Source organism: Pseudomonas frederiksbergensis (assembly GCF_001874645.1).
Taxonomy (GTDB): Bacteria; Pseudomonadota; Gammaproteobacteria; order Pseudomonadales; family Pseudomonadaceae; genus Aquipseudomonas; species Aquipseudomonas frederiksbergensis_B.
In genome coordinates this window covers 2542525-2768840 of sequence record NZ_CP017886.1, presented here as the reverse complement: position 1 = coordinate 2768840, position 226316 = coordinate 2542525, and the positions used below count along the sequence as shown (strand labels likewise).

Here is a 226316-nt window from a genome sequence, read left to right as displayed (position 1 = left end):
CGGTGCTGGCGCCGGCCGAAGTCGTGCCACTTGGCGGTCAGGTGGTGGCGGCGCCGTTGGACGGGGTGATCGCCGAGTTCCTGGTCAAACCCAACCAGAGCGTGAAGACCGGCGACCTGTTGCTGCGTTTCGAAGGCACCACGCTCAAAGCCCAGGCGGATGTCGCCGACCGTGCCTTGGGCGTGGCGGAAGCCGAGCTCAAGGCCAACGCCCAGCGAGCCTTTGCCGACGCCGAGTCGAGTTCGAAAATTGATTTGTTGGCCGCACGGGTCGAGCAGAAACGTGCCGAACGCGATTACGCCCGCGAACTGCTCAAACGCAGCGAAGTCCGCGCCGAACGGGACGGCATTGCGGTGTTCGCCGACGCTGAACGCTGGACGGGGAAACCGGTGCAGACCGGCGAACGGCTGATGGAAATCGCTGACCCGAGCCAAGCGGAATTGCGCATCGAGCTGGCGGTCGGCGATGCCATTGCACTGGAACCGGGGGCGCAGGTGGCGCTGTTTCTCGACAGTGACCCGTTGCAACGTCATTTGGCCAAACTCGAACGTTCGGCTTACGAAGCGCAACCGACGGCCGGCGGACAGCTGGCTTATCGGCTCGACGCCAGTTTCGACGCCGCGCCGCCGCGTATCGGTTTGCGCGGTACGGCGAAAGTCTTCGGTGATCGCGCGCCGCTGGCGCTGTACCTGTTGCGCAAGCCACTGGCCGGTTTGCGCCAAAGCGTGGGGCTCTAAATGACATTGCCCAGCCTGCGTGCCGATTTACAGTTGCAGATGGCCGCTCCGGCGCTGGACGGGTCGCCGCGCTGGACCCTGGCCGACCCGCTGCGCGGGCGCTACTTCAAGCTCGGTGCCGCGGCGATGCGCTTGCTGCGGCATTGGTCTTTGGGCGATCCCGAGCAGGTGCTGCGCGCCGCCAATCGCGAACCGGGTTTGCCGCTGGACGCCACGGAGCTTGAGCAGTTGCTGAGCTTCTTGCGGGCCCACGACCTGATCTCCTCCCTCGACCCGCAACAGCGCGCCAGTTATGGCCTCAAGGCAGCCGCACAACGTCAGAGTGTGTGGCAGATCTTGCTGCATCAATACCTGTTCTTCCGGATTCCACTGTGGCGCCCGGACGCTTTCCTCAATCGTGCCTGGCCGTGGCTCGCGCGTTTTGGCCCTGGAGCGCTGCGTTATGGTTTGCCGCTGACTCTGGGCCTGGGGGTGTTTCTGGTCTCGCGAGACTGGCAGCGTTTTATCGCGACATTCCCGCACTTGTTCAGCCTCGGCGGCGCGTTGGCGTTTGGGGTGGCGTTGTTCTTCGCCAAGCTGTGTCACGAATTCGGCCATGCCTTCATGGCCAAGCGTGCCGGCTGCCGGGTGCAAAGCATGGGTGTGGCGTTCATGGTGCTGCTGCCGATGTTTTACACCGATGTCAGCGACGCCTGGCGGGTCAATGATCGTCGCGCGCGCCTGCTGATCGGCGCGGGTGGAGTGCTCGCCGAGTTGCTGCTGGCGTGTATCGCCTTGCTCGCCTGGTCACTGTTGCCGGACGGGCCGGCGCGTACGGCGGCGTTCATGCTCGCCAGCGCTACCTGGCTCACGACGCTGGCGGTCAACCTGAACCCATTCATGCGTTTTGATGGTTACTTTTTGCTCAGCGACTTCTGGGAGGTGGACAACCTTCAGGGTCGGGCATTTGCCTTGTGTCGTTGGCGATTGCGTGAGGCGCTGTTCGGTTACGGCACACCGGCACCGGAGCCTTGGTCGCCGGCGATGCGACGGCGGTTGCTGTGGTGGGGATACGGCTCGTGGCTGTGGCGCGCGGTACTGTTTTTCGGGATTGCGCTGGCGGTGTATCACCTGTTCTTCAAGCTGTTGGGGATCTTCCTGATGCTGGTTGAACTGGTGTGGTTCATCTTCTTGCCGATTGCCCGCGAAGGGCGAGAGTGGTGGAGCCGCCGCGAACAGGCCCATGCACCGCGGGCGTTGCTCAGTGGCTTGGGATTGCTGGCGCTGATCGTCGTGCTGGTGCTGCCGTGGCGCAGCGCGGTGGAATTGCCGAGCATGCTGGAGGCTGGCCGGGTCAGTGCCTTGCATGCGCCGGTGGCGGCACGGGTCAAACAGCTGAATGTCAGCGACGGACAGATCGTTGCTCAGGGCGATGTGTTGATTGAGCTGGAGTCGCCGGACCTGGACTCGCGTCAGGCTATCGTGCGCCGCGAAATCGAGATCCAGCAATTGCAGATGCGACGTCAGGCCGGGCGCAGCGAAACCGCCGCCGATGCGGGCATTGTCGAACAGCGGTTGGCGGAGGCGGTGGCCGAGTATCGCGGTTTGGCGGCGCAGCGCGAGCGCTTGTTGCTGCGGGCACCCCAGGCCGGTCAGGTGCGCGATCTGTTGCCGCAACTGGCCGTTGGCCGCTGGTTGTCGCCCAAAGACACCTTGGCCCGGGTCGTCGAAGAGGGCGCACGACTGCGCGGTTATCTGGCCGAAGCCGAACTGTGGCGGGTTGTACCCGGTGCAACGGGGCGGTTTATCGCCGAGGACCCGATGCACCCGGCAGTGGCGGTCGAGCTGACGGAAGTCGACGCCAACGGTGCGGCAGTGGTCGAACAGGAGGCGCTGACCTCCGACCACCACGGACCGATCGCCGTGCGCCGCGATCAGAGCCAGCGCGCGGAGCCGGTGCAGGCGCAATACGCGGTGCGGCTCAAAGTCCTCGACAGCATTGCCACCCCGGTGCAGCCATTGCGGGGGCTGGTGGTGTTGCAGGGTCGCAGTGAGTCGTTGCTGGGTACCGCCTGGCGCCGATTGGCGGCGTTGGGTGTGAGGGAGAGTGGTTTTTAGCGCAGGGAGAATCACGATGTTGAACAACAATGCCAATGCCGCGGACGGTTTGGTGGTGCGTCCGTCGCGGGCGACCGATGGGCCGTTTCTGCAAAGCCTCTACCATGCGGCGCGCCCCGATCTGCAATGGATCGACGGCGAACGAGAGCGGGTCGAGGAAGTCATCGCCCAGCAGTTTCAGGTGCAGGAGCAGGGTACCGGGGAACACTTCCCCAACGCGATGCACTATGTGGTCGAGAAGCTCGACACCCCGATTGGTGCCTTGACCGCCGAGTTTGGCAGCAACGAAATTCGCGTCCTGTACCTGGCGTTCATTCCGGCTGCCCGCGGCAAGGGTTATGGCCGCACGGTGCTGCAAGGCGTGCAAAAAGCCGCCGCACAGGTGCGCTGCCCGGTGGCGACGGTGGTCTGGGCCAGCAATCCCCACGCCCGCCAGCATTACCTGGCGTTGGGCTTTCAGGTAGAAGAACAAAATCCGGCAGCCGAACGGCTGGTCTGGTATCCCGGCCAGCCGCAGATTCTGGTCAGTTGAAGGTGATGTAGAAGTACGCCCGGCTTGCGTCGCGCTCCAGAGCCGGTGTGCGCGATACATATATATCTGCGGTACGACCCAGCCCAGGCAAGTCGATAGCACAGAGCCCATCGACGAACGGGGTGGACTGCAGGCTGCTCAACGCCACGCCAAACGGCATACGGCTGCTCGCTGACAAGCGAGCCTTGGGCGTGTCCTCTACCGAGTCGATGATCACGGGCAGTTCGCTGCCATCCTCCAGATACAGCAGGGTGGGTGTTCCCAGTAATTGTCGGAAATGGTTGCCGTTGACCTGTTGCTGCATATTCTGGCTCCAGAAAGTAAAGGGCCGGGGCCTTGGGCCCCGGCGCTCTGGTCAGTTGCGAGTCGGGTAGAGACCGTTGAGACATATGCTGAAGTTAAGCACCAGGAACGGATTCATGGTGTCCACTGGCACACCACCACCGATGGGCGCCACGGCGACGGCAACATTGACCGTGCCGCCAACGGCGGTGCTGACACCTTGCATCGGTACAGGCGTGGAGCCAATTGCATTCGTGTAAATGTCGGCGGAGGTCGGGCCGGACGCCGGCGAGGCGCCGATAAAGCTATTGGTGGCCGAGGGGGCATTCGCGGCGGTCGTGGCAACACCGGCCAGATTGACCGTGGTCGTGGCGGTCAGGGCATTGGTGGCGGTAGCGGTGGCGGTGGGTTGGTGAACCGGCAGGTTGCTCACCGCGACGGTGGTTTTTTCGCCCCCATGGGAGGTGCCGATCACCCGTGGGGTGAGGTTCAGGCCCGAGCCCTGGCACAGAGGCAGGCGACCCTGCAGGTCCGGCAGCATGAAGTTTGTCGAGCCGTTGCCACCGTATTTGGTGCCGAGCAAGGCGAACAGCGCCTGGAACTGGTTGACCTGCAAGGTCTGCCCGTTGCACAACGCCCAGCCGCTGGGTGGATAGTCGAAAGCGAAGCTCTGGATGGTTCCGGTAAACACTTCCATGGTTGATATCCCTGTGTTTTTTCGAGGAGGCCGGCTTGTCCGCCGACCACCGATCAGCGTAGCTGCTAAGTCGAATGCCGCTACATTGCGTGCGTGCAGGGAATGGGGCAGCATCCACACCCAGTTCAAGGTCCACGCCTTATAGGGCCTTTCGATCACCCAGGGGGATAGATGGAATACCGTAGAGAAACAGAGCTTGCGGGCAAGCCTGATGAGCGTTCTGCGCGCACTCGGCTGACGGCCTCGGCGCGTCTGTTTCAGTGGCTGACCGATTATGGAATCTGGCCGATTCTGGCGCTGGCGGCGTTCGTGCGGTTTTATGACCTGACGGCGGCGGCGATTTGGGGGGATGAAGGCTCCAGTCTGCTGATGAGCCAGTACGATCTGGCCGGGATCTGGTTCCACGCGGCCCGTGATGTGCATCCACCGCTCTACTTCATGGTGCTGCACGGCTGGATCGAACTGTTCGGCGACGGCATTCTTTCGATTCGCAGCCTGAGTGCCCTGCCGGGAATTGCTACGGTGGCACTGGGCGTCTGGCTGGTACGGTTGATCGCCAACCCGCGGGTGGCGTTGCTGGCAGGGTTGTTGCTGGCGCTATTTCCTTCGGCGGTGCGTTACAGCCAGGAAGTGCGGATGTATTCATTGCTGGGCCTGTTGCTGCTCGGCGCGACGATTGCGCTGGTGTATTGGATCAAACAGCCCCAGCGCGCACGGTATCTGGTGATCTATGCACTGCTGATGGCCGCCGGGTTTTACACCCACTACTTCACGGCCCTGTGCGTGATTGCCCATTGGCTGTACCTGCTGGTGCTGCGCATGCAGCCGGGCAGCCCGTTGCGGCACATCAACCGCCCGGGCTGGTGGCTGACCAACGCGGCGATCGTGCTGCTGTTTCTGCCGTGGGTACCCGAACTGCTGAGTCTGGTTCAGCACATGCCGGAACTCAAGGCCAGCGGCGATGTGGGCTGGGAAGATCCGGTCACCCTCAGCTCCCTGCCGTCCATGGTCTGGACCTTCATGATCCAGGGCGATGACGACACTCTGCCCAGGTCAGTATTTTTCGCACTGCCGGTGCTGTTGCTGGGCGTGATCGTGTTGACGGTGCTGCGTGATCGCAGCGTCTACCGCTGGAGTGCGTTGCTGGCGATTTACACGGTGGTGCCGCTGGTGCTGGTTTTCCTGGTGTCGTTCATTTCGCCGGTGTTCATCGAACGCTACGTGACGGCCTTCGCGCTGGGCCTGCCACTGATCATCGCACTGAGCATCGATGGCCTGAAAAAAGGCTTTCGGGTGCTGGCCCTGGCATTACTCATGCTGTTTGTTGGTATTGAAGGGGTGGGCCTGAAAAACAACGCGACCGTCGATACGAATGACCAGCTCAATGTGACGGTCGAATTCATCAATCAGCATTACGAGGCGGGTGATCAGGTCGTCATCAGTGATCTGCTCTGGTACATGCCGTACGTCTACTACGATCGCACCGTCGTCCAGCCACGGCTTTTTACTCCCCCTTGGCCAATGGCACGTCCAGTCGCCCGAATGCCTACGGTTTCGGTACGCTGGTAGAGGAAGCAGCCGACAAGATTTACCTCGATCACCTCAGTGACCTGCCGCCCGGCACGAGCCGTGTGTGGCTGTTCAGCACCGCTGACCAGCCTGATGAGTTCGCACCACTGCCCGAGGGTTGGCAGAAAATCAGTGAAAAAGTCGCAGGCAATGCGCGGGGGCGGCTGTTTGTCATCAACAACCCTGGAAAGTGACGCGTAGGCACACGGCGAAGCACCTCAGTACCCGCTAATCGGAAGATCAAAAGATCGTCCGAACGCGGCCCGAACCTGCGGCAGCTCCTACACGGTATCGACGTAGGAGCTGGCGAAGCCTGCGATCTTTTGCCGTTAAAGCCCCTCCAGCTCCGCCCCCAGATCATTCAACCGATCTTCCTTCCCCCTCGGTGATGTCCGTCGCGGCGAGCCCTTCGATTTGCGTGGCGAGCAACGAATGGCCTAATGGGCTCTGACCTATCACGGCAACGTCCTTCAATCCTTCGGGACCTCTCCTACATTTTCCGCTCTGCGATTTTGTTAGCGTTCGTGTCATTACAGCTGGATGACTCGATTCAGGTGTGAGAATCCTTAGCCATCGCAGAAGGAACAATGGATGTTCAACGCTAAAGGTTTTGAAGATCAACCTGCTTACCGCAATGGTAATTACACAGATTTCAGCACCTTCAAAATGCCGGATGGCCGCAGCTGCACCATTTACCCTGGCTGCACGGAATAAGGACATTACCCAATGACAACGTTGAACTCGCAGGCAAAGTCGCGGTTTAAAATCCCTGCCTTGGGTTGTTGCCTCGCTTTAACGGCAGGCTGCGCCACCGGCCAGCCGAACACCTTCACCTTTACCGCTGATTTACCGCCCGATTTTGCCTATCAGGCCATCGCCGTGTATGAGCCGGCCAAAGGGGAAACCTGCAGCGTGCCGGGAGGGAGAAACACGGAAGTGGGGTTCAACTTGAAGTGGCGTAAATCCTACACACCCAACTCTGAAATCGCCCTTCGCAGAACGGTCAGCGGCTGCCCCTTGGTGATCAGGCGCATCAAACTGGAGATCAACTCGGCTTACGGCAAGGACTGGGGGGACATCAGCGGGGATAGCGCCGTGGTCGCCATTCGCGATGAGCTGGAGGAGCAGTACAAAGGCATCTTCAGCGAAGCGGGCGAAAGTACCTTCCATGGGCAATGCCAATGGCTGTTCCGCACCTCAGGCAAGCCCCGCATTCTCAGAAAAATCCTCGACTGCAAAAAAACCGATGCACAGGGCGAGCCGGGCCGTGGTCACCCGTTCTCGGCGTACACCCTCGATCAGCTACCGGGCAAAACCGTAAAGATGACGATCAAGTTGGCGGAGGAAGAACGGCCCGGCTGGGGAGATACCTGGGTCAAAGTGCCCAACGGCTGGAAACGCTGCATGGGCAAAGGTTTTGAAGATCAACGTGCTTACTGCAATGGCAATTACACAGATTTCAGCACCTTCAAAATGCCGGATGGCCGCACCTGCACCATTTACCCTGGCTGTACAGAATAAGGACATTACCCAATGACAACGTTGAATTCGCAGGCGAAGTCGCGGTTTAAAATCCCTGCCTTGGGTTGTTGCCTCGTTTTAACCGCAGGCTGCGCCACCGGTCAGCCGAACACGTTCACCTTTACCGCTGATTTACCGCCCGATTTTGCCTATCAGGCCATCGCCGTGTATGAGCCGGCGAAAGGGGAAACCTGCAGCGTGCCAGGCGGCAGAAACACGGAAGTGGGGTTCAACTTGAAGTGGCGTAAATCCTACACACCCGAATCTGAAATCGCCCTTCGCAGAACGGTCAGCGGCTGCCCCTTGGTGATCAGGCGCATCAAGCTGGAGATCAACTCGGCTTACGGCAAGGACTGGGGGGACTTCAGTGGGGATAGCGCCGTGGTCGCCATTCGCGATGAGCTGGAGGAGCAGTACAAAGGCACCTTCAGCGAAGCGGGCGAAAGTACCCTCTACGGGCAATGCCAATGGCTGTTCCGCACCTCAGGCAAGCCCCGCATCCTCAGAAAGATCCTCGACTGCAAAAAAACCGATGCACTGGGTGAACCGGGGCGCGGTCGGCCGTTCTCGGCGTACACCCTCGATCAGCTACCGGGTAAAACCGTGAAGATGGCGATCAAGTTGGCGGATGAGGAACGGCCCGCTATCGGAGATACCTGGGTCAAGGTACCCAATGGCTGGAAGCGCTGCATGGGCGACAACTTTGAAGACCAGTACGCGTTTTGCTACGGAAATTACAAAGACTTCAGCGGTTTTCAAATGCCGGATGGGCAGAAGTGCACTATTTATCCCGGTTGCACCGAATAATAAGGAAATGACGACATGACACTATTGGATGAAGAACTGAGCTCACCCTTAAGCAGTCGCGTGCTTGCATGCCCCGTACAAGGTAAATGGACCAGCTTTCAGTTGGTGGACGAATTCGGCTCAGGTGAACCCTATGTCGGATTAGCCTATGAAGTCACCGATTCAGAAGGGCAAAAATACACGGGCAGGCTGGATGCTGCGGGTAACGGCAAGGTGAACAACCACTTTGCCGGACCAATTGCATTAACCCTCGCTCAAGATTATCAAGGACATGAAAAGGCATACTCGTTTTTACAGACCAGACCGCATTACCCGCTCAAGATCACCGAACTACAAGTCCGCGCCGAACAAACCCGCTACCTGAACAACAACGCCACCCGGACTAAAGACAATCCCGCACAAGCCTGTGCTGATGAGTACTACCAGGTGGAAGTACGCCATCTGGTCGAGCATGCCGCGCATTTGCCACCCGAAGTCTATCGCCATTACCCCCACAGTTCGGGGCCGGCGAAAATCATGGGCAAACATGGCCAACTCGGCGTTGCCCTCATGCCGCAAAAACACACGGTGCTGGAAGTACGCCCGCTACGGGCCTTGCGCCCCATGTTGTCCACCGGCTCCGAATTCTGTGCGCTGAACCTCTACCAGCTCGCGCTGATGGCGACCTTGAGTTATTGCCCGTTTGGTCAGCAGCCCGAAGACCAACCCGTCAAAACCAAGACCGTGAGTTTCCCCCTGCAACCGAGCGTAGGTAACTGGTTCGGGGATGCATTGGCCAAGTTCGATGAACTGTGGAAGGTCGATTCCACGCAAACCAAAGCCTACTACCCGTTATATGAAGATGTACCGTATTCCAAGCGGCTGGAGATCGTGCCGTTCGATCCCACTCTCTATCCGGTCAACGATCCAAAACTGCGTGAAGATCAGGAACACCCCGCCAAGATCCACTTCCTCGACGATAGAAAGCTTGGGGTAGAAGCCACCGACACCCAGGCTTTCATCACCCACAACGACGAACTGATCCTGATTTCAGTGCGTGGCACTTATGAACTCGTTGCGGATGGCCTGCGCGATGCCGATGCGTTTCAAGTGCCGTTTGAAGAAGGTGAGGGGCAGGTGCACCGAGGTTTTTATGAGGCCGCCCAAAAAGCCGCTGCCTTTGCGGTGAGCTATCTGGATCGGTTCTACGCCGGGCAAAAACTGCTGATCTGTGGCCACAGCCTGGGTGGCGCAGTAGCGTTGCTCCTCTCTGAGATGCTGCGTCGCAGACCTGAAGGCTACGACATCCAGCTCTACACCTACGGCGCGCCCCGCGCCGGTGACGCCAATTTCGCCAAAGGTGCCGCCCCACTGGTGCATTACCGCATGGTGAACCACAACGACCCGGTGCCGAGCGTGCCCGGCACCTGGATGAACACCAAGGCGAAGGTGTTCGGCTCGGGGCTGGCCTTAACCTTCGTCAACGTACCGCTCGGCCTCTCGGTGTTCGTCGCGGGGATCACCAACTGGACGGGAGAACCCTACGAACACCACGGCACCTTGCGTCACTTCATGCCGGTGGAGTTTGGCCGCAAGGCACAGTCCTCGATCCTCTGGGAGCCCGGCTGCGACACCATTACCCAGCACGCCGCGTGCAGCGTGGCGCTCCAGCAAAAAAACGGCCTGCCGGATCGGCCGGGGTTACTGACGCAAGTATTCAGCGCCGGCAACCACTTGATGGCCGGCGGGTACATTCCGGCATGCTGGGCCACCCTGCGGCGTTGGCAAGAAGCCCAGGAGTCCAGGCGTTCCCTGGTGACCGAGCGGGAGTTTGAATGGATAGAAAGCGCACTGATAGGAATCACCCAGCAGTTGCGTGACAAGTGCCGTGATTTACTGGCGCGTCCCGATGCGTATGTACGAGCCCACGAACAGGCGATAGGTGCAATCAATCGTGAGGTCGACAAGGTACACACCACCCGCACTCGCCTGGCCACTCTGCGTTACATGAGCGTTAGCCAGAAAGATGTGTATGGACAGTTATCGGAGCAACCTGAACGACTGGCAGACAACCTGCCCCGCTGGCAGGCACACCCGCAGAATCAGGTCGTTGAACAACTGGCCATGGCGCCATCAAGCGGCAGTGACAGCACACAGACCGCTTCGATCTACGGCCACACCATTGGTGCACCGCATACACTGGATATCGATTCGATTATCTAACCGAATCGACACTGGACGAGACGGACGACCCGGTGAAGATTCCAGGGCTGAAGTGATTCGGCATTGATGAGTAAAAGATCGCAGCCTGCGATCTTTTTCCGTTCTACACGCTTAGGTGTAGCCCATTAGGGCTTCGTTGTTGATGTAGGGGAGCACGGCGAAGATCTGATTGCCTCCCGTATGGCGCCATTGGTGGCGAGCCCGCTCCACAATCGACGGTGTCTGCATGAAGGTTACCGGCTTAAACGTTTCACCCTGTCCGCTGGCGTTGCAACCACACATTCCACAAGGTTTAGTTCCGATTTGATATCAAAATACCACTGGTTGGATCCAAATTCGTAGACTACGCTCTGCCCTATAAAGGACTGACGACTACGGTGAAGGGATGCAGCAGTTCCACTTTATCTCCGGCTTGCCACGTTCAGGCTCGACCCTGCTTTCTGCGATTCTTTTGCAGAACCCGCGCTTTCACGCCGGAATGACCAGCCCCGTCGGGTCGCTATTCACCAGCGTCCTGGAGCAATGCAGTGCCGGCAGCGAATTTGGCGCGGTGATCGACACCCCGCTGCGCCGTCGTCTATTGCACGGTCTGTTCGACTCCTTCTATGCCGATCAGGCCGACACACCCGTCATCTTCGACACCAATCGCCAATGGTGCGCGCGTCTGCCTGCGCTACGGGAACTGTTCCCGAAGGCCAAAACCATTGCCTGTGTGCGCAATGTTGCCTGGGTGATGGACAGTCTTGAGCGTCTGTACCGCGCCAATCCGTTCGAGAACACCAAGCTGTTCAATGACGAAATCGAGCGCAATACCGTTTACAGCCGTTGCGAAACCCTGGCTCAGCGCAATCGTCTGGTGGGGTTTGCCTGGACCGCGTTGAAAGAGGCGTATTACGGCGAAAACGCCGACTCGCTGTTGATCGTTGATTACGATTTGCTGAGTCAGGCCCCCGACCGGGTCATGCGGTTGATCTACGATTTCATCGGCGAGCCCTGGTTCGAGCACGACTTCAACAATCTCGTCTATGACGCACCGGAATTCGACCAGGCGCTCGGGGTATCGGGGCTGCACAAGGTCAAACGCTCGGTTGCACTGGAGCCTCGGCGCACGATTCTGCCGCCGGACCTGTTCGAAAAATACGCAGAGTTGTCCTTTTGGCACGATGGCTCAGCCAGCGCCGCCAACGTTATTCGTATGAAAGCCGACGCTGCGATCAGTTGATCGCGGCGTTTTTTATTGGCGCAGTCATAAAAGTTCGAGTCCGGGTGAGCAGCATGTGGTGGAGCAAAGGCAAGTCGCAAACATCCCAAGGCGCACGCGTCCTGGCATCGCCATTGATCATGTCCCTGGAACCGCGAATGCTGTTCGACGGCGCAGTGGCGGCCACGGTTGCCGATACCGCCGCCCAAGCCGACAGCCACGCCACGGCGGCCGCTGCCAAGTCACCGGTTGCCGACCACCCGGTGGCCAGCAAGGACACCCACGGTCAGGCGGACAACACGTCAGCGGCCACGCCCGCGCCCGCTGCGACGCCCACCGCCGTGCCCGGTCAGAGCGTGGTATTCGTCGATTCGCGCATCAAGGACGCCGATAGCCTGCTCAAAGGCGTGGCGCCCGGCACCCAGGTGGTCCAGCTCGACGCGACGAAGGACGGCTTGCAACAGATCGCCGATTATCTGGATACCCACCACGGCGTGAGTACCGTGGAAATCATCGCCCACGGCAATAGCGGCGACTTGTGGCTGGGCGACACTTACCTGTCGGCCGATAACGTGGCGGCTCGCAGCGCGGTGCTGGCGCGCATCGGCAATGACATGAACGTCGGTGGCGACATTCTGATCTACGCCTGCAACACCGCCGCAGGTGACCAGGGCATCAGCTTTGTCGACTCGCTGGCGCAACTGACCGGGCGCGATATCGCCGCGTCGAACAACCGTACCGGCGTGGGCGGTGACTGGGATCTGGAAATCGCCACCGGCACCATCGAGAGCCATAACGTGCTGGCGGCCCAGTCCATGGCCGCGTACCAGTACAGCCTGGCGACCCTGACGGTCACCAACAACGGTGACAGTGGGGTCGGCTCATTGCGTCAGGCGCTGAGCGATGCCGTGGGGGGTGACACGGTGACCTTCAGCACCACCATGACGGTCAATCTGAACTCGCAACTGACCCTCACCAAGAACGTCACGCTGGAAGGTGACCTGAACCACGATAACATTGCCGATGTGACCCTCAACGGTCAGTACAAAACCCGGGTGCTTCAGGTCAATTCCGGGGTCACCGCGACCCTCGACGGGCTGGTCATCAAACAAGGCCTGGTGGCCGGCAATGGTGCTGCCGCCGGTACGGACGGCGCGGCGGCCATGGGCGGCGGTATTTTCAACGCCGGCAACCTGACCCTTAAGAACGTCACCGTGACCAGCAACGCCGCTTCGGGCGGTGGTGGCGGTGGCGGGGTCACCGCACCTTACGTCGGTGGCGCGGTCGGTGGCGGTGGCGGCGGTGGCGGTGCATTGGGCGGGCAAGCCGGCGGTCATGGTGGCACCTCCGGTTTCGGCTCGGGTGTGTACGGCGGTACGAGCGGTAGTGCCAACACGGGCGGTAACGGTGGCGGGTACAACCCCAACTACATGGGCGGTCGCGGCGGCAGCAGCAGCGGTGGCGCGGGCGGCGTTGGGGCTGCCAACTACAGCAGCGGTGGCGCGGGCGGTACGGCGAACAACGGCACGATTTCCATCGGCGGTGGCGGTGGCGGCTCCGGGTGGGACAAGCCCGGCAGGGCTGGGGCGTCGGCTGCCGGTGGTATTTACAACGCCACCAGCGGCACCCTGACGGTCATTGGCACCTCGGTCATTTCCGGCAACATCGCCGCCGGTGGCGGTGGTGGCGGTGGCGGCGGCCTGGGCGGTTCCGCCGACCCCGGTGGTGCGGCCGGTAAAGGTGTCGGGGCGATCTGGAACAAAGGCACGGTATTGATGACTGCCGCTAACTTTGCGGCGTTGTCCAGTAACGTCGGTGGCAGTGGCTCCGGCGGTCCGGCGCTGGGCGGCGGCAGTGCCGGTGCCAGCGTGGCGGCCGTGAACAACATCTTCAACGACGGCGGCACGTTGAACACCGCCTATTCACCGACACCGAGCGCTACCATCGTGGTGGCGAACAGCGCCCTGCACATCGGCCAGACCTCGCAGGTGACCATTACCTTCACTGAGGCGGTGACCGGTTTCACCAACGCCGACCTGACCGTTGCCAACGGTTCCCTGAGCGCGGTGAGCTCAATCGATGGCGGAGTCACCTGGACGGCGACCTTTACCCCAAGTTCAAGCGTCACGGGCAGCACCAATCACATCGTTCTGGACAACACTGGCGTGCAAAGCGTGTCACTGGGCACCGCCGGGGTCGGCACCAGCACGTCCAACAATTACGCCGTCGACACCGTGCGGCCAACGGCGACCGTTGTGGTCAGCAACAGCGCGCTGAACATCGGGGGAACCTCCACGGTGACCTTTACGTTCAGCGAAGCGGTGACCGGTTTCACCACCGCCGACGTGACTGTGGCCAATGGCACCTTGAGTGGCCTGACCACCAGCAACAACATCACCTGGACTGCAACCCTGACGCCGACCGCTGGCAACACCAGCAGCGGCAACGTCATTACCCTGGACAACACCGGCTATACCGATATCGCGACCAACGCTGGCACCGGCACGACCGTGTCCAACAGCTATGCGATCGACACTGTGCGGCCAACCGCGAGTATCGTAGTCGCCAACAATGCGCTGAACATCGGGGGAACGTCCCTGGTGACCATTACCTTCAGCGAGGCGGTGACCGGCTTCACCAACGCCGACCTGACAGTTGCTGACGGTACCCTGAGCGCGGTGAGCAGCAGCAACGGCGGCATCACCTGGACTGCGACCCTGACCCCGACCTCGTCGATTTCCAACACTGGCGACGTGATTACCCTGAATAATGCCGGGGTCAGCGACGTGGCGGGCAATGCCGGTAGCGGCACGACCCGCTCGAATGCCTATAGCGTCGACACCGAGCGTCCGACCGCGACCATCATCGTGGCCACGACCACCCTGGGCATCGGCCAGACCGCCCCCGTGACGATTACCTTCAGCGAAGCGGTGAGCGGTTTCACCAACGCCGACCTGACCGTTTCCAACGGTACGTTGAGTGCAGTGAGCAGCAGCGACGGTGGTATCACCTGGACCGCGACCTTCACCCCGACGACCAATATCACCAACGCCAGCAACCACATCACCCTGGACAACACCGGCGTGCAGGACCTGGCGGGCAATGCCGGCAGCGACACCACCGACTCCAACAACTATGCCATCGACACCCAGCGCCCGACGGCGACGATCGTGGTCGCGGACACGACTTTAGCCATCGGCCAAACCTCGCGGGTGACGATCACCTTCTCCGAGGCGGTGACCGGTTTCACCAACGCCGGCCTGACCGTTTCCAACGGTACCCTGAGCGCGGTGAGCAGCAGCGACGGCGGTATTACCTGGACCGCGACGTTCACCCCGGCGAGCAATATCACCAACGCCTCCAACCACATCACCCTGAACAATACTGGCTATACGGACTTTGCCGGAAACGCCGGGACCGGCACCACCGACTCCAACAACTACACCATCGACACTCAGCGTCCAACCGCCACCATTGTGCTGGCCGACACGACGCTGATCGCAGGCGAAACGTCATTGGTGACCATCACCTTTTCCGAGGCGGTGAGCGGCTTCACCAACGCCGACCTGATGGTTCCCAACGGCACGCTGACAGCGGTCAGCAGCCATGATGGTGGTATCACCTGGACGGCCACGTTCACCCCGACTGCGGGCATCAACGACACGACCAACATGATCACCCTGTCCAACACCGGCGTGGCCGACCTGGCCGGCAATGCGGGCAGCGGCACCACCAACTCTGGCAATTTCACCATTGACACCGTGCGTCCGACTGCAACCATCATCGTTGCCGACAACGCGCTGAAGATCGGCGACACCTCACGGGTCACCATCACTTTCAGCGAGGCGGTGAGCGGCTTCACCAACGCTGACCTGACGATTGCCCACGGTACGCTGACAGCGGTCAGCAGCAGCGATGGCGGTATCACCTGGACGGCGACGTTTACCCCGAACAACGCCATCACCGATGCGACGAACCTGATCACCCTGGACAATACCGGCGTACATAACGCGTCCGGTAACGTCGGTACGGGTACCACCGATTCGAACAACTACGCCATCGACACCCAGCGTCCGACCGCGACCATTGTGGTAACGGACACTGCGTTGGGCATCGGCCAGACGTCGCTGGTGACCATCACCTTCAGTGAAGCGGTGACCGGTTTCACCAACGCAGACCTGTTGATCGGCAATGGCACCCTCAGTGCTGTCAGTTCCAGTGATGGCGGCGTAACGTGGACCGCGACCCTGACCCCGGTGAGCGGCGTCACTCACAGCGGCAACGTCATTACTCTGGACAACACCGGTGTGAGTGACCTGTCCGGTAACACCGGTGCGGGCACCACCAATTCCAATTCCTACGCCGTCGACAGCCAGCGCCCGACCGCCACCATCGTGGTCGCCTCGCCAACACTGATCGCCGGGCAGACATCGCTGGTGACCATCACCTTCTCCGAAGCGGTGACCGGTTTCGACAACAGCGACCTAAGCGTGCCCAACGGCACGCTGACCAACGTCAGTTCCAGCGATGGCGGCGTTACCTGGACGGCCACCTTCACACCCACCACCGGCGTTCACGACACCACCAACCTCATCACCCTGAACAACAGTGGCGTGGCCGACCTGGCCGGCAATGCGGGCACCGGGATCACCAACTCCGGCAACTTCACCATCGACACCGTGCGTCCGACCGCGACCATCGTAGTGGCCGACAACGCACTCAGGATCGGCGAAACGAGTGCGGTGACCATCACCTTCTCCGAGGCGGTGAGCGGATTCACCAACGCCGACCTGACCATCGCCAACGGTACATTGAGTGCCGTGAGCAGCAGCGATGGCGGTATCACCTGGACCGCGACCTTCACCCCGAACGCGAACATCACCAACGCCGCCAGCCACATCAGCCTGGATAATAGCGGCGTGCAGAACGAGTCCGGCAACGCGGGCACCGGCACTACCGACTCGAACAACTACGCCATTGACACCCAACGTCCAACGGCAACCATTGTCATCGCCAACCCTGCGCTGAGCATCGGCCAGACATCGCTGGTGACCATTACCTTCAGCGAAGTTGTAAGCGGTTTCAGCAATGCCGACCTGACCATCGCCAACGGAACCTTGAGCGCGGTCAGCTCAAGCGATGGTGGTATCACCTGGACCGCGACCTATACGCCGACCAGCAACATCAGCAATGCGACCAACCACATCACCCTGAATAACACAGGTGTGAATGACCTGGCCGGCAACGCGGGTAGCGGCACTACTGACTCCAACAACTACGTCGTCGACACCCAGCGCCCGACCGCCACTGTCGTGGTCGCCAACCCGAGCCTGGCAGTCGGCGGCTCAAGCCTGGTGACCTTCACCTTCAGCGAAGCCGTGACCGGCTTCACCACCGCCGACCTGACCGTCGCCAACGGCACAATCAGCGGCTTGAGCAGCAGTGATGGCGGCGTGACCTGGACCGCCACCCTGACCCCGACCAACGCTGTCACCGCCGCCAGCAACCTGATCACCCTGGACAACACCGGCTACACCGACCTGAGCGGCAACGCCGGGACCGGCACAACACACTCCAACACCTACGCCATCGATACCCAGCGCCCGACTGCGACCGTGCTGATCGCCGACAGCGCCCTGAAGATCGGCCAGAGTTCCACCGTGACCATTACCTTCAGCGAGGCGGTCAGCGGTTTTACCAACGCCGACCTGACGGTGGCCAACGGCACCTTGAGTGCCGTGAGCAGCAGTGATGGCGGTGTGACCTGGACCGCGACCTTCACCCCGGCGGGCAACATCACCAACGCCGCCAACCACATCACCCTGAACAACACCGGGGTGACCGATGCGGCCGGCAATACTGGCACCGGCAGCACCGACTCGAACAACTACGCCATCGACACCGCCCGTCCAACCGCGACCATCGTGGTGGCGAATCCGACCCTGCCGATCGGCGAGACGAGCCTGGTGACCATCACCTTTTCCGAGGCGGTGAGCGGTTTCAATAACAGTGACCTGACCGTGGCCAACGGCACCCTGAGTGCCGTGAGCAGCAGTGACGGCGGCATCACCTGGACGGCGACCTTCACCCCGACCAGCAACATCAGCGACGCGACCAACCTCATCACCCTCAACAACACGGGGGTGAATGACCTGGCCGGCAACGCCGGTAGCGGCACCACGGACTCCAACAACTACATCATCGACACCCAGCGTCCGACCGCGACGATCGTGGTGGCTGACAGCGCCTTGAAGATCGGCCAGACCAGCACCGTGACCATCACCTTCTCCGAGGCGATCAGCGGTTTCACCCACTCGGATCTGACCGTGGCCAATGGCACCTTGAGCGCCCTGAGCAGCCGTGATGGCGGCAAGACCTGGACCGCGACACTCACGCCGAACGCCAACGTGACCGCCGCCAGCAACCTGATCACCCTGAACAACGCCGGCGTGATCGATGCGCTGGGCAACGCTGGCAGCGGCAGCACCGATTCGGGCAACTACGCCATCGATACCACGCGCCCGACCGCGACCGTTGTCGTGGCCACGACCAACCTGAGCGTCGGCCAGACCAGCCAGGTGACGATCACCTTCTCGGAAGCGGTCAGCGGTTTCACCAACGCCGACCTGACGGTCGCCAACGGCACGTTGAGCGCCCTGAGCAGCACTGACGGCGGCAAGACCTGGACCGCGACATTGACCCCGAGCAACAACGTCAACAGTGCGTCCAACCTGATCACCCTCAATAACAGCGGCGTGAGTGACAGGTTCGGCAACACCGGCATCGGTAGCACCGAGTCCAACAGCTACGGGGTCAGAACCCTCGTCACGACCGGCGATCCGCAGTTCCGGATCAGCGATCCGGCACCGCCTTCGAGCACGCCGAATAGGCCGTTGCAGCCGATTGTCTTCACGCCGCCGACCGGCAATCTCGGTTCGCCGTTGACCTTTGCACCGCTATTCGAACAACGGGTACTGGGCGATGGCGTTCGCCCGCTGGGGGATATTTTCATCAATCGCGGCGCACTGAGCCCCAGCTATATCGCTCAGGTGTTCACTAGCAGCGACAGCGGCGGGAATGGTTCCGGCCACGGCTTCCTGGGTTTTGGTAGTGGTGATGGCGGGGTGTTTGGTGCCAGCACGCTGTCGAGCCTGTTCAGCCATGAATCGAGCGGTGGCGACCGTTCGCCCAACGCGTTCGGCGACAGGTCGATCCTGCAAGGGGGCAATGTTTCCCAGGGCCTGCACGGTGGATTCGGTGCACTGACTTTGGGCGAACAACTTCAACACCTTGAAAACACCGAGAAGCAGCAGGTCCGGGCATTGGCGGCAGCGTTGCAACAGGTCGGCATCAGCGAAATGCAGGCCTGAGTAAAAAAACCTACATTTATGCAGCACCCAGGGGCGGTCCAAGGATGAAAAAAAGTCAAAAACTATTCGGCGCCAGCTTGCTGGCGCTAGCGGTCAGCGGGTGTGCGGTGACCAGTGAACCGATTGAACGTCGCGTCAGCGAGCAGCGCGCCAAAAGCGATCTGGTGAGCATGTACAAGGATCAGGAGCCTATGAGCGGTCCGCTGACCTTGCACCAGGCCATGGCTCGTGCGGTGAAATACAACCTTGAGGGTCGATTGAAAATCATGGAGGAGGCGCTGGCCAAGCGCCAACTCGACCTTGCCAGTTTCGACATGCTGCCGCGCATGGCTCTGGACGCAGGCTACGTGGGGCGCAACAACACCAGCGCCTCCAGTAGCCAGAGCGTACGCACCGGCACCCAGTCCCTTGAACCGTCGACCTCTCAGGACCGTGATCGCCGAGTCGCCGACCTGACCATGGTCTGGAACGTCCTCGACTTCGGCGTCAGCTACATCAGCGCCAAGCAGCAGGGCGATCAACGGCTGATCGTTCAGGAACGTCGACGCAAAGTCATCAACACCATCGTTCAGGACGTGCGCTCGGCCTATTGGCGGGCGGTGGCTGCCGAGCGCCTGCTCAAGCAGATCGACAGCCTGATGGCGCGGGTCGATGCCGCGCGCAACAACAGCCAGAGCATGAGCGAGCAGCGCATCGGCGACCCGGTGCAGGCTTTGGGCTACCAGCGTTCGCTGATCGAAGCCACGCGCCAGCTCGAAGAGCAGCGGCGGGCACTGTCGTTGGCGAAAACCGAGCTGGCGACCCTGATCAACCTGCCGATGGGCACCGATTTGACGTTGGCGACGCCGGAGGATTACCCGATTCCGGAACTCAAGGTCGGCATGGCCAACCTTGAGCAAGAAGCCCTGGCCAGTCGTCCGGAACTGCGCGAGCAGGATTATCAGACGCGCATCAGCACCGCCGAAACCCGCAAAGCCATGCTACGGCTGCTGCCGGGGCTGGAGTTCTCCGCTGGCGGGCACTACGACAGCAACTCGTTTTTGGTCAACGACAGGTGGGCCGACTACGGGGTTAAAGTCACCTGGAACCTGTTCAACGTGATTTCCGCTCCGGCGGCCATCGACGTTGCCAAGGCCGGTGAAGAAGTGGCCAAGGCACGCCGTCAGGCGATGTCGATCGCGGTGCTGGCGCAGCTCTATGTGGCCAACGCCAACTACCGTGAAGCGCTGCGTCAGTTCCAGACCAACCAGCAGCTGTCGGACATCGACGGGCAGATTCTTGGCCAGTTACGTAATCGCCATCAGGCAGCGGGTATCGGCGAACTGGACCTGATCCAGGGCGAACTGAACACCCTGCAAGCCGACCTGCGCCGCGACCTGTCGTACGCGGATTTGCGTAACGCTTACGGGCAGATCTTTGCCAGCGCCGGGCTTGACCCACTGCCGGATCAGGTGCAATCGACCCAAGTGCAGTCGATCGCCACGGCACTGGCCAGTCGCGAGGACGCGTGGGCCGACGGCAACATCACGGTGCCGCCAGCCCATGTCCAGGAAAAGTAATCTGCTGGCACCCACGGCCAGCGTCAGCCGGGCACAACGCGAAGACCGCCACGGCCATCGCGGAGCTGCGATCCTGCTGACCGGGTTACCGGCGGCAGGTAAGTCGACCCTGGCCCAGGCGCTGCACGCCGCGTTGTTTGCGCGCAGTGTGCAAAGCCTGGTGCTCGACGGCGATGGACTGCGGGTCGGGCTCAATCGCGACCTCGGGTTTGCCGACAAGGATCGCCAGGAAAACATCCGCCGCGCCAGCGAAGTCGCGGCGTTGTTGGTGGAGAACGGGCAGATCGTGATTCTGGCGATGATTGCGCCATTGCTGGAGCTGCGCGACATTTTCGCCCAGCGATTGGGCGAGGATTACCGCGAAGTATGGTGCAGTGCTGCGCTCGACGTCTGCGAGCAGCGTGACCCGAAAGGTCATTACGCCCGTGCACGCAGCGGTGAGCTGGCAAGCTTCACCGGCATTTCGGCAGCCTACGAGGCACCCGCGTCGGCAGCGTTGGTGCTCGACACTGGCGTGCTGTCGGTGGACGCCTGCCTCGATCGCTTACTGACCTGGCTCGGTGAGTGCGCGGTGCTGCCGAACCGATGACTCGTCCAGCGTTTTCCCGACTGCCGGTGACGGTGCATCTGCCGTTGCTGTTGCAGGCGTTGGCGCAGATCAAGGACAGCGACTGGCACAGCCATTTCAACAGTCATTATTTCAGCGGCGACTGGAGCGGTGTGGCGCTGATCAGCGCGATTGACGCGCTGACGGAGTTGTCCCATGGCCATGGGAAACCGGTGCCGAGAGCGCCTTGGCTGCTCGATGGCCGGTGGCAGCACGCGTTACAGGACTTACCGTTGGACATCGTCTCGGCAAGACTGTTGAAGCTGGGACCTGACAGTCGCATTCACGAGCACCGCGACTACGATCTTGAAGGGCCAGAGGCCGATCTGCGGCTGCACATTCCGTTGCTCAGCCCGCCGAACGTCGACTTTCTGCTCGACGGTTTACGTATGCCGATGGAGGCCGGCGAATGCTGGTTTCTCGATCTGTCGCGGCCCCACAGCGTCGACAATCGCGACAGCCGCGAGCGGGTGCATCTGGTCATTGATTGCCGGCCTGGTCCTTGGCTGGAACAGGCCATTATTGAGGGCGCATCAACCACACCGAAGCCGGGCGTTGGTCATGCGGCGCAAGCGCTGGAACAGTTTCGACGGTTTTTAGAAAGCGAGCCGCCACTCTGCCGGACCTTGCAGGGTGTGACCGACAGCGAAGCCTTTATCGCCGCCACCCTGACACTGGCCGCTGAGCAGGGCCTGGCGTTCTCCCGTGAAGAGCTGCGTGCGGCGATGCGCAATGGTCGTCGCCAATGGAACGAACAATGGAGCACCTGAACCTCGACGGCTGGTTGCCGATTCGTGTCTGGCAGCAGGCTGGAGAATGGCGGGTCGATTGGTGCTGGTTCGGTGATAAACCCTTGCGTCAGCCATTTTTCCGCGACGCGGTGGACGAAGCGCTGTACCTGCCATTCAACCAGGCCTTCCGGCGTCAAACGCCGCTGAGCATGCTGAGTGATTGGCAGACGATCAGCCCGGGGCTGGCGCCGAGTGCGTTGATTTTTCACGCCTCACGCTGCGGCTCGACGTTGATCAGCCAGATGCTGGCGCAACTCGACAGCCACATCGTCATTTCCGAACCACCGCCACTGGATGCCCTGCTGCGCAGCACACTGCCGCCCGCAGAACGCAACGCGGCAATTCGCGGTTTGCTCTCGGCCTACGGTCAGCGGCGCCTAGGGGGGAACAACGTTTGGTGATCAAACTGGACGCCTGGAACATCGGTGAGTTGAAGCGGTTGCGCGAGTGTTTTCCTGACACGCCCTGGCTGTTTGTCTACCGCGATCCGCTGGAAATCGCCGTTTCCCACCTGCGTCGTCCGGGCCTGCACATGGTGCCGGGGCTAATCGGCGCCAGCGCATTGGACGATGGGGCGGCATTCGAGGGGCGAGAAGACTTCATCGCCCGGCGCTTGGGAAAACTGCTGCAATTGGGCGTTGAACATTGCCATGAATTTGCCGGGATGGCGGTCAATTATCGTGAGTTGCCGGGAGCGATGGAGGGGCGTTTGGCCGCGTTTTTTGCGCTGGATGCCGAGCAGCGGACCCAGGTGTTCAGCACCGTGAATCAGCACGCCAAGCAACCGGCCGAAACGTTTGTGGCCGACGGCGAAGGCAAGCAGCGAGAAGCCTCGGCGCTGCTCAGGGAGCGCATAAAGCTTTGGACGCGCGGGCCTTACGCAGCGTTAGAGCAGCTACGACACGACCTCAATTCTTCGACGACAAATCCGCCATGCCTTTGAGCAACTCGATCGGCAGCGGAAAGACAATGGTCGAGCTCTTGTCGCCGGCAATCAAACTCAGGGTCTGCATATAGCGCAATTGCATGGCGCCGGGCTGGCGGCCGAGCATCTCGGCGGCTTGCATGAGTTTTTCCGAGGCCTGCAACTCACCTTCGGCGTGGATCACTTTCGCCCGCCGTTCACGTTCGGCTTCGGCCTGTTTGGCAATGGCGCGGATCATCGACTCGTTGAGGTCGACGTGTTTGATCTCGACGTTGGCGACCTTGATCCCCCAGGCATCCGTCTGGGCGTCCAGCACTTGCTGGATGTCGAAGTTCAAGCGTTCGCGTTCGGCCAGCAGCTCGTCCAGTTCATGTTTACCGAGCACCGCGCGCAAGGTGGTTTGCGCCAGTTGGCTGGTGGCCATGAGGAAGTCTTCGACCTGGATGATCGCTTTTTGTGAATCGAGCACACGGAAGTACAACACCGCGTTGACCTTCACCGAGACGTTGTCGCGGGTGATCACGTCTTGCGGCGGTACGTCGAGCACCACGGTCCGCAAATCGACCCGAACCATTTGCTGGACCACCGGAATCAACAGGATCAGCCCCGGGCCCTTGACCTGCCAGAAGCGTCCGAGCTGGAACACCACGCCGCGCTCGTATTCGCGCAGGATGCGGAAGGTCGATCCTGCCAGTGCAATCAGCAGCACCAGCAGCGCGGCAAAACCCAGTTGCAGACCCATGATCATTCTCCTTGCGGCGCCGCGTCAGCCGCGGCCACTTCCAGCAGCGTTCCTTTGCGCGCCACCACTCGCACCCGTTGCCCGGGATGCAAGGGTGCCTTGCAGTGCACCTGCCAGCGTTCGCCTTGCAAATGCACCCAGCCCTTATGCGTGTTGTGGTCCTGCAACGCGGTCACCTGCGTGACGCTGCCGAGCAGCCCGGCATCGCCGCTGACGATGTGGCGCGGTCGGGTTTTCAGGGCATGGATCAGCAACGCGACCAACAGCAGGGCGCTGATCAGTCCAAGACCGATGATCAGTGGCGTGGGGACATCGGCATTGCTCAGAATCACTGCGCCGATCACAAACATCAAAATGCCGCCCAGCCCGACCACGCCATAGTTGGGCAGCACCGCCTCGGCCACGATGAACGCAATACCAAACATCATCAGCCAGACGCCGAGTGGGTTGGGGACAATCAGCACGACAGTGTCTGCCGCGAAAACCGACCCACTCAACCCCAACAACAGTGCAACTGCACACCACCCGCGAGTGTTCACTTGACCCTCCAGGAGAGTCATCCGTCTGCGAGCCACACAGTGGCCCTGCTTATAGTCTAGTTGAGCCTTGGGTTGAACGAATTTTGATCAGTTTTTGCAGGTCTCCAGTGAGCAGATTTATCGCCGGGCGCCGGCAGTAGGCCTAGACTTTAGAGGAGACGCCAACCTGTTTAACCATCGTCCGCCCGCCTGGCGACGGACACTGAGGTGCATCATGCGTATGGCAAGAACCGTGCAGCGCAGCCTGGAAGAGGCGCACTGCGAATTTGACGTGGTCACTCACCCGCATTCGGCCAGCAGCCTGGAAACCGCCCGGGTGGCGGGCATTCCTGCTGAGCGCGTGGCGAAATCGGTGATCCTCGACGACCGTCACGGCCACTACCTGATGGCCGTCCTGCCGGCCAGCCGGCATCTGGACCTGACCAAGGTACGCGGCAGCGGCGAATGGCAAGTCACCCGCGAAAGCACCCTGGCCCACCTGTTCAACGACTGCGAACGCGGTGCGGTTCCGGCCTTGGGCGAATCCTATGGCCTGGACATGGTCATCGACCCGTTGCTGACCCGCCAGAAAGAGATCTACGTCGAAGCCGGCAACCACAACAACCTCGTGCACTTGAGCATGGACCAGTACCTGAAAATGGTGCCCCATGCCGAAGTGTGCGAGCTGAGTCAGTAGCCTGGTGGCCACGCCCCCACTGTGGGAGCGTGGCTTGCCCGCGATGGACTGCGCAGCAGTCCCCGGCCTCCCCCCAAACAACTCAGGAGCCAACCCCCATGGAGTCACCCACCCACAGCCTCCCCAACCTGTTCAAACAACTCGGCCTGCCCGACGACGCCGAAAGCATCGACAAATTCATCGCCACCCACTCACCCTTGAAACCCGGACTGCACCTGGCCGACGCGTTCTTCTGGACCAAATGCCAGGCGGATTTTCTGCGTGAGGACATCCTCGACGATTCCGATTGGACTGAGGTGGTGGATCAACTGGATGTGCTGCTGAGGAAGGGGCGGGGGGGAATGCCGGTCAGTTAAGAGAAATACACGGCACTTCGACGTAAGCCGCAGACGTTCGGCGCGTGCAGGATCGCCAAGATCGCAGCCTGCGGCAGCTCCTACGCCGAGCAGTCGAACCCGTACGCAAATCCGTAGGAGCTGCCGAAGGCTGCGATCTTTTGGCTTGCTAGTCAGCATGAGTGAGCTAGCTGTGATCAAGGTTATCCAAGGCTGCGGCGTACGAATGGACTAAAAGACCCGAAGAAAAATCCTAAGCTCTCCCGCTAGGTTGCGAACCCCGAAACGCCCCCCTATAGTTCGCCACGTCGCCGCACATCGGCGACAGGATTTGGCGATCCTATTCACCTCCGCGCAATAGCGTCTGAACCATTGCTGTGCATGTTTTTCGGTGCTGGCGATTCGTTTTATGGCGGCTGTGCGCGGGAGACCTTCGGGTCTGCCGGTTTTGGATGGTGACCGGTTCGCCAACCTGCGTACAGTTGCCACCTATCCCGTTTGGCGACGGAGGGTGGTGAATAATTTCACCATTCTGGAGTTCATCTCTTATGCACCCGTATCGTCCACTGACAACCAACCCAACCCCCGCCTGCGTTTTGGCCTACAACATCCTCGCACCAACCCATTTTCTCCACGAAACTGCCTGTAGCCGTGTGCGCATCGGCACCGATCTGCTGGAAACCCTAACCTCGATCACCCTGCGCGATCTCAATGACAAAGACTTCTACCGCCTGATCAACGCCGCGTACGTGTCATTGCGCGATGGGCTGGATTTGATGGAAGAGCTGCAACACCGCTTGGCCGCACAAGCTGCACAAGCGACCTGATGCGATAACGATGCTCCGCGTCAGATTCAATCTGAACGTGGAGCATTCTGTTCCCAGGCCTACGCAACGTTGAAATACGGTGCAGGACTACTCCCGTAGCAGCTGCCGAGCCTGCGAGGCTGCGTTCGGCTCGGTCCGCGCTCGGGCGAAGCAGTCGTCGAATCAGGCAACGCATTCCTTCAGGCAAACCGAGGGCTCAGAATTTGCGAGGACTTCGTCCTCGAACGCAGCCTCGCAGGCTCGGCAGCTGCTACTGATCAACGCACGAGCTGCAACACCGCCTGGCAGCACACGCGGTGCAAGCGAGCTGAGGTCGTTTCAGAGCATTCCCGCGCAAGGCGCGGGAATGCTCATATGCTCGTCCTCATAAATTTTGACGAGCGTCGCTAATGCCTCCAGCTCATTGCCCTCTGGCGATGTCAGCGCCGCACCCCATAACTGCTCGATTCGCGAAAGTGCGTTCGCAAGGTCCTCATCGCTTTGGATAGGTTTGATGTCCATCAGGTAGTTTCCCTCTTGATCTGGCTGCTTTGGGCTTCTGTGCCGACGTAGCAGTGAAAACCTAGCTACCGTTCGTAATCTCAGGGTCGCTCGATACCGTTGCGGCAATGACCAGAGAATTGTTTCAAAACTTGACTGAATTTCCCCGCCAATGCGATATTGATAGTTAGCAAACTAACAGTGTGCGAATTTCCCCGTGTCCCAGACCCTCGACGCCCTTCAGATGAACATCAGCAGTGCCATGGTGGTGGCCGCGCGGCATTGGCGGAAAATCTGCCAGACCACGCTGGTCAACTACGGTATTTCCGAAGCCTGCGCCGTTCCGTTGTTGATGATCGGGCGTTTGGGCGAGGGTGTGCGGCAGGTGACGGTGGCGCAGGCGGCGGGGATGGAGAGTCCGTCGCTGGTGCGTTTGCTCGATCAGTTGTGCCAGGCCGGGTATGTCTGCCGCGCCGAAGATCCCCTTGATCGTCGCGCCAAGTGCCTGAGCCTCACCGACAGCGGTCGTGAGCTGGTGCAAGCGGTAGAAGCCGAGTTGGTGCGCTTGCGCCGTGAGGTGCTCGAAGGCATCGATCCGGCGGATCTGGAGGCGGCGCTGCGGGTGATTCGCGCGTTCGAGGTGGCGGAGCAGCCGTTACCGGTGACCCCATCGTGAACGGATTTTTTAGCGGCATACCGCCGGCCCGCGACTGGTTCTACGGCGTACGCACCTTCGCCGCATCGATGATCGCGTTGTACATCGCCATGCTCATGCAAATGCCGCGTCCGTATTGGGCGATGGCCACGGTGTACATCGTTTCCAGCCCGTTCGTCGGGCCGACCAGTTCCAAGGCGTTGTACCGCGCCATCGGCACCTTTACCGGTGCGGCGGCTGCGCTGCTGTTTGTGCCGATGTTCGTCCAGAGCCCGTATGTGCTGGTGCTGGTCATCGCGCTGTGGACCGGCATCCTGCTGTTTCTGTCCATGCATTTGCGCACCGCCAATAACTACGCGCTGATGCTCGCCGGCTACACCTTGCCGCTAATCGCTCTGCCGGTGGTGGATAACCCGCTGGCGGTGTGGGACGTGGCGGAAGCGCGGACCGAAGAGATCTTTCTCGGCATCGTCTGCGCGGCGGTGGTCGGCAGTATGTTCTGGCCACGGCGGCTGGCACCGGTATTCGATGATGCGGTGAGCAAGTGGTTCAGCGATGCGGTGACCTACAGCCAGCGCTTCCTGACCCGCAACGTGCAGCCTGACGAAGTCAGCGCCTTGCGCGCGTCGATGGTTGCGACCTTCAACTCCCTTGAGTTGATGATCGGTCAGTTGCCCCACGAAGGTGCGCGGCCGCAAACCGTGCGCAACACCAAAGAACTGCGCGGGCGAATGATTCACCTGCTGCCGGTGGTGGATGCGCTGGACGATGCGCTGTATGCCTTGCAGCGGCGCACCCCTGAGCTGGTGGATAAATTCGCGCCGCTGCTGGCCGCGACCATTGATTGGCTCGACCGCACAGACGCTTCGGTCGAGCGCTGGCAAGCACTGCGTCATCAACTCGAAGCCTTGCAACCGAGCTTTGATGCCCTGGATGATCGCAAGCCATTGCTGTTTTCCAACGCGCTGTATCGCCTGGGTGAATGGATCGATTTGTGGCAAGACCTGCGCAGCCTGCAAGAAGCGATTCGCTGTGAAAGCCAGGACAACTGGCGTGCGGTCTACCGCCATTGGCGGCTGGGCCGGCTGACACCTTTTCTCGACCGTGGGCTGATGCTGTATTCGGCGGCGTCGACGGTGCTGGCAATCATCGTCGCCTCGGTGCTGTGGATTCTGCTCGGCTGGACCGACGGCGGCAGTGCGGTGATTCTGGCTGCGGTGGCGTGCAGCTTTTTCGCCGCGATGGACGATCCGGCGCCACAGATTTACCGGTTCTTTTTCTGGACCGCGATGTCGGTGCTGTTCGCCAGCCTTTATCTGTTTTTGATCCTGCCGAACCTGCATGACTTCCCGATGCTGGTGCTGGCGTTCGCCATACCGTTTATCTGCGTCGGCACACTGACCGTACAACCGCGTTTTTACCTCGGCATGCTGCTGACCATCGTCAACACCTCGTCCTTTATCAGCATCCAGGGCGCCTACGACGCGGACTTTTTGAGTTTCGCCAACGCCAACCTCGCCGGGCCCATCGGCTTGTTGTTTGCCTTCATCTGGACACTAGTGGCGCGGCCCTTTGGTTCGGAGCTGGCGGCCAAGCGTCTGACCCGTTTCAGCTGGCGCGACATCGTCGGCATGACTGAACCGGCGAACCTCGCTGAACACCGGCATTTGGGTGTGCAAATGCTCGATCGGCTGATGCAGCATTTGCCGCGTCTGGCGATGACCGGTCAGGACACGGGTATAGCGCTGCGCGAAGTGCGCGTGGCGCTGAACCTGCTGGATTTGTTGGCCTATGCGCCACGGGTGTCGGGTGTGCCGAATATCTTGCTGCGTCAGGTGGTGGCCGAGGTCGGCGAATACTTCAAGGCCTGTCTCAAGGCCGGCGAACGTCTGCCTGCCCCGGCGCCGTTGCTGATGACCCTGGATCGCACTCGGCGCGCACTCAATGGCCAAGGCCTGCAAGGTGACGGCGAAACCCGCCTGCACCTCCTGCACGCCCTCGCCGGTCTGCGTCTGGCGCTGTTGCCGGGCGTGGAGTTCATCGGCGGCAGCGAGGCCGATGAACGGTTTCCCCAGGGTATCGATGGAGCGCCTTTATGATTGGTGATCTGGACATCAGCGGGGTGTTCCTGCCCACGTTGCTGGTGCTGATGGGCATTACGTACGTGCTGTACCTGGTGGTGCACGGGTTACTGACGCGCCTGCACTTTTATCGTCTGGTCTGGCACCGGGCATTGTTCAACGTGGGTCTTTACGCCTTGCTGCTCGGTGCCGTGGACTCACTCAGTCGATACCTGATGACATGAAAAAACCTATTTTGACCCTTGGCCGTGTGGTGTTGACCCTGTTGGTGGTGACCTTCGCGGTCGTCGTGGTCTGGCGCATGGTGATGTATTACATGTTCGCTCCGTGGACCCGTGACGGGCACATTCGTGCGGATATCGTGCAGATCGCCCCGGACGTTTCCGGGCTGATCCAGCAAGTGGAAGTGCGTGACAACCAGTGGGTGAAACGCGGCCAGGTGCTGTTCAGCATCGACCCGGACCGTTTCAAACTGGCGCTGCGCCAGGCCAAAGCGGCGGTCGCCGACCGTCAGGAAACCCTGGCTCAGGCGCAGCGTGAAGCCAAGCGCAACCGTGGCCTGGGCAATCTGGTGCCGGGCGAGCAACTGGAAGAGAGCCAGTCCCGGGTGGCCCGCGCCGAGGTGGCGTTGTCGGAGGCTCAGGTGTCGGTGGACAGCGCCCAGCTCAACCTCGACCGCTCGGTAATCCGCAGCCCGGTGGACGGTTACGTCAACGACCGCGCACCGCGTGCTCAGGAGTTCGTCACCGCCGGGCGTCCGGTGTTGTCGGTGGTGGACAGCAATTCCTTCCACATCGACGGCTATTTCGAAGAAACCAAACTCGACGGCATTCATGTCGGCCAAGGTGTCGATATCCGCGTGATCGGCGACCGTGCGCGGTTGCGCGGGCATGTCGAAAGCATCGTCGCCGGCATCGAAGACCGTGACCGCAGCAGCGGTTCGAACCTGCTGCCCAACGTTAACCCGGCGTTCAGCTGGGTGCGGTTGGCGCAGCGGATTCCGGTGCGGATTGCCTTTGATGACGTGCCGGCAGATTTCCGCATGATCGCCGGGCGCACTGCAACCGTGTCGATCATCGGTGACAAACCCGAGCAGGAGTCGGCGCAATGAAAGCGGCCGCCTGTTTAGCGACGGCCGGTCTCGGCTTGCTGCTGTCGGCCTGTCAGGTGGTCGGCCCGGATTACCATGTGCCCATCGATGCGGCGGTGCACCGCGAGGACTTTCAGGGCGACCTGACCGCGCACGGTCAAAACGTGGTGTCGGCGCCGGTGCCGGGCGACTGGTGGCGGCTGTACCAGGACCCGCGTCTGGATGAACTGGTGCGTCAGGCCATGGCCACCAACACCGATTTGCGGGTAGCGGCAGCCAACCTGTCTCGCGCCCGCGCCCAAGTCGAAGAGGCCGAGTCGGCGGGAGGCTGGAGCGGTGGTGTGAAGATGGGCGCCCAGCGTTTGCAGGAATCCGGCGAAGCCTTTTTGCTGCCGGAAAAGGTTCCGGTAGCCAACGTCGGTGACATCGGCATCACCACGTCGTATCAGTTTGATCTGTTTGGCACGTTGCAGCGCGGCATGGAAGCGGCCAAGGCCAATGCCGATGCGACGCAAGCGGCAGCGGACACCGCGAGAATCACCTTGGTCGCCGATGTCGTGCGGGCGTATACCCAAGTGTGCGCGGCCAACGAAGAGCGTGAAATCGCTGAGCACTCACTGGACCTGCAAGGCCAGAGCACTGCGCTGATTCAGCGGCTGCGCGATGCCGGGCGCGGCGACGAAACCCAGGTCACCCGTTCGCAAACCCAGTTCAAATCCTTGCGCGCCGATATGCCGCGTTATGAAGCCGCCCGTCAGGCCGGACTGTTCCGTTTGTCGATGCTGTTGGCCAAACCGGTGGATCAATTGCCCGCCGGTACCAGCAACTGCCATGAGCTGCCAAAGATTGCGCAATTGTTGCCGGTGGGTGACGGTGCCACATTGCTCAAGCGGCGGCCGGATGTGCGTCAAGCCGAGCGTCGATTGGCAGCCGAAACGGCGGACATCGGTGTCGCCACCGGTCAGTTGTACCCGGACATCAGCATCGGGGCGACCGTCGGTACTGTGGGTATTCTCGATCACCTCGGCCAACCGCAGACCAATCGCTGGGGCTTCGGCCCGTTGCTGACCTGGACCGTGCCGTCCAACGGCTCCCGGGCACGTGTGCATGAGGCTGAAGCGGCGACTCAAGGCGCGCTGGCGCACTTTGACGGGGTGGTATTGAACGCCATTCGCGAAACCCAGACCGGTCTGGCGCAGTATTCCTCGCTGTTGCAGCGCCGCGATGCCTTGGTCGATGCCGAGCAATCGGCGCAGCTGGCGGCGGACCAGACTCACCGCTTCTTCCAGGCGGGCCGGGCGTCGTTCCTCGCCGATTTGCAGGCGACCCGCACTTACACCGACGTGCGTGCACAGGTGGCGAGCGCCAATACCCAGGTCGCCATGAGCCAGATCGATTTGTTCCTGGCGCTGGGCGGTGGCTGGGAAAGCGGACGAACGCAAGGTTCACAGCCGACGAAACCCTGAGGCCGTTGCTATGCTTTTACATGTCGGGTCCGCGCGGGCGGATCCGGCAGTCAAGGCTCGCGTTGGTCATGGGGATTCGAATAATGAAAAACCCTTATGCTCCCGGCTTCTGGTGCGCGATTATCGCGCTGGTGCTGCTCTCGGCTACGTATTTCTATGGCGTGATGCTGGCGCACCAGCTCGATAAGGCTCTGATTTTTCTCGACAGTGCCAGTGCGCTGATCGGAGTGATGTCAATTGCGGTCGTCGCCTGGGCTTCGCTGCAAACCCAGCGGATCAAGAAAAAACAACTCGAACAAGGCAAGACCCTGGTGCTGATCTGGGACACCAAGGTGGCGTTGCGCCGGGTTGAAACGGTATTCGACCGGTATTTTTGGGGCAGTTACTGGCAACCGGGACGTACCTTTCAGGAAGTCATGGGTGAACTCACCGGCACCCCACTGGAAAAAAGCCTCGAAGCGCTCAAAACCCAATGCCTGGCCCTCGACAAACAGGTCACCGATGAAGGCTGGCACTGGCTGAACAATGCCCGCGAACTCTCCGACGTGGCCAACGCCATGGCCCGCGAGCGCTATCAACTGGATTTCTGCGACCCGCGCCCGGAATCACCTAATGGCGCGGTGATCACTCGTGATTTCGAAGTGCTGGTCTACACGTGGACGGCACGGCTGAAAAGCTTTGATCATCAGCTCGATGAGATCGAAGTGCAGTATTCCTGAGCGCATCGACGCTGCAAAAAGATCGCAGCCTGCGGCAGTTCCATTAGACACCGCACCGCAGGAGCTGCCGCAGGTTCGGGCCGCGTTCGGACGATCTTTTCATTTCGCGCGGCTACACACTTTCACCTTTAATCATTGGGCCGCCTTACGGCGCAAATGCTAATCTCCATCGCACTTTTAGCGGAGTCGAGCCGCAACCCGTCGAGGGTTCAGGGAAGACGACCACATTTTCAACAACGGACATTGATCGGGTCATTCATGAATAAATCAGCAGGCGTGCTTCTGGGAATCGTTGTGGCCATTGGTGCAATCAGTGCTGGCGGCGCCTGGTACACCGGCACGAAACTGGAAGGGGTGCTGCAAACCTCTATCGCCGACGCCAACAAAGAGCTGCAAACGGCGATGGTCGGTTCCAAAGGCACCGCGACCCTGGAACTGGTGTCGCTGGATCGTCAGTTGTTCAGCAGCACCGCGCACTACCGCGTCAAAGGCCAGGGCGAAATGTTCGGTCAGAACCCTGATGGCGTAGAACTGCTGTTCGTTGACCACATCGAACACGGCCCGCTGCCATTCTCGCGTCTGGTGTCGCTGAAATGGCTGCCGGTCATGGCCACCAGTCACTACTCGCTGGAAAAGACCCCACTGACTGAAAAATGGTTCGCCGCCACCCAGGACGCGCCTCCACTCAAGGGTGTGGTCAACATCGGCTATGACCGTGCCACCAGCGGCAACCTTGAACTGCTGCCCGTCGACACGGCACTGGATGACAAATCCACACTGAAATTTTCCGGTCTGAACCTCGACGTGTCGGCCAGCGCCCAGGCCCAGAAGGTCAAAGCCGACGGTTACATGGACAGCCTCACGCTGACCAGCGTTGCCGAAGATCAGTCCCCGGTGAAAGTCGAATTGAATGGTCTGACCCTGGCCAGCAATCTCAGCAAAAGCAGCTATGGCTACTACTTGGGAGAAAACGTCGTCGAGCTGACCAGCACCAAAACCACGTTTGGCGATAAACAGTCGGTGATGACCTTCAAGAACGCCGAAATGAAGAGCTCCACCACCGAGTCCGGGACCAACGCGGCAGGCCGTGCCGATTACAAGATTGGCGAAATCGCCCTCAACGACAAGGCCCTCGGCTCGGCGCAAATGGCCTGGAGCATGAAAAACCTCGATATCCCGTCGACGCTGTCGCTGGTGCAGATCTACCAGAGCAAACTGCAACCCTACGAAGCGGCCGCCGCCGCGGCTGCCGCTGCGGGTGAGCCGGCGCCAGAGCTGAACCTTACCGATGCCGAGCAGGCGCAGGTCAAGGCGGGTCTGGAGACCCTGCTGGCCGCTCAGCCACAGGTGGCGCTGGAGAACTTTTCGTTCACCACCCCGAACGGTGTAAGCCGCACCAGCCTGGTCGTTGACCTGACCAAGCCAACATCTCTGGACCTGCCCCCCGACCAGTTGGGCAAGCAAATGATTGCCCTGCTGGACTTCAATCTGCAGATATCCAAGCCGATGATCTCCGACCTGGTGACTGTGCAGGCACAGATGCAAGGCCAGACCGATGCCAAAGCGGTTGCTGATCAAGCCACCGCGACCAGTAACATGGTCAGCAGCGTGGCCGTTGGTACGCAACTGGCAACGCTGGATGGCAACAACATCGTCTCCAAGCTGCATTACACCAACAATCAGGTGGACTTCAACGGCCAGAAAATGACCGTCGAACAATTTGTCGGTTTTGTGATGAGCAAGCTCGGCAACGCTGGCGCGATGCAGTAAACGCCACGCACCGCACGATCAAGCACCCCGTAACACCATCGCGGCAGGTTTAGCCGCCTCGGAAAAACGCCTAGCCTTCGCCTTAGCGGAGAGACTGGGCGTTTTTCTGTGTAGGACGATTCTGAAGAAATATGCGGATTCGTCTTTTGCCCTTCGTCGCCATGGAAGACTCCACCACAGGATAGCTTGGCTGGGTCATAAGGCACCGGCCGCCTGAGGTGTAGTGCTCAGGGGAACCCATCGCTCCAGCTCTCCTCGTAGAGGAAGCTTGCGAATGTTGCGTACTTTCCATCCCCATCTGCGCCCGATGATTTGCGTGGCGTTGTGCAGTCAATTGCTCTGGCCGACGCTGGCCTTTGCCGATACGGCCTATGACGGCTTGATCCGTCAGGCGCGAGGCGGCAATTACAGCCCGGTACTCAGCGTGCTGCGCCAGGTTCCCGACAGCCAGTTGACGACCGGCCAGGTCAGCGATCATTTGCAGATCGCCAGTTGGGCGGGTCTCGATAGCGAAGTGGTCGAGGTCTATGAAGCTCAAGGACGCAACCGGGTGTTGTCGGTTCAGGCACTGACCGCGACTGCCCGTGCCTACCGCAATCTCAAACGCTGGGACTCGGCCTCTGCGCTGTACCGCAAGGCGTTGGCGCTTGAGCCCAACAATGCTGATCTGCAACTGGGTCTGGCGTTGACCCAGGCCGACGGCGGCAAACCTGAAGAGGCCGTCAGCCGCGCCAAAACCCTGGTCGCGGCCAAACCCGAGGACCCGGCCCGCCGACTGGCGCTGGCGTACGCCTTGACCCGCGCCGGGGCGACCTATGACGCGCTGTTCGAATACGATCAGGCGTTCATTCGGGCAGGCAACAACCCGGATGTCGCCCGCGAATACGTCTTTGCCTTGCAACGTGCGCGCTTGCCGGAGCCGGCCTTGCGTCTGGCCCGTCAACGTCCAGGGTTGATCGATCCGAGCGTGTTGCGGCGCATCGAAGGCGATGTGGCGGCCGAGCGGGTGCGCCTGGCGGAACTGGCCACGCGCAGCGAAAAAGAACGTTACGTCATCGCCGACTGTGCATTGGCCGATTACGACCAACTGCTCAAAACCTGGACCCCGGACGCGCAAGCCCACGACGACGTGGTGCGCTGGCGCATCGACCGCATGGGCGCGCTCAAGGCCCGTGCGCGCACCGCCGAGGTCATTCATGACTACCAACAGCTGATCGGCGAAGGTGCGACGATTCCGACCTATGCGCTGCGCTGGGTGGCCGCTTCGTATCTGGATCAACGTCAGCCTGAGGCCGCTGTCGATCTGTACCGTCAGGTGCTGGCGGCGCCAGACGCGGAGGTTGGCGATCGCCTCGAAGACAGCACCGCGCTGTATTACGCCTTGCTCGAAAGCGATCAACCGATGGAGGCGCGCAAGCTCGCCGAGACCCTGGCGCAGAGCCAAAGACCACGGATCGAACTCAAGGGCCAGCCCGTGGGCGATCCCAACGACAAATGGATGGACGCTCAACAACTGGCCGCTCAGGCCGGCACCCATGGCGCCGATTTGCCGTCGGCTGAGCAGCGGCTGGCGGCGCTGGTCGATCAGGCGCCCGGCAATGTCGGTTTGCGTCTGGCTCAGGCGGATCTGTACCGCGCTCGCGATTGGCCACGGCGCGCCGAATCCCAGCTCAAGGAAACCGAAAGCATGGCGCCGCGTGATGTCGGCCTGGAAGTCAGCCAGGGCTACACCGCGCTGGATTTACAGGAATGGCGTCAGCTCGATGCGTTGGCCGATGACGTCGGCGCGCGCTTCCCGGATAACCGTCAGGTGCAACGTCTGGAGCGCGTGCGCGACGTGCATGACATGGCCGAGTTGCGGGTTTCGAGCTATGGCGGCAAGAGTTATGGCGCAGGCAACAACGGCGCTGGCGCCGTGACCGGCAGCCGTGATTTGGGCATTGAAAGCGTGCTCTACAGCCCACCGATCGATGAGGACTGGCGGCTGTTCGGCGGTGCCGGGTTCGCCACCGGCGACTTTCAGGAAGGCACCGGATATCACCGCTGGCAACGCTTGGGCGTCGAACGGCGAACCCGCGACATGACCCTCGAAGCGGAAGTCTCCAATCACTCGTTTGGCTACGGCGACAAAACCGGCGCGCGCCTGGCACTGGCCCGCGACATCGACGATCACTGGCAGTACGGCGGCAGCCTCGATTATCTGTCAGCCAACACGCCGCTGCGGGCTTTGAACAGCGGTGTCACTGCCAACGGCGGTAGCGGCTTTATCCGCTGGCGCGCCAATGAAAGTCGCGAGTGGAAACTGGCCGTCAGCCCGTCGCACTTCAGCGATGGCAACAACCGCCTCGAAGCGTTGCTGACCGGTCGCGAAGGCGTGTACCGCGCGCCGGGCGTGCAAGTCGATCTCGGCCTGGAAGTCGGCAGCAGTCACAACTCGATGAGTGAAGACGTGCCGTATTTCAACCCGAAATCCGACTTCAGCGTGTTGCCGACGGTGAGCGTCAACCACGTGCTTTATCACCGTTACGAAACGGCCTGGAGCCAGCAGTTCCAGGCCGGTGCGGGGACCTACAGCCAGCGCGACTACGGAACGGGTGCCGTCGGTTTGCTCAGTTACGGCCAGCGCGTCAGCTGGAACGACGTGTTCGAGGCGGGAGCCGTATTGAGCCTGCTCAACCGGCCCTATGACGGCGATCGCGAAAGCGACCTGCGCCTGGTCATCGACCTCACTTACCGCTTCTAGAAGAGTTTGATCATGTCTGGAATCACACGCTGCATCCTGCTGTTGAGCGTCTTGCTGCTCACCGCTTGCGCCCAGCAAGCCCCAGCCTTCATGCCGCCGTCACAGCGACCGGTCCCGGCCAATGAAAAGCCCTGGCCAAAAAACCATGTGCTGGGCATTGCCTACCACGATATTGAAGATCGCGACCCCGATCAGGCCGTGGTTGCCGTGCGCACCGAGCGGCTGATCGAGCAACTTGCCTGGCTGCGCGAGAACGGCTACACAGCCGTCACCGTCGACCAGATCATGGCCGCGCGCAACGGCGGCCCGGAGCTGCCGCCCAAGGCCATTCTGCTGAGCTTCGACGACGGTTATTCGAGCTTCTATACCCGCGTCATGCCGGTGCTGCGTGCCTATAACTGGCACGCCTTGTTGGCGCCGGTCGGTGTCTGGATCGATACGCCGCTGGATAAACCCGTGGACTTCGCGGGCACCCCGCGCCCGCGTTCGGACTTTCTGACGTGGGCGCAGATCACTGAAGTCTCGAAGTCCGGCCTGGTGGAAATCGCCGCTCACACCGACGCCAGCCACAAGGGCATTCTGGCCAACCCGCAAGGTAACCTGGAACCTGCGGCGGCGACCCGTCGTTATGACGCGGCGACCGGGCGCTACGAGTCTGAAGCCGACTTCCAGGCGCGTCTGCGCAAGGACGTGGTTACCATCACCGAAAAAATCCGCAAGGCCACCGGCTATAACCCGCGTGTGTGGGTCTGGCCTTATGGCGCGGCGGATGGCACCGCGTTGCAGGTCACCGGTTCCGAGGGCTATCAGATGGCCCTGACCCTCGACGACGGCCTCGATTCGCTGAACAACCTGATGAGCAGCCCGCGTTTTCTGGTGGCCTCCGATCCGGATGGCGCGCATTTCGCCAACAGCATCGTTGCGGTGCAATCCGACGCGCCGATGCGCGTGGTGCACGTTGACCTGGATAACGTTTACGACCCGGATCCGGCGCAACAGGACATCAACCTCGGCAAGCTGATCCAGCGCATGGCCGACATGGGCGCCAACACGGTGTTCCTGCAAGCCTTCGCCGACCCCAAGGGCGACGGGCTGGTGCACTCCTTGTATTTTCCCAACCGCCACTTGCCGGTGCGCGCCGACATTTTCGACCGCGTCGCCTGGCAGCTGCGCACTCGGGCCCACGTCAAAGTCTTTGCCTGGATGCCGGTGCTCAGTTTCGCGCTGGATCCGGCCTTGCCACGCGTGACGCGCTGGAGCCCGGACAGCGGCCGGACCTCGGTTGACCCCGGCCAGTACCGACGCCTGTCGCCGTTCGACCCGAACGTGCGGCGGATCATCGGTGAGATTTACGAAGACATGGCGCGCCTGACCTCGGTCGACGGCATCCTTTACCACGACGATGCGCTGCTCTCGGATTTCGAAGACGCCAGCCCGCAGGCGTTGAAGGTCTACGCCGCGAACGGCTTGCCTGACTCGATGGCCGCCTTGCGTGGCGATCCGGCGACGCTGCAACGCTGGAGCCGTTTCAAGAGTCGCTACCTGATCGACTTCACCCACGAGTTGACCGCCAAAGTCCGCGCCATCCGCGGGCCACAGGTGCAGACCGCCCGCAACCTGTTCGCCGAACCGATGCTCAACCCGTCCAGCGAAGCCTGGTTTGCGCAGAACCTCGACGACTTCCTCGGCGCCTACGACTGGACCGCTCCGATGGCCATGCCGCTGATGGAAGGCAAGAGCCGCGAGCAATCCGGTGCCTGGCTCGAAGCGCTGGTGGCGACAGTCCGATCCCGCCCCGGTGCGCTGGACCGCACAGTGTTCGAACTGCAGGCCCGCGACTGGACCCGCAAGGACGCCGCCTTCGATCTGAACGGCGAGCAACTGGCGGACTGGATGGGTCGCCTCAAACGTCAGGGCGCGACCAGTTTCGGCTACTACCCGGACAACTTTCTCGAGAACCAGCCGGACCTGAAAACCGTGCGTCCCGCACTCTCCAACAAGTGGAATCCCTGACATGCTGGATAGACTGCTGGCCCTGCTGGTTCTGGCGATCGTGCTGGGGATTCCCCTGGGCGTGATCTTCCTGGTCACCGGGCAATTTCTGATGGACTTCGTGTTTTTCTATCCGCTGTTCATGTCCGGACTGTGGATCGCCGGTGGCCTGTATTTCTGGCTGCACTGGGAGCGCCACTGGCCGTGGAAGGACGACACGCTGCCGCCACCGCTGGCGGGCGAACCGCTGATTTCGATCCTGATTCCTTGCTACAACGAGGGCGATAACGCGGCCGATACCATTCACGCAGCGCTGGACCAGCATTACCCGAATATTGAAGTGATCGCGATCAATGACGGCTCCAAGGACAACACTGCGGCTGTCCTCGATGCCCTCGCTGCCGAGGATCCGCGCCTGCGGGTGCTGCACCTGGCGGAAAACCAGGGCAAAGCGGTGGCGTTGCGCATGGGCGCCATTGCCGCACGCAGCGAATACCTGGTGTGCATTGACGGTGATGCGTTACTCGCGCCGAACACCGCCGCCTATCTGGTGGCGCCGATGCTCGACAACGCCCGGCTCGGCGCGGTGACGGGCAACCCACGGATTCGAACCCGTTCGACCTTGGTCGGGCGTGTTCAGGTCGGCGAGTTTTCTTCGATCATTGGTTTGATCAAACGCACTCAGCGAGTCTTTGGGCGGATTTTCACCGTGTCCGGGGTGATCGTGGCGTTCCGTCGTTCGGCGCTGAATCGGGTCGGGTATTGGAGCCCGGACATGATCACCGAAGACATCGACATCAGCTGGAAGCTGCAGCTGGATCACTGGAGCATCTTCTACGAGCCGCGCGCGCTGTGCTGGATTCTGATGCCGGAAACCCTGTCCGGGTTGTGGAAGCAGCGTCTGCGCTGGGCCCAGGGCGGCGCCGAGGTGCTGTTCAAAAACATCCGCGGCATCTGGCAGTACCGCCATCGCTACCTCTGGCCCTTGCTGTTCGAGTACTGCCTGTCCACCGGTTGGGCCTTCACCTTTTTGCTGTCGGTGATTTTCTGGGGCGTGGGCAAGTTCGTCGACATGCCGGCCGCCATCGCCGTGCACCACCTGCTGCCGCCGGCCTTCACCGGGCTGTTGCTGGCGATGGTCTGCCTGCTGCAATTCGCGGTCAGCATCCTGATCGACCGTCGCTACGAGCGCGGGCTGTGGAAAACCATGTTCTGGGTGGTCTGGTACCCGCTGGTGTTCTGGTTCATCAGCCTGCTCACCACTTTGGTCAGCTTCCCCAAAGTGCTGTTTGGCCAACACCAGAAACGCGCGCGCTGGGTCAGTCCCGACCGTGGCATCAAACCGCTGGACGACGATGAAGAGGCAATCGGTCAATGAACATCATCAGAACCCGTCAACGGCCATTCCTGGTGGTCATCGACGCTTTTTTCACCGTGCTGGCCTGGATCGGCTTGCTGTATCTGCTGGTGCGCGGCCTCTGGCCGTTGCTCGATCCCCAAGAGGGGCAGCGTGTTGAATCGTCGATGCTCGACGCCCTCGGCACGCTGCAAATCTACCTGTGGGTGGCGCTGCTCAACGCGGTGATCCTGATCGGCTGGGCGCGTTACCAGCAGCGCAAAAGCAAAGGCTTCGCCAAGCGACGCATGCCGGCACCGGTGGTCGACGACGATGGCTTGAAGCAGAGTTTCAAGCTGACCGGCGAACGGCTGGTACAGCTCCGTCATCCGGGGATTCTGGTCATTCACAATGACGAGGCCGGCGACGTCAGCAACGTGGTCACGCGCTTCCTGCGCATCGATCCACACACGCAAAAGCAGCTGCTTGCGCCAGCATCGCTGGCGGAACAGCAGGCGATGCTCTCGGCGGGCAACGTTGATCGGGCACCGCTGATGTGAAGTTTTGCGCAGGGATTGCGGTCTGAGTGTTCAGGGCATTGGCGTCGTTCGTTGAAAGCGAGCACTATCAAGCCAATTACTGGTGCGTTGGAGGCCAGCCGTGACACAACGAATCGACCGCATTGCCCAAATGCTCAACTGCCCGATCAAGGGCGAAGAAATGCGCCGGGCGATTACTGAAGCTCGCAAGGACTTTCTTCTTGATGACGATGAAGAGGATGACGACGAGGAGGAACCTGCCGAGGTGGACATCGTGGATGAGAAGTCATCCAAGGCATGACTACCACCAGCTGCGGTTGCTCTCTAATTCTGTCCTGCACTGCCTGAGTTGCCAGCCATAATCTTTCGCCTGCTGCTCGACCTTGCGCGCCACTTGCATCAACCAGGGTTTCTGTAGGTAGCTCTGGCGACTGAACCCGCCACGTCCTTCATGGTAGGCAAGGTACTGGCTGTAGGCATCCCACTTGGAAACCCCCAACTGGCGCTGAGTGCCGGCGACGTACCAGCCAACGAACATGATCGCGTCGTCAAAGTTGTCACGCGAACCACCGTTGCCGGTCGCACTCTTGTACTCGCCCCACACCGGATCTTGCGCCTGGGCATAGCCATACGCCGAGCTGACCCGTCCCCAGGGAATGACCCACAGCAAATAGTCGCGAGGCGGAAGGGCATCGTGCACAAAGCTGCTTTCCTGCTTGATGATCGCCATCGCCACATGGGGCGGCAGGCCCCAGGCTTTCTCCATTTTCAGCGAATCTTTGTACCAGGCCGGGTATTGGCGGTAGATGCTGCAAAGGTTGCTTTGCTCTCTGGGCGGTGTCGTTGAGCAGCCTGCCAACAGGCCCAATGCGATGAGTACTATTAAAAAACGTCCGTGCAAAAATCACTCAGTTGGCCGTCAGCCAATCCTTATCGGTTAAATAGGGTGCCCGATACAGCGTCGCGCTTTTACTCCGGCGCGATGTGCAAATCGGTCCCTTGGTATGGCTGGCAGTTGGTCAGATGTGCGTTGACCCTTGCGCTATAAATTGAGCACTACCAGGTACCTTTTTAAGTACCTTGGAGCCTGCTCATGGAGCAACTACTCGCTAGCCGCTCAGTCAGCATCACGGAACTCAAGCGCAGCCCGAGCACCGTGATCGAGCAGGCAGGGTCTGAGCCCGTCGCAGTGCTCAATCATAACCGCCCAGCGGCCTATCTATTACCCCAAGCGGCTTATCAACGGCTTCTGGATCGGTTGCAGGCTGCGGAAAACCGTTCGTGAGGCAGCTGTTGTTCTCCGCGATGGTGCGAGAGGAGCTGCAGCATTCAGCAGCTACGTGACAAAAAGCGCCATCTCAAACAAAGCATGATGCAAGAACTCCTCACCGGAAGGATTCGATTGGTATGAGCGAACACCAGCAGCGGGAATGGAAGGCCGTGTGGCGCGACGAATATCTGAAATGGATATGCGGTTTCGCCAATGCCAAGGGTGACGTGCTGGAAATTGGTCGCAACGATGCCGGCGTGCCGCTGCCTGGCCTCACCCTCGATGACTGCCCGCCCGCCGCGCTGCAAGGGTTTCGCACCCGTTCAACCCGCTGCTGGCTTCGGCGTTTTTCCGCGCCGGCTACGTGGAGTCCTGGGGCCGGGGCATCGAGTAAATCCTCAGTGAGTGCCGCAAGCACGACATTCCGCCGCCACTGTTTGACAGCAGTCTGTCGGGGCTGATGCTCACCTTCCGAGCCGATCCTGCGCAGCTGGTTGAGGCTTTCGGGGATGCAGCACGACCGCTGTTTGCGGACAAATCACTGACTACCCAAGAAACTACCCAGAAAACGGTGCAAGGGCAGATCGTGGCTGTGTTGCGTCAGCAGCCGACGACCACCCGGCGCGAGCTGGCGAAACAACTCGGCCTGAGCCCTGATGGCGTCAAATATCATCTGGACAAACTGCGGGCAGCCGGGGTGATCCGGCATGTGGGCCCAACGAAAAGCGGACACTGGGAAGTGCTCAAATGACTGAGATTGGTAAAGCAGAACGCGTGACACAGAGGCGTGTAGCCGACTATTTTTCTCAAGAGGTCGACAGGTGAACCTCATTCCTTGCATCTGAAGCAAATTCCGAACTCAAGACCCAGACGATATTGAGTGCGCTTTTTTCTCTTGCTTGAGATCGCCTTGCCGCACTCGTTTTGGCGAACGAACCACCGGCCAGAACAGCTCTTGCTGCCACGTCACCGGATGCAAATCCTCAATGCCATAGGTTGAGGGACGCTGCCGAGTGATCTTGGCTGTACCGAACAGCACGTCCCAGAAAAACAGCAGGTTGCCGAAGTTCCCCTTGTAGTGGGTCACGCCGTCTTTGGCGTTCAAACCATGATGGGCCGCATGGGTGGAGGGGTCGAAATGGTCCGTTCGAGGACCCACATCAGCGGACGCAAGGCCGGAATGCGGTAGAGTTTTTCATCCCAGGCGACGCTGCTGTGCGCAGCGAAGATCACCGTCATCTTGACGATCAAGTAACCGTAGTAAACCGGTGCCAGGCCCAGGTAGATGATTGCTCCGGCCAGCCAGATGCCTGGCATCAGCAGGTAGTAAAAGCTGTTGTTTCGGTAAACGATGCGAATGCTCATGTAGGGCGCCGAATGGTGAGCACGATGCAGGGCATAGAGAAACGGCAGTCGATGGGTCAGGCGATGCCACCAGTACTGGGTCAAGTCATCGAACACCAGAAACAACCCGAGGCCCGCCACCCAGTGAAGGTTGGCCAGGCTGTTCTTGAGTTGAGGGGCCAGACCGCCAAGCAACAGGTTGCTGAGGAACATCACCAATGGAAAGGTGACACCCAGCAGGAGCGACGAACCGATGACCTCGATCAGCGTATCGCGACGCTGACCTTTGGGTTGGCGGAAACAGGCACACGCAATTTCCAGCAGGATGAAACCCAGAAAAATCCCGGCGACGACCAGAATTGGATTGTTGACGAGCATTATTGTATTCATGGCAATCTCGAGTCAGGCCCGACTTGGGCATTGCCTGAGCAATAAGAAACCATGTGCCTTCCGGACAACATGTGCGAAATGGACAAAATCACTCGAGAAGAGGCCAATCAGCCAGCCCGTCGCTTTCATCGGGGTCAGCTCGGACAGGTCCTGGAACGTGTACTGCATAAGCAGACACGCAGTAACCGGCGCGATTACAGCCTGCTTGAGCTTGAGCAATTGTGGACGGCGGCGGCACAACAAGATCCCGCCATTGGCTTGCACCTTTTCGCCGGGTTCACCCCGCAGGACTGCCACGTGCTGACGTACATCTGTACGTATTGCCCGGACGTCAGCGCAGCTATTCAGTGCTGGGGTGACTATGCAGGGCTGGCCTCGGACATGGACAGCGTCAAACTGATCAGCGATGCCCATGGCCTGGGCGTAGAGCTGCGTATCGACGCCCCCGTCAAACTGGCCCGCTACGTGGTGGAACATTACTGCGTGATGGCCGTGACCCAACTGCGCAAAGCCACGGGCGAACCTGTCCAGCCGGTGCTGGCTCACTTCGCCCATCCGCGGCCGATCTACCACGCCGAATACGCCCGATGGTTTGGGGATAACATCGTGTTTGAGAGCGCGCATAACTGCCTGTATTTCGACCAGGCCATCTTGCGGTTACCCTTGCTGACGCGACACGACGGGATGGCGGAGTTGTTGCGCAGTGAGATGGACCGACGGATCGCACGGCATCTCCAACTCAACGGCTGGACCGGAAAAGTAGCGGCCGGCATGCGACAAAGCCTGGCGCGCGGCGTGGTGCCCAGCCTGGAAAATCAGGCAGAGGCGCTACACCAGAGTCCGCGTACCCTGCGTCGTCGCATGGGAGAGCAAGGCATGACGTTCCGCCTGCTGCTGGACCTGGTGAGAGCCGAGCTGGAGCAGCATCTTGAGTTTCTGGGTGAGAACCGCGCGCAAATTGCCAGTCAACTGGGCTACGGGGACCTGGCTGCCTATCTGCATGCGCGTAAACGATGGAGGCATGAGTGACATGACGATCGCATTCGCGATGTCGGGGGCTCGGGGCTTGCCCTGAGCAAGGACGGTAGGTAACGCAGAGGAAGTGAAGCAACTGGCGCGCGGCGGGTGTAATCGCCAGGTACTGGCGGTATGGCAAACCCTGCCTTAACGACTTTCAGGACCAGGACAGGTTTCTGCCAAGGGCGCTGCTCCCTTGTCATACAAGGGAAAGAAGATGGTGCACCAGGCGGGATTCGAACCCACGACCCCTGCCTTCGGAGGGCAGTACTCTATCCAGCTGAGCTACTGGTGCAATGCGGGCGCCATGATACTCATATGCACCGCGGGCGTCCATGCTGCTGAATAGCCTGATGTTTCGCGCCCGCGAGCGGGCGTTTGCTACGTTGATCAGATAAACAGGGCAAATGCGGCGTTTTCGTTCTTTTTTTCGAACAGGCTATTGTCCTTTACCCCCTTTGATCCTAGGATTCGTTTGAGATTTCAAACGCTCTTGTCTGGGTGCTGAACCGCACGTGTTTAACCAGTGCGCTATTTATGTGCTTCGGCCCGGTGAATGAATTTCCTGACGGCAGCCTGTCATGGCGCCTTCCAACAATTAATAATTCGCTCCGCTCACGCGGTGCTGTTAAGGAAAAGCCCACATGCAGCTTAAAGACACCCTGTTGTTCCGCCAGCAAGCCTTCATTGATGGCGACTGGGTCGATGCGGACAATGGTCAGACGATCAACGTCACCAACCCGGCAACGGGCGAAATTCTGGGCACCGTGCCAAAAATGGGCGCTGCCGAAACCCGCCGTGCGATCGAAGCTGCCGACAAGGCGCTGCCGGCCTGGCGTGCACTGACCGCCAAGGACCGCGCGAACAAGCTGCGTCGCTGGTTCGAACTGATCATTGAGAACCAGGACGACCTGGCTCGCCTGATGACTCTGGAGCAGGGCAAGCCATTGGCTGAAGCCAAGGGCGAAATCGTTTACGCCGCGTCCTTCATCGAATGGTTCGCCGAAGAAGCCAAGCGTGTCTACGGTGACGTGATTCCGGGCCACCAGCCAGACAAGCGCCTGATCGTGATCAAGCAGCCAATCGGCGTGACCGCTGCGATCACTCCGTGGAACTTCCCGGCTGCCATGATCACCCGTAAAGCCGGCCCGGCACTGGCCGCCGGCTGCACCATGGTGCTCAAACCTGCTTCGCAAACGCCTTTCTCTGCCTTCGCCCTGGCTGAACTGGCCCAGCGTGCCGGTATCCCGAAAGGCGTGCTGAGCGTCGTCACCGGCAGCGCCGGCGACATCGGCAGCGAGCTGACCAGCAACCCGATCGTGCGCAAGCTGTCCTTCACCGGCTCGACTGAAATCGGTCGTCAGCTGATGGCCGAATGCGCCAAGGACATCAAGAAAGTGTCCCTGGAACTGGGCGGCAACGCACCGTTCATCGTGTTTGACGACGCGGACCTGGATAAGGCCGTCGAAGGCGCGATCATTTCCAAATACCGCAACAACGGCCAGACCTGCGTCTGCGCCAACCGTCTGTACATTCAGGATTCGATCTACGACGCGTTCGCTGAAAAACTCAAAGTGGCCGTGGCCAAACTCAAGATCGGCAACGGTCTGGAAGAAGGCACCACCACTGGCCCGCTGATCGACGGCAAAGCCGTGGCCAAGGTTCAGGAGCACATTGCTGACGCCCTGAGCAAAGGCGCGACGCTGTTGGCCGGTGGCAAGGTCATGGAAGGCAACTTCTTCGAACCGACCATCCTGACCAACGTGCCGAAAAATGCTGCGGTGGCCAAGGAAGAAACCTTCGGTCCATTGGCGCCACTGTTCCGCTTCAAAGACGAAGCCGAAGTGATCGCGATGTCGAACGACACCGAGTTCGGTCTGGCCTCGTACTTCTATGCGCGTGACCTGGGTCGTGTGTTCCGTGTGGCTGAAGCCCTGGAATATGGCATGGTCGGCGTCAACACCGGGTTGATCTCCAACGAAGTCGCGCCGTTCGGTGGCATCAAGGCCTCGGGCCTGGGCCGTGAAGGCTCCAAGTACGGCATCGAAGATTACCTGGAAATCAAATACCTCTGCCTGGGCATCTGATCAGGTAAGGAATTAAACGCAAAGGGCACGAGAGCGCTGTCCTTATGCGGGCTTCAAACGTTATTTCTCGGTGGCCGGGAAAGCTGTGGCAGTCGATCATCGCATGCTGCCGTAGTTGCCTCCCCGCCACGTATTCCTTGAGCCACGCCGACCGATGAGCGGCGAATGAGGACACTATGAGCAAGACCAACGCATCCCTGATGAAACGCCGCGAAGCCGCTGTACCACGCGGTGTTGGCCAGATTCACCCGATCTTCGCCGACTCCGCGAAGAACGCCACCGTGACCGACGTTGAAGGTCGCGAGTTCATCGACTTCGCCGGCGGTATCGCCGTGCTGAACACCGGTCACCTGCACCCGAAAATTATCGCCGCGGTGACCGCGCAGCTGAACAAGCTGACTCACACCTGCTTCCAGGTATTGGCTTACGAACCGTACGTAGAACTGTGCGAGAAAGTGAACGCCAAGGTTCCTGGTGATTTCGCCAAGAAAACCCTGCTGGTGACCACCGGCTCCGAAGCTGTGGAAAACGCCATCAAGATCGCCCGTGCCGCCACGGGTCGTGCCGGCGTGATCGCCTTCACCGGCGCTTACCACGGTCGCACCATGATGACCCTGGGCCTGACCGGTAAAGTCGTGCCTTACTCGGCCGGCATGGGTCTGATGCCAGGCGGCATCTTCCGCGCGCTGTACCCGAACGAGCTGCATGGCGTGAGCATCGACGATTCGATCGCCAGCATCGAGCGCATCTTCAAGAACGACGCCGAGCCGCGTGACATCGCTGCCATCATCATCGAGCCGGTTCAGGGCGAAGGTGGTTTCTACGTCGCGCCTAAAGCGTTCATGACGCGTCTGCGCGCCCTGTGCGACCAGCACGGTATTCTGTTGATCGCTGACGAAGTACAAACCGGCGCTGGCCGTACCGGCACCTTCTTCGCCATGGAACAGATGGGTGTTGCTGCCGACCTGACCACCTTCGCCAAATCCATCGCTGGCGGCTTCCCGCTGGCCGGTGTGTGCGGCAAGGCTGAATACATGGACGCCATCGCTCCAGGCGGCCTGGGCGGCACTTACGCCGGTAGCCCGATCGCTTGCGCCGCTGCGCTGGCGGTGATGGAAGTGTTTGAAGAAGAGCACCTGCTGGATCGCTGCAAAGCGGTCGGCGAGCGCCTGGTGACTGGCCTCAAAGCCATTCAGGCCAAGTACCCGGTGATCGGTGAAGTACGTGCCCTGGGCGCGATGATCGCGGTTGAACTGTTCGAAAACGGCGACAGCCACAAGCCTAACGCCGCCGCCGTCGCCCAAGTTGTGGCCAAGGCGCGCGACAAGGGCCTGATCCTGCTGTCGTGCGGCACTTACGGCAACGTATTGCGCGTACTGGTACCGCTGACTTCGCCGGACGAGCAACTGGACAAAGGTCTGGCGATTATCGAAGAGTGCTTCTCCGAGCTCTGATTGCCCAGTGTGACCTGATCGACAAAAAACCCGCTTCGGCGGGTTTTTTTGGTCTCTTGAAACACTTCGGCGGCTTTTGCGCTGTATCGAATGGCCAGCATTGTCTAAGGTGCAGGCATTGCCTCGGAGTGAACTGATGACAGTTGTTGACTTACCGGCTGTACCGCGAGTGCTGATCGCCGAGGCTGACCCTTGGTCTCGAGACCTGCTCGAGCAAGTGTTGTTGCACGTGCGCTGTGACGCACGGCTCGACCTGTGCGCCGATGGCCGGCAGGCGCTGGAGTTGCTGAGCGAGCATCCCTACGACCTGGTGATCGCCGATTGGGAGCTTCCCGGTGTCGATGGCCTGGGCTTGCTGCGTAGCGTGCGCCAGCGGCGGCGTAACCCGGTGTTGCCGTTCATTTTGATGAGCAGCCGCAACGACAGCGCCAGCGTGCGCGAGGTATTGCCGCTGGCCCCAACGGCCTATCTGACCAAGCCCCTGAACATGGAAGGTCTGACTCAGCGCCTGCAGGACTTGCTCCTGAGCGCCGGTCAGACGGTTTCCTGTGACGTCCCGGCGCTGGCACCTGGCATGACCTTGTCGACCTTCCTTGAGCGTCGGCGTGAGTTGGCGGACGGCGCGCCGTTGCTCACTGACGTGCAACTGGCGGTCAAGCGCAGCCTGAACCCCAATGGCCTCGATCTGAAGCTGCTGGAGGAAGAAGTGCGCACTGACCCGCAGATCACCGCCGTGTTGATCGCCGCCGCCAACAGCGCCTCGCAGCACCTTGGCGATACCGTGCAGACCGTGTCCCAGGCCTTGCATCGCTTGGGCACCGGACAAAGCATGAACCTGATCCTTGGCCTGGCCCTCAAGCGCAGTGCGAATTTAAGTGATCCGTGCCTGGCCGATTACGCCGAGCGCTACTGGAAGCTGTCACTGCACACCGCCGAATACGGGCGGACCCTGGCACGCTTGCTCGATCTCGATCAGGAACGTTGCTATTGCGCCGGAATGCTCCATCGCCTCGGCGATCTGGCGCTGTTACGTTGCTTGCAGGAGTGGATACAGGCGGGGGGCGCACTGGACAAGCTGGAAGAGGTCGGCGAGGCGCTGGCTGAATTTGGCGCGGCCTATGGTTCGGCGTTACGCACCCGCTGGCGGCTTCCGTTGGAGTTGCGAGAGCTGATTGCGGCGGTCTATCAGCTCGGTGGAGGGGTTTACTCCCGTGAAGCACTGGTGATGAATCTGGCAGCGCAACTCGCACGCCTGACCGAGCATGAAGGCGTTGAAGAGCTGGCTAAAAGTCGAACGGCGCGCCTGCTCAAAATCGGCCTGCCGGAACTGATGCGTTTGCGCAAAAGCTAAAGATCGCAGCCTGCGGCAGCTCCTACGCCGGAGTGCGGTGGAGCGCAGGTCCTGTAGGAGCTGCCGCAGGCTGCGATCTTTTGGGCTTACCCCGAAATAATCCGGTTCTTGCCCTGGCGCTTGGCTTGATACCTCGCGGTGTCAGGCAGGGCGCAGCGAGTAGGTTTTCAACTGGTTGGCGAAGTCGCGCAGCGATTGAATACCGCTGGCTTCGGCTTCGTGGACCCAGTCCTTGATGGCCGCCAGCATGTCATGGCCATTTGAGCTGGTCTTGATCCAGATCTGCTGCAAGGCCAGACGTTTCTCGTAAATTACCTTCAGCGCCTGGCTGTGCTCGAGCATGGTCTGGATGCGCACATGGTGCTTATCATCCAGCAGGCTGGTTTCTCGCGAGAGCAGGCGCTTGGCGCGATGGAATTGGTGGCGAACCGAATGGTCGACCTTTTCCAGCTCTTGCTTGACCAATGGGCCGATCACCAGCTTGCGGTACTGGGCCATGATCTGGAAGCGGTTGTTGAGGATCGCCATGGCGGTGTCCATGTCCAGGCTGCCTTTGCCTTCGACACGGTGGGCGATCGGCGCAACACGCTGAACCTTGGCCAGCCGCAGGAAGCTGAAGACCTGGATCCACGCCCAGCCGAGGTCGAATTCCCACTTCTTCACCGACAGTTTTGCCGAGTTAGGGTAGGTGTGATGGTTGTTATGCAGTTCTTCACCGCCGATCAGAATGCCCCAGGGCACCAGATTGGTTGCCGCATCTCGGCATTCGAAGTTGCGGTAGCCAATGGCATGGCCCAGGCCATTGACCACGCCAGCGGCCCAGACCGGGATCCACATCATCTGGATCGCCCAGATGGTGATACCGATAGTGCCGAACAGCAGCAGGTCGATGACGCCCATGATCGCCACGCCCAGCAGCGGATAACGGCTGTAGAGGTTGCGTTCGATCCAGTCTTCGGGGCAGTTCTTGCCGTAGATGCGCAGCGTCTCGGGGTTTTCCGCTTCGGCGCGGTACAGCTCGGCACCTTTGCGCAAGACCGTGGACAGGCCTTTGATCACCGGGCTGTGCGGGTCGTCGACGGTTTCGCATTTGGCGTGGTGCTTGCGGTGGATAGCGGTCCACTCGCGGGTGTTCTGCGCCGTGGTCAGCCACAGCCAGAAGCGGAAGAAATGTTTCAGGCCGGCATTGAGCTCAAGGGAGCGATGGGCTGAATAACGATGCAGATAAACCGTGACGCCCACGATGGTGATGTGGGTCATTAACAGGGTGACTGCCACCAGTTGCCAGGGCGACAAGCCGAGTAAACCTTCGTACCACATAGGCTGTATGGCCCTCGATAAAGAAAAAAATAGCAGGCGCATTATCACTCAGCACACGGATAAAACCAGTCGCCCTTTCAGATAAGAGTGGCTGGATGTTTCTTTAATCTATAATTCCGACCTTTTTGTAAGGACATGGACGCCCGAATGTCTGCCTCATATCGCGATGCCTTGCGTGCAGCGCTGCTCTACCTGGTACTTTCCGTCGTTTGGCTGGAACTCACTGGTTATTTATTGAACAATTTATTCGATGAATTAGCTGACCTTCAGCGATGGCAACTGATCAACGGTTATGTCTGGGTGGTGCTCAGCGCCGGGTTTATCTTCATTGTCCGGGCGCATTTGCTGTGTTTTCTCGGGGTAGGCGCCAAATTACGCCAGCGCAACGAAGATCGCGCGCGATTACGCCAAGCGCAGGCGGTGTTCGATTGCACCCGTGAAGGGGTATTGGTCACTGACCGCCAGGGTTTGATCGTCCACGTCAATCGAGCCTTCATGGAGATCACTGGCTATCAGGCCGAAGAGGTGTTGGGCCACAGACCCAGCCTGTTCAAGTCCGGCCATCATTCACCGGATTTCTATCAAGCGATGTTCCAGAGTCTGAAACGCACCCGCGAATGGAGCGGCGAGATCTGGAACCGGCGTAAAAGCGGTGAAATTTATCCGCAATGGCAGACCATCCGGGTCATTCACGATGACCACAGCCAGCTCAGTCACTACGTAGCGGTGTTTTCCGATATCAGCGCGATCAAGGACTCCGAGCACGAGCTCGCGCATCTGGCGCACCACGACCCGCTGACCGACCTGCCCAATCGTCTGCTGTTCAGCGATCGCGTCGAGCAGGCGCTGACTTCGGCGCAGATCCACAAGCGCGGATGCGCGTTGCTGATGATCGATCTGGACCATTTCAAGATGATCAACGACAGCCTCGGGCATAACGTTGGCGATCAATTGCTCAAAGCTGCGGCGGTGCGTCTGCAAGGCATGTTTGGCCCCGGTATTACGTTGGCGCGTTTGGGCGGCGACGAGTTTGCCGTACTGGCCGAGAGTTGTTCGCAACTGGTGCAGGCTGCCGCGTTGGCGCAGCGGATCATCGAGGGGCTGAAAGAGCCGTTTGTCATCGGTGCTCACCCGTTGTTCATCAACGCCAGTGTCGGTATCAGCCTGTTCCCCAGCGACGCGCTGAGCGCCGAACAATTGCTGCGCAATGCTGATTCGGCGCTGTTCAAGGCCAAGAGTTCGGGGCGCGACGGTTATGCCCTGTACACCGAGGAGTTGACCGCCCACGCCCAGCACCGGGTCGAGATGGCGTTCGAATTGCGCCGCGCGCTGGAGCAGCAGGAGTTGCGGGTGTACTACCAGCCGGTGCATGACCTCAAGACCAGCCGTTTGATCGGCGTTGAAGCGCTGGTTCGCTGGCAACATCCGCAGCGCGGGTTGGTGCCGCCGGGTGAGTTCATTCCGATTGCCGAGCGCACCGGCTTGATCGCCGAGATTGACGCCTGGGTGATGCAACAGGCCTGTCAGCAGATGTGTGCCTGGCAGAGCGCCGGGGTGGTGTTGTCGTTTATTGCGGTGAACGTTTCTACCCGCCTGTTTGCCCGGCGCGAACTGTTTGAGCAGGTGGCTCAAGTGCTGCATGACACGGGACTGGATCCGGCGTTTCTGGAGCTGGAAGTGACCGAAAGCGCGGTGATGGACGATCCTGAGGTTGCACTGGAACAAATGCACCGCTTGCGCGAACTGGGTGTGCGGCTGGCCATCGATGACTTCGGTACCGGTTATTCGTCGCTGCTGCGGCTCAAGCGTCTGCCGGTGCAGAAACTCAAGATCGACCAAGGCTTCGTCGCCGGCCTGCCGTGGGATGAGGATGACGCAGCGATCGCTCGAGTGATCATCGCCCTTGCGCAAAGCATGGGCATGCGGGTGCAGGCTGAAGGCATCGAACAGGTCGAGCAGGCGGCGTTTTTGCTCGAGCAGGGTTGCGATTTGGGGCAGGGCTACTGGTTTGGCCGACCGATTCCGGCGCAAGAGCTGGACTGGGCTCGGGCGCCGGTGATTCGTTAAACACCAAAAGATCGCAGGCTTCGCCAGCTCCTACACCGATCGTGTAGGCGCTGCCGGAGGCTCGGGCCGCGTTCGGACGATCTTTTGATTTTCGGCGCTCAATGCCTGTGCAACCCCTTGTCCCGCCAAATAATGTATTTAGGTTATATAAACATTCTTAAATAGTATTTTTAAGAATATCTGCGCCTATCTACTATTGCTCTCACGCCGTAAGCAGTGCCGCCACTGCCAGGCACATCTCATTGAAGGAGTAGCACCATGAGCGCATCTCTACGTAGCGTTGACAGCCAGGACGAAGCAACCATTTTGCGCGAGATCCAGAGCGCATTGCGCGATCTACGCTTTGGGGCAGTGGAAATCACCGTGCACAACGCCCAGGTGGTTCAGATCGAACGCAAAGAGAAATTCCGTTTGCAGAGCCCAGGCAACAAGCCGAGCTGAAACAAAATCAAAAGATCGCAGCCTTCGGCAGCTCCTACACACTAATTCCCGTAGGAGCTGCCGGAGGCTGCGATCTTTGAACAGGCAACCCGATTCCAGACCATAAGAACAGCCAACACAAAAGAATTCAGGAGCTGCACCATGTCGTCGATTCGCCGTTATGCTTTGGCCGCTCTGGCCAGTGCCATTTTTGCCGGTTCCGCGGTTGCCAAGGATTACGAGTTGCTCAACGTGTCGTACGACCCGACCCGCGAGCTGTATCAGGACTACAACGCCGAGTTCATCAACTTCTGGAAGAAAGACCACGCTGGCGACAACGTGAAGATCCAGCAATCCCACGGTGGTTCGGGCAAACAAGGCCGGGCGGTGATTGATGGTTTGCGGGCCGATGTGGTGACCCTGGCACTGGCCGGTGACATCGACGAAATCGCCAAACTTGGCAAGACCTTGCCGGCCGACTGGCAAAAACGCCTGCCGGACGCCAGCACACCGTACACCTCGACCATCGTGTTCCTGGTGCGCAAGGGCAACCCTAAAGGGATCAAGGACTGGGGCGACCTGACTAAAAACGGCGTTGAAGTGATCACCCCGAACCCGAAAACCTCCGGCGGTGCGCGCTGGAACTTCCTCGCGGCCTGGGCCTATGGGCTGAAAGCCAACGGCGGTGATGAAGCCAAGGCCAAAGAATATGTGCGGACCCTGTTCAAGCACGTTCCCGTACTGGACACCGGCGCTCGCGGTTCGACGATTACCTTCGTCAACAATGGTCAGGGTGACGTGTTGCTGGCTTGGGAAAACGAAGCCTTCCTTGCACTGAAAGAACAGGGCGGCGCTGACAAGTTCGACATCGTCGTACCTTCGCTGTCGATCCTCGCCGAACCGCCAGTCGCGGTCGTCGACAAGAACGCCGAAAAGAAGGGCAACGAGCAGATCGCCGAAGCCTACCTCAAGCACCTGTACAGCTCGGCCGGTCAGGAAATCGCCGCGAAAAACTTCTATCGTCCACGTGACAAGGATGTGGCCGCCAAGTACGCCAAACAGTTCCCGACCCTGGAACTGGTGAGCATCGACAAGGATTTCGGTGGCTGGAAATCCGCCCAACCGAAATTCTTCAATGACGGTGGCGTGTTCGACCAGATCTATCAGGCGCAGTAAATTGAATTAAGCCAGCAAAAAGCCCGGAGCCAGCCTTCGGGTTTTATGCGTTCAACCAAGGACTCTTATGTCGCGTCGTATCTCCCCCGTCATACCCGGCTTCGGGCTGACGCTGGGCTACACCTTGGTGTACCTCAGTCTGATTGTGCTCATACCCCTGGCGGCGATGTTCGTGCATGCCGCTCAACTCACCTGGGATCAGTTCTGGGCAATCATCTCGGCGCCACGGGTGCTGGCGGCGTTGAAGCTCAGTTTCGGCACCGCGCTGTACGCCGCGATCATCAACGGCATCATCGGCACGTTGCTGGCCTGGGTGCTGGTGCGTTACACCTTCCCCGGACGCAAGATCATCGACGCGATGATCGACCTGCCGTTCGCACTGCCGACGGCCGTGGCCGGTATTGCACTGACTGCGCTGTACACACCGACCGGTCTGGTCGGGCAGTTCGCCGCGGACCTGGGGTTCAAGATCGCTTACACGCCGCTTGGCATCACCCTGGCGCTGACCTTCGTCACGCTGCCATTCGTGGTGCGTACGGTGCAGCCGGTACTGGCTGACATTCCGCGAGAGATCGAAGAGGCCGCCGCGTGCCTGGGCGCCAAGCCGTTGCAGGTGTTCCGCTACATTCTGGTTCCCGCCCTGCTGCCGGCCTGGCTGACCGGTTTTGCCCTGGCGTTTGCACGGGGTGTTGGCGAGTACGGCTCGGTGATTTTCATTGCCGGCAACATGCCGATGAAAACCGAAATCCTGCCGCTGCTGATCATGGTCAAGCTCGACCAATACGACTACACCGGCGCTACCTCCATTGGCGTGCTGATGCTGGTGGTTTCCTTCGTCCTGTTGCTGCTGATCAACTTGTTGCAGCGGCGCATCGAAACCCCATAAGGAAGCGCGGAATATGTCCCAATCGTCTATTACCGCTGCGTCTTCGGCCAATGCTGCCCGCCGTGGCAGCGCCGTTTCGCGGCGGATCCTGATCGGCCTCGGCTGGCTGATTTTTGCGCTGTTTCTGTTGCTGCCGCTGTTCATCGTGGTGTCCCAGGGCCTGAAGCTCGGCCTGGGCGCGTTCTTCACCGCGATCTTCGAACCGGATGCTCTGTCGGCCCTGAAACTGACCGTCATTGCAGTGCTGATTTCGGTCCCGTTGAACCTGGTGTTCGGCGTCAGTGCGGCCTGGTGCGTGAGTAAATACTCGTTCCGCGGCAAGAGCATGCTGGTGACCCTGATCGACTTGCCGTTCTCGGTGTCGCCGGTGATCGCGGGTCTGGTCTATGTGCTGATGTTCGGCGCCCAGGGTATTTTTGGCCCGTGGCTACAGGATCACGATATCCAGATCATCTTCGCCTTGCCGGGCATCGTGCTGGCGACGATTTTCGTCACCGTGCCGTTTGTGGCGCGTGAACTGATTCCGCTGATGCAGGAACAGGGCACCCAAGAAGAGGAAGCCGCACGGTTACTGGGCGCCAACGGCTGGCAGATGTTCTGGCATGTGACTGTGCCGAACATCAAGTGGGGCCTGATCTACGGCGTGGTGCTGTGTACCGCGCGGGCGATGGGTGAGTTCGGTGCGGTGTCGGTGGTTTCCGGGCACATTCGCGGGGTGACCAACACGCTGCCGCTGCACGTCGAGATCCTCTACAACGAATACAACCACGTCGCCGCGTTTGCTGTTGCGAGCCTGTTGCTGATCCTGGCGCTCTTCATCCTGCTGCTCAAGCAGTGGAGCGAGTCCCGTATTAACCGCCTGCGCGCCAGCGCCGCGGAGGAATAAGTCATGTCGATCGAAGTCCGTAATGTCAGCAAGAACTTCAACGCCTTCAAGGCGCTGAACAGCATCAACCTGAACATCCAGAGCGGCGAGCTGGTGGCGTTGCTGGGCCCGTCCGGCTGTGGCAAAACCACACTGCTGCGGATCATCGCCGGGCTGGAAACCCCGGACGCCGGCAGCATCGTGTTCCACGGCGAAGACGTTTCCGGCCACGACGTGCGTGATCGCAACGTCGGTTTCGTGTTCCAGCACTACGCCTTGTTCCGCCATATGACCGTGTTCGACAACGTCGCGTTTGGCCTGCGCATGAAGCCGAAAAACCAGCGTCCGAGCGAAAGCCAGATCGCCGTCAAAGTCCACGAACTGCTGAACATGGTGCAACTGGATTGGCTGTCGGATCGCTACCCGGAGCAACTTTCCGGTGGTCAGCGTCAGCGTATCGCGTTGGCCCGTGCCTTGGCGGTAGAACCGAAGGTCCTGCTGCTCGACGAACCCTTCGGTGCGCTGGATGCCAAGGTTCGTAAAGAACTGCGTCGCTGGCTGGCGCGTTTGCACGAAGACATCAACCTGACCTCGGTGTTCGTGACTCACGATCAGGAAGAGGCGATGGAAGTGGCCGACCGCATCGTGGTGATGAACAAGGGTGTGATCGAGCAGATCGGCTCACCGGGCGATGTCTACGAAAACCCGGCCAGCGACTTCGTGTACCACTTCCTCGGTGATTCGAACCGTCTGCAACTGGGTGACGACAATCACGTGCTGTTCCGTCCTCACGAAGTGTCGCTGTCACGCACTGAGCTGGAGGATCACCACGCGGCGCAAGTGCGCGATATCCGTCCGCTGGGTGCGACCACGCGAATCACATTGAAAGTCGAAGGCCAGAATGAGCTGATTGAAGCGGAAGTGGTGAAAGACCACGACAGCCTGACCGGCCTGGCCAAGGGCGAGACGCTGTTCTTCAAGCCCAAGGTCTGGCAGAAAGTCGCCAACCTTTAAGATCAAAAGATCGCAGCCTGCAGCAGCTCCTACAGGGGTACACCATGCCGTAGGAGCTGCCGCAGGCTGCGATCTTTCAAAACTATCTACGCCGCCGCATTTTTCTGACGCAGACGCACCCCGCCAGCCCGCGCCTCGATCTGCTCTTTCAGGTCATGCCGCAAACCCAGCAAAAATGCCAATTCCACCACCACAAACAGCGGCCCGACGATCAATCCCGTTACATCATCGACAAACGCCGGTTTGCGTCCTTCGTAGTGATGGCCGACAAACTGGATGGCCCAGCCGACCACAAACATTGCGATGCCGCTGCTCAACCAGAGCAGGGTGCTGTGTGCCGCAAGGATTTGACCTAGCCAAACGGACAGGCCCAGCAGCACCGTCATCACCACCCCAAGGCGTACTTCCAAGCGTAAATAGAACCACGCCGAGGCTAGCGCCAACAGCACCGCAGGAGACAGCCAGAGCCCGGCCACCGGCCATCCTGGCCGTGACAGCAACACGGCGACGGCGACCACGATCAGCGGAATGCCAATGAAGTGGCTGGCGATGTTGCGTGGGTCACGGTGGTACGCGGCGTATTGACTGAGGTGGTCAACGAGGCTTTTCATTGTTATTCCTCCTGTAGGGATGTCGATCATGCCCTGCGGTCAGTCGTTGCTCTGTCAGCCAGACGACAATCATCTTGGAGTTTTCATGGATATGCAGGCCTGGCGCTCGCGCCTGATGAGTGGCCAGTGGTTCAGCCATTTGCCGCCCTTGTTACAGGATAGTCTGCTGTCCCTGGCCCGGGTGCGGCGGTTGCCGCAGGGGCAACGGCTGTTCAAGCGCGGCGATCCGCCGTGTGGTCTGTATGCGGTGCTTGAAGGTGCAGTGCGGGTGGGCGCTGTCAGTGAGCAGGGCAAGGAGGCGCTACTGAGCCTGATCGAACCGCCGCACTGGTTCGGCGAAATCAGTCTGTTCGATGGCCAGCCACGCACCCATGACGCCTATGGCGTGGGCCACTGCATTCTGTTGCATATACCGCAGGCGGCGTTGGTTACCTTGCTCGAAGATCACCCGCAACATTGGCGACAGTTGGCCTTGCTGATGAGCCATAAACTGCGCCTGACCTTCATCAACCTTGAGCAACTGAGCCTGCTGCCAGCACCTGCGCGATTGGCGCACCGCTTGCTGATGATCGCCGACGGCTACGGTGAAATCGAACCTGCACGGCGTATCCTGCAACTACCGCAGGAGCAGTTGGCGTTGCTGCTTTCGCTGTCGCGGCAGACCACTAACCAGATCCTCAAGGACCTGGAGAGCCAGGGCATTCTCAGCCTGGGTTATGGCGAGATCGAGATCCTCGATGCGCAGCGGTTGCGGGCTTTGGCGAGCGTTTGAGCCGGTCACCTCGTCCGAAATAACCGTTAGTGATGGGCTTTGTGCGCCAAGGCGCCTAGCCTGTGCTGACGATTATTCGAGGTGTGCCATGCGTTTGCTGTTAGTGGAAGACGAGCCTGAGACCGCGAAACTTCTGGCCCAAGGCCTGAGCGAAGCCAGTTATGCGGTGGATGTAGCGGACAACGGCATGGCCGGTCGACGCTTCATCGAAGCGGCTGAATACGATCTGATCATCCTCGACGTGATGCTGCCCGGTCTTAACGGTTGGCAGCTGTTGCAACAGATCCGCCAGCTCGGCGCTACGCCGGTGCTGTTCCTGACCACCACGGACGGCATTGAAGACCGGCTGCGCGGGTTGGAGCTGCATGAAGATGACTACCTGCTCAAGCCGTTTGTCGTGAGTGAGCTGGTGACGCGGGTGCGCAAGTTGTTGCGTCGTGATCGGGGGCGCCGACACCCCGTTACCGCAACCCATCCCGAAATTGCCCCGGCGTCATCCCCGTCCAGCGTTTGAAAGCGCGGCTGAAGCTGCTGGTGTCGGCAAATCCGAGCAGATAGCTGATTTCGCTCAACGAGCACTGTGGGTCTCGCAAGTGCAGCAGTGCCAGATTTTCACGACACTCATTGAGCAGCGTATCGAACCGGCAACCTTCGTCCGCCAGGTGCCGTTGCAAGCTGCGCAAACTCAAATGCAAGGTCTCGGCGATGTGTTCGGCGCTGGGTTCACCTTCCGGCAGTTGCGCCTCGATGGCGTCGCGCACCTTGCGCTCCCAGGTCAGCAGGCGCAGTTGTGTCAGGGTGCGTTTGAGCACGGTTTCGTTGTGTTCGGCCAGTTCCGGGTTGGCGTCATCCAGATGGCTTTCGAAGTCATCGATGGAAAACTCCAGCCGGTCTTCGTCAGCGGCAAAGAAGATCGGCGCGCGGAACACCGTGTGCCATTGTTTCGGGTCGGCCGGTTCCGCTCGGCGCAAGTACACCGCCAGCGGTGCATAGTCCCGGCCCAAACGGTTGCGACAGGTGCGCACGTAGATCGCGGCGAAGGCATCGATCGCTTCCCGTGCTGGCGCCGGGCTGCCTTCGGGAACCTTGAGGGTGAAGCAATAGCGATCTTCGCCACGGGTCAGCTCCAGCTCCAACGCGTCGCTGATTACCTGGTGATAACGCACGATGCGCTCGAATACCTCACGCAGACTGCCGCTGGCCACCAACGCATAGCCCAGCGCGTGGAAGGTGGTCGGACTGACGAACCGCGACACCCGCAAACCAATCGCCGGGTCGCCGCTGGCCTCGACGGCCAGTTCCCACAGTCGGGTGGTGGCCGATAACGGATAGCGGGCGTTGGGATCGTCCATCAGTTGCGGGTCGAGCCCGGCTTGCAGGCACAGGGCGTTGCTGTCGAGGCCGAGGGCGTCGAGTTGTTTGCGCAAAGCGCGGGTCCAGCTGGCGAGCGAGGTAGGTTCAATCATGATGATTGGCGCTTCCGGTCAACAGGTTGGCGTTCACAGCTAACGCCCGGAGCGATCGCGCAGGGCAGGATGCGAACATCAATAACCAGAGGATGGAAGCATGTACGGTACTTCTGCAAGTCCCCAGTGCCTGAATGTACAACAACGATCTGCGCCTATTCGTGAAGGGGTGCTGGTGGCAGGAAACGGTGGTCTTATTTATTCGATATTGATCTATTTTAAATGCTAAATATTCCTTTAAGAAATAAGTCTTTGGCGCAATGATTGATCCATCGAAACGTTCGCGTGGGGCGTCAGGCGCAGGCTGATCGATTCATTGAACCGCAACCTGTTCGTGTTAAACGTTTGAGGATTACCACGCTGTCAGTGATGACGGCGCGTTAACAGATTTTCGATTTCCGGGGCCGTCTCCTTGGCAGGGTGCGGCCCCTTTTTTTGCTGAAAGCAAAACACAATCCCACAGGGTGATCAGGTTTATATTCGATTAAGATATTAATAAATATCTTCTTATTCCTTAACGAATATAAATCTCGTCCCTATACTTGATCAGGAACAGACACGCACAGGAGAGCTCCTCATGCGCAACGAATCAATTCGCTACCTGATTGTGCCGGGCTGGCAAGGATCGCCAGATGATCATTGGCAAAGCCACTGGCAGAACAACCTGCCGAACAGCGCACGGGTGGAGCAGGCCGATTGGCTGACGCCGCGTCGTGAGGATTGGGTCGCGGCGCTGGCCGAAGCGATTGATGCCGACAGCACCCCCGTGATTCTGATCGCCCACAGCCTGGGTTGCATCACCGTTGCCCACTGGGCCGCTGCTGCGCCGTTGCAGGCGTTGCGTCAGGTTCGCGGGGCCTTGCTGGTTGCGCCTGCCGACGTCGAGCGACCGGCTTGCGCGCCTGCGTTGCGCAACTTTGCACCGATTCCGACGCATCTGCTGCCGTTTCCGAGCCAGGTTGTCAGCGCTGACAACGACGCTGCTGTCAGCGCTCCACGGGCGCTTGAGCTGGCGCGTCACTGGGGCGCCGAAGCAGGGATTCTGGCGGGTGCCGGGCACATCAATGTGAAGTCCGGCCACCATCGTTGGGAGCAGGGTTTTGCCTACCTGTATCGCCTGCAAAATCGCATGGAACATCACGCCCTGCGCCGCGCTTGAACCTCTTTTTTATTTAAACGCCCCCGTCTCCCGGCGGTTCTGGGCGGGAGTCTGCCATGAGTTTGCATGAGTCTTTCGGTCAGCCCTTGCTGACCTTTCCCGACGCTGAAAAAAGCCCATTGAGCATTCGCGCCAAAGCGCTGGTGTTTGTCGACCCGCGCTCGCGGCAGTTGCGCCAAGAGCTGGAGCAACTGGCACCGCGCTCGATCTCGGTGTTGATTCGCGGTGAAACCGGCAGCGGCAAAGAGCTGTTGGCGCGACATATCCACCGTGCCAGTGATCGCGGCGGTTTATTCGTATCGGTCAACTGCGGCGCGATCAGCCCAACCTACGCCGACGCCGAGTTGTTCGGTTATGCCGGCGGCAGTTTCAGCGGCTCGGTCAGCAGTCGCGCCGGCTGGTTTGGTTCGGCCAATGGCGGGACGTTGTACCTGGATGAAATTGGCGATTTGCCGTTGCCGATTCAGATCAAATTGCTCGCCGCCCTGGAGAATCACGAAGTCACCCGCGTGGGTGCCCAGCAACCGAGCCCAGTGGATGTGCGGCTCGTGGCGGCGACCAGCATCGATCTGGCGCAAGCCGTGGCGGCCGGCAAATTTCATGAGCGGCTCTACCACTACCTCAGCGAAGGTCGGCTCGAATTACCGGCCTTGCGTGAGCGAGTCGGTGACATTCAATCATTGGCCGAGTACTTCCTCGGCATCTACAGCCAGCGCCTCGACCTGCCGGTGCCGTTTATCAGCGACGCGGCACAGCAGGTTCTGGAGCGGCACAGCTGGCCGGGCAATACCCGTGAACTGGAAAACGTCATTCACTTTGCGTTGCTGGTGAGCAGTGGCGAGGAAATTCTGCCGGAGCATTTGAATTTGCCGCAGGTGTTGTCGCCATTGGAGTTGATCGAACGACAGGCAACGCAGCTCATAAAAACCGGTTCTGCCGACGAGAGTGCAGCACTCAAACGCCTGCTCGAGAGCCTGACGCAAACCCTGTAGCAGCTGGCGAAGCCTGCGTTCGGCTGCGAAGCAGACGTAAAACGGTCGAACTCATTTTTGCTGAAGAATCGCGGTGTCTGGATGACGGCCGCTGCGCGCCCGAACGCAGGCTTCGCCAGCTGCTACAGAGTTCGTGGTTGTCGCATGAACAAAATGGAATATGAAAGTGAATAAAAGATATTTTTCGGGAATAAAAAAACTCGGTATTGTCCGCTCCACACCAGCGATAACCCTTCACTGGCCCTTCATTTTTTAGCCGTTGTCGACAACGACAAATAAGGACACTGCATGAAAAAGATTCTGTTGTTCACCGCATTGGCAGCTGCCCTGACTGCTGGTTTGGCCCAGGCTGGCGAGAAACTGGTGGTTGCCGCAACGCCGGTGCCACATGCCGAGATTCTTGAGCTGATCAAACCGACCCTCGCCAAAGAAGGCGTGGATCTGGAAATCAAGGTTTTCACCGACTACGTACAACCGAACGTGCAGGTCGATCAGAAGCGTCTGGACGCCAACTACTTCCAGACTCTGCCGTACCTGAAAAGCTTCAACGAAGGCAAAGGCACTCACCTGGTGACCGTGATCGGTGTGCACGTCGAACCGTTCGGCGGCTACTCCAAAAAGGTCAAAACCCTGGCTGAGTTGAAAGACGGCGCGACCATCGCTATCCCGAACGAAGGCAGCAACAGCGGCCGTGCGCTGATCCTGTTGCAGAAAGCCGGCCTGATCGAGTTGAAAGACCCGAAAAACGCCCTGGCGACTCCAAAAGATATCGCCAAGAACCCGCACAACTTCAAGTTCAAGGAACTGGAATCGGCCATGCTGCCGCGTGTTCTGGATCAGGTCGACCTGGACATGATCAACACCAACTACGCACTGGAAGCGGGTCTGAACCCGGCTAAAGACGCACTGGTGATCGAAGGTGCGGATTCGCCCTATGTGAACTTCCTGGTCGCGCGTCCAGACAACAAGGACAGCGTAGCGATCCAGAAACTGGCCAAGGCCCTGACCAGCCCTGAAGTGAAGGCATTCATCGCCAAGAAGTACAACGGCGCGGTACTGCCAGCGTTCTGATTGAGCGGTAGATCCTTTCGAGGTTACAACGCCGACGGCTTTCGATAGCGTCGGCGTTTTTATTGCACGCGAAAATCAAAAGATCGTCCGAACGCGGCCCGAACCTTCGGCAGCTCCTATATTAAATCGGCGTAGGAGCTGCCGCAGGCTGCGATCTTTTCGTTTAGGCCACCCCGCCCTTCAACGCCCGGCGCAACGCCGTCAATAACTTCACGACGTCCTGCGGATCCAGCCGCTGGGGTGTTTTCACGTCTGCCATTTTTATCGTCCTTGTGAGGGTTCGGCCGGGGAGTGTGGCCGCACGCTGCTCGTCCTTGGAGGGGCAATCTGAAAAAAAGATCCCTCCTACAGCGCAAAGGAAAATAGCTGTCTCCTGCTGTCGCCGCCAATCCGCCAGATAGTTTTTTGCGTGATATCAATATGCTTTATCGGTATTTAAATGTTTCTTTTTATACCTTTAAAGTCGGTCTCTGCCGGGCTGTTATCCACAGCTCAATGGACTGCGCCACCGTCGCTTACCCTGCGGCGTTCAGGATTTTCAATGACGTTCGATTACGCTTTCATCCTCAGCACCCTTCCGGCGTTTCTCAATGCCGTGGGCGTGACGCTGCAGGTCGGCCTGATCGCCATCGGCACTTCGTTGCTGGTAGCCCTGATCAACACGACCCTCCTGGTGTTCCGCACGCCGTACTTGCAGCGCCTGGTGGCGTTGTACGTGGAACTGGCGCGCAACACCCCGCTGCTGATTCAACTGTTCTTCGTTTATTTCGCCTTACCCGCGCTTGGGGTGAAGGTTTCCGGCTTTGCGGCGGCGATCATCACCATGACCTTTCTGGGCGGTGCCTACCTCACCGAGGTATTGCGTGCCGGCGTTGAAGCGGTGCCTGTGGCGCAACTTGAATCGGGGCGTTCCATCGGTCTGTCCCGCTGGCAATTACTGCGCTACGTGATCCTGCCGCAAGCGGGGATCCTCAGCCTGCCTTCGCTGTTCGCCAACTTTATTTTCCTGCTCAAGGAGACCACCGTGGTGTCAGCGGTAGCGGTGCCGGAGATTCTCTACACCACCAAGAGCTACATCGCGCTGTATTACAAAACCTACGAAATGCTCGCCGTGCTGACACTGATCTGCGTGCTGCTGTTTTTGCCGTTGTCGCTGCTGCTCAGCCGCCTGGAAAGGAGGCTCCAGCATGGCCAGTTCGGGTCTTGATTTGCTCTGGGTGTCCTTGCCGCAGTTAGGCAAAGGCGCTGCGCAAACCTTGTCGATTTCGCTTTTTAGCATCGTCATCAGCACGGTGGGCGGAGTGCTTTACGGCGTACTGTGCAGCCTGAACTCGAAATGGCTGAAGGCGATTCTGCGGGTTTATCTAGAGCTTTTCCGGGCGATCCCGGTGCTGGTCTGGCTGTATTTGCTGTTTTTCGGCCTGCCAATTTTTTTCGGCCTGAGCCTGCCGAGTTTCTGGTGCGCGGTGCTGGTGCTGTCGTTATGGGGCGCCAGTGAAGTCGGCGAAGTGGTGCGCGGTGCACTGCATTCCTTACCGCGAGGTCAGCGTGAAGCGGGGCTGTCGATCGGGTTGTCCGGCCCGCAGCTCTTCGGTTACGTGCTGCTGCCCCAGGCACTGAAACGCATGACGCCGCCGACCATCAACGTCTACACGCGGATCATCAAGACCAGTTCGCTGGCGGTGTTGATCGGCGTGGTCGACGTGATCAAGGTCGGCCAGCAGATCATCGAACGTACCTACGAATCGGTGTTGATCTACGGCGCGTTGTTCTTGTTTTTCTTCTTTATCTGCTACCCGCTCTCGGCCGCTTCCCGCGTGCTGGAACGGCGCTGGACGCAAGCATGAGCGCATTGATCGAGTTCAAGGGTTTCAACAAGTTTTTCGGTGAGCACCAGGTACTCAACGGGATCGACTTGAGCGTCGAAACCGGCGAGGTGATTGTCATCCTTGGCCCCAGTGGCTGCGGTAAAAGCACCTTGCTGCGTTGCCTCAACGGTCTGGAAGTCGCCCACAGCGGCGAGCTGCGTTTCGCCGGGCGCGAATTGCTGAGCAAGACCACCGATTGGCGCGAAGTGCGTCAGCAGATCGGCATGGTGTTCCAGAGTTATCACCTGTTCCCGCATATGAGCGTGCTCGACAACCTTCTGCTCGGCCCGCTCAAGGTGCAAAAACGCCCAGCACGCGAAGCCCGTGAGCAAGCGTTGGCGTTGCTCGAACGGGTCGGTCTTTTGGACAAACGCGATGCCTTCCCGCGACAGCTTTCCGGTGGTCAGCAACAACGAATCGCCATCATCCGTTCACTGTGCATGAACCCGCAGGTAATGCTGTTCGATGAGGTCACGGCAGCCCTTGATCCGGAGATGGTCAAGGAAGTGCTGGAAGTGATTCAGGGCCTCGCCCGCGACGGCATGACGCTGTTGATCGTTACCCACGAAATGGCCTTCGCCCGAGCGGTGGCCGACCGCATTGTGTTCATGGATGCCGGACGTATCCTTGAACAAAACCCTCCCGAGATTTTCTTTACGAACCCGCAAACCGCACGAGCGCAGCAGTTCCTGGAGAAGTTCTCCTACGTCGAAGCCCTGCCCAAAAAGACTCTTGAAAAGGAATTGGAACTGTCATGAAAACTGCCAAGTCTTCACTGCTGCTACTCCCATTGTTTGGCCTCGCGCTGTTGGCCGGTTGCAACAAATCCGAACAAGCCGCCAAGCCTGTGGCCTCTACTGCCAGTGCGGCGCCTGCGGCCAGCTACCTGGAAAAAATCAAAGCCCGGGACAAGTTGATCGTCGGCGTGTTCACCGACAAACCGCCGTTCGGGTTCGTCGATGAAGCCGGTCGCTATGTGGGTTTTGATACCGACATCGGCCGTCAATTCGCCAAGGATCTGCTGGGCGACGAGAACAAGGTCGAGTTCGTGGCGGTTGAGCCAGCGAGCCGGATTCCGTTCTTGCAAAGCGATAAGGTCGACCTGATCCTCGCCAACATGACCGTCACCCCGGAGCGCAAGGAAGCGGTGGAGTTCACCCATCCGAACCTCAAGGTCGCGGTGCAGGCACTGGTGCCACAGGCAAGCTCGGTGAAAAGCCTCGATGACCTGGCGACCCGCACCACCATCGTCACCACCGGCACCACCGCCGATATCTGGCTGACCAAGAATCATCCAGACTGGAAACTGCTCAAGTTCGAGAAAAACTCCGAGTCCCTGCAAGCCCTGGCCAATGGTCGCGGCGATGCTTATGCACAAGACAATCTGGTGCTGTTCAGCTGGGCAAAGCAGAACCCGGGCTACCGTGTGTTGACCGAGACTCTGGGCGCCGAAGCTCCGATTGCGCCCGCGGTGAAGAAAGGCAACATCGAACTGCGTGACTGGGTCAACGCCGAGCTGGCGAAGCTGGGTGAAGACAAGTACCTGCTCAAGCTCTATGACCAATACGTGCGTAAAGAACTCAGCGACGACACCCAGCCTGAGAGCGTGATTGTCGAAGGCGGGAAGTGGCAGGGCTGATCCGCTAAGAGATCGCAGACTGCGGCAGCTCCTACGGAGGTACGTCATTCCCCTGTAGGAGCTGCCGAAGGTTCGGGCCGCGTTCGGACGATCTTTTCAGCTTTTCGAGTCAATCCGGCCAATTCCACGCAGGTTCATCCAGCATCCCCTGTCCGACGATCCCGGTCTGACCGAAATTTTTCTCCAGCACGATGGAATTGCATTCGGGAGCTTGCTGCAACGCCGCGATCAAGCGGCTGGCGTGAGACACCACCCACACCTGACACTGCTCCGAGGCGCGGACGATCAGTCGCGCCAATGCCGGCAGCAGGTCCGGGTGCAAGCTGGTTTCCGGCTCGTTGAGCACCATCAGCGTCGGCGGCCTTGGTGTCAGTAGCGCAGCGATCAGCAACAAGTAACGCAAGGTCCCGTCCGACAGCTCGGCGGCGGACAGCGGTCGCAATAATCCTTCCTGATAAAACTCGATGGCAAACCGCGCTCCTTGCAGCGTCTGGATGTTCAGTCTGGCGCCGGGGAACGCGTCGCTGATCGCCGCGTGCAACGCCTCGGGATCACCGATTTCAAGGATGGTTTGCAACGCTGCCGCCAGGTCGCGGCCATCGTGATGCAATACGGGCGTGCGCGTACCCAGTTGCGGTTGACGAGCCGGCGCTTCGGCATCGCTGCGAAAGTGATCGTAAAAGCGCCAGCGGCGAATGAACTCACGCAACTGCAATACCTCTGGCGAGGCGCGCAGGCTGCCGACCTGATCGAACAGGCTGTCGAAGGTCGGTGTGTGCTGGGCCAGCACATCCCAATCGCGCTCGACCCGCGAGCGAATCATTGGGCCAGCGCGATTGACCAACAAGCTGGCCGGGCGGTACAGCAGCCCTGACCAGATGCATTCACGCTTGATCTCCGGGTCCAGGGAAAACGCTGAGCCCGACGGTTCCGGCAGGCCCAGGGCGATCGCGTAACTGAAATCCTCACCGGCAAAGCCCAGCCGCAAGCGCTTGGGCGCCTGGCGTACGGAGGCTTCGACGGCCACTTCACCGTTGCGCATGCGCCGGCTGATGTTTTCCGGCCCGGCCCAGAAGGTCGAGTCCAACCCGCCCTCGCGCGCGAGTGCGTTGACCACGCCGCCCTGAGCGGTCTCGGCCAATAGCCGCAGAGCGCGGTAAAGGTTGGATTTGCCGCTGCCATTGGGCCCGGTGATCAGATTCAGGCGACCGAGCGGAATCACCAATTTATTGATCGAGCGGTAATTGGCCACCGCGAGGGTTTTGAGCATGGAAGACTTTCTCTGTGCAGGATAACTGCGTTAGCGAATTTACAGCGTAGGAGCTGCCGCAGGCTGCGATCTTTGACCTTCTCATGTGAACCTGTGTGAAAGATCGCAGCCTGCGGCAGCTCCTGCGGCAGCTCCTACGGGACCCTATCAGGCCGAGGCGAAACTGGAACCCTGATCTAAGCTCTCAGTCGTATCGTCACGTGTCCGTCCGTATGACGCCCGCCCGTATGACGCAAAGGAGCTTGCATGGTTGGTCCCGGATTCAAGGTTGTCGTTGGCCTGAGCTTCTTTGTCCTGCTGGCCGCGTGCGGCGATAAGAAACCGGTCGAAAAGGAACGCCCACGGGTGTTTGTGCAGGAGGTCAAACCTGCGGATTTCGCTGCCTCGGTGACCCTGACCGGGGATGTTCAGGCGCGGGTTCAGACCGAGTTGTCGTTTCGCGTTGCGGGCAAGATCATCCAGCGCATGGTCGATGTCGGCGATCGTGTTTCTGCCAAGCAAGTGTTAGCCAGACTCGACCCGAAAGACCTACAGACCAGCCTCGATTCAGCCCAGGCCCAGGTGGTCGCCGAGCAGGCGCGGGTCAAACAGGCCGCTGCCGCGTTCGTTCGCCAGCAAAAGCTCTTGCCCAAGAGCTACACCAGCCAGAGCGAATACGATTCTGCCCAGGCGGCGTTGCACAGTAGCCAAAGCGCGTTGACCGCAGCACAGGCGCAATTGGCCAACGCCCGCGAGCAGCTGAGTTACACCGCGCTGATTGCCGACGCGCCGGGCGTGATCACTGCGCGTCAGGCTGAAGTCGGTCAGGTGGTGCAGGCCACGGTGCCGATTTTCAGCCTGGCCCGCGATGGCGAGCGTGACGCGGTGTTCAATGTCTACGAATCGCTGTTGAGCGCGCCGCCATCAGACCGATCGGTGGTGGTCAGCCTGCTCGACAACCCGAAGATCAACACCACCGGCACGGTGCGCGAAATCACCCCTTCGGTGTCGGCGCAAACCGGTACGGTACAGGTCAAAGTCACCCTCAGTGCATTGCCCGAAGGCATGCAACTGGGCTCGGTGGTCAGTGCCACGGCCAAGGTGCCGGGCAAGTCCGTGGTCGAGTTGCCCTGGGCTGCGCTGACCAAAAATATCAGCGAGCCAGCCGTGTGGTGGGTGGATGCCAATGGCAAGGCACAGTTGCAAACCGTCAAAGTGGGTCGTTACCTGACCGGCAAAGTGATCATCAGCGAAGGCCTTAACGGCGGCGAGAAAGTCGTCACTGCTGGCGGCCAGTTGTTGCACCCCGACGTGTTGGTGGAGATCGTCACACCGCCCGCCGAAGGTTCGACGGGAGCCCAGCCATGAAGCGCGTGTTGCTGCTGTTGTCGGCGGGTCTGATGCTGGCCGCCTGCTCGAAAAAGGAAGCGCCACCGGAACCTGTGCGCCCGGTCCTGTCTATCGTCGTGCAGTCTTTTGACCAGCAAGACCTCGGGCGTTTCGCCGGGAGCATTCAGGCGCGCTTTGAAAGCAACATTGGTTTCCGTGTGCCGGGACGTATCGCCAGCCGCAATGTCGATGTCGGCAGCGAGGTCCAGAAGGGCGGGTTGCTGGCGACCCTCGACCCGACCGATCAGCAGAACCAGTTACGTGCCGCCCAGGGCGATCAGGCGAAGGTCGAGGCGCTGTTGATCAATGCCCAGGCCAGTGCACGCCGTCAGCAGGAACTGTTCAACAAGGGGGTGGGCGCCCAAGCGCAGCTGGACATCGCCCAGACCGACCTGAAAACCACCCAGGCTTCACTGGATCAGACCAAGGCGTCGGTCAGTCAGGCCAAGGACCAGCTCAGTTACACCGAACTGCGCACCGACCACGCCGTCATCGTGACGGCCTGGAACGCCGAGGCCGGACAGGTGGTGACGGCGGGACAGCAAGTGGTGACGCTGGCGCGACCGGACATCAAGGAAGCGGTGATCGATCTGCCAGCGGACCTCGCCGAGCAACTGCCTGCCGATGTGGTGTTTGAAGTGGCTGCGCAACTTGACCCGAGTATCCACACCACGGCCATCATCCGCGAGATCGAGCCGCAGGCGCAAAGCGCGACCCGTACTCGTCGCGCCCGCCTGACCCTGGCCGAGACGCCGCGGGGCTTTCGTCTCGGCACGGCAATCAGCGTGACCTTGAGCTCGGCCATCGAGCCGCGTATCGAATTGCCGTTGACGGCCTTGCAGGAAGTCGACGGTAAAACCCGTATCTGGGTCGTCGACCAACAGACCCAGACCGTCTCCCCGCGAGACGTCACCCTGCTCAGTCGTGGCGCTGACAGCGTGATCCTCGGGCACGGCGTCAAAAGCGGTGAGCGAGTGGTCAGCGCCGGTGTGAACAGCCTCAAGCCGGGGCAGAAAGTCAAAGTCGACGAGGGCCGCCCGCGATGAAAGGGAGTTTCAACTTATCCGAATGGGCCCTCAAGCATCAGTCCTTTGTCTGGTATCTGATGTTCGTCGCCTTGCTGATGGGGGTGTTTTCGTACCTCAACCTGGGGCGCGAGGAAGACCCTACGTTTGCCACCAAAACCATGGTGATTCAGACCCGCTGGCCGGGCGCGACCGAGGAAGAAACCCTCAAGCAGGTCACTGACCGCATCGAGAAAAAGCTCGAAGAGCTCGACTCGCTCGACTACGTGAAAAGCTACACCCGCCCGGGTGAATCCACCGTTTACGTCTACCTGCTGGACACCACACCTGCCAAGGCCATCCCGGATATTTGGTACCAGGTGCGCAAGAAGATCAACGACATTCGCGGCTCCTTCCCCCGGGCATTCAGGGGCCGTCGTTCAACGACGAGTTCGGTGATGTCTACGGGTCGATCTACGCCTTCACCGCCGATGGTCTGTCGATGCGCCAGTTGCGCGACTACGTCGAGCAGGCCCGCATCGAGATTCGTAGCGTACCGGGGCTGGGCAAGATCGAGATGATCGGCCAGCAGAATGAAGTGCTCTACCTGAACTTCTCCACCCGCAAGCTGGCGGCGCTCGGCATCGACCAGCGTCAGGTGGTACAGAGCCTGCAAGCGCAGAACGCGGTGACGCCGGCCGGGGTTATCGAGGCCGGTCCCGAGCGCATTTCCGTGCGTACCTCCGGGCAGTTCGCCTCGGAGAAAGACCTGGAGGCGGTCAACCTGCGGCTCAATGACCGTTTCTACCGCCTGGCCGACATTGCAGAAATCAGTCGCGGTTACGTCGACCCGGCCTCACCGATGTTCCGCTTCAACGGTCAACCGGCCATAGGCCTGGCCATTAACATGAAGGCGGGCGGTAACATTCAGGTGTTCGGCAAGGCGTTGCACGAGCGCATGACCCAGCTCACCGCCGACCTGCCTGTGGGCGTCGGCATACACATGGTCTCGGACCAGGCCCAGGTGGTGGAAGAGGCTGTCGGTGGCTTCACCAGCGCGTTGTTCGAAGCCGTCATCATCGTGCTGGTGGTCAGCTTCATCAGCCTCGGCGTGCGTGCCGGACTGGTGGTGGCCTGCTCGATTCCGCTGGTGCTGGCGATGGTCTTTGTGTTCATGGAATACAGCGGCATCACCATGCAGCGAATCTCTCTCGGTGCGCTGATCATCGCCCTCGGGCTGTTGGTGGATGACGCGATGATCACCGTCGAGATGATGGTCACACGCCTGGAAATGGGCGAAACCAAGGAGCAGGCGGCGACGTTCGCGTACACCTCGACGGCGTTCCCGATGCTCACCGGGACCCTGGTGACCGTCGCCGGTTTTGTGCCGATTGGCCTGAACGCCAGCTCCGCCGGTGAGTACACCTTCACCTTGTTTGCGGTCATCGCCGTGGCGATGATCGTGTCGTGGATTGTCGCGGTGTTGTTTGCCCCGGTGATCGGTGTGCATATCCTCAGCGCCAATGTGAAACCCCATGAGGCGGAGCCCGGGCGCATCGGCAAGGCCTTCAACAGTGGCCTGTTGTGGAGCATGCGCAACCACTGGTGGGCCATCGGTATCACGCTGCTGTGTTTCCTGCTGGCGGTGTTCTCCATGCGCTTCGTGCAGAACCAGTTCTTCCCGTCGTCGGATCGCCCGGAAATTCTCGTCGACCTGAACCTGCCGCAAAACGCCTCGATGGATGAAACCCGCAAGGCTGTCGACCGTCTTGAAGCGACCCTCAAGGGTGATCCGGATATCGTGCGCTGGAGCACTTACATCGGCCAGGGCGCGATCCGTTTCTACCTGCCGCTCGACCAGCAATTGCAGAACCCCTACTACGCGCAGTTGGTGATCGTCAGCAAGAACTTCGAGTCACGGCAGGTGCTCAGCGAGCGCCTGCGCGAGCGACTGCGTAAGGACTTCGTGGGCATTGGCAGCTACGTGCAAGCCCTGGAAATGGGCCCACCTGTGGGCCGGCCGATTCAGTACCGGGTCAGTGGCAAGGACATCGATCAGGTGCGCAAGCACGCCATCGATCTGGCCAGCGAACTGGACAAGAGCCCGCACATCGGCGAGATCATTTTCGACTGGAACGAGCCGGGCAAGGTGCTGCGCATTGACATCTCCCAGGACAAGGCGCGGCAACTCGGGCTGTCGTCCGAGGACGTGGCGAACCTGATGAACAGCATCGTCAGTGGTTCGACGGTGACTCAGGTTGACGATGACATCTACCAGATCAACGTGATCGGGCGCGCCGTGGATGCCGAGCGGGGGACGCCGGAAACCCTGCAGAACCTGCAGATCGTTACACCGAGCGGGACGTCGATTCCGCTGCTGGCCTTTGCCACGGTGCGTTATGAGCTGGAGCAACCGCTGGTCTGGCGACGCGACCGTAAACCCACCATCACCATCAAGGCGGCAGTGCGCGATGAGATCCAGCCGACGGATCTGGTGAAGTTGCTCAAGCCGCAAATCGACTCGTTTGCCGAAGGCTTGCCAGCGGGCTACACCGTCGCCACCGGTGGTACGGTCGAGTCCAGTGGCAAGGCCCAGGGGCCAATCGCCAAAGTCTTGCCGTTGATGCTGTTTTTGATGGCGACGTTCCTGATGATCCAGTTGCACAGCGTGCAGAAGCTGTTTCTGGTGGCGAGTGTCGCGCCGCTGGGTTTGATCGGCGTGGTGTTGGCGCTGATTCCAACGGGGACGCCGATGGGCTTCGTGGCGATTCTGGGGATTCTTGCGCTGATCGGCATCATCATCCGCAACTCGGTGATTCTGGTGACCCAGATCGACGAATTCGAGCGCAGCGGCCATTCGCCATGGGACGCCGTGGTGCAAGCCACCGAACACCGTCGCCGACCGATTCTGCTGACGGCCGCAGCAGCAAGCATGGGCATGATCCCGATTGCCCGGGAAGTGTTCTGGGGACCGATGGCCTACGCAATGATTGGCGGGATCATCGTCGCTACCTTGCTGACGCTGCTATTCCTGCCGGCGCTGTATGTGGCCTGGTACAAGATCAAGGAGCCGAAGAAAACAGCCGTTTGATTAGAGTCAAAAGGTCAAAAGATCGCAGCCTGCGGCAGCTCCTACGAGGATCGGCGTAGGAGCTGCCGAAGGCTGCGATCTTTTTCGGCGCGCTTGAGTCTCAGGCCTGGTCGACGCGACGCCAGACACTCGCCAACCAAGGCTGCTGATCCCTCGGCAGCCCGGCCGGCCGGTAGTAATGCTCCAACGCCACAAACCCCGCCGCTGTCAGCAACTCCTGCCACGCCGCCAGATCGTGATACGCGCCAAAGCGCGGGCCACTCCAGCCTTCGCGGTTATCCCCGCGTGGATTCGAACTGAACAGCACCCCGCCCGGTTTCAACGTTCCGTGCAGCTGTTTCAACACCCGTGGCAGTTCCTGAAGCGGAACATGAAACAGCACCGCGTTGGCGAAGATCCCGTCGAAGCGTTCGGTCGGCAGATCGAGTTTCAGAAAGTCCTGCTGCCAGACCTCGCAACCGCTGTCCTCGCGGGCCATCTGAGCCAACCGTTCCGAACCGTCGAGGCCGATGGCGATGTGACCCATGCGGGTGAAGGTTTGCAGATCGCGGCCAGGACCACAGCCGAAGTCGAGCAGGGTGAACGGCACCGGGCCCTGAATGTGCCGCAACAGTGCGTCGATGTTCTGGCTGACATCGTGGTCGCGCGTGCCTTCACGGAAACTCTCGGCCACCTGATCGTAGTGGCCCAAAGTGGTCGAAGTGATCTGTTCGAGGTCGTCGGGGGTGTGTTTCATGGCGGCTGCGCAGGTGAGGGGACATGCACCGACTATAAAGCTTTTTGTGCTTTTAAAGATCGCAGCCTGCGGCAGCTCCTACAGGAGATCGGTGTAGGAGCTGCCGCAGGCTGCGATCTTTTGATCCCCGTTCAGCGCTTGTTCAACCCCCGCGCCAACCGATCCCCACCCAACTGAATCACCGCCACCAGAATCACCAGCAACACGATCACCGTCAACATGATCTGGCTATCAAAGCGCTGATACCCATACCGGTACGCAATGTCACCCAAGCCACCGGCACCAATTGCGCCGGCCATCGCCGAGGAATTGATCATGGTGACCAACGTGATGGTGAAACCACCGACAATCCCCGGCAGTGCCTCAGGCAACAGTACGTGCCAGACGATATGCCAGCGCCGGCAACCCATGGCCTGGGCGGCTTCGATCAGACCGTGGTCGACCTCGCGCAGGCTGACCTCGGCGATCCGCGCGAAGAAGGGCGTGGCGGCGATGGTCAGCGGTACCACGGCGGCCCAGACGCCGTAGGTGGTGCCGACGATCAAGCGGGTGAAGGGGATCAGCGCGACCATCAGAATCAGAAACGGGATCGAGCGGAACAGGTTGACGAAGGCCCCCAGCGCACGTTTTAGCGCGGGCGCTTGGTAGATCCCGCCCTTGGAGCTGGTGACCAGAATCACCGCCAGCGGAATACCCGCCAACAGCGCGATCAACGACGACACGCCGACCATCAGAAAAGTGTCGATGACGCCCTGCAATAATCGATCAAACCACATAACCCAGCACCTCCGCGTGGTGCGCCCAGTGACTGGCGCGCTGGCGCATTTCTTCGGCACCCAAGGACGAGCCGGTCACCGCCAACAACAATTGCCCAAGGGCATGCCCCTGAATCCGTTCGACGCCGCCCTGTAACAAGCGCACCCGACCACCGAGCGCACTGAACAACGCCGCCAGGTCTGGCTCATCATTGCTGTTGCCGGTGAACTGCAAGCGCAGCACTACCGCGGATTCCGATGATTGCGGCTGCGTCTGCAATCGCCTTTGCAGCTCTTCCGGCAAGCCATGTTGCAACGGCGCCAGCAACGTTTTGCTGACCTCGTGCTGCGGGTTGCCAAACACTTCCCAGACTGGCCCCTGCTCGACAATCCGTCCGTGTTCGAGCACCACCACCCGATCACAGATATCGCGGATTACCGCCATTTCGTGGGTGATCAGAATGATCGTCAGCCCGAGGCGTTTATTGATTTCTCGCAGCAGGCCGAGGATCGACTGCGTGGTCTCCGGGTCGAGCGCTGAGGTGGCTTCGTCGCAGAGCAGAATCGCCGGGTCATGCACTAGCGCCCGGGCGATACCGACGCGCTGTTTTTGCCCGCCCGAAAGCTGCGCCGGGTAGGCCTTGTGTTTGCCTTGCAGGCCGACCAGTTCCAGCAGCTCACGAACCTTCTGTTCACGCTCGGCTTTCGGCACGCCGGCGACCTTGAGCGGCAGCTCGACGTTCTGCCACACGGTTTTGGCCGACATCAGGTTGAAGTGCTGGAAGATCATGCCGATCCGCCGCCGCAGCGCCACCAGACGGTCCTCATCGAACTCGCCGATGTCCACCTGATCGATCAGTACTCGCCCTGTGCTCGGTTGTTCAAGGCGGTTGATGGTGCGGATCAGCGATGATTTGCCGGCACCGCTGCGGCCGATGATGCCGAACACTTCACCGCGCTGGATCGCCAGGTCGATGCCGTGCAGCGCAGCGACCGGGCCTTGCTGGCCGTTGTAGGTTTTACCCAGGCCGATAAAACGTACGTGGGCGCGATTGAGCGTTGGATGCAGTTCAGTCTGTTCAGCACTGCGAGACGGCGAGTCTTCCAGTCGCAGCTGGGCGTTGGCGGCGTTCATGTTCAGCCTTCCCAGCCGGCTTGGTAGAGCTTGCCGTGAGCTTTATCCAGGGCGGCGCGAACCACCGGGGAATGCTGGTAGATGTCGACGAACTTGATCAGGCGCGGGTCGGTTTTACTTTTCGGCTGGATCACGAACTGGATCACGTATTCCTTGTGGTCGAGGCCGTCGAACAGCAGCGCTGAGGTGGCATCGAAGGTCTTGGCCAGACGAATGTAGGCCGGGTAGCCCTGCACCAGATCGGCGTCGTCATACGCGCGCACCAGTTGCACGGCTTCGACCTGAAGGATTTTCAGTTTTTTCGGATTGGCGACGATGTCGTCTTCGGTCGCCTTGTAACCAACCCCCGGCTTGAGGGTGATCAGCCCGGCCTTGGCCAGCAGTTGCAAGCCGCGACCGCTGTTGATCGGGTCGTTGGCGATGGCCACGCTGGCACCTTCGGGAAGCGCGTCAAAACTTTTGTATTTCTTCGAGTACAGGCCGACGTTGTTGATGATGCCCGGCGCGAATGGCACCAGATCAAAACCGGCGGCGGCCTTGGCGTTTTCCAGGAACGGAATGTGCTGGAAGTAGTTCACATCAATGTCGCCCGAGGCCAGGCTGACGTTCGGTGCGATCCAGTCGCTGAACTCCACCAGCTCGACCTTCAAACCTTGTTTACCGGCTTCTTCGACCGCCGCCTCCAGCGGGATGGCGAAGGCGGCGGTGGTGCCGATTTTCAGCGGCGCATCGGCGGCGAAGGCCACCGAGCTGAAGAGGCCGAGGGCCAGGGCCAGTGCTTTGACTGGGTGTTTTAAGAGCTTCTTGGTCATGATGGGTTTTCCAGTCAGTGCATGAAATGTGGGGTGTCTGGTCGGGCGTCATCGCGGCATAGGTATCTACACATCTCCAAGTTCCGGCAGGATCACCTGTAGGAGCTGCCGCAGGCTGCGATCTTTTGATCTTCGGCGTCCTTGCGACGCCAAAAGATCGCAGCCTGCGGCAGCTCCTACGAGAGATTTGGCGGTCATCAGAGATGTATAGATACCGATGCTTTTAGCGCCGGAACGCCGAACCCGAATGTTGCTCGGGTAGATGCGCCTCTGCGTGAAACAGTTTTTCGCGCAAGGTGCCCTCGTCATAAGCGGTCTTGTACGACCCGCGTCGTTGCAACTCGGGAATCACCAGGTCGATGAAATCGACATAGCTTTCCGGAGTGACGATGCGGGTCAGGTTGAAGCCGTCCAGGCCGGTTTCCGCGATCCAGGATTCCAGTTCATCGGCGACCTGCGCGGGTGAACCGACCACGGTGATGTAGCGGCCGCCCAAGGCGTGTTGCTCAAGCAATTTGCGCCGGGTCCAGTCGTTGTTTTGCAGGTTTTTGGTGGCGGACTGGATGGCGTTGTTTTTCACGTACTGGATCGGCTCGTCGAGTTCGTACTCGGAGAAATCGATCCCGGTCGACGCGGAAAAATGTGCCACCCCGGCCTCGGCGCTGGCGTAGCTCAGGTACTCGGCGTGCTTGGCCCAGGCCAGCTCTTCGCTGGCACCGACAATCACGTTCAGCCCCATGAAGACCTTGATGTCCTCGGGGTTACGCCCTGCAGCGGCGGCGCTGGCGCGGACCTTGTCCACCTGCACCTTGGTCGAGGCCTTGTTCTGGCCGCTGATGAACACGCACTCGGCGTGTTGCCCGGCGAACACCAGGCCACGGTCCGAGCTGCCGGCCTGAAACAACACGGGTGTGCGCTGCGGTGAAGGCTCGCAGAGGTGATAACCCTCGACCTGATAGAACTCACCGTGGTGCTCGACCTTGTGGACTTTGCCCGGTTGGGCGTAGATCCGCTGCTCGCGGTCGTTGATCACCGCATCGTTTTCCCAGCTGCCTTCCCAGAGTTTGTACAGCACCTGAAGGTACTCATCGGCCTGGTCGTAACGCCGGTCATGTTCGACCTGCTCGCTCAGGCCCATGGCCTTGGCGGCGCTGTCGAGGTAGCCGGTGACGATGTTCCAGCCGACCCGGCCACGGCTCAGGTGATCGAGTGTCGACAGGCGCCGGGCGAACAGGTACGGCGGCTCGTAGGTCAGGTTGGCGGTCAGACCGAAACCGAGGTTTCTGGTCACCGCTGCCATGGCTGACACCAGCAGCAGCGGGTCGTTGACCGGCAACTGGATCGACTCCTTCAGCGGCACATCGATCGAATGCTGGTACACGTCGTAAACCCCGACGATGTCGGCGATGAACAGCCCGTCGAACAGCCCGCGTTCCAGCAACTGCGCCAGCTCGGTCCAGTATTCGACGGTCTTGTACTGGGTCGAGTTGTCCCGTGGATGAGTCCACAGGCCATGGTTGATGTGCCCGATGCAGTTCATGTTGAAGGCATTGAGCAGGATCTTTTTTCTCTTTGTTAGCGGCGAGGGCATCAAATGGTCCCCCGCAGTGGCGGGTTTTCATCGTTGAGGTAGTAGTTGCCAATCGCGTGGTACTTCCAGCGCACCGGGTCGTGCAGGGTATGCACGCGGGCGTTGCGCCAGTGACGGTCCAGGCCGTGCTCGGCGAGTGTGGCTTGGCTGCCGGACAGTTCGAACAGCGTGCTGCCGGCCGCCAGGGAGATTTCCGTGCTGATGGCGCGCACTTCGGCCACGGCAATCGAGGCCGCCGCGATGGTCTCGGCGTTGGTGTCAGCCTGGGCGCGGTCGAGGAATTCTCCGGCGCGTTCGAGCAGCGCTTCTGTCGCGTGCAGGCGAATGCTCAGGTGGCCGAAGCTTTTGATCGTCAGCGGGTCTTCGGTGGCTTTGTCATTGCCGGAGTCGATCCACGGGCGGGTTTTGGTCCGCACGAAATGCAGCGCGTCTTCATAAGCGGCGCGAGCAATGCCGGTGTCGATGGCCGCATGAAGAATCTGCGCCAACGGGCCGACCGGGGTCGGGCGTTCGAAGGCACTTTGAAATGGAACCACGTCGCAAGCTTTGACATAGACGTCTTCAAACACCACCGAACCGCTGCCGGTGGTGCGTTGACCGAAGCCGCTCCAGTCGTCGATGACGGTCAGGCCCTGGCTGTCGCGCGGGACGAAGGCCAGTTGCTGGACGCCGTGTTCATCGACCACCGTGGTGGGAATCCGTTGCGCGTAGATTGCCCCGGTGGAGTAGAACTTGCGGCCGTTGATGCGAAAACCGTCGCCGTCGGGCGTCAGGCTGGTGACACGGTGGAGAGCGGTTTTGGTCCCGAGCTCGGCCAGTGCGTTGCCGAAGCGCTGACCGGCGAGGACTTCGGCGTACAGGCGCTTTTGATGCTCGGGCGTACCGTTCACGCGCAGCACTTCGAGGGCATAAAAATGGTTCTGCGGGATCTGCCCCAGCGAGCTGTCGGCCTGGGCGATCAGCGCGATGACCTTGGCCAGAGTGACGTTGGAAACCCCTGCGCCGCCGTATTCCTTGGGCACGCTGATGCCCCACAGGCCGGAGCGCGAAAAAACCTCCAGTTCGGGGTAGGGCAGGCGTCGTTCACGGTCGCGCAGGGCGCTGTCGCGTTTGAAGTCTTCGGCCAGATCGCTGGCGACGACGAGGGCTTGTTCATCGCTGGTGATGACCGCGACGGGGTGAGAAAGTGTCATGTGTTTCTCCAGATGTCTGGTCGGTCAGATCCAGGAATGCCGTGCGGGAAAAGTGCCGTTCAGGTGATAAGTCCCCACGGCGTGGTACTTCCAGCGCACCGGATCGTGAAGGGTGTGCACGCGTGCGTTGCGCCAGTGGCGGTCGAGGTTGAACTCGGCGAGGGTGGCGCGGCTGCCGGCCAGCTCGAAGAGTTTTTCGCTGGCCAGCAGCGAGATCTCGGTGGTCAGCACCTTGGCTTCGGCGACCGCAATCGAAGCGCGGGCGGCGGACTCGGCGGTGACCGGCGCGGCACTGACTTGATCGAGCACTTGCCCGGCCTTGCGCAGCAGCGCTTCGGCGGCGTGCAGTTCGATTTTCAGCTTGCCGATGTCGGCAATCACGTAGAGGTCATCGCTGGCACGCTCGACGTTGGCGTCGATCCACGGCCGTGCGCGCTCGCGAACGAAGCTGATGGCGTCGTCGATGGCGCCGCGGGCAATGCCGGCGTCGATGGCGGCTTGAATCAGCTGTGACACGGCGCCCTGGATGTTCGGGCTGTCGTTGATCCGCCAGTTTTCCACCACCAGATCAGCATCGACTCGCACATTGTTCAGCAGCACGGTACCGCTGGCCGTGGTGCGCTGGCCGAAGCCCGACCAGTCGTCGACGATGCGCAGCCCCGGAGTGCCACGACGGATGAAGGCGATGACTTGCTTGCCGTCGTCGTTCAGTGCCTTGACCGCGATCCAGTGAGCGAACAGTGCGCCTGTGGAGTAAAACTTCTGACCGCTGATGACGTAGCCATCACCGTCGGCGGTGATTCGGGCCTTGAGTTCCAGGGTGTTTTTGGTGCCGCGTTCCGGGCCCGCGTTGCCGATTCGCCAGCCGTCGAGCACGCTCTGGAACAGCTGCGTTTTCTGCCGCTCGTTGGCGGTGTGCTGGAGCAGATTGAGAATGCCGAAGTGGTTCTGCGGGATTTGCCCCAGTGCCGGGTCGGCCGCGGAAATGATCGCGAAAACTTCGGCGAGGGTGACGAATGAAACATCGGGGCCACCGAACGCCTTGCCGATGGCAATACTGCCCAGGCCACTGCGGGTGAATTGTTCGATTTCCGCCCAGGGCAATTTGCGCTGTTGATCGCGTCGCGCGGCTTGCACGCGGGCGACCTGAGCGAGTTCACGGGCTGCTTCGAGGGCTTGTGCGTCGTTGCGCAAAACGTGCGCGGGCAACAACAGCGGGGGAACGTCCAGATCACTCTGGACGTTTGCATCTGCCAAATTAGACATCAGCGCCGCTCCTTGGCTGCACGCAATGCCCTGGCGATTTGCACCGGGGTGATTTTGTTCCTGACCATACCTACCTCACTTCTCATGGATAAGCCGCGTCGAGCGGCGAAATCAAATTCAAGAAAGTCCGGTGGTCCGGTTTATATACCCTAATCGCGTATAAAAAATTAATAAACTAACTTTTAGGTATAAGCATAGAAGAGGGTAGATATTGTCAAGATCGTCCGAACGCGGCCCGAGCCCTCGCCAGCTACAGGTGACCTCGGTTGGCGTAGGAGCTGGCGAAGCCTGCGATCTTTTGTCTCAACGACGACGTTCTTTGGCAGTGCAAAGTACTTCCTTCGACAGCACTTTCAGGTAAGGATTGGCGCAGCCGACTTTCAGGGTGCGCGCCGGCGCCCAGCGTGAGTTGTTACCGACACGATCAAGGATGCAGTAGGTGACTTCCAGCCGGTTGTCTTCGCCAGCCTCAAGAATCACTGCAGGCGGCACCCAGACGTTGATCGGTTTGCCGACATCACTCGGCTTGATCCTGGGCAGGTCCATGCGCACGTCGCCCCAGCGCAGGGTGATTTCATCGTCAGTCGCCATGTTCAGATAGGGTTCGATGGTCAGCGGTACGCCACGTTTGAACTGGTTCGGGTTGACCCCGTGACGGCGAATCATCTCGGGAATACCCAACGGCTCCAAGCGCTGGTTTTCATCTGCGCACAGGGTGTGCGGCTGACCACCCGGGCAGTCGAGTTTGACCTGGACCCGTTTCGCCGCGGACAGCGCCTGGCCTCGCCCGACTTGCATGAGCCGGTAGTGGATACGCGAGCTGCCATTGCGGATAAAACTCTCCGGAACCCGCAGGTTAAGTGGTTGGCCGACATCTGTGCGGGTGAGCACCCTCGAAGCCACATAGCAGTTGTCCCAGAACAGTTCGATCAGATCACCTTCGTCCATGCCGGCATAAGGGGCTATCTCGATCAGCAGGTGAGCAGCGGAGGTGATGTTGATGGCCGATCCGGGCGACTGCGTCAGGCCGGGAGCCGCCAGTTCAACGGTGTTCGACATACAAGTCATGTGTGTTCTCCTTGAAACATCGCAGCGAAGTCCATTTCGGAAGTGTCGAAGGCGTTAGGGAAGTAGTAAGTCGGTTTCTTCAATGGCGAACAGTGGGTTGTTAACGATATTCAAGCGTTGTGAAGTGCCTGTTAGCGCCTAGATAAGGGAGTGGCCGATGGAGTGTCAATAGACGAAAGTTGAGAGCGTGGGAATGCCAGGCTATTCAGATATTTCCTACCTGTGATTAGCGGTCGATGGACATACTGTTCGGCTTTTTCTTAGATGTGCTCGATTTGTGAGCCAGTGTTTCCAGCGTTTTCTGGCATTGGATCAATCTGAGTATGGTGGAGGTTACGTGACGGGAGGATGTTGCAGGAGGTATCTATATACCGCTTTCGACTGGGGTAATTAAGTAACTCTGGAAGCCGGCGGAAGGCAGGGTAATGACAGTCAAGCAGTGCGGTAAGTGCCACTTCCATCCGTGGAAGTTGACAGTGCTTAATGTACTTCTGGTGTGGCGAAAAACTTCAGGCGTTGAGAAACTTACTGAGGAATTGCCGGGTTCGTTCTTCTTTTGGATGGGCAAACAACGCCTTCGCTTCACCTTGTTCGACGATGACGCCCTTGTCGAAAAACACCACCCGGTTCGCCACATCACGGGCGAAACTCATTTCGTGGGTGACGATGACCATGGTGCGTTTTTCTTCGGCCAGACTGCGAATGGTCGCCAGCACTTCGCCGACCAGTTCCGGATCAAGCGCCGAGGTTGGTTCGTCGAAGAGAATCACTTCCGGCTCCATGGCCAGCGCCCGGGCGATTGCCACGCGCTGTTGCTGCCCACCGGACAGCCTGCGCGGATAGGCGTCTTCCTTGCCTGCCAGGCCGACCCTGGCCAGCAGTTTTCGACCCAGTACCAACGCTTGATCCTTTGGCATTTTCTTCACCACCAAAGGGCCTTCGGTGACGTTTTCCAACGCGGTGCGATGGGGGAACAGATTGAAGTTCTGGAACACGAAACCGACGTGCTGGCGCAAGCGCCGCACCAGGCCTTGTTGCTGGTTGAGCGGCTTGCTGCTGTCGATCTCGATATCACCCACCTTGATGCGGCCGCTGGTGGGTTCTTCGAGGAAATTCAGGCAGCGCAGGAAGGTGGTCTTGCCGGAACCGCTGGGGCCAATGATGGCGACGACTTCGCCTTCCTTGACCTCGAGGTCGATCCCGTTAAGTACCACCTGACCCTTGAATTGTTTGGTCAGTTTTTCAACCACGATCATGCTTCAAGACTCCAGGTCATGCCGGTTGACCCGGTCTTCCAGGCGATTTTGAAAATGCGCCAGGATGCTTGCCAGTACCCAGTAAATCAGGGCAGCGGACAGATACATGGTGAAAATTTCGAAGGTGCGCGCAGACACCAATTGGGCCTGGCGGAATAGCTCGGGCACCTGGATGGTGGCGGCCAGCGCCGTGTCCTTGACCAGCGAAATAAAGCTGTTGCCCAACGGCGGCAACGCCGTGCGCATAGCTTGCGGCAGGATGGCCCGGCGCAGGGTCTGCGCGCGGGTCATGCCGATACTGGATGCAGCTTCCCACTGGCCGCGCTCGATGGAGGCGATGGCGGCGCGCAGGATTTCACAGGCGTAGGCGGCCATATTCAGCGAAAAGCCGATCAGGGCCGCCGGGATCGGATCCAGCTCGATGCCCACTTGCGGTAAGCCGTAGTAGATCAGGAACAGCTGCACCAGCAAGGGCGTGCCGCGAAAGAACGACACATAGACCCGGGCGAGCATGCTCAGCAACTTGAAGCGCGACAGGCGCATCAACGCCAGGCCGAAGCCCAGCAGCAAGCCGAAAAACATCCCGCCGAGGCTAAGAATTACCGTGTAGTACGCGCCCTTGAGCAGAAAGGGCGCGGAGTCCAGCGCGAGTTGAAAACCTGCTTCCATTATTGAGTGACGTCAGCGTTGAAGTACTTCTCGGACAGCTTCTTCAAGGTGCCGTCGGCACGCAGTTCGTCGATGGCCTTGTTCACCGCAGCCAGCAACTCAGGCTCACCTTTGCGCAGGGCAATACCGGATTCCTGACGGGAGAAAGCATCGCCAGCGGCGGCAGTGTCGGTGGCTTTTTTGGCATATTCCAGGGCCGCCAGGCGGTCGATCAGGATGGCGTCGGTGCGGCCGATGCGCAGGTCCTGGAACTTGGTTGGGTCATCGTTATAGGTCTTGATGATGGCTTTAGGCTGGTTGTCCTTGAGCCATTGCTCGTAGTTGGTGCCCAGGCCTACGCCGACTTTCTTGCCTGCCAGGTCGCTGGCGGTCTTGATGGTGTCGACGTTCTTTTTCAGGGTCAGCGCTTGAATACCGGAAACGGTGTAAGGCGTGGAGAAGTCGTACTTCTTCTTGCGCTCTTCCGAGATGGTCACCTGGTTGATCACGGCGTCCAGGCGCTTGGACTCCAAGGCGGCGAGGATGCCGTCCCACGGGGTAGCGCTGAGCTTGACCTTGACGCCCAGCTTCTTGGCCAGGGCTTCGGAGAACTCAACCTCGAAACCGGTGAGCTTGCCGTCTTCACCGACAAAGCTGAACGGCGGGTAGGTGCCTTCCAGGCCAACCTTGATCTCGCCGGCCTTCTTGATGTTGTCCAACTGCTCGCCGGCAACTGCCTGGCCCAACCAACCAGCGCCGAGAGCCAGCCCCAAAGTGCCAACCAGCAATGTGCGACGCAATACAGAAATAGTCATGAAGAGCCCCTGTGTTTTTTATGAAGACGTTTTTTGGCGAAGCAGGCAAAACCGGGAACTGAACGACTGCAACATCGTGCCCTAAAAGCAGCGTATGCGTCTCGCGCCATTTGCGCCTGCGGCGGGACTATATGACACGGCTTTTAGATAGGAAAATAATATAAATTAAGATTGTTATTCTTTTTTGGAATATTAGACATCTTCGGTAAAGATCGCAGCCTGCGGCAGCTCCTACGGGTGTCCATGCGTAGGAGCTGCCGCAGGCTGCGATCTTTTGATCCATCTACAGAAAGTTGTTATAGGCAAACAACGCCGGTGCGCCACCGGTGTGCAGGAAGATGATCGGGCCGTCATTGAAGCGCTGTCGGCCGATACCATCGAGCAAACCGGCCATGGCCTTGCCAGTGTAGACCGGGTCGAGCAACAGACCTTCCTGACTGGCCAGCAACTTGACTGCCGCCAGGGTGCCGGCGTTTGGCTCGCCGTAACGCGGCGCGAAATACTCGTCCCACAATTCAACCTTGAAACTCGCCGGCAGGCTCACGCCCAGCAGTTCGGCGGTGTGCTCGGCCAGGCCCTGGACCTTCGGTCGCTGGTCTTCGTCGCTGCGCGAAACGGTGACACCGATCACCGGCAAATTCGGCAGCACTTCGCTCAGCGCCAAGGCCAGACCGCTGTGAGTTCCGGCGCTGCCCGAAGCCAACACCACTGCAGCAAACTCCAGGCCGCTGTCCTCGATTTGCCCGGCCAATTCCAGTCCGGCACGTACATAGCCCAACGCGCCCAAGGCGTTGGAGCCACCAATCGGCACCAGATAGGGCTTCTTGCCGTTGCTGCGCAGGCGCTCGGCCAAGGCCTGCAACTGTTGGTCGGCGTTGTCGAGGTTGTCCACCAACTCAACCTTGGCGTCGAACAAATCCAGCAGTAGCCGATTGCCGTTGCCCAGATAATTGCTGTCATCGGTACCGATCGGATTCTCCAGCAAGGCGACGCAACCCAGGCCAAGCTTGGCAGCCAGTGCAGCGGTCTGGCGCACGTGGTTGGACTGGATTGCGCCGGCGGTAATCAGCGTGTCGGCACCTTGTGCGAGCGCGTCGGCGGCGAGGTATTCGAGCTTGCGCAGCTTGTTGCCGCCCATGGCCAACGGTGTCAGGTCGTCACGTTTGACGTAGACATCGCGGCCTAGCCAGGCCGACAGGCGTTCGAGTTTTTCCAGGGCGGTCGCATGGGCGAGAAGGTCCAGACGATTAAAACGAGCCAGCTGTTGTTTGATCATGGGGCCGCACGGGTTGTGGGAGATGACTGGACTATAGGCAGGCCGATTTGCTCGGGCAACCGACAATATCGCTTATGTCAAAAAGTGCTGAGAACAGCACAATTCGTTCTTAATTCCGCTTTGAGCGCATACCGTAAAGTGAACGCCGTTCAGGCGGCCTTACCGTCCGGCCGCAGCCCGTGAGGAGTTTTACCGTGAGCCAGCGTTCCAGCCATTGGCAATTACAGACCATCGTCAGCCAACTGCGCACTGCCCGCGACCAGTGGCGTGCGCAGAACGGTCGTATCAGCGGCGAGCAAGGCGGGCGCGAGCTGCCATCGCGCGCGGCGATGGCGGAGATTCTCGAAGCACTGTGTGGTGCGCTGTTCCCGATGCGTCTGGGCCCGGTGGATCTGCGTGAAGAGAGCGAAGATTTCTATGTCGGGCATACGCTGGATGTGGCGCTGAACGCGTTGCTGGCTCAGGCACGCCTGGAACTGCGCTATGTGGCGCGGCAAAGCACCCAGGTCGATACCGAAGTCGAGGCGCGAGCGATCAGCCTGATCCAGGATTTCGCCCTGGCCTTGCCGGGCCTGCGCAGCCTGCTGGATTCCGATGTGCTGGCGGCGTATCACGGTGACCCGGCAGCGCGCAGCGTTGATGAGGTGCTGCTGTGCTATCCAGGGATTCTGGCGGTGATTCACCATCGTCTGGCCCACCATTTGTACCGCGCCGGGCTCCCGCTGCTGGCGCGGATCAGTGCGGAAATTGCTCACTCGGCCACCGGCATCGACATTCATCCGGGCGCGCAGATCGGCCGTAGCTTCTTCATCGACCACGGCACGGGCGTGGTGATCGGCGAAACTGCGATCATCGGCGAGCGGGTGCGCATCTATCAGGCCGTGACCCTCGGCGCCAAACGCTTCCCGGCCGACGAAGACGGCCAGTTGCAGAAGGGCCATCCGCGCCATCCGATCGTTGAAGACGATGTGGTGATTTATGCCGGCGCGACCATCCTCGGACGGATCACCATCGGCAAGGGCTCGACCATCGGCGGCAACGTCTGGCTGACCCGCAGCGTACCGGCCGGCTGCAACCTGACCCAGGCCAATCTGCAGCATGATGACGGGACACAAAAGTAGGTTTTCGTGACTCATCAAACCCCATGTAGGCGCTTGCGCAGGCTGCGATCTTTAGACCTTTGGTAACGTGTGTGGGCACTTCAAGATCGCAGCCTGCGGCAGCTCCTACGGATGGGGGAAGATCGCGACATCAGCACGTCATACCCTTCCATGAGCTAGCGTACGAGACGTACCGCCGAGCCTTGCGATTAGTCCTCACAGGCCATCCATGTTTAACTTGAACGTTCATTCAAGTTAAACCGGTGGTTCGCTGCCCGCTCACAACAGGAGGCTAGCCTTTGCTGAGTCCGTTATTGACAGCCACGTTTTACCCCCTCGAGGTGCACGCTTCATGAGTGCATCATTCACCCCTCCAAGCGGTCAGATCCGCATGAATCCGCCGGTGTTCTACTTCGCGGCGACCTTCATTCTACTGTTCGGCCTGGTGGTCATCGCCTTCCCGCAACAGTCCGGCGCCTGGCTGCTGGCGGCGCAAAACTGGGCGGCCAATACGGTCGGCTGGTACTACATGCTGGCGATGACCCTGTATCTGGTCTTCGTGGTGGTCACCGCCTTGTCTGGCTACGGCAAGATCAAGCTCGGTGCCGACCACGACGAGCCCGAATTCAGTTACCTGTCCTGGGCCGGCATGCTGTTCGCCGCCGGGATCAGCATCACGCTGTTTTTCTTCTGCGTGTCCGAACCGCTGACGCACATGCTGCAACCGCCCCAGGGTGAGGCCGGCACGGCCGATGCGGCACGCCAGGCGATGCAGATCCTGTTTCTGCATTGGGGCCTGCACGGCTGGGGTGTGTTCGCTTTTGTCGGCATGGCGCTGGCTTATTTCGCCTACCGGCATAACTTGCCGCTGGCCTTGCGCTCGGCGCTTTATCCGCTGATCGGCAAACGCATCAACGGCCCGATCGGTTACGCGGTGGATGGCTTCGGCATCATCGCCACGGTGTTCGGTCTCGGCGCTGACATGGGCTTCGGCGTGTTGCACCTCAACTCCGGCCTCGACTACTTGTTCGGCATTGCCCATACCCAGTGGATTCAGGTCGGCCTGATCACGCTGATGATGGGCGCGGCGATCATCGTCGCTGTCGCTGGCGTTGATAAAGGCGTGCGGGTGATGTCCGACATCAACATGCTGCTGGCCTGCGCGCTGTTGCTGTTCGTGCTGTTCGCCGGCCCTACGCAGCATTTGCTCAACACCTTGATCCAGAACCTTGGCGATTACCTCGGCGCCTTGCCGATGAAGAGTTTCGACCTTTACGCCTATGACAAACCCAGTGACTGGCTGGGCGGCTGGACGGTGTTCTATTGGGCCTGGTGGATCGCATGGTCGCCGTTCGTGGGCCTGTTCATCGCCCGGATTTCCCGTGGCCGGACCATCCGCGAATTCGTTTTCGGCGTGCTGTTGATTCCGCTCGGTTTCACCTTGGCGTGGATGTCGATCTTCGGTAACAGCGCCATCGACCAGGTGCTCAACCACGGCATGAGTGCCCTTGGCCTGTCGGCCATCGACAACCCGTCGATGACCCTTTACCTGCTACTGGAAACCTACCCGTGGAGCAAAACGGTGATCGCCGTCACGGTGTTCATCAGTTTCGTGTTCTTCGTTACCTCGGCCGACTCCGGCACCGTGGTGCTCTCGACGCTGTCCGCCAAGGGTGGCAACGCCGATGAAGACGGGCCGAAATGGCTGCGGGTGTTCTGGGGCGCGATGACAGCACTGGTCACCAGTGCGTTGTTGTTCGCCGGCAGCATCGACTCATTGAAGTCAGCAGTGGTACTGACGTCGTTGCCGTTTTCGATGATTCTGTTGCTGATGATGTGGGGGCTGCACAAGGCGTTCTACCTCGAATCGCAGAAGCAGATTGCCCAGTTGCATTCATTGGCGCCGGTCTCGGCATCGCGGCGCGGCAAAGGTGGCTGGCGTCAGCGCTTGAGTCAGGCCGTGCACTTTCCGTCGCGTGACGAGGTGTACCGTTTCCTCGACACGACGGTACGTCCGGCGATTGAAGAAGTGACTGCAGTGTTTGTCGAGAAGGGGGTGAACGTGATCGCTCAGCCGGACCCGGCTAACGACAGCGTCAGCCTGGAAATCGGTCACGGCGATCAGCATCCGTTCATCTACCAGGTGCAAATGCGCGGTTACTCCACGCCGTCCTTCGCCCGTGGTGGGATGGGGCCGAAGGAGCTGCGTAACCGTCGCTACTACCGCGCCGAAGTGCACTTGAGCGAGGGCAGTCAGGACTACGATTTGATGGGCTACACCAAGGAGCAAATCATTAACGACATCCTCGATCAGTACGAGCGGCACATGCAGTTCCTGCATCTGGTGCGTTGACCGAGGCCGGTGGTGCTCAGGCGATGTTTAAGGTCATGAACAGCACCAGAGCGGCCACCGGCACACCGAACACCATGAAGCCCACCATCAGCTCGGAGGTCAGCGGTTGCCCGGCGGTAATCATGCCGATGGCGCCGTTGATCACCGTCAGCGCCAGCCACAGGACGACAAAGCTGTAGGTCAGGGTCTGACGGCTGAAGCCGAGCTTCTCACCGATGAACAGCATTAGCGCCAGCAAGACCAGGCCGAAGCTGATGATGATGGTGGTGTGCATGGTGTGATTCTCCTGAGTTGAAGGATCAGGGTCTGTATCGAGCATAGGCGTCGTTCAGAAGAATGGCGCTTAAACCAACCCGCCATTAGTGCGCAGGATCTGCCCGTTGACCCAACCAGCCGCCGGGCTGACCAGGAAGGAAATGACGTTGGCGATGTCTTCTGGCTGACCGAGACGTTCCAGCGGCGGCATCTTGGCGAAGGTCTGGATTTGTTCTTCGCTTTTGCCATGCAGGAACAGCTCAGTGGCGACCGGACCTGGGGCCACCGCGTTGACCGTGATGTGGCGACCGCGCAGTTCCTTGGCGAATACCTGGGTGAGGGATTCCACCGCCGCTTTGCTGGCGATGTACACCGCGTAGCCCGGCAGGTTCATGCCCACGGTGCTGCTGGAAAAGTTGACGATGCGGCCACCGGTATTCAGGCGGGTCGCGGCTTCGCGCAGGGTGTTGAAGGTGCCGCGGGTGTTGATGGCGAAGGTCTGTTCGAACAGTTCGTCGCTGTGTTCTGCCAGCGGCAGCACTTTAAGAATCCCGGCGTTGTTCACCAGCACGTCGACTTTGCCCAGTTGCGTTTCGGTTTCGTCGAACATCCAGCTGACGTCGGCGGCGCTGGACACGTCGGCTTTGATCGCTATGGCCTGATGGCCGGCCTGGCGCAGTTCGACAACCAGTTTTGAGGATTCAGTGGCGCTGCTGGCGTAGTTGATGGCGACGGCGAAACCTTCGGATGCGAGTTGTTTGGCGATTACGGCACCGATGCCGCGGGAGGCGCCGGTGACGATGGCAACTTTCGACGTTTGAGTGGTCATGAAGAGGGTTCCTTTGTGGTTGTGTGCTCGGTGTGAAGCCAGATTTACATGTTTACTCATGGCGATAAATGCACGAGAGTTGCCTTGACTGTTCAATAATCGCCAACAATCGAGTGTCAGGAGCTCCGTGTGGATCAAGTCAAAGCGATGAAGGTTTTTGTACGGATCTACGAGCGCAGCAGCTTTACGCTCGCCGCCGATGACTTGAATCTGCCCCGCGCCACGCTGACCCACACCCTCAACCAGTTCGAAGCCTGGCTCGGCACCCGATTGCTGGAACGCAGCACGCGACGCGTCCGTCCGACGCTCGATGGCGAGGCGTATTACCTGCGTTGCGTGCAGTTGCTGGCAGAGCTGGAGGAAGCCGAGCAGGCATTTCGGACGGTGGCGCCGAAAGGGCGGTTGCGGGTCGATTTACACGGCACCCTGGCCAAATACTTCGTGATCCCGGCATTGCCGCAGTTCATGGAGCGCTACCCGGAGATCGAGTTGTCCATCAGTGAGGCCGACCGCTTCGTCGACCTGATCGCCGAGGGCGTCGATTGCGTGCTGCGCGCGGGCACCTTGGGAGATTCGGCGTTGATCGGTCGGCGCGTCGCCACCTTGCGCCAGATCACCTGCGCCAGCCCGGCTTACCTGCGTAAATACGGCGAACCGAAAAGCCTGGCGGACCTCACTCACCACCGCGCGGTGAACTACGTCTCGCGCACCACCGCCAAGCTGTTCCCATTCGAATTCATGGTCGACGGCGAACTCCAGGAAGTCGCCATCGACGGTGCGCTGTCGGTGTTTGGTGCGGAGATCTATGCGGCCTCGGCAGTTGCCGGGTTGGGGCTGATCCAGTGCCCGCACTACCGCATGGCCGAGCAGATTTCCCAGGGGTTGGTGCAAGAGGTGTTGCTCGACACGCCGCCACCACCGATGCCGGTGTCGGTGCTGTACCCGCACAACCGACACATGTCGCCACGGGTTCGGGTGTTTGTGGATTGGGTGGCTGAGGTGTTTGCGCAGGCCCGTTAGCCGCCCGTCCAGCAAAAGAAGCGGTTTCGTTCTGATGGACTAATATTTGTCAGAGTGTGTATCGTGTGTATTGAGATCGCCCTTTGCCGCGTACAGTGCATCGCGGATGCTGTCGAAAAGGGTGAGGGTGATGCGTAGTCGGGAAATGATCAGGATGATCGAAGAGGACGGTTGGTATTTGGTGGCGGTCAAAGGTAGCCACCATCAATACAAACATTCGCGCAAATCAGGGAGGGTAACCATCAAGCATCCTGATGCGGATCTGCCAAAAGGAACAATCAACAGCATTTTGAAACAGGCGGGCCTGAAATGAGCCCGAGACACAGCTATCAGATCCCCGATGAGGGCAGATTGAACAGGCTCCGGTCGCAAGTTCTACCGGATTTACAGGAAGGGTCCATCCCCATGAAATTCCCAGTCGTTCTGCATAAGGATGCTGATTCAGAGTACGGAGTAATTATCCCCGACGTTGCGGGTTGTTTCTCTGCAGGTGGAACGGTGGCGCAGGCGCTCGAAAACGTTAAAGAAGCGCTGGCGTTGCATTACGAGGGACTTGTCACCGATGGCGATCCGTTGCCGCAGGTTCGCGAGATCGATGAACACCTCGAGAACCCTGATTACGCGGGTGGTGTTTGGGCGGTGGTCGAGTTTGACGTGACACCTTATTTCGGCAAGTCCGTGCGTTTCAACGCCACACTGCCGGAGCAGTTGCTGGAGCGAATCGACCAGACCGTGAAGCGCGATCAGCGCTACAGTTCGCGCTCCGGTTTTCTCGCCGCCGCCGCATTACGCGAATTGTCGGCTGAGTACGGCGTTTCCTGACGCGCAGCAGTATGCGTGACAGGTCAGGTTTGCTGCCTGCGATGCGCTGTGCAGGTTATTGAACAAAACTATATGAAACGTTTCAGCATTTAGTCGAACACCCAGTTTTGAATACGTTGCCTGAGCGTATGCTGGGCAACGCTGACGACTTCGTCGCTCAAAACAAGAGAGGGTTCGATGATTTACACCGCTGCTGCTGATCGTTACGACTCCATTCCTTACCGCCGCGTCGGTCGCAGCGGGTTGGTGCTGCCGGCACTGTCGCTGGGCCTGTGGCACAACTTTGGCGACAGCACACCAATCGATACTCAGCGGTCCTTGCTGCGGACCGCCTTCGACCTGGGCATCAACCACTTCGACCTGGCCAACAACTACGGCCCGCCGTACGGCAGTGCCGAAATCAACTTCGGCCGTTTGTTGCGTGAAGACTTCAAGCAATACCGCGATGAGCTGATCATCTCCAGCAAGGCCGGTTGGGACATGTGGCCCGGCCCTTACGGCCAGGGCGGTGGCTCGCGTAAATACGTGCTGGCCAGCCTCGACCAGAGCCTGCAACGCCTTGGCGTCGACTACGTGGATATCTTCTATTCGCACCGCTTCGACCCGGACACGCCACTGGAAGAAACCGCGAGCGCACTGGCCTGCGCCGTGCAGCAGGGCAAGGCGTTGTACATCGGTATCTCGTCTTATTCCGGGGCGAAAACCCGCGAAATGGCTGCGTTGCTGAAAGAGTGGAAAGTCCCGCTGCTGATTCACCAACCGGCTTACAACTTGCTCAACCGTTGGGTGGAAAAGGATCTGCTCGACACCACTGACGAGCTTGGCACGGGTGTGATTGCCTTCACTCCGTTAGCCCAGGGTTTGTTGACCGACAAGTACCTCAACGGCGTACCCAAAGATGCACGGGTCAATCGTCCGGGCGGTGGTTCGCTGCAGGCTTCGCACCTGTCCGAAGCCAATATCGCTCAGGTGCGTGCGCTCAACGAAATCGCCAAGCGTCGTGGCCAAAGCCTGGCGCAACTGGCCTTGGCGTGGACGCTGCGCGACCCACGAGTGACCTCGGCGCTGATTGGCGCCAGCCGCCCGGAGCAGATTGTCGAGAACGTCGGGGCGTTGAAGAACTTGAGCTTCTGCGTTGAGGAACTGATGGAGATTGACCGGTTTGCCCAGGAAGGCGGGATCAATTTGTGGGAGAAGCCTTCGACGGCGGAGTAACCCGAAAAAAAGCAAAAGATCGCAGCCTGCGGCAGCTCCTACAAGGAAGCGCGTTCGCGTAGGAGCTGCCGCAGCCTGCGATCTTTTGACCTTAAAACGGCACATCCCCCAGCACCGTCGCCCGGTGCATCACCCGCCGTGCCGGTCGGTAATCGTCCACGGCAAAATGCTGGGTCACACGGTTGTCCCAGAAGGCGACATCGCTCTCCTGCCAACGCCAGCGAATCGTAAATTCTGGCCGCGTAGCATGAGCGAACAATAGCTTCAAAATCGCTTCGCTTTCGGTGTCCGACAGCTCGTTGATGCGAGTGGTGAAGCCTTCATTGACGAACAACGACCTGCGCCCGCTCACTGGATGCGTGCGAATGACCGGATGCGACAGCGGCGGATTCTTCTTGCGGGCTGCTTCCCACTGAGCCAAGGCTTCAGGCGTGGTCCCAAAGCGTTCCAGCGGGAAGGATTTGATGAAATCGTGAGTCGCGGTCAGGCCTTGCAGCAGGTTTTGCAGGGGTACTGAGAGGGCTTCGTACGCCGCGATGCCACTGGCCCACAAGGTGTCGCCACCAAACTCCGGCAACAGCTTGGCGCTGAGCACCGCGCCAAGGGCCGGGGTCGGCAGAAAGGTCACGTCGGTGTGCCACACGGCATTGTCGCGCACGTCTGTTTCAGCGGTGTCGAGGATCAGCACTTCGGGCTGTTCCGGCACATTCGGGTAGATCGGGTGAATGTGCAGGTCGCCGAAATTCGCCGCGAAGCGTGCTTGCTGCTGCGGGTTGATTGGCTGCTCGCGAAAGAACAACACCTGATGCTTGAGCAATGCCTGCTCGATCGCATCGTGCTGTTCGAGGTTCAGCGGTTGGGAGATATCGACGCCGCTGATCTGCGCGCCGAGTGCGGTGCTGAGTGGGGTGATGGACAGGCTGCTCATGGCTTTCTCTTCAATTCGGGCACCGAGCCGTCGGCGCAGTCAGTGCTTAAAAAAACGTCTCAATGCGCCTGGCCATGCCACGGCACCAGTTTGCGTTGCAGGGCGCGCAGGCCCATTTCCATGGCGAAGGCAATCAGCGCGATCAGCAGAATCCCCAGCACCACCACATCGGTGACCAGAAATTGCGCGGCCGACTGCACCATGAAGCCCAGGCCACTTGTGGCGGCGATCAACTCGGCCGCCACCAGCGTCGACCAGCCCACGCCAAGGCCAATGCGCACGCCGGTCAGAATGTCCGGCAAGGCACTCGGCAAAATCACATGACGAATCAGTTGGGCCCGGGTTGCGCCCAATGACTGCGCCGCGCGCAACTTGGCCGGGTCGACAGTGCGTACACCCGTCGCGGTAGCGATGGCGATCGGCGCGAAGATCGCCAGATAGATCAGCAACACCTTGGACAGCTCACCGATGCCGCACCAGATCACGATCAGCGGCAGGTAGGCCAGCGGTGGAATCGGCCGGTAGAACTCAATCAGCGGATCAAGCACGCCGCGTGCGACGCGGTTGTGGCCGATGGCGATACCGACAGGCACGGCGGTCAACACCGCGAAGCCCAGGCCCAAACCCATTCGGCTCAGGCTCGCGCCTAAATGCTGCCAGAGGGTCGAGTCCATGTAACCGGTAGTCGCCAGCAACCAGCCTTTTTGCAGGACGGCCGACGGTGGTGGCAGAAACAACGGTTCGATCAGACCGCTGGCGGTAACGGCCCACCAGAGACCCAGCAGCGCAAACAGCGTTAACAGGCTGATCCAGCGAGTGCTGAGGCTGCGACGCAGTGGAGTCAGCGTCGATGGGCTGGCGGGTCTGGCCGCGGTGGCCGGGATTTCATAACTGCTCATGCGCGCTCCTGCCGCTGGGTGGCGCTGCGTTGGGAAAACACACGGGCGAGTACGTGTTCGCGGGTTTCGATAAAGCGCGGGTCGGATTTGATCGCTCGAGCCGATTCGCCAGCGGCATAGCGCTGACCGAAATCCAGCGTCAGGCGCTCAACGATTTTCCCGGGATTGGGTGCCAATAGAACCAGGTCTGTCGCAAGGAACACCGCTTCTTCAATGTCATGGGTAATCAGGAATACCGGTTTGGCGGTGCGCCGCCAGACTTGCAGCAGCAATTCCTGCATCTGTTCACGGGTGAAGGCGTCGAGGGCGCCGAAGGGTTCGTCCATCAGCAGCACGCGCGGGTCGGCAGCGAGGGCGCGGGCCAGGCCGACACGCTGCTTCTGGCCGCCTGACAGCTGCCAGATGCGGCGAGCGTCAAAGCCTGCGAGGTCGACCAGCGCGAGCATTTCCCGGGCGCGGATTTCGCGTTTATCACGCGGCACGCCAGCCAGTTCCAGGCCGAAACCGACGTTGGCCAACACGTCCTGCCAGGGCAGCAAGGCGTCGTCCTGGAACACCACGCCACGCTCGGCGCTCGGACCTTTGACCGGTACGCCATCGAGGGTGATGCGCCCGGTACTCGGGTCGACAAACCCGGCGATCAGATTCAACAGCGAGGTCTTGCCACTGCCGGACGGGCCGAGGGCGACCAGCAATTGCTGAGGCCCAAGGCTTAAGGAAATATCCGCCAGCACCGGTTCGGCGGCGCCGGGGTACTGTGCGCTGATGCGCTCCAGCTGTAGCAAGGCCATCGCCGTGTACTCCGATCAGTTAGTGATGAATTTGGCGCTGACGTAAGGGGCGTAGTCCGGCAGCACGGCCTCGACCTTGCCTTGTTCCTTGAGGAACGTGGCGGTGTCGGTGATGGCCTTGGTGGTCGGTGCGCCCAGGCTGATCACCTGATCAGCCGCCAGTGGGTAGACGTTGCCTTGCAGCAGTAACGGAATGTCGCTGGCCTTGGCGCCGGAGAGTTTCACCAGCTTGTCGACATTGCCCTTTTCGGCCAGCCAAGCGTGTGGGTCTTTGCGGTAGTTGGCGTAGGCGTCGAGGGTGACTTTGGCGAAGGCAGTGACGATTTCGGGGTGCTTCTCGGCGAAATCCTTGCGCACGATCCAGGCATCGAAGGTCGGCGCGCCGAACTTGGCCAGCTCGCCGGAAGTGATCAGCACGTTGCCGTTTTCCTTGGCAACGCCCAGCGCCGGGTCCCACACATAGGTGGCGTCGATGTCACCGCGCTTCCACGCGGCAATGATTGCCGGCGGTGCGAGGTTGAGGATCTGTACTTTCGACGGGTCGATGTTCCAGTGCTTGAGCGCGGCCAGCAGGCTGTAGTGGCCGGTGGAAACGAATGGCACGGCGATTTTCTTGCCGATCAGGTCCTGCGGGGTCTTGATCCCGGAACCGTCGCGGGCCACCAGTGCTTCGGCGGCACCGATCTGGGTAGCGATGAGGAAAGTTTCGACCGGAACCTTGCGGGTGATCGCAGCGGTCAGCGGGCTGGAACCGAGGTAGCCAATCTGCACATCGCCCGAGGTGATGGCGGCGATGACGTCGGCACCGTTGTCGAATTTGCGCCAGTCGATTTTGGCGTGGGTGGCGGTTTCGTAAGTGCCGTCGGCCTGGGCAACTTTGGCCGGGTCGACGGTGGTCTGGTAGGCGACGGTGACGTCAGCCGCTTGAGCGAAAAAGCTCGCTGCAGCCAAAGAAGCAGCCGCCAGGAGGCGAAGGGGGAAGTGCAGTTTCATCATGAAAGTCCTCATCAGGCGGCCGGGGTTTCGGCGAGTGACGAGACTAAATGATCTAAGAATTCGAAAATAAATAACTTTTTCGAATGAGCTTATGAGCAGAAAATTCCGGGAATCAAAAGATCGCAGCCTGCGGCAGCTCCTACGAGGAACGGTTATCACGCCGCTTCTGTAGGAGCCGCCGCAGGCTGCGATCTTTTAGCTGGCGCCGCTTAATTAATTACTGATCGCCAGAATACTCGCCTGATACGACCCGACAAACACGTCGAAATCGCCGACTTCGTTCTGCTCCAGCTCGGTTTGCTGAGCCAGCGACGAGCGCGCCAACGCTTCAAAGCGTGCCTGCTCTTCGGTCACCAGCGGTTCGCTGCGGAAGAACTCGGCGTGAGCCTGGCTCTGGCGCAGGGAGAACTGGCTAAAGCTTTCCTTGCGTTCGGTCATCGCTGCCAACACTTGGGCGGAAGGGGTCAGGGACGCGTCCTTGATTTTCGCCAGCTGCGCGTCGAGGGCTTTGCTGTGGGCGTCACCGCCGTGGCTCTGGTCAAGCAATACGGCCAACGGGGCGATTTTTTCCAGCAGTTCGCTGGCCCACTCTTTCATATCTACCGACTGGCCATCGCGTTGCAGTTGCAGGCCCGGACGGCGACCTTCCTTGACCACGCTGAGGAAGTTCGAGGTGGCATTGCCGCAGGTGTTGCTGGTCAGCAGCGGGCTTTCGTTCAGCGCGCAGTACAGCAGGAACGCGTCGAGGAAACGCGCTTCCTGCAGATCAATGCCCATCGGCAGGAACGGGTTGATGTCCAGCAGACGCACTTCAACGTACTGAATGCCACGGGCCATCAGCGCCTGAATCGGCCGTTCGCCGGTGTAGGTCACGCGTTTCGGGCGAATATTGGAGTAGTACTCGTTTTCGATCTGCAGGATGTTGGTGTTGAGCTGAACCCACTCACCGTCCTGGTGCGTACCGATCTCGACGTACGGCGCGTAAGGCGTGGCCACCGCTTTGCGCAGGCTGTCGGTGTAGCTGTTCAAGTCGTTGTAGCATGGCGTCAGTCCGGCTTGCGCGTTGCTCTGGTAACCCAGATCACTCATGCGCAGGCTGGTGGCGTACGGCAGATACAGCGTCTCGGCGTCGAATGGCTCCAGCTGATGGGAGCGACCGCGCAGGAAACCGGCGTCCAGCGCTGGCGAAGAACCGAACAGGTACATCAGCAGCCAGCTGTAGCGGCGGAAGTTGCGGATCAGTGCGATGTAGGCCGACGACTGATAATCGCGGTCGGTGCCGACAAAGCCTTCAGCCTCTTTGAGCAGCGGCCAGAGTTTTTCCGGCAGGGAAAAGTTGTAGTGAATCCCGGCGATGCACTGCATGGTCTTGCCGTAACGCAGGGCCAGGCCCTTGCGGTAGACGTACTTGAGCTGACCGATGTTGGAGGTGCCGTAATAGGCGATCGGGATATCTTCCTCGGCCGGCAACGGGCACGGCATCGATGGACTCCACAGGTACTCGTTGCCGAGCTTGCTGTAGGCAAAACGGTGAATCTTGTCGAGGCTGCTCAGCGTGTCCGCAGGGTCCGGCAGGGCAGGCGTGATGAACTCCAGCAGCGACTCGGAATAGTCGGTGGTGATCTGTTCGTTGGTCAGCGCGGAACCCAGGCTTTCAGGGTGCGGCGTTTGCGCCAGACGACCTTCGCCGGTCACGCGCAGGCATTCACGTTCGATGCCGTGAAGACACTGTTCGAGCAGAGAGAGGTTAGCGCGCTCGCCGAGCAGAGCCAGGCGGCGGTTGAGAAGTTCGCTCAAGTTGGATTCCTTCACGCGTCAGTCGCCCCAATATGGGGGTGGGCAGGACGGTCTACAAGGGTGAAGTTAAAACTGGCGTTTTCGCCTGGTTCCGGCGCCATAAAGGCCCCATTGAAAATGCGACTTCAATCCTTGAATCTGGCTGTCGCACACGAAAAAACGTCGGCGCAGCTTTCGCAGCGCCGAAATTAACTCAAATTGATGATGCGCATCTACAGGACAGCGAACGTGCCTTGCGCTTTTGCGACCAGTTTGTCGCCTTGCATCACGTCGGCTTCGACCACCAGCGTGCGCCGGCCCGGATGAATCACCCGCGCGGTGCACAGGACTTCGCCTTCGGAAACGGCGCGCACGTAGTTGATCTTGCACTCGATGGTCGCGCTCTGCTGGTCGAAACCATGGGAACTGGAACAAGCCAGCCCCATGGCAATGTCCACCAGGCTGAACAGCGCCCCACCGTGCAGCTTGCCACCGCGATTGCGCAGCTGCGGCTCAAGCGCCAGGGCGACTTGCGCCACCCCGACCTCAAGGCTGTGCAAACGGCAACCCAGCAGCTTGAAAAAAGCGCTTTCGGTCAACCCCGCAGGGATTTCCATCAGCGCTTCTTCAACTGCTTGGCATTGGCGAACAACGACGCCATGGCGTTGTTGGTCGGGGCCGCTGCCGTGGTTTCCTTACGCGGTGCGGTGCTCGAAGACTGACGCGGCGCCGAACCCGGGCGCGCGCCACGAGCGCCGTCGATCTTCTCGCCCGGGGTGTCGCTCATACGCATCGACAGGCCAACGCGTTTACGCGGGATGTCGACTTCCATGACCTTGACCTTGACCACGTCACCGGCTTTCACCGCTTCACGCGGATCCTTGATGAACTTCTCGGAAAGCGCGGAGATATGCACCAAGCCGTCCTGATGCACGCCGATATCGACGAATGCGCCGAAGTTGGTCACGTTGGTCACCACGCCTTCGAGGATCATCCCCAGTTGCAAGTCCTTGAGGTCTTCGACACCTTCCTGGAATTCGGCGGTCTTGAACTCTGGGCGCGGATCACGGCCCGGCTTTTCCAGTTCCTGGAGGATGTCGGTGACCGTTGGCAGACCGAAGGTTTCGTCGGTGTACTTCTTCGGATCGAGACGCTTGAGGAAAGCGGCGTCGCCGATCAGCGAGCGGATGTCGCGGTCGGTTTCAGCGGCAATGCGTTGCACCAACGGATAGGCTTCCGGGTGAACCGCGGAAGAATCCAGCGGGTTGTCGCCGTTCATCACACGCAGGAAGCCGGCCGCCTGTTCGAAGGTTTTTTCGCCGAGACGGGCGACTTTCTTCAGCGCAGCGCGGGTTTTGAAGGCGCCGTTTTCATCGCGGTGGTTCACGATGTTCTGCGCCAGTGTCGCGTTGAGGCCGGAGATGCGGGCCAGCAGCGCGACGGAGGCGGTGTTCACATCGACGCCAACGGCGTTCACGCAGTCCTCGACCACCGCGTCCAGGCCACGGGCCAGTTTCAGCTGCGACACGTCGTGCTGGTACTGGCCGACACCGATGGATTTCGGATCGATCTTCACCAGCTCGGCCAGCGGATCCTGCAGGCGCCGGGCAATCGATACGGCGCCACGGATCGATACGTCCAGGTCCGGGAATTCCTTGGACGCCAGTTCCGAGGCCGAGTACACCGAAGCGCCGGCTTCGGAGACCATGACCTTGGTCATTTTCATCGCCGGGTATTTTTTGATCAGGTCCGCGGCAAGCTTGTCGGTTTCACGGCTGGCAGTGCCGTTGCCGATGGCGATCAGGTCCACCGAGTGCTTGGCGCACAGGGCCGCGAGCACGGCGATGGTCTGGTCCCATTTGTTGTGTGGCACGTGCGGGTAAACCGTGGCGTGATCCAACAGCTTGCCGGTGGAGTCGACCACCGCCACCTTGCAACCGGTGCGCAGGCCCGGGTCCAGGCCCAGCGTGGCACGCGGGCCGGCGGGAGCGGCCAACAGCAAGTCGTGCAGGTTGTGTGCGAAGACGTTGATCGCCTCGGTCTCGGCGCCGTCACGCAACTCACCGAGCAGGTCGGTTTCCAGGTGCGTGTAGAGCTTGACCTTCCAGGTCCAGCGCACCACTTCACCGAGCCATTTGTCGGCCGGGCGGTTCTGGTTGGCGATGCCGAATTGCTGACCGATCATGCCTTCGCATGGGTGCATGGTGCCGGGTAGTTCGTCACCGACTTTCAGCGCGGAGCTGAGAATGCCTTCGTTGCGGCCACGGAAAATCGCCAGGGCGCGGTGCGATGGCATGCTTTTCAGCGGTTCGTCGTGTTCGAAGTAATCGCGGAATTTGGCGCCTTCTTCTTCCTTGCCGGCGATGACGCGGGCACTGAGAGTGGCTTCCTGCTTCAGGTAACTGCGCAGCTTGTCGAGCAGGCTGGCGTCTTCGGCGAAGCGCTCCATGAGGATGTATTTAGCGCCTTCGAGGGCTGCTTTCACATCCGCCACGCCTTTTTCGGCGTCGACGAAGCGTGCGGCTTCGGCGTCTGGCGTCAGGTTCGGGTCGTTGAACAGGCTGTCGGCCAGTTCACCGAGACCGGCTTCCAGGGCGATCTGGCCCTTGGTGCGGCGCTTCTGCTTGTACGGCAGGTACAAGTCTTCAAGGCGGGTCTTGGTGTCGGCGAGCTTGATGTCGCGTTCAAGTTGCGGGGTCAGCTTGCCTTGCTCTTCAATGCTGGCGAGGATGCTGATGCGCCGTTCGTCGAGTTCTCGCAGGTAGCGCAGGCGCTCTTCCAGATGCCGCAACTGGATGTCATCGAGGCTGCCGGTCACTTCTTTCCGGTAGCGGGCGATGAAGGGCACCGTGGAGCCTTCATCGAGTAGCGCGACGGCCGCTTCGACCTGTTGTGGGCGTACACCGAGTTCCTCGGCGATGCGGCTGTTGATGCTGTCCATAAAACCACCTGACAAATTGTGAAAGCAGGCTCGCAGGCGCAAGGAATAAGGCCCGGCGAGTCTGGTTGAGCGGCCTGGCCAGCGCCGCTACCTGGATCAAAAGGCATCCCATTGACCCGTGGAATCGAACAATTACTGCCAGGCGATGAAAAATAAAAAGCCGCCACTGACAGTAACGATCAGACGTTGCCCGACACAAAAGGCCGCGCATTATAACCGCCGTTCTGCCCGATGGGGGCATTGCAGCCTGTAGGCACAAAGGCCGTATCGCTGGCGGTAGAGGAAAAATCTGCTAACAATGCACACGGTGCGTATAACGGCAGCTACGCCATAATGCGCACCGAGATCAAAGGAGCATCCAATGAGCAGCACTGCACAAACTGCTGAAGGCGAAAAAATTCTTATCGTTGACGACGATCCAGGGCTCAGCAGCCTGCTGGAACGTTTTTTCGTCAGCAAGGGCTACCGTGCCCGCGCGGTACCGAACACCGAGCAGATGGATCGTCTGCTGGCGCGTGAAGTGTTCAACCTGGTCGTCCTCGACCTGATGCTGCCCGGCGAAGACGGCCTGACCGCCTGCCGCCGTCTGCGCGGCGCGAACAATCAGATCCCGATCATCATGCTCACCGCCAAGGGTGATGAGCTGAGCCGTATCAAAGGCCTGGAACTGGGCGCTGACGATTACCTGGCCAAACCGTTCAATCCGGACGAGCTGATGGCACGCGTCAAAGCGGTCTTGCGCCGTCAGTCGGCTCCCGTGCCGGGCGCACCGGGCAGCGAAGACGAAAGCGTGACCTTCGGTGATTACGAATTGTCTTTGGCGACCCGCGAACTCAAGCGTGGCGACGAAGTACACATGCTCACCACCGGTGAGTTCGCGGTCCTCAAGGCGCTGGTGATGAACGCGCGTCAACCGCTGACCCGCGACAAGCTGATGAACCTGGCCCGTGGCCGCGAGTGGGATGCCCTGGAGCGTTCCATCGACGTACAGATTTCGCGCCTGCGTCGGATGATCGAGCCTGATCCGTCGAAACCACGCTACATTCAAACGGTCTGGGGCGTGGGTTACGTGTTCGTTCCGGACGGCACCGCGACCAAGTGATCGGTGATTTGTAGGAGCGGGTCAGCTGGGTAACGTGTCACCCGGTTGATTCGCGATCCGCAATTCTGCGAGCTTCGCTCGCTCCTGCAAAGTGTGTAGCGGTTGTCTATGAAAACCCCCGTGTGGTTCCCCCAAAGTTTCTTCTCTCGCACGCTCTGGCTGGTGCTGATCGTCGTGCTGTTTTCCAAGGCGCTGACCCTGGTTTATCTGTTGATGAACGAGGACGTGCTGGTGGATCGCCAATACAGCCACGGTGTCGCGCTGACCTTGCGTGCCTACTGGGCCGCGGACGAAGAAAACCGAGCGAAGATTGCCGATGCCGCAACACTGATTCGTGTGGTGGGCGCCGGTGTTCCCGAGGGTGAGCAGCATTGGCCCTACAGCGAAATCTATCAACGACAGATGCAGGCCGAACTGGGTGCCGACACTGAAGTGCGATTACGCATGCATGCTCCGCCGGCGCTCTGGGTCCGGGCGCCAAGCCTGGGCGACGGCTGGCTGAAAGTACCGCTGTACCCGCATCCGTTGCGTGGTCAGAAAATCTGGAACGTACTCGGCTGGTTTCTCGCCATCGGCTTGTTATCCACAGCGTCGGCGTGGATTTTCGTCAGCCAGCTCAACCAGCCGCTCAAACGTCTGGTCGATGCCGCCCGGCAACTGGGTCAGGGTCGTAGCGTGCGTCTGCCGATCAGCGACACGCCGAGTGAAATGACCGAGGTCTATCGAGCGTTCAACCAGATGGCGGAAGACGTTGAACAGGCTGGCCGGGAACGTGAATTGATGCTTGCCGGGGTATCACACGACCTGCGCACGCCGTTGACGCGCTTGCGTCTGTCGCTGGAGCTGATGGGTAACCACAGCGACCTGAGCGACGACATGGTGCGTGACATCGAAGACATGGACGCGATTCTCGACCAGTTCCTGGCATTCATTCGCGATGGTCGGGATGAGTCGGTCGAAGAGGTCGACCTGAGTGATCTGGTGCGCGAAGTGGCGGCGCCTTACAACCAGAACGAGGAGCGGGTGCGTTTGCGTCTGGAGCCGATTCAGCCGTTTCCGTTGCGCCGGGTCTCGATGAAGCGCCTCTTGAACAACCTGATCGGCAACGCCTTGCATCACGCGGGCAGCGGCGTTGAGGTGGCAGCGTATGTCTCGGGCGATGTCAGCGCGCCGTACGTGGTGCTGAGCGTCATGGACCGTGGCGCCGGGATTGATCCGTCAGAGCTGGAAGCGATCTTCAACCCCTTCACCCGTGGCGACCGTGCGCGGGGCGGCAAGGGCACCGGACTTGGCCTGGCCATCGTCAAGCGGATTGCTTCGATGCATGGCGGCAATGTTGAACTGCGCAACCGCTCCGGTGGCGGGTTGGAAGCGCGGGTGCGGTTGCCGCTTGGGTTGATGTTGCCTAGAGATGCTGTGTAGCCGGAAAAGATCGCAGGCTGCGCCAGCTCCTACGAGGAACGGTTATTACGCCGATTTTGTAGGAGCTGCCGCAGGCTGCGATCTTTTCAAGGGCTATTGAGTTCTCAACCCTTGCCCTTGGTCCGCGTCATATTCGGCCCGCCGTTCTTCTCAATGTGCTGAATGATGATCCCCGCCACGTCCTTGCTGGTGGTGGTTTCGATCCCTTCCAGGCCCGGCGACGAGTTCACTTCCATCACCAGCGGCCCGTGGTTGGAACGCAGGATATCCACGCCCGCGACGCTCAGGCCCATGACCTTGGCCGCACGGAGCGCGGTCATGCGCTCTTCGGGGGTGATCTTGATCAGGCTGGCGCTGCCGCCACGGTGCAGGTTGGAGCGGAACTCGCCGGGCTTGGCCTGACGCTTCATCGCGGCGATCACCTTGTCGCCGACCACAAAGCAGCGAATATCTGCACCGCCGGCTTCCTTGATGTACTCCTGAACCATGATGTTCTGCTTGAGGCCCATGAACGCCTCGATCACCGACTCCGCCGCCGTCGCCGTTTCACACATCACCACGCCGATGCCCTGAGTGCCTTCCAGCACCTTGATCACCAACGGTGCGCCATTGACCATTTCGATCAGGTCGGGAATGTCGTCCGGCGAGTGAGCAAAACCGGTGACCGGCAGACCGATACCGCGACGCGAAAGCAACTGCAGCGAGCGCAGTTTGTCCCGCGAGCGGGCGATGGCCACCGACTCGTTGAGCGGGAATACGCCCATCATTTCGAACTGGCGCAACACTGCGCAGCCATAAAATGTCACCGACGCGCCGATCCGCGGGATCACAGCATCGAAGCCTTCCAGCGGCTTGCCGCGGTAGTGGATCTGCGGCTTATGACTGGCAATGTTCATATAGGCGCGCAGGGTATCGATCACCACCATCTCATGGCCGCGTTCGGTGCCGGCTTCAACCAAACGACGAGTGGAATACAGACGCGGGTTCCGCGACAGCACAGCGATCTTCATGCAACACCTGTGGAAAGGGTAGTGGACACCGGGAACACCGGCTTGTCTTGAACGTATTTAATGCCTGGATTGACCACCAGTTGGCCGTCGATCAGGGCTTTGGAACCGAGCAACAGGCGATAACGCATGGACTTGCGGCAGGCGAGGGTGAACTCGACTCGCCAAACCCGATCGCCGAGCGCCAGGGTGGTGCTGATCACGTAACGCACCTGCGCCTGGCCGTTGGAGCTTTTAATGGTTTTCATCGTCACCAGCGGCGCTTCACAGCGGCGGTGACGCAGCTGCACCACCGTGCCCAGGTGCGCGTTGAAACGCACCCACTTTTCCCCGTCGCGCTCAAACGGCTCGATTTCGGTGGCATGCAGGCTGGAGGTGCTGGCGCCAGTGTCGATCTTCGCCCGCAGGCCCGCGACTCCCAACTCAGGAAGCGCCACCCACTCGCGTAGACCCACAACGGTCAAATGGTCAAATGTCTTCAAATGTGCTCAACCGGTGAGAAGCCCGTTCGCACCGCAAAGCGGCCGAATTCGCGGTATTCACGCAGAATAAAGGTTAAAAGGCGACAGATATCTACGGCCCGGATTTTCAGCTCCCGAGCGAGGCCCGAAAGTGTCGCGCATTGTAAGCTGAACCGGTGAAATTCATGGCACGACAAAAACGGTAGTACAGTTCAGAAATATTTCAGAATGAGGAAATCCCATGGCACAAAAAAAAGAAGAGGACGACAAAGTCCGTCTCGATAAGTGGTTGTGGGCAGCGCGCTTCTACAAAACCCGCGCCCTGGCCAAAGCGGCTATCGAAAGCGGCAAAGTGCATTGCCGGGGTGAGCGCTGCAAACCGGGCAAAGAACCGAGGATGGGTGACGAGTTTCAGATTCGCGTCGGTTTCGATGAGCGCACCGTGGTGGTCCAGGCGCTGTCGATCGTCCGTCGTGGCGCCCCTGAGGCCCAGACGTTGTACGCCGAGACCGAAGCCAGCATCGCCAAGCGCGAAAACGCCGCGGCCCTGCGCAAGGCCGGCGCCCTGGGTGTCAGCACCGACGGCAAACCGAGCAAGAAACAGCGCCGGGATCTGTTCAAGTTTCATGGCAGCAGCAACGAATAAGGTTTGGCTGCTAACGGAGCTAAACTACCCAGCGTCAATTTGACGCGGTTCGACCTTGCTTGGAACAAGCCCGGATTGTTCATAAAATGCCTTTCATGGCGACTATCATTGCACCCAAACGGTGCGCAAGGCGCGATTCCCGGCCCTTGTAACCCTTCAGTTTTCACTTCAGATACCCAGACCTATGACTGATCTACCGGATACCGACTACACCCAACGCTTCATCTTCGATGACAGCGATACCCGCGGCGAGCTGGTAGCGTTGGAGCGTAGCTATGCCGAAGTCCTCGCCAAACACCCCTATCCGGAGCCAGTTGCACAACTGCTCGGCGAGTTGATGGCGGCTGCGGCGCTGCTGGTCGGCACCTTGAAATTCGATGGCTTGCTGATCCTGCAGGCGCGTTCCGAAGGTCCGATATCGCTGCTGATGATCGAATGCTCCAGCGAGCGCGAAATCCGTGGTCTGGCCCGTTATGACGCAGACCTGATCGCTGCCGATGCGACCCTGGCCGACATGATGCCCAACGGCATGCTGGCGCTCACCGTCGACCCGACCCAAGGCCAGCGCTACCAGGGCATCGTCGACCTGGACGGTGCGACGCTGTCGGACTGCTTCACCAACTATTTCGTCATGTCCCAGCAAGTCGGCACGCGCTTCTGGCTGTACGCCGATGGCCGTCGCGCCCGTGGTCTGCTGCTGCAACAGCTGCCGGCCGACCGCCTGAAAGACGAAGAAGAACGCGCCGCCAGCTGGCAGCACATCACCGCGCTTGGCAGCACCCTGACCGCCGATGAATTGCTGAGCCTGGACAACGAAACGGTGTTGCACCGCCTCTACCACGAAGAGCAGGTGCGCCTGTTTGACGTGCAGAAACTACGCTTCCGTTGCAGCTGCTCCCGTGAGCGTTCGGCTAATGCGCTGGTCAGCCTGGGCCTGGAAGATGCTCAGGCACTGGTCGTCGAACACGGTGGCAACATCGAGATCGACTGCCAGTTTTGCAACCAGCGTTACCTGTTCGATGCGGCCGATATCACCCAATTGTTTACTGGAGCGGGTGTGGATACCCCGTCAGATACTCGTCACTAAAACGCTTCAGTGCAGGTAAATTCACTGGTAAACGCCGGAAAAACGCCGTCCTGACGGGAGGGCCCTACTCTTTTCAGGCTTTTCTGGCATAATCCGGCCCACTTTTTTAGCGGTAGTAGTGCGCGACTTTCTACTACAAAACGTTTGGAACACTCGGCCACGGGCCGACGGGGAACCCTCATGACGCAAGCCAATAATGCTGTGTACACCGATCTGAGTGTTGATGATCTGGTTAAAGAAGCCCTGAATCGCGGTGAGGGCGAGCTTGCCGATACCGGCGCGCTGGTGGTTCGTACCGGTCACCGTACGGGTCGTTCGCCAGTCGACCGTTTCATCGTTGAAGAGCCTACCACTCAAGCCGCTATCGCCTGGGGCCCGATCAACCGCAAGTTCCCGGCCGACAAGTTCGATGCCCTGTGGGCTCGCGTCGAGGCGTTCAACAACGCGCAAGAGCATTTCGTTTCCCACGTGCACGTAGGTGCGGCTGAAGACCACTACCTGGCCGTGAAGATGACCACCCAGACTGCCTGGCAGAACCTGTTCGGTCGTTGCCTGTTCATCAACCCGGCCCAGTACAACCCAGCCGGTCGTGACGAGTGGCAAGTTCTGAACGTCGCCAACTTCGAGTGCGTGCCAGAGCGTGACGGCACCAACTCCGACGGCTGCGTGATCCTCAATTTCGCGCAGAAGAAAGTGCTGATCGCCGGCATGCGCTACGCCGGTGAAATGAAGAAAGCCATGTTCTCGGTGCAGAACTTCCTGCTGCCGGCCGCCGACGTGCTGCCGATGCACTGCGCCGCCAACATCGGCGAAGCGGGCGACGTGACCCTGTTCTTCGGTCTGTCCGGCACTGGCAAGACCACCCTGTCGGCCGACGAAAGCCGTTACCTGATCGGTGACGACGAGCACGGCTGGGGCGAGGGCGTGGTGTTCAACATCGAGGGTGGTTGCTATGCCAAGTGCATCGACCTGTCCGAGAAGAACGAGCCAGTCATCTGGAAAGCCATCAAGCACGGCGCCGTCCTGGAAAACGTTGTTATCGACGACGCCAAGCACGCCGACTACGCCGATGTCAGCCTGACCCAGAACAGCCGCGCCGCCTACCCGCTGGAGCACGTTGCCAAGCGTTCCGAGAAGAACCTCGGTGGCGAGCCAAACGCGGTGATCTTCCTGACTTGCGACCTGACCGGCGTGCTGCCGCCAGTGTCGATCCTCAATGAAGAACAAGCGGCCTACCACTTCCTGTCCGGCTACACTGCTTTGGTGGGCTCGACCGAAATGGGTTCGGGCAGCGGCATCAAATCGACCTTCTCCACCTGCTTCGGCGCACCGTTCTTCCCGCGTCCGGCTGGCGAATACGCAGAACTGCTGATCAAGCGCATCCGCGGCTTCGGCTCCAAGGTCTACCTGGTCAACACCGGCTGGACCGGCGGTGGCTACGGCGTCGGCAAACGCTTCAACATCCCGACCACTCGCGGCGTCATCGCAGCGATCCAGAGCGGCGCGTTGATCGGTACAGGAACCGAACACCTCGACACCATCAACCTCGACGTGCCATTGGCCGTGCCGGGCGTTGAAACCGGCCTGTTGAACCCACGTAACACCTGGGCTGACAAGGCTGCCTACGATGAGGCGGCTAAGGCGTTGGCCGGTCTGTTTGTTGAGAACTTCAAGAAGTTTGAAGTGAGCGACGCGATCAAGGCTGCTGGGCCGAAGTTGTAATGATTCGGTAGTGGTTTGAGGTAAGAGAAAGCCGCGTTCAGACGCGGCTTTTTTGTACCCGTTATCCAGCTCTTTTCTCAGGTTTTCAGGTGCAAAACAAACGCCCCTACCAACACCAAAACAACCCCCAGCACCTGCACCTTTGCCAATCGCTCCTTGAAAAACACATACCCCAACATCGCCGCAATCCCGCCAGACAATGTGCTGATCACCGTCACCACAGAAACCGAACCCACCGCCGCGCCCCAGGCGAACGACGAGAATCCGCCAAGGTTCATCAGGCTGGCGCCCGTGAGGGCCATGCAGTTTTTCAGTGGTGGAATTTTCAGGCCATCTTTGATTTTGACAACAATCAACACCAGTACGCTGAAGCCGACAAGGTAGGCGAGCCAGAGCATGGTAATAGGGCCGAGGACCGGCAGGATGAATTGGCCTTGCAGCCAGAAGCTGGTGCCGTAGAACCCGGCGGCGAGCAGGGCGTAGATGATGGACCGGCTGGCGTCGGTTGTGTGGGGCAGACCGCTGTCGGTGTGGCGGCTGGAGAGAATGACTCCGAACACGCAAAGGGCGATGCACAGCCATTCGATCAGGCTGATGTGTTCGCCGCTGGCCCAGGACAGCAGGGTGGTCACCACGCCGTAAGAGGTGACCAGTGGCGCGACGATGGAGGCTTTACCGAGGGCGAAGGCCTTGGACAGGGCCAAGGCGCCAGAGACGGTGAGCACGGCAGCGCACACGCCCATCCCCCAGACGTTCAAAGGTGCGGCGAGAGATTTGAGCAGGTAGGCCGGGAAGACGACCAGCAGTAGGCTCATGATCACGAAGCCCAGCGCCTGACCAAAGTACACGGCGCGTTTCACGCCAACCGCGCGGGCGTTGAGGCCCACCAGAAAATCCGTGCCGCCCCAGAGTGCAGCGGCCAACAGGCCCATCAGTACGTCCACGCTATGTCCTTATAGTTATGCGCTGTGGACGCTAAAGGCTTTCGAGCGCCTGAGTGTCCCAGCGTTGGGCCTTGATGGCCTGGTAGAGCATGCCGATGGTCAGCGGGTGTTTTTCGCCACGTCCTTTGGCCCTGCGCTTGAGGAGCATATCGTAGCCTTCAGGTTGGAAGTAGCGATAGGCGTCGTAGTCGACGAAGTCGATCGCGAACTGTTCTTCCAGGGCTTCCATCAGGTGCCGAGCGTCTGAACCATCGCAGCCGAGGTCGAAGTTGATCGAGGTGCTGAGGCTGATGGTTTTGCGTTCGGGTAGGCCGAGTTCTTCGTGCAGTAGCTGCATGAGCAGGTGCATGGCGTGGTCGTCGGGGAAGTTGGGGGCGAGGTTCATTGCGGGGCGTCCGGTTGGGCTTAGGCGGATCTTATTGGCCGTCGGGCTTGGGGGGAAGGGCGGATGGCGGCAGTTCTTCTTGTCGGTGCTTTGCGAGTGCTTCTTCTCGCGTACGGAGTGGTTTCTCCAGGTCTGCCGGTGAGGTGTCGGACCCTGCGAGGCGTAGGCTGGCCAGGTAGTTGGATCGGCGGATTTTTTCGTAATGCGCTTGTTTTTGTTTGAAGGTTAATTGGCTCATTACGACGGTCCCGGGGCTGCTGTTTCTTTCACTTGTGTCTGAAAACCTGCGGCGCGTTCATCGCTGGCAAGCCAGGCTCCTACAGGAACGTGGCGTGCCGGCGAGTGGGGTGTGTCAGGCAGGTGCTTTCCAGTTCAGCATGCGTTGCTGGGTACCTGGAGTAGGTCGCCACCGACGTAGGGCGTCTCGTTTTTTTGCCATAAACGCTTGGCTTCCTCATCTTCAATGCTGGGCCGAAGGCGGTCGATGTTGGCTTGTACTCGCTTCCTGACCCCAACGCTTAGGGTAATGGTGTCCACCTATGCGTCATGGCGGTGGTGGAGCATTCATCGCAACGGCATTCCCGTAGGTATTTCCAGAAGCGTCTTGACTTTCAAAGTTGACGCAGGCGACGACTGTCCACGTTTTACGGAATGTGGACAGTCGGAAAAACGGTTTTGTGGAGAGTCAAGGTCTTTGATCGTTCCCGCGTTCTGTGACCGCGCGATGGGGATGTGGCTACGTTGTACTGTTCAACCGGCTAACGCATTCAACACATGGACAGGGTCATTGTGAATGGCTTTCAGCAGGGCTTTGGCCGGCCCTGTCGGTTCTCGGCGGCCTTGCTCCCAATTGCGCAGAGTGCCGAGTTGGACGTCGATCAACGCAGCGAATTTGGCCTGAGTCAGACCGGTGGCCTTACGAATTTCTTTGACTTGCAATGCGTCAACATGGAATTCGCGGGAAGGCAGGCGTTCACCCCGTACGATCTCGTCCATCTGTTGCACGCTTTCCATCAGCTCATCAAAAAACTTGCTCATGGTTATCTCCAGTGTTCGATGACGGCTTTCAACGCTTTGCGTTCATCGGCGGTTAGGTCTTGTTGCTCATTTTTAGGGTAGATCATCAACAAAGCGATCTGCGATGCCGAGACGAAATGGTAGTAAATCACTCGGGCTCCTCCTCGTTTGCCGTGCCCCTTGGCCGCGACCCGCATTTTGCGAATCCCGGCTGTCCCTTCGATGACGTCGCCAGCCGAGGGATTCGACACCAGTACCTTCTGCAAGGCGATATAGGCATCGTCATCCAATAGTTCTTTGGCTCGACGGGTGAAGATTGGGGTCTCAATGAAAATCATCGTTAATGTACGCCATTGGCTTACTTTCGGGCAATGCTGATCAGCTTGAATGGACTTTCATCTGTTCAGTTGTAACGGGTGTTCGATCGTTCTCACGCAGAACGTGGGAACGATCTGTTCACTCGGACTTCAGGCAGGCGCTTTCCAGTTCAACATGCGTTGCTGGGCAACCTGGAGCAGGTTGCGGCCGTCTTGAGTCAACAAATACAGAGCGTGGGTGATATGGGGAATGTCTTTGACGTCGCCGTGTTGGAAGCATTGGCAGTGCAAGGTTTCGAGCAGGTCGCTGGAGGCGCGGATGCGCTGAAGGGCGGCTTCGAGGATGTCTTGCGGGTCGGCCTCTGTGTCGATGATCAGGGGCGAGGTGTCAGTGAGGTTGGATTGGAGTGGGCGGTAGCGATCTACAAACGGATTTAATGTGGTCATTGAGGAGCACCTCTATTTAAGGGAAATGTATGCCTCTCTTCCGGGTGACCAAACCCGGTCGCTGATTTTGCAGCAACGCTAACGACTATAGGTGTGCTGCGCAGGCTGGCGAAAGGCGACAAGGAGCATGAGGTTGTAGGACGGGGACGAAGATGGGTAAGGCCGTGTCTATCGGTCTGTCCGTTGACGTAGGGCGTCTCGTTTTTTAGCCATCAAACGCTTCAGGACATTTTTGGCGTGAGCGGGATCGCCAAGATCGCAGCCTGCGGCAGCTCCTACGTCGAGTAGTCGATACCGCACGCAAATCTGTAGGAGCTGCCGAAGGCTGCGATCTTTTGGGGCCGCCACCGCATACATATTCACCTCGTCATCCGCTGTCGAGCCACCTCAAGCAACTCACTCCCATCCTGAGTCAGCAGATAAAGCGCGTTGACGATATTCGGAATGTCTTTCACATCCGCTTGTTTGAAGCACAGGCAATACAGAGTTTCGAGCAGGTCGCTGGAGGCGCGGATGCGTTGTCGGGCGGCGTCCAGAATGGCGTGGGGATTGGCTTCGGTGTCGATGACCAGAACCGGCGTGTCGCTGTAGCTGCTTTTGAGTGGGCGATAACGGTTGTTAGACGGATCGAGCGTGTTCATTGAGGGGATCCTGTAGGAAGTCCGCGGCGTCGCTCTCGCAGGCCGACACGCGGGTTTCAGCCGCGCCGCAAACTATAGAGCCCCACTCCAAAGCCTCGCAAGACAGCTTGCATGGACAGGTTGTGTAGGGCGTTTACTGGCCGTTGAGCCTTAGGCCTACAGGGTTTACGAGGTTTTTTCAGCGAGCTGCCGAAACGTCGAATTTCCCACGCGCTTGTCAGGCGTGGCGAATAGAGCGGCAGTAACGCGTGCGCCAGACTGCGTAGGGGATTTCGTGATTTTCGATTCACCGTTGAACGCCATCAGCCATGGAATTGCATCACGAGTCTTGCGCCGTTCTCCCTGTATCATTCCGTATCCTTTTTGCGCCCGACCTTTTCTCGACTCGCTGCGCTCGCCGGCTAGGCTTTCGGCATGGCAGCAGTCAACGGAGTGACAGCTTATGCACAACACCCTCGAACAGGTCTTTGGTTATCCACAGTTCCGGCCCGGCCAGGAGGCGGCGGTCAGTGCGGTGTTGGCCGGGCGCTCGGCGGCGGCGATTTTCCCCACCGGGTCCGGCAAGTCTTTGTGTTATCAACTGCCGGCCTTGTTGCTGCCGCACCTGACGCTGGTGGTCTCGCCCTTGCTGGCGCTGATGCAGGACCAGTTGGCGTTCTTGCGGCGCCACGGGATTGCGGCGGCGAGTATCGATTCGGCGCAGAGCCGCGATGACGCCAACGATGTGATGGCGCGGGCCAGGTCCGGCGAGTTGAAGATCCTGATGATTTCCGTGGAGCGCCTGAAGAACGAGCGTTTTCGCAACTTTCTGCAGCAAGTGCCGATCTCGTTGCTGGTGGTGGACGAGGCGCACTGCATCTCCGAATGGGGCCACAACTTCAGGCCGGACTACTTGAAGCTGCCGGACTACCAGCGCCAGTTCAACATCCCGCAAACCTTGCTGCTGACGGCTACTGCAACGCCCAAAGTGATCGCCGACATGCAGGCGAAATTCGCCATCGCGGCGGACGATGTGGTGACCACCGGTTTCTATCGGCCCAACCTGAATTTGCTGGTTGAACCGGTGCGCGGTCAGGACAAGCGTCGTCGTCTGGTGGAGTGGATGGGCCAGCGCGCCGGGCAGCCGAGTATTGTCTATGTAACCCTGCAGAAAACCGCCGAACAGATTGCCCAGCACCTGAGCCAAAACGGTCTTCAGGCTGAGGCCTATCACGCCGGTTTGCCCCACGAACAACGGGAAGCGATCCAGCGCCGGTTCATGGGCGGGCAGTCCAATTGCATCGTCGCCACCATCGCTTTTGGCATGGGCATCGACAAGAGCGACATCCGCAATGTGGTGCATTTCGACTTGCCGAAATCCATCGAAAATTACAGTCAGGAAATCGGTCGTGCCGGGCGCGACGGGCAACCTTCCGACTGTTTGGTGTTGGCCAACCGTGACAGCCTCAACGTGTTGGAAAACTTCGTGTACGGCGACACGCCAGAGCTGGACGGTATCCGCTGTGTGCTCGACGAACTGCAAGCGGCCGCGCCGGATGGGCAGTGGGAGTTTTTGCTGGGGCCGCTGGCCGACCAGAGCAATATTCGCCAACTGCCGCTCAAGACCTTGCTGGTGCAACTTGAACTGAAAGGCTTGATCGCACCGCGTTACGCCTACTTTGCCGAATACCGTTTCAAGTTCCTGCTGGAGCCTGAAGCCTTGCTGACGCGTTTCGAAGGCGAGCGTCGGGACTTCGTCGCGGCGATCATCCAGACCTCCAACCGAGCGCGAACCTGGGCCACGGTGAATTTCGAGGCGCTGTATCAACAGCATCAGGCCGAGCGCAGCCGGGTGGTCAAGGCGCTGGACTACTTTCAGGAGAAGGGCTGGGTCGAGCTTGAAAGCAAGCAGATGACCGAGGTCTACAGCCTGCTGATGACGGACTTCGATGCCGAGACGTTGAGCGCTGAGTTGCATGGCTACTTCACGCAACATGAACGCACCGAAATCGCGCGTATCCACGCGATGCTCGATCTATTCGCCACCGAACGCTGCCTGGGCTATCGATTGGCGCAGTACTTCGGCGATGAAAACGCGCCGCAGCAGTGCGGGCATTGTTCGGTGTGTCATGGGCAGGTTGCCCGTCTGCCGGAACCGCCTGAGCTGCCGGCGCTTGTGGATAAAAACTTTGAGGCGCTGTGTGGTGACTTTATCCACAGGCACGAGGCGCACAACGGCCATGTACCGGGTGCGGAACGGCTGACACGGTTCTTGTGCGGTATCAGCGTGCCGCTGTTTACCAGGCTCAAGGCGCGGGCGATTCCGGGGTTTGCGGCACTGGAGGATTATCCGTATGCCGAGGTGCGCGAGTGGGCCGTGCGGCGTTCCGATGCTCGCGAAGAACGATAACGCGGTTTTCGCCTTAGACTGGCTGTTCAATTTCAGGAACCGACACTGATGTCCAATCCGATACCCCAGCGCTCCGACTACCGCCACTTTCAGCCGATCATCACCCGTTGGCACGACAACGATGTTTATGGCCATGTGAACAACGTGACCTACTACAGCTTTTTCGACACGGCGGTGAATACCTACCTGATCGAAGTCGGTGGTTTGGATATTCACGACGGTGACGTAGTGGGGTTTGTGGTGAGTTCGGCGTGCGATTACTTCGCCTCGATCGCTTTTCCCGAGCGCATTGAAATCGGATTGCGGGTGGGTAAGATGGGCAGCAGTTCGGTGCAATACGAGCTGGCGGTGTTCAAGGCCGGGGAAGCGGACGCCTGCGCGGCAGGACGCTTTGTGCAGGTGTTTGTGGATCGGGCCTCGAATCAGCCGGTGGCGATTCCTGTCGGGTTGCGCGAGGCGTTGGAGCGGTTGGTGGTGCTTTGAAAAAAAGATCGCAGCCTGCGGCAGCTCCTACGGGTACACGGTCAACGTAGGAGCTGGCGCAGCCTGCGATCTTTTGAAAGCCTGCAATCAGCGATTAGTCGCGATCACGATAGTCGTGATGATGCTTGTGATGGCCGTAAGCATGACCACGACCGCGGTGGTCATCATCGCGGTAGTAACGGCGGTCATCGTGCCCGCGACGGCCGCCACGGTCTTCGTTATTGCTCTGGTTGCCCATGTAGTTACCCAGCGCACCACCAGCACCACCGCCGGCTGCTGCGCCGATAAGGCTGCCCGAAGTGCCGCCCATGCTGCGGCCGACCACGTTACCGCCGGCTGCGCCGAGCGCACCCCCGATGGCCGCTTCGCCACGGCTGTGTTTGTTGGCACCTACCGCACTACCACCCGCGCCACCCAGGGCCGCGCCAATGGTCGAGCCGGTGTTACCGCCCAGCGATTGACCCACCACCGAGCCAAGAACCCCGCCCAATGCGCCGCCCACACCTGCTTCGGCGGTACCACCGGCAGAAGCGGCGCCACTGATCAGGCCAAGGGACAACAAGAGAATCGAGGAGAACTTCATTAGCGGAGCCTCAAAGGGATGACGGCGCGATCCTGAGGCTGTGTCACGATGGTTACAATCAAAATCCGACGAGTAACACGACTTGTGAGAATTCTCTAAGTTGTTGTTTTTTAGGCGGAACTTAATAGATTTTCGCTGGTCTTTTGCTACTTGAGACAGGTCGCTTTGATACAAAAGCGGCCTTTTTTGTGGGCGTTTGAAAGTCGGGTTTGTCCGTCATGATGCTAAAAGATCGTCCGAATGCGGCCCGAACCTGCGGCAGCTCCTACGGAGAACGGTTATCACACCGCTTTTGTAGGCGCTGCCGCAGGTTCGGGCCGCATTCGGACGATCTTTTGATTCTGCTTTAAGCTGACCTGGCCATGATCAGCCCGGTCTCGCTTGCCGCTTCCAAACGGATCGCAATGAACTTCGAGGTCGGTGTGTGGCTGCCGTCACCGGTGCTTTCCAGCGGCACCAACGGGTTCACTTCCGGGTAGTAAGCGGCTGCTTGTCCGGCGGGAATATCGAACGCCAGCAAGGTGAAGCCTTTGACGCGGCGCTCACGACCGTCATCCCATATCGACACGATATCGGCTTTCTGCCCCGGTTTGAAACCCAGGCGAATGATGTCGGCTTCGTTGACGAACAGCACGTCACGCTGGCCCTTGACCCCACGGTAACGGTCGTCGAGACCGTAAATGGTGGTGTTGTACTGATCGTGAGAGCGCATCGATTGCATGATCAGGTCCGGCAACTGCCCGGTGGCGCGGGTGCGCTCGTGCACCAGATCGGCCGGCAGGATGTTCGCGCGGAAATGGGCGCGACCCGACGGAGTGTTCCAGCGCCGGGTACGTGCGCTGTTCCCCAGATAGAAGCCGCCCGGGTTCTCGATTTTCTGGTTGAAGTCCTTGAAGCCCGGAATAGTGTCGGCAATCAGCTCGCGGATACGGCGGTAATCGGCCACCAGCCAATTCCAGTCGACAGGCGTGGCGCCCAAGGTTGCGGCGGCGATACCGGCGATGATCGACGGCTCCGAACGCATCTGTTTCGACAGCGGCTGCAGTTGGCCGTTGGAGGCGTGAACCATGCTGAACGAGTCTTCGACCGTCACCGCTTGCGTCCCTTCGGTTTGCAAGTCGATGTCGGTGCGGCCCAGGCACGGCAGGATCAGCGCTTCTTTACCGTGCGCCAGATGGCTGCGGTTGAGTTTGGTGCTGATCTGCACGGTGAGGTCGCAATTGCTCAGGGCCTGGAAGGTCCGTGGGCTGTCCGGCGTGGCTTGGGCAAAGTTGCCGCCCAGACCGATGAAGACTTTCGAGCGACCGTCGAGCATCGCGTGGATGGCTTCGACCACGTTGTGACCGTTCTCACGCGGCACCTTGAACTGGAAGCGACGTTCCAGCGCATCGAGGAAGAACGCCGGCGGGCGTTCGTTGATGCCCATGGTCCGGTCGCCTTGCACATTGCTGTGCCCCCGCACCGGGCACAAGCCAGCGCCCGGGCGGCCGATGTTGCCGCGCAGCAGCATCAGGTTGGCGATTTCCTGAATGGTCGGTACCGAGTGCCGGTGCTGGGTAATGCCCATGGCCCAGCACATGATTACGTTCTTGCCTTTGGCGTACATGCGCGCTGCTTGCTCGATCTCTTCCAGGGTCAGCCCTGACTGCTCGACGATCTGCTCCCACGAGGTGTCGTCGATCGTGCCCAGGTAGTCGAGCACGCTGGCGGTGTGTTCGTTGAGGAAATCGTGGTCGAACACCGATGGCGCGTCGGTCTGTTGCGCCTCGCGTTCCCATTGCAGCAGGAACTTGGCCATGCCGCGCAGCAGCGCCATGTCCCCCCCCAACGCTGGACGGAAGTACGCAGTGTTGGTCGGCTTGTTACCGTTGGTGAGCATTTCGAGCGGGTTCTGCGGGTGCTGGAAACGCTCCAGGCCACGCTCTTTGAGCGGATTGATGCACACCACCTGAGCGCCGCGTTTCACCGCTTCGCGCAGGGGTTCGAGCATCCGTGGATGGTTGGTGCCGGGGTTCTGGCCCCAGACGAAAATCGCGTCGGCGTGTTCGAAGTCGTCGAAGGTCACCGTGCCTTTGCCGACGCCGACACTTTGCGCCATGGCCACACCGCTGGCCTCGTGGCACATGTTCGAACAGTCGGGGAAGTTATTGGTGCCGAACGCACGGACGAATAGCTGATAGAGATACGCCGCTTCGTTGCTGGCACGGCCCGACGTGTAGAACTCGGCCTGGTCCGGACTCGGCAGGCTCTGCAGGTGTTTGCCGATCAGCGCAAAGGCCGCCTCCCAGCTGATGGGGGTGTAACGGTCGGTTTCGGCGTCGTAGCTCATCGGCTCGGTCAGCCGGCCTTGATATTCGAGCCAGTAGTCACTTTGTTCCAGCAGCGAGCTGACGCTGTGTTTGGCGAAGAACGCGGCATCGACCCGGCGCTTGGTCGCTTCCCAGTTGACCGCTTTGGCGCCGTTTTCACAGAACTTGACCATGCCGCTTTCCGGCGAATCACCCCAGGCGCAGCCCGGGCAGTCGAAGCCGCCGTTCTGGTTGGTCTTGAGCATCATGCGCAGGTTTTTCAGCGCGTTGTCACTGGTCAGCCACGCCTGGGCGACACTGATCAGCGCGCCCCAGCCACCGGCCGCGCCCTTGTAGGGCTTGTAAGGCTTGTAGCGCGGGGTGGGTGTCTGGTCGGCTTGATGATCCGTGCTCACGCTTGATTCTCCATCGCAGGGCTATAGACCCGCGGCGCACTTTTCTGCGGCAGGTGGATAAGATTGAGGTTGTGCCGGCGCGCCCATTGCACGGCTAGGCCGGTGGGCGACGACAGGCTGACCAAGGTCTGGATACCGGCGCGCAACACTTTCTGGATCAGTTCGAGGCTGCAACGGCTGGTGACAATCACCAGTCCGCCCGCCGTCGGGATGTTCTGGCGGATCAGCGCGCCAATCAGCTTGTCGAGCGCGTTATGCCGGCCGATGTCTTCACGGCCCAGCAGCAACTCGCCCTGGTTGTTCATGAACACAGCGGCATGCACTGCGCCGCTATGCTGGCCCAATGGCTGGAGTTCACCGATGCGCTGGCGCAGGCCTTCAAGCCATTGTGCGGGGGGCAATGGCGCGCCGGGCAATACATTGAGTTGCGGCAAGGCTTGCTCTACGGCTTCGACGCCACAGAGCCCACAACCGCTGGTACCGGCCAGTTGCCGACGTTGCTGCTTGAGGTTCCAGAACGCGCGGTTGGAAATGCTGACCTGCGCGTACTGCGCCGAACCGGACCCGCTGAGTTGCAGGTCATAGAGGTCAGACACGTCGCTGATGATCCCGCTGCCCAGGCTGAAGCCGACGATGAAGTCTTCCAGGTCGCTCGGGGTGACCAACATCACGGCCTGACTGATGCCGTTATAGGAAATCGCCAACGCCACTTCTTCAGCGAGCGCAGTGCTGGCTGATTCATTGCGGTCGAGGTTGCAGTACTGGTAAGTCTGACTGGCGGCGGGCGCAGGCGTTTCTACGGCAGGCGTCACGCCGACCGGACGCTTGGCTTTCATGGGGCAATACCGGCAGTTTATCCAGCCTTAAGCCTAGGCGCGTCAATGTGTTACGTCTAATCGCTAATACTGATCTGCTGATAGATGGCGTCGATCAAGAGCTCGTCTGTGATTTCTGATAGTGCGCGAAACACGCTTCAGCCAGTGCCGAGCGCGGTGCACTACGGCGCATGATCAGCCCCAGTCGGCCAAGGGTTTGCGCATTTTCAATCGGTTGCAGGCGCAAATGCTCGGTCAGCGTTTCGAGTCCGCCTTCCAGTGGCATCACCGCGCAACACAGACCGCCGTGCACAGCTTGTAACAACTGGTGGACCGCGTCGGTCTGCAACAACGGCTGCGGGCTGAGGCCACGGCTGTGGAAATTGTGGTCGATGGACTGGCGAAAGTGCATGCCGCTGGTGAGCATGCCCAGCGGCAGTTCGATCAGCGCCTCCCAACTCAAGGGCTTTTCACCGAAGCTGAAGAAGCGCTGGTCGTAGAGCAACCCCATGCGGGTTTCGCTGAAGGCCAGCGAGTCGAAACGCTCGCTGTCGAGGCGCTCGAGATAGGACACGCCGAGGTCCAGGCGATTGTTTGCCAGTTGTTCGAGGATTTGCTCGGAGCTTAAGGCCGAGAGTTCGAAACGCAGGTTAGGGTGTTCGGCGTGCAGCTGTTGCATCAACGGCAGCGGATCAAAACTCGACAGCGGCACCACGCCCAGACGCAAGGTGCCGACCAGATTGCCGCGACAGGCTGCGGCCTCGGCCTGCAAACCGTCACAGGCGGCCAGCACAGTGCGCGCCCAGGCCAGCACCCGCTCGCCCGGTGCGGTGAAACCTTCGAAACGCTGGCCGCGATTGACCAACGGCAGATCGAGTTCTTCTTCAAGGCTGCGCAAGCGCATCGACAGGGTTGGCTGAGTGATGTGGCAACGCGCAGCGGCCTGGCCGAAGTGTCGGGTTTCGTCGAGGGCGATGAGGAATTTCAGCTGTTTGATGTCCATCGTCGCTCCAGAGCGCAGGCTAGGGGAGCGATTCTAGCGCTTGCCTCGAAGCCAACAAACCACTGTTGCCGCACTCGGACAAAATCTCTCCTACACGGGCGGGCGACTCGATCTCAGAGCCCTTCAATCAGCTCCTGATAATCCCCCACCGCCATAAACTCGGCCGTGTCTTTCGGCTCTTTGCGGCTGTCCGGCTGGCTAACGGCCAATAGATGCGCCACGCCAAAATCCCGTGCGCTGCGCAGGATCGGCAACGTGTCGTCGATAAACAGGCTGCGGCGTGGGTCGAAGTCGATATCTGCGCGCAAGGCATCCCAGAATTGCGGGTTTTCCTTGGCGAACCCGTAATCGTGGGAGCTGATCAGCCGCTCGAAGTAGGGCGCCAGTTCGACTCTTTCCAGCTTCAGCGACAACGAGTCGCGGTGGGCGTTGGTGATCAATACCACGCGCTTTCCGGCCTGCTTGATCGCTGCCAGAAAGGTATCGGCATCCGGCCGCAACGCGATCAGATGGGCGGTCTCGAGTTTCAACTCGCGCACCGGCAGCTTCAGCTCAGCGCTCCAGAAGTCCAGGCAATACCATTGCAACTGACCGGCGTTACGCTCGAACAACGGCTGCAATTCAAGCTCGGCCATGGCCCGACTGACACCATGCAGCTCGGCATAACGCTTGGGCAGGTGTTCCATCCAGAAATGGTTGTCGTAGTGCAGGTCCAGCAGCGTGCCGTCCATATCCAGCAGAACGGTATCGATGTCGCGCCAGGGCAGTGATGGCATTGAAAGCTTCTCCAGCGGTAAAAAGATATCCGACATAAACAATCAAGAAAGCCGCGTTATAGTACCGCGTTCACGCCAAGGAGCCGCCATGCGCCAGAAACCCGAAGTATTAGCCCGCGAGATCGTCGCCACCAGCCGCTTGTTTTGCGTTGAAGAGGTGCAGCTGCGCTTCTCCAATGGCGTCGAGCGCACCTATGAGCGACTGGTTGGCAAGGGCGCCGGCTATGGCGCGGTGATGATCGTGGCGATGCTCGATTCCGACCACGCGGTGTTGGTCGAAGAATACTGCGGTGGAACCGATGCCTATGAAATGTCGCTGCCCAAGGGCTTGATTGAGCCTGGCGAGGATGTGTTGGCAGCGGCCGAGCGTGAGCTCAAGGAAGAGGCCGGTTTTGGCGCGCGGCAACTGGAACATTTGACCGAGCTGTCGCTGTCGCCCGGTTATATGAGCCAGAAGATTCAGGTGGTATTGGCGACTGACTTGTACGAAGACAGCCTTGAAGGTGACGAGCCGGAGCCGATGCGCGTGGACCGGGTCAATCTGCGAGAGCTCGCGGCGCTGGCGCAAAACCCGCAGTTCACCGAAGGCCGTGCCTTGGCGGCGTTGTACCTGGCCCGTGATCTGCTGACCCAGCGCGGGGTGTTTCAACCATGAGTCATTTCCCCCAGGTTCATCCGTTGCTCGCCCCCGTGGTTGAGCTGGCGCTGAAGGCCGGTGAGGTCATCCTGCCGTTCTGGCGCACCGGCACGGCCGTGACCGCCAAGGCCGACGATTCACCGGTCACCGCCGCCGATCTGGCCGCTCATCATCTGATTCTGGCAGGACTTACTGCGCTTGATCCGGGTATCCCGGTGCTCTCGGAAGAAGACGCCAACATTGCGCAATCGGTGCGCGCCGGTTGGCAGCGCTGGTGGCTGGTCGACCCGCTGGATGGGACCAAGGAGTTCATTTCTGGCAGTGAAGAATTCACCGTCAACATCGCACTGATCGAACAGGGACGTGTGGTGTTTGGTGTCGTGTCGATGCCGACCAACGGTCGCTGCTACTTCGGCGGTGCCGGGCTGGGTGCCTGGCGTGCCGACAAGGATGCAGCACCGCTGCCGATTCAGGTCCGTGACGTACCGCCTGCTGGTGAAGCGTTCACCGTGGTCGCCAGCCGTCGGCATTCGAGCCCTGAGCAGGAGCGTTTGCTCGCGGGTTTGAGTGCCAGTCTGGGTGAGCTGCAACTGGCCAATATCGGCAGCTCGCTGAAATTTTGTTTGCTGGCGGAAGGCGCGGCGGATTGTTATCCACGGCTGGCACCGACCTCGCAATGGGACACCGCTGCGGCTCAAGGCGTACTGGAAGGTGCGGGTGGCGAGGTGCTGGAGTTGAGCGGTGAGCCGTTCAGCTATCCGGCGCGAGAGTCGTTATTGAATTCGTTCTTCCTTGCGGTGCCGGCCAAGGCTGCTTGGCGCGAGAAGCTGCTGGAACTGGCTCGCAGTTAAGATCAAAAGATCGCAGCCTGCGGCAGTTCAACACCTTGTAGGAGCTGCCGCAGGCTGCGATCGTTTATCGGTGCAGCACATACTGCCCGGTAAACGTCACCGCAGACTCATCACTGTCGGTATTGACGACCCGCGTATGCAACGTCAACCGTGCCCGCCCATAACGCTGGTACATCGCCAAAAACTTCTTCCACACCGCCGCACTCGGCGCAGCGCAGATTGCGATGCCGTCGCGGGTGACCGGCAGCGGATAGCTGATCTGGCCTTCCTGAATCACGATGTGCCCGTCCTGGACGCCTTCTTCACGCAGACGTAAATGCAGCCAACCCCAACCCGCCAGCACCGCACCGCAATACAGGCTGCCGCCGAACATGGTGCTTTTGTGATTGAAATTGGCTGCCAGCGGTAGCTGCAAACGCAGTTGTTGCGACTGCCAGTCGAGCACCTTGAGGCCCATGTCCCGCGTGAGGGGAATGTCGCGGTGGAGGACGGTTTCCAGGTGACGACTGTCGCGGTTCATGCGCGGGCCTCGGGATTTTGAACACTTATGTGAAGGTTAGTTGGCGCGACTCAATCGAGCTCGTCGGCATTGCTGTTGGCGCCAGCGCCATCGGCAAAGTTCAAGCCGTGTTTGCGCAGTTTGTCATGCAGGGTTTTGCGCGGAATGCCCAGCGCTTCGGCGACGCTGCGCAGTGAGCTGTGAGCGCGCGCCAGTTCGGCGGCGATCAGGTTCTTTTCGAAGTTTTCCACCTGCTCGCTCAGGTTACCGCTAAGCGCTGCGCTGTGCGGCGCAGGACTGCCGTCTGGAGTACCGTTATCCAGCGCCAGTTCCAGGCCCAGCGCGAAGCGTTCGGCGGCGTTCTGCAGTTCGCGGACGTTGCCTGGCCAGGTATGGCGCAACAGCAGGGCCCGTTGTCCGGGTTGCAGTTCGTGGGGCGGCAGGCCGTGGCGCTCACTGGCTTCATTGGCGAAGTGCTGGAACAGCATCAGCGTGTCTTCGCCCCGTTCGCGCAGCGGCGGAATGCGCAGCGGCGCAACGTTCAGGCGATAGTACAAGTCAGCGCGAAAACGCCCCTGATCCGCCGATTGGCGCAGGTCTTCCTTGGTCGCGGCGATGATCCGGATGTCCAGCGGGATCAGCTGATTGCCACCCAGACGCTCGACCACCCGCTCTTGCAGCAAGCGCAGCAATTTCACCTGCACATCCAGGCTCATGCTTTCGATTTCATCGAGGAACAGCGTGCCGCCGTTGGCGAATTCGAATTTACCGATCCGGCGCTTTTGCGCGCCAGTGAAGGCGCCGGGTTCGTGGCCGAACAGCTCGCTTTCGACCACCGATTCGGCCAGCGCCCCGGCGTTGATCGCCACGAACGGGCCGTTGCGGCGGTTCGACAGGTCGTGCAGGGCGCGGGCCACCACTTCCTTGCCGGCCCCGGTTTCACCGAGGATCAGCACGTCGGCCTTGGTCGGGGCCAATGCGCCGATCTGTTCACGCAGGCGCAGCATCGGCGCCGATTGCCCGACCAGTCGAGTGCTCAGTTCATTGCGGTCGCTCAGGGCCAACCGCAGGCTGCGGTTATCCAGCACCAATTGGCGAAGGGCCAGGGCTCGGCGCACGCTGTCGAGCAACGCGTCACTGGCGAACGGTTTTTCGAGGAAGTCATAAGCGCCGGCGCGCATCGCCTGTACAGCCAACGGCACGTCGCCGTGGCCGGTGATCAGCAACACTGGCAGCTCCGGGTCCTGAGCGTGCAATTCGCTCAACAGTTCGAGGCCGTCCATGCCCGGCATGCGGATGTCACTGACCACCACGCCCGGCCAGTCGCGCTCAAGGCGCGAGGCAAGGCCCTTGGCTTCGGCCAATGGGAGGATTTTCAGACCAGCGAGGTCCAGGGTCTGGCTCAGGGCCTGACGCAGATGCGGATCGTCGTCGATCAGCACCACTTGAATCCGATTGTCGACGTTGCTCATTCACTGCGATCCTCGGACGGTTGCAGACTTACACCGGGTGCGCCCGCGCGCAGCCGCAGGGTGATCAGGGCGCCGCCTTCCTTGTGGTTGGCAAACGACAGTTCACCGCCGAAGGCGCGCATCAGGGTGTCGCAGATGGCCAACCCCAACCCAAGGCCCTGAGTGCGGGTCTTGGTGGTGTAGAACGGTTCGCCGGCGCGGCCGAGGGCTTCCATGCAGAACCCCGGGCCGTTATCGCGAATGTACAGGTTGACGCCGTCGGCGGTGGATTCGGCACTCAGCCAGAGTTTACGTGGCGGACCTTTTTCGGTCAGGGCATCAAGGGCATTGGCCAGCAGGTTGCCGAGCACCTGGCGCAGTCGGGTTTCGCCGGCCTCGACCCACAGCGTGGCCGCTGGCAGGTCACGGATCAGCTCGACTTCCATGCTCCGCCGCCGTTTGGCCAGCAACGCCAGCGCATCGTCCAGTGCCGGTTGCAGCGCAACGCTTTCCGGGGCGTGACGGTCGCGACGGGCGAAGGCGCGCAGATGGGCGATGATCGAGGCCATGCGCCCGGTCAGTTCGCTGATCAGTTTCAGGTTGCCGCGGGCGTCGTCAGTGCGTTGATGGTCGAGCAGCACTTCGGCGTTTTCCGCATAGCTGCGAATCGCTGCCAGCGGTTGATTGAGCTCATGGCTGATACTCGCCGACATGGTGCCCAGCGCCGAGAGTTTGCCGGCCTGGACCAAATCATCCTGGGCGCGCACCAGTTCCTGTTGCGCCTGTTCGCGTTCCAGCACTTCCTGCTTGAGGCGTCGGTTGAGACCTTCGAGGTCGCTGGTTCTTTCGGCGACGCGCGCTTCCAGTTCGCGACGAGTCTTGGCCTCGAAGGCGATGCGCTGCAAGTAATGCCGACGGCGCTGCATCATCAGCCCGAGCAATAACATCAACACCAACAGTGTCGCGCCGCCGATGGCGACCACGGTGCGAACCGGACGGTCGATCAGGGTTCTGGGCGCGAGGATACTGACGCTCCAGCCGGTTTCTTCAATCTGCTGAGTCTGGGTCAGCCAAGCGTCCGGATTGAGGTTCAGGGGTTGCGGATCGCGGGTCGGGTAAGGCTGGACGGCGGTGATTGCCTTGCGCTCTTCGTCACTCAGCGTACGGGTCGCTCGAAAGCGCCAATCCGCACGAGAGGTAATGATGACCACCCCGTTGTGGTCGGTCAGCAGCAGTTGCTCCGGGGTTTTGCCCCAGAGGCTTTCGGTGTGGTCGAGGTCGACCTTGACCACCAGCACACCGATGATCTGCTCGCCATCGCGCACGGCTCCCGCAAAGAAATAGCCGCGTTTGGCCGACGTCGTTCCCAGGCCGAAAAATCGCCCGAGGCGGCCTTGCATGGCTTCGCTGAAATACGGCCGGAAGGCAAAGTTACGCCCGACAAAACTGTCGCGTTTGTCCCAGTTGGAGGCTGCCAGGGTCTTGCCGTGGGTGTCCATCAGGTACATGACTTCGGCGCCGGTCTGGGCGCGGATGTCCTTGAGCAGGCGGTTGGCGTTGTCCGTGGCGAGCGGCTGCTGTGGCGCGGCAAGAACGGCACGCAGGGCCGGCAGATCACCGAGGATCTGCGGCAAGACTTCATAACGGTGCAGCGTCCCTAGCAGGTTGGCAACGTAGAGGTCCAGTGTCTGGCGATTTTGCCCGGCCAGCTCACTTCGATAATAACGCTCGGCCAGGTGCTGCAGTGGCCACAGCAACGGCGCCAGGCACAGGGCGAGCAGGGCCAGGCTGCGCCAGCGGGGTCTGCGGGGGAGTGGAGGGGTCATAAGCATCGGGCGCCTGAAGGTACAGGCGCATTATGCCTAGGCTTGCTCGGCAAGACACTCGCGCAACGCGTCACGCCATACAGGCTGACTGACCTGCCATTGTTGTTGCAGAAGGCGGCAATCCAGACGCGAGTTCAGCGGTCGAGCAGCGGGCGTCGGATAGTCGCGGCTGGGGATCGCTTCCAGGCTGGCGCAGGTTTTGTGTTGCGCCTGCACATGCTCGGCGATGGCCTGGGCGAACCCGAACCATGACGTTTCGCCCCGAGCGGTCAGGTGGTAAGTGCCCCAGGCACCGGGTTTTCCCGATTGCCAGCGCTCGATCAAGGCGCGCGTGCTGGTGGCGATGGTGCCGGCCCAGGTCGGTGCGCCGATCTGGTCGGCGACGATGCGCAGGTGCGGTTTCTCTTGCAGTAACCGTTGCATGGTCAGCAGGAAGTTGCGCCCGTGGTTCGAGTAGACCCAACTGGTGCGCAGAATCAGGTGCTGACCGTTGACGGCACGGATGGCCTGCTCGCCGGCCAGTTTGCTGGCGCCGTAGACGCCCAGCGGGTGGGGTTCGTCGGCCTCGGTATAGGGCGAGGTTTTGCTGCCGTCGAATACGTAGTCGGTTGAATAGTGAATCAGCGGGATACCCAGTTCCAGGGCCAGCTCGGCGAATATGCCGGGTGCCGTGGCGTTGATCGCGAAGGCGAGTTCCGGTTCGCTTTCAGCCTGGTCTACTGCTGTATGTGCGGCGGCATTAATAATCAGATTCGGACGCAAGGCGCGCACTTGCTGACGGATCTGCTCTGGATGCGCCAAGTCGAGCTGATCGCGTCCCAGCACGATCAATTCACCAAGATCACCCAGGCGTTTTTGCAGCTCACGGGAGACCTGGCCATGCTGGCCGCTGATGAGGATTTTCAGAGGCGCGTTCATGGGAACAGATCGGCCTCTTGCAGGGATTTTCCGACTTGATCTTTCGCCGACAGTTGCGGTACTTCGCCGTCGAGCTGCCAGTCGATGGCCAGTGTCGGGTCATTCCAACTGATGCAGCGTTCGGCGCTGGGTACGTAGTAATCGGTCGTTTTGTACAGAAACTCGGCGTAGTCGCTCAGCACCAGAAAGCCGTGGGCAAATCCTTCAGGGATCCACAGTTGACGGTTGTTTTGAGCCGACAGGCGGACGCTGGCCCAACGCCCGAAATTCGGTGAGCTGCGACGAATGTCCACCGCCACGTCGAGTACCTCGCCAGCGGTGACCCGCACGAGTTTTCCCTGGGAGTGTTCCAGTTGATAGTGCAGGCCACGCAGCACACCTTTCAGAGAGCGCGAGTGGTTGTCCTGAACGAACTCGCGCTTGAGTCCGGTCGTTTCCTCGAACGCACGCGCATTGAAGCTTTCGTAAAAAAAACCGCGTTCGTCGCCAAAGACCTTCGGTTCGATAATCAGAACACCGGTCAGGTCGGTGGGGGTCACCTTCATTGCTCTTCTCCAGCAATGGTAAACAGGTATTGGCCGTAGCCGGTTTTGCCAAAGTATCGGGCCCGCTCAAGCAAATACTTGTGACTGATCCAGCCGTTCTGGTAGGCGATCTCTTCAAGGCAGGCGACTTTCAGACCTTGGCGATGCTCGATGGTCTGCACGTATTGCGAAGCTTCCAGCAGGCTGTCATGGGTGCCGGTATCGAGCCAGGCGAAGCCCCGACCGAAACGTTCCACTTGCAGGTCGCCGCGTTGCAGATAAGCGTTGTTGATGTCGGTGATTTCCAGTTCGCCACGGGCGGAGGGTTTCACGGCCTTGGCAATTTTGATGACGTCATTGTCGTAGAAGTAGAGCCCGGTGACGGCGTAACTGGACTTGGGCTTTATCGGCTTTTCTTCGATCGACAGTGCGCGCCCCTCGCTATCGAAGTCGATTACCCCGAACCGTTGAGGATCCTTGACCCAATAGCCGAAAACCGTTGCACCTTTTGGCCTGCGGGCAGCTCTGTGCAACTGCTCACCGAAGTGCTGCCCATGAAAAATGTTATCGCCCAGAATCAGGCACACCGGGTCGTTACCGATGAACTCCTCACCAATCAGGAATGCTTGGGCCAGACCATCCGGCGACGGTTGCTCGGCATAGCTGAAACTCACCCCGAACTGACTGCCGTCGCCCAGCAGGTTGCGGTATTGCGGCAGGTCCTGGGGGGTGGAAATCACCAGGATGTCTTTGATGCCCGCCAGCATCAGCACCGAGATCGGGTAATAGATCATCGGTTTGTCGTACACCGGCAGCAGTTGTTTGGACACCCCGAGTGTGATCGGGTGCAGACGGGTACCAGAGCCACCTGCCAGAACAATTCCCTTCATCATGCGATTAAGTCCTTGAAGTCAGTGAAACCCAGTCGCTGGCCTTGATAGCTGCCGTCCTGAACCCGCTGGCACCAGTCCAGGCTATCGAGGTACCACTGCACGGTTTTACGCAGACCACTGTCGAAGGTTTCTTCGGGCACCCAACCCAGCTCGCGTTCGATTTTGCTGGCGTCGATAGCGTAGCGCTGGTCATGGCCGGGGCGGTCTTTGACGAACGTGATCAGGTCGGCGAAGTGCGCGACGCCTTCAGGTTTTTGCGGCGCCAACTCTTCCAGCAGGTCGCAGATACTGCGCACCACGTCGATGTTCTTCTGTTCATTGTGGCCGCCGATGTTGTACGTCTCACCGACTACGCCATTGCTCACCACGGTGAGCAGTGCACGAGCATGATCTTCGACAAACAGCCAGTCACGCACTTGCAGGCCGTTGCCGTACACCGGCAGCGGCTTCCCGGCGAGGGCGTTGAGGATCACCAGCGGGATGAGTTTCTCGGGGAAATGGAACGGCCCGTAGTTGTTCGAGCAGTTGGTCAGCAGCACCGGCAAACCGTAGGTGCGTTGCCAAGCGCGGACCAGATGGTCGGACGCCGCCTTGCTGGCGGAGTACGGCGAGCTCGGCGCATAGGGTGTGGTTTCGGTGAACAGATCGTCGACGCCATGCAGGTCGCCATACACCTCGTCGGTGGAAATGTGATGAAAGCGAAAGGCGCTTTTCTCAGGTTCGACCAAACTATTCCAGTAGGCGCGAGTGGCTTCCAGCAGGCTGTAGGTGCCGACAATGTTGGTCTGGATGAAGTCCGACGGACCGTCGATAGAGCGGTCGACATGGGACTCGGCCGCCAGGTGCATGATCGCGTGCGGCTGGAACCGTGCCAGTACCGCGCTGACGGTGGCCTGATCAACGATATCGGCCTGCACAAATTCATAGCGGGTGTTGGTGGCAATACTGCTCAGCGATTCCAGGTTACCGGCGTAAGTCAGTTTGTCCAGGTTGAGCACTTCATGTTCAGTGTGGCGGATCAGGTGGCGAACCAGCGCCGAGCCGATGAAGCCGGCACCGCCGGTGATGAGAATGCGCATGTGGGGCTGCCTTTTTCCGTCAAACAATTAGCGTATGGATCATAGCTTGTCGGCAGGAGGGGGGCGGCACAAGAGGGGTGTTGGTCGGATTTTGGTTTTTATGGGGGGTTGTTGACCGGCGGGAGGGGGCCATTCTGGGGAAGTGCCATGCTCCCGCGGCTAAATACTAATGCTTGGATTCAAACCTTTGTCCGACTTTACCAGCGCTCACGGTAAGAGAAACCGACTTGGTAGATATAGGCGTTCAAATCTATTCGATGCTCGAAATAGGGTTGGAGGATAGGTACCCATGCTGCAATAACGTCAAATAACCCATGATTGATAGTCCCGTCCAAAGGTAAGCCGACAGCCTCGATTACGGAGCCATCTTCTTTCAGGTCGGCTGAGTACTCCTTACCTTCTTCGAATTCGGTCAACGTGTTGAACCAATGAATTCTTACTTTTAGTCCCATTGTTCTATCTCACAGAAATTTTTTGATGTTTCGGCGCTTGTCTGCTGGTTTCAGCTGTTCGCCTGTTATGTGACAAAACGCGCCTAAGTGGCTGCCATCGCTGGCTTGGTATTTTTCAAGCTCTCCATGGCAGTAGTCCCATTCATATATTTTTCTCCCTTTACTATCGATCCATCGATCTCGAACACCGCCACCACCTTGTCGAGGTGTCTTGCCTCGAATTTGCCTAAGCCCTGGAATGCCGGTTATCTCCTCTGTTGTTGGTGCCTCTATGTAGTCGTGATCTGGATTGAGGGCTCTCCTCGTGGGCGCACTCACCACCACATAAAGCGGCCTAACCCCGGAATCCGCAGGAAACACCAGGATGAAATCCTGATACTCCGGCGGGTAGATCGGGTTGACCAATATGTTGTTGCTGGCCTCGGTCGGAGGATAGACCCAGATGTTCGGCGCTTGCGGCGCGGCTTCGAGGGCCGGGATGCCAAGGGAGTCGGCGGGGTTGAGAGCTGGCGTCCAGATCAGTTCCAGGCCGTCGCCGAACACTGCTACTTGTTGGCTGCCGCGGGCCTGGAACTGGATGATGTCGATCATTTGCCAGTCGGCATTTTTGCCGGTGTAGAAGCCGTAACCCTTGAGGGTGCCGTCGGCCTGTTGCTCGACGCGCAGGCGCACCCGTGAGTTGGCTTGTTTAAGCGAGCGCAGTTGCTCTTCGCTATAGAGGGCGCTGTCGCCCAGCTCTGAGGGCCAGAGCAAAGCGACCAGACCGGTTAGCAAGCCGGCGACAACAGTGCCGCCGGCTGCTGTGACACCGCTGACCGATGACCCGGCCAGAGCGAGGCCACCCAGGCCGATTGGCAATGCACTGCCACTGATTTTCTTGAGCGGCAAGGCGCCAGAGCTGTCGGTCTCTCGCCCGCCCAGCAGGGCAAAGTTTCCGTAGTCCTTCAACGAATCCAGCGGGACGAATCCGGAGGGATTGGCGTAGTTGATGATGCCGTCCGGCAGGTTGCAGGACTTGGCGAAGACGCAGCCCAGCGGCTTTATGGGGCCGGGGTCAGCGGGTCGATTCACCGGCAAATCGGCAATTGGCGGATACAGGTTGGGTGAGGGCGGCGGCTGCAAAATACGGCGTCGCAGTTGTTCTTTGTACGTCAGGGGGTATGAGCGTTCTGGCATGTGCGGCGGGCTTCCTTGTCCATGGAAGGCAGCCTAGGGACGTGAGAAAGCGCTGAACATTCCTCCGGTTCGACGCGCAGCGTGGGAAAGTTCGCCGCTGTGTGACGTGGCTTGAAAGCTTCCACCCTTACCGATCACCGGCCGGTATAAGGGGGTTGCGTATCGCCGTAAGCAGTGGCGATATAGACGCCTTATAAAAATTCCAGGGGTCGTTGTATGTTGCTCGCCACGTTGATTCACCGCGCCAGTCTGCCCAGCCCACAAGTCACCGCGCAGCAAGCGCTGGAGCTGCTGCGTGAGCATTACGGCCTGAGCGGGACGTTGCAGTCGTTGGGCAGCCAGCAGGATCTCAACTACCGGCTCGACAGCGACCAGGGCCGTTTCGTCTTCAAAATCTGTCGTGGTGACTACGCGGCGCTGGAGCTGCACGCCCAGCACGCGGCCCTCAAACACTTGGGCACGCAGCCCGGACTGCATGTACCACGGGTGATCCCGGCGAAGAACGGTGAGGACCTGCTGACCCTGGAACTTGCCGGGCAATCACTGCATGTGCGCTTGCTTGACTACATCGAAGGTCAATCGCTGACGCACCTCAAACACCTTGGTCATGAACTGGTTGCCGGCCTCGGTCAACTCTGTGGCGAAATGGACCTGGCGCTGTCCGGGTTCGAGCATCCGGGGCTTGAGCGTACCTTGCAGTGGGACGCCCGACACGCCAATGCATTGATCAACCACTTGCTGCCAGTGATCAACGACGAGCGGCAGCGAGCATTGATCGCCGAGGCCGCGCAACAGGCCGAACGGCGTTTGCAGCCACTGGCGGCGAAGTTGCCGGTGCAGGCGATTCACATGGACATCACCGATGACAACGTGGTCTGGAAACGGGATCAGCAACGTCACTGGCAGTTGCAGGGTGTCATCGATTTTGGCGATCTGATTCGTACCTGGCGCATTACCGATCTATCGGTGACCTGCGCCGCGCTGCTGCACCATGCCGACGGTGATCCGCTGTGCATTTTGCCGGCGGTGCAGGCTTACCACGCGGTCAATCCACTGAAGCACGAAGAGTTGCAGGCGCTGTGGCCGCTGATCGTCGCGCGCGCGGCGGTGCTGGTGCTCAGCGGTGAGCAACAGGTCAGCATTGATCCGCAGAATCAGTACAGCCGCGATAATCTGAACCACGAGTGGGAGATCTTCCGCGTCGCGACCTCGGTGCCGTTTGAACTGATGGAGGCGGCCATTCTGACGGCGGTCGGCCAGTCGTTGCCGGCGATTGTCAGTCAGGGGTTTGCGCCGTTGCTGCCGAGCCTGGTGGGCCGCGAGTTTGCGTTGATCGACCTCGGTGTCCTGAGTCCGCATTTCGAAGCGGGCAACTGGGAGCAGGACGGCATTGACCAGCGTCTGCTGATTGAAGCGGCGGCAGCCCATGGCCTGGCGGCCAGTCGTTATGGGCAATACCGTTTATCGCAGACGCGTCCGGACAGCGCCGTCGAGCCGGACACATGCCCGCTGCACGTTGACTTGCAGGTGCCGCAGGGCACAACGATTGAAGCACCCTTTGCCGGTGTCGTGCACCTGAGCGCCGATGGCCGCGTGCAACTGGACAGTGCACAATTGGGCGTGCGCCTATGGGGTGTCAAACCATCGCTACACGCCGGTGCGGCCGTGCTCAAAGGGCAGGTGCTGGGCGAAGTCAGCGGCGCGTTGCGGGTTCAACTCAGCCGTGGCGCCGAACTGAAGCCACCGCTGTTTTGCTCACCGTCCCGAGCCCCTGCCTGGCAGGCGTTGTGTCCATCGCCCGCAGCATTGTTGGGGCTTGCCTGCGACGCAGAGGCCGAGGTTGATTCGCACACCTTGCTGGCGCGACGCGACGCGAGTTTTGCCCGTTCGCAAAAACACTATTACGTTGATCCGCCGCGCATCGAGCGTGGCTGGCGCAATCACTTGATCGACATGCAGGGCCGCTCCTATCTGGACATGCTCAATAACGTGGCAGTGCTCGGTCACGGCCACCCGCGCATGGCGGCCGAGGCCAGCCGTCAATGGTCGTTGCTCAACACCAACTCGCGTTTCAACTACGCGGCCATTGCCGAGTTCTCCGAGCGCTTGCTGGCGCTGGCACCGGACTCGATGGATCGGGTGTTTCTGGTCAACAGCGGCACCGAGGCCAACGACCTGGCGATTCGCCTGGCGTGGGCCTACAGCGGCGGTCGCGACATGCTCAGCGTGCTTGAGGCCTATCACGGCTGGTCGGTGGCCGCCGACGCGGTGTCGACATCGATCGCCGATAACCCCAAGGCCCTCAGCAGTCGTCCGGACTGGGTTCATCCGGTGACGGCGCCAAACACCTACCGTGGTGAATTCCGTGGCATCGACAGCGCGCCGGATTATGTGCGCAGCGTCGAACACAACCTGGCAAAGATTGCCGAGCAGAAGCGGCAATTGGCGGGTTTTATCTGCGAGCCGGTGTACGGCAACGCCGGTGGAATCTCGTTGCCACCGGGCTACTTGAAGCAGGTGTATGCACGGGTCCGTGCCCAGGGTGGCGTGTGCATCGCCGACGAAGTGCAGGTCGGTTACGGCCGCATGGGCAAGTTCTTCTGGGGTTTCGAAGAGCAGGGTGTAGTGCCGGACATCATCACCATGGCCAAGGGCATGGGTAACGGCCAGCCATTGGGCGCGGTCATTACCCGACGAGAAATCGCCGAGGCGCTGGAGGCCGAAGGTTACTTCTTCTCGTCGGCTGGCGGCAGCCCGGTCAGTTGCCGCATCGGCATGGCGGTGCTGGATGTGATGAAGGAAGAGAAGCTCTGGGAAAACGCCCGGGTTGTTGGCGGATATTTCAAGGAGCGCCTTGAGGCATTGATCGATCGCTATCCACTGGTGGGCGCGGTGCATGGTTCCGGCTTCTATCTGGGTGTGGAGCTGATTCGCAACCGCGAAACCCTGGAACCGGCCACGGAAGAAACCACGGCGTTGTGCGACCGCCTGCGCGAATTGGGAATTTTCATGCAGCCGACCGGCGATTACCTGAACATCCTCAAGATCAAACCACCGATGGTGACCTCGCGACACAGCGTGGATTTCTTTGTCGATACTCTGTCGAAGGTGCTGGACGAAGGCCTCTAAACACATCCCCCTGTGATGATCGTTCCCACGCGGGAGCGTGGGAACGATCAATCAACGCCTTAATCCGGATTCTTATCGGGATTAAATAAAAATATTTAGACGAAATTAGGTTTTATTGCTTTAAAAGCCGATTTTTATCGGTTATAAAGTCGGCTAACGCCACGACGTGGGTCACCACGCCTGGCCGTTCCCATTTCTGTCATCGGTCGATGCCACAATCGACCCTCTGAACCCGCCCGGGAGATGATTCATGAGCCGTATCGTTACTGTCGCCGCTACCCAGATGGCTTGTTCCTGGGACCTGGAAGCCAACATCGAGACCGCTGAGAAGCTGGTCCGTGAGGCCGCGGCCAAAGGCGCGCAGATCATCCTGATTCAGGAATTGTTCGAGAGCCCGTACTTCTGCCAGAAGCCGAACCCGGACTACCTGCAATTGGCCACTTCGGTTGAAGACAACGTGGCCATCAAGCATTTCCAGAAGGTTGCCAAAGAACTGCAAGTCGTACTGCCGATCAGCTTCTTCGAACTGGCAGGCCGCGCACGCTTCAACAGCATCGCAATCATCGATGCCGATGGCAGCAACCTCGGAATTTATCGTAAAAGCCACATCCCGGACGGTCCTGGCTACCACGAAAAGTACTACTTCAACCCGGGCGATACCGGCTTCAAAGTCTGGAACACCCGTTACGCGAAAATCGGTGTGGGCATTTGCTGGGATCAGTGGTTCCCGGAGTGCGCCCGCAGCATGGCGTTGCAAGGCGCGGAAATCCTGTTCTACCCAACCGCCATCGGCAGCGAACCGCACGACAAGACCATTTCGTCCCGTGACCACTGGCAGCGTGTTCAGCAAGGTCATGCCGGCGCTAACCTGATGCCGCTGATCGCCAGCAACCGCATCGGCAATGAAGAGCAGGATGGCTACGACATCACCTTCTACGGCTCGTCGTTCATCGCCAACCCGTTCGGCGAGAAAGTCCAGGAGCTCAATGAAACCGAAGAAGGCGTACTGGTTCAGAGTTTCGACCTCGACGAGCTGGAGCACATCCGCAGTGCCTGGGGTTCGTTCCGTGATCGTCGCCCGGACCTGTACGGCGCAATTAAAACCCTCGACGGTTCCCTGGAGTCCTGATCGCCATGACCACTTTGCACAGCACACCCCGCGCCGACGGTTTTTACATGCCCGCCGAGTGGGCGACCCAAACCCAGGCCTGGATGGTCTGGCCGGAGCGCCCGGACAACTGGCGCCTGGGTGGCAAGCCGGCGCAAGCCGCTCACGTTGCGGTGGCCAAGGCCATCGCGCGTTTTGAACCGGTGACCGTTGCCGTATCGGCAGCCCAGTACGAAAACGCCCGAGCGCGTCTGGACGTGCCGAATATTCGCCTCGTCGAGATGTCCAGCGACGACGCCTGGGTCCGTGATACCGGCCCGACGTTCGTCATCAACCACAGCGGCGAAGTCCGTGGTGTCGACTGGGACTTCAACGCTTGGGGCGGCTTCGATGGCGGTCTGTATTCGCCGTGGAATCGTGACTCGCAAGTGGCTGGCAAGATCCTCGAGATCGAGCGCAGCCCGCGTTACCGCACCGAGGGCTTCGTGCTCGAAGGCGGTTCGATACACGTCGACGGCGAAGGCACGCTGATCACTACTGAAGAGTGCCTGTTGAATCGCAATCGCAATCCGCACATGAACCGTGCCGACATTGAAGCGGTGCTCAGCGCACAACTGGCTGTGGATAAAATCATCTGGCTGCCGGACGGTTTGTTCAACGACGAAACTGACGGTCATGTGGATAACTTCTGCTGCTATGTGCGTCCCGGTGAAGTGCTGTTGGCCTGGACCGACGATCCGCAGGACCCGAACTACCCGCGTTGTCAGGCCGCGATGAAGGTGCTGCAAGGCAGCAAAGACGCCAAGGGCCGTCCATTTACGGTGCACAAAATGCCGATTCCGGGGCCGCTTTATGCGACCGAGGAAGAGTGCGCAGGTGTCGACCCGGTGGACGGTACTCAGGAACGTAACCCTTCAGTGCGCCTGGCTGGTTCCTACGTGAACTTCCTGATCGTCAACGGCGGCATCATTGCGCCGAGCTTTGACGATCCGCTGGACGCGCAAGCCAAGGAAATCCTCCAGAACCTGTTCCCGCAGCACGAAGTGGTGATGGTACCGGGGCGTGAACTGTTACTGGGTGGCGGCAATATCCATTGCCTTACCCAACAACAGCCAGCACCGCACAAAGGTTGAGTGGAGTTGTAACAATCGGTGGTACATGATTGATTCGGGCTAGACCCGGTTTTTTCGAGTGACCCCTATCTAACCCGCAGCTCCTATGGACTGCGGGTTTTTTTTCATCCACAGGTCGGCCGGGCAGTCACTTTGGCATAGCTCTTGTATCTGCTTGAGAGCAATTCTCGGGAATGTAGAACGGTGTTGTTCTGTCATGAACCTTGGATAAGTTAGCCGCTCACAAACCAGGAGAGAGCGCCGGAAATGAATATGGTCAGCGAGCGGACATCGCATCCCTTGGCAATGAATGGCGAATCGCTTCAGGTGCTGGCGCAATGGTTGAAATCCAACGGAACGCGACAGGTCAGAGATCCTGACCCGCGCAGGATGATGATCGAGCGTTATCCCGCTGGTTTATTCAGTGAGGCAGAACTTGAAGCCTTGTGGGATGTGATAGAAGGATAGAAAGCAAAGGATTGGTAAAGCGCTGCCCGGATGGCAGCGCTTTTTTTTGCCCTTAAAAACGGCGGGGTCCGGATTGTTCCCGCCTTCAGTGGCTCAAACGGGCCATTCGACCGATCTGCGAAACAGACTAAAAGCCATTACGGCGTTTTTCTCTCTTCGTCAGAGGAATAGTCTGCCGGCATCGAATTCCTACGACTTTGCTGGAGCTTTCCATGTCTGCCGCGACCCTTCATTACATCTACGATCCATTGTGCGGCTGGTGCTACGGTGCCAAGCCTTTGGTGCAAGCGGCACAGGCAGTTTTGCCGGTGATCGCCCATGCTGGCGGCATGATGACTGGCGCTAACCGCCAGACGGTTTCGCCTCAACTGCGCGATTACGTGATGCCTCACGACCGACGCATCGCCGAGTACACCGGGCAGCCATTCGGTGAGGCGTATTTCGAAGGCCTGTTGCGCGATCACACGGCAGTGTTTGACTCTGCGCCGCCGATTGCTGCCGTGCTGGCCGCGGAACAACTCGCCGGACGCGGGCTGGAACTGCTGGGGCGTTTGCAGAGCGCGCACTACGTGGAAGGTCGGCGGATTGCCGATGAGGCAGCGTTGCTGGAACTCGCCGTATCGATTGGCATGGAAGCAGAATCCTTCAAGCGCGAGTTCAAGGACGCATTAGCGAACGAAACCCAGGACCACATCAAGAAAAGCCGCGCTCTATTGGCACAAGTTGGCGGCCAGGGCTTCCCGACACTGGCGCTGGAACAGGACGGTCAATTCACCTTGGTCGACATCAGCCCATGGCTCGGCAAACCTGAAGCTTTTGCAGCCTGGTTGAGCCAATCGGTCGCCACCCAGGTGAGCGAATCTTCTTCCCCGGTTCAAGCCTGTGGCCTGGACGGTTGTACTCACTGATTTCACTCACTCTACGCGGAGCGACCCATGGGTAACCTGAGCGTGATCAAAAGTACCTACGAAGGTGCCAACTCCCAGGAGAACGCGCGCAACACCGCCGCAGCGTTAGCCGCCGATGCACACTGGACCGAAGCTGCAGGGTTTCCGTATGCAGGGACGTACGTCGGTTTCGACGCCATCGTCGAGAATGTCTTCACGCGTCTGGGCACTGAATGGGAAAATTTTCAGTTCAAGGTCGAGAGCTATGTCGCGCAGGGCGACAAGGTATTTGCCTACGGAAATTACAGTGGAATCTACAAGGCCACGGGCCGTGCGATGAACGCCAGGGTCGCGCATTTGTGGACTCTGGCGAACGGCAAAGTCACCCATTTCGAGCAATTCGTGGACAGCCATACGGTGCAAATGGCGATCGCTGACCAGTAAGATCTTAGACGATTTTCGCCTAATTACAGACGATTCACGAAATTGACACATGGTTAGGGGCGCGGCTAGGATTCGCCCCAACGCCTGTGGCCAACCGCCACGACTTCAAAAAATAATAAGGGCCTGCCTCGCTTTTGCGTGGGCGGGCCTTTTTTTTTGGAATGAAAAAAGAGCGCACTAGCAGCCATTTCAGCCAGCGGTCACAGCGCGTATCAACCCGTAATAAGGAAAATAACATGTTGAACAAGCGGATCGGTCTGATCGCTCTGGGGATTTTTAGCGCCACTCAAGCCATGGCTAACGACCAGGCGCAGGCCAAGGGTTTTGTTGAAGACAGCAGCCTGAAAGTGCTGTTGCGCAACGCCTACATCAATCGCGATTACAAGGACGGTAACCCAGACAAGGCCGAGTGGGGCCAGGCTGCCATCGGCACCTTCTCCTCGGGTTTCACCCAAGGCACCGTGGGTGTCGGCGTTGATGCCTTCGGTCTGTACGCCCTGCGCCTTGATGGCGGCAAGGGCCGTAGCGGCGCCGGTGGTATCGACTTCTTCAAGCAAGGCGACAGCGGCGAAGCAGCCGATGACCTGTCCAAGGCTGGCGCGGCGGTAAAATTCCGTCTGTCCAACACCGTGCTGACCTACGGCGACCAGATGCCGGCACTGCCGGTGTTGAACTACGACAACGCCCGTCTGCTGCCTGAAAGCTACACCGGCACCTTGATCACCTCCAAGGAGATCAAAGGCCTGGAGCTGAACGCTGGCCGTTTCACCGCCGAGTCGCGCAAGAGCGCCGAAGGTCGTGACAGCGGTGGTCTGAAGTCGATTAACGTATTGGGCGGTAGCTACCAGTTCACCGAACAGTTCAAAGGTGCGTTCTACGCTTCCAACGTTGAAGATGTTCTGAAGAAACAGTACGTGAACTTTAACTACGTGTTCCCGCTGGCCACTGATCAGTCCCTGACCCTGGACTTCAACGGCTACCAGACCAAGCTGGACAAGTCGTACGCCGAACTTAAAAACGCGGAAGGCCAGGACAACAAAATCTGGAGTCTGGCAGCGACCTACGTCACCGGCCCGCACTCGTTTACCCTCGCGCACCAGCGCAGCACCGGTGACAGCAATCTCGGCTACCCGTACGGCGGCTACCAGAACGATCACAGTCGTGTCGGTGACGGTGGCAACACCATCTACCTCGCCAACTCCTACTGGTCCGACTTCAACGCTGAAGACGAACGCAGCTGGCAGCTGGGCTACGGCCTCGACTTCGGCGCCTTCGGCGTTCCAGGCCTGACCTACAACGTGGCGTACGTGCGTGGCGACAACATCACCACCGCCACCAGCACCGGCGGCACCGAGCGCGAAATCTTCAACCAGTTCAAGTACGTGGTCCAAAGCGGCCCGGCCAAAGACCTGAGCGTGAAAGTGCGCAGTTCGGTCCTGCGCGTGTCGCAGAAATCCAGCGACTACAACGTCAGCGGCAACGAAGTACGTGTGTTTGTGGATTACCCGATCAATATCTTTTGATGATGATTGTCTGATTGAAGCCTGATGCAAGGCCGAAACAAGAAAGCCCCGACTGGTTCGGGGCTTTTTCTTGTGCGCGGATCCGGTTCAGGCAGTGACATTACGTAAGCGGACAGTGAACCCATCTTGCGTTTTATCTAGTCGTTTGCAGCTCCAGAGCTAGCCGAAGCAGCACCTTCATCAGTCGCGACAAAACAGCTCAAGATCAGGCGAACGATGGAATGGAATATCTTGACAAAAGGACACGACATTCATGGAAATCCCCTGTTCTCAAATCAGCGAGCGTTTGAACAATCGCCGATTCACGGTAGCGGGCAACACCCACGGGCTATCCGGCGCAGGTACCGTATTTCATTACCATGTCGAGGATGAAGCCATTTGGGGTACTTACCAAGGCGGCCGCATCCGCATGGGTAATCAAGTCGGACGTGTGACAGGCGCCGATACCCTTGAACTTCTTTACCATTGCTTAACTACGGACGGTGAAATTCTTGCCGGCTGGTCTCGTGGCACGGTAGGTGTTGACCACGCAGGACGTACTACTTTGAGCTTCGTCTGGGGTTGGTTGTCGGGGGCAACTGGAGGTGGGGAGTCGAGCTACGTCGAGCTTGCCGCGTAGCGAGTTGGATTGGTTGATTACCCTCGCGTCCATCTGCGAGGGCTAAGTCTGATAACTCCAAGTATTTAGCGGTACGTCATTGCGCCAAAAAAGTCTAAGTCCATCCTATTGTTTCTACAATATTTAAGGATTGATTGCTGGCGTCGTCCTGCTACCGGCTCTGGCATGGCCGCCAGCGAACTAAACTAGTTGTACCTCTGAAGCAGATGTCTCCAGAGAGGTAAGGAGGTGCCAAATGGCCATTCGTGATACCTATCGGGAAATTGAACAGACCCTGGGTCAGGTACCGGAGTGGATTAAGCAGATGCCGGAAGGCGGAGCGATCGGATTCTGGAGCGTAGCCCGGGACTTTTGGCTGGCGGATACCAAGATTCCTAATAAGTACAAGGAGTTGATAGGTCTGGCGGTGTCCGGGGCGACCCGTTGTAAGTATTGCGCCCTGTTCCATACCGAAGCCGCGCGCTTGTTTGGCGCGAGCGACGAGGAAATTTCCGAAGCCAGCTTCATGGGGGCGCTGACCATGATGGGCAGCACCTTTATTAACGGCCAGCAGATCGACTACGAGCAGTTCCGGCAGGAAACGCTGAGTATCGTCCGGTATGTCAAAGATCACTCGCAACCCAAAGCCGCTTAAGCCGTTGCGGGAACCAGCCCTTCGCCAACTGACGAAGGATAAGTTGATTGCAATCACCAGCGATGGTCCTAGGACCACCGCTCGGTGGCAAGCGGCTGTGCTGCGATCCATCGGCGAACTAATGCAATACAGCGATACCGCCCGCGAAGAAAACCAGGACCTGCGTATTCCCTTCGCCAAAGCACTGCATGACCTCTATGCGGGACAGAAGTCCGACGCCGAGTTGACGGAAATGGTGTTGCTGATGCTGGAAGTGGAAACCGCCCCCTTTCTCGGCAAAGGCCCCCTAGGCGGGAGCGCGGGTCACTAAGACCTGCTTTTCCAAACCCCGGAAACAACAAAGCCCTCGCATTTCTGCGAGGGCTTCGTTTTGTATGGTGCCGGCACCAGGAGTCGAACCCGGGAACTACTGATTACAAGCCGCTTAATTTGATGTTTTTCCCCGTTTCATAAAGTGTCATTTTTCCATGAAGCCCACTATTTACGTGGCTTTTCGCTGTTTCGTTGTCTTTCTACGTTTCACCAGTTAGCGTACCTTTGCACGCGAAACGGGGAACGAACGGGGAAAGGAATGGCAAAGCGCGGACGTATGACCGAGATGGAAGCCTATACGGTGAAGACTCGGCAATCTGAGCCGGTTGGTTCCCGCGGGAAAGGGACACTGCTGCTGGAGCGCAAGGCTTCGGGGGCAATCATTGCTTACTACCGTGAGCGAACTCCCAAGAGCGATAAGCGACTACAAATTGGCATGCTTGCAAAGAAGCCTCGACCGGCGACTGCAGAACTCGACCTGGGCGGACTTCGCGCTGAAGCTATGCGTATTTCTGGCGAGGTTGCCATTGCCGGTGGCCTAGTCGCGTACATCGAGCAACAGGCTGAACAAAAACTCATTGCTCTATCTGATGAGGTCGCCGCCCAAGATGCTGCAAAGGCCGAGATTTTCGAGCGCCAGCGATTGGCTGAGATTGAGGCGTCCCGTGGGTCTTTCGGTGATCTGTTCCTTGACTACATCGAATCGCGCAAAGGGAAAGCTACGCCTGGGGTCACTACCGAGCTGGAGCGGTTGTACTTGACCAACATAAAGACCCCGCACCCTACGATTGCACTGATGAAAGCCAAGGACATTCGTCCAGATCACATTCTGGCGATTCTCAATCCAATATGGGACCGAGGGTCAAAGGTTCAGGCCGACCGTATGCGCTCTTACTTGTCCGCTGCATTTCGCCATGGGCTTACTGCTGAAAGTGTAGTGGGTCGTACCAATGCAAAGGTGTATGGCTTAGAAAGCAATCCTGCCTCTTTGGTAAAGGTAGAGAAAACATCTGCTCCTGTTGAGCGAGCATTGTCGGATGTTGAACTTCGACAGTTCTGGGAAACCATTGAATCTACCGAGGGCATCGGCCCTGTCATGGCGCTGCTGTTTAAGTTCGTTGTTGCCACTGCTGGTCAACGGATCAAAAACATAATCGAAACGACCTGGGCGGATTACGATTTGGATGCCGGGACAGTGCAGCTCATTCACCGCAAGGGAAGAGGTGGCCAGACGATGAGTCGGGTACATCTGGTACCGCTTACCAAACGAGCTATCGAACTGATCCAGCGGGTACGAGAGATTAACGGCGATCACCAGTGGCCTTGGACAACTCACGGTAAGCAACCTTTTGTTATCAGCAGTCCGACTCACGCAGTGGCCGATTGGCTGGACTCCGAACACTCCATCATTGCGGGCGTCCAGTCATCATCGTTTTCCCCTCGCGATCTACGCCGTACCTGTACCCAGCTTATGCAGAAGCATGGGATTGACGATCGTCTATCAGACCTTCTCCAGGCTCACGGCCAGACCGGCATTGTAGCCAGGCACTATCGCAACAATCCCGAAGCGGCCCTGCCAGAAAAGCGACGGGGGATCGATTTGTTCGATCTGGCGTTGGCAAAAGTACTAGGAGAGGTAAAAAACAGCCATAGAAACGGTGAATCCGACGAACGGTATCATTAAAATCGCAAAGTTTTGGGGGCGTCAGGGTACGTGAGGGTACGTAAAGGGACATAAAGGCACATAAAGGGACATAAACAGCGGTAAATGAGCCTTTTTTGTACGTCTTGCGGCGTCATGAAACGTGCCGTTACTATGCGGGCGCACCTGACAAGTATTCAGACAAAGAAAAGCCCCAGCGCTTGCAACGCTGGGGCCTATTCGGGAAAGACGCTTGCAACGTCTTCTGCGTACCAGCCAGGCCAGCACACAACCCCGAGGGGAGAAGCATTTGAGACGGCTTCAATGTGTCAACTTTTGGTAAAAGAATCTTTTACCATTGGCTAACACGGACGGACTTTATTCCCGGAAGAACTATTGCGCAACACTGGTTGCACATGCAGTGGTTCAATTTCCGACGATTTACACGTCAATCCCTTCGGTTTTTCCAGTTTTTGGAGAGATCGACCATGGCTCAAATTGCCGACAGCAACACTGATGCACCTAACCTTCCTGTACGTGGCGCACGGGCTACCGCTGCCCAGCTTTGCGCCAAGTACCAAGTCAGCCGCTCTACCTGGTGGCGCTGGTCCAAGACTCCCGGCTTCCCTGAGCCTATTCGGTTCGGTCGTTCCGTTCGTTGGGACCCTGAACCAGTAGACGCTTTCCTGTCTTGCCAGGAGGGCTAACCCCATGACCATCTATCAATCTGGCGACAAGGCTATTGTCTCGCCACGTTTCAGCATGTATCGTCGGCTGGTCACTGCAAATTCAGTGACCGGGACGCCAAACCCGAATGCAACTGGAGCACAAAGCTCCCACCTATCAGCGCGGAGTTTTTTTTCGCCCTCGATTTATGGTGGTGCTGTGTGGGGCACATTCGTGTGCACCGGGTTCCTTTTGCCCCGGTTTTGGCGACCTGCACAGCACTACCGCCCATCAACGCCAAATGATGCCGGTAGTTCCTCAGCAATAGGAGCTACACCCATGAATATCTTCGCCCTCAGTCCGTCCGACATTCAGCACAAGATCGAGCGTCACCGCGCCCGTGCCATTGCCCAGCTCAACACCAAGTCCAGCCTGAAAGTTCGCCACGAACGGTACAACGCCGAGATGGCCCGCGCCCGTTTCTATGAAGCGATGTTGAAGGGGGCCAAGTAATGACTACTCAACCAACTGTTACCACCATCGCCAATGATGCTATCGATCAACTGCAAGTCGCACGCGAATATATGCGGTGGTTTGACTCTTTGACCTATGCAATCAGTAGTTCATTTGAGAAGGGGCACAATCATCACGCAGAACAACTTGCCGCTGTCGCTAAATATTTGGCAGGCGATTATCACAATTTTCTTGATTGTGAAGTTGAGAGTCTGAATAGCCAGCTCGATAAACTCGAACTGAGGAACTAACCATGACAGTTAATCAACAACGCCAAGTCGCGTTGCCGGGATCGGCTTGTCTGGAAAAAGTTCTTAGTTGCTTGGACAAGGTTAAATCTACTGGCCCGAACAAGTGGAAAGCCTGCTGCCCGGCGCATGACGACAAGAACCCGAGTCTGACTATTACCGAAACTTCGGACGGCACAGTTCTGTTGAAGTGCTGGGCTGGCTGTAACGCCAGAGACATTGTTACGGCTATCGGTCTGGAGCTTCGCGACCTGTTCCCCGGTGACAAGGGTAAGCGTGTCGGGCCAAGTAAAAAGGCGCTGGACTTCGAGCAGACGGTGTACCGGATCGGCCAATCGCTGCTCGATCAGGGGAAGTTGGCCGGTGACGATCTGCAGCGTTTCGAGTTGGCCAAGCAGCGCCTGGGGGTCAAATGACTATTCCGCAGAAGCAAGATCACTCGAAAGAGTGGGAAGCCACCGACAAGATAGCCGAGGCCATCAAGCAGTTGAGTAAAGATGCTGGCGCGCTTTATGCGCCGGACATTCTCGATGAACTGAAACGCACACGCGATAAAGACCCGGCAGCCTGGGCGCGCATTCGCCAGCAAGTGAAGGAAACCAAGGTGTTGTCGATGGCGGACCTGGACCGTCTCACAGCCCCAGTTCACGAGGGGAAGGAGTCGGCCAGTGACGGCTTCTTTACCGAGGTCGAAATCTGGTCCGAGTCTGTAGATGGCGCTGACCTGCTCGATGACATTGTGTCGGCGATGGGGCAATACGTCATTGCCGACAAGGAGACGATCCGGGCCGCAGCGCTGTGGGTTGTGTTCACCTGGCTGACAGACGTTGTGCAGGTGGCTCCCATCGCCCACATCACTGCACCGGAGAAGCGTTGCGGTAAGACAGTGATGCTTTCAACCCTGGGCAAGCTGGCGTATCGACCGCTACAGGCCAGTGACATTGCCACGGCGGCGCTGTTCCGCTCCATTGAGTTGTGGTCGCCCACCCTGCTTATAGATGAGGTGGACGCCTTCATGCGCGACAACGAGGAAGCGCGGGGCATTCTGAATGCTGGCTTTACCCGTGATTCCGCATTCGTCATTCGTTGCGTGGGTGACGATCACACGCCGACCAAGTTTCAGGTCTGGGGGGCAAAGGCGCTGTGTGGTATTGGCAAGATTGCCGACACCTTGGCAGACAGAAGCGTCCCGCTTCGACTGAGGCGCAAGAAGCCAGGCGAAACCACTGCCCACCTTCGTCATTCCGATGAAGCTGTGTGGGCACGTTTGCGTAGCCGTATTGCTCGCTTTGCTGATGACAACGCACTGATTGTTGGCGCGGCTCGACCAGCCATCATTGAAGGGCTGAACGACCGCGCAAACGACTGCTGGGAACCGTTGCTCGCAATCGCTGGTGTTGCCGATGGTGATTGGCCGGTGATGGCTCGAAAGGCCGCGATATCGCTTCATGGGCTTGAGGAGGAAACGCCCACCACTGGCGTAGAACTTTTGGCTGGCATCAAGGAGGTGTTCGATCAGAAGCGTGCGAGCAAGATTTTCAGCTCCCAGCTTTTAGAAGAATTGGTGGCGGATGATGAAGCCCCTTGGGCAACCTGGAACCGGGGAAAACCCATCACCCAAAGCCAGCTTAAAAAGAAACTTGCCGAGTTCGAAATTAGTTCGAAACAGGTACGCATTGGGTACGACTCAGGGAAGATGGGTTACGAGCGTTCCGACTTCGTAGAGGTCTGGTCACGTTACCTTTCCCCGTCTACCCCTCAAAAAACCTCTACACCTCTACAAGCCACGGAACACAAGGCTTTCAGCGTAGAAAAAGCCTCTACACAGGGCAAGGGTGTAGAGGTCGAAAATACGCTACAGGCCACGGAATACAAGGGGTGTAGAGGTGTAGAGAAAAATCCACCCCTTCCGGCAGAAGACGATGGGGAGGACATATAAATGGCCGCCATCGACTACTTGAAAGCGAGAGGATTGTCCGCGACAAAGAAGGGGAATCGAGTTCGTGTTTCCCCGACCGACAAGATCACCGACGACATTCGACAGTACGTCCGTAAGCATCGTTTGGAGCTGCTGGCGGAACTGTCAGCGAATGACGGTATCGCCCGAAGTTTGCACTGGCAGGTCATGCGTCATGGCAAGCCGTTGTGTGTGATGGTGGGTGAACCGATGACACGGGAGGAAGCATTGGCCGAGGTTCGTTGGCGCTGGCCGGATGCTGACATTCAATAACGTGCAACCTTTAAATAGTATTTAACTATCAGGATTATTGATTCGATAGCCATTAAGTGATAGATAATGGCTACCGACTGTCAATTCCTGATAGTTTTTCTATTTGTAGGTTAACTATGAAACTCAACGCCCTTCGTGAGCAGCGATCCACCAAAGTCGCCAGCATGAAAGCATTGGTGGACAAAGCCGCAGCGGAGAGCCGCGACCTGTCTGCCGAAGAAATTAAACAGTTCGATGCCCTCAAGGTTGAGGAACGCACCCTGGCCGCTCAAGTCGAACGTGCCGAATACCTGGGCGACCTTGAGCGTCGTTCTGCTGGTGAGCCGGTATCGGGCAACCCTTCTGCTGACTTCGACCGCTTGGCCGGTTCGGTGTCCGTGGTCAAGGTTCTGAAAGCACAGATGGAAGGCCGTAGCCTGGACGGCGCCGAAGGTGAATATGCCAAGGAAGCCGAGAAGCGCAGTGGTCGCAAAGCCGAAGGCTGTTTCGTGCCGTTCAAGAGCCTGGAGAAGCGCGCCAACACTACCGTGACCGCGCCTGAATTGATCGGCACTGACCATCGCGCCCAAGACTACATTGGCCCGCTGCGCGAAAGCCTGGTGGCTCGTGCGCTGGGCGTTCGTGTTTTGTCCGGCCTGGCGGGCAACGTGTCCATTCCGAAGTTCGGTAGCGGCCTGGAAACAGGTTGGATCACCGAAGGTCAGCCGGTGCCCGAGGGCCAAATGTCTTTCGACGGCGTGACCCTCACACCCAAGCACGTTGGCGGCAAGACTGAAATGTCCCGCCAGCTCTTGCAGCAATCGTCGCCCGGTATCGAGCAGTTGGTGCGTGAAGATCTGTCGTTCCTGATCGCCAAGCAAATCGACCGCGCCATTATCAACGGCTCCGGTGCTGCTGGTGAGCCACGCGGCATCCTGAACACCCTGGGCATCCAAACCGCCGATATGCCGGACACCTGGCTTGAAGTGCTGGCGATGCTCCAGAAGCTCGATGACGTGGAAATCGCCAACGGTCGCTGGCTGACCACCTCGACCATCCGCACCCTGTTGGCTGGTACTGAAAAGGTCGTGGGCTCCGGTAGCGGCTTCCTGTACCAAGGCGGCACCCTGGCTGACCTGCCACTGACCACCAGCAAGAACGTACCCGAGAAAAAGCTGATCCTGGGCGACTTCTCCCAAGTGCTGCTGGGCGTCTGGTCCGAGGTAGACATTCTGGTGAACCCATTCGCTGAACCGGCCTACAGCCGTGGCGGTGTGCAGGTCCGCGCTATGGCAACCGTCGATACCGCCGTGCGTCACCCGCAAGGCTTCGTCGTAGCGACCGGGGCTTAATCATGGAACGGCGTACCTTCAGCATCGCGCAAAAGGGCCGGACGCTGCACGGTTACGCCGCCCGCTTCGGTGAACCTGCTGCCATTGGTGGGTTCACTGAGGTCATCCAGCCGGGGGCGTTCACGCGCTCCCTTGCAGGACCTGCCGCCGCCAGTATCCGAGCTATTTACGAGCATGACGATTCAGCCCTATTGGGCCGTGTCGGAGCGGGCACCCTGCGCCTTAAAGAGGATGACGTGGGCCTGGCCTTTGAGCTGGACCTGCCAGACACCACCCTGGGCCGCGACGTGGCCGAACTGGTCAAGCGTGGCGACCTGGACGGATGCTCATTTGGCTTTGTGTCGGTCACTGAGCAATGGGAAGGCGAGCAGCGGAGTTTGCAATCCGTCGATCTGCACGAAATCACCATTACCGCCAATCCCGTCTATCTGACCACCACCGTATCGGTGCGTAGCCGCAAGCCCATGCACGCCCTGGCGAACGCTCGCCGGTATTTGGAGATTCTGGAGTGCATCCGATGAAAAAGCGACGTGGCCGGAGGCTTGAAACCCGCAACAACACACCCGCTTTTGACACCTATTACGACCGTTTCGCCACTGCCCAAAACGTGGCGGGCGTGACGGTCAACGTGAACAGCGCCGAGTCAATCAGTGCTGTGTATGCCGCTGTAGCAGCCATCAGCGAAACCGTGGGTAGCCTGCCGCTCGACGTGTACCGCAACACCGAGGACGGACGGGAGAAGGCCAAGACCCACCCGCTGTATCGCCTGCTGCATGATGCGCCCAACCACTACCAGACCGCCCTGGAGTTCCGGGAGCAGATGCAGCGTCATGTCCTGCTGCGCGGTAACGCCTACGCCGAGATTGTTTGGTCGTCTGCTGGCCGAGTGGAAGCCCTTCTGCCCCTGCACCCTGACGGCGTGTCGATCCTGCGCACCAGCACCGGGGCATTGCTCTATGAGACCACCAACAAGGAAGGCCGGACCAAGCGCCTGCTGGCTGATGAAGTCTTGCACCTGCGCTATCACAGCGATGATGGAATCCTCGGTCGCTCGCCTATTCAGGTCGCCAGGGAGACGGTGGGCCTTGCACTGGCCGAGCGTACCCACGGGGCCAAGATGTTCGAGCAGGGCACCAAGCTGTCGGGGGTGATTGAGACCCAACCCGGCACCACCAAGGTACAGGCCAGGGAGATTCGCGAGTCGTGGTCTGAGGGCTATTCGTCGGTGGCCAACCACGGCAAGACCGGAGTGCTACCCCAGGGTGCCACCTTCAAAACTGTCTCGATGACCTTGGAGGATGCGGAGTGGATCGAGGCCCGCCGCCTGTCTGTTGAGGAAGTGGCCCGCCTGTTCCGTGTACCGCCTGTGCTGATTGGTGATCTGCGCGAGGCGAACTACTCCAACGCCGTGGAGCTGGGCCGGTACTTCGTCACCCACACATTGCGCCGCCACCTGGTGGCATGGGAGCAGGCCATCAACCGTGTGTGCCTGACCAGCCCGGCGTTCTTTGTGGAGTTCAACGTGGAGGGGCTGTTGCGTGGTGACAGCCTCAACCGTGCCCAGTTCTATGAGAGCGCAATCAGCACCGGGTGGATGCTCAAGAGTGAGGCCCGCCGTATTGAGAACCTGCCAACCATTGAAGGTATCGACGATGACAAAGAGACCCCGCCTAAAGACCCTGCCGCCCCGCCTCAAGGAAGCACCAACCCCACTGGAGGCAATGAAGGCAAGGGCAAAGGAGAGAAAGAATGAGCAAATACAAACCGAAGGCCAGGGTAGTCCCACTCAATAGCGCAGCGTGGCAGAGCCTACGTGCGTGTGTCCTGGCAGAAGAGCCGCTGTGCCGCTGGTGCCTGGCCCGTGGGCTGTATGTAGCCAGCACTGACGTGGACCACATCAACAACGATGGTGATGACAACAGACGAGTGAATCTTGCCGGTATGTGCCATTCGTGTCACTCGGTCAAGACTGCTCAAGACATGGGCAAGAGCACGACCCGAGGCCATGACGTGAACGGATTCCCGCTCGATCCGAACCACCACTGGAACACGGCCAAAAGATCACCAGCAACCGCCGTTGATAGGACCGCCCCCTCCCTGCTCTTTAAACGCTAACTGCCTGAAAACCCATGAAAACGACCGACCGCCGTACCCGCTCCGACAGTGCCAAGGCCGCTGTAGCCGCCAGCCAGGCCGTTGCGCTTGGCCCGCTCCAGCCGCCTGCTCACGTTCGGCTGCGCGACTGCGACCGGCCTTTCTGGAATGCCATTGTGACCGCTCGCCCACGGGATACCTGGACCGACGCCGACCTGGTGCTGGCCGGGAACCTCGCCCGGGCGTATGCCGATATGGAAATCCTGCAGGAAGGTATCGAGCGCGACGGAATGCTGGTGGAGGGCAAGATCAATCCCGCGTGTGACCTGCTGGATAAGATGACCCGCCGTGCCCTGGCGACTGGCCGACAACTGATGGTCGCCACCATCGCCACCGTGGGCAAGGCACAGGACATTCACAAGGGCGCCGCCCTGGAGCGGGGAGCGCGACAACACATTGACGATGACTTGATCCCAACCTTGGAGACGCTCCAGTGACCCGCGCTGAAAAGATCATCGCCTTTATCGAGCGCTTCTGTGTCACTCCCGAAGGGGCGGACGTGGGCAAGCCTATGCTGCTGGCAGAGTTCCAACGCCAGTTCCTGCGCGACGTGTACGACAACCCAGCGGGCACACGGCGGGCCATCCTTTCCGTAGCACGCAAGAACGGTAAGTCGGGCTTGATTGCCGGTCTGCTGCTGGCGCACCTGGTCGGCCCCGAGGCCAAGCAGAATAGCCAGCTCGTATCGGGTGCCATGAGCCGCGACCAAGCCGCCCTGGTATTCAACCTGGCCAGTAAGATGGTGCAACTGTCGCCCGCCCTAACGAAGATCGTTCGCATCGTGCCCAGCGGCAAACGTCTGCTGGGGCTGAACCTGAACACCGAGTTTCGCGCCCTCGCCGCCGATGGTAAGACGGCACACGGCCTGTCGCCAGTGCTGGCTATCCTGGATGAGATCGGCCAGATACGCGGGTCACAGTCTGACTTCGTTGACGCCATCACCACCAGCCAGGGTGCCCACGAAGCGCCGCTGCTGATCGCCATCAGTACCCAGGCCGCCAACGACGCCGACCTGTTGAGTCAGTGGATCGACGACGCCCTGCGCAGCAAAGACCCGCGCATCGTGTGTCGGCTCTACGCTGGCGCCGAGGGCTGCGACCTGATGGACGAGGAAGCGTGGAAAGCAGCCAACCCGGCACTGGGCCTGTTCCGTTCCGAGACTGACCTACGCGAGCAGATGCAACAGGCCGAACGGATGCCGAGCATGAGCAACAGCGCCCGCAACCTGCTGCTCAACCAGCGTGTGAGTCTGGATAGCCCATTCATCAGCCCGGACGTGTGGGCCTTGTGTGACGCCGAGCCGGAACCTTTCGAGGGACTGGTTTACGCCGGTCTCGACTTGTCCGCCCGAACTGACCTGACAGCCCTGGTGCTGATCGGCAAGGCCGGTGGCGTGTGGCAGGTTCGCCCGTACTTCTGGACGCCTGAGCAGGGGATATTCGACCGCTCCCGCAAAGACCGCGCCTCCTATGACGTGTGGGCTCGACAAGGATTCATCCGCACCACGCCAGGCGCCACCGTGGACCTGGAAGCCGTCGCCCTCGATCTGGCCGAGATACTGAGCGACTGCGACGTGGCTGCAATCGCCTATGACCGCTGGCGCATCGACGTGCTGAAAAAGGAACTGGAACGCCTGGGCCTTGAACTGCCACTGGTGCCACACGGCCAGGGCTTCCGAGATATGGCACCTGCCCTCGATGCCCTGGAAGGTGAGCTGCTGAATGGCCGGATTGCCCACGGTGGGCACCCAGTCCTGACCCTGTGTGCCGCCAACGCCGTGGCAGTGAAAGACCCAAGCGGCAACCGCAAACTGGACAAGAGCCGCCGCACTGGCCGCATTGACGGTCTGCAAGCACTGGCAATGGCGTTCGGTGCCTCGCTGGTGGCTGAGACTCCCTTTGATAGCGACACCGAGGTATTTTTCGTATGACCACCGTGACCCTGGACGAAGCAAAGCTGCACCTGCGCGTCGATCAAGACTTTGAAGACGACTACATCACGTCGCTGATCCTCGCCGCCGAGGGGCATATCAGCATGTACCTAGGCGATGACTTGCCCGACCCTATGCCCGCCCCAATCAAGGCCGCTGTCCTGCTGCTGGTGGGCGATCTGTTCGAGAACCGGGAACGCCAGGGCGACCGGACGCTGACTGAGGGCACCGCGTACACGCTACTACTGGCGCCGTACCGCTCGATGAGTGTGGTGTGATGCAGGCCGGGAAACTGCGCTACCCGGTGTCGATTGAGAAACCGGTAGATGTTCGGGACAAGCTGGGCGGCTTTATCCGCACCTGGGTAGAGGTCAGCCGGGAATGGGTCGATATCGAGAGTGTCAGCGGCAAGGAGTTCATGGCCGCCCAGGCGCCCCAGGCCCAGACCATTTATAAGATCACCCTGCGCTATCGTGCTGACCTGGTGTCGAGCTGGCGCATACGGGAAGGCGTGAAGCTGTACGAGATCACCGCCGTCTTGCCCGACAGTCGCCGCCGGCGGATTGAGCTGATGTGCAAGACCGGGAAATAGAAACGGGGAACGAACGGGGAAAATTTCAAAACGGGGAGGCCGAAAACGAAGAAGGCCCACCGCAAGGTGAGCCTAAGTCGTTGTTCTATATGGTGCCGGCACCAGGAGTCGAACCCGGGACCTACTGATTACAAGTCAGTTGCTCTACCAACTGAGCTATACCGGCGTGTTGGGCGACGATTATAGCGATTGGCGGGGTTCTGTAAACCCCTGATTACTGACTATTTTTCAGCAGGTCTCTGACAAGGTTCGCGCCCTTGTGTGTGCTTGAGCGCTCCGTGGCTGATTTCGATCAGCCTACGGTTATCGCGCGTTGTAAAAAGTGCTGCCCGCCGGGAGGCTTTTGTTGACGAATGACATGGCCCCAATCGTGACGTTGTCACCGATTGAGAGGCTGTCGGCGATGATGCAACTGTTCGCCCCGACGCTGACGTTGTCGCCAATCACCAGGTTGTACTCGTCCAGCCCCATGGTCTTTATGCCGATCGTTGTATTTTGGCGAATGAAGAAATTTCGACCGATTTTAACGTAGCCCGTGATGACAACCCCAGGCAGGTGGCTGATGCGGAAACCGGGCCCTATGTCGGCATCTATACTGATATCGACCCCGTACTTGAGGTTGATTTTTCTCTCCATGCGCTTGGCATAGAGCCGTGCGAAAGCATTTCCGCTGTTCAGGTACTGGGCGAGCCTGAACCAGAACAAATACCTGAGGGTGTTGTTCCTTCTGATTCTTCTGGCGATATTGCTGATCAGCCCTATGCGGCTTCCCGGTTTTTTCTTGTTCGAGACTTCTGATCGCCAGTGCAGGATCAAGGTGTCGAGAGTCATGGTGTTGTCTCCGCCCGATTTGAGGTCTGATGCGTCAGGCCCGCACCAGCACTTTCTTGAGTGTTTGAATCGCCCGCCACGAGCGGCTGTTGCGCAATGCGTGCAGCTCGGCCTCGGCGCGGTCGGCGCGTTGGCGCTCAGCGTCAAGGGCGTGTTCGAGGTCTGAAACAGGGTGGCTGAACGTGTGGCCTTGGCAGAACTGGAATTCATCCAGGTTGCACGGCGGGATGTCGAACGCGGGTTTGAGGTTCAGGTGTTCTTCGGCCAGGTAGAAGGTGTTGATACCGTCGAACACGACCGGGTGATACCCGGCGTCGGTGACGATTTTTTCCCAGGTCTGGTCGCGGCTCCACGGGGTTTCGATGAGGATGATCCACGGCCGCCACTGGGCGAAGTCCATGCCGCGCAGGACGGTTTCTTCGTGGCCTTCGACGTCGATTTTCAGGAAGTGGATCGGGCCTTTGACGTGTTCTTCGCAGATCGAAGCGAGGGTGCGCGAGGTGACGGTCTGGGTCTGTACGGTCATGCCGGCGTCTTTGTGCTGCTGGGCGATGGCGGGGTCGAGGGTCGACAAGCCGGTGTTGGCGATGCCGTAGAACGTCAGGGCTTCAGCGGTTTCGCCAGCGACGCATTGCAGGTTGATGTCTTTGGGGCGTTGCTGGCACAGGGCGTCGTAATAAACCTGCACCGGCTCGACGTTGATGCCGGTCCAGCCGTGGTCGTAGAACGCCCGGGTCACGGAGTCGTGGCTTGGGTCATTGGCACCGATGTCGATGTAAAAGCCGTTCTCGATGTTTTTCAGTACGCGCCACAACCGGATGTCTTCGAAATTTTGTGCATAAGAAATGAACGTCACGGTCTCTTCCTGATAGCTCGAATTACCTGGGAAATGGGCGCGCGCGTTGCTTGTCGCAGCGTGCCAGGTTCCGGAGTGTAGCGATCTTCAATCAGAAAGTGTGCTGGCATAGCAGACAAATACGGGTGTGAGTGGCAGGCCCGCCGAGTGCTTGACGGGCCTGGTCTTGCGGATGGCGTCAGCCGGTTACACGCCGCTCTTGACGGCGTTGATCAAGGCCTGGCTCAGGACTTGGGCGGGCGCCACCTGCACGCTCTGGGTATAGAACGGCGGCAGGTTCTGGGCCAGCTGCGACAGCGCTTGGGCCGTGGTGTTTCCTGGCAGCAACACGTATTGCAGGTTCGACGGGTAGCTTTGCGGCACCTGGCCTTCCATCGTCGAGCCATATGCGCCTAGGGTCATCACCGCTTGGGGAGTGGTTGGGTCTGGCGCGTAGAGGAACACGAAGGTGCCGTACTTTGGGTGCGTCAGGTACTGCTCGGCCTGGGCACGTACCGCCGGATCCGGGTCGTTCATCAGGGTCCAGCGCATGACCGCGTAGCTGCGGGTGGTTTCCATGAATGCCGTGCGAATCGGCGACTGGTTTTCCACGCCGCCCAGGCATACCAGCAGGTTGCCAAAGGGATCAAGCAAGGCCACAGAGTTGAACACATTGGCTTGCTGAGCTGTTTTCAGCAGGGGCGGCGCCAGCTCCGCACCAGGGTCACGCGGGTTGCTGGAGGTGACCGTCAAGGCGTACGGACTCAATTGGGTCAATGCCTGGCGTACCGGACTGTTCGCCGGCAGCGTGGCCGGGTTTTTCAGTTTCGAAGGTTCAAGACCGCTGTTGTTGCTCGCCTCACGCACGGTGTTGACGCTGGCAGAGAAGATCGAGCTGGTGAGGTAGTACGCCGCCGAGTCGATGGTCTGGCCGCCAAACACCGGGCTCATTGAGCCTTGATAAGCGCGGCTGACAGGCGCGGCGACCGCGTAATAGGCCCAGGTTTTTTGCGCTTGCTGACGAATGTGCGGTGGCAACGACGGGAAGGTGAACTGGCTGTTGTAGTTGACCCCCGCGTAGTCATCGATCGCACTCACGGCGACGTTGAATCCGGCAGTGAGCAGAGCGCCGGCGCACATGGCGCAAGGGTCCAGGGTGGTCACGATGGTCAGTTGATCAGGCGGCGGAAGCTTCAGCGATGCCGCTTTTTCGTAGTACCAGTCCACCAGTTGCCGCTCGCCATGGGCGGTCGGGTCATGGGGCAGGAAGTAGGTGGTGCCGCTCCCCGGAAAAGGCATTAACACGTTGTTGTGAAGTGCGGCGATGACTTCGCCGGTGGCGTTGTTGATGATGGCCCCGCCGACGGCGAAGGTTTTTTGCATGGCCGCAAGAATGGCCTGGTTGGCGACGGTAGTGACTGCTTCCTGTGCACTTTTCAATGGGGTCATTGTGTCCCAGCTCCTTGCTGTCCTGAGTGCCAGAGAGTTCTGACGCCTGGCAACGATAGTTCAAGCTACGGAGGTTGGTTATGACCTTTCGGATTAATGCTTATGCACAGCGGGAAACTGTTTCGCCGCGTTTACGGCTTATTTTGCGAAGCAGTTCTCAATAAATCGCAACTGGCTGTTTTTTCGTATTTTTTTCAATATGAACAAAAAATGACCAACAGCTTTAATGGCCTAAAAGCCATGGATCCAAAGGCTTCTGGCAAGTTTCATCAACAGACTTATCCACAGGCTGCTGATCGAAATGGAGGGGTTGTCGACGTTCGGCGAGCAGCATCAAATTACGCGGTGTCAGTGGGGTTTCGCAGAATAATCCCAAGCGAACCGAATAACCCTGTTCTTCGAGAAACAGCGCTCGGTCGAGCACCAACCACAGCTCCAGCGGGCGCCGGAACACGCCGCGCAGCAGCTCCAGATTGCGCACCTGGGCCAGACGTTCCCAACCAGCGGCTTCCAGCGCTGACCAGTCCTGCTCGCCGACTGTGGATAAGTCTTTCAGCGCGGCCAGGTCTCGGCAGTAATCGGCGAAGGATTTATCCAGCCAGGCGCTGGGCAGCGATGGCGCTGGCAGGTAGTCGTCGCAGCCGCGCAGTTGCCGTTGCAACAGGTCGAAGGCCAGGCGGCGGGCCATCGATGTATCGCGCTGGCGTCGGACGCGGGCACCGGCGGTGACGGTTTCGCTCAGCGGCAGCGCCAGATCGTCGAGGGAAAGCTGTAGGCCGGAGCCTTTAGCCGCGCCGGACAGTGGTTGGTACTGGCGAGCGCTGATGCGGTTGTAACAGCAGGGCGCAATGGCCAGTTGGTTACAGCCGGCCGCGCTGGCCAGTTGCATCAGTCGTACATGCAAATCGCCGCAGGCATGCAGGGCGACCGGTGTCTGATCGGCGCTCAGACGCACCGCCACATCGGCTGCCATCACGTCTTGTTGAAGATGATTGACCGCGAGGTGATGGTGTTGGCTCAGCGCCTGACCGCTGGCGATCAGCGCCGGGTCGTACTCCAGACAGGTCAGTTGTTGGCCGACTTGCAGCAGGCGTCGTCCCAAATGACCTTTGCCCGAGCACCAGTCCAGCCAGTGCCGGGGTTTTGCGGAAAATTGCAGGCAACCGGCGAAGGCTTCGATTTGCTGCCATTTGCGCCCGGGCACGTCGACATTCAGCCGTCGGCTCGAAGGCTCGGTCGGATGAACGGGAAGGTCGCCTACAGTGCTGAGGGCAATGGCCTGCACCGCCAGTCCTGGAAAAGGCGCGGGTGCCAGAAGTTGTTCAGGATGGTTGTGGCTGTTTTCCGCGTCTTCCAGCGAACGCTGACGTAGCCAATTCGCCAGTTCTGGATAGACCGCTTCCCACGGCAATTGCCGATGGGTAAACGGTCGCGGTCGCCAGAGCGCCTGGTGCTCAGTCAGGAACCCGTCCAGCGCCTTGAAGCGGGCGAGCAGTTGCTCGCCCGTCAGCACCGGCCGATCAACGTCCCTGGCAGGCATCGACGCGCAACCAGCGCTCCAGCAGCTTGAAGCCACGCACCAGGATGTAGGCCATCAACAGGTAGAACATGCCGGCCGCGAAGAAGATCTCCACCGGCAGGTAGGTCCGGGCAATGATGGTGCGAGCCATGCCAGTCAGTTCGAGCAAGGTCACCGTGCTGGCCAGGGCGCTGGCCTTGAGCATCAGGATCACTTCGTTGCTGTAGGCCGGCAGGCCGATGCGCGCGGCACGCGGCAGGATGATGTAGAACAGCGCCGTGGGGCGCGACATGCCCAACGCGCGAGCAGCTTCGATCTCGCCCTTCGGGATGGCCTGGATCGCCCCGCGCAGGATCTCGGCGATGTAGGCGGCGGTGTGCAGGGTCATGGTGGCGGTGGCGCACCAGAACGGATCGCGCAGGTACGGCCACATCGCGCTCGCGCGGACGGCATCGAACTGCGCCAGGCCGTAATAGACCAGGAACAGTTGCACCAGCAACGGTGTACCGCGGAAGAAGAAAATGTACGCGTAAGGCAGTGCGCGCACGTACCACAGACGTGACGAGCGGGCGATGCCCAGCGGAATCGCCAGCAGCAAGCCGAGGACGACGGCGATGGCCACCAGTTCCAGGGTCAGGGTCGCGCCCTGCGCCAGTTTCGGCAGCCACTTGATGATGACTTCCCAGTTCATTGCGTGCTCCTTGCGAAGCCGCGAGCGGCGCGTTTTTCCAGCAGGTGCATGCCGGTCATGGCCAGAATCGTCAGGCCCAGGTACATGAAGGCTGCGGCCATGTAGAAGGTGAACGGCTGCTTGGTCATGGTGACGCCGTTTTGGGCGTGACGCATGATTTCTTCCAGACCGATCACCGACACCAGCGCGGTATCCTTCATCAGGATCATGAACAGGTTGCCCAGGCCCGGCAGGGCGATGCGCCACATCTGCGGCAGGATCAGCCTGGTGAAGATCCGGAACTTCGAAAGACCCAGCGCAACACCGGCTTCACGGTGACCTTTGGGGATTGCCAGAATCGCACCGCGGAAGACTTCCGTGGCGTAGGCGCCGAAGCACAGGCCCAGGGCGATCACGCCAGCGGCGAAGGCATTGAGCGCGAGATCGGGGTTGCCGAAAAACTCGCCCAAGGCACGCATCAGGTTGACCGTGCCGAAGTAGATCAACAGCACCCAGAGCAATTCCGGGATACCGCGAACCAGGGTCGAGTAAGTGCCGCCAAGCCATTGCAACGGCTTGTACGGGGAAGTCTTGGCCAAGGCACCGAGCAGACCGAGCACCAGCCCCAGGCACAACGCCGAGAGAGCCAGTTTGACGGTCATCAGCGCGCCAGCGGCGAGCGCCGGGCCGAATCCGTAGAGATCGATAGTCATGGATTTCTTTTCAAATCGCGGCAGGCTTTGCCAAGGACCGGCGCACCGTCAGAGAACGGCGCCGGTCAGGCCAGTCAGAATCAATAGATGCTGAACGGGAAGTACTTGTCGTTGATCTTTTTGTAGGTGCCATCAGCGACGATTTCTTTCAGCGCGGCATTCAACTTGTTACGCAGTTCGTCCTGACCCTTGCGCACGGCAATGCCGATTTTGTCGCTGGATACAACCGGTTCGCCTTTGAACTCGTAGCTTTTGCCCGCGTCGCTTTTCAGCCAATCGTAGTTGGCGTATTTGTCGGCGAGGATCGCATCGACACGACCGGAGGTCAGGTCCAGGTAGGCGTTTTCCTGAGTGTCATACAGCTTGATGGTGACGTCGTCGCCGTAATTGTCCTCAAGCCAGGTACCGGCCAGAGTGGCGCGCTGAGTGCCGATGATCTTGCCTTTGAGCGAGGCCTTGTCGGTTTTGAGGTCGACGTTTTTCGGCGCGATGAACTGCAGCTTGTTCGAGTAGTACGGGTCGGTAAAGTCAACGGCCTGCTTGCGCTCGTCAGTGATCGACAGCGAGGAGACCAGGAAATCGAACTTCTTGGCGTTCAGTGCCGGAATGATGCCGTCCCAGTCAGAGGTGACGACTTCGCATTCGACCCGCATCTTGGCGCACAGGGCGTCGCCGATGTCTTTGTCGAAGCCGACCACCTGGCCGCTGGCATCTTTATTGTTGAACGGCGGGTAAGCCGCTTCGATGCCCATTTTCAGCTTTTCGGCGGCCATCGCGTTGGCCGAAAACACCAGTGTGGCGGCCGCGGCCAGGAGGAGTTTTTTATAAGTCTGCATGTAGGTAGCTCCGTTAGCGGTTGCTGGACATGAATTGTTTGCAGCGCGCCGAAAGCGGGTTTTCGAACACCTGCTGTGGCGATCCTTGCTCTTCGATGAGCCCCTGGTGAAGGAACACCACCTCACTGGACACCTGACGGGCGAAGCCCATTTCGTGAGTGACCAACAGCATGGTGCGACCTTCTTCGGCCAGGGCGCGGATCACGTTTAGTACTTCCTGAACCATTTCCGGGTCAAGCGCTGAAGTCGGCTCGTCAAACAGAATGACTTTGGGTTGCATCGCCAGGGTGCGGGCGATGGCGGCGCGTTGTTGCTGGCCGCCGGAAAGTTCTGCAGGGTAGGCGTGACGTTTGTCGGTGATGCCGACCTTGGCCAGCAAGGCTTCCGCCACTTCGATGGCATCGCGCTTGCTTTGCCCGAGCACGCGGCGCGGTGCTTCGATGATGTTGTCGAGCACGCTCATGTGCGGCCACAGGTTAAAGTTTTGAAACACAAAACCGATTTCGCTGCGCAGGCGATTGATCTGCTTGCCGTCGGCGGCGACCAGTTCGCCGTTTTTCGCAGGCTTGAGCTTGAGTTCTTCGCCGGCCACCAGAATCTGGCCCTGATGCGGGTTTTCGAGCAGGTTGATGCAGCGTAGGAAAGTGGACTTGCCGGAGCCGGAGGAACCCAGGATCGAGATCACATCGCCGTCGCGTGCGGTCAGCGAGACGCCTTTGAGCACCTCAAGCGTCCCGTAGCGTTTGTGCAAGTTGCGGATTTCAAGCGCGGGCGTGGCCTCAGCCATGTGCGGTCCTCATTCTGTCTGTTGTGCTCCTGCTGTTGGCCGGGCTTTCCTGGCGAGACGCCACGCTAGCATAGCGGTCGAATGGCGGCCAACAGCCCCACGGGGCGTAGACGGGCAGTGCGTGACCGGTTGTCGCATCAGCGCAGCAGGCTGTCGCGCCATCAACAACCCATCCCCCGTTTGAAGCCATGTCTGCGCGGGTGTCGCGTAAAAAAAGGCGCGATGGTGCCAGCTTTGGTCGGGTGTTGGAAGCGCTAACCGGACAAACGTTCCCGATCTGCACTTTTATTGTGCGCGAGCCGTTTTTTCAGTGTGTTTCTGGTGCATGAATTCGTTTGTGAAGTGTGTGGCAGGGTAACGCTTTGGCAAAGTGCCATTAATTTCAATGGCTTGCGATGACTGCTCAGTCGCCGTACAGCCCCCGTAAACCGGCGGCGTGAAACATTTTGGCGCAATTATTGCGTGCAGAATAAGGAACGCCCCGTTGGATTCTTTTTACGAGAAGGAACGTCAGACGGACGTGCACGCACGCATTCCTCACAAAGGTAGTTTCAATGAGCAGTACGCAATCCTCCAATGACCTCGAACAGGGGCTCAAACCACGGCATGTGACTATGCTGTCGATCGCCGGGGTTATCGGCGCCGGCCTGTTCGTTGGCTCGGGTCACGCCATCGCCGCCGCCGGCCCGGCCGTCCTGTTGGCCTACGCCGCCGCCGGTATGCTGGTAGTGCTGGTCATGCGCATGCTTGGCGAAATGGCCGTTGCTTCTCCGGACACAGGCTCTTTCTCGACCTACGCCGATCGCGCCATCGGTCACTGGGCCGGTTTCACCATCGGCTGGCTTTACTGGTGGTTCTGGGTTCTGGTAATCCCGCTGGAGGCCAACGCCGCCGCGACTATCCTGCATGCCTGGTTCCCAAACGTGGCCATCTGGGCATTTACCCTGATCATCACTTTGCTGCTGACAGTGACCAACCTGTTCAGCGTTAAGAACTACGGTGAGTTCGAATTCTGGTTCGCTCTGATCAAAGTCCTGGCGATCATCGGTTTCATTGTCCTCGGTGTTATGGCGATCTTCGGCTTCCTGCCAAGCAGCCAGGTCAGCGGTGTTTCGCACCTGTTCGACACCCAGGGTTTCTTGCCAAACGGCATGGGCGCCGTACTGGGCGCCATCCTGACCACCATGTTTTCCTTCATGGGTACCGAGATCGTGACCATCGCGGCCGCGGAATCGAAGAACCCGGGCCAGCAAATCTCCAAGGCCACCAACTCGGTAATCTGGCGGATTGGTTTGTTCTATCTCGTATCGATCTTCATCGTTGTCGCGCTGGTGCCATGGAACGACCCGGTTCTGGCCAGCGTCGGTTCCTATCAGACCGTGCTTGAGCGCATGGGCATCCCGAATGCCAAGGTGATCGTCGACATCGTGGTGCTGGTCGCTGTGACCAGTTGCCTGAACTCGGCGCTGTACACCGCATCCCGCATGATGTTCTCCCTGGGCAAGCGTGGTGATGCACCGGCCGTTTCCCAGCGCACCAACAAGAGCGGCACGCCATACTGGGCCGTCATGTTGTCTACCTGCGCGGCGTTCCTCGCGGTATTCGCCAACTACGTGGCCCCGGCTGCGGTGTTCGAATTCCTGCTGGCCAGCTCCGGCGCTATTGCGCTGTTGGTGTACCTGGTGATCGCGATTTCGCAGCTGCGCATGCGCAAACAGCGCATGGCACGCGGCGAAAAAATCGCCTTCAGCATGTGGCTGTTCCCGGGCCTGACCTACGCGGTGATCGTATTCATCGTGGCGGCCCTGACCATCATGCTGTTTCAGGATGCCCATCGTGTGGAAATCCTTGCCACGGGGCTGTTGAGCCTTTTGGTGGTGGCTGCCGGTTTGTTCGTAGCTCGCCGTCGCAAACTGGAACAGCGTGGCGCGGTAGTGTTGAGCTGATTCGCCCCGCGTAATGCAAAACGGCCGCTGTCAGGAATGACACGCGGCCGTTTTTGTTTCTACTGTCGGGTTCAATCGAGGTGTACCCAGTCCTCTACACGCAATCCGGGAACACGCTCAAGCTCCCGAAGATTATTCGTCACCACAATGAACCCCTGTGAGCGCGCGTGACCCGCAATCATGTGATCGTAAGGGCCTATTGGTGTTCCTGCTTTTGCAAGTTCCGAGCGGATCATTCCGGTGTGGGCAGCGGCTTCGTAGTCGAAGGGAAGGACTTCAAGACGAGCCGCAAAGCCCTCGATGACGGCCAGGTTCTTTTCCGGTGCCGCTGATTTTTCAGCGCCGTAAATCAATTCCATCAGCGTGACTGCGCTGATGCACAACTGGCCGTGATGGCGATTGAACGCGTCTCGCACGACCTGCGGTTTGTTCTTGATGGTGAAAATGCAGATGTTGGTGTCGAGCATGTATTTGATCATCAGAACGACTCGCGCTCCTGATCGGCCGGTTGCTCACGGTCGGCCATGAAATCGGCAGTGACGTTATCGCCATCGAACCAGCTATCCCAGGCTTCATCTGCCGGAGTGATGATACGAGCTCGACCAATGGCTACAACATTGACGCGTTTCACGTCTTCAGGCATTGCCACTGCTTTGGGCAAGCGGACAGCCTGGCTTCGATTACTCATGAAAAGGGTGGTCTGTTCCATTGGGGTGTCCTCCGCTTTTGCTGCGCTTAGAGCTCAAAGGATAGGCTGCGGCAGGGATATGTCAATGGGATATACATTGAGGCTGATGAAGGGTAGTGCCAGCTCTTCGACAGGAGATGACCTTTAAAAAAACGGCCGCTGTCAGGAATGACACGCGGTCGTTTTTGTTTTCGCAGGTTTCAGGGGCGGGTTACTCGGCTTTTGCCTCAGGCTCTTCCAGCGACTCGCGATAGCTGTCCAGCGCATTGCCGAAGTCGGTGATGAACTGCGGCTCTGTGAGCCAGGCCTGGGCGGCCTCACGATCCACGCCGTCGGTCCACATGCGGTAGTCGATCAGCATGTCGGCGGCCAGGTGAGTGGCGGCCATGGCTTCGTTCTCGGCGTTTTCCATGTCCAGCAGTTCTGGGTGGTCGTTGATGATTTCGCTGAGATTGGACAGCAGAGTCAGCAGCATGTCGTTGCGGCCGATGGCTTCTGCCTCGCGCATTTTGCTGAACATCGCCAGGGTGTATTCCGGAATCGGCGCGCCGATTTCGCCCAGGTCATCGTCGAGCGCGGCAGGTTTTCTGCCGACCATGCGAATCTGCTTGGCTTTGATCTTGGCGCGTTTGGCGCGTTTCTGTTGCTTGTTCAGGGATGCCATGGGAACTCAGTTCGGTTTCTGTTGGGTTTGGGCCGCGATGGCGTCGGACGCCGCCACGTAGTCAGCCTGGAAGGCCGGTGATTCGATCCACGCCAGGGCGCCGGCTTCGTCCGCCTCGGTGGACCATTGGCGATACTCGATCAACGCGGCGAGGATGAAGTCCATCGCGCCTTCTTCGCCTTCCTGTTCGTACACCAGTTCCAGCAGCGGGTCTTCCAGGAAGGCCGTGCACATCGCTTGCTGACTGGTTTTTTCGGCGTCGATCATTTTTTTGAACAGTTCGGTCAGGTCTACCGATTCAAAGTCGATACGATCGTCGTTCGGGTCCAGCTCGACCGGTGCGGCGGCCCGTTGCGTGCGGTTCTGCTTGGCTTTCGCTTTAGCGCGGGTAGCGCGTTTATGCTGTTTGTTCGCGGATGCCATGGGCGTCGTTCCGTATTTCGTTGAGAGGGCAGGCCACTCAGCTGCGTGGCACTCGCCGCCCGGGGGTGTCGGGTGTCAGCTCGCCGTTTTGCAGCCATGACAAGGCAATGGGCCATAGTGTGGCTTGGTATGGGCTGCGAAAAAAGGCGAAATGTCCGACTTCTTCTTCGCCGATGTCTTCCGGGGTGATTCGCAGGTGGGTGTTGGTACTGCCGGTGAAGTAGCTGAGCAGGCGTTCGATGGCGGCAATGGTGCCATAGGGATCATCGCTGAGGCTGATGGCCAGGATTTGTGCGGTGACGCTGGCGAAGGGCAGTCGGCCGTTTCTGGCGTAGATGGCGCGACCGCTGGGGCGCCTCTCGTAGCGGGCGGTGGGCGTGCTCCAGTCGCTAACCACACCCGCGGGCGTGTCTTCCAGCCAGCCGAGGCGTTTGCCGGGGAAGTAGCCGCACACCCGCGTCACCAACGGCATCAGCAGGTGCCACTTGCCGAACATCCGCCAGCGATGGGCAGGCGCATAGTCGCGCCAGTAGGCGAACTGTGCGCCGACGGTCACCAGGCGCCGGATCACGCGCCCTGACGCGCCCAGCCCCGCCGCACAGCCGCCGAAGCTGTGGCCGACCACGTCGATGGGTTGGTCGGGAAACTCCCGCTGAGCGCGTTTGAGTATCGCTTCGAAATCCAGCGCGCCCCAGTCGGTCCATGAAGCCTGAAGCCCTTTCAGCGATGTCGGACGAGACTCGCCGATGCCACGGTAGTCATAGGTGATGGCGTCGAAGCCGTTGGCGAACAGGTAATCGGCGAAGCGCGAGTAGTGTCGGCAGCGGACTGAGGTGGCGGCGTTGATGATGACGACCGGTCGCATTGCATCCACGAGGGTGTGTCGCCAGGTGAAGCCGCCAAGGATGAAGCCGTCGGCGGCAGGCTCCTTGAAGGGCTCGCTTTGCGTCTCTACGGCTGACGATTCTGGTCTGAGCGTGGAGGGTACGCTGTGTAGATTCATGGGTCTGAGCCCTGGCGATCACGAGCCCAAGCATGAACTTCAACGTTAGCGTTGTGCAACGGTTTGGAGTCCGCGGTCGCGCGATGCGGTGCGTCACTTGCCGGAGGATCTGATTCGGGTGTACCGGGTGTTTGGTCCGATTCGCACTGAGCTCAAGTTCGAATCGATCTAAAACCCTGATCCTCGGTCAGCAATCAAAAAGGGTGTAACCGATAGGGTTCTGTGGAGCCCGGGAGTCGTCATCATGAGGTACGTCCATAAATTGATGCTGCCCCTCACCGTTGCCGGCTTACTGGTGTTTCCAGCGATGTTGCGGGCGGCCAGCGTTGAGCCGATCGACAGTTCAGCCGTGCAAGCCCGGCAGCAACAGCAAAACGGGATCAACTACCTGTCCGGCGGTATCGGCGAGGATGAGTCAAGGACCATTCAGCAAGCCACGGGCTACAACCTGCACATGACCTTTTCCACCGGGCCTGCGAATAAATATGTTTCCGACGTAGATGTGGTCATTCAGAGCGCCCCGGGGCAAACCGTGCTGACCCTGAGTCAGACCGGCCCTCTGGTTTACGTTCAGCTACCTGCTGGCAAGTACACCGTTGTCGCGACGCGCAATGGTGAAGTGCTGCGTGATACCGCCGACGTCGGCAAAGGTGCTGCACGCAATCTGGTCTTCCACTGGAAGGGCAATGGTAATAGTTAGGGATGACGGCTTTTGCGCGGCGCCATTAAATCGCGGGCATAAAAAACCCCTGAATCTTGCGATTCAGGGTTTTCGGTATTGGGTGTCCGCAGACTGGCCGCGAGCTCACTCGAAAGTTTCGGTTAATGCCGACAGGTTGATCATAGCGAAGCCAAGGAGTGGATGACTGCAACACGCAAAGGGTTACTTTCCACGCTCAGAAGCTTGATGGCTAACGCGCAGCACACCACGATCAACATAGGTTTTATTAGCCTTGGACCGACTCGCACAGCGGCCCGTGCACCCAGTTGCGCACCCATAAAGGCGGCTATTGCCATGGCTATCGCGATCGGCCAGATGATGACCCCTTTGGTGATGAACACCGACAAGGAACCCAGATTGCATGAGGCGTTGGCGAGCTTGGTAAAACTCATGGCTCGCATCATGCCCAAGCCGCCAAGCAGAACAAACCCGACAATAAAGAACGAGCCTACACCTGGGCCAAAGATGCCATCGTAAAAACCCAGGATAGGCGCCACTGTAAAAGAGAACACCAGAACGCTGATTCTCTTTCGTCGATCTTCATTTGCAAGTTTTGGAGAAAAAGCAAAATAAATGGCGACCAGAATCAGCATGATGGGCACACAGATTTCCAGGTAGCGCTTATCAATGGAGCTTACAAACAAAGCACCACTGGCTCCTCCGAGGAATCCGCAGAGCATCAGGAAACGACCTTCCCGCCACTCGATCATCCCCTTGCGAGCAAAGGTAACCGTTGCCGATACCGTCGCCGACGCCGCTTGAAATTTGTTCGTGGCGATCGCACTGATGGGATCTATGCCGGCCAAAAACAAGGCAGGCAAGGTTATCAATCCACCGCCACCAGCAATCGCATCGAAAAATCCGGCGCAAAAAGCTACGAGCGCCAACATGCCAATCAAATCCCAAGACATCACATTCCCTCTTTACAGATATTGGTCAGTCATTGCGATGACTGGCAGCTCAAAAGTCTCAACGTGCTTGCTTCTTATGTATGTGCATGGGACATGGTCCAGAACGGTTCAACGAAAATTACCCCCGCAGCAGTAATGGATCCTCTGAAATAACGAGTGGCGAAGAAAACTTCGAAAGGCCAAAAATTCGAACCAGAACACGTCGATTATCTTTTATAACGTCGCGACAATGCAGGGCTCGAACGTTGTTGATGATGATGGCTGACTCCTGTGTCAGTGTGTATTCATACGGAGTGGTTTCAGCGACACCTTGGCAAAGGGCGGCATATGCCGATTTGACAAAATTTGAGGTACCTTCATTTGCCGAAAAACGATACGAGTTAAAGCGGGCGGCGAACCCGACTTTATCGTTGAACTCCAGAATTGAAACATTTCGGCCATCCTCGCCTTTTCCACTGACAAAGGAGTCACTTCGGGTGAACTGGAAACCACCGGTGGTCAGTGCCAGGCAATTAGTGACGCCAATTTTTTCCAGCACGGGTGGCAATGGAATAACCGACGTTGGCTCCAGGCCTGGATTCCAAAGCGCCGATAAAATAAGCGATGAGGGGGCCGGTGAATGCCCGTCTTTTGCATCTATGGCACACCAGTATGGCGCTTCGGTATGTGGCCCAAGTGCCAGGCCGGAATGGGAGCTTAATTCTTTTATTTCCGGTTCGGCATTGATCTTTTTCAAGCCGCCGCCTTTGAAGTTGGCGACGAGCCGAACCAACTGGCCTTCATTGTCCATGTCATAGGCAAAGGCGCGGTTGTCTACAAGTTTCAACAGGATTTGATTGCGTGCTGCCATGCAGAGGACGTCGTATCTGTTTTCCAGCAGCGGCAGGTCGGGTAACTCATCGGGAGGGCTGGCATCGGTGATCTTTTGCAAGCCTTCAAATATCAATAAGGAAATAAGGCCATCGGAATAAGCGTTCAAGAGTTCGCATTGGTCTTTCGACAGTGAGAACTTCAGCTCGGTTGCAGCCAGAGAAGCCTTGGTCCTGGCCCCCGTTGCCTGGGGGCCTCCAATGATAGCGATCTCGTCAGAAAACGTGTGAAGCTGCTTTGATTGTTGTGTATCAAAGTTGAAGGTTCTGACTTCTTGTGGTTGTTTGAAATACGAAAGGGAATCGGTGCTTTGTGTAACGGCGTCTGTCACTTGCTACATCCCTGTAGTGTATTGCCCCCTTGATTTTTATGTGTGGGAGCTATTTGGATCAATGAGTGATGATGCAATGCGTACCAATAGGACGCACTGGAATCCTGGCATAAGAAACTCGTGGAAGATTTAAGGGTTTTGGGCGCATAGGGCTGTCATGTGACATTTCAAGAAAGCTGAAGTGTCTCTTAGTATTTCGCGCCGCTATTTTGGCGGCTTGAAACAACAGCGGATTTCCTACGCTGGAATTGTTGTCCTCCATGACGGTTTTTATGAGTCGCCAGTCTTTTTGCGGGTGTCCTACCCGCCAGACGCTACTCTCCTGATCCCTGCAATCGCTTTAGCATGATCTAAAGGTTCGAGGGGCAAAACGAAGTTAGCACATGAAAGCTGACCGATCTCGGCTTCAAATGTTTCAAAGGTTGAACCGTTAACTCTGACGGGATTGCTCGATCAAGTCTGCACCAGCATCTTTTCTCAGCAGTTCATAAAGCACGGTTATGAACACATCTCGAGTGGCTTCATCGCTCAGCAGTTGTGTGGCCATGTTTGTATGGCTGCTCATGGCCCCAGCAATGGCCTGGATCGCCTTTCTTGGCAGGTCGGCTTTCATGGCCTGTTCGCGAGTGTTGTTTTGCACTTGGTCCATGACCACGCTGTCGGCTCGCAGCTTTTCCGATACGTGGACAGCGAAGGCAACTTTGTCGGTGTCGGTAATATTTTTGCCGAATGCTTCGTTGAGCTTTTCAATCAACTCCGACAGGTATTTCTTCTCCCGATCGCGAGCGTCTCGAAGTCCATTGTCAGTCACGCCGTACAGGCGTGGTATCTCGTTTGTCGGAGTCAGACCTCCAAGGGTGCTGCCTTGGTTGATCTTGTAATGGCTTAACGTCAGGTCGGCAAGGTCGACTTGATCAGCGCCAATACCTTTGAGTCGCTTACGCAATAAGCGAGCAAAACAGGCGAAGGCTTCCAGTGATGGATCGGCAAACTCCGGCGTTTTTCAAGGTAGTTGTCGCGTCAACCGTCTAACTATGCCGCTCTTTTCTCGACCTGTTGCTCTCGATCCGGGTTCAACAACACGGTACCGATCGGCTCCCAGTTACGTGTCTGACCTGGCCAGCGTTCCGGGGTTTTCTCCTGGGCTCGTTTGTACACCTCATGTCGCCGGGCCAACACTTGATAGTCCAGCCCTCGATGCCGCTCAGCCGGCGTGACGAACCGGATACGGCTATGCCGGTGCTCGTGGTTATACCAACGCATGAAATCCCTCACCCAAGCGCGTGCCGCGTCCAGACTGGCAAAACCATCCGGCGGCCATTGCGGGCAGTATTTCAGCGTTCTAAACAGCGACTCCGAGTAGGGATTATCGTTGCTGACACGCGGTCGTCCCCGCGAGGGGGTAATGCCCAGATCGTACATCTTGCTCAACAGCGTCACCGATTTCATCGGCGCCCCGTTGTCTGAGTGCAACACCAGCGGCTCGTGTAAACACTGCTCGCCGATCACGCTGCGTTGCAGTAACGCCGCAGCTTTTTCGCCGCTTTCCACTTCGTAGACCTCCCAGCCCACGGCTTTGCGGCTGTAAATGTCTTCGATCAGGTAGAGGTAGTAATACTTCCCGCGTACCGGCGACGGCAGATACGTGATGTCCCACGACCAGACCTGATTGGGCGCTTTGGCGGCATGCGTCGTCGGGGCCGCGTGCCGTCTGGGTCGCTGACTACGGCCTCGATGTTGCTGTTGACCCGCCGCCCGCAAGACACGATAAAACGTCGCCTCCGACGCCAGATAACGCTCTTGATCGGCCAGGCGCGGTACGATCTGGCTTGGCGGCAGATGGGCATACGCAGGGCTGTTGCACAGCGCCACGATCGCTTGCCGCTCGACCTCGCTCAACGCATTGCGCGGCGCTGGTCGTAAGGTGGTCGTTCGGGCATCGGCCTTGATAACGTCTGCTTCAGTCCATCGCTGCAAGGTTCTGAGCGACAGACCGACCTCCTGGCAAGCCCTGACTTTCCTGGCTCCTGCTGCGACGGCTTCGGTCAACCACGCCACGAGCAACTGCCGTTCCGGCAAAGACGTCAGTTGTCCTCGTTGTCGGTCCCCCAGTAGTCGTTGAGCTTTTTTCGCAGCACCAACAACGCGGCTGTTTCGGCCGGGCGGCGCGATCACACTGCTTTAGCACCTGCCATTTGGTTATCTCACCCCCAGCAACAATGAAGGCATGGTCAACTAGTTTTCCGGACAGGGATTAAAGACCTCCGTGACCGCTACTGAAGAGAAATAGGGTATTTTCGTGCCCGGTATGATACTAGCGGAGTAGGACTTTTTGCCGGTGTCGCGAACATAGCTCTTATCGGAACCCATGGCGTTCGGCTGGTTCTGACCGATCAAGTAATCTAGAAACTGGATTTTTACTGGGGTGTTGAGGCGCCCATTAGCTGTCAGCGGGATGATCTGTGCGGCACCGGCCCGAGTGAAGGCAAAGAAGCTCTCGGCGGCTTCGCGACCACGGAAGGTTTTGATGCAGAGTACATCGCTGGTGCGTAGGGTGATGAAGCGCTGATAGCTGCCGCCTGAGTAGGTGCTCAGTATCAAGCCGTCGCCGACGAGGATTCCCAAGCCTTGTATAGCTCTGCACTGGCCGTCGCCACCATGGTCCGAACCATAGGGCAGGTAGCACCAGTTGGTCTGGCTCAGGGCCTGTACCGAACCCTGGGGAATCGTCAGGTCGTGCTCGATCTGTCTAAGGGCTTCGGGGGTTTGATAAGGAATGCTGCAGCCGGCGAGCATCCAGCCAAGTAGAACGTAGATCAGGCGATAGGGGCGCATAGGATCTCCATAACGGGGCAATCGAATAGAAATGACAGTCGGTTATCTACGAGACTGCCTTGCCTCGCGGGGATTTAACCGCGTCAGGTTTGCTAGGTCAAAATGCCATCACTCAACCTGTTAACAATTGTCAAGGTTGGGGGTGTCAGGCGGCGCCGTAACGGAGATATCGTAGATGGATAGTAACCAGGTGGAGTGGTTACTTTTGGTGGTTACCAGAGTGGTTACCACGCAGGCTGAAAATGCTTGTGGCGCGATACAGACCATATGGTCCCAGTGAGATCAAATGGTCTCTCTTGGAGTGTGCCTTTACCAGCTACAAGCAGGTTTTGAGACTCGCCACGCGGCGGTCTGAAATCCAGCTCATGCTGCTGCTGGAAAAGAACTGGACCTTTGTTGACTCCTTGCTGCCGATTACGTCCGCCATTTCTCTGTTGTTCGCGCTTACCACCGACTTGCCGCCGCTCGGCCTTGGCTGAAGACTCACGTTGTAGTGAGCCCCCGCCAATGATTCATTTTGCCAGGCGTACAGGATGCACTCTGCCACCTGCTGCTCTGGTTTATGGGTGGTGAAGGACTTCAGTGGCCCTTCTGCCCTCATCTCCTGTGGTGAGGTGGTACATCCGCCCAGTGCCAACACGATCGCGCCGACTGCGATAATCCTTTGCATCTTCTTCTCCTGGAAATGGGCGAATGTATCACCAGATGGCTTATATCTGATCTTCGGCGTATATCGCGGCACTGATGATCGCGCCACCTACCCGACGCTTGCCGATGCAGAGCGGAACCGGGTTGCCGGAGGCGGTTGTGTTTTTCGCGCTGCCGAAGGCGTAGCCGGGGGTGTTCTCGGGGGCTGCGCTGGTCCGCAGGCCTTTAGCGACTGGGCTTAACATCTGAATCACACCACCAATGGCCATCGATGCCCCTGCCGCCCCTACGGCACCCCATACGCCGCCAGCTGCGAACCCGCCGACGCCTCCGGTGGCAATGGTGGCAACAATTATCAGTGCGACGCCAATGATTGTCTGCATCATGCCGGCGCGCTTACTGCCCTCGATCACGGGCGCAATGATGATGTCGCCATCACCTTGATAGCCGAGCTCGGCCTCGCTGATATTCTTCTTCCCAAGAAAAACAGCGAACACTAGTCCTCTGGATTTGGCGTTCGATAGGAATCGCTCGAAGCCCGGGATCTGCACACACAGCGCTTTGATTGCCTCGGCAGGTGTGCGCACGGCGAGCGGGTAAAACTTTCCGAATTGACGCAACTGACCATAGAGCTTTACGGTTCTGATCGGTGGGTTAAGCGAACCACTCCCGTGCCAGCGTCTCGAAAGTCAGTCCCTCGACTTTCTGTGCTTGTTTGGCTGCTTTCTTTTGCTCAGCGGGGTCGGTGCCCTCAATCAGCAGCTGGCGCGCCCCGTCGCGAAGCTGGCGGGCTTTTAGCAGCGTGATGGTTGGGTATGCGCCAATCGCCAGCATCTTTGCGCTGCCGTTGAAGCGGTATCGATAGCGCCATAGCTTGGAGCCGGTCGGGGTTACTTCAAGGCATAAGAGCCGGTAAAGCTTGTCCTTTGGCTTGGCGGTACGAATGGTGGTATCTGAGAGTGGCACGCTGCCTCCTTGCAGGCCGCACCAGCCGGGCGTTTTGCCGCAGTGGTGTGAGTAGATTTCTAGACCGAACTGGATCTACTCACATATGTTTGGGCTTACAAGGGAACGGTTGGGAACCGTAGAAAGCAAAAAGCCCGCACTAGGCGGGCTTCTTGTGTGCTTTCAGGTGTGCTTGGCATCACCTGAAAACGAAAGGTGGTGCCCAGAGACGGAATCGAACCGCCGACACGGGGATTTTCAATCCCCTGCTCTACCGACTGAGCTATCTGGGCAACGGGGCGCATTAAACTGGTTTTTCAGGGGGTCGTCAAGCAAGTTTTCAAAAAATATTTAATTATTACCGTCGCTTACGATCCAACCCCCGTTTTTACGGGATTACTCGGCTGGTGGAACGTAGCCTTCGGCCTTGGCGTATTCCTCGCCGGAGAAGTACTTGTCCATCTCGCCCTGAAGGTATTTTCGGTCTTCGGCGTTCATCATGTTCAGGCGTTTTTCGTTGATCAACAGGGTCTGGTGTTTTTGCCAGTCGGCCCAGGCCTTGGCCGAGACGTGGTCAAAAATGTCCTGACCTTTGGCACCCGGGAATGGGGCGCGCTCCAGGCCTGGCAATTCTTCTTTGTACTTGCGGCACATGATGGTGCGGGTCATGACGACTCTCCTGCGTTCAATACATCGGCCGCGCGCTTCAGCAGTTTTTTCACCGGGGCGGCAAGGCCCAGGCGCGGCGGGGTGGCGAGGTTATACCAGAGCCAGTCGGCCTCGGCCACGTGATGGCCAGCCTCCTGGACCTGGACCAGCCAGGGTTCGATAGCCAGTTGGAAATGACTGAAGGTGTGTACCAGGCTTGGCAGCTCAACGTGCTTGCCCAGTTCCAGCGAGTGTTGCAGTGCCAGATGTTCCAGATCGCCGAGGTCGTCGAGTTCCGGCAGGCTCCACAAACCGCCCCACAAGCCCGTGGAAGGCCGACGGTAAAGCAAAATGGCACCGTCGCGGTTGGCGAGCATCGGCATTAGCGTGCGCTTCTGTGGCACGGTTTTACGCGGTTTGGGGATCGGGTAGCGGGTCTCAAGACCGAGCATGTGCGCTTCGCAGCCCTTTTCCAGTGGGCACAGCAGGCAGCTCGGCTTGCTGCGGGTGCAGAGCGTGGCACCCATGTCCATCATCGCTTGGGTGTAGGCATTGACGCGGTCGTGGGGTGTAAAGCGTTCGGCGGTGGCCCACAGCTGTTTGGCAACCTTCGGCTCGCCGGGGTAGCCCTCTTGCGCGGTAAAGCGCGCCAGTACCCGCTTGACGTTGCCGTCGAGGATCGGCGCGCGCAGGCCCATGCTCAGGCTAGCGATGGCGCCCGCGGTGGACAGGCCGATGCCCGGCAAGTCAGTGAGTTTTTCCACATCCCGGGGAAACTCGCCGCCGTACTCGGCAACGACGATCTTCGCGGTCTTTTGCAGGTTGCGGGCGCGGGTGTAGTAACCCAGGCCGGTCCACAGGTGCAGCACTTCGTCTTCCGGCGCGGCGGCCAGGGCCTCGACCGTTGGCAATGACGCCATGAACCGGTCGAAGTAGTTCAGCACGGTGCTGACCTGGGTCTGCTGCAACATGATTTCCGAGACCCACACCCGATACGGGGTGATGCCCTGTTGCCAGGGCAAGTCGTGGCGGCCATGGACGTCGTACCAGTCCAGCACCGCGGTTGAGAACTGCTCGGCTTTCATCGCTTGAACAGCCCCTTGAGGGCGTTTTTCAGTTCTGGACTGACTTTGTCGCCGAGTTTCTCATCGATTTTTTCGCCGAGCTTGTCACCCGCCAGCTTGCTCGCCACCTGACCGAGACGCTCACTGTCCAGGCGGCAGGCCTTGGCACCGAGTTCCAGAGGCCCACGGCAGCGCAATGGCCACTCGATATTGGCAAAGCGCTCGTTGACCTGGCAGGCCGGATCCGGCATGTCGCTCTTGTCACCTTCGACGATGATGCCGACGCGGTAGTCCATACCCAGTACGCGCAGGTCGACGTCGCCGTTACCGGTGACGGTCATGCCCGGGATGCGCACTTTCAGGTCCGGATTGCTGGCCACGCCATTGCGCAACGTCAGGTTGCCCTTGAGTTCCTGAAAGGGTGTGTCCTTGCCACGCGGTTCGCCGCTGAGGGTTTTGTGGTTCAGCGTGGCGATGCCTTTGCACAGCTGTTGCTCAAGGTTGGCGTTGAGCAGCACGCCGTTATTGAGCACGAAACTGGCCGTGCCGTTGAGGCTGTCGATCAGCGCTTTCTGGCTGTTGCCGCTGGCGGTCAGGGTGCTGTTGAGCGTGACCAGACCTTTGACTGGCGGTTTTTTCCCTTGGCTTTCGAGGATGTTTTCCACCGGAACCCGACTGATCTGCGTTTGCAGGCTCAGCACCGGCACGGGTTGACGTACATCCAGCGTGCCCTTGGCGTCGAAGTTGCCGTTGTAGAGCTCACCACGCAGGTTTTCCAGGGTCAGCAGGCCACCTTGGCCGGTGGCTTTCAGCGCGGCGTTCTGGATCGGCAGTTTGTCGAGGGTGAGTTGGCCGAAGGTCAGGTCGGCGTCCAGATCAAGCTTGCTCAGGCGCTCCGCCGGAATCAGTTTGTCGCTGCTCCAGGCGCCTTTGGTGGGGGCGTTCGGCAACGGCGTGCTGCCGACGCCGGCCAGCGCGTCGGCCTCGGTGCTTTTGACTTCCGACTGGCGGGCCACCGCGGCGCTGTTGGCTTCGGCGGAGGTTGGTGGCAGGTAGCGATCAGCGTCGAAGGTGTCGCCCTTGAGCTGCACGCGCAACGATTGCTTGGCGAAATCTTCGATGGCGATACGCCCGCTGAAACTGCTGTCGTCGACTTTCAGGTTGATATCGTCCAGCGCTACGCTGGTCGGAGTGCCTGTCAGACGGCTGACCAGTTCGACTTTGCTCAGGCTGCCCTCGGCCATGGTCGGGAGTGTCTGACCGATGCTGTCGACAAACTTTGCCAAGTCGAATTGGGCAATCGACACGCCACCGCTGATTTGCGGGGTTTTGTCCAGGTCGTTGACTTTCAGTTCACCGAGCGCGCGCAGCTGGTTGGCAGAGATTTTGATGCCGGTCCATTCGGCGACGTTCGCCGCTTTATCCAGTAACAATTGGCCTTGAGCGGCAAAGGTCACGATCTTGCCTTGCAGCGGTTCGCCGGAGATTTCGCCTGCGAGTTTCATGTCTTCGAACTGGTAGCGCTGGAGGGCGCGTTCGAAACGCAACTCGCCGTTGAGTTCGGTGCGCACCCGCACGTCCGGCTGGTTGCTGGCGAGGAATGCAGTCAGCTTGACCTGAATGTTGGTCGCGTCGTGCACCGGGCCGGTGCTCAGCTGGATGCTTTCGGCGCTGAACTGCTTGCCGGTTCGCTCATCGTTGTATTCAACCCGAGCGTTGTTCACGGTCAGGCTGTCGATGTCGAGACGAATCGGTTGGGTCGGTTTTTCCGGGGTGGCGGGTATTTCGGCGGCCGGTTCGCTGATGCTGCCGGTAGCCGGCGCATCAGCCTTGGCGGCGGCAGGCGGGACCTTGCCGATGTCTTCCCAGTTACCGTGGCCATTCTTGTTACGATTGAGGCGCAGATTCAGGCCTTCGACGCGGACATCGCTCATCTGCACTTCACGGCGCAGCAACGGTAGCACCCGCACGGACAGGCCAAGCATTTGCAGGTCGGCAAACGGCTGGGTCGGATTGGCCAGGGTCGCGATACCGGCTTCGTGCAGCTCAAGGCCAAGCCAGGGGAACAGGCTCCAGCCGATATCGCCATTGAGCGTCAGCTCGATGTGGGCCTTGTCGCGGGCAATCTGGCGAATCTCGTCTTTGTAGTCATTGGGATCGAAGAAGTGGGTCAGGGCAAAGCCCAGCGCCACAATGATCAGCAACAACCCGAGAAGTACCAGACCCAGGATTTTGCCGAACGCTTTCATGGGCGAGTCCTTGTAGTGAGTCAATGTCGAAATTTAGCCAGGGAGTATAGCGCCCCGAAACCGACGACTGGTCAGTGATCGCCTAGAGCAGCTCCAGCGGCAGTTTGAGCTTGGCAGCGAGTGCCTGGGCTTCGAGGTGCCCGGCGGGGGCCAGCAAGTGCAATGTTGCCCCCGCAAGCGCGGCCATTTTTTGCGCTTCGCTGATCAGGCGTTCAGCCACGCCACGGCGGCGGGTGATTTTTCGCACGCACAATTGCGACAGCTGCCAGATGTCCTGTTTTCGATGCAGGCGCGCCGCGCCGAGCAGTCGGTCATTGAAACGACCGGCGATCAGCGAGCCGTCGCGCAGGCTGGTTTCAATCAGTTGCAGTTCATCGTTGAACGGAGCAATCAGCCAGCGCGGGGCGTCGTGGAAGATCTTCTGCAGATCCTGCTGATCCTGATAGCTGGGTTCGTTCAGCGATTCGACGACGATGGGCATAAGGTTTCCTGTGAAAGGGGTATTCGGGCATTTCCCGTCAACGGGTGAAACGGTTCTTTGGTGCGTGATCGGAGCTGATGTCACATAAAAGGTGATATCAGTTTGGTTTTTCTGTCGTGGGCAAATGGTAATCTTCGCCCGTTCGTCGGTCCTTCTGCGACCTGTTGTCGCGCCCGAACGGAGCTCTACTCAATAAAACGGTCATGCCTGCGTGCAACAAGGCCGTGGGTGAAGAGTGCCTGGCGAACCATACTAATAATTGGGGGAAACACAAATGAGCACGAGTACCGAGGCGGGCATTATTCCCGCCCAGTCAGCGTTCCTGTCCAAGGAGCGGATCATCGCCAAGCCCGGTTTCAACCGCTGGCTGGTTCCACCGGCCGCACTGGCCATCCACCTGTGCATCGGCATGGCCTACGGTTTTTCGGTATTCTGGCTGCCGCTGTCCAAAGCCCTGGGCGTGACCGCGCCGGTGGCCTGCGCGCCAGACATGAGCTTCATCGCACAGATCTTTTCGTCCCAGTGTGACTGGCCGATCTCGATGCTTGGCTGGATCTACACCTTGTTCTTCATCTTCCTCGGCTGCTCGGCAGCAATCTGGGGCGGCTGGCTGGAACATGCCGGGCCACGCAAGGCCGGTGTCGTCTCGGCGCTGTGCTGGTGCGGCGGTCTGCTGATTTCCGCCTTGGGGATTTATACCCACCAGATCTGGCTGATGTGGATCGGCTCCGGCGTCATCGGGGGTATTGGCTTGGGGCTGGGTTACATCTCGCCGGTGTCAACCTTGATCAAGTGGTTCCCGGACAAACGCGGCATGGCGACCGGTATGGCGATCATGGGCTTCGGTGGTGGCGCGATGGTCGGTGCTCCGCTGGCGGCTGCGCTGATGGGCCATTTCGCTTCGCCGGCCGGCGTGGGCGTGTGGCAGAGTTTCCTGGTGATGGCGGCGATCTACTTCGTGTTCATGATCGGTGGTGCGCTGTCGTACCGCGTTCCGCCGACCGGCTGGAAACCTGAAGGCTGGACCGCGCCGGCGAAAAAAGCCGCGAGCGCGATGATCACTCACCGTCACGTGCACGTTAACGTCGTGTGGAAAACCCCGCAGTTTCGTCTAGTGTGGCTGGTGCTGTGCCTGAACGTGTCGGCAGGTATCGGCATCCTCGGCATGGCGTCGCCGCTGTTGCAGGAAGTGTTCGCCGGTAAATTGCTCGGCAACGACCTGACCTTCGGTCAGCTGGACGCTTCGCAATTGGCGTCGATCGCGGCAATCGCGGCGGGTTTCACCGGTTTGCTGAGCTTGTTCAACATTGGTGGCCGGTTCTTCTGGGCGTCGTTCTCCGACTACCTGGGCCGCAAAAACACCTACTTCGTGTTCTTCGCCTTGGGTTTTGCCCTGTACGCGTTGATCCCGAACCTTGGTCATCTGGGCAACATCGCGCTGTTCGTGGCGGCCTTCTGCATCATCCTGTCGATGTACGGCGGTGGTTTTGCAACGGTTCCGGCGTACCTGGCGGACCTGTTCGGCACGCAGATGGTCGGTGCGATCCACGGTCGTCTGCTGACCGCATGGGCCGCTGCTGGCGTGCTCGGTCCGGTGTTGGTCAACTACTTGCGTGAGTATCAGTTGAGCATCGGCGTTGAGCGCGCTGCTGCGTATGACATCACCCTGTACATCCTCGCCGGCCTGCTGGTGCTGGGTTTCCTCTGCAACCTGCTGGTGCGCCCGGTGGCGGACAAGTACTTCATGACCGATGCCGAGCTGGCCGCCGAACAGGCGCTGGGTCACGACAAAGGTGCGAACAGCACGACCGCGCTAGAGTGGAAAGCCTCCTCGGGTAGCGTGCCGTTGGCCGTTGCCGCATGGCTGGTGGTGGGTATTCCGTTGGCGTGGGGCGTTTGGGTGACGTTGCAGAAAACGGCGGTGTTGTTCCATTAAGAAAAACCTGCGCCTGACATGTGTTGTGTCAGGCGTATGGGTTTATGCCCGAAAAGATCGTCCGAAGGCTCGGGCCGCGTTCGGACGATCTTTTGCTTGTACGGACATGTATACCCCGGCGGCGTTAGGTTCAGCCCGTCAGGGATATCACCTCGCGTGTTTCTGTTTGGCGTCCGCGCCCCTATAATGGCTGCCTTTTTCGCCCAATGATTTTGCGGAGCTGGTGATGGCCGAACGTAAGGCGTCCGTCGAGCGCGACACTCTGGAAACCCAGATCAAAGCCTCGATCAACCTGGATGGCACCGGAAAGGCCCGATTTGATATCGGTGTTCCCTTCCTTGAGCACATGCTGGACCAGATCGCCCGTCACGGGCTGATCGACCTGGATATCGAGTGCAAGGGTGACCTGCATATCGACGACCACCACACGGTGGAAGACGTCGGTATCACGCTGGGTCAGGCCTTCACCAAAGCGATCGGCGACAAGAAAGGTATCCGTCGCTACGGCCACGCCTATGTGCCGCTCGATGAAGCATTGTCGCGCGTGGTGATCGACTTCTCCGGCCGCCCAGGCCTGCAGATGCACGTTCCCTACACCCGCGCCACTGTCGGCGGCTTCGATGTCGACCTGTTCCAGGAATTTTTCCAGGGCTTCGTCAATCACGCCAACGTCAGCTTGCACATCGACAATCTGCGTGGGCACAACACCCACCACCAGATCGAAACCGTGTTCAAGGCCTTCGGTCGCGCACTGCGCATGGCCGTCGAGCTGGATGAGCGCATGGCCGGGCAAATGCCGTCGACCAAGGGCGTTCTGTAATGCAGACGGTCGCGGTTATCGATTACGGCATGGGCAACCTGCACTCGGTGGCCAAGGCCCTCGAGCACGTCGGTGCCGGCAAGGTGCTGATCACCAGCGATGCCAACGTGATTCGCGAAGCCGATCGGGTGGTTTTCCCCGGTGTGGGCGCGATTCGCGATTGCATGGCGGAGATCCGTCGCCTGGGCTTCGACTCGCTGGTGCGTGAAGTCAGCCAGGACCGTCCGTTCCTCGCCATCTGCGTGGGCATGCAAGCCTTGCTCGAGCGCAGTGAGGAAAACGACGGTGTCGACTGCATCGGCCTGTTTCCAGGCCAGGTGAAGTTCTTCGGCAAAGGTCTGCACGAAGAGGGCGAACACCTGAAAGTCCCGCACATGGGCTGGAACGAAGTGAAGCAGACGGTGAGTCATCCGCTGTGGCACAACATTCCGGACTTGGCGCGTTTCTACTTCGTGCACAGCTACTACATCGCTGCCGGTAACCCGCGGCAGGTGGTGGGCAGTGGTCACTACGGTGTCGATTTCGCCGCAGCGCTGGCCGAAGGCTCGCGTTTTGCCGTGCAGTTCCACCCGGAGAAGAGCCATACCCATGGCCTGCAATTGCTGCAGAACTTCGCAGCGTGGGACGGTCGCTGGTAATGGCAGTCAAGAAGAAGCCGCCGATTCTCACGCTCACACCCGAGCAAGAGAACGAGGCCAACAGCAAGATCAAGCGTTTCATGGAAGACCGCTTCGAGCTCGACCTGGGCTCGTTCGAGGCGGCTGAAATTCTTGAGCTGTTTACCCGCGAAATTGCTCCGCACTATTACAACAGGGCGATTTTCGATGTGCAGACGCACCTCAAAGAGAGGTTCGAAAGCATCGAAAGCGACCTGTGGGCGCTCGAGAAAAACTGATTTCCGAGCAACGCTGAAAAATCGAATTTAAAGGTTTGCCAGATGCTGATTATTCCCGCTATCGATCTCAAAGACGGTGCCTGTGTACGTCTGCGCCAGGGCCGCATGGAAGATTCCACAGTGTTCTCCGATGACCCGGTGAGCATGGCTGCCAAGTGGGTGGAGGGCGGTTGCCGTCGTCTGCATCTGGTCGACCTGAACGGCGCCTTCGAAGGCCAGCCAGTTAATGGCGAAGTGGTCACCGCGATCGCCAAGCGCTACCCGAACCTGCCGATCCAGATCGGTGGCGGCATTCGCTCGCTGGAAACCATTGAACACTACGTGAAGGCGGGCGTGAGCTACGTGATCATTGGCACCAAAGCCGTGAAAGATCCGGCGTTCGTTGCCGAGGCTTGCCGCGCCTTCCCGGGCAAGGTGATCGTTGGCCTGGACGCCAAAGACGGCTTCGTGGCCACCGACGGCTGGGCTGAAATCAGCACTGTGCAGGTCATCGACCTGGCGAAGCAGTTTGAAGCCGACGGCGTGTCGGCCATCGTTTATACCGACATCGCCAAAGACGGCATGATGCAGGGCTGCAACGTGTCGTACACCGCAGCACTGGCGGCCGCCACGCGGATTCCGGTGATCGCCTCCGGCGGTATTCACAACCTGGGTGACATCAAGTCGCTGCTCGACGCCAAGGCGCCAGGCATCATCGGCGCCATCACCGGCCGGGCGATTTACGAAGGCACCCTCGACGTCGCTGAAGCGCAAGCTTTCTGCGATTCGTACAAAGGCTGAGGACTCACCATGGCGCTGGCCAAACGCATCATTCCTTGCCTGGACGTGGATAACGGCCGGGTCGTCAAAGGTGTGAAGTTCGAGAACATCCGTGACGCCGGCGACCCGGTGGAAATCGCCCGTCGCTACGACGAGCAGGGTGCCGACGAGATTACCTTTCTCGACATCACCGCCAGCGTCGATGGCCGCGATACCACGCTGCACACCGTCGAGCGCATGGCCAGTCAGGTGTTCATCCCGCTGACCGTCGGCGGCGGCGTGCGCACCGTGCAAGACATCCGCAACCTGCTCAATGCCGGCGCGGACAAGGTCTCGATCAACACCGCTGCGGTGTTCAACCCGGAGTTCGTCGGCGAAGCGGCGCAGCATTTCGGCTCGCAATGCATCGTCGTTGCTATCGACGCCAAGAAGGTTTCACTGCCGGGCGAAACCCCGCGTTGGGAGATCTTCACCCACGGCGGTCGCAAACCTACCGGGCTGGATGCGGTGGAATGGGCGAAGAAGATGGAAGGTCTGGGTGCCGGCGAAATCCTGCTGACCAGCATGGACCAGGACGGCATGAAAAACGGCTTCGACCTGGGTGTCACCCGCGCCATCAGCGATGCACTGGGGATTCCGGTGATTGCCTCTGGCGGCGTCGGCAATTTGCAGCATCTGGCTGACGGCATCCTCGAAGGCCACGCCAGTGCGGTGCTGGCGGCGAGTATTTTCCACTTCGGCGAATACACCGTACCGGAAGCCAAGGCTTACATGGCGCAACGCGGTATCTGCGTCCGATAAAGGCCAGTGGACAGCGTGGCGGGCTCAGGGCAAGCTTGGGCACGCCATGGATTCCGGTTACCGTCATGCTCAAACGTCTTCTTCTCGTTCTCGCCAGCGCCTCGATGTTACTGGCCGGCGCTGCGCGTTCTGCAGAAAAAACCGACCCCGATCTGATACTGCTGACGGAAAACTTCCCGCCGTACAACATGGCGAAGAACGGCAAGAACTTCGCTCAGGAAGACAACATCGACGGCATCGCCGTGGACATCGTCCGCGAGATGCTCAAGCGCGCCGAAATCACTTACAGCCTGACGCTGCGTTTCCCCTGGGAGCGAATCTACAAACTCGCCCTGGAGAAGCCCGGGTATGGCGTGTTCGTCATGGCGAGACTGCCGGACCGCGAAAAGCTCTTCAAATGGGTCGGCCCGATTGGTCCGGACGACTGGATCATGCTCGCCAAGGCTGACAGCAAGATCACCCTCGAGTCACTGGCGCAGGCGGGCAAGTACAAGATCGGAGCCTACAAGGGTGATGCGATAGCCGAGACGCTGACCAAGCAAGGGTTGAAACCGATCGTGGTGCTGCGCGATCAGGACAATGCGAAGAAACTGGTCAACGGTCAGATTGACCTCTGGGCCACTGGCGACCCTGCGGGCCGTTACCTGGCCCGTCAGGACGGCGTGACCGGGCTCAAGACCGTATTGCGATTCAACAGTGCTCAGTTGTACCTGGCGCTGAACAAAGACGTGTCGGACGAAATTGTCGCCAGGCTTCAAGCCGCGCTGGATCAGCTGCGCAAGGAAGGCGTCGTGGACGACATCATGGCGCGGTATCTCTAGCGTTCATTAAAAGATCGTCCGAACGCGGCCCGAACCTGCGGCAGCTCCTACATTGGGATGTCATACACACTGGAGCTGCCGAAGGCTGCGATCTTTTCAGCGATAAACCCCATCTTTTCCGTGCCCAACCATCGCCTTGTTGCTGCGCACGCTGATCATCAACTTGATATCGATCCAGTCGATGCCCTGGGCCTTGAGCTTGGGCAGTTCGCGCTCCAGCACCGCCAGGGTTTGTGGATAAGGGTGGCCGATCATCACCGCCGAGCCTTGCTTGTGGGCCAGGCTAATGGCGGTCTGTAGCTGAGTAAAGATCGCGGCCTCGGTGCGCTCATCATCGAGAAACACATCCCGCGAGACGCTGGCCAGACCAATCTTCTGTGCTTCGGCGGCGGCGACTGTCTGAGCGCTGGTACGGCTGTCGATAAAGAACTTGTGCCGACGTTGCAGCTCGGCCATCAGCCAGGCCATGGCCGATTGCTGGGCGGTCATGCGGCTGCCCATGTGGTTGTTGATGCCACTGGTATAGGGCACGGCCTTGAAGGCGGCATCAAGACGCTTTTGCAGTTCTTCGATGGGAAGTTCGGGATGCCAGGCGAACGGGCCGGTGGCCGGGTCCATGGGCATGTGCAGCATGACGATCTTGCCGGCGCGATGGGCTTCGCGGGCAAATTCGGCAGCGTGGGGCGTGTCGGGCATGATTGCCGTGGTCACCGGCCCGGGCAGCGCCAGCACGCGGCGGTCGCGTGGCAGGTTTTGCCCGAGGTCATCGATGATCAGGCTCAGGTAAGCCTTGTGTGGCGCCACCGTCTCGGCAGGCGCCGCGTGAGCAGCGCCCGCCAGACAGCACAGCAGACTGAGGATGAACCGCAAACGCATCTCAGTGGCCGCGGGTGATGCTCAGGCCTTTGAGCAGGCTCAGGGCCTGGGCCAGCTGGTAATCGTCGTCCTGTGGCATCGGTTTGGCTTTGCTACCGGACTTGGTTGGCTTGTCGGCGCCGCCATTGCCATTGCCCAGGTGACCTTGCAGGTCGGCTTCCTTGAAGTATTCGCCGTCTTGCTCGTTGGTGATCTTGGCCTTGCGCACTTCGATGTCCGGAACGATGCCCTGGGCCTGGATCGAGCGCCCGTTCGGCGTGAAGTACAGCGCGGTGGTGATCTTCAGTGCGCGGTCATTGTTCAGTGGCAGCACGGTTTGTACCGAGCCTTTACCGAAACTGGTGGTGCCCATGACAACTGCACGTTTTTGATCCTGCAGGGCGCCGGCGACAATTTCCGAAGCCGAGGCGCTACCGCCGTTGATCAGCACGACCATTGGCACGGCTTCGCTCAGGTCCTTGCCGGTGGCAGAGAAGCGCAGTTCGGAGTTGGCGATGCGGCCCTTGGTGTAAACGATCAGGCCTTTGGTGACGAAATGGTCGACCACTTCCACCGCCGCTTGCAGCACGCCGCCCGGGTTGTTACGCAGATCGAGCACAATGCCGCTGAGCTTCTTGCCGTTGTCTTTGCGCAACTTGGCCAGGGCCTTGGCGACTTCTTCGCCGGTCTTGACCTGGAACTGGGTGATGCGGATGTAGGCGTAGCCCGAATCCAGCAACTGGCTCTTCACGCTCTTGACCTGGATGGTCGCGCGGGTCAGCGTCACGTCGAACGGTGCACCGCCGTCGCGCACCAGCGTCAGAGTGATCTTTTCGCCGATCTTGCCGCGCATCTTGTCCACGGCTTCGGTCATGCTCTGGCCGCGGGTTGGCTGGCCGTTGATCTTGACGATGAAGTCGCCCGCCTGGATGCCGGCCTTGGAGGCAGGCGTGTCATCGATCGGCGAAACGACTTTGATGAAACCGTCTTCGGCGCCGACTTCGATGCCCAGACCGCCGAACTCGCCGCTGGTGCTTTCCTGCAACTCGGCAAAGTCTTCCGGGCCGAGGTAGGCGGAGTGCGGGTCAAGGTTGCTGAGCATGCCCTTGATGGCATTTTCCAGCAGGGTCTTGTCGTCAACCGGTTCGACATAGGCCGCCTTGATCCGGTCCATGACCTCGGCAAAGGTGCGCAGCTCTTCCAGCGGCAATGGCGCCTTGGTGGTCGCGGCCGAGGTTGACGAGGCAGGTTCAGCGGCAAACGCCAACGGCGCACCGATCACCAGAGCGATCGTCAGGGCCAGCGAATTGAGGCGGGACAAATGCAGCATGTCGAACGAACTCCTAATGTAGGTGACTCAACGCCTATCCTTGCGCGCGGCACCATTGTGCTGGATCACTCGGGTGACCCTGCTGACGAATAGCAAAATACAGCGCAGGTGTGTCCTGGCCACCACTGCTACCGACAGTGGAGATGGATTCACCGGCCTTGACCACGTCACCAGCCGCTTTAAGCAGCGTCTGGTTGTGGCCGTACAAGCTCAAAAAACCATTGCCGTGGTCGAGGATCACCAGCAAACCGGCGCCGCGCAACCAGTCGGCGAACACCACGCGACCACCGTGTACGGCATGCACCTGGCTGCCAGCGGAGGCGCTGATCATCACGCCGTCCCACTTGGTTCGGGCATCGTCACCACGGGTTTCACCAAAACGCGCAAGCAATCGACCATCAACAGGCCACGGAAGTTTTCCGCGGGCTGAAGCAAAGGGACCGCCGAAGGACTCGCCTGCACTTGAAACCAGTGCGCCGGGTGTCGACTTGGCGGGTTTGCGTGGAGCATCAGTGGCTTCAGCCTGGGCCTGAGCTTCACGTAAACGCTTTTTTTCGGCTTCCTGCTGGGCGATCAGCGCTTTTTGTCGCGCTTCTTCCGCCTCACGTGCCTGGCGGGCCAGGGTTTCTTCGATGGTTTTGAGTACTTTAGACAGATCGGCCTGATCCTGCTCGCGGGCTTGCAGCTTCTGGTCGCGGGCTTTCACGTCGTCGTTGAGCTTGGCCAGGACTTGCTGACGCTCCTGGCGGACTTTGTCGAGTTCGTCACGCTGGCTGTCGAGGCTGCTTTTCTGTACCAGCAACTGGGCTTGTTGCAGGGCGATGTCTTGCTCGACGTTGGCCAGTTGGCGCAGGGTTTCGTTGAAATTCTTCAGCTGCTCCAGGCGCGCCTGGCTCAGGTAATCGTAATAGGTGATGGTGCGGGCGAATTTTTCCGGATTTTGCTGGTTGAGCAGCAGCTTCAGGTATTCCTGGCGACCGCTCTGATAGGCCGCTCGGGCCTGAATGGCGATCAGTCGTTGCTGTTCAATGCGCGCGCTCTGGAGTTTTTTTTTCTCACCATCGAGTCGCTGTATCTCGGATTCGCTTTTCTTCAGCTCTTTTTGCAGGGCGTCGACCTGCTTCTCGAGCTTGCCCATCTCGGTCTCGGTGCCTTTGAGCTCCTTTTGTACACCGGATTTTTCTTCCTGCAACTTGCCCAGCAGCTTTTTCAGCTCGGCAATATCCTGACGCGTGGCGTCCAACTGTTGTTGGGTTTGCGCGCGTTCATCGGCAAGCGCCGGATGGAGCAGGCAGGTCAGGGCAAGGGCAATCAGGGCGCGGAGCATAGAGGCGGGCGACACCAGGGGGAAAAAGACAGCCTAGTATGCCCGCCAAGCGCTGCAAAAAAAACGCCTCAAAGCCAACTGCTTTGAGGCGTTCGTCATAAAAAGCTGTTTATGGCCCTTTATTGAAGCGTTTTTGCCGTTAAACCAGAATCGACGTACCCGTCATCTCGGCAGGCTTCTCCAGCCCCAGCAGCTTGAGCATGGTCGGAGCCACGTCGGCCAGTACACCGCCTTCGCGAACCTTGAGGTCGCGTTTACCGAAGTAGATGAACGGTACTGGTTCGGTGGTGTGGGCGGTGTGCGCCTGACCGGTGGACTCGTCGGACATTTGCTCGACGTTGCCGTGGTCGGCGGTGATCAGCGCTTCGCCGCCGACTTTTTCCAGGGCGTCGACAATGCGGCCGACGCACAGGTCCAGGCATTCAACGGCTTTCACCGCGGCATCGAACACGCCGCTGTGACCGACCATGTCACCGTTGGCGTAGTTAACCACGATCACGTCGTAGCGCTGGTTTTCGATAGCATCGACGATTTTGTCGGTGACTTCCGGTGCGCTCATTTCTGGCTGCAAGTCATAGGTCGCGACTTTCGGCGAAGGGATCAGGATGCGTTCTTCACCCGGGAACGGTTCTTCGCGACCGCCAGAGAAGAAGAAGGTCACGTGGGCGTATTTTTCGGTTTCGGCGATGCGCAGCTGGGTTTTGCCGTTTTTCGCCAAATAGTCGCCCAGCACGTTTTCCAGACTGCCCGGGGCAAAGGCTGACGGTGCGGGAATGCTGCCCGCGTATTGGGTCAGCATGACGAAACCGGCCAGTTTTGGCTGGCGAGCGCGCTCGAAGTCCTTGAAATCGTCTTCGACGAATACCCGGGTCAGCTCGCGGGCGCGGTCGGCGCGGAAGTTCATGAACACCACGGCGTCGCCGTCTTCGACCTTGACTGGCTCACCGATGGTGGTGGCTTTGACGAATTCGTCGCTCTCGCCACGTTCGTAAGCGGCTTGCAGGCCTTGCTGGGCGGTGGCGGCGTTGAATTCGCCGTTACCGTCGACGATCAGGTTGTAGGCCTGGGACACGCGATCCCAGCGGTTGTCGCGGTCCATGGCGAAGTAGCGGCCAATGATGCTGGCGATCCGGCCTTTGCCCAGCGTCTTGAAGGCTTCATCCAACAGCTCGATCGACGACTGTGCGCTTTTTGGCGGCGTGTCGCGGCCGTCGAGGAAGGCGTGCAGATAGATCTTCTCGGCGCCGCGCTTGAAGGCCAGTTCGGCCATGGCGATCAGGTGATCCTGGTGGCTGTGCACGCCGCCATCGGACAGCAGGCCCATGAAGTGCACGGCTTTGCCGGCAGCAACGGCTTTATCCACGGCGGCGCAGATGGTCGGGTTCTCGAAAAACTCGCCATCGCGGATAGCTTTGGTCACGCGGGTGAAGTCCTGATACACCACGCGGCCTGCACCGAGGTTCATGTGGCCGACTTCCGAGTTGCCCATCTGCCCGTCCGGCAGGCCGACATCCATGCCCGAGCCCGAGATCAGGCCGTTCGGTACGGTGGCATACAACCGGTCAAGGACCGGCTTGCGGGCCGCGAACACGGCGTTGGATTCCTGGCTTTCACTGTGACCGAAGCCGTCGAGAATAATCAGGACCAAAGGTTTAGGCGTGGTAGTCATGGATTCCACTCGTGGCTGAGTTAAAAGGGGCGATGGAAAAGGGAGTGGCAGTTTAAAGCGAAGTTCCGGTGCCGTCACCGCCGGACGGGGTTTGGCCCACCATAGTGGCTGTGTATACTGGCCGACATTTTAACGCCCTGGAACCTCCTTGATGGTTGCTCACCTGATTGAATTTGCCACTAACCACTATCTGCTCGTCGGTATCTTCGTCGTACTGCTGGCGTTGTTGATCGCCCGCGAGATGAGCCGTGGCGGCCGCAGCCTCAGCACCGCTGAGTTGACTGCGCTGGTCAACAAGGACCAGGGCGTCGTTGTCGATATCCGTACCACTAAGGATTTCGCCGCCGGTCACATCGTTGGCGCGCTGAACATTCCGCAGGACAAACTGACCGCTCGCGTTGGCGAACTGGAAAAGCACAAGGCCAAGACCATCATTCTGGTCGACGCCCTGGGCCAGCATTCCGGTACTCACGCTCGCGAATTGTTGAAGTCCGGCTTCACCGCAGCCAAGCTGTCTGGCGGGATCTCCAGCTGGAAAGCCGACAATCTGCCGCTGGTGAAGTGATATGAAGAATGTCGTCGTCTATTCCAGCGATTACTGCCCCTACTGCTCGCGAGCCAAGTACCTGCTCAAGAACAAGGGCGTAGCCTTCGAAGAGATCAAGGTCGATGGCAAACCGCAGGTGCGTGCCGAGATGGCCCAGAAGGCCGGGCGTACGTCCGTGCCGCAGATCTGGATCGGCAGCACCCACGTGGGTGGTTGTGATGATTTGTTTGCCCTGGACCGCGCCGGCAAGCTCGATGCGCTGCTCACGGCCTGACTAAACCCTAAAAGACCCCAAGATCAGAAAGGATCTGAGATGACTGACGAACAGAACACTGCTGCGAACGAAGAAGAAACTGCACCGCAATTCTCCTTGCAGCGCATTTACGTGCGTGACCTGTCCTTCGAAGCCCCGAAAAGCCCGGCGATCTTCCGCCAGCAGTGGGAGCCGAGTGTCGGTCTGGATCTGAACACCCGCCAGAAAGCCCTGGAAAGTGACTTCCACGAAGTCGTGCTGACCCTGTCGGTTACCGTGAAGAACGGTGACGAAGTGGCATTCATCGCTGAAGTTCAGCAGGCCGGTATCTTCCTGATCAAGAACCTCGACGAAGCCTCGATGAGTCACACTCTCGGTGCTTTCTGCCCGAATATCCTGTTCCCGTACGCTCGCGAAGCCCTGGACAGCCTGGTGACCCGTGGTTCGTTCCCGGCGCTGATGCTGGCTCCGGTGAACTTCGACGCCCTGTACGCGCAAGAACTGCAACGCATGCAGCAAGACGGCGCACAGACCGTTCAGTAAGCGTTCGATGCAACAACGAAAAAAGCGCCTTCAACGGCGCTTTTTTCATGGGGCGAGGAAACCGCTGGGCACGCCGCGATCTCTTGATCTGCGTAGGAGCTGCCGCAGGCTGCGATCTTTTGATTTTGTCGATCAAAAGATCGCAGCCTGCGGCAGCTCCTACATTGGGTCATCAGGTCATTGTATTGTCGGGTTATTTGAACCCGAGCTGGCGCCAGCCTTCGTACACGGCCACCGCCACGGTGTTGGACAGGTTCAGGCTGCGGCAACCTTCGCGCATCGGCAGGCGCAAGCGCTGTTCGGCAGGCAGGGCATCCAGCACCTCGGCTGGCAGCCCACGGCTTTCCGGTCCGAACAGGAAGGCATCACCCTCGGCGAAGCTGGCGTCGTGGAACGGCCGCGAGCCCTTGGTGGTGAAGGCGAACAAGCGCGGGTGGCCAAGACTTTCCAGGCAGCTGGCAAGGTCGGCATGGCGCTGCAGGGTGGCATACTCATGGTAATCGAGGCCGGCCCGGCGGAGGCGCTTGTCGTCCATCTCGAAACCCAGCGGCTCGATCAAATGCAGGTGGCAGCCACTGTTGGCGCACAGCCTGATAACGTTGCCGGTATTCGGCGGAATTTCTGGTTGAAAAAGGATGACGTGAAACATGCACGGCTCCGAAGGTAAAGATGGGCGGCATTCTACGCCTGAAGTGGACCCGCGACCGAAGCTATTCCCGCGGGTGATGGCCTCATTGGCGATTGTCGGCGTCATGGTCGGGATGATGATCGGTCGCCTGACCGAGCCCGACCCTAGCGTATTACAACAGGTTGAGGTCGAACCCGATGGCTTGGTGATGTGGTTCAACAATGAACCGAAGACCCACGGCGAATTCATCGATGGCAGTGTCGCGTTGCTGTTCGAGGCCGAAGGTAAAGCGCAGAACGGCCAATTGAAGCTCAGCGACAAGGACGTGAACTGGCGGGTACGTTTGAGTGATAAGGGCTTGTTGCTGACGCTGGTGGCGGCCCGCCCTCTGAAGGGTGATTGGGCCGGCAGCGAGGTCAATGACCGCTGGCGGTTGGAGATCCATCTGCGGGAGCAATAAAAGAGGGAATCCCCGGCCTGCCTGTACCAAGGTTCCCCAAAACGGGAGGGGGTTCGTCGCGATCTGCGTGATGAACCCCGGGTGTAAAGAGGGGAATCCCCGGCCTGCCTGTACCAAGGCCCCCGAAACTGGGTAGTGAATCGAATCACTGATTGGACTATTGCAGGGGGCGTGCCAGGTTTTAATAAGTTGAAACAAAAAGCCCGCGTACAGCGCTGAAAGCCCCGGTATTCGGGGCTTTGGTTTTTTGTGGAATAGGTTTACGTGTTGTGGAGGGCGGGATTTCGCTTCCCGTGGGATGCGCGATTGCGGTTCACGGTGCATTGCGGCGGTGCACGGTTCTGTTTTCCGAGCGCAAAAAAGATCGCAGCCTGCGGCAGCTCCAGGGAAACGCATATCCCACGTAGGAGCTGCCGCAGGCTGCGATCTTTTCGCTGACGCCTAGAGTCTGAAGCCGAACCTAGCCCTCATCCCCTTCATCATCATCGCCACCATCGACCTTCATCCCCAGTTCCTTGATCTTGCGGGTCAAGGTGTTGCGGCCCCAGCCCAGCAGAACGGCAGCGTCGCGGCGGCGGCCGGCGGTGTGCTTGAGAGCGGTTTCGATCATGATCCGCTCGAAGCTCGGCACAGCGCTGTCGAGCAGGTTCGACTGACCGCGTGCCAATGCCTGATCGGCCCACTGACGCAGTGCTTGCTCCCAGTTGGTTACCGGTGCCGAGTCCTGCGGCAGGCTCAGCAGCTCGGGCGGCAGGTCGCTGATGTGCACTTCGCGACCCGAAGCCATTACCGTGATCCAGCGGCAGGTGTTTTCCAACTGGCGCACGTTGCCTGGCCACGGCAGGTTCTTCAGGTATTCCTCGGTTTCGCTTTTCAGCAGCTTGGGTTCCACCGCCAGTTCTTGTGCGGCGCGGGCGAGGAAGTGCTTGGCCAGGGTCGGAATGTCTTCGCGACGGTCCGACAGGCGCGGAATGTGGATGCGGATCACGTTCAGACGGTGGAACAGGTCTTCACGGAATTTCCCGGCGTGCACCAGGGTTTCCAGATTCTGGTGAGTCGCGGCAATGATTCGCACATCGACCTTGACCGGCACATGACCGCCGACGCGATAGAACTCGCCGTCGGCCAGTACCCGCAGCAAGCGCGTCTGGGTGTCGGCCGGCATGTCGCCGATTTCATCGAGGAACAGTGTGCCGCCATCAGCTTGTTCAAACCGTCCGCGCCGCAGGTTGGCCGCGCCGGTGAACGCGCCTTTTTCGTGACCGAACAGCTCGGACTCCATCAGGTCCTTGGGAATCGCCGCCATGTTCAGCGCGATGAACGGCGAGGTCGCGCGCGGGCTGTGGCGGTGCAGGGCGTGGGCCACCAGTTCTTTACCGGTACCGGATTCGCCGTTGATCAGCACGGTGATGTTGGAGTGGCTCAAGCGTCCGATGGCGCGAAACACTTCCTGCATCGCCGGTGCTTCACCGATGATTTCCGGGGTGCGGGTCAGGGTGGGCGCGACTTCCAGGCCCTGCTGTTCCTGGGCGTGCTGGTTGGCGCGCTTGACCAGCGACACGGCTTCATCGACGTCGAACGGCTTGGGCAGGTACTCGAACGCACCGCCCTGATAGGACGCGACAGCGCTGTCCAGATCGGAGTGCGCCGTCATGATGATCACGGGCAGCCTTGGGTGTTGCTCGCGAATCCGTGCCAGCAGGTCCAGACCACTGGTGCCGGGCATGCGGATGTCGGAGATGATCACGTCCGGCTGCTGGCGCGCCAGGCGGCTCATCACGCCATCGGCGCTGTCGAAGCTTTGCGTGGTCATGCCTTCCTGTTGCAAGGCTTTTTCCAGGACCCAACGGATAGAACGGTCGTCATCGACGATCCACACGGTTTCACTACGGCTCATGTCGATGTGGCTCCTTGTTCCAGTGGCAGAAAGATCGAGAACGTGGTGTGGCCTGGATGGCTGTCACATTCGATCAGGCCCTGGTGCTGGCTGATGATGTTCTGGGTAATGGCCAGGCCGAGCCCGGTACCATCCGGGCGGCCGCTGACCATGGGGAAGAAGATGGTTTCTTGCAGGTCTGCTGGAATCCCCGGGCCGTTATCGATGATTTCGAGTTTGGTCACCAGGCGATGGCGCACGTGGCCGATGGTGAACTGGCGCATGGCGCGCGAACGCAACGTGATGCGACCCAGGCGCAGTTCGTTCTGGCTGCTGATGGCCTGCATCGCATTGCGCACGATATTCAGCACGGCCTGAATCATTTGCTCGCGGTCGATCAACACATCCGGAATGCTCGGGTCGTAGTCGCGCACCAACGTGATGCAGCCTTGGCTTTCGGCTTCCACCAGATGACAGACGCGCTCCAGCACCTCGTGGACGTTGCACAGGGCAAGCGACGGCAGTTTGTTTGAGCCGAGCATGCGATCGACCAGATTACGCAGGCGATCCGCTTCCTCGATGATGACGTTGGTATAGTCCTTGAGGCTTTCTTCCGGCAGCTCGCGGGCCAGCAACTGAGCGGCACCGCGAATCCCGCCGAGCGGGTTCTTGATCTCGTGAGCGAGGCCGCGTACCAGCATCTTGCTGGTTTCCTGCTTGGAGAGCTGCGCTTCTTCTTTGGTAATGCGCAGCAAGCGATCACGCGGGTGGACTTCGAGCAGCAGCAGCGTGTCGCCATTGCTGAGGATCGGCGTCACTGCGTAGTCGACGGTCAGGGTCTGGCCGGTCAGGGCGGTGAGCATTGCTTCGCGCTTGGTAAACGGGTGCGCTTGTTCGACCGCCTGGCGCAAGGAGTTCAGGGCTTCGGTCGACTCGGTGAACAGCTCGCTGATGAATTGCCCATGGCTGCGCTGGCCGCTGATGGCCAGGAGCATTTCCGCCGCAGGGTTCATGTACTCAAGACGCAGTTCGGCGTTGAGCAGAATGGTGGCGGTGGTCAGGTTGTCGAGTAGCAAGCGGTGCAGTGCGTCGCTGATGGTCATTAGGACCTCTTTTGGAGCAGGGCGCGCGTATGGACGAGGCGCTGATGCGGAGGAAAATGCAAAAACCAAACCAAGGCTCCGAAAAGAAGCGTTCAGGCCCTGAAACGGGCGTTTGACGCGCGATTGCACGGCGTTCTGCCAGCGTTAGCGGGTACTTTCGAACCAAAATGGGTAGGAATATGGGTATGGTGCAGCACATTGCACCAATATAGTGCGCAAACCTGTACGACGGTCAGAAGAAAGAAAAAATCCCGATTTTTTCTTCTTCAGGCTTGTCTGCGAGCGGGCACTCCGGGCGTTGGCCGTAATCGGTCAGGGTGCAAGGTTTGACCTGACGCTTCTGCGCCAGAGAGATGCGCAGCATGTGAAATGGCTGATTAGCTGTGCGTTCGACAATCCGCCCGTGTTCGTCGAGGATTTCCACCGCCAGTTGATGGGTGCCGCGATCAATATTGCTTAAGGCGAACACCGGGCTCGGGCCGGGATCGGCAGTCGGTTGGCCGTCCAGTAACAACCGATAGTGATGGCCGCGTTGCAAGGTGGGTTCGTTGGTGACACTGACGATCAGTTCACCCGCGCTGCTGCGCACCGAAGCGTCCGGCTCCGGTACGAGAACGCGAAGCATGTCGTAGTGAAACAGTGGCTTTTCCTCAGGCTTCTTTGGGGCGGTTTGCGGTGTTGCGCCGCCGGGATTGGCCGACATGCGATTACCGGGTGCCAGTGTGACTCGCTTGGCGTTTCCAGGGCCGGGTTGATCGGTGAAGACCCGATTGCCTTGGGCGTCGACGTAGGTGTAGACCTCGGCCGGCGCTGGCAGAGCGATCAGCCACAGACACGTGGCGATTATCCAGCGCCTCACGGGGTATGTACCCGCTGCACGGTGAAGGTGATGGTCGGGCTCTGCTGCACAAGGCTTTCTGCGGCGAGCACCTGCACCGCGAGACGGTGTTCGCCGCGATCGATGTTCACCAGTTGCAAGCGCGGCACGTTGCTCGGTTGGCCATACGGCTGACCGTCCAGCAGCAATCGAAACACATGTGACCCTTGCAGGCGTGGCTGAATCTGCACACCGACGATGAAGGTGCCGTTGTTGGCGCGCAGGGCTTCATCGCTGGGCAGGCCGGTCAGTTCCAGCACTGAATATACGGCGTTTTTGTCAGCGCGCAGGGCCGGTTGTTCGGGCGCTATCGGTGGTTGGCGTTCGATGCTGTTGAGTGGCGGCAACTCGACGGCCTGGCTCTTCACGCCATCGGGCGGCTGATTGCTGTAGGCGGTATTGCCGTTGACGTCGGTGTACCGATAGATCTGCGCGGTAGCGGGCAGGGTGATCAGCAACAAGACAAATAGAAAACCACGACCCATAAAAACGACCAATAAACGAAAGCGTTGGGTGCAGCATAGGTCAGGGTTACGTGTTGGCCCAGGTCACTAACACCCTGGCACGAAAGAGCGATCAGTCTCGCGTAGGCGCTGCCGCAGGCTGCGATCTTTTGATCTGAGGGCAGGAGATAAATCCGCAAAAGATCGTCCGAACGCGGCCCGAGCCTTCGCCAGCGCCTACGGATGGGCGCTGCACAATTCGGCGGTGGCGCGTATTAACGCAAGCTCACGCAGCGGCACTTGAGCTGCGGTTTTATTGGCCTTGGCCAGCCATAACGGGCAGTGTGGGTCTTTACGATACGGGGTGAAATCGGCCAGTTGTTGCAGCAGGCGATTTTGTAACAGGTCGAGTTGCGGGCGGATCAGGCCATCGAGATCAGGGCGAGGGTCGTTAGGCGCCTTGCCCTGTGCGTGCCAGTCGGACAAGTGCGCGTACTGCACCAGTTTGTTGGCTTCGATCTGTGCCGAGAAGAACTGCTCGACGGTTTCATTGCTCAATTTGTAGTAGGGCGCCTCGGCGATGGCTTCGGCAATGACGTCGCGTTCCCGTTGGCGATCCTCGACAGGCTTGCCGCTGTCCCATTTGCTCAGTGCGACCTTGTCGGCAATCGCCAAGCGCTCCTGGATGGTGCTGAGCAGCGGGGCGAGGGCGGCAGGCGCCGGAACCGGAGCAGGGGCGGCAGCGGTGGCTGTGTTGGCAAGCAGGGCGGTAAGCAGTGCAAGGCACAAGGGTAGGCGCATGGGGTGTCTCGTCTTCATTCCGTGGAGGAGCATGATGTCTATAACAGTAGGCCCGATGACAAGTGTTCGCCCACAAAAAAGGCCTCCGAAGAGGCCTTTTCACGTTACGCCGCTTTCGCGAGCGCTACTGGATCAGCAGCTGTAGTACAGCTCGTATTCCAGTGGGTGTACGAAGGTGCGTACTTTGATTTCTTCTTCGCTTTTCAGGGCGATGTAAGCGTCGATGAAGTCGTCGCTGAAAACGCCGCCTTTGGTCAGGAACGCACGACCTTTGTCCAGCTCTTCCAGGGCTTCTTTCAGGCTACCGCAAACTTGTGGGATCTCTTTCGCCTCTTCAGGCGGCAGGTCGTACAGGTTTTTGTCAGCAGCGTCGCCAGGGTGGATCTTGTTCTGGATGCCGTCCAGGCCAGCCATCAACAGTGCAGCGAAGCCCAGGTACGGGTTGGCTGCTGGATCCGGGAAGCGTGCTTCGATACGGCGAGCGCGAGGGCTCGACACGTAAGGAATACGGATCGAAGCGGAACGGTTGCGAGCCGAGTAGGCCAACATCACTGGAGCTTCGAAACCTGGGACCAGACGCTTGTAGGAGTTGGTCGACGGGTTGGTGAAGCCGTTCAGGGCCTTACCGTGCTTGATGATGCCGCCGATGAAGTACAGGGCGGTATCGGACAGGCCGGCATAACCTTCGCCTGCAAAGGTGTTCTTGCCATCTTTGGCGATGGACAGGTGAACGTGCATACCCGAACCGTTGTCGCCATACAGCGGCTTAGGCATGAAGGTCGCGGTGCGGCCGTATGCATCAGCAACGTTGTGTACGCAGTACTTCAGGGTCTGAACTTCGTCAGCCTTGGCGACCAGGGTGTTGAACTTCACACCGATTTCGTTCTGGCCGGCAGTTGCCACTTCGTGGTGGTGAACTTCGATGACCAGGCCCATTTCTTCCATGGCGTTGCACATGGAGGTACGGATTTCATGGTCGTGGTCGAACGGCGGAACCGGGAAGTAGCCGCCTTTGACGCCTGGACGGTGGCCTTTGTTGCCGCCTTCCACGTCCTGGTCGGACATCCACGAACCTTGTTCGGAGTAGATTTTGAACATCGAACCGGAGATGTCGGACTTGAACTTCACTTCGTCGAAGATGAAGAACTCAGGCTCTGGACCGACGAAAACGGTGTCGCCGATACCGGTGGACTTCAGGTACTCCTCGGCACGCTTGGCGATGGCACGTGGGTCACGGTCATAGCCTTGCATGGTCGAAGGCTCGATCACGTCGCAAACCAGGATCAGGGTCGGCTCTTCGGTGAACGGATCGAGGACAGCAGTGCTGTCGTCCGGCATCAGGATCATGTCGGAGGCTTCGATGCCTTTCCAGCCAGCAATGGAGGAACCATCGAACATTTTGCCTTCTTCGAAGAAGGCTTCATCCAGCGCATCACGAGCCGGCATGGTCACGTGGTGCTGAGTGCCTTTGGTATCAGTGAAGCGCAGATCAATCCACTTGACGTCATGATCTTTGATGAGTTGAACCGACTTCGACATAGTGCCTCCGGGTGGCTTCGGGCGGGTAGTGGAGTGCCCTTAGAATATGGGTGATGCCGGCGCGAATACTCTGCCTTGGCAACCTGCCTCACAAGGGAGCAAATTGCATGCCAGTGCCCCGACTTGGGTTTTCTGCCCCAATATCACGCTTACAAAGGTGCAAAGCGCCTTAAAACTGAAAATCTCGCCCCTTAATGTAGCGCTCAATTTCACAATTGACCTGTTTTGGTGCATCGAAAACCTTCTGCACATTAACTGGTTAAACCTTGAGCAATTTCCGCTATAATCCGCGCCCCCCTTTTTCGGCTGGCCCTGCGCGCGCTGTTTTCATGAAACTAATCGTAAAAGTCTTCCCCGAGATCACCATAAAGAGCCGCCCGGTACGGACGCGTTTCATCCGTCAATTGGCCAAGAACATCCGTGCCGTGCTCCGCGATCTGGACCCGGCTGTGGTGGTGAACGGCGTGTGGGACAACCTCGAGCTGGAAACGCACGTCAGTGATCCAAAAGCCCTGAAGGACATGACCGAGCGGCTGAGCTGCATGCCGGGCATCGCGCATTTCCTGCAGGTCGACGAGTACCCGTTGGGTGACTTCGACGACATCGTCGCCCAGTGCAAGCAGCACTACGGTGAGTCGCTGACCGGGAAGATTTTTTCGGTGCGCTGCAAGCGTGCCGGCAAGCACGAATTCAGCTCGATGGACGTCGAGAAATACGTCGGCAGCCAGCTGCGTCGTCAGTGCGGCGCCGCCGGTATTTCGCTCAAGAACCCGGAAATCGAAGTTCGCATCGAAATTCGCGACCAACGGTTGTTCGTGATCCACAGCCAGCACAACAGCATCGGCGGTTATCCGCTGGGCGCGCTGGAACAGACCCTGGTGCTGATGTCCGGCGGTTTCGATTCCACCGTCGCGGCTTACCAGATCATGCGCCGTGGGCTGATGAGCCATTTCTGCTTCTTCAACCTCGGCGGGCGTGCCCACGAATTGGGCGTGATGGAAGTCGCGCACTTCATCTGGAAGAAGTACGGCAGCTCCCAACGCGTGTTATTTGTCAGTGTGCCTTTCGAGGAAGTGCTGGGAGAAATTCTCGGCAAAGTCGATAACAGTCATATGGGCGTAGTATTGAAGCGTATGATGTTGCGCGCTGCGTCCCGAATCGCTGATCGGCTGGACATCGAGGCGCTGGTCACCGGCGAAGCGATTTCCCAGGTTTCCAGCCAGACGCTGCCGAACCTGTCCGTGATCGACTGCGTGACCGACAAGCTGGTATTGCGCCCGCTGATCGCCAGTCACAAGCAGGACATCATCGACATGGCCAACGAAATCGGCACCGCCGATTTCGCCAAGCACATGCCAGAGTACTGCGGGGTCATTTCGGTGAACCCCAAGACCCACGCCAAGCGTCCACGCGTGGAGCATGAAGAGAAAGAATTCGATATGGCGGTGCTCGAGCGTGCGCTCGAGAACGCCAAACTGGTGCCGATCGATCGCGTGATCGACGAATTGGGCCAGGATGTGCAGATTGAAGAAGTCAGTGAAGCGCTGGCCGGTCAGATCATCATCGACATCCGCCACCCGGATGCCGCCGAAGACGACCCGCTTGAGCTTGCTGGCATCGAGGTACAAACGATGCCGTTTTATGCTCTGAACGCTCGTTTCAAGGAACTGGACCCTACTCGCCAGTACCTGCTGTATTGCGACAAAGGCGTGATGAGTCGCCTGCATGCTCACCATTTGCTCAGTGAGGGGCATGCCAATGTGCGCGTTTATCGACCGAGCTAAGAGCCCGGGGCTGTTTGCCTGTGGCCTGCGTCACCGGCCCCCCGACGCCGCCGTCAAGCTGTAACGGCAAGGCCTGACTCTACTGTAAATCGCTGCCAAGACTTGTCAGCACACCGAATCCTCTGATCGAGATACACAAGTGATCGAAAATCTACGCAACATCGCCATCATTGCTCACGTTGACCATGGTAAAACCACCCTGGTAGACAAGCTCTTGCGTCAATCCGGCACCCTGGAGCGCAACGAGCTCAACGACGAGCGCGTGATGGACTCCAACGACCAGGAGAAAGAGCGCGGTATTACCATTCTGGCGAAAAACACCGCTATCAACTGGAACGGCTACCACATCAACATCGTGGACACCCCGGGCCACGCCGACTTCGGCGGCGAAGTTGAACGTGTAATGTCGATGGTTGACTCCGTTCTGCTGCTGGTTGACGCTCAAGACGGCCCTATGCCGCAAACCCGTTTTGTGACCAAGAAGGCTTTCGAAGCCGGCCTGCGTCCAATCGTGGTGATCAACAAGGTTGACCGTCCAGGCGCACGTCCGGACTGGGTTCTGGACCAGATCTTCGACCTGTTCGACAACCTCGGTGCTACCGAAGAACAGCTGGACTTCAAAGTCGTCTACGCCTCGGCCCTGAACGGCATTGCCGGTCTGGAACACACCGACATGGCTGAAGACATGACTCCGCTGTACCAGTCGATCGTCGACAACGTACCTGCGCCGAAAGTTGACCGTGACGGTCCGTTCCAGATGCAAATTTCCGCTCTGGACTACAACAGCTTCCTGGGTGTTATCGGTGTTGGCCGTATCGCTCGTGGTCGCATCAAGCCGAACACTCCGGTTGTGGCTATCGATGCTGACGGCAAGAAGCGTAACGGTCGTATCCTGAAGCTGATGGGTCACCACGGTCTGCACCGCATCGACGTTGAAGAAGCAGCTGCCGGCGACATCGTCTGCATCAGCGGCTTCGACCAGCTGTTCATCTCCGACACTCTGTGCGACCCACTGAACGTCGAAGCGATGAAGCCGCTGACTGTTGACGAACCAACCGTTTCGATGACCTTCCAGGTAAACGACTCGCCTTTCTGCGGTAAAGAAGGCAAGTTCGTGACCAGCCGTAACATCAAGGAACGTCTGGACAAAGAGCTGCTGTACAACGTTGCTCTGCGCGTTGAAGAAGGCGACTCGGCTGACAAGTTCAAGGTTTCCGGCCGTGGTGAGCTGCACCTCTCGGTACTGATCGAAACCATGCGTCGCGAAGGCTTCGAAATGGGCGTTGGTCGTCCGGAAGTGATCATCCGCATGGTTGACGGCGTCAAGCACGAACCGTACGAAAACGTGACCATCGACCTGCCGGAAGAATCCCAGGGCTCGATCATGGAACAGATCGGTATCCGTAAAGGCGACCTGACCAACATGGTTCCGGATGGCAAGGGCCGTGTGCGCCTTGAGTACAACATCCCGGCTCGTGGCCTGATCGGTTTCCGTAACGAGTTCCTGACCCTGACCTCCGGTGCAGGCATCCTGACCTCGATCTTCGACCGTTACGACGTGATGAAGTCCGGCGATATGTCCGGCCGTCAGAACGGCGTTCTGGTTTCGGTTGCTACCGGTAAGGCGCTGACTTACTCGCTGGAAACCCTGCAAGCTCGCGGCAAACTGTTCCTGGGTCACGGTGAAGACGTGTACGAAGGTCAAATCGTCGGCATCAACAGCCGCGACAACGACCTGGGTGTTAACCCGACTAAAGGCAAGAAGCTCGACAACATGCGTGCTTCGGGTAAAGACGAAACCATCGCACTGGTTCCGCCTATCCGTTTCACCCTGGAGCAGGCTCTGGAGTTCGTACAAGAAGACGAACTGTGTGAAGTCACTCCTAAGTCCATCCGTCTTCGCAAGAAGATCCTGGGCGAAAGCGAGCGTACCCGCGCTGCCAAGAAAAGCGGCAACTGAGTTTCGACTTAGTTAGCGCTTGAAAAAACGCCCCCGACCGCAAGGTCGGGGGCGTTTTTGTTTGTCTGGAGCAAAAATCAAAAGATCGCAGCCTGCGGCAGCTCCTACGTTGGATTGGCGTACATCCCGTAGGAGCTGCCGAAGGCTGCGATCTTTTCGGGTTTAAAACCTTTCCAACGTCCGGCTACTGCTGCTCTCGCGCACGACTTCTTTTGGCTTGTACGCGCAATACCCAGGCCGTGGGCCGATTTTCGGGTGATTGCGGCACGTGTCCGGGCGCTTTTCATAAATAGTGCACAAACGGCTCTTACGATCCAGGTACAGGCAATCGTTGTTGCTCATGCGCTGGAGCGTGAAGATCTCGGACTTCTGGTTATAGCGCTCGACGATTCCTTCCTTTTGCAAGCGCTTGGCGATGTTCTTTGGTGGTTCGCCGAGTTCGAATTCGTCGACGATGCCGATGCGGATCAGGTCTTTGATCTTGACCTCGACCGGCAGCGTGCAGCAACTGGACACGCACGAGCCGCACATCGGGGCAGAGTACTTGGCCCAGGTATCGAGACGGTCGATCTCCGCGGCGGCGATCAGGTTCGGCTTCATCATGTGGTATTACCAGCGTGCATCAGGGCGCGCGATCATACCGGGACGGGTGATTTTTTGAACGACCATTTGCCGGTTTTTTATGGCTACGCTGAATTTTCCAAACTATCGGCACGCCATCTGCATCTTTTCAACGCGTACCGGCAAGGACAGAGGCTTGATTCAGGCGATTGCAAAAAACGCCGAACCAGTGCATTTGTCTCGTGTCAGACCGACTAGGCTCAGTCAATTCCATGCTCGCCCGAGGTCCTATCGATGACTCAAGAACCACTTGTTCGCGAAGCTGAGGTGGCCGCATTTCGCGACGCCGTATTGACCAAACTTACCTATGCAGTGGGCAAGGACCCGGATCACGCCTTTGACCATGACTGGTTTGAAGCCATTGCCCTGGCCGCACGTGATCACATGGTCGAGCACTGGATGGACCACACGCGGCAGATCTACCGCAAAGGCCAGAAGCGCGTTTACTACCTCTCGCTGGAGTTCCTCATCGGCCGCTTGCTCTACGATAGCCTGAGCAACCTTGGCCTGCTCGACGTGGCCCGCGAAGCGCTGACCGAGTTGGGCGTAGACCTGGAGCGCATTCGCCTGCTGGAGCCGGACGCTGCGCTGGGCAACGGTGGTCTCGGTCGTCTGGCGGCGTGCTTCATGGAAAGCATGTCGACACTCGGGATTGCCGGCCATGGCTACGGTATTCGTTATGAACACGGCTTGTTCCGTCAGGCGATTGTCGATGGTTGGCAGCAGGAGCAGACCGAAAACTGGCTGAATTTCGGCAACCCCTGGGAGTTCGAGCGGCCGGAAGTGATTTACCCGATCGGTTTCGGCGGTGGCGTAGAGACCGTGGTCGATGCCAGCGGCAAGACCAGGCAAGTCTGGTCGCCTTCGGAAACCGTGCGGGCGGTAGCCTATGACACGCCGGTGGTCGGCTGGCGCGGCGCTAGCGTCAACACCTTGCGCCTGTGGCGTGCACGGGCCATGGAGGATTTGCATCTGGAGCGTTTCAACGCCGGAGATCACTTGGGTGCGGTGGCCGAAGTGGCCCGTGCAGAAAGCATCTCCCGTGTGCTGTATCCGGCTGACAGCACCGAGGCCGGTCAGGAGCTGCGGCTGCGTCAGGAGTACTTCTTCGTCGCCGCCTCCTTGCAGGACCTGTTGCGCCGTCACCGCAACATGCACACCTCGGTGCTGACCCTGGGCGATCACGCGGCGATCCAGCTCAACGACACTCACCCCTCGATCGCCGTGGCCGAATTGATGCGTCAACTGATCGATGTGTACGACGTGGCGTGGGATGCGGCCTGGCAGATCACTGTCGATACGCTTTCCTACACCAACCACACGCTGCTGCCGGAAGCGCTGGAAACCTGGCCGGTGGGGCTGATGGAGCGGATGTTGCCGCGGCACATGCAGATCATCTATTTGATCAACGCCCAGCACATCGACTCGCTGCGAGCCAAAGGCATTCATGACTTTGACGTATTGCGCGCGGTGTCGCTGATCGAAGAAGACAACGGTCGCCGGGTGCGCATGGGTAATCTGGCGTTTCTGGGTTCCCACAGTGTTAACGGCGTGTCCGGCTTGCACACGCAACTGATGCGCAGCACGGTGTTTTCCGAGCTGCACAAGCTGTATCCGGAGCGGATCAACAACAAGACCAACGGCATTACATTCCGCCGCTGGCTCTATCAGGCCAACCCGGAACTGACGGCGATGATGGTCGATGCGCTGGGCCCGGACTTGTTGGATAACCCGGAGCAACGGCTGATCGGCCTGGAGCCGTTTGCCGAGAAGGCGGCGTTCCGCAATAAGTTCGCCGAGCAGCGTCTGCACAGTAAAAAGGCGTTGGCCTATCTGATTCATGAACGGTTGGGGATCGCGGTTAACCCGGCGGCGATGTTCGACGTGCAGGTCAAACGGATTCACGAGTACAAACGCCAGTTGCTCAACCTGATGCACACCGTGGCGCTGTATCAGGCGATCCGCGCCGAGCCGGAAATCGATTGGGTGCCGCGGGTGAAGATCTTCGCCGGCAAAGCCGCGGCCAGTTACCACCAGGCCAAACTGATCATCAAGCTGACCAACGATATCGCTCGAGTGGTGAACAACGACCCGACGGTGCGCGGCCTGTTGAAGGTGGTGTTCTTGCCCAACTACAACGTCAGCCTGGCGGAGAGCATCATTCCGGCGGCCGACTTGTCGGAGCAGATTTCTACGGCCGGTTTTGAGGCTTCCGGTACCAGCAACATGAAGTTCGGCCTCAACGGCGCACTGACCATCGGCACTCTGGACGGTGCCAACGTGGAAATGAGTGAGCGCATTGGCGTGGAGCACATGTTCATCTTCGGTCTGACGGCGCAGCAGGTTGAGGCGCGCAAGCAGAATCACGAGTTCCACGCTGCGCCGGATATCGCCGCCTCCCATCGGCTGAACGATGTGTTGCAAGCAATTCGCGGCGGTGTGTTCTCCCCGGATGAGCCGTCGCGTTACACCGGGTTGATCGATTCGTTGATCGACTATGACCGCTTCCTGGTCTGCGCCGACTTCGACTCCTACTGGCACGCCCAGGCGCGGGTCGAAGAGCACTGGCACGACTCGAAGGCGTGGTGGCGCTCGGCAGTGCTCAACAGCGCGCGCATGGGCTGGTTCTCGTCCGACCGGACCATTCGCGAGTACGCCACGGATATCTGGAAAGCGCTGGAGTAATATTTTGTAGTAGTTCTGGGCAAGCATTCGTTGGCCTGACAAGATCGCAGCCTTCGGCAGCTCCTACAAGATCGCGTACAACTGCGCTTTTGTAGGAGCTGCCGAAGGCTGCGATCTTTACGGGCTTAGGGATATCGACCATGCAATGGATTTTCATGCTGATAGGGCTGGTGCTGGGCTGGGTGCTCGATGAGTCTTTCGGCGATGCGCTGATTGGCGCATTGATCGGCCTGGGTGCAGGCCAGGCGATGGTGCTCAAGCGCCTGAATTCACAAGCGGACGAGCAGCGTCGCCAGCTGGAACAGGCGCAGGTTGCCCTCGGCGAGGTCGAACAGCGGCTGGCGTTACTGGAAACCCATGGTGTCCAATCAGCTCCGCTCCCTGAGTCAACAACGGCCAGCGAGCCGACCCTTTCTCCTGAAATTGTCTTTGAGCAGACTTCTGAGCCTGGCCCGGCGCCGTTGCCTGTCGCGCAGGACCTGGTCTGGGAATTGCCGCCCGAATTAGAACCGGTACACGCGAGCATCACGCCTGAGCCTGCCGATCTCTGGACCCCGCACCCCAGCGCACCCCAACAACCAGCCGAACCCCGTGGCCCGAATCTGATTGAGCGCGCCATTGCCTCTGCCCGCAACTGGCTATTCGGCGGCAACACCGTACTGCGGGTCGGCGTGGTGCTGTTGTTCTTCGGTCTGGCGTTCCTGCTGCGTTACGCCACCGAAGGCATGGTGGTGCCGATTGAATTGCGTTACGCGGGGGTCGCTGCGGCGGCGCTGGCCTTGCTGGGTCTGGGTTGGTGGTTGCGGCTGCGCAACACCAATTATGCGTTGATCCTGCAGGGCACCGGCATCGCCGTGCTGTACCTGACAGTGTTTGCCGCCATGCGCTTGCACCCGTTGCTCGACCCGACGGCGGCGTTGGGCTTGCTGGTGGCGGTGACGATCTTCTCGGCGATTCTGGCGATCACCCAAGACTCGCTCGCACTGGCCTGCGCGGCGGCACTGGGCGGGTTTGCCGCGCCGATCCTGACGTCCACTGGCGCCGGCAACCATGTCGCGCTGTTCAGCTATTTCGCCTTGCTCAACGCCGGCATCCTCGCCATCGCCTGGTTCAAGGCCTGGCGGCCGCTGAACCTGATCGGCTTCGCTGGCACCTTCGGCATCGGTTTCGCTTGGGGCTTGCGTTCTTACACGCCGGAACTGCTGTGGAGCACCGAGCCGTTCCTGATTGTGTTTTTCCTGATGTACCTTGCGATTGGCTTGTTGTTCGCCCGGCGCAAACTGCTCGAGATGACTGATGCGCCGGAGGATGAAAGCCGAGAGGCGTTGCTGCGCTGGTCGGCTCGCAAGGGTGACTACGTCGACGGCACGATGTTGTTTGGTCCGCCGCTGGTGGGCTTCGGTTTGCAGTTCGCGCTGATCCATCATGTTGAGTTCGCTGCCGCGTTCAGTGCGCAGGCGTTGGGCGTTATTTACATGGGCCTGGCGCGTTTTCTCAGCGGCGGCCGGGCCCTGCTGCTGGCGGAAACCTGCCTGGCGCTGGGGGTGATTTTCGCCAGCCTGGCGATTCCGTTGGGCCTGGATGCGCGCTGGACGGCGGCCGCCTGGGCGGTGGAGGGCGCGGGGATCTTCTGGCTCGGCCTGCGTCAGCATCGGCCGTTGGCGCGAGCGTTTGCCTTGCTGTTGCAACTGGGTTCGGCGCTGGCATTCCTCAGCAAATTGAGCTGGGGCGACAGCAGCCTGCTGGCTGGCTCGCCGCTCGGTGCGCTGATGCTCGGCGTGGCGTTGCTGTTCAGTTTCTACCACTTGCGCAACGCTTCCCCGGAGCAATCCTCGGCCTGGGAACGCAAGGGCTTGCCGGTATTGGCCTGTGCCGGTCTGACGTTCCTTTATCTGCTGGCGCCGTTGTTCTTCTTCACCCACGGCACTGCAATCAGTTGGGCGTTGGCTGGTTTGGCGACATTGTTCGTCGGCTTGCGCCTGCAATCGCGGACCTTCCTGTTTACTGCGTTCGCGGTGCAACTGCTTGGCGGTGTGTTGTTCCTGCTGCGGCTGCAAGGCGCCAGTGGTGAGGCAGCGGCGGTGTTCAGCGCTGGTTGGAGCGGTTTGTTGACCGCTTCGTTGATTGGCCTGGCGCTGATCGGCGGGATGCTGTTCGCCGCCCGCGACGACATGGTGCGCAGTGACGCGCGGTTGCTGCGTGGGTTGTCGGTGGTGTTGCTGGCGGGGTTGGTGCTGATCAATCTGGCGGTGCTGTTCGTATTGCCGTGGCAAACGGCGAGCGCGGTGTGGGCGGCCAGCGGTCTGCTGATCATCTGGTTGAGCCTGTACTTGCAGCAGCGGGTGAGTTTTGTTTTTGGCTTGTTGTTGCAGGTGATCGGCGGCGCGGCGTTCCTGATTGCCGGTCCCGAACTGCTCGGGCCGCTCAGTAGCGAAGGTCTGCGGCCACTGGGCCACAGTGGTTTCTGGACGCCAATGGTGCTCGGGCTGGCAGCGATGGTCGGCGCTTGGCGTTTGCAGCTTGGCAATCATGCCAGCGCGTTTGATGCCTTGAGCTTACGACGTTTGTCCGAGTTGTTGCTGGTGTGGGGCGCAGCGTGGTGGGCACTGGCGTCGATTAGCGAAGTGCTACGGTTTGCGCCGCTGAACCTGCAAGCCACGCTGTTGCTGGGCATCGCGGCGCTGAGTGTTGCGTTGTGGACGTTGTTGTCCCGGCGATTGCAATGGCCGGCACTGGGCGTGCTCTGCACTTTGCTGACTCCAGCGGCGGCGCTGGTGTTGGTCGCAGCCTGGCACTCGCGTTATCACCCGGCGGCGAATATCGGCTGGCTGGCATGGGCGGCGGTGTTCGGGGTGCATTTCATCTCGTTGCGACGCTTGACGCCGATGCTCCCCGCGCGCGTATTGAGCGCTGCTCACGTGCTGGGTTGCTGGCTGTTGATCGGCGTGTTGGCGCTGGAGCTGCGTTACGGCTTGCTGGTGCTGTCCGAGCAGTACAACGCCTGGCGCTGGCTGGGTTGGGCGATCCTGCCAAGCCTGTATCTGGTGCTGATGGCCGCACCCCGCGCGTGGCCGTGGCCGGTGTCGGCGTATGCCCGCGAGTACCGCGTGTACGCCGCACTGCCGCTGGCGCTGCTGATGCTCGGCTGGTTCTGGCTGGCGAACATCGCCAGTGACGGCACCGCCGAACCGCTGCCTTATCTGCCGTTGCTCAATCCGCTGGAAATCGGCCTGCTATTTGCCTTGTTCGGCGTTTATGTCTGGTCGCGCAGTGCGGTCAGCCAATTGGCGAATCGCGCCGGTTACACCGAGCGCGCCACGCAAGTAGTGGCCGGGGTTTCGCTGTTTGCCTTCTTCACCGCGCTGGTGATGCGCAGCGCCCACCATTGGGGTGGTGTGCCGTTTGAGCTGGATGCCTTGCTGGAGTCGATGTTGGTGCAGGCGGGCTTGTCGATCGTCTGGACCCTGATTGCCCTGAGCCTGATGATCGGCGGCCATTTGCGCCATCGTCGGGAAGTCTGGCTGGTCGGTGCGGCGTTGATTGCGCTGGTGGTCGCCAAACTGGTCTTTGTCGAATTGAGTCACCGCGGCGGGCTGGCGCGGATCGTGTCGTTTATCGGCGTGGGCGTGTTGCTGCTGGTAGTGGGCTATTTCGCACCGCTGCCGCCCAAACGTGCCGAACCAACGCCTGGGCCTGAAAATCCGGCTAATGAGTCTGAAGGAGTGTCGTCTTGAATCTGAAGTGGTCGCTGGGCGCTGTTGGACTCTGTGTGGCGTTGTCGGTCACGGCTCAAGAAGCACCGGCAGACTTCACCACACAGGTGCCGTTGAGCCTGAGCGGTGAGGGGCCGTGGTATCGCCTCGATTTGCCGCTGGCAGTGCAATTGAATGCGCGCCAGACCGATCTCGGTGATGTGCGGGTGTTCAACGCTGCCGGTGAGGTGCAGGCCTATTCGCTGGCGCGGGAGCAGGCGCAGAGCCGCGAGAGTCTTGTGGTGAGTGACGTTAAGTGGTTCCCGCTTTACGACTCGGCCTCTGCCCGTGAGGCGGTGCCGAGCGTGCGCGTGCAGTCGAACGCCAATGGCACGCTGGTGGAAGTCCAGCCATCAAATCAGCTCAAGGCTGGCGAAGCAGTACTGCGCGGCTGGTTGCTGGATGCCAGTGCGATCAAGGTGCCGTTGCAGCAGTTGATCCTCGACTGGACCAGCGAGCAGGACGGTTTCCAGCGTTTCAGCATCGAGGCCAGTGACGATTTGCAGCATTGGCAGTCGTGGGGCGAAGGGCAGGTGGCGCGGTTGTCGTTTGCCGACGAACGGGTCGAGCAGCATGAAGTTGGATTGCCGGGGCAGAGCGCGCGTTATCTGCGCTTGCTGTGGAATGCCCCGCAGGCGGCCCCCGTGCTGACCTCGGCGCAACTGCAAAGCGCCAGTTCCAGTTATCTGCCGCAGCCGTTGGTCTGGTCCGAGCCGTTGGCCGGCAGCAGCACCAAGGCCGGCGAATACACCTGGCAATTGCCGATGGGCTTGAGCGTCGAGCAGTTGCAGATTGAGTTAAGTCAGGCCAACAGCCTGGCGCCGGTGACCCTGTCGGGGCGTCGCGAAAGCAGCTTGCCGTGGCAGACCTTGAGCAGCGGTTTGCTCTATCGGCTGATGCAAAATGGTCAGGACGTGGTGCAAAACCAATTGCAGCTGCCTGGCCATGTGGTGCAGCAGTTGAAACTGACCGTCGATGAGCGCGGCGGCGGCTTGGGCGCACAAGCGCCGGCAGTGCGCTATGCCGTACGCTCGACCCAGGTGGTGTTCCTCGCTCGCGGGGCAGGGCCGTACACACTCGCGTTGGGTAGCGCGACGGTCAAAGCGGCGAGCTTGCCACTGTCGACGCTGATTCCCGATGACAGTCCCAAGCGTCTGGCGACTTTGGGCCAGGCCAAGGTCGAGGGTGCGGCGGTGATGACTTCGCAGGCCAGCGCAGTGGCGCCGATTGTCCCAGGCACCCACTGGAAGAAGATCGGCCTATGGGCGGTGCTCTTGCTCGGTGTGGCGGGCTTGGCGGGAATGGCGTTCAGTTTGCTGCGCAAGCCCCCCGTCAAATCCTGAAACTGGCACCAATCTCGCGGCCACATTCCGTCGGTTTCGAACTACGCTCAACCCCGCGCACGAACTCTATTCAGTGAATCTCGTCTGATAAGAGGAATTGCGCGTCGACTCGCGTTAAACTGCGCGGGTTTTTAGCCCCTATTCTTCCGGAGCCTTCCATGTCCCGCGTTACCCTGAGTCGCTATTTGATTGAGCAGACCCGTAGCAACAACACACCTGCCGATCTGCGTTTCCTGATCGAAGTGGTGGCGCGCGCCTGCAAGGAAATCAGCCACGCCGTGTCCAAGGGCGCCTTGGGTGGTGTTCTGGGCAGTATGGGCACTGAGAACGTTCAGGGCGAAGTGCAGAAGAAACTCGACGTGATCTCCAACGAGATCCTGCTCGAAGCCAACGAATGGGGCGGTCACCTGGCCGGCATGGCGTCCGAAGAAATGGACAATGCCTACCAGATCCCGGGCAAATACCCGAAAGGCGCCTACCTGCTGGTATTCGACCCACTGGACGGCTCGTCGAACATCGATATCAACGCACCGGTCGGTACCATCTTCTCGGTGCTGCGTTGCCCGAACGAATACCTGAGCCAGAACGAAGCCTTGAACGAAAAGGCCTTCCTGCAGCCAGGTACCGAGCAGGTAGCCGCCGGTTATGCCATCTACGGCCCGCAGACCATGCTGGTGCTGACCCTGGGTGATGGCGTGAAAGGCTTTACCCTGGACCGTGAAATGGGCAGCTTCGTGCTGACCCATGAAGACATCAAGATCCCGACCTCCACTCAGGAATTCGCGATCAACATGTCCAACCAGCGTCACTGGGAAGCTCCGGTACAGCGCTACGTCGGCGAATTGCTGGCTGGCGAAGACGGCCCGCTGAAAAAGAACTACAACATGCGCTGGGTCGCCGCGATGGTGGCCGACGTGCACCGCATCCTGACCCGTGGTGGCCTGTTCATGTACCCACGTGACAGCCGCGAGCCTTCCAAGCCAGGCAAACTGCGTTTGATGTATGAAGCCAACCCGATGTCGTTCCTGGTTGAACAGGCTGGCGGCGCTTCCACCGACGGTCACCAGCGTATCCTCGACATCAAGCCGGAAGGCCTGCACCAGCGTGTAGCGGTGTTCCTGGGCTCGAAGCAGGAAGTTGAACGCGCCACGGCTTACCACAAGGAATAAACCATGACCGCGCCCTGGCAGCCGTTGCTCGAATGGTGGTTCGGTTTAGCCGACAACCCTAACGATGTAGCGGCGCGACAGGGCACGTTGTGGTTCGGTAAGCGTGACAGCCAGGACCTCGAAGCGCGCAGGCGTTTCGGGGACTTGGTGGAACAGGCACTGGCCGGCGGATTGACCGAGTGGACGCAACGTCCCGAAGGTTGGCTGGCCCTGGTGTTGTTGCTCGACCAGTTACCGCGAATGATCTTTCGCCAAACCCCCCAATCCTTTGCAGGCGACGTGAGCGCTCAGGCTCTGGTGGCGCAAGGCATTGCCGCGGATTTCGATCGGCAACTGCTGCCCATCCAGCGGGTGTTCATCTACCTGGTGTTCGAGCATTGCGAGCATCTTGCGGTGCAGAACGAAGCGATCTCACGCTTTGCCGACTTGCTGGCTCAGCAACCCGAGGCGGATCGTGCGGTGTTTGCCGATAACCTCGATTACGCCGAGCGGCATCAGAAAATCATCGCCCGGTTTGGACGGTTTCCCCATCGCAACGAGATTCTTGGGCGTGAGAGTACGCCTGAAGAGCTGGCGTTTTTGAGTGGGCCCGGGTCGCGGTTTTAACGAGCGGGCTGATCTCACGCGTTCACGTGTAAAAGTCGTTTCATCAACAGCGTTGGCAGGTTTTTTCGTGTTTCGGCAATGATGTGGATGTAGACCGTTTTGTCTCGAATCTCATAAATGACCCGGTTCATCCCTGACAGGACTTGCCGATACTGGCCTATATTGAGTCTCTCGATTTCTTCCGGAATTGAGCCCGCACAAGGCTGTGTCGCCAAGTGACGGATGGCTGCCTTCAACGTGGCATAGGTGTTTTGCCATGTTTGGGCAGAGAACTGTTTGGTGATATAGCTTCGGAGCTCTTTGAGGTCTATTTCTGCGGACTGAAGAATGACGACAGTGAAGCTCATTGATGATCAGCCTCGTCCAGTTCTGCGAAGACGTCCTCCGCACTCCGAAATTTGCCTTCCTCAATTTCACGGTTGCCCATTGCCAGTAGCTTAAGAAGGGCCATTGTGTCTTCTTGCTCTTCGAAGCTTTTCACATCCATGACCACCAGTTTTGCTTCACCGTTTTGGGTGATCACCAAGGGTTCACGGCTTTCGGTGATCGTCTTGACGATTTCGGCGGTATGGCTTTTCAGGTAGCTGATGGGTTTGATTTGAGAGGAAAGCTTCATGAGATCGATCTCCTTCTGGTGGGTAGGACTGAGTTTAGTCTTAATTCAGTCCTTCGTCAGTTTCACCAGACAGGCGCACTCAAAGTGCGCCGCGTGGTTTTAAATCCTGAAACTACCCACCAACTGCTTCAACCGCGCCGCTTGCTGCTCAAGATCGGCACACGCACGCAAGGTCGATTGCAGGTTCTCCACGCCTTCCTGGTTCAGGGTGTTGATCTCGGTGATGTCGACGTTGATCGACTCGACCACGGCGGTTTGTTCTTCGGTAGCGGCGGCCACTGACTGGTTCATGCCGTCGATTTCGCCGATGCGCTGGGTCACGCTGCCCAGGCGCTCGCCGGCCTGGTTGGCGATGCCGACGCTGCTTTCGCTCTGACGCTGACTGTCGGTCATGATGGTGACGGCCTCACGGGCGCCGACTTGCAGCTCTTCAATCATCTTCTGCACTTGCTGCGCTGAATCCTGGGTGCGATGTGCGAGGTTGCGCACTTCGTCGGCAACGACTGCGAATCCACGTCCGGCCTCACCCGCGCGAGCGGCTTCGATCGCGGCGTTGAGGGCCAGCAGGTTGGTCTGCTGCGAGATGCTGGTGATCACTTCGAGAATCTGCCCGATGTTCACCGTGTTGCTGTTCAACGTTTCGATGTTGCCGCACGAGTCGCTGATTTTTGCCGACAACTGCTGCATCGCCGTGATGGTTTTATCCACCACTTGCTGACCGTCTTCAGCCAGGCTGCGGGCGTCGCTGGAGTGTTGCGAGGCAAGGGCGGCGTTCTGGGCGATTTCCTGGGCGGCAGCGCCGAGCTGATTGATTGCCGCGGCTACGCTGCTGGTGCGCGAGGCTTGCTGGTCGGAATTGAACATCGACGAGTTGGAGGCGCTGACCACTCGCAGGGCGACTTCGTTGACTTGGCCGGTGGCTGACGCCACTTCACGGATCGAGGTGTGAATACGCTCGACGAAGCGGTTGAACGAGGTGCCCAGCGCCCCGAATTCGTCCTGGCCATGAATGGTCAGGCGTTTGGTCAGGTCGCCTTCGCCTTCGGCGATGTCATGCATGGCGCGGCCCATGGTCAGCAGCGGTTGCATCAGGACGCGGATCAGCATGCCGAGCAGCGTGATGATGATCACCACGGCAATCACCATGGCGATGATCGCCGAGGTACGGAACTCGCTGAGCATCGAGAACGCTGCGTCCTGGTCGAGCACCAAGGCCACGTACCAGTCAGCCGACGGCACGCCGTTGATGTGGGTGAACGAGATGAATTGGCTCTTGCCGTTCACCTCGACTTCCTTCATGCCGGGGCTGATCTTCGGTGCGCCAGCGGGATAGGCCTCGGCGAGGCTTTTAAGCACCAGTTTGCTGTCCGGGTGAATGAGGATCTTGCCATCGGCGCTGACGATGAATGCGTGGCCGTGGCCGCCGAAGTTCAGCGAGTTGATGATGGCGCTGATGCTGCTCAGGTCGATGTCCGCACCGGCGACGCCGATCATCTGGTTCTGATGCTGCACCGGGGTGGCCAGGGTGACCACCAGCTTGCCCGAGGACGCGCCGATGTAGGGTTCGGTCACGATGGTCTGCTGCGCGCTGTTGGCGGCTTTGTACCAGCCACGGGCGCGTGGGTCGTAGTCCGCCGCACGATTGGCGGTCGGAACCGAGAACATCACGCCGTCGGCGCTGCCGAAATAGCTCAACTGAAAGTTGCTGGTGTAGGCCGGGAGGCCGACGGCGCGCTTCAGACTGTCCGGCGCCGAGCCGTCCACGGCCACTTGCTGGGCCAGCGATTGCAGCAACTGAATGCGGCTCTCCAGCCAGGTCTGGATGTTGCTGGTGGTCAGGCTGCCGAGTTCCTGCATTGAGGATTCGGTGCTGCTGCGCAGGGTTTGGCGCTGACGGTAGTCGTTGAACAGAATGAAACAGGCGAACGCTACGGCCACCACAAGGGCGGCGGCGAGCAGGATCTTGTGGCTGAACTTCATGTTTCTGGTCATTTAGAGGCACTACCGCGGGAGGACTGGTCAACAAAGGAGCGTCAAATTGCCACAGGGCTTGGCGCTGCCTCTATGTCGACCGGCCAGCGCCAAAGATTAGGCGGGTTTTACGAAAACCGACGAAATGCCGGTCTGTGCGAAAAAAGTGCCTGATTTTTGGACGGAATGTCGATTTAACCCTTCAAGAAATACCCGGTGCCGGTGGGAACCAGAAGGGGGTTTTCTCTTCTAAGCTTCTGGTTGGCAGCCATGCCTTCCCCTTCACCAGGAGTTACACCATGTCGCTGCGATCTATCGCCTTGTTGTCGTTTTGCGTGCTGTTGGCTGCGTGCAGCAAGATCAACCAGGAAAACTATTCGAAACTGTCGACGGGCATGCCCAAGGCCGAGGTCGAAACCTTGCTGGGTAAACCTGCTGATTGTTCGGGCGCGTTGGGCATGTCCAGCTGCACCTGGGGCGACAAGAACAGCTTTATCAGCGTGCAGTACGCCGGTGACAAAGTGCTGATGTTTTCCGGGCAAGGCCTGAAGTAAACCGGGGCCAAACGCCCACGGGAGAAAAATAATGATGCGGTTAGTAATAGCTCTTTTGGCGGGTCTGTTGTTGGCCGGCTGCGCCACTTCTGGCGATGATTCGCTGGCGCCGAAAACGGTCCATAGCGTCAACCTCAAGCGTTACCAGGGTAAGTGGTACGAGTTGGCGCGCATGCCCATGTACTTCCAGCGTAACTGCGCGCAATCCGAAGCCCATTACACCCTCAAGACCGACGGTGACATGGAGGTGTTGAACCGTTGCCTGACCCCTGAGTGGAAATGGGAGGAGGCCAAGGGCACGGCAACGCCGCAGATTCCCGGTAAGAACGACAAGCTGTGGGTGAGTTTCGATAACTGGTTTACCCGCTTGTTGCCAGGCGTGACCAAGGGCAATTATTGGGTGCTGTATGTCAGCGATGATTACCAGACCGCGATTGTCGGTAGCCCCAATCGACGCTACCTCTGGCTGTTGTCACGCAAGCCGGAAGTCAACACCGATACTCGCGAGGAACTGCTGAGCAGGGCGCGTCAGCAGGGTTATGACACCACACGCCTGATCTGGCGGGTGTCGGACACCAAAATGGCCCAGACCTCGAAATAAACAAAAAGATCGCAGCCTGCGGCAGCTCCTACAAAGTTACGTAGGAGCTGCCGTAGGCTGCGATCTTTTGCTTTTAGCCGAGCAAGTCGCGCAACACTTGAGTGAAGGCACGGTTACTGTTTTCTTCGCCCGCGTGATGCCCGTCGCGCACCACCCACTTGCCGTTTACCAGCACGTCGCGCACTTGGCGGTCGCCACCGGCAAACAACCAGCGGTTCAGAATCCCGTCGCCACTGGCGGTGGCCAGGTAAGGGTCGTTGCCGTCGAGCACCAGCCAATCGGCGCGTTTGCCGACTTCCAATGCGCCAATCGGCTGGCCCAGTGCCTGTGCGCCACCGTCGAGTGCGGCGTCGTACAGGGTGCGCCCGACCATCGGCTGATCGGTGCCATACAAGCGGTTACGTCGCTGATCGCGCAGGCGCTGGCCGTATTCCAGCCAGCGCAGTTCTTCCACCACGCTCAACGACACATGGCTGTCCGAGCCAATGCCCATGCGCCCGCCCTGGGCGAGGAAGTCCACGGCCGGGAAAATTCCGTCGCCCAGGTTGGCCTCGGTAGTCAGGCACAAACCGGCGATGGCGCGACTCTTGGCCATCAAGCTGACTTCTTCCGGATTGGCGTGGGTCGCGTGGACCAGGCACCAGCGCTGATCGACATCGGTGTTTTCATACAGCCATTGCAACGGACGGCGACCACTCCAGCTCAGGCAGTCGTCGACTTCCTTTTGCTGCTCGGCGATGTGGATGTGCACCGGGCAGTGTTTGTCGCTGGCTGCCAGTACTTCGCTGATTTGCTGCGGCGTGACCGCCCGCAACGAGTGGAAGCACAGGCCCAGTTGTTGCGCCGGTTGTTGCGCCAGCAGTGGCTGCAAGCGTGCTTGCAGCTTCAGGTAGTTTTCCGTGCTGTTGATGAAGCGTCGCTGACCTTCATTGGGCGCCAGACCACCGAAACCGGAGTGGCTGTAGAGCACGGGCAGCAAGGTCAGGCCGATGCCGGAGGCGCTGGCTGCCTGACTGATTTGCAACGACAGTTCGGCCGGATCCGCGTACGGATGGCCGTTGTGGTCGTGGTGTACATAATGGAATTCGGCGACCGAGGTGTAACCGGCCTTGAGCATTTCGATGTACAGCTGACGGGCGATGATCCCGAGTTGTTCCGGACTGATTTTTCCGACGAGGCGATACATCAAATCGCGCCAGGTCCAGAAACTGTCGTTCGGATTGCCCGCCACTTCGGCCAACCCGGCCATCGCCCGCTGAAAGGCGTGCGAGTGCAAATTCGGCATGCCCGGCAGCAGCGGACCGCTCAGCCGTTCGGCGCCTTCAGCGCTGGCATCGGCCTGGATGTGGGTCAGCAGGCCATCGGCACTGACCTCAAGACGTACATTGTTAGCCCATCCATTAGGCAGTAGCGCGCGTTCGGCAAAGAAGGCGGACATGGTTCAGCACCCCATCGTGTGTTATTTGTATATACATATACAGACGTTTGCCTGCTCGGTAAACTCCGGCAAGCTAGGGTCTGTTGACGTTGGGTGACGAACCGCGGTCGTCACCCAGCGTCAACAGACCCATCACTTTCATCAACGAACAAGGATTTCCTGTGCCGACTCCGCCTGCAGTCTCACCGCTGAGTGCCAATCTGGGCGACAGTCCGGCGCCCTTGTACGCTCGCGTCAAACAGATGATCACCCAGCAAATCGACAGTGGAAACTGGCCGCCGCACTACCGCGTGCCGTCAGAAAGCGAGCTGGTCAGTCAGTTGGGTTTCAGCCGCATGACCATCAACCGCGCCCTGCGCGAGATGACGACTGACGGCCTGTTGGTGCGCATGCAGGGCGTCGGCACCTTTGTGGCCGAACCCAAGAGCCAGTCCGCGCTGTTCGAAGTGCATAACATTGCCGACGAAATCGCCTCCCGTGGTCATCGCCACACGTGCAAGGTCATCACTCTGGAAGAAGAGGCCGCCGGTTCCGAGCGCGCCCTGGCGCTGGACATGCGTGAAGGCCAGAAGGTCTTCCACTCGCTGATCGTGCATTTCGAGAACGACATTCCCGTGCAAATCGAGGACCGTTTCGTCAATGCCCTGGTCGCGCCGGAATACCTCAAGCAAGACTTCACCCTGCAAACGCCTTATGCCTATCTGAATCAGGTTGCGCCATTGACCGAAGGCGAGCACGTGGTCGAAGCGATTCTTGCCGAGCCTTCCGAATGCAAGTTGCTGCAGATTGAAAAAGGCGAGCCGTGCCTGCTGATCCGTCGTCGGACCTGGTCCGGGCGTCAGCCAGTGACGGCCGCTCGTCTGATCCACCCCGGTTCCCGTCATCGTCTGGAAGGGCGGTTCCATAAATAAAGAGCCATCAATAATAAGAGGCATGAATGAGCCAGTTGAACGTAATGCGTGCCGCCAATTATCCGCGCATGCCGTGGAAAAACGGCGGCGGCAGCACTGAAGAAATCACCCGCGATGCAGGCACTGGTCTGGATGGCTTTGGCTGGCGCCTGTCGATTGCCGATATCGGTGAGTCGGGCGGGTTCTCGACCTTTGCCGGTTACGAGCGGGTCATCACCGTGCTGCAGGGCGAAGGCATGACCTTGACGGTCGACGGCCAGAACACGCGGCCACTGTTACCGCTGGACCCGTTTGCGTTCAGCGGTGAAAGCCAGGTTTCCTGCACGCTGCTTGGCGGTGCGATTCGCGACTTCAACCTGATTTATGCGCCGAATCGTTACCAGGCGCGATTGCAGTGGGGCGATGGGGCCCAACGGTTTTTCAGTTCGGCGGGAGCGCTGCTGATTTTCAGCGTGGCTGAAGCGCTGAAGGTTCAGATCGATGGCAACGCGGCCCATGCTCTGGGTCGTCATGATTGCCTGCAACTGAGCGGTAACACCGGGCTGCTGGATGTTTCCGTCAGCGGCCAGTGCTGTGTGATTGAACTGACAGCGCTCTGATCCAGTCTTCTTAAAAAGATCGCAGCCTGCGGCAGCTCCTACGGAACAGGTTATCCCTGCGTAGGAGCTGCCGAAGGCTGCGATCTTTTGCTTTCTGGATTCCGGTAATCCGTTTCCCTGTGCGCACCAATTTGTTACCGAACGCCCCAGCGCGGCAAAAAAACGCGCACAGGTAACAATTGTCACTTCTCGAAAAAAAACCGCCAAAGAAAAACTGCTACCCGCCAAACCCTTGTCCCAAGGGCTTTCAGCCAGATACAAAACTTTATTGAAGGCCCATTCAGCAAGTTGGCCGCTTGATTGCATATGCTTGTATGTACAAGTAAAGACGTATGCGTATGAGTCACGAAGACTCGACCATCGTCCACTGATTCGCCGATGTGCACCGTTCGCGCATTGGCTTGCTCGCCCACTGTCTGGGCTGGTTTGGATTGATTGCTGAGGAGTTCTTTTCGTGACTGACAATACCCAGAAACCGACCCCCGTCACTTTTACTAAGCACCGTGACGTTGAAATCCGTGCTGCCCGCGGCAACAAGCTGACCGCCAAGAGCTGGCTGACCGAAGCGCCGCTGCGCATGTTGATGAACAACCTCGACCCGGAAGTTGCCGAGAACCCTAAAGAACTGGTGGTTTACGGCGGTATCGGTCGCGCGGCACGTAACTGGGAATGCTACGACAAGATCGTCGAGAGCCTGACCAACCTGAATGACGACGAAACCCTGCTGGTGCAATCCGGCAAGCCGGTCGGCGTCTTCAAGACGCACAGCAACGCGCCACGCGTGCTGATCGCCAACTCCAACCTGGTGCCACACTGGGCGAGCTGGGAGCACTTCAACGAACTGGACGCCAAAGGCCTGGCCATGTACGGCCAGATGACTGCCGGCAGCTGGATCTACATCGGCAGCCAGGGCATCGTTCAGGGCACCTACGAAACGTTCGTTGAGGCCGGTCGCCAACACTACAACGACAACCTCACCGGTCGCTGGGTCCTGACTGCCGGTCTGGGCGGCATGGGCGGCGCTCAACCACTGGCCGCAACCCTGGCCGGCGCGTGCTCGCTGAACATCGAATGCCAACAAGTGAGCATCGATTTCCGTTTGAACAGCCGTTATGTCGATGAGCAAGCCAAAGACCTCGACGACGCTCTGGCGCGTATCGCCAAATACACCAAGGAAGGCAAAGCGATTTCCATCGCCCTGCTTGGCAACGCGGCTGAAATCCTGCCTGAACTGGTCAAGCGCGGCGTGCGCCCGGACATGGTCACCGACCAGACCAGCGCCCACGACCCACTCAACGGTTACCTGCCGGCCGGCTGGACCTGGGACGAATACCGCGCTCGCGCCAAGACCGAGCCGGCTGCTGTGGTCAAAGCCGCCAAGCAATCGATGGCCGTGCACGTCAAAGCCATGCTCGACTTCCAGAAAATGGGGATCCCGACCTTCGACTACGGCAACAACATCCGTCAGATGGCGCAAGAAGAAGGCGTCGAGAACGCATTCGACTTCCCAGGCTTCGTACCGGCTTACATCCGTCCGCTGTTCTGCCGCGGTATCGGTCCGTTCCGTTGGGCTGCGCTGTCGGGCAACGCTGAAGACATCTACAAAACCGACGCCAAGGTCAAAGAGCTGATTCCGGACGACGCTCATCTGCACAACTGGCTGGACATGGCGCGCGAGCGCATCAGCTTCCAGGGTCTGCCGGCACGTATCTGCTGGGTGGGCCTGGGTCTGCGCGCCAAGCTGGGTCTGGCGTTCAACGAAATGGTCCGCAGCGGCGAGCTGTCCGCCCCGATCGTGATCGGTCGCGACCACCTGGACTCCGGTTCGGTGGCCAGCCCTAACCGCGAAACCGAATCCATGCAGGACGGTTCCGATGCCGTGTCCGACTGGCCACTGCTCAACGCCTTGCTCAACACCGCGAGCGGCGCGACCTGGGTTTCCCTGCACCACGGCGGCGGCGTCGGCATGGGCTTCTCCCAGCACTCGGGCATGGTGATTGTCTGCGACGGTACTGACGAAGCGGCCGAGCGTATCGCTCGCGTTCTGCACAACGACCCGGCGACCGGTGTTATGCGTCACGCCGATGCCGGCTACCAGATCGCGATCGACTGCGCCAACGAGCAGGGCCTGAACCTGCCGATGATCACCGGTAAATAAACGAATGGGCCGCCTGTCATGGGTGGCCCGATGCAAAACCTGTAGGAGCTGCCGCAGGCTGCGATCCTTTAGCGTCATAACGGGCGCTGAAGATCAAAAGATCGCAGCCTGCGGCAGCTCCTACGGGGGATTGAGTCAACTCTAATAACAATCCACAGAGGTTGAACCATGGCTAATGATGATCGTGTAAGCAGTAAGCCGTTGATCGAGAAACGTTCGATCGACTACATCCCGGAAGCGGAAAGACACGGTCGTCTATTGAGTCAGTTCACCCTGTGGTTGGGTGCCAACCTGCAAATCACCGCGATTGTCACCGGGGCCTTGGCCGTGGTGCTCGGCGGGGATGTGTTCTGGTCGTTGATCGGTTTGCTGATCGGCCAATTGCTCGGCGGTGGCGTCATGGCGCTGCACGCCGCCCAAGGTCCGCAACTCGGCTTGCCGCAAATGATCTCCAGCCGCGTGCAGTTTGGCGTGTATGGGGCGGTGATTCCGCTGGTGCTGGTGTGCCTGATGTACATCGGCTTTTCGGCCAGCGGCTCCTTGCTGGCGGGGCAGGCGGTCGCGCAGTTGCTGCACGTCGAAGACTGGGTCGGTATCACTCTGTTCGCAGGCAGCATCATGGTCTTCACCATGTTCGGCTATCGGGTGATCCACGGTATCGGCCGGATCGCCAGTGTGCTGGGCGTGGTGGCGTTCATCTACCTGTTCTACAAACTGCTGGCCGGTAACGACATCGCAGCGTTGCTGGGCAACAAGCATTTCTCTATCGCGAGCTTCCTGTTGGCGGTGTCACTGTCGGCATCCTGGCAGATCGCGTTCGGCCCTTATGTGGCGGACTACTCGCGGTACCTGCCGCGCAGCACCTCTGCGTCGAAAACCTTCTGGGCCGTTGGCCTGGGGTCGGTGATCGGTGCACAGGCGTCGATGGTCTTCGGTGTGTTCGCCGCAGCCCTGGCCGGTTCGCAGTTCGCTCACCACGAGGTGTCGTTCATCGTCAGCCTGGGCGGTACCGGGATTGTCGCGGCGCTGCTGTACTTCGCCGTGGCGTTTGGCAAAGTCACCGTGACCACGTTGAACGCCTACGGCAGCTTCATGTCGATCGCGACGATCATCAGTGGCTTCCGTGGCAGCCGGCATATCGGAAGCGGTGTGCGCCTGCTGTACATCTTCATCATGGTGTCGCTTGCCGCTGCGCTGGCATTGCTTGGCAAGGACTCGTTCCTCAAGGAATTCTCCGCGTTCATCCTGTTCCTGCTGGCGTTCTTCACGCCGTGGAGCGCGATCAATCTGGTGGACTTCTACTGCATCACCAAAGAGCGCTATGACATTCCTGCACTGTCCAACCCTGAGGGGCGCTACGGTCGCTGGAACATCATGGGCATCAGCATTTACGTGTTCGGTGTGTTGATTCAAATGCCGTTCATTTCCACCCACTTCTACACCGGCCCTCTGGTCGCGAGCCTCGGTGATACCGACATCTCGTGGATCATCGGTCTGGTGGTACCGGCAGCGATGTACTACTTCGCCGCCAAGAAGTGGCATAGCGCAGTACCCGAGCGCCTGATACTGCCGGTAGAGCAGGACGACGCTGTAAAAGTGAAAACAAACGGGGCGGATCGCGTTGCAGCCATCTGATTGGACGAAACTGGCGAAGATCTTCGTGAAGGAACATCCTGAGATCTGGCAGTCGTGGGTCATCACCGACGCTGCCAGGAAAATCAACGCGGAACTGTAGGCAGATACCTCCCGGCTAACCGAGAGGCTGGCCGGGACGTTCGCTACATCCACTTGATTGAGAGTCTCTTATGTTTCCCGAAAGCTTCACCTTTTCCATCGCCGACCGGGTCAATGTTTGGGTTGATTCGCTGGTCGTCAACTACGGGGATGTGTTCCGCCACATCTCCGACACCCTGCTCTGGGCCATCGTCAACCTCGAAGGCCTGCTGCGCGCGGCGCCGTGGTGGTTGATGCTGGTGATCGTTGCCGGCATTGCCTGGCACGCCACCCGTAAGCGGATGACGACGGCGGTGATCGTTGGTTTGCTGTTCCTGGTGGGCGCTGTCGGCCTCTGGGACAAGCTCATGCAAACGTTGGCACTGATGCTGGTGTCGACAATTATTTCGGTGCTGATCGGCATTCCGTTGGGCATTCTGTCGGCGCGCAGCAATCGTCTGCGTTCAGTGCTGATGCCGCTGCTCGACATCATGCAAACCATGCCGAGTTTCGTGTACCTGATCCCGGTGCTGATGCTGTTCGGTCTGGGCAAGGTCCCGGCGATTTTCGCCACTGTGATCTACGCCGTACCGCCGCTGATTCGCCTGACCGATCTGGGCATTCGCCAGGTCGATGGCGAAGTGATGGAAGCGATCAATGCCTTTGGTGCCAACCGCTGGCAGCAACTGTTCGGCGTGCAACTGCCGCTGGCGCTGCCGAGCATCATGGCCGGAATCAACCAGACCACCATGATGGCCCTGTCGATGGTGGTGATCGCTTCGATGATCGGTGCCCGTGGCTTGGGTGAAGACGTGCTGGTGGGTATCCAGACCCTCAATGTCGGGCGTGGTCTTGAAGCCGGTCTGGCGATCGTGATTCTTGCGGTGGTCATTGACCGCATTACCCAAGCCTACGGTCGTCCACGGCATGAGGTGAGCCAATGAACGACGCCGCCAAGATCGAAGTCAAAAACGTTTTCAAGATTTTCGGTGAGCGTTCGGCCGACGCGCTGAACATGATCCGACAGAACAAGAGCAAGGATCAGGTGCTGGCCGAGACCGGTTGCGTGATCGGTGTGAATGATCTGTCACTGAGCATCGCTACCGGCGAAATATTCGTGATCATGGGACTGTCAGGTTCCGGCAAGTCGACACTGGTGCGTCACATCAACCGCCTGATCGACCCGACCAGCGGCGTGATCCTGGTGGACGGCGTGGACATCCTGCAATACGACATGGAAGCCCTGCGCGAATTTCGTCGGCACAAGATCAGCATGGTGTTCCAGAGCTTCGGCCTGTTGCCCCACAAGAGCGTAGTGGACAACGTCGCCTACGGTTTGAAAGTGCGGGGTGAAAGCAAGCAAGTGTGCGCTGAGCGCGCGCAGCACTGGATCAACACCGTGGGCCTTCAAGGCTACGAAAACAAATACCCGCATCAGCTGTCCGGCGGTATGCGTCAGCGTGTGGGCCTGGCCCGCGCCCTGGCGGCGGACACCGACATCATTCTGATGGATGAAGCCTTCAGTGCCCTTGATCCGTTGATCCGCGCCGAGATGCAGGACCAGTTGCTCGAACTGCAACAGACCTTGCACAAGACCATTGTGTTCATCACCCACGACCTCGATGAAGCCGTGCGCATTGGCAACCGGATTGCGATTCTCAAGGATGGGCAGTTGATCCAGGTTGGCACGCCGAAAGAGATCCTTCACTCGCCGGCCGATGAATACGTCGACCGGTTTGTCCAGCGTCGAGCGGCGACGGTTTAGGAGAGCTGCCACGTCCCAGGCTGAATTGATTTTGAAAGACCCGCTACTGCTGTAAACCGCGTTACCCAAGCTGTACTGATTTCTACAAAAGCCAGCGTGCCAAGGCGCCATCCCTCTCAAGAAGCGGGCAGCGACGGACAACGGAATCATCCGGAGCGTCTGGTTGGTTAACTGCTCTTGATATAAAGAGCATAAAAACTCTCAAAAGGAGAATAAATGTGACTGCTCTGAATCTTATCCCTGGCCAACTGAGTCTTGCCCAACTGCGTGCTGTTTATCAGCAACCGGTCAACGTCCGTCTCGACGACAGTGCGTCGGCCCAGATCGAAGCCAGTGTTGCCTGCGTGGAACAGATCCTCGTGGAAAACCGTACCGCGTACGGCATCAACACCGGTTTCGGCCTGCTGGCTTCGACCCGCATTGCCAGCGAAGACCTGGAAAACCTCCAGCGCTCGCTGGTGTTGTCTCACGCTGCCGGTGTTGGCGAGCCGATCAGCGACGCCCTGGTGCGTCTGATCATGGTGCTCAAGGTCAACAGCCTGAGCCGTGGTTTCTCCGGCATTCGCCGGGTGGTGATCGACGCGCTGATCGCCCTGATCAACGCCGAGGTTTACCCGCACATTCCATTGAAAGGTTCGGTCGGTGCTTCCGGTGACCTGGCGCCGCTGGCCCACATGTCGCTGGTGCTGCTGGGCGAAGGCAAGGCCCGTTACAAAGGCGAATGGCTGGAAGCGACTGAAGCGCTGAAAGTGGCTGGCCTGAAGCCGCTGACCCTGGCGGCCAAAGAAGGCCTGGCGCTGCTCAACGGTACTCAGGTTTCGACCGCCTACGCGCTGCGTGGCCTGTTCGAAGGTGAAGACCTGTTCGCTGGCGCTCTGGCCCTTGGCGGTCTGACCGTTGAAGCCGTGCTGGGCTCGCGTTCGCCGTTCGATGCGCGGATTCACGCTGCTCGTGGTCAAAAAGGCCAGATCGATGCCGCTGCCGCTTACCGCGACCTGCTGGGTGAGCGCAGCCAGGTTTCCGATTCGCACGAAAACTGCGAAAAGGTTCAGGACCCGTACTCGCTGCGTTGCCAGCCACAAGTCATGGGCGCCTGCCTGACTCAGTTCCGTCAGGCCGCTGAAGTGCTGGCAATCGAAGCCAACGCTGTTTCGGATAACCCGTTGGTCTTCGCGGCTGAAGGTGACGTGATCTCCGGCGGTAACTTCCACGCCGAACCGGTTGCCATGGCGGCCGACAACATGGCGCTGGCCATCGCTGAAATCGGTTCCCTGAGCGAGCGTCGCATCTCGCTGATGATGGACAAGCACATGTCGCAACTGCCGCCGTTCCTGGTGGCCAACGGTGGCGTGAACTCCGGCTTCATGATCGCCCAGGTAACCGCTGCTGCTCTGGCCAGCGAAAACAAGGCACTGGCGCATCCGCATTCGGTGGACAGCCTGCCGACTTCCGCCAACCAGGAAGACCATGTTTCCATGGCACCCGCCGCAGGTAAGCGTCTGTGGGAAATGGCTGAAAACACTCGCGGCGTTCTGGCTGTCGAGTGGCTGGCCGCGTGCCAGGGTCTGGACCTGCGGGATGGTCTG

Annotated in this window: 211 protein-coding genes, 3 tRNA genes and 8 pseudogenes (2 of these 222 only partly in view); 122 read left to right on the top strand and 100 right to left on the bottom strand. The window is 59.5% G+C overall.

Features of this window, described 5'->3' with window-relative positions:
* The 3 genes in view from BLL42_RS13410 to BLL42_RS13400 are tightly spaced (at most 16 nt apart) and all read left to right on the top strand, a layout consistent with a single transcriptional unit that may run on beyond the window.
* Positions 1-737 carry the 3' portion of an efflux RND transporter periplasmic adaptor subunit gene (locus tag BLL42_RS13410; protein WP_071552528.1) on the top strand. 583 nt of this gene lie to the left of the window's left edge, so 737 of the gene's 1320 nt are visible here — the last part of the coding sequence; its start codon lies beyond the left edge, outside the window; its stop codon occupies positions 735-737.
* The gene (locus BLL42_RS13405; RefSeq protein WP_071552527.1) at positions 738-2834 is read left to right on the top strand and encodes a site-2 protease family protein; all 2097 of its coding nucleotides are present in this window, start codon (positions 738-740) and stop codon (positions 2832-2834) included.
* Positions 2835-2850: 16 nt separating this feature from the next.
* Positions 2851-3366, top strand: a complete 516-nt coding sequence (locus BLL42_RS13400; RefSeq protein ID WP_071552526.1) for a GNAT family N-acetyltransferase — start codon at positions 2851-2853, stop codon at positions 3364-3366.
* On the opposite strand, the gene BLL42_RS13395 is transcribed toward BLL42_RS13400, so the two are convergent.
* Both BLL42_RS13395 and BLL42_RS13390 read right to left on the bottom strand, forming a co-directional pair.
* Positions 3359-3670, bottom strand: coding sequence for a hypothetical protein (locus BLL42_RS13395; protein ID WP_071552525.1), 312 nt, complete (start codon positions 3668-3670; stop codon positions 3359-3361). The two genes, BLL42_RS13400 and BLL42_RS13395, sit on opposite strands and share 8 nt — an antisense overlap.
* 51 nt (positions 3671-3721) lie before the next feature.
* The gene (locus BLL42_RS13390; RefSeq protein WP_071552524.1) at positions 3722-4345 is read right to left on the bottom strand and encodes a phage tail protein; all 624 of its coding nucleotides are present in this window, start codon (positions 4343-4345) and stop codon (positions 3722-3724) included.
* A 171-nt stretch (positions 4346-4516) separates the two neighbouring features.
* Here BLL42_RS13390 and BLL42_RS13385 point away from each other — a divergent pair.
* From BLL42_RS13385 to BLL42_RS13340, 11 genes and pseudogenes are all read left to right on the top strand, one after another.
* Positions 4517-6108, top strand: a pseudogene (locus tag BLL42_RS13385) (glycosyltransferase family 39 protein).
* A gap of 397 nt (positions 6109-6505) precedes the next feature.
* Positions 6506-6628: a hypothetical protein gene (locus BLL42_RS30780; protein ID WP_269086218.1), complete on the top strand. Its 123-nt coding sequence runs from the start codon at positions 6506-6508 to the stop codon at positions 6626-6628.
* Between the two features lie 12 nt (positions 6629-6640).
* Positions 6641-7435, top strand: coding sequence for a hypothetical protein (locus BLL42_RS13380; protein WP_071552523.1), 795 nt, complete (start codon positions 6641-6643; stop codon positions 7433-7435).
* A gap of 12 nt (positions 7436-7447) precedes the next feature.
* The gene (locus tag BLL42_RS13375) at positions 7448-8242 is read left to right on the top strand and encodes a hypothetical protein (protein WP_071552522.1); all 795 of its coding nucleotides are present in this window, start codon (positions 7448-7450) and stop codon (positions 8240-8242) included.
* 15 nt (positions 8243-8257) lie between these two features.
* Positions 8258-10444 carry a lipase family protein gene (locus BLL42_RS13370; protein WP_071552521.1) on the top strand — a complete coding sequence of 729 codons (2187 nt, stop codon included), beginning with the start codon at positions 8258-8260 and terminating at the stop codon, positions 10442-10444.
* 385 nt (positions 10445-10829) lie between these two features.
* Positions 10830-11666 (top strand): sulfotransferase family protein, encoded by an 837-nt coding sequence (locus BLL42_RS13365; protein ID WP_071552520.1) that lies wholly within the window; start codon positions 10830-10832, stop codon positions 11664-11666.
* A 53-nt stretch (positions 11667-11719) separates the two neighbouring features.
* The gene (locus BLL42_RS13360; RefSeq protein WP_071552519.1) at positions 11720-19015 is read left to right on the top strand and encodes an Ig-like domain-containing protein; all 7296 of its coding nucleotides are present in this window, start codon (positions 11720-11722) and stop codon (positions 19013-19015) included.
* A gap of 44 nt (positions 19016-19059) precedes the next feature.
* Positions 19060-20574 carry a TolC family protein gene (locus tag BLL42_RS13355; protein ID WP_071552518.1) on the top strand — a complete coding sequence of 505 codons (1515 nt, stop codon included), beginning with the start codon at positions 19060-19062 and terminating at the stop codon, positions 20572-20574.
* Positions 20558-21163 (top strand): adenylyl-sulfate kinase, encoded by a 606-nt coding sequence (gene cysC / locus BLL42_RS13350; RefSeq protein WP_071552517.1) that lies wholly within the window; start codon positions 20558-20560, stop codon positions 21161-21163. Before BLL42_RS13355 ends, cysC begins: the two co-directional genes overlap by 17 nt.
* Positions 21160-21951, top strand: coding sequence for an aspartyl/asparaginyl beta-hydroxylase domain-containing protein (locus BLL42_RS13345; RefSeq protein ID WP_071555755.1), 792 nt, complete (start codon positions 21160-21162; stop codon positions 21949-21951). The genes cysC and BLL42_RS13345 overlap by 4 nt, the downstream gene beginning before the upstream one ends.
* A pseudogene (locus tag BLL42_RS13340) lies at positions 21939-22915 on the top strand (sulfotransferase family protein). The gene BLL42_RS13345 and the pseudogene BLL42_RS13340 overlap by 13 nt, the downstream one beginning before the upstream one ends.
* Here BLL42_RS13340 and BLL42_RS13335 read toward each other — a convergent pair.
* Positions 22881-23639, bottom strand: a complete 759-nt coding sequence (locus BLL42_RS13335; protein WP_071552516.1) for a slipin family protein — start codon at positions 23637-23639, stop codon at positions 22881-22883. The pseudogene BLL42_RS13340 and the gene BLL42_RS13335 overlap by 35 nt on opposite strands.
* Before the next feature lie 2 nt (positions 23640-23641).
* Positions 23642-24178, bottom strand: coding sequence for an NfeD family protein (locus BLL42_RS13330; protein WP_071552515.1), 537 nt, complete (start codon positions 24176-24178; stop codon positions 23642-23644).
* A 214-nt stretch (positions 24179-24392) separates the two neighbouring features.
* Between BLL42_RS13330 and BLL42_RS13325 the strand changes: the two genes are divergently transcribed.
* The 3 genes from BLL42_RS13325 (at position 24393) to BLL42_RS13315 (ending at position 26016) form a co-directional block, all read left to right on the top strand.
* Positions 24393-24854: an aminoacyl-tRNA deacylase gene (locus tag BLL42_RS13325; RefSeq protein WP_071552514.1), complete on the top strand. Its 462-nt coding sequence runs from the start codon at positions 24393-24395 to the stop codon at positions 24852-24854.
* 98 nt (positions 24855-24952) lie between these two features.
* Positions 24953-25210: a DUF2789 domain-containing protein gene (locus tag BLL42_RS13320; protein WP_071552513.1), complete on the top strand. Its 258-nt coding sequence runs from the start codon at positions 24953-24955 to the stop codon at positions 25208-25210.
* Between the two features lie 527 nt (positions 25211-25737).
* Positions 25738-26016 carry a hypothetical protein gene (locus BLL42_RS13315; protein WP_071552512.1) on the top strand — a complete coding sequence of 93 codons (279 nt, stop codon included), beginning with the start codon at positions 25738-25740 and terminating at the stop codon, positions 26014-26016.
* 318 nt (positions 26017-26334) lie between these two features.
* Here the strand turns inward: BLL42_RS13315 and BLL42_RS13310 are convergent, their stop codons facing one another.
* Positions 26335-26517, bottom strand: coding sequence for a hypothetical protein (locus BLL42_RS13310; protein ID WP_071552511.1), 183 nt, complete (start codon positions 26515-26517; stop codon positions 26335-26337).
* A gap of 223 nt (positions 26518-26740) precedes the next feature.
* Here BLL42_RS13310 and BLL42_RS13305 point away from each other — a divergent pair, with 223 nt between their 5' ends.
* The 12 genes from BLL42_RS13305 to BLL42_RS13250 all read left to right on the top strand — a co-directional run bounded on the left by BLL42_RS13305 (position 26741) and on the right by BLL42_RS13250 (position 41188).
* Positions 26741-27172, top strand: a complete 432-nt coding sequence (locus BLL42_RS13305; RefSeq protein WP_071552510.1) for a MarR family winged helix-turn-helix transcriptional regulator — start codon at positions 26741-26743, stop codon at positions 27170-27172.
* Positions 27169-29250, top strand: a complete 2082-nt coding sequence (locus BLL42_RS13300) for an FUSC family protein (RefSeq protein WP_071552509.1) — start codon at positions 27169-27171, stop codon at positions 29248-29250. The genes BLL42_RS13305 and BLL42_RS13300 overlap by 4 nt, the downstream gene beginning before the upstream one ends.
* A complete protein-coding gene (locus tag BLL42_RS13295) occupies positions 29247-29456 on the top strand; it encodes a DUF1656 domain-containing protein (protein ID WP_017478036.1) in 210 nt (69 codons plus the stop codon). The genes BLL42_RS13300 and BLL42_RS13295 overlap by 4 nt, the downstream gene beginning before the upstream one ends.
* Positions 29453-30343, top strand: a complete 891-nt coding sequence (locus BLL42_RS13290) for an efflux RND transporter periplasmic adaptor subunit (RefSeq protein WP_071552508.1) — start codon at positions 29453-29455, stop codon at positions 30341-30343. The genes BLL42_RS13295 and BLL42_RS13290 overlap by 4 nt, the downstream gene beginning before the upstream one ends.
* Complete coding sequence (locus BLL42_RS13285; RefSeq protein ID WP_071552507.1) at positions 30340-31788, top strand: efflux transporter outer membrane subunit; 1449 nt, start codon at positions 30340-30342, stop codon at positions 31786-31788. Before BLL42_RS13290 ends, BLL42_RS13285 begins: the two co-directional genes overlap by 4 nt.
* Positions 31789-31871: 83 nt before the next feature.
* Positions 31872-32507 (top strand): NADH:ubiquinone oxidoreductase subunit N, encoded by a 636-nt coding sequence (locus tag BLL42_RS13280; protein ID WP_071552506.1) that lies wholly within the window; start codon positions 31872-31874, stop codon positions 32505-32507.
* Positions 32508-32765: 258 nt separating this feature from the next.
* On the top strand, positions 32766-34277 hold the full coding sequence (locus BLL42_RS13275; RefSeq protein WP_071552505.1) for a YdgA family protein: 1512 nt from the start codon (positions 32766-32768) through the stop codon (positions 34275-34277).
* A gap of 274 nt (positions 34278-34551) precedes the next feature.
* Positions 34552-37020, top strand: a complete 2469-nt coding sequence (gene pgaA, locus BLL42_RS13270; protein ID WP_071552504.1) for a poly-beta-1,6 N-acetyl-D-glucosamine export porin PgaA — start codon at positions 34552-34554, stop codon at positions 37018-37020.
* Between the two features lie 12 nt (positions 37021-37032).
* Positions 37033-39033 carry a poly-beta-1,6-N-acetyl-D-glucosamine N-deacetylase PgaB gene (gene pgaB / locus BLL42_RS13265; protein WP_071552503.1) on the top strand — a complete coding sequence of 667 codons (2001 nt, stop codon included), beginning with the start codon at positions 37033-37035 and terminating at the stop codon, positions 39031-39033.
* A 1-nt stretch (position 39034) separates the two neighbouring features.
* Positions 39035-40390: a poly-beta-1,6-N-acetyl-D-glucosamine synthase gene (gene pgaC, locus BLL42_RS13260; protein ID WP_071552502.1), complete on the top strand. Its 1356-nt coding sequence runs from the start codon at positions 39035-39037 to the stop codon at positions 40388-40390.
* Positions 40387-40908: a poly-beta-1,6-N-acetyl-D-glucosamine biosynthesis protein PgaD gene (gene pgaD / locus BLL42_RS13255; RefSeq protein ID WP_071552501.1), complete on the top strand. Its 522-nt coding sequence runs from the start codon at positions 40387-40389 to the stop codon at positions 40906-40908. The genes pgaC and pgaD overlap by 4 nt, the downstream gene beginning before the upstream one ends.
* 100 nt (positions 40909-41008) lie before the next feature.
* Entirely contained in the window at positions 41009-41188 is a 180-nt protein-coding gene (locus BLL42_RS13250) for a hypothetical protein (RefSeq protein WP_071552500.1), read from the top strand.
* Here the strand turns inward: BLL42_RS13250 and BLL42_RS13245 are convergent, their stop codons facing one another.
* Positions 41189-41788, bottom strand: coding sequence for a transglycosylase SLT domain-containing protein (locus BLL42_RS13245; RefSeq protein WP_071552499.1), 600 nt, complete (start codon positions 41786-41788; stop codon positions 41189-41191).
* A 192-nt stretch (positions 41789-41980) separates the two neighbouring features.
* On the opposite strand from BLL42_RS13245, the gene BLL42_RS29650 reads away from it, so the two are divergent.
* The 3 genes from BLL42_RS29650 (at position 41981) to BLL42_RS13230 (ending at position 42908) form a co-directional block, all read left to right on the top strand.
* A complete protein-coding gene (locus BLL42_RS29650; protein WP_236721986.1) occupies positions 41981-42172 on the top strand; it encodes a type II toxin-antitoxin system prevent-host-death family antitoxin in 192 nt (63 codons plus the stop codon).
* 122 nt (positions 42173-42294) lie between these two features.
* Complete coding sequence (locus BLL42_RS30255; RefSeq protein ID WP_071552498.1) at positions 42295-42618, top strand: AlbA family DNA-binding domain-containing protein; 324 nt, start codon at positions 42295-42297, stop codon at positions 42616-42618.
* Positions 42618-42908 carry a winged helix-turn-helix domain-containing protein gene (locus tag BLL42_RS13230; protein ID WP_071552497.1) on the top strand — a complete coding sequence of 97 codons (291 nt, stop codon included), beginning with the start codon at positions 42618-42620 and terminating at the stop codon, positions 42906-42908. Before BLL42_RS30255 ends, BLL42_RS13230 begins: the two co-directional genes overlap by 1 nt.
* Positions 42909-43016: 108 nt before the next feature.
* Here BLL42_RS13230 and BLL42_RS13225 read toward each other — a convergent pair.
* Positions 43017-43891: pseudogene (locus BLL42_RS13225) on the bottom strand (sterol desaturase family protein).
* A gap of 69 nt (positions 43892-43960) precedes the next feature.
* Here BLL42_RS13225 and BLL42_RS13220 point away from each other — a divergent pair.
* On the top strand, positions 43961-44920 hold the full coding sequence (locus tag BLL42_RS13220) for an AraC family transcriptional regulator ligand-binding domain-containing protein (RefSeq protein ID WP_071555754.1): 960 nt from the start codon (positions 43961-43963) through the stop codon (positions 44918-44920).
* Between the two features lie 206 nt (positions 44921-45126).
* Here BLL42_RS13220 and BLL42_RS13215 read toward each other — a convergent pair.
* A tRNA-Arg gene (locus BLL42_RS13215) sits at positions 45127-45203 on the bottom strand.
* A 349-nt stretch (positions 45204-45552) separates the two neighbouring features.
* Between BLL42_RS13215 and gabD the strand changes: the two genes are divergently transcribed.
* From gabD to BLL42_RS13200, 3 genes are all read left to right on the top strand, one after another.
* Positions 45553-46995, top strand: coding sequence for an NADP-dependent succinate-semialdehyde dehydrogenase (gabD, locus tag BLL42_RS13210; protein ID WP_071552496.1), 1443 nt, complete (start codon positions 45553-45555; stop codon positions 46993-46995).
* 176 nt (positions 46996-47171) lie between these two features.
* On the top strand, positions 47172-48449 hold the full coding sequence (gabT, locus tag BLL42_RS13205) for a 4-aminobutyrate--2-oxoglutarate transaminase (protein WP_071552495.1): 1278 nt from the start codon (positions 47172-47174) through the stop codon (positions 48447-48449).
* A 136-nt stretch (positions 48450-48585) separates the two neighbouring features.
* A complete protein-coding gene (locus BLL42_RS13200) occupies positions 48586-49800 on the top strand; it encodes a response regulator (protein WP_071552494.1) in 1215 nt (404 codons plus the stop codon).
* Between the two features lie 141 nt (positions 49801-49941).
* On the opposite strand, the gene desA is transcribed toward BLL42_RS13200, so the two are convergent.
* A complete protein-coding gene (desA, locus tag BLL42_RS13195) occupies positions 49942-51120 on the bottom strand; it encodes a delta-9 fatty acid desaturase DesA (protein WP_071552493.1) in 1179 nt (392 codons plus the stop codon).
* A 147-nt stretch (positions 51121-51267) separates the two neighbouring features.
* On the opposite strand from desA, the gene dibA reads away from it, so the two are divergent.
* From dibA to BLL42_RS13165, 6 genes are all read left to right on the top strand, one after another.
* On the top strand, positions 51268-53187 hold the full coding sequence (gene dibA, locus BLL42_RS13190) for a phosphodiesterase DibA (protein ID WP_071552492.1): 1920 nt from the start codon (positions 51268-51270) through the stop codon (positions 53185-53187).
* Between the two features lie 258 nt (positions 53188-53445).
* Positions 53446-53628 carry a sulfur starvation response protein OscA gene (gene oscA, locus BLL42_RS13185; RefSeq protein ID WP_071552491.1) on the top strand — a complete coding sequence of 61 codons (183 nt, stop codon included), beginning with the start codon at positions 53446-53448 and terminating at the stop codon, positions 53626-53628.
* A 141-nt stretch (positions 53629-53769) separates the two neighbouring features.
* Positions 53770-54783 (top strand): sulfate ABC transporter substrate-binding protein, encoded by a 1014-nt coding sequence (locus BLL42_RS13180; protein WP_071552490.1) that lies wholly within the window; start codon positions 53770-53772, stop codon positions 54781-54783.
* 67 nt (positions 54784-54850) lie between these two features.
* A complete protein-coding gene (gene cysT, locus BLL42_RS13175; protein ID WP_019691172.1) occupies positions 54851-55669 on the top strand; it encodes a sulfate ABC transporter permease subunit CysT in 819 nt (272 codons plus the stop codon).
* A 13-nt stretch (positions 55670-55682) separates the two neighbouring features.
* A complete protein-coding gene (cysW, locus tag BLL42_RS13170) occupies positions 55683-56555 on the top strand; it encodes a sulfate ABC transporter permease subunit CysW (RefSeq protein WP_071552489.1) in 873 nt (290 codons plus the stop codon).
* 3 nt (positions 56556-56558) lie between these two features.
* Positions 56559-57548 (top strand): sulfate/molybdate ABC transporter ATP-binding protein, encoded by a 990-nt coding sequence (locus tag BLL42_RS13165; RefSeq protein WP_071552488.1) that lies wholly within the window; start codon positions 56559-56561, stop codon positions 57546-57548.
* Positions 57549-57634: 86 nt separating this feature from the next.
* On the opposite strand, the gene BLL42_RS13160 is transcribed toward BLL42_RS13165, so the two are convergent.
* Entirely contained in the window at positions 57635-58159 is a 525-nt protein-coding gene (locus BLL42_RS13160; protein WP_071552487.1) for an Mpo1 family 2-hydroxy fatty acid dioxygenase, read from the bottom strand.
* Positions 58160-58244: 85 nt separating this feature from the next.
* Between BLL42_RS13160 and BLL42_RS13155 the strand changes: the two genes are divergently transcribed.
* Together BLL42_RS13155 and BLL42_RS13150 are read left to right on the top strand one after the other, a co-directional pair.
* Positions 58245-58931 carry a Crp/Fnr family transcriptional regulator gene (locus BLL42_RS13155; protein WP_071552486.1) on the top strand — a complete coding sequence of 229 codons (687 nt, stop codon included), beginning with the start codon at positions 58245-58247 and terminating at the stop codon, positions 58929-58931.
* Between the two features lie 88 nt (positions 58932-59019).
* A pseudogene (locus tag BLL42_RS13150) lies at positions 59020-59382 on the top strand (response regulator); the annotation flags it as partial.
* Positions 59383-59392: 10 nt separating this feature from the next.
* Here the strand turns inward: BLL42_RS13150 and BLL42_RS13145 are convergent.
* Complete coding sequence (locus BLL42_RS13145) at positions 59393-60397, bottom strand: AraC family transcriptional regulator (protein WP_071552485.1); 1005 nt, start codon at positions 60395-60397, stop codon at positions 59393-59395.
* 577 nt (positions 60398-60974) lie between these two features.
* Here BLL42_RS13145 and BLL42_RS13140 point away from each other — a divergent pair.
* From BLL42_RS13140 to BLL42_RS13110, 7 genes are all read left to right on the top strand, one after another.
* On the top strand, positions 60975-61556 hold the full coding sequence (locus BLL42_RS13140) for an alpha/beta hydrolase (RefSeq protein WP_071552484.1): 582 nt from the start codon (positions 60975-60977) through the stop codon (positions 61554-61556).
* Between the two features lie 56 nt (positions 61557-61612).
* On the top strand, positions 61613-62548 hold the full coding sequence (locus BLL42_RS13135; protein WP_071552483.1) for a sigma 54-interacting transcriptional regulator: 936 nt from the start codon (positions 61613-61615) through the stop codon (positions 62546-62548).
* A 288-nt stretch (positions 62549-62836) separates the two neighbouring features.
* Positions 62837-63619, top strand: a complete 783-nt coding sequence (locus BLL42_RS13130) for a MetQ/NlpA family ABC transporter substrate-binding protein (RefSeq protein WP_071552482.1) — start codon at positions 62837-62839, stop codon at positions 63617-63619.
* 541 nt (positions 63620-64160) lie between these two features.
* On the top strand, positions 64161-64826 hold the full coding sequence (locus BLL42_RS13125) for an amino acid ABC transporter permease (RefSeq protein WP_071552481.1): 666 nt from the start codon (positions 64161-64163) through the stop codon (positions 64824-64826).
* Positions 64807-65466 (top strand): amino acid ABC transporter permease, encoded by a 660-nt coding sequence (locus tag BLL42_RS13120; protein ID WP_071552480.1) that lies wholly within the window; start codon positions 64807-64809, stop codon positions 65464-65466. The genes BLL42_RS13125 and BLL42_RS13120 overlap by 20 nt, the downstream gene beginning before the upstream one ends.
* Positions 65463-66245: an amino acid ABC transporter ATP-binding protein gene (locus BLL42_RS13115; RefSeq protein WP_071552479.1), complete on the top strand. Its 783-nt coding sequence runs from the start codon at positions 65463-65465 to the stop codon at positions 66243-66245. Before BLL42_RS13120 ends, BLL42_RS13115 begins: the two co-directional genes overlap by 4 nt.
* The gene (locus BLL42_RS13110) at positions 66242-67126 is read left to right on the top strand and encodes a transporter substrate-binding domain-containing protein (protein WP_071552478.1); all 885 of its coding nucleotides are present in this window, start codon (positions 66242-66244) and stop codon (positions 67124-67126) included. The genes BLL42_RS13115 and BLL42_RS13110 overlap by 4 nt, the downstream gene beginning before the upstream one ends.
* A gap of 109 nt (positions 67127-67235) precedes the next feature.
* Here BLL42_RS13110 and BLL42_RS13105 read toward each other — a convergent pair whose 3' ends face one another.
* Positions 67236-68396 carry an AAA family ATPase gene (locus BLL42_RS13105; protein ID WP_071552477.1) on the bottom strand — a complete coding sequence of 387 codons (1161 nt, stop codon included), beginning with the start codon at positions 68394-68396 and terminating at the stop codon, positions 67236-67238.
* 246 nt (positions 68397-68642) lie between these two features.
* Between BLL42_RS13105 and BLL42_RS13100 the strand changes: the two genes are divergently transcribed.
* The 3 genes and pseudogenes from BLL42_RS13100 to BLL42_RS13090 all read left to right on the top strand — a co-directional run bounded on the left by BLL42_RS13100 (position 68643) and on the right by BLL42_RS13090 (position 73859).
* Complete coding sequence (locus BLL42_RS13100) at positions 68643-69743, top strand: efflux RND transporter periplasmic adaptor subunit (RefSeq protein WP_071552476.1); 1101 nt, start codon at positions 68643-68645, stop codon at positions 69741-69743.
* Entirely contained in the window at positions 69740-70810 is a 1071-nt protein-coding gene (locus BLL42_RS13095) for an efflux RND transporter periplasmic adaptor subunit (protein WP_071552475.1), read from the top strand. Before BLL42_RS13100 ends, BLL42_RS13095 begins: the two co-directional genes overlap by 4 nt.
* Positions 70807-73859, top strand: a pseudogene (locus BLL42_RS13090) (efflux RND transporter permease subunit). Before BLL42_RS13095 ends, BLL42_RS13090 begins: the two are co-directional and overlap by 4 nt.
* A 100-nt stretch (positions 73860-73959) precedes the next feature.
* Here the strand turns inward: BLL42_RS13090 and BLL42_RS13085 are convergent.
* From BLL42_RS13085 to BLL42_RS13030, 12 genes are all read right to left on the bottom strand, one after another.
* Positions 73960-74595: a class I SAM-dependent methyltransferase gene (locus BLL42_RS13085; RefSeq protein WP_071552474.1), complete on the bottom strand. Its 636-nt coding sequence runs from the start codon at positions 74593-74595 to the stop codon at positions 73960-73962.
* Positions 74596-74726: 131 nt separating this feature from the next.
* Positions 74727-75371, bottom strand: coding sequence for a methionine ABC transporter permease (locus BLL42_RS13080; protein ID WP_071552473.1), 645 nt, complete (start codon positions 75369-75371; stop codon positions 74727-74729).
* On the bottom strand, positions 75361-76485 hold the full coding sequence (locus BLL42_RS13075) for a methionine ABC transporter ATP-binding protein (protein ID WP_071552472.1): 1125 nt from the start codon (positions 76483-76485) through the stop codon (positions 75361-75363). Before BLL42_RS13075 ends, BLL42_RS13080 begins: the two co-directional genes overlap by 11 nt.
* 2 nt (positions 76486-76487) lie before the next feature.
* Positions 76488-77297, bottom strand: coding sequence for a MetQ/NlpA family ABC transporter substrate-binding protein (locus BLL42_RS13070; protein WP_071552471.1), 810 nt, complete (start codon positions 77295-77297; stop codon positions 76488-76490).
* Positions 77298-77520: 223 nt separating this feature from the next.
* Positions 77521-78888, bottom strand: a complete 1368-nt coding sequence (locus tag BLL42_RS13065) for an LLM class flavin-dependent oxidoreductase (protein ID WP_071552470.1) — start codon at positions 78886-78888, stop codon at positions 77521-77523.
* The gene (locus BLL42_RS13060) at positions 78888-80081 is read right to left on the bottom strand and encodes an SfnB family sulfur acquisition oxidoreductase (RefSeq protein WP_071552469.1); all 1194 of its coding nucleotides are present in this window, start codon (positions 80079-80081) and stop codon (positions 78888-78890) included. The genes BLL42_RS13065 and BLL42_RS13060 overlap by 1 nt, the downstream gene beginning before the upstream one ends.
* A gap of 24 nt (positions 80082-80105) precedes the next feature.
* Positions 80106-81347, bottom strand: a complete 1242-nt coding sequence (locus BLL42_RS13055; protein ID WP_071552468.1) for an SfnB family sulfur acquisition oxidoreductase — start codon at positions 81345-81347, stop codon at positions 80106-80108.
* Between the two features lie 303 nt (positions 81348-81650).
* Positions 81651-82415, bottom strand: a complete 765-nt coding sequence (locus tag BLL42_RS13050) for a hypothetical protein (protein WP_071552467.1) — start codon at positions 82413-82415, stop codon at positions 81651-81653.
* Between the two features lie 509 nt (positions 82416-82924).
* On the bottom strand, positions 82925-83671 hold the full coding sequence (gene tcyN, locus BLL42_RS13045; RefSeq protein ID WP_071552466.1) for an L-cystine ABC transporter ATP-binding protein TcyN: 747 nt from the start codon (positions 83669-83671) through the stop codon (positions 82925-82927).
* 3 nt (positions 83672-83674) lie between these two features.
* The gene (tcyL, locus tag BLL42_RS13040) at positions 83675-84340 is read right to left on the bottom strand and encodes a cystine ABC transporter permease (protein ID WP_071552465.1); all 666 of its coding nucleotides are present in this window, start codon (positions 84338-84340) and stop codon (positions 83675-83677) included.
* On the bottom strand, positions 84340-85134 hold the full coding sequence (gene tcyJ / locus BLL42_RS13035; protein WP_071552464.1) for a cystine ABC transporter substrate-binding protein: 795 nt from the start codon (positions 85132-85134) through the stop codon (positions 84340-84342). The genes tcyL and tcyJ overlap by 1 nt, the downstream gene beginning before the upstream one ends.
* Before the next feature lie 283 nt (positions 85135-85417).
* Positions 85418-86410 carry a D-cysteine desulfhydrase gene (locus BLL42_RS13030; RefSeq protein ID WP_071552463.1) on the bottom strand — a complete coding sequence of 331 codons (993 nt, stop codon included), beginning with the start codon at positions 86408-86410 and terminating at the stop codon, positions 85418-85420.
* A gap of 194 nt (positions 86411-86604) precedes the next feature.
* Between BLL42_RS13030 and epsC the strand changes: the two genes are divergently transcribed.
* The gene (gene epsC / locus BLL42_RS13025; RefSeq protein WP_071552462.1) at positions 86605-87531 is read left to right on the top strand and encodes a serine O-acetyltransferase EpsC; all 927 of its coding nucleotides are present in this window, start codon (positions 86605-86607) and stop codon (positions 87529-87531) included.
* Between the two features lie 370 nt (positions 87532-87901).
* Positions 87902-89863 (top strand): choline transporter BetT, encoded by a 1962-nt coding sequence (gene betT, locus BLL42_RS13020; RefSeq protein WP_167368562.1) that lies wholly within the window; start codon positions 87902-87904, stop codon positions 89861-89863.
* Between the two features lie 16 nt (positions 89864-89879).
* On the opposite strand, the gene BLL42_RS13015 is transcribed toward betT, so the two are convergent.
* Positions 89880-90137: a hypothetical protein gene (locus tag BLL42_RS13015; protein WP_071552460.1), complete on the bottom strand. Its 258-nt coding sequence runs from the start codon at positions 90135-90137 to the stop codon at positions 89880-89882.
* Positions 90138-90206: 69 nt separating this feature from the next.
* Positions 90207-90947: an SDR family oxidoreductase gene (locus BLL42_RS13010; protein WP_071552459.1), complete on the bottom strand. Its 741-nt coding sequence runs from the start codon at positions 90945-90947 to the stop codon at positions 90207-90209.
* A gap of 129 nt (positions 90948-91076) precedes the next feature.
* On the opposite strand from BLL42_RS13010, the gene BLL42_RS13005 reads away from it, so the two are divergent.
* From BLL42_RS13005 to mgrA, 4 genes are all read left to right on the top strand, one after another.
* On the top strand, positions 91077-91967 hold the full coding sequence (locus BLL42_RS13005) for a LysR family transcriptional regulator (RefSeq protein ID WP_071552458.1): 891 nt from the start codon (positions 91077-91079) through the stop codon (positions 91965-91967).
* 130 nt (positions 91968-92097) lie between these two features.
* On the top strand, positions 92098-92280 hold the full coding sequence (locus BLL42_RS13000) for a type II toxin-antitoxin system HicA family toxin (RefSeq protein ID WP_071555753.1): 183 nt from the start codon (positions 92098-92100) through the stop codon (positions 92278-92280).
* 92 nt (positions 92281-92372) lie between these two features.
* Positions 92373-92789: a type II toxin-antitoxin system HicB family antitoxin gene (locus tag BLL42_RS12995; protein ID WP_071552457.1), complete on the top strand. Its 417-nt coding sequence runs from the start codon at positions 92373-92375 to the stop codon at positions 92787-92789.
* 177 nt (positions 92790-92966) lie between these two features.
* Positions 92967-94004 (top strand): L-glyceraldehyde 3-phosphate reductase, encoded by a 1038-nt coding sequence (gene mgrA / locus BLL42_RS12990; RefSeq protein WP_071552456.1) that lies wholly within the window; start codon positions 92967-92969, stop codon positions 94002-94004.
* A gap of 91 nt (positions 94005-94095) precedes the next feature.
* Here mgrA and tauD read toward each other — a convergent pair whose 3' ends face one another.
* The 7 genes from tauD to BLL42_RS12955 all read right to left on the bottom strand — a co-directional run bounded on the left by tauD (position 94096) and on the right by BLL42_RS12955 (position 102335).
* On the bottom strand, positions 94096-94932 hold the full coding sequence (gene tauD, locus BLL42_RS12985) for a taurine dioxygenase (protein ID WP_071552455.1): 837 nt from the start codon (positions 94930-94932) through the stop codon (positions 94096-94098).
* 59 nt (positions 94933-94991) lie between these two features.
* Positions 94992-95831, bottom strand: a complete 840-nt coding sequence (gene tauC, locus BLL42_RS12980) for a taurine ABC transporter permease TauC (protein ID WP_071552454.1) — start codon at positions 95829-95831, stop codon at positions 94992-94994.
* Positions 95828-96622 carry a taurine ABC transporter ATP-binding subunit gene (tauB, locus tag BLL42_RS12975; RefSeq protein WP_071552453.1) on the bottom strand — a complete coding sequence of 265 codons (795 nt, stop codon included), beginning with the start codon at positions 96620-96622 and terminating at the stop codon, positions 95828-95830. Before tauB ends, tauC begins: the two co-directional genes overlap by 4 nt.
* Positions 96623-96637: 15 nt before the next feature.
* Entirely contained in the window at positions 96638-97615 is a 978-nt protein-coding gene (gene tauA / locus BLL42_RS12970) for a taurine ABC transporter substrate-binding protein (RefSeq protein ID WP_071555752.1), read from the bottom strand.
* A gap of 216 nt (positions 97616-97831) precedes the next feature.
* A complete protein-coding gene (gshA, locus tag BLL42_RS12965; protein ID WP_071552452.1) occupies positions 97832-99415 on the bottom strand; it encodes a glutamate--cysteine ligase in 1584 nt (527 codons plus the stop codon).
* A 212-nt stretch (positions 99416-99627) separates the two neighbouring features.
* On the bottom strand, positions 99628-100011 hold the full coding sequence (locus tag BLL42_RS12960) for a PaaI family thioesterase (protein ID WP_071552451.1): 384 nt from the start codon (positions 100009-100011) through the stop codon (positions 99628-99630).
* Positions 100011-102335 carry a Tex family protein gene (locus BLL42_RS12955; RefSeq protein ID WP_071552450.1) on the bottom strand — a complete coding sequence of 775 codons (2325 nt, stop codon included), beginning with the start codon at positions 102333-102335 and terminating at the stop codon, positions 100011-100013. The genes BLL42_RS12960 and BLL42_RS12955 overlap by 1 nt, the downstream gene beginning before the upstream one ends.
* A 361-nt stretch (positions 102336-102696) precedes the next feature.
* Between BLL42_RS12955 and ompR the strand changes: the two genes are divergently transcribed.
* Complete coding sequence (gene ompR / locus BLL42_RS12950) at positions 102697-103437, top strand: osmolarity response regulator transcription factor OmpR (protein WP_054595095.1); 741 nt, start codon at positions 102697-102699, stop codon at positions 103435-103437.
* 108 nt (positions 103438-103545) lie between these two features.
* Positions 103546-104859 carry an ATP-binding protein gene (locus BLL42_RS12945; RefSeq protein WP_054595096.1) on the top strand — a complete coding sequence of 438 codons (1314 nt, stop codon included), beginning with the start codon at positions 103546-103548 and terminating at the stop codon, positions 104857-104859.
* A 104-nt stretch (positions 104860-104963) separates the two neighbouring features.
* Here BLL42_RS12945 and rimK read toward each other — a convergent pair whose 3' ends face one another.
* Positions 104964-105869 (bottom strand): 30S ribosomal protein S6--L-glutamate ligase, encoded by a 906-nt coding sequence (gene rimK, locus BLL42_RS12940; protein ID WP_054595097.1) that lies wholly within the window; start codon positions 105867-105869, stop codon positions 104964-104966.
* The gene (rimB, locus tag BLL42_RS12935; protein WP_071552449.1) at positions 105866-106348 is read right to left on the bottom strand and encodes a retropepsin-like aspartic endopeptidase RimB; all 483 of its coding nucleotides are present in this window, start codon (positions 106346-106348) and stop codon (positions 105866-105868) included. Before rimB ends, rimK begins: the two co-directional genes overlap by 4 nt.
* A gap of 220 nt (positions 106349-106568) precedes the next feature.
* On the opposite strand from rimB, the gene BLL42_RS12925 reads away from it, so the two are divergent.
* From BLL42_RS12925 to BLL42_RS12910, 3 genes are all read left to right on the top strand, one after another.
* Positions 106569-106973 carry an RNA-binding S4 domain-containing protein gene (locus tag BLL42_RS12925; RefSeq protein ID WP_071552447.1) on the top strand — a complete coding sequence of 135 codons (405 nt, stop codon included), beginning with the start codon at positions 106569-106571 and terminating at the stop codon, positions 106971-106973.
* 184 nt (positions 106974-107157) lie between these two features.
* A complete protein-coding gene (hslO, locus tag BLL42_RS12920) occupies positions 107158-108060 on the top strand; it encodes an Hsp33 family molecular chaperone HslO (protein ID WP_071552446.1) in 903 nt (300 codons plus the stop codon).
* A gap of 180 nt (positions 108061-108240) precedes the next feature.
* Complete coding sequence (locus tag BLL42_RS12910) at positions 108241-109782, top strand: phosphoenolpyruvate carboxykinase (protein WP_071552444.1); 1542 nt, start codon at positions 108241-108243, stop codon at positions 109780-109782.
* 77 nt (positions 109783-109859) lie between these two features.
* Here the strand turns inward: BLL42_RS12910 and BLL42_RS12905 are convergent, their stop codons facing one another.
* The 7 genes from BLL42_RS12905 to BLL42_RS12875 all read right to left on the bottom strand — a co-directional run bounded on the left by BLL42_RS12905 (position 109860) and on the right by BLL42_RS12875 (position 113533).
* Positions 109860-110714, bottom strand: coding sequence for an EamA family transporter (locus tag BLL42_RS12905; RefSeq protein WP_071555751.1), 855 nt, complete (start codon positions 110712-110714; stop codon positions 109860-109862).
* 43 nt (positions 110715-110757) lie between these two features.
* Positions 110758-111111, bottom strand: a complete 354-nt coding sequence (locus BLL42_RS12900) for a DUF1493 family protein (RefSeq protein ID WP_071552443.1) — start codon at positions 111109-111111, stop codon at positions 110758-110760.
* Between the two features lie 31 nt (positions 111112-111142).
* Entirely contained in the window at positions 111143-111349 is a 207-nt protein-coding gene (locus BLL42_RS12895; RefSeq protein ID WP_071552442.1) for a YhfG family protein, read from the bottom strand.
* Positions 111350-111861: 512 nt separating this feature from the next.
* Positions 111862-112149: a helix-turn-helix domain-containing protein gene (locus tag BLL42_RS12890; protein WP_007949192.1), complete on the bottom strand. Its 288-nt coding sequence runs from the start codon at positions 112147-112149 to the stop codon at positions 111862-111864.
* A 2-nt stretch (positions 112150-112151) separates the two neighbouring features.
* A complete protein-coding gene (locus BLL42_RS12885) occupies positions 112152-112466 on the bottom strand; it encodes a type II toxin-antitoxin system RelE/ParE family toxin (RefSeq protein WP_071552441.1) in 315 nt (104 codons plus the stop codon).
* Positions 112467-112595: 129 nt separating this feature from the next.
* Positions 112596-112892, bottom strand: coding sequence for a hypothetical protein (locus tag BLL42_RS12880; RefSeq protein WP_071552440.1), 297 nt, complete (start codon positions 112890-112892; stop codon positions 112596-112598).
* A gap of 359 nt (positions 112893-113251) precedes the next feature.
* The gene (locus BLL42_RS12875; protein WP_071552439.1) at positions 113252-113533 is read right to left on the bottom strand and encodes a hypothetical protein; all 282 of its coding nucleotides are present in this window, start codon (positions 113531-113533) and stop codon (positions 113252-113254) included.
* Positions 113534-113975: 442 nt separating this feature from the next.
* Here BLL42_RS12875 and BLL42_RS12865 point away from each other — a divergent pair, with 442 nt between their 5' ends.
* Together BLL42_RS12865 and BLL42_RS12860 are read left to right on the top strand one after the other, a co-directional pair.
* Positions 113976-115922: a RecQ family ATP-dependent DNA helicase gene (locus BLL42_RS12865; RefSeq protein ID WP_071552437.1), complete on the top strand. Its 1947-nt coding sequence runs from the start codon at positions 113976-113978 to the stop codon at positions 115920-115922.
* Between the two features lie 48 nt (positions 115923-115970).
* Positions 115971-116405, top strand: coding sequence for an acyl-CoA thioesterase (locus BLL42_RS12860; protein WP_071552436.1), 435 nt, complete (start codon positions 115971-115973; stop codon positions 116403-116405).
* Between the two features lie 94 nt (positions 116406-116499).
* Here BLL42_RS12860 and BLL42_RS12855 read toward each other — a convergent pair whose 3' ends face one another.
* From BLL42_RS12855 to yrfG, 5 genes are all read right to left on the bottom strand, one after another.
* Positions 116500-116988 (bottom strand): glycine zipper domain-containing protein, encoded by a 489-nt coding sequence (locus tag BLL42_RS12855; RefSeq protein WP_071552435.1) that lies wholly within the window; start codon positions 116986-116988, stop codon positions 116500-116502.
* A gap of 346 nt (positions 116989-117334) precedes the next feature.
* The gene (locus BLL42_RS12850; RefSeq protein WP_071552434.1) at positions 117335-119692 is read right to left on the bottom strand and encodes an FdhF/YdeP family oxidoreductase; all 2358 of its coding nucleotides are present in this window, start codon (positions 119690-119692) and stop codon (positions 117335-117337) included.
* A complete protein-coding gene (gene fdhD, locus BLL42_RS12845; RefSeq protein ID WP_071552433.1) occupies positions 119689-120528 on the bottom strand; it encodes a formate dehydrogenase accessory sulfurtransferase FdhD in 840 nt (279 codons plus the stop codon). The genes BLL42_RS12850 and fdhD overlap by 4 nt, the downstream gene beginning before the upstream one ends.
* A 94-nt stretch (positions 120529-120622) precedes the next feature.
* Positions 120623-121510: a LysR family transcriptional regulator gene (locus BLL42_RS12840; protein ID WP_071552432.1), complete on the bottom strand. Its 888-nt coding sequence runs from the start codon at positions 121508-121510 to the stop codon at positions 120623-120625.
* Positions 121511-121623: 113 nt separating this feature from the next.
* Complete coding sequence (gene yrfG, locus BLL42_RS12835) at positions 121624-122286, bottom strand: GMP/IMP nucleotidase (RefSeq protein WP_071552431.1); 663 nt, start codon at positions 122284-122286, stop codon at positions 121624-121626.
* An 88-nt stretch (positions 122287-122374) separates the two neighbouring features.
* Here yrfG and nudE point away from each other — a divergent pair, with 88 nt between their 5' ends.
* Complete coding sequence (gene nudE / locus BLL42_RS12830) at positions 122375-122941, top strand: ADP compounds hydrolase NudE (RefSeq protein ID WP_071552430.1); 567 nt, start codon at positions 122375-122377, stop codon at positions 122939-122941.
* Entirely contained in the window at positions 122938-123774 is an 837-nt protein-coding gene (gene cysQ, locus BLL42_RS12825; RefSeq protein WP_071552429.1) for a 3'(2'),5'-bisphosphate nucleotidase CysQ, read from the top strand. Before nudE ends, cysQ begins: the two co-directional genes overlap by 4 nt.
* A gap of 64 nt (positions 123775-123838) precedes the next feature.
* On the opposite strand, the gene BLL42_RS12820 is transcribed toward cysQ, so the two are convergent.
* The 9 genes from BLL42_RS12820 to BLL42_RS12780 form a co-directional block, all read right to left on the bottom strand.
* The gene (locus BLL42_RS12820; RefSeq protein ID WP_071552428.1) at positions 123839-124294 is read right to left on the bottom strand and encodes a thioesterase domain-containing protein; all 456 of its coding nucleotides are present in this window, start codon (positions 124292-124294) and stop codon (positions 123839-123841) included.
* A gap of 50 nt (positions 124295-124344) precedes the next feature.
* A complete protein-coding gene (locus tag BLL42_RS12815) occupies positions 124345-125745 on the bottom strand; it encodes a sigma-54-dependent transcriptional regulator (protein WP_071552427.1) in 1401 nt (466 codons plus the stop codon).
* Complete coding sequence (locus BLL42_RS12810) at positions 125742-127550, bottom strand: sensor histidine kinase (protein WP_071552426.1); 1809 nt, start codon at positions 127548-127550, stop codon at positions 125742-125744. Before BLL42_RS12810 ends, BLL42_RS12815 begins: the two co-directional genes overlap by 4 nt.
* A 36-nt stretch (positions 127551-127586) precedes the next feature.
* A complete protein-coding gene (gene rfbD / locus BLL42_RS12805; protein ID WP_071552425.1) occupies positions 127587-128468 on the bottom strand; it encodes a dTDP-4-dehydrorhamnose reductase in 882 nt (293 codons plus the stop codon).
* Positions 128465-129013 carry a dTDP-4-dehydrorhamnose 3,5-epimerase gene (rfbC, locus tag BLL42_RS12800; RefSeq protein ID WP_071552424.1) on the bottom strand — a complete coding sequence of 183 codons (549 nt, stop codon included), beginning with the start codon at positions 129011-129013 and terminating at the stop codon, positions 128465-128467. The genes rfbD and rfbC overlap by 4 nt, the downstream gene beginning before the upstream one ends.
* A complete protein-coding gene (gene rfbA, locus BLL42_RS12795) occupies positions 129010-129885 on the bottom strand; it encodes a glucose-1-phosphate thymidylyltransferase RfbA (protein WP_071552423.1) in 876 nt (291 codons plus the stop codon). Before rfbA ends, rfbC begins: the two co-directional genes overlap by 4 nt.
* Positions 129882-130964: a dTDP-glucose 4,6-dehydratase gene (gene rfbB, locus BLL42_RS12790; RefSeq protein WP_071552422.1), complete on the bottom strand. Its 1083-nt coding sequence runs from the start codon at positions 130962-130964 to the stop codon at positions 129882-129884. The genes rfbA and rfbB overlap by 4 nt, the downstream gene beginning before the upstream one ends.
* Before the next feature lie 197 nt (positions 130965-131161).
* Positions 131162-131416: a colicin E3-like toxin immunity protein gene (locus BLL42_RS12785; protein ID WP_071552421.1), complete on the bottom strand. Its 255-nt coding sequence runs from the start codon at positions 131414-131416 to the stop codon at positions 131162-131164.
* 9 nt (positions 131417-131425) lie between these two features.
* Positions 131426-132592: an S-type pyocin domain-containing protein gene (locus BLL42_RS12780; protein WP_071552420.1), complete on the bottom strand. Its 1167-nt coding sequence runs from the start codon at positions 132590-132592 to the stop codon at positions 131426-131428.
* 216 nt (positions 132593-132808) lie between these two features.
* Between BLL42_RS12780 and BLL42_RS12775 the strand changes: the two genes are divergently transcribed.
* The 24 genes from BLL42_RS12775 (at position 132809) to BLL42_RS12660 (ending at position 154134) form a co-directional block, all read left to right on the top strand.
* Positions 132809-135721 carry an aminotransferase gene (locus tag BLL42_RS12775; RefSeq protein WP_071552419.1) on the top strand — a complete coding sequence of 971 codons (2913 nt, stop codon included), beginning with the start codon at positions 132809-132811 and terminating at the stop codon, positions 135719-135721.
* Between the two features lie 250 nt (positions 135722-135971).
* The gene (aguB, locus tag BLL42_RS12770; protein ID WP_071552418.1) at positions 135972-136850 is read left to right on the top strand and encodes an N-carbamoylputrescine amidase; all 879 of its coding nucleotides are present in this window, start codon (positions 135972-135974) and stop codon (positions 136848-136850) included.
* Positions 136851-136855: 5 nt separating this feature from the next.
* Positions 136856-137962 carry an agmatine deiminase gene (gene aguA / locus BLL42_RS12765; RefSeq protein ID WP_071552417.1) on the top strand — a complete coding sequence of 369 codons (1107 nt, stop codon included), beginning with the start codon at positions 136856-136858 and terminating at the stop codon, positions 137960-137962.
* 246 nt (positions 137963-138208) lie between these two features.
* Positions 138209-138409 (top strand): hypothetical protein, encoded by a 201-nt coding sequence (locus BLL42_RS12760; RefSeq protein WP_071552416.1) that lies wholly within the window; start codon positions 138209-138211, stop codon positions 138407-138409.
* A 212-nt stretch (positions 138410-138621) separates the two neighbouring features.
* The gene (locus BLL42_RS12755; RefSeq protein WP_071552415.1) at positions 138622-139317 is read left to right on the top strand and encodes a DsbA family protein; all 696 of its coding nucleotides are present in this window, start codon (positions 138622-138624) and stop codon (positions 139315-139317) included.
* Between the two features lie 27 nt (positions 139318-139344).
* Positions 139345-139740, top strand: a complete 396-nt coding sequence (locus BLL42_RS12750) for a nuclear transport factor 2 family protein (RefSeq protein WP_071552414.1) — start codon at positions 139345-139347, stop codon at positions 139738-139740.
* A gap of 236 nt (positions 139741-139976) precedes the next feature.
* Complete coding sequence (locus BLL42_RS12745; protein WP_071552413.1) at positions 139977-141263, top strand: OprD family porin; 1287 nt, start codon at positions 139977-139979, stop codon at positions 141261-141263.
* 253 nt (positions 141264-141516) lie between these two features.
* Entirely contained in the window at positions 141517-141882 is a 366-nt protein-coding gene (locus BLL42_RS12740; RefSeq protein WP_071552412.1) for an avidin-fold protein, read from the top strand.
* 235 nt (positions 141883-142117) lie between these two features.
* Positions 142118-142516, top strand: coding sequence for a carboxymuconolactone decarboxylase family protein (locus BLL42_RS12735; protein ID WP_071552411.1), 399 nt, complete (start codon positions 142118-142120; stop codon positions 142514-142516).
* A 97-nt stretch (positions 142517-142613) separates the two neighbouring features.
* A complete protein-coding gene (locus BLL42_RS12730; RefSeq protein ID WP_236721985.1) occupies positions 142614-142826 on the top strand; it encodes a hypothetical protein in 213 nt (70 codons plus the stop codon).
* A gap of 279 nt (positions 142827-143105) precedes the next feature.
* Positions 143106-144512, top strand: a complete 1407-nt coding sequence (locus BLL42_RS12725; protein WP_129586953.1) for a tyrosine-type recombinase/integrase — start codon at positions 143106-143108, stop codon at positions 144510-144512.
* Between the two features lie 963 nt (positions 144513-145475).
* Positions 145476-145649, top strand: coding sequence for a hypothetical protein (locus BLL42_RS30040; RefSeq protein WP_161492346.1), 174 nt, complete (start codon positions 145476-145478; stop codon positions 145647-145649).
* Positions 145649-145900: a hypothetical protein gene (locus tag BLL42_RS12715; protein WP_071552408.1), complete on the top strand. Its 252-nt coding sequence runs from the start codon at positions 145649-145651 to the stop codon at positions 145898-145900. The genes BLL42_RS30040 and BLL42_RS12715 overlap by 1 nt, the downstream gene beginning before the upstream one ends.
* Positions 145901-145902: 2 nt before the next feature.
* Positions 145903-146313: a virulence-associated protein E gene (locus BLL42_RS12710; RefSeq protein WP_071552407.1), complete on the top strand. Its 411-nt coding sequence runs from the start codon at positions 145903-145905 to the stop codon at positions 146311-146313.
* Positions 146310-147836: a DUF3631 domain-containing protein gene (locus BLL42_RS12705; protein ID WP_071552406.1), complete on the top strand. Its 1527-nt coding sequence runs from the start codon at positions 146310-146312 to the stop codon at positions 147834-147836. The genes BLL42_RS12710 and BLL42_RS12705 overlap by 4 nt, the downstream gene beginning before the upstream one ends.
* Positions 147837-148127 (top strand): hypothetical protein, encoded by a 291-nt coding sequence (locus BLL42_RS12700; protein WP_071552405.1) that lies wholly within the window; start codon positions 147837-147839, stop codon positions 148125-148127. It begins immediately after the preceding gene.
* A 116-nt stretch (positions 148128-148243) separates the two neighbouring features.
* Positions 148244-149458, top strand: coding sequence for a phage major capsid protein (locus BLL42_RS12695; RefSeq protein WP_071552404.1), 1215 nt, complete (start codon positions 148244-148246; stop codon positions 149456-149458).
* Between the two features lie 2 nt (positions 149459-149460).
* Positions 149461-149979 carry an HK97 family phage prohead protease gene (locus tag BLL42_RS12690; RefSeq protein ID WP_071552403.1) on the top strand — a complete coding sequence of 173 codons (519 nt, stop codon included), beginning with the start codon at positions 149461-149463 and terminating at the stop codon, positions 149977-149979.
* Positions 149976-151211, top strand: a complete 1236-nt coding sequence (locus tag BLL42_RS12685; RefSeq protein ID WP_071552402.1) for a phage portal protein — start codon at positions 149976-149978, stop codon at positions 151209-151211. Before BLL42_RS12690 ends, BLL42_RS12685 begins: the two co-directional genes overlap by 4 nt.
* Positions 151208-151573, top strand: a complete 366-nt coding sequence (locus tag BLL42_RS12680; protein WP_071552401.1) for an HNH endonuclease — start codon at positions 151208-151210, stop codon at positions 151571-151573. The genes BLL42_RS12685 and BLL42_RS12680 overlap by 4 nt, the downstream gene beginning before the upstream one ends.
* 14 nt (positions 151574-151587) lie before the next feature.
* Positions 151588-152049, top strand: coding sequence for a phage terminase small subunit, hendrixvirinae-type (locus BLL42_RS12675; RefSeq protein WP_071552400.1), 462 nt, complete (start codon positions 151588-151590; stop codon positions 152047-152049).
* Positions 152046-153542 (top strand): terminase large subunit, encoded by a 1497-nt coding sequence (locus BLL42_RS12670; RefSeq protein ID WP_071552399.1) that lies wholly within the window; start codon positions 152046-152048, stop codon positions 153540-153542. The genes BLL42_RS12675 and BLL42_RS12670 overlap by 4 nt, the downstream gene beginning before the upstream one ends.
* Positions 153539-153820, top strand: a complete 282-nt coding sequence (locus BLL42_RS12665; RefSeq protein ID WP_071552398.1) for a head-tail connector protein — start codon at positions 153539-153541, stop codon at positions 153818-153820. The genes BLL42_RS12670 and BLL42_RS12665 overlap by 4 nt, the downstream gene beginning before the upstream one ends.
* The gene (locus BLL42_RS12660) at positions 153820-154134 is read left to right on the top strand and encodes a phage head closure protein (RefSeq protein WP_071552397.1); all 315 of its coding nucleotides are present in this window, start codon (positions 153820-153822) and stop codon (positions 154132-154134) included. Before BLL42_RS12665 ends, BLL42_RS12660 begins: the two co-directional genes overlap by 1 nt.
* 90 nt (positions 154135-154224) lie before the next feature.
* On the opposite strand, the gene BLL42_RS12655 is transcribed toward BLL42_RS12660, so the two are convergent.
* From BLL42_RS12655 to BLL42_RS12615, 9 genes are all read right to left on the bottom strand, one after another.
* Positions 154225-154300, bottom strand: a tRNA-Thr gene (locus tag BLL42_RS12655).
* Between the two features lie 137 nt (positions 154301-154437).
* Entirely contained in the window at positions 154438-154965 is a 528-nt protein-coding gene (locus tag BLL42_RS12650) for a serine acetyltransferase (protein WP_071552396.1), read from the bottom strand.
* 34 nt (positions 154966-154999) lie between these two features.
* Positions 155000-155821: an FkbM family methyltransferase gene (locus BLL42_RS12645; protein ID WP_071552395.1), complete on the bottom strand. Its 822-nt coding sequence runs from the start codon at positions 155819-155821 to the stop codon at positions 155000-155002.
* A 186-nt stretch (positions 155822-156007) separates the two neighbouring features.
* A complete protein-coding gene (locus BLL42_RS12640; protein ID WP_071552394.1) occupies positions 156008-157249 on the bottom strand; it encodes a nucleoside deaminase in 1242 nt (413 codons plus the stop codon).
* A gap of 223 nt (positions 157250-157472) precedes the next feature.
* Entirely contained in the window at positions 157473-158789 is a 1317-nt protein-coding gene (locus BLL42_RS12635; protein WP_236721984.1) for a methyltransferase, read from the bottom strand.
* Complete coding sequence (locus BLL42_RS12630) at positions 158770-159459, bottom strand: ABC transporter permease (protein WP_071552393.1); 690 nt, start codon at positions 159457-159459, stop codon at positions 158770-158772. Before BLL42_RS12630 ends, BLL42_RS12635 begins: the two co-directional genes overlap by 20 nt.
* On the bottom strand, positions 159456-160151 hold the full coding sequence (locus tag BLL42_RS12625) for an ABC transporter permease (protein WP_071552392.1): 696 nt from the start codon (positions 160149-160151) through the stop codon (positions 159456-159458). Before BLL42_RS12625 ends, BLL42_RS12630 begins: the two co-directional genes overlap by 4 nt.
* Positions 160152-160231: 80 nt before the next feature.
* Positions 160232-160987, bottom strand: a complete 756-nt coding sequence (locus tag BLL42_RS12620) for an ABC transporter substrate-binding protein (RefSeq protein ID WP_071552391.1) — start codon at positions 160985-160987, stop codon at positions 160232-160234.
* A 13-nt stretch (positions 160988-161000) separates the two neighbouring features.
* The gene (locus BLL42_RS12615; RefSeq protein WP_071552390.1) at positions 161001-161774 is read right to left on the bottom strand and encodes an ABC transporter ATP-binding protein; all 774 of its coding nucleotides are present in this window, start codon (positions 161772-161774) and stop codon (positions 161001-161003) included.
* A 554-nt stretch (positions 161775-162328) separates the two neighbouring features.
* Between BLL42_RS12615 and gabP the strand changes: the two genes are divergently transcribed.
* A complete protein-coding gene (gabP, locus tag BLL42_RS12610; RefSeq protein ID WP_071552389.1) occupies positions 162329-163720 on the top strand; it encodes a GABA permease in 1392 nt (463 codons plus the stop codon).
* A 71-nt stretch (positions 163721-163791) separates the two neighbouring features.
* On the opposite strand, the gene vapC is transcribed toward gabP, so the two are convergent.
* The 5 genes from vapC to BLL42_RS12585 all read right to left on the bottom strand — a co-directional run bounded on the left by vapC (position 163792) and on the right by BLL42_RS12585 (position 166498).
* The gene (vapC, locus tag BLL42_RS12605) at positions 163792-164199 is read right to left on the bottom strand and encodes a type II toxin-antitoxin system tRNA(fMet)-specific endonuclease VapC (protein ID WP_071552388.1); all 408 of its coding nucleotides are present in this window, start codon (positions 164197-164199) and stop codon (positions 163792-163794) included.
* Positions 164199-164429, bottom strand: coding sequence for a type II toxin-antitoxin system VapB family antitoxin (vapB, locus tag BLL42_RS12600; RefSeq protein WP_054595147.1), 231 nt, complete (start codon positions 164427-164429; stop codon positions 164199-164201). Before vapB ends, vapC begins: the two co-directional genes overlap by 1 nt.
* 190 nt (positions 164430-164619) lie before the next feature.
* Positions 164620-165072 carry a hypothetical protein gene (locus tag BLL42_RS12595; RefSeq protein ID WP_071552387.1) on the bottom strand — a complete coding sequence of 151 codons (453 nt, stop codon included), beginning with the start codon at positions 165070-165072 and terminating at the stop codon, positions 164620-164622.
* 6 nt (positions 165073-165078) lie between these two features.
* Positions 165079-165495 (bottom strand): hypothetical protein, encoded by a 417-nt coding sequence (locus BLL42_RS12590; RefSeq protein ID WP_071552386.1) that lies wholly within the window; start codon positions 165493-165495, stop codon positions 165079-165081.
* Positions 165496-165532: 37 nt separating this feature from the next.
* Positions 165533-166498 carry an alpha/beta hydrolase family protein gene (locus tag BLL42_RS12585; protein ID WP_071552385.1) on the bottom strand — a complete coding sequence of 322 codons (966 nt, stop codon included), beginning with the start codon at positions 166496-166498 and terminating at the stop codon, positions 165533-165535.
* 244 nt (positions 166499-166742) lie between these two features.
* On the opposite strand from BLL42_RS12585, the gene BLL42_RS12580 reads away from it, so the two are divergent.
* Positions 166743-167198, top strand: a complete 456-nt coding sequence (locus tag BLL42_RS12580; RefSeq protein ID WP_071552384.1) for a hypothetical protein — start codon at positions 166743-166745, stop codon at positions 167196-167198.
* A 140-nt stretch (positions 167199-167338) separates the two neighbouring features.
* Here BLL42_RS12580 and BLL42_RS12575 read toward each other — a convergent pair whose 3' ends face one another.
* The 13 genes and pseudogenes from BLL42_RS12575 to BLL42_RS12510 all read right to left on the bottom strand — a co-directional run bounded on the left by BLL42_RS12575 (position 167339) and on the right by BLL42_RS12510 (position 178201).
* Positions 167339-168130, bottom strand: coding sequence for a TSUP family transporter (locus BLL42_RS12575; protein ID WP_071552383.1), 792 nt, complete (start codon positions 168128-168130; stop codon positions 167339-167341).
* A gap of 118 nt (positions 168131-168248) precedes the next feature.
* The gene (locus tag BLL42_RS12570; RefSeq protein WP_071552382.1) at positions 168249-169331 is read right to left on the bottom strand and encodes a hypothetical protein; all 1083 of its coding nucleotides are present in this window, start codon (positions 169329-169331) and stop codon (positions 168249-168251) included.
* A gap of 430 nt (positions 169332-169761) precedes the next feature.
* Complete coding sequence (locus tag BLL42_RS12565; RefSeq protein ID WP_236721983.1) at positions 169762-170277, bottom strand: hypothetical protein; 516 nt, start codon at positions 170275-170277, stop codon at positions 169762-169764.
* Positions 170278-170363: 86 nt separating this feature from the next.
* A pseudogene (locus tag BLL42_RS12560) lies at positions 170364-171490 on the bottom strand (IS3 family transposase); the annotation flags it as partial.
* A 76-nt stretch (positions 171491-171566) separates the two neighbouring features.
* Positions 171567-172166: a hypothetical protein gene (locus BLL42_RS12550; protein ID WP_071552381.1), complete on the bottom strand. Its 600-nt coding sequence runs from the start codon at positions 172164-172166 to the stop codon at positions 171567-171569.
* 316 nt (positions 172167-172482) lie between these two features.
* The gene (locus BLL42_RS12545; RefSeq protein ID WP_071552380.1) at positions 172483-172836 is read right to left on the bottom strand and encodes a hypothetical protein; all 354 of its coding nucleotides are present in this window, start codon (positions 172834-172836) and stop codon (positions 172483-172485) included.
* Positions 172837-172876: 40 nt separating this feature from the next.
* Positions 172877-173434, bottom strand: a complete 558-nt coding sequence (locus tag BLL42_RS12540; RefSeq protein ID WP_236721982.1) for a tail assembly protein — start codon at positions 173432-173434, stop codon at positions 172877-172879.
* 37 nt (positions 173435-173471) lie between these two features.
* Positions 173472-173780, bottom strand: a pseudogene (locus BLL42_RS12535) (Arm DNA-binding domain-containing protein); the annotation flags it as partial.
* A 196-nt stretch (positions 173781-173976) separates the two neighbouring features.
* Positions 173977-174052: transfer RNA gene (locus BLL42_RS12530), tRNA-Phe, on the bottom strand.
* A 103-nt stretch (positions 174053-174155) separates the two neighbouring features.
* Positions 174156-174428 carry an oxidative damage protection protein gene (locus tag BLL42_RS12525; RefSeq protein ID WP_054595151.1) on the bottom strand — a complete coding sequence of 91 codons (273 nt, stop codon included), beginning with the start codon at positions 174426-174428 and terminating at the stop codon, positions 174156-174158.
* Positions 174425-175492, bottom strand: coding sequence for an A/G-specific adenine glycosylase (gene mutY, locus BLL42_RS12520; RefSeq protein WP_071552378.1), 1068 nt, complete (start codon positions 175490-175492; stop codon positions 174425-174427). Before mutY ends, BLL42_RS12525 begins: the two co-directional genes overlap by 4 nt.
* Positions 175489-177720, bottom strand: a complete 2232-nt coding sequence (locus tag BLL42_RS12515) for an AsmA family protein (RefSeq protein WP_071552377.1) — start codon at positions 177718-177720, stop codon at positions 175489-175491. Before BLL42_RS12515 ends, mutY begins: the two co-directional genes overlap by 4 nt.
* Positions 177721-177802: 82 nt before the next feature.
* Positions 177803-178201, bottom strand: a complete 399-nt coding sequence (locus BLL42_RS12510; protein WP_071552376.1) for an acetyl-CoA sensor PanZ family protein — start codon at positions 178199-178201, stop codon at positions 177803-177805.
* Between the two features lie 274 nt (positions 178202-178475).
* Here BLL42_RS12510 and BLL42_RS12505 point away from each other — a divergent pair, with 274 nt between their 5' ends.
* From BLL42_RS12505 to BLL42_RS12475, 7 genes are all read left to right on the top strand, one after another.
* Positions 178476-180137, top strand: a complete 1662-nt coding sequence (locus BLL42_RS12505) for an OFA family MFS transporter (RefSeq protein WP_071552375.1) — start codon at positions 178476-178478, stop codon at positions 180135-180137.
* Between the two features lie 226 nt (positions 180138-180363).
* Positions 180364-180957: an imidazoleglycerol-phosphate dehydratase HisB gene (hisB, locus tag BLL42_RS12500; protein ID WP_071552374.1), complete on the top strand. Its 594-nt coding sequence runs from the start codon at positions 180364-180366 to the stop codon at positions 180955-180957.
* Positions 180957-181595: an imidazole glycerol phosphate synthase subunit HisH gene (gene hisH / locus BLL42_RS12495; RefSeq protein ID WP_071552373.1), complete on the top strand. Its 639-nt coding sequence runs from the start codon at positions 180957-180959 to the stop codon at positions 181593-181595. Before hisB ends, hisH begins: the two co-directional genes overlap by 1 nt.
* Complete coding sequence (locus BLL42_RS12490; protein ID WP_071552372.1) at positions 181595-181852, top strand: DUF2164 domain-containing protein; 258 nt, start codon at positions 181595-181597, stop codon at positions 181850-181852. The genes hisH and BLL42_RS12490 overlap by 1 nt, the downstream gene beginning before the upstream one ends.
* A gap of 42 nt (positions 181853-181894) precedes the next feature.
* Complete coding sequence (hisA, locus tag BLL42_RS12485; protein ID WP_054595157.1) at positions 181895-182632, top strand: 1-(5-phosphoribosyl)-5-[(5-phosphoribosylamino)methylideneamino]imidazole-4-carboxamide isomerase; 738 nt, start codon at positions 181895-181897, stop codon at positions 182630-182632.
* Between the two features lie 9 nt (positions 182633-182641).
* Positions 182642-183412, top strand: coding sequence for an imidazole glycerol phosphate synthase subunit HisF (hisF, locus tag BLL42_RS12480; protein WP_054595158.1), 771 nt, complete (start codon positions 182642-182644; stop codon positions 183410-183412).
* A gap of 65 nt (positions 183413-183477) precedes the next feature.
* Positions 183478-184233, top strand: a complete 756-nt coding sequence (locus BLL42_RS12475) for a substrate-binding periplasmic protein (protein ID WP_071552371.1) — start codon at positions 183478-183480, stop codon at positions 184231-184233.
* A 96-nt stretch (positions 184234-184329) separates the two neighbouring features.
* On the opposite strand, the gene BLL42_RS12470 is transcribed toward BLL42_RS12475, so the two are convergent.
* The 4 genes from BLL42_RS12470 to gpmI form a co-directional block, all read right to left on the bottom strand.
* Positions 184330-185109: a divergent polysaccharide deacetylase family protein gene (locus tag BLL42_RS12470; RefSeq protein ID WP_071552370.1), complete on the bottom strand. Its 780-nt coding sequence runs from the start codon at positions 185107-185109 to the stop codon at positions 184330-184332.
* A gap of 1 nt (position 185110) precedes the next feature.
* The gene (locus BLL42_RS12465) at positions 185111-186418 is read right to left on the bottom strand and encodes a S41 family peptidase (RefSeq protein ID WP_071552369.1); all 1308 of its coding nucleotides are present in this window, start codon (positions 186416-186418) and stop codon (positions 185111-185113) included.
* A gap of 34 nt (positions 186419-186452) precedes the next feature.
* Positions 186453-187745 carry a murein hydrolase activator EnvC family protein gene (locus tag BLL42_RS12460; protein WP_071552368.1) on the bottom strand — a complete coding sequence of 431 codons (1293 nt, stop codon included), beginning with the start codon at positions 187743-187745 and terminating at the stop codon, positions 186453-186455.
* 139 nt (positions 187746-187884) lie between these two features.
* A complete protein-coding gene (gene gpmI / locus BLL42_RS12455) occupies positions 187885-189414 on the bottom strand; it encodes a 2,3-bisphosphoglycerate-independent phosphoglycerate mutase (protein ID WP_071552367.1) in 1530 nt (509 codons plus the stop codon).
* A gap of 151 nt (positions 189415-189565) precedes the next feature.
* On the opposite strand from gpmI, the gene BLL42_RS12450 reads away from it, so the two are divergent.
* The 3 genes from BLL42_RS12450 to secB are packed head-to-tail and all read left to right on the top strand — an operon-like array spanning position 189566 to position 190757.
* Positions 189566-189979: a rhodanese-like domain-containing protein gene (locus tag BLL42_RS12450; protein ID WP_054595164.1), complete on the top strand. Its 414-nt coding sequence runs from the start codon at positions 189566-189568 to the stop codon at positions 189977-189979.
* Between the two features lies 1 nt (position 189980).
* On the top strand, positions 189981-190235 hold the full coding sequence (gene grxC, locus BLL42_RS12445; protein WP_071552366.1) for a glutaredoxin 3: 255 nt from the start codon (positions 189981-189983) through the stop codon (positions 190233-190235).
* Positions 190236-190274: 39 nt separating this feature from the next.
* Positions 190275-190757, top strand: a complete 483-nt coding sequence (secB, locus tag BLL42_RS12440; RefSeq protein WP_071552365.1) for a protein-export chaperone SecB — start codon at positions 190275-190277, stop codon at positions 190755-190757.
* 193 nt (positions 190758-190950) lie between these two features.
* Here secB and BLL42_RS12435 read toward each other — a convergent pair whose 3' ends face one another.
* Positions 190951-191406 (bottom strand): tRNA (cytidine(34)-2'-O)-methyltransferase, encoded by a 456-nt coding sequence (locus BLL42_RS12435; protein ID WP_019691309.1) that lies wholly within the window; start codon positions 191404-191406, stop codon positions 190951-190953.
* On the opposite strand from BLL42_RS12435, the gene BLL42_RS12430 reads away from it, so the two are divergent.
* Positions 191405-191845, top strand: a complete 441-nt coding sequence (locus BLL42_RS12430) for a hypothetical protein (RefSeq protein ID WP_071552364.1) — start codon at positions 191405-191407, stop codon at positions 191843-191845. The genes BLL42_RS12435 and BLL42_RS12430 overlap by 2 nt on opposite strands.
* A 460-nt stretch (positions 191846-192305) precedes the next feature.
* Here the strand turns inward: BLL42_RS12430 and ntrC are convergent, their stop codons facing one another.
* The 6 genes from ntrC to glnA form a co-directional block, all read right to left on the bottom strand.
* Positions 192306-193742 (bottom strand): nitrogen regulation protein NR(I), encoded by a 1437-nt coding sequence (gene ntrC / locus BLL42_RS12425; RefSeq protein WP_071552363.1) that lies wholly within the window; start codon positions 193740-193742, stop codon positions 192306-192308.
* A complete protein-coding gene (glnL, locus tag BLL42_RS12420) occupies positions 193739-194824 on the bottom strand; it encodes a nitrogen regulation protein NR(II) (RefSeq protein WP_071552362.1) in 1086 nt (361 codons plus the stop codon). The genes ntrC and glnL overlap by 4 nt, the downstream gene beginning before the upstream one ends.
* 232 nt (positions 194825-195056) lie before the next feature.
* Entirely contained in the window at positions 195057-195683 is a 627-nt protein-coding gene (locus BLL42_RS12415; protein WP_071552361.1) for a DUF4124 domain-containing protein, read from the bottom strand.
* Entirely contained in the window at positions 195680-196186 is a 507-nt protein-coding gene (locus BLL42_RS12410; protein ID WP_071552360.1) for a DUF4124 domain-containing protein, read from the bottom strand. Before BLL42_RS12410 ends, BLL42_RS12415 begins: the two co-directional genes overlap by 4 nt.
* A 195-nt stretch (positions 196187-196381) precedes the next feature.
* Positions 196382-196945: a chorismate mutase gene (locus BLL42_RS12405; RefSeq protein WP_071552359.1), complete on the bottom strand. Its 564-nt coding sequence runs from the start codon at positions 196943-196945 to the stop codon at positions 196382-196384.
* A gap of 132 nt (positions 196946-197077) precedes the next feature.
* The gene (gene glnA, locus BLL42_RS12400; protein WP_010464555.1) at positions 197078-198484 is read right to left on the bottom strand and encodes a glutamate--ammonia ligase; all 1407 of its coding nucleotides are present in this window, start codon (positions 198482-198484) and stop codon (positions 197078-197080) included.
* 329 nt (positions 198485-198813) lie between these two features.
* Between glnA and thiI the strand changes: the two genes are divergently transcribed.
* On the top strand, positions 198814-200268 hold the full coding sequence (thiI, locus tag BLL42_RS12390; RefSeq protein WP_071552357.1) for a tRNA uracil 4-sulfurtransferase ThiI: 1455 nt from the start codon (positions 198814-198816) through the stop codon (positions 200266-200268).
* A gap of 139 nt (positions 200269-200407) precedes the next feature.
* Positions 200408-202228, top strand: coding sequence for a translational GTPase TypA (typA, locus tag BLL42_RS12385; RefSeq protein WP_017336070.1), 1821 nt, complete (start codon positions 200408-200410; stop codon positions 202226-202228).
* A 162-nt stretch (positions 202229-202390) separates the two neighbouring features.
* Here the strand turns inward: typA and BLL42_RS12380 are convergent, their stop codons facing one another.
* A complete protein-coding gene (locus tag BLL42_RS12380; protein ID WP_071552356.1) occupies positions 202391-202831 on the bottom strand; it encodes a YkgJ family cysteine cluster protein in 441 nt (146 codons plus the stop codon).
* 252 nt (positions 202832-203083) lie between these two features.
* Here BLL42_RS12380 and BLL42_RS12375 point away from each other — a divergent pair, with 252 nt between their 5' ends.
* From BLL42_RS12375 to BLL42_RS12355, 5 genes are all read left to right on the top strand, one after another.
* Positions 203084-205534, top strand: coding sequence for a glycogen/starch/alpha-glucan phosphorylase (locus tag BLL42_RS12375; protein WP_071552355.1), 2451 nt, complete (start codon positions 203084-203086; stop codon positions 205532-205534).
* A 140-nt stretch (positions 205535-205674) separates the two neighbouring features.
* The gene (locus BLL42_RS12370; RefSeq protein ID WP_071552354.1) at positions 205675-209268 is read left to right on the top strand and encodes a DUF2339 domain-containing protein; all 3594 of its coding nucleotides are present in this window, start codon (positions 205675-205677) and stop codon (positions 209266-209268) included.
* Positions 209265-210629, top strand: coding sequence for a DUF3999 domain-containing protein (locus BLL42_RS12365; protein ID WP_071552353.1), 1365 nt, complete (start codon positions 209265-209267; stop codon positions 210627-210629). The genes BLL42_RS12370 and BLL42_RS12365 overlap by 4 nt, the downstream gene beginning before the upstream one ends.
* Before the next feature lie 158 nt (positions 210630-210787).
* A complete protein-coding gene (locus BLL42_RS12360) occupies positions 210788-211798 on the top strand; it encodes a class 1 fructose-bisphosphatase (RefSeq protein WP_071552352.1) in 1011 nt (336 codons plus the stop codon).
* 3 nt (positions 211799-211801) lie between these two features.
* A complete protein-coding gene (locus tag BLL42_RS12355) occupies positions 211802-212404 on the top strand; it encodes a DUF924 family protein (RefSeq protein WP_071552351.1) in 603 nt (200 codons plus the stop codon).
* A gap of 14 nt (positions 212405-212418) precedes the next feature.
* Here BLL42_RS12355 and BLL42_RS12350 read toward each other — a convergent pair whose 3' ends face one another.
* From BLL42_RS12350 to BLL42_RS31055, 4 genes and pseudogenes are all read right to left on the bottom strand, one after another.
* Positions 212419-212751, bottom strand: coding sequence for a type II toxin-antitoxin system RelE/ParE family toxin (locus BLL42_RS12350; RefSeq protein ID WP_071552350.1), 333 nt, complete (start codon positions 212749-212751; stop codon positions 212419-212421).
* Positions 212748-213020 (bottom strand): type II toxin-antitoxin system Phd/YefM family antitoxin, encoded by a 273-nt coding sequence (locus tag BLL42_RS12345; protein WP_071552349.1) that lies wholly within the window; start codon positions 213018-213020, stop codon positions 212748-212750. Before BLL42_RS12345 ends, BLL42_RS12350 begins: the two co-directional genes overlap by 4 nt.
* A gap of 99 nt (positions 213021-213119) precedes the next feature.
* Positions 213120-213884, bottom strand: coding sequence for a methyl-accepting chemotaxis protein (locus tag BLL42_RS31060; protein WP_408004030.1), 765 nt, complete (start codon positions 213882-213884; stop codon positions 213120-213122).
* A gap of 93 nt (positions 213885-213977) precedes the next feature.
* Positions 213978-215000 (bottom strand): annotated as a pseudogene (locus tag BLL42_RS31055) (HAMP domain-containing protein); the annotation flags it as partial.
* A 290-nt stretch (positions 215001-215290) separates the two neighbouring features.
* Between BLL42_RS31055 and BLL42_RS12335 the strand changes: the two are divergent.
* Together BLL42_RS12335 and BLL42_RS12330 are read left to right on the top strand one after the other, a co-directional pair.
* Positions 215291-215545: a hypothetical protein gene (locus BLL42_RS12335; RefSeq protein WP_007933963.1), complete on the top strand. Its 255-nt coding sequence runs from the start codon at positions 215291-215293 to the stop codon at positions 215543-215545.
* 31 nt (positions 215546-215576) lie between these two features.
* The gene (locus BLL42_RS12330) at positions 215577-216146 is read left to right on the top strand and encodes a lipocalin family protein (protein ID WP_071552347.1); all 570 of its coding nucleotides are present in this window, start codon (positions 215577-215579) and stop codon (positions 216144-216146) included.
* A gap of 73 nt (positions 216147-216219) precedes the next feature.
* Here the strand turns inward: BLL42_RS12330 and BLL42_RS12325 are convergent, their stop codons facing one another.
* Complete coding sequence (locus BLL42_RS12325) at positions 216220-217584, bottom strand: formimidoylglutamate deiminase (protein ID WP_071552346.1); 1365 nt, start codon at positions 217582-217584, stop codon at positions 216220-216222.
* A 242-nt stretch (positions 217585-217826) separates the two neighbouring features.
* Here BLL42_RS12325 and hutC point away from each other — a divergent pair, with 242 nt between their 5' ends.
* From hutC to hutH, 7 genes are all read left to right on the top strand, one after another.
* Positions 217827-218495, top strand: a complete 669-nt coding sequence (gene hutC / locus BLL42_RS12320) for a histidine utilization transcriptional repressor HutC (protein ID WP_236721995.1) — start codon at positions 217827-217829, stop codon at positions 218493-218495.
* 26 nt (positions 218496-218521) lie between these two features.
* The gene (locus tag BLL42_RS12315) at positions 218522-219094 is read left to right on the top strand and encodes a HutD/Ves family protein (protein ID WP_071552344.1); all 573 of its coding nucleotides are present in this window, start codon (positions 218522-218524) and stop codon (positions 219092-219094) included.
* A 454-nt stretch (positions 219095-219548) separates the two neighbouring features.
* Positions 219549-221252 carry a urocanate hydratase gene (gene hutU / locus BLL42_RS12310; RefSeq protein ID WP_071552343.1) on the top strand — a complete coding sequence of 568 codons (1704 nt, stop codon included), beginning with the start codon at positions 219549-219551 and terminating at the stop codon, positions 221250-221252.
* 168 nt (positions 221253-221420) lie between these two features.
* Positions 221421-222887 carry a purine-cytosine permease family protein gene (locus tag BLL42_RS12305; RefSeq protein WP_071552342.1) on the top strand — a complete coding sequence of 489 codons (1467 nt, stop codon included), beginning with the start codon at positions 221421-221423 and terminating at the stop codon, positions 222885-222887.
* Positions 222888-223057: 170 nt separating this feature from the next.
* Entirely contained in the window at positions 223058-223909 is an 852-nt protein-coding gene (locus BLL42_RS12300; RefSeq protein ID WP_071552341.1) for an ABC transporter permease, read from the top strand.
* On the top strand, positions 223906-224730 hold the full coding sequence (locus BLL42_RS12295; protein WP_071552340.1) for a quaternary amine ABC transporter ATP-binding protein: 825 nt from the start codon (positions 223906-223908) through the stop codon (positions 224728-224730). Before BLL42_RS12300 ends, BLL42_RS12295 begins: the two co-directional genes overlap by 4 nt.
* 218 nt (positions 224731-224948) lie before the next feature.
* Positions 224949-226316: the 5' portion of a histidine ammonia-lyase gene (gene hutH, locus BLL42_RS12290; RefSeq protein ID WP_071552339.1), read on the top strand. The gene runs 165 nt beyond the window's last position; the window shows 1368 of its 1533 coding nt (coding positions 1-1368); the start codon lies at positions 224949-224951; its stop codon lies off the right edge, out of view.

Excerpts from the sequence above, each read along its gene's own strand:
- BLL42_RS12490 (WP_071552372.1), top strand. The coding sequence starts at position 181,595 with ATGGCAGTCAAGAAGAAGCCGCCGATTCTCACGCTCACACCCGAGCAA.
- BLL42_RS12745 (WP_071552413.1), top strand. The coding sequence starts at position 139,977 with ATGTTGAACAAGCGGATCGGTCTGATCGCTCTGGGGATTTTTAGCGCC.
- secB (WP_071552365.1), top strand. The coding sequence starts at position 190,275 with ATGACTGACGAACAGAACACTGCTGCGAACGAAGAAGAAACTGCACCG.
- BLL42_RS12960 (WP_071552451.1), bottom strand. The coding sequence starts at position 100,011 with ATGGAAATCCCTGCGGGGTTGACCGAAAGCGCTTTTTTCAAGCTGCTG.
- pgaD (WP_071552501.1), top strand. The coding sequence starts at position 40,387 with ATGAACATCATCAGAACCCGTCAACGGCCATTCCTGGTGGTCATCGAC.
- BLL42_RS12635 (WP_236721984.1), bottom strand. The coding sequence starts at position 158,789 with ATGCCTGCCAGGGACGTTGATCGGCCGGTGCTGACGGGCGAGCAACTG.
- betT (WP_167368562.1), top strand. The coding sequence starts at position 87,902 with ATGAATCCGCCGGTGTTCTACTTCGCGGCGACCTTCATTCTACTGTTC.
- BLL42_RS12525 (WP_054595151.1), bottom strand. The coding sequence starts at position 174,428 with ATGACCCGCACCATCATGTGCCGCAAGTACAAAGAAGAATTGCCAGGC.
- pgaB (WP_071552503.1), top strand. The coding sequence starts at position 37,033 with ATGTCTGGAATCACACGCTGCATCCTGCTGTTGAGCGTCTTGCTGCTC.
- BLL42_RS12505 (WP_071552375.1), top strand. The coding sequence starts at position 178,476 with ATGAGCACGAGTACCGAGGCGGGCATTATTCCCGCCCAGTCAGCGTTC.
- BLL42_RS12435 (WP_019691309.1), bottom strand. The coding sequence starts at position 191,406 with ATGTTTCACGTCATCCTTTTTCAACCAGAAATTCCGCCGAATACCGGC.
- glnL (WP_071552362.1), bottom strand. The coding sequence starts at position 194,824 with ATGACCATCAGCGACGCACTGCACCGCTTGCTACTCGACAACCTGACC.
- BLL42_RS12545 (WP_071552380.1), bottom strand. The coding sequence starts at position 172,836 with ATGCAAAGGATTATCGCAGTCGGCGCGATCGTGTTGGCACTGGGCGGA.
- rimK (WP_054595097.1), bottom strand. The coding sequence starts at position 105,869 with ATGAAGATCGCTGTGCTGTCGCGGAACCCGCGTCTGTATTCCACTCGT.
- BLL42_RS12615 (WP_071552390.1), bottom strand. The coding sequence starts at position 161,774 with ATGGCTGAGGCCACGCCCGCGCTTGAAATCCGCAACTTGCACAAACGC.
- BLL42_RS12475 (WP_071552371.1), top strand. The coding sequence starts at position 183,478 with ATGCTCAAACGTCTTCTTCTCGTTCTCGCCAGCGCCTCGATGTTACTG.
- gpmI (WP_071552367.1), bottom strand. The coding sequence starts at position 189,414 with ATGACTACCACGCCTAAACCTTTGGTCCTGATTATTCTCGACGGCTTC.
- hslO (WP_071552446.1), top strand. The coding sequence starts at position 107,158 with ATGACTGATCTACCGGATACCGACTACACCCAACGCTTCATCTTCGAT.
- tauB (WP_071552453.1), bottom strand. The coding sequence starts at position 96,622 with ATGGCCTTGCTACAGCTGGAGCGCATCAGCGCACAGTACCCCGGCGCC.
- BLL42_RS13220 (WP_071555754.1), top strand. The coding sequence starts at position 43,961 with ATGTGCGAAATGGACAAAATCACTCGAGAAGAGGCCAATCAGCCAGCC.
- BLL42_RS12335 (WP_007933963.1), top strand. The coding sequence starts at position 215,291 with ATGTCGCTGCGATCTATCGCCTTGTTGTCGTTTTGCGTGCTGTTGGCT.
- thiI (WP_071552357.1), top strand. The coding sequence starts at position 198,814 with ATGAAACTAATCGTAAAAGTCTTCCCCGAGATCACCATAAAGAGCCGC.
- BLL42_RS30040 (WP_161492346.1), top strand. The coding sequence starts at position 145,476 with ATGAATATCTTCGCCCTCAGTCCGTCCGACATTCAGCACAAGATCGAG.
- BLL42_RS13060 (WP_071552469.1), bottom strand. The coding sequence starts at position 80,081 with ATGACACTTTCTCACCCCGTCGCGGTCATCACCAGCGATGAACAAGCC.
- pgaA (WP_071552504.1), top strand. The coding sequence starts at position 34,552 with ATGTTGCGTACTTTCCATCCCCATCTGCGCCCGATGATTTGCGTGGCG.
- BLL42_RS12775 (WP_071552419.1), top strand. The coding sequence starts at position 132,809 with ATGTTGCTCGCCACGTTGATTCACCGCGCCAGTCTGCCCAGCCCACAA.
- gabD (WP_071552496.1), top strand. The coding sequence starts at position 45,553 with ATGCAGCTTAAAGACACCCTGTTGTTCCGCCAGCAAGCCTTCATTGAT.
- rfbA (WP_071552423.1), bottom strand. The coding sequence starts at position 129,885 with ATGATGAAGGGAATTGTTCTGGCAGGTGGCTCTGGTACCCGTCTGCAC.
- BLL42_RS12350 (WP_071552350.1), bottom strand. The coding sequence starts at position 212,751 with ATGAGCTTCACTGTCGTCATTCTTCAGTCCGCAGAAATAGACCTCAAA.
- tauA (WP_071555752.1), bottom strand. The coding sequence starts at position 97,615 with ATGAAACTGCACTTCCCCCTTCGCCTCCTGGCGGCTGCTTCTTTGGCT.
- BLL42_RS13180 (WP_071552490.1), top strand. The coding sequence starts at position 53,770 with ATGTCGTCGATTCGCCGTTATGCTTTGGCCGCTCTGGCCAGTGCCATT.
- BLL42_RS12465 (WP_071552369.1), bottom strand. The coding sequence starts at position 186,418 with ATGCTGCATTTGTCCCGCCTCAATTCGCTGGCCCTGACGATCGCTCTG.
- BLL42_RS13310 (WP_071552511.1), bottom strand. The coding sequence starts at position 26,517 with ATGGACATCAAACCTATCCAAAGCGATGAGGACCTTGCGAACGCACTT.
- BLL42_RS31060 (WP_408004030.1), bottom strand. The coding sequence starts at position 213,884 with ATGTTCAATTCCGACCAGCAAGCCTCGCGCACCAGCAGCGTAGCCGCG.
- rfbB (WP_071552422.1), bottom strand. The coding sequence starts at position 130,964 with ATGCGCATTCTCATCACCGGCGGTGCCGGCTTCATCGGCTCGGCGCTG.
- BLL42_RS12345 (WP_071552349.1), bottom strand. The coding sequence starts at position 213,020 with ATGAAGCTTTCCTCTCAAATCAAACCCATCAGCTACCTGAAAAGCCAT.
- BLL42_RS12550 (WP_071552381.1), bottom strand. The coding sequence starts at position 172,166 with ATGCGCCCCTATCGCCTGATCTACGTTCTACTTGGCTGGATGCTCGCC.
- BLL42_RS12660 (WP_071552397.1), top strand. The coding sequence starts at position 153,820 with ATGCAGGCCGGGAAACTGCGCTACCCGGTGTCGATTGAGAAACCGGTA.
- BLL42_RS12300 (WP_071552341.1), top strand. The coding sequence starts at position 223,058 with ATGTTTCCCGAAAGCTTCACCTTTTCCATCGCCGACCGGGTCAATGTT.
- BLL42_RS13140 (WP_071552484.1), top strand. The coding sequence starts at position 60,975 with ATGCGCAACGAATCAATTCGCTACCTGATTGTGCCGGGCTGGCAAGGA.
- BLL42_RS12680 (WP_071552401.1), top strand. The coding sequence starts at position 151,208 with ATGAGCAAATACAAACCGAAGGCCAGGGTAGTCCCACTCAATAGCGCA.
- BLL42_RS13375 (WP_071552522.1), top strand. The coding sequence starts at position 7,448 with ATGACAACGTTGAATTCGCAGGCGAAGTCGCGGTTTAAAATCCCTGCC.
- hutC (WP_236721995.1), top strand. The coding sequence starts at position 217,827 with ATGATCACCCAGCAAATCGACAGTGGAAACTGGCCGCCGCACTACCGC.
- BLL42_RS12575 (WP_071552383.1), bottom strand. The coding sequence starts at position 168,130 with ATGTCTTGGGATTTGATTGGCATGTTGGCGCTCGTAGCTTTTTGCGCC.
- BLL42_RS12585 (WP_071552385.1), bottom strand. The coding sequence starts at position 166,498 with ATGAATCTACACAGCGTACCCTCCACGCTCAGACCAGAATCGTCAGCC.
- BLL42_RS13395 (WP_071552525.1), bottom strand. The coding sequence starts at position 3,670 with ATGCAGCAACAGGTCAACGGCAACCATTTCCGACAATTACTGGGAACA.
- mgrA (WP_071552456.1), top strand. The coding sequence starts at position 92,967 with ATGATTTACACCGCTGCTGCTGATCGTTACGACTCCATTCCTTACCGC.
- BLL42_RS12325 (WP_071552346.1), bottom strand. The coding sequence starts at position 217,584 with ATGTCCGCCTTCTTTGCCGAACGCGCGCTACTGCCTAATGGATGGGCT.
- BLL42_RS30255 (WP_071552498.1), top strand. The coding sequence starts at position 42,295 with ATGAGCGAACACCAGCAGCGGGAATGGAAGGCCGTGTGGCGCGACGAA.
- BLL42_RS13200 (WP_071552494.1), top strand. The coding sequence starts at position 48,586 with ATGACAGTTGTTGACTTACCGGCTGTACCGCGAGTGCTGATCGCCGAG.
- gabP (WP_071552389.1), top strand. The coding sequence starts at position 162,329 with ATGAGCAGTACGCAATCCTCCAATGACCTCGAACAGGGGCTCAAACCA.
- BLL42_RS12820 (WP_071552428.1), bottom strand. The coding sequence starts at position 124,294 with ATGAACCGCGACAGTCGTCACCTGGAAACCGTCCTCCACCGCGACATT.
- gabT (WP_071552495.1), top strand. The coding sequence starts at position 47,172 with ATGAGCAAGACCAACGCATCCCTGATGAAACGCCGCGAAGCCGCTGTA.
- BLL42_RS13135 (WP_071552483.1), top strand. The coding sequence starts at position 61,613 with ATGAGTTTGCATGAGTCTTTCGGTCAGCCCTTGCTGACCTTTCCCGAC.
- BLL42_RS13345 (WP_071555755.1), top strand. The coding sequence starts at position 21,160 with ATGACTCGTCCAGCGTTTTCCCGACTGCCGGTGACGGTGCATCTGCCG.
- BLL42_RS13130 (WP_071552482.1), top strand. The coding sequence starts at position 62,837 with ATGAAAAAGATTCTGTTGTTCACCGCATTGGCAGCTGCCCTGACTGCT.
- BLL42_RS13405 (WP_071552527.1), top strand. The coding sequence starts at position 738 with ATGACATTGCCCAGCCTGCGTGCCGATTTACAGTTGCAGATGGCCGCT.
- oscA (WP_071552491.1), top strand. The coding sequence starts at position 53,446 with ATGAGCGCATCTCTACGTAGCGTTGACAGCCAGGACGAAGCAACCATT.
- rfbD (WP_071552425.1), bottom strand. The coding sequence starts at position 128,468 with ATGAACGCGCCTCTGAAAATCCTCATCAGCGGCCAGCATGGCCAGGTC.
- vapC (WP_071552388.1), bottom strand. The coding sequence starts at position 164,199 with ATGATCAAATACATGCTCGACACCAACATCTGCATTTTCACCATCAAG.
- BLL42_RS13125 (WP_071552481.1), top strand. The coding sequence starts at position 64,161 with ATGACGTTCGATTACGCTTTCATCCTCAGCACCCTTCCGGCGTTTCTC.
- BLL42_RS12305 (WP_071552342.1), top strand. The coding sequence starts at position 221,421 with ATGGCTAATGATGATCGTGTAAGCAGTAAGCCGTTGATCGAGAAACGT.
- BLL42_RS12700 (WP_071552405.1), top strand. The coding sequence starts at position 147,837 with ATGGCCGCCATCGACTACTTGAAAGCGAGAGGATTGTCCGCGACAAAG.
- BLL42_RS13050 (WP_071552467.1), bottom strand. The coding sequence starts at position 82,415 with ATGACTTGTATGTCGAACACCGTTGAACTGGCGGCTCCCGGCCTGACG.
- BLL42_RS13230 (WP_071552497.1), top strand. The coding sequence starts at position 42,618 with ATGCTCACCTTCCGAGCCGATCCTGCGCAGCTGGTTGAGGCTTTCGGG.
- hisF (WP_054595158.1), top strand. The coding sequence starts at position 182,642 with ATGGCGCTGGCCAAACGCATCATTCCTTGCCTGGACGTGGATAACGGC.
- BLL42_RS13280 (WP_071552506.1), top strand. The coding sequence starts at position 31,872 with ATGAAAAACCCTTATGCTCCCGGCTTCTGGTGCGCGATTATCGCGCTG.
- hisH (WP_071552373.1), top strand. The coding sequence starts at position 180,957 with ATGCAGACGGTCGCGGTTATCGATTACGGCATGGGCAACCTGCACTCG.
- BLL42_RS13070 (WP_071552471.1), bottom strand. The coding sequence starts at position 77,297 with ATGACCAAGAAGCTCTTAAAACACCCAGTCAAAGCACTGGCCCTGGCC.
- BLL42_RS12295 (WP_071552340.1), top strand. The coding sequence starts at position 223,906 with ATGAACGACGCCGCCAAGATCGAAGTCAAAAACGTTTTCAAGATTTTC.
- BLL42_RS13290 (WP_071552508.1), top strand. The coding sequence starts at position 29,453 with ATGAAAAAACCTATTTTGACCCTTGGCCGTGTGGTGTTGACCCTGTTG.
- BLL42_RS12955 (WP_071552450.1), bottom strand. The coding sequence starts at position 102,335 with ATGGACAGCATCAACAGCCGCATCGCCGAGGAACTCGGTGTACGCCCA.
- BLL42_RS13295 (WP_017478036.1), top strand. The coding sequence starts at position 29,247 with ATGATTGGTGATCTGGACATCAGCGGGGTGTTCCTGCCCACGTTGCTG.
- BLL42_RS13165 (WP_071552488.1), top strand. The coding sequence starts at position 56,559 with ATGTCGATCGAAGTCCGTAATGTCAGCAAGAACTTCAACGCCTTCAAG.
- BLL42_RS12860 (WP_071552436.1), top strand. The coding sequence starts at position 115,971 with ATGTCCAATCCGATACCCCAGCGCTCCGACTACCGCCACTTTCAGCCG.
- BLL42_RS12460 (WP_071552368.1), bottom strand. The coding sequence starts at position 187,745 with ATGCTCCGCGCCCTGATTGCCCTTGCCCTGACCTGCCTGCTCCATCCG.
- BLL42_RS12380 (WP_071552356.1), bottom strand. The coding sequence starts at position 202,831 with ATGATGAAGCCGAACCTGATCGCCGCCGCGGAGATCGACCGTCTCGAT.
- BLL42_RS13055 (WP_071552468.1), bottom strand. The coding sequence starts at position 81,347 with ATGTCTAATTTGGCAGATGCAAACGTCCAGAGTGATCTGGACGTTCCC.
- BLL42_RS13075 (WP_071552472.1), bottom strand. The coding sequence starts at position 76,485 with ATGAACGCCGCCAACGCCCAGCTGCGACTGGAAGACTCGCCGTCTCGC.
- BLL42_RS12750 (WP_071552414.1), top strand. The coding sequence starts at position 139,345 with ATGGGTAACCTGAGCGTGATCAAAAGTACCTACGAAGGTGCCAACTCC.
- BLL42_RS12640 (WP_071552394.1), bottom strand. The coding sequence starts at position 157,249 with ATGACCCCATTGAAAAGTGCACAGGAAGCAGTCACTACCGTCGCCAAC.
- BLL42_RS12430 (WP_071552364.1), top strand. The coding sequence starts at position 191,405 with ATGCACGGCTCCGAAGGTAAAGATGGGCGGCATTCTACGCCTGAAGTG.
- BLL42_RS12595 (WP_071552387.1), bottom strand. The coding sequence starts at position 165,072 with ATGGCATCCCTGAACAAGCAACAGAAACGCGCCAAACGCGCCAAGATC.
- BLL42_RS12695 (WP_071552404.1), top strand. The coding sequence starts at position 148,244 with ATGAAACTCAACGCCCTTCGTGAGCAGCGATCCACCAAAGTCGCCAGC.
- BLL42_RS12885 (WP_071552441.1), bottom strand. The coding sequence starts at position 112,466 with ATGATTTTCATTGAGACCCCAATCTTCACCCGTCGAGCCAAAGAACTA.
- BLL42_RS12410 (WP_071552360.1), bottom strand. The coding sequence starts at position 196,186 with ATGGGTCGTGGTTTTCTATTTGTCTTGTTGCTGATCACCCTGCCCGCT.
- BLL42_RS13065 (WP_071552470.1), bottom strand. The coding sequence starts at position 78,888 with ATGCCCTCGCCGCTAACAAAGAGAAAAAAGATCCTGCTCAATGCCTTC.
- BLL42_RS12755 (WP_071552415.1), top strand. The coding sequence starts at position 138,622 with ATGTCTGCCGCGACCCTTCATTACATCTACGATCCATTGTGCGGCTGG.
- rfbC (WP_071552424.1), bottom strand. The coding sequence starts at position 129,013 with ATGAAGGTGACCCCCACCGACCTGACCGGTGTTCTGATTATCGAACCG.
- BLL42_RS13380 (WP_071552523.1), top strand. The coding sequence starts at position 6,641 with ATGACAACGTTGAACTCGCAGGCAAAGTCGCGGTTTAAAATCCCTGCC.
- BLL42_RS12355 (WP_071552351.1), top strand. The coding sequence starts at position 211,802 with ATGACCGCGCCCTGGCAGCCGTTGCTCGAATGGTGGTTCGGTTTAGCC.
- BLL42_RS12665 (WP_071552398.1), top strand. The coding sequence starts at position 153,539 with ATGACCACCGTGACCCTGGACGAAGCAAAGCTGCACCTGCGCGTCGAT.
- BLL42_RS12650 (WP_071552396.1), bottom strand. The coding sequence starts at position 154,965 with ATGACTCTCGACACCTTGATCCTGCACTGGCGATCAGAAGTCTCGAAC.
- glnA (WP_010464555.1), bottom strand. The coding sequence starts at position 198,484 with ATGTCGAAGTCGGTTCAACTCATCAAAGATCATGACGTCAAGTGGATT.
- BLL42_RS12710 (WP_071552407.1), top strand. The coding sequence starts at position 145,903 with ATGACAGTTAATCAACAACGCCAAGTCGCGTTGCCGGGATCGGCTTGT.
- BLL42_RS12905 (WP_071555751.1), bottom strand. The coding sequence starts at position 110,714 with ATGGGCCTGTTGGCCGCTGCACTCTGGGGCGGCACGGATTTTCTGGTG.
- BLL42_RS13390 (WP_071552524.1), bottom strand. The coding sequence starts at position 4,345 with ATGGAAGTGTTTACCGGAACCATCCAGAGCTTCGCTTTCGACTATCCA.
- BLL42_RS13335 (WP_071552516.1), bottom strand. The coding sequence starts at position 23,639 with ATGGGTCTGCAACTGGGTTTTGCCGCGCTGCTGGTGCTGCTGATTGCA.
- BLL42_RS12925 (WP_071552447.1), top strand. The coding sequence starts at position 106,569 with ATGGCACAAAAAAAAGAAGAGGACGACAAAGTCCGTCTCGATAAGTGG.
- BLL42_RS12685 (WP_071552402.1), top strand. The coding sequence starts at position 149,976 with ATGAAAAAGCGACGTGGCCGGAGGCTTGAAACCCGCAACAACACACCC.
- BLL42_RS12620 (WP_071552391.1), bottom strand. The coding sequence starts at position 160,987 with ATGCAGACTTATAAAAAACTCCTCCTGGCCGCGGCCGCCACACTGGTG.
- BLL42_RS12405 (WP_071552359.1), bottom strand. The coding sequence starts at position 196,945 with ATGCGCCTACCCTTGTGCCTTGCACTGCTTACCGCCCTGCTTGCCAAC.
- BLL42_RS12740 (WP_071552412.1), top strand. The coding sequence starts at position 141,517 with ATGGAAATCCCCTGTTCTCAAATCAGCGAGCGTTTGAACAATCGCCGA.
- BLL42_RS13110 (WP_071552478.1), top strand. The coding sequence starts at position 66,242 with ATGAAAACTGCCAAGTCTTCACTGCTGCTACTCCCATTGTTTGGCCTC.
- BLL42_RS12580 (WP_071552384.1), top strand. The coding sequence starts at position 166,743 with ATGAGGTACGTCCATAAATTGATGCTGCCCCTCACCGTTGCCGGCTTA.
- BLL42_RS12875 (WP_071552439.1), bottom strand. The coding sequence starts at position 113,533 with ATGAACACGCTCGATCCGTCTAACAACCGTTATCGCCCACTCAAAAGC.
- BLL42_RS13275 (WP_071552505.1), top strand. The coding sequence starts at position 32,766 with ATGAATAAATCAGCAGGCGTGCTTCTGGGAATCGTTGTGGCCATTGGT.
- pgaC (WP_071552502.1), top strand. The coding sequence starts at position 39,035 with ATGCTGGATAGACTGCTGGCCCTGCTGGTTCTGGCGATCGTGCTGGGG.
- BLL42_RS13365 (WP_071552520.1), top strand. The coding sequence starts at position 10,830 with ATGCAGCAGTTCCACTTTATCTCCGGCTTGCCACGTTCAGGCTCGACC.
- BLL42_RS13095 (WP_071552475.1), top strand. The coding sequence starts at position 69,740 with ATGAAGCGCGTGTTGCTGCTGTTGTCGGCGGGTCTGATGCTGGCCGCC.
- BLL42_RS12735 (WP_071552411.1), top strand. The coding sequence starts at position 142,118 with ATGGCCATTCGTGATACCTATCGGGAAATTGAACAGACCCTGGGTCAG.
- BLL42_RS13100 (WP_071552476.1), top strand. The coding sequence starts at position 68,643 with ATGGTTGGTCCCGGATTCAAGGTTGTCGTTGGCCTGAGCTTCTTTGTC.
- BLL42_RS12890 (WP_007949192.1), bottom strand. The coding sequence starts at position 112,149 with ATGAGCAAGTTTTTTGATGAGCTGATGGAAAGCGTGCAACAGATGGAC.
- BLL42_RS13000 (WP_071555753.1), top strand. The coding sequence starts at position 92,098 with ATGCGTAGTCGGGAAATGATCAGGATGATCGAAGAGGACGGTTGGTAT.
- BLL42_RS12375 (WP_071552355.1), top strand. The coding sequence starts at position 203,084 with ATGACTCAAGAACCACTTGTTCGCGAAGCTGAGGTGGCCGCATTTCGC.
- ompR (WP_054595095.1), top strand. The coding sequence starts at position 102,697 with ATGAGCAGCACTGCACAAACTGCTGAAGGCGAAAAAATTCTTATCGTT.
- BLL42_RS12330 (WP_071552347.1), top strand. The coding sequence starts at position 215,577 with ATGATGCGGTTAGTAATAGCTCTTTTGGCGGGTCTGTTGTTGGCCGGC.
- BLL42_RS13315 (WP_071552512.1), top strand. The coding sequence starts at position 25,738 with ATGCACCCGTATCGTCCACTGACAACCAACCCAACCCCCGCCTGCGTT.
- dibA (WP_071552492.1), top strand. The coding sequence starts at position 51,268 with ATGTCTGCCTCATATCGCGATGCCTTGCGTGCAGCGCTGCTCTACCTG.
- cysC (WP_071552517.1), top strand. The coding sequence starts at position 20,558 with ATGTCCAGGAAAAGTAATCTGCTGGCACCCACGGCCAGCGTCAGCCGG.
- BLL42_RS13360 (WP_071552519.1), top strand. The coding sequence starts at position 11,720 with ATGTGGTGGAGCAAAGGCAAGTCGCAAACATCCCAAGGCGCACGCGTC.
- BLL42_RS12590 (WP_071552386.1), bottom strand. The coding sequence starts at position 165,495 with ATGGCATCCGCGAACAAACAGCATAAACGCGCTACCCGCGCTAAAGCG.
- tcyL (WP_071552465.1), bottom strand. The coding sequence starts at position 84,340 with ATGGAAGCAGGTTTTCAACTCGCGCTGGACTCCGCGCCCTTTCTGCTC.
- aguB (WP_071552418.1), top strand. The coding sequence starts at position 135,972 with ATGAGCCGTATCGTTACTGTCGCCGCTACCCAGATGGCTTGTTCCTGG.
- BLL42_RS12865 (WP_071552437.1), top strand. The coding sequence starts at position 113,976 with ATGCACAACACCCTCGAACAGGTCTTTGGTTATCCACAGTTCCGGCCC.
- aguA (WP_071552417.1), top strand. The coding sequence starts at position 136,856 with ATGACCACTTTGCACAGCACACCCCGCGCCGACGGTTTTTACATGCCC.
- BLL42_RS13115 (WP_071552479.1), top strand. The coding sequence starts at position 65,463 with ATGAGCGCATTGATCGAGTTCAAGGGTTTCAACAAGTTTTTCGGTGAG.
- BLL42_RS12675 (WP_071552400.1), top strand. The coding sequence starts at position 151,588 with ATGAAAACGACCGACCGCCGTACCCGCTCCGACAGTGCCAAGGCCGCT.
- BLL42_RS12910 (WP_071552444.1), top strand. The coding sequence starts at position 108,241 with ATGACGCAAGCCAATAATGCTGTGTACACCGATCTGAGTGTTGATGAT.
- BLL42_RS12880 (WP_071552440.1), bottom strand. The coding sequence starts at position 112,892 with ATGACCACATTAAATCCGTTTGTAGATCGCTACCGCCCACTCCAATCC.
- tcyJ (WP_071552464.1), bottom strand. The coding sequence starts at position 85,134 with ATGACTATTTCTGTATTGCGTCGCACATTGCTGGTTGGCACTTTGGGG.
- BLL42_RS12450 (WP_054595164.1), top strand. The coding sequence starts at position 189,566 with ATGGTTGCTCACCTGATTGAATTTGCCACTAACCACTATCTGCTCGTC.
- BLL42_RS12785 (WP_071552421.1), bottom strand. The coding sequence starts at position 131,416 with ATGGGACTAAAAGTAAGAATTCATTGGTTCAACACGTTGACCGAATTC.
- BLL42_RS12815 (WP_071552427.1), bottom strand. The coding sequence starts at position 125,745 with ATGAGCAACGTCGACAATCGGATTCAAGTGGTGCTGATCGACGACGAT.
- cysT (WP_019691172.1), top strand. The coding sequence starts at position 54,851 with ATGTCGCGTCGTATCTCCCCCGTCATACCCGGCTTCGGGCTGACGCTG.
- BLL42_RS13085 (WP_071552474.1), bottom strand. The coding sequence starts at position 74,595 with ATGAAACACACCCCCGACGACCTCGAACAGATCACTTCGACCACTTTG.
- BLL42_RS12715 (WP_071552408.1), top strand. The coding sequence starts at position 145,649 with ATGACTACTCAACCAACTGTTACCACCATCGCCAATGATGCTATCGAT.
- fdhD (WP_071552433.1), bottom strand. The coding sequence starts at position 120,528 with ATGAAAGCCAAGCGTCCGGTCGGCGTGACGCCTGCCGTAGAAACGCCT.
- BLL42_RS13355 (WP_071552518.1), top strand. The coding sequence starts at position 19,060 with ATGAAAAAAAGTCAAAAACTATTCGGCGCCAGCTTGCTGGCGCTAGCG.
- BLL42_RS13120 (WP_071552480.1), top strand. The coding sequence starts at position 64,807 with ATGGCCAGTTCGGGTCTTGATTTGCTCTGGGTGTCCTTGCCGCAGTTA.
- BLL42_RS13145 (WP_071552485.1), bottom strand. The coding sequence starts at position 60,397 with ATGATTGAACCTACCTCGCTCGCCAGCTGGACCCGCGCTTTGCGCAAA.
- BLL42_RS12760 (WP_071552416.1), top strand. The coding sequence starts at position 138,209 with ATGAATATGGTCAGCGAGCGGACATCGCATCCCTTGGCAATGAATGGC.
- mutY (WP_071552378.1), bottom strand. The coding sequence starts at position 175,492 with ATGAAAGCCGAGCAGTTCTCAACCGCGGTGCTGGACTGGTACGACGTC.
- BLL42_RS13015 (WP_071552460.1), bottom strand. The coding sequence starts at position 90,137 with ATGCACACCACCATCATCATCAGCTTCGGCCTGGTCTTGCTGGCGCTA.
- BLL42_RS30780 (WP_269086218.1), top strand. The coding sequence starts at position 6,506 with ATGTTCAACGCTAAAGGTTTTGAAGATCAACCTGCTTACCGCAATGGT.
- BLL42_RS12895 (WP_071552442.1), bottom strand. The coding sequence starts at position 111,349 with ATGAGCCAATTAACCTTCAAACAAAAACAAGCGCATTACGAAAAAATC.
- BLL42_RS29650 (WP_236721986.1), top strand. The coding sequence starts at position 41,981 with ATGGAGCAACTACTCGCTAGCCGCTCAGTCAGCATCACGGAACTCAAG.
- BLL42_RS13030 (WP_071552463.1), bottom strand. The coding sequence starts at position 86,410 with ATGATCAAACAACAGCTGGCTCGTTTTAATCGTCTGGACCTTCTCGCC.
- ntrC (WP_071552363.1), bottom strand. The coding sequence starts at position 193,742 with ATGAGCCGTAGTGAAACCGTGTGGATCGTCGATGACGACCGTTCTATC.
- BLL42_RS13370 (WP_071552521.1), top strand. The coding sequence starts at position 8,258 with ATGACACTATTGGATGAAGAACTGAGCTCACCCTTAAGCAGTCGCGTG.
- BLL42_RS12945 (WP_054595096.1), top strand. The coding sequence starts at position 103,546 with ATGAAAACCCCCGTGTGGTTCCCCCAAAGTTTCTTCTCTCGCACGCTC.
- BLL42_RS12510 (WP_071552376.1), bottom strand. The coding sequence starts at position 178,201 with ATGCCCATCGTCGTCGAATCGCTGAACGAACCCAGCTATCAGGATCAG.
- BLL42_RS12840 (WP_071552432.1), bottom strand. The coding sequence starts at position 121,510 with ATGGACATCAAACAGCTGAAATTCCTCATCGCCCTCGACGAAACCCGA.
- BLL42_RS12630 (WP_071552393.1), bottom strand. The coding sequence starts at position 159,459 with ATGAACTGGGAAGTCATCATCAAGTGGCTGCCGAAACTGGCGCAGGGC.
- BLL42_RS12625 (WP_071552392.1), bottom strand. The coding sequence starts at position 160,151 with ATGACTATCGATCTCTACGGATTCGGCCCGGCGCTCGCCGCTGGCGCG.
- BLL42_RS13105 (WP_071552477.1), bottom strand. The coding sequence starts at position 68,396 with ATGCTCAAAACCCTCGCGGTGGCCAATTACCGCTCGATCAATAAATTG.
- BLL42_RS13320 (WP_071552513.1), top strand. The coding sequence starts at position 24,953 with ATGGAGTCACCCACCCACAGCCTCCCCAACCTGTTCAAACAACTCGGC.
- BLL42_RS12360 (WP_071552352.1), top strand. The coding sequence starts at position 210,788 with ATGTCCCGCGTTACCCTGAGTCGCTATTTGATTGAGCAGACCCGTAGC.
- BLL42_RS12900 (WP_071552443.1), bottom strand. The coding sequence starts at position 111,111 with ATGAACCTCGCCCCCAACTTCCCCGACGACCACGCCATGCACCTGCTC.
- BLL42_RS12705 (WP_071552406.1), top strand. The coding sequence starts at position 146,310 with ATGACTATTCCGCAGAAGCAAGATCACTCGAAAGAGTGGGAAGCCACC.
- BLL42_RS12470 (WP_071552370.1), bottom strand. The coding sequence starts at position 185,109 with ATGCGTTTGCGGTTCATCCTCAGTCTGCTGTGCTGTCTGGCGGGCGCT.
- hisB (WP_071552374.1), top strand. The coding sequence starts at position 180,364 with ATGGCCGAACGTAAGGCGTCCGTCGAGCGCGACACTCTGGAAACCCAG.
- BLL42_RS12370 (WP_071552354.1), top strand. The coding sequence starts at position 205,675 with ATGCAATGGATTTTCATGCTGATAGGGCTGGTGCTGGGCTGGGTGCTC.
- BLL42_RS13160 (WP_071552487.1), bottom strand. The coding sequence starts at position 58,159 with ATGAAAAGCCTCGTTGACCACCTCAGTCAATACGCCGCGTACCACCGT.
- cysQ (WP_071552429.1), top strand. The coding sequence starts at position 122,938 with ATGAGTCATTTCCCCCAGGTTCATCCGTTGCTCGCCCCCGTGGTTGAG.
- BLL42_RS13285 (WP_071552507.1), top strand. The coding sequence starts at position 30,340 with ATGAAAGCGGCCGCCTGTTTAGCGACGGCCGGTCTCGGCTTGCTGCTG.
- hisA (WP_054595157.1), top strand. The coding sequence starts at position 181,895 with ATGCTGATTATTCCCGCTATCGATCTCAAAGACGGTGCCTGTGTACGT.
- grxC (WP_071552366.1), top strand. The coding sequence starts at position 189,981 with ATGAAGAATGTCGTCGTCTATTCCAGCGATTACTGCCCCTACTGCTCG.
- tauC (WP_071552454.1), bottom strand. The coding sequence starts at position 95,831 with ATGAGCAGTTATGAAATCCCGGCCACCGCGGCCAGACCCGCCAGCCCA.
- BLL42_RS12780 (WP_071552420.1), bottom strand. The coding sequence starts at position 132,592 with ATGCCAGAACGCTCATACCCCCTGACGTACAAAGAACAACTGCGACGC.
- BLL42_RS12515 (WP_071552377.1), bottom strand. The coding sequence starts at position 177,720 with ATGAAAGCGTTCGGCAAAATCCTGGGTCTGGTACTTCTCGGGTTGTTG.
- BLL42_RS12315 (WP_071552344.1), top strand. The coding sequence starts at position 218,522 with ATGAGCCAGTTGAACGTAATGCGTGCCGCCAATTATCCGCGCATGCCG.
- BLL42_RS13155 (WP_071552486.1), top strand. The coding sequence starts at position 58,245 with ATGGATATGCAGGCCTGGCGCTCGCGCCTGATGAGTGGCCAGTGGTTC.
- BLL42_RS12995 (WP_071552457.1), top strand. The coding sequence starts at position 92,373 with ATGAAATTCCCAGTCGTTCTGCATAAGGATGCTGATTCAGAGTACGGA.
- BLL42_RS12725 (WP_129586953.1), top strand. The coding sequence starts at position 143,106 with ATGACCGAGATGGAAGCCTATACGGTGAAGACTCGGCAATCTGAGCCG.
- tcyN (WP_071552466.1), bottom strand. The coding sequence starts at position 83,671 with ATGATCGTGGTTGAAAAACTGACCAAACAATTCAAGGGTCAGGTGGTA.
- BLL42_RS13305 (WP_071552510.1), top strand. The coding sequence starts at position 26,741 with ATGAACATCAGCAGTGCCATGGTGGTGGCCGCGCGGCATTGGCGGAAA.
- BLL42_RS13010 (WP_071552459.1), bottom strand. The coding sequence starts at position 90,947 with ATGACCACTCAAACGTCGAAAGTTGCCATCGTCACCGGCGCCTCCCGC.
- BLL42_RS12690 (WP_071552403.1), top strand. The coding sequence starts at position 149,461 with ATGGAACGGCGTACCTTCAGCATCGCGCAAAAGGGCCGGACGCTGCAC.
- BLL42_RS13400 (WP_071552526.1), top strand. The coding sequence starts at position 2,851 with ATGTTGAACAACAATGCCAATGCCGCGGACGGTTTGGTGGTGCGTCCG.
- nudE (WP_071552430.1), top strand. The coding sequence starts at position 122,375 with ATGCGCCAGAAACCCGAAGTATTAGCCCGCGAGATCGTCGCCACCAGC.
- vapB (WP_054595147.1), bottom strand. The coding sequence starts at position 164,429 with ATGGAACAGACCACCCTTTTCATGAGTAATCGAAGCCAGGCTGTCCGC.
- cysW (WP_071552489.1), top strand. The coding sequence starts at position 55,683 with ATGTCCCAATCGTCTATTACCGCTGCGTCTTCGGCCAATGCTGCCCGC.
- BLL42_RS13325 (WP_071552514.1), top strand. The coding sequence starts at position 24,393 with ATGCGTATGGCAAGAACCGTGCAGCGCAGCCTGGAAGAGGCGCACTGC.
- tauD (WP_071552455.1), bottom strand. The coding sequence starts at position 94,932 with ATGAGCAGCCTGTCCATCACCCCACTCAGCACCGCACTCGGCGCGCAG.
- yrfG (WP_071552431.1), bottom strand. The coding sequence starts at position 122,286 with ATGCCATCACTGCCCTGGCGCGACATCGATACCGTTCTGCTGGATATG.
- BLL42_RS13080 (WP_071552473.1), bottom strand. The coding sequence starts at position 75,371 with ATGTGGTTTGATCGATTATTGCAGGGCGTCATCGACACTTTTCTGATG.
- BLL42_RS12855 (WP_071552435.1), bottom strand. The coding sequence starts at position 116,988 with ATGAAGTTCTCCTCGATTCTCTTGTTGTCCCTTGGCCTGATCAGTGGC.
- BLL42_RS12810 (WP_071552426.1), bottom strand. The coding sequence starts at position 127,550 with ATGACCCCTCCACTCCCCCGCAGACCCCGCTGGCGCAGCCTGGCCCTG.
- desA (WP_071552493.1), bottom strand. The coding sequence starts at position 51,120 with ATGTGGTACGAAGGTTTACTCGGCTTGTCGCCCTGGCAACTGGTGGCA.